The organism is Amycolatopsis iheyensis (assembly GCF_024703995.1).
Classification (GTDB): domain Bacteria; phylum Actinomycetota; class Actinomycetes; order Mycobacteriales; family Pseudonocardiaceae; genus Amycolatopsis; species Amycolatopsis iheyensis.
This window is the reverse complement of sequence record NZ_JAMXQV010000008.1, coordinates 1-222,027: the sequence shown is the minus strand read 5'-3', so window position 1 is coordinate 222,027 and position 222,027 is coordinate 1. Positions and strand designations below refer to the sequence as shown.

Here is a 222,027-nt window from a genome sequence, read left to right as displayed (position 1 = left end):
GCGCGGATCGAGGTCGCGTCCGTCCGGGGCCGCCGGATCCTGCCGGCGGAGGAGTTCTACGTCGGCGTGAAGCGCCACGCCCTCGAGCCGGATGAGCTGATCACCGCCGTCCACCTGCCGGCGCACGCCGGGCCGCAGCAGTTCGCCAAGGTCGGGACGCGCAACGCGATGGTCATCGCGGTCTGCTCGTTCGGGCTCGCCCTGCGCGACGGGCGGGTGGGCGCCGCGATCGGCTCCGCCGCGCCGACCCCGCGCCACGCCCGCGCAGCCGAAGAGTTCCTCGCCGCGGAGCTGCCGTGGGGCTCGCCGGAGCCGTTGGCGGACTCGTTGAAGCGCCGCTTCGGCGAGCTGGTGGCCGAAGCGACGTCGCCGATCGACGACGTCCGCGGCAGTGCCGCGTATCGGAAGCACGCCCTCGGGGTACTCGCGCGCCGTACGTTGACTTGGGCCTGGGAACAGCACCGGACGGGGGAGCGCACATGCGCCTGAACGTGAGGATCAACGGCGACGAGCGGCAGGCGGACGACGTCTGGGAAGGCGAAAGCCTGCTCTACGTCCTGCGCGAGCGGCTCGGCCTGCCGGGCTCGAAGAACGCTTGTGAGCAGGGCGAATGCGGCTCCTGCACGGTCTACCTCGACGACGTCCCGGTGTGCGCCTGCCTGGTCGCGGCCGGGCAGGCCGAGGGCCGCGTGGTCCGCACGGTCGAGGGCCTGGCCGACGGCGACACCCTCGACCCGGTCCAGCAGTCCTTTGTGGACCAGGGCGCGGTGCAGTGCGGCTTCTGCACGCCGGGCCTGGTCGTCGCCGCGCACGACCTGCTCAACCGCGTCCCGGACCCGTCCGACGAGGAGATCCGCGAAGCGCTGGCCGGCAACCTCTGCCGCTGCACCGGCTACGAGAAGATCCTCGACGCCGTGCGCGCCGTCGCCAAGGGAGGTGTCGCGTGAAGACGCTCATCGCGAACGCGGCGATCGCCACGGTCACCGGCGAGGAACACGCGAACGGCCACGTCGTCGTCGAGAACGACCGCATCGCCGAAGTCGGCGAAGGCGTCTACACCGGCGAGTTCGACGAGCGGGTCGACGCGTCGGGCTGCCTGGTCACGCCCGGCCTGATCAACACCCACCACCACCTCTACCAGTGGGCGACCCGCGGGCTGGCCGCCGACCACACGCTCTTCGAGTGGCTCAAGCAGCTCTACCCGGTCTGGGGCCGGCTCGACGACGGCGTCACGCACGCTGCGGCCACGGCCGGCCTGGCGCGGCTGGCACTGACCGGCTGCACGACCGTCGCCGACCACCACTACGTCTTCCCGCGCGACGGTGGCGACCAGGTCGCGGCGCTGGCCGCGGCCCGGCAGCGGATCGGCGTCCGGCTGCACGTCGTGCGCGGGTCGATGGACCGCGGTGAGTCCGACGGCGGCCTCCCGCCGGACAACCTCGTCGAGTCGACCGAGGACGCGCTGACCGGCACCGAAGCGGCGATCGACCGCTTCCACGACGACTCCGCGGGCGCGCACCTGCAGATCGCCGCGGGCCCGTGCTCGCCGTTCTCGGTCACCGAGCGGCTGATGTCCGGCGCGGCCGAGCTGGCCCGCCGCAAGGGCGTCCGGCTGCACACCCACCTCGCCGAGACCCTCGACGAGGAGAAGCAGTGCCTCGCCGAGGTCGGCTGCACGCCCGCCGAGTACGCCGACAAGCTGGGCTGGCTCGCCGACGACGTCTGGCTCGCGCACACCGTCCACCTCGCGCCCGAGGCGATCCGCCGGTTCGGCGCGACCGGCACCGGCGCGGCGCACTGTCCGACGTCCAACGGCCGGCTCGGCACCGGCATCGCCCCGGTCCGCGACCTGCTCGACGCCGGTGTGGCGGTCGGCCTCGGCGTCGACGGGGCCGCGTCGAGCGAGTCCGGCGGCCTCGCCGAGGAACTGCACCAGGCGTTGCTGCAGGCCCGCCAGCGCGGCGGCCCGCGCGGGCTGACCACGCGCGAAGCCCTGTGGATGGGCACGATGGGCGGCGCGCGCTGCCTGGGCCGCGCCGACGACCTCGGCTCGCTCGAACCCGGCAAGCTCGCCGACCTCGCCGTCTGGGACCTGACCGGGCTCAACTACGCGGGCATCACCGACCCGGTGGCGGCGCTGGTGCTCGGCACGCCGCCGCCGGTGCGGCGGCTGTTCGTCGGCGGCAAGGCCGTCGTCGAGGACGGTGTCCTGCGTGAAGCGGACGAGTCCGGGATCGCTCGCGAGCTGGCGTCGGCGAGCGCTCGGTTGAGGGAGGCCAGATGACCACCACCACCGTCGGCACGCAGACGGTCAACGGCGTCGGCACGTCGCCGCAGCGCCCCGACGGCAACGTGAAGGTCCGCGGCGAGTTCGCCTACTCCTCGGACCTGTGGCACGAGGACATGGTGTGGGGCGTAACCCTGCGCAGCCCGCACCCGTACGCGCGGATCACCGGCATCGACCTCACCGATGCCCTGACCGTGCCGGGTGTCTACGCGGTCCTCACGCACGAGGACGTGCCGGGCGTCAACCGCTACGGCCTGGAGCACTCCGACCAGCCGGTGCTGGCGTCGGACGTCGTGCGTTACCAGGGTGAACCGGTCGCGCTGGTCGCCGCCGACCACCCGGAGACCGCGCGCCGCGCCATGAAGCGGATCGCCGTCACCTACGAAGAGCTGGAGCCGGTGACGGACTCCGAAGCGGCCGTCGCGGGCGAAGGGCCTTCGCTGCACGAAGGCGGCAACGTCGTGCGGCACGTGAAGATCCGCCACGGCGCTCAGGACGTCTCGGCCGACGTCGTCGTGTCGGGCGTCTACGAGGTCGGCATGCAGGACCAGGCGTTCCTCGGCCCGGAGTCCGGGCTGGCCGTGCCGGACACCGAAGGCGGTGTCGACCTGTACGTCGCGACGCAGTGGCTGCACGTCGACCAGCAGCAGATCGTCGCCGCACTGGGCCTGCCGGTCGAGAAGGTGCGGCTGACGCTGGGCGGCGTGGGCGGTGCGTTCGGTGGCCGCGAGGACCTGTCGATGCAGGTGCACGCGTGCCTGCTGGCGCTGCACACCGGCAAGCCCGTGAAGATGGTCTACAACCGCGAAGAGTCCTTCTACGGCCACGTGCACCGCCACCCGGCGAAGATGTACTACGAGCACGGTGCCACGTCCGACGGCCGCCTGGTCTACGTGCGCACGCGGCTGTACCTCGACGGCGGCGCGTACGCGTCCTCGACCGGCGCGGTGGTCGCGAACGCCGCCACGCTCGGCGTCGGACCATACAAAGTGGACAGTGCGTCGGTCGACTGCTGGGGCGTGTACACGAACAACCCGCCGTGCGGCGCCATGCGCGGCTTCGGCGCGGTGCAGGCGGCGTTCGGCTACGAGTCGCAGATGGACAAGCTCGCGCTCGCCTGCGGCCTGGATCCCGTCGAGATCCGCGTCCGCAACGCGATGAGCGAAGGCGATCTCATGCCGACCGGCCAGGTCGTGGACTCCGCCGCGCCCGTCGCCGAGTTGCTGGGCTTGGTGCGCGACAAGCCGATGCCGCCGGAGCGGCCGTTCGACCTGCGGCACATGCCCGGTGGTGTCTCCAACACGACGCACGGCGAAGGGGTCGTGCGCGGGGTCGGGTACGCCGTCGGGATCAAGAACGTCTGCTTCTCCGAAGGCTTCGACGACTACTCGACGGCCCGGGTGCGCCTGCAGCTGGTCGGCGGCGAGCCGGCCGCGACGGTGCACACCGCGGCCTGCGAGGTCGGCCAGGGGCTGGTGACGATCATGCAGCAGATCGTCCGGACCGAGCTGGGCGTCGACCAGGTGACGATCCTGCCGATGGACACCTCGATCGGCAACGGCGGCTCGACGTCGGCGTCGCGGCAGACCTACGTCACCGGTGGCGCGGTCCAGGCCGCGTGCGTGGCGGTGCGGGCGCGGCTGCTTTCCCGCTTCGACCAGCGGGTACGCGTGGTCGGCGGCAAGCTCGTCGCCGCCGACGGCCAGGTGCTCGCCGACCTGGTGGACGTCCTCGGCGACGACGTCTACGACGAAACGATCGAGTGGCGGCACCGGCCGACCACTGGGTTGGATCCGGAGACCGGGCAGGGGACCGCGCACGTCCAGTACGCGTTCGCCGCGCACCGGGCGGTCGTCGACGTCGACACCGAGCTGGGCCTGGTCAAGGTCGTTTCGCTGGACTGCGCCCAGGACGTCGGCAAGGCCCTGAACCCGCAGGCCGTGCTGGGGCAGATCCAGGGCGGGTCGGCGCAGGGGCTCGGGCTCGCGGTGATGGAGGAGATCCAGACCTCCGGCGGGAAGATCCGGAACCCCTCCTTCACCGACTACCTCATCCCGACGGTCCTGGACATGCCGCCGATGAGCATCGACGTCCTGGAGCGCCCGGATCCGCACGCGCCGTACGGCCTGCGTGGGGTGGGGGAGCCGCCGACGATCTCGTCGACCCCGGCGATCGTGGCTGCGATCCGCGCCGCGACCGGGCTCGCGCTGAACCGCGTCCCGGTGCGGCCGGAGCACCTGACCGCTACTTGAGGGCCCAGTTCTGGTTGGCGTCGTCGTTGCAGCCCCAGAGTTCGAGCTGAGTGCCGTTGACGTTGCCGGCGGGCTTGTCGCCGCCGGTGACGTCGACGCACAGGCCGGTCTGGGTGCCGGTGATCGAGCCGTCCGGGTTGAGCTTGAACTTCTGGTTCGCGCCGCCGTGACAGGTCCAGGCGATGAGCTTGGTCCCGGCGGTGGTGCCGCCCTCGTCGGCGTCGAGGCAGAGGCCGTTCGACGCCTTCAGCTCACCGGCGCCGGTGAACGTCCAGGACTGGTTGGACCCGCCGTCGCAGTCCCAGATGTCGACCTTCGTGCCGGGTGTGGTGACGTTGCCGTTGATGTCGATGCAGCGGGAGGACGACGCGCCCTGCAGCGCTTTCGCCGGGTTGCTGCCGCTCGCGTTGGCCGTGACGCGGTAGATGACGGTGCCGTGCGAAGGGACGTTCGCGCTGATCGCGCCGGTGGTGGTGGTCTGCTCCTTCGACCACAGGTTGGTCAGCCGGTAGCTGGACGCGGCGGGCAGCCCGGCCGCGGCCGTGGTCGTCGAGACGGTCTTCGTGGTGCTGTTCTCGTTGAACAGCACGAAGGCGACGTCTCCGTTCTGGAGCGGCTTCTTCAGGACGTCGAGGCCACCGCTGGAGGAGATCCGCGTCGCCTGCTTGCCGAGCGGGTCCTGGTCGATCGCGATGACGTCGGCGTTGAGGTAGGTCGAGAAGGTGGCGATGCTGGCGCTGCGCAGGTCGGCGCCCGCGATCAGCGGCGCGGCCATCGCGGCCCAGAGCGTGAAGTGGGCGCGGTCCTCCTGGAAGTCCATGCCGTCGCCGACCTCGAGCATGTCGGGGTCGTTCCAGGCACCGGGTTTCGCGGCGGACGCGAGGCCGACGTTCTGGCGGTAGATCGAGTCGATGCTGCCCCAGTTGTTGGTGATGTCCCCGGTGGTGCGCCACAGGTTGCCGACGTCCGGCGCCCAGGTCGAGGGTGAAAAGTTGCCCCATTCGCAGATGCTGTAGGCGATCGGGCGGCCGGTCGCCTTGAGCGCGTCACGCATCGCGGAGTAGCGGCGGACGTAGTCCTGCTGGTTCTCACCGGCCGGGCTGCCGCAGTTGTCGTACTTGAGGTAGTCGACACCCCAGCTCGCGAAGCTGTTTGCGTCGGTCTGCTCGTGGCCGAGGCTGCCGGGGTAGTGCTGGCAAGTTTCGGAGCCGGCGCTCTCGTAGATGCCGAACTTCATGCCGCGCGCGTGGATGTAGTCGCCGAGGGCCTTGAGGCCGCTGGGGAACTTCGCGGAGTCGGCGACGAGGTTGCCGTTGCCGTCGCGGCTGCGGGTCATCCAGCAGTCGTCGAGGTTGACGTAGGTGTAGCCGCGGTCGCGCATCCCGGAGCTGACCATGAGGTCGGTGGTCTGCTTGACGAGCGTTTCGTTGATGTTGCACTCGAAGGTGTTCCAGGTGTTCCAGCCCATCGGCGGTGTTCTCGCGAGCCCGTTTTCGAGGGCGTGCGCGGGCGGGCTCGCCAGCCCGATCGCGGCGACGGCGGTGGCGAGGACAGCGAGGACTCGGCGCATGGGCAGCTCCAACCGACAGCGGTGGGGGAGGAGAAATTGCAGCTTCCGTGTCCACTGCTGCGCGGTCAAGCGCCATCTTGATGATTTGTGTTGGATTCCCGACTAAAGTTGTGTGCGTTCTTGCAGCAGTCGCCGGGCGACGTCGACGGTCGCGGCCCCCGCGACGGCCATGGCCTCGGTGTCCCGCAGCGAGCGGCAGAGCACGAAGGCGCCTTCGAGGTTGTTGACGGCGGTGATGGTGAGGGTCCGCGCGGCTGCTTCGCTGATCCCGAACTTGCCGAACTTCTCGGTGCCGGCGTCGATCCACGCGGTGAAGACGTCGGCGGTGGCTTTCCGCAGCGGCTCGTTGGTGGAGGCGACCTCGAGGGCGACGGTGGCGATCGGGCAGCCTTCGACGTAGTCGGTGGCTTCGAGGGTGGCGATCCCGGCGGCGAAGAAGGCTTCGATGCCGCTGATCAGGTCCGGGGCGGGCGCGATGAAGAGGTCGAAGAGCTGGATGTAGGCGAGCCCGGAGGCGCGGATGACCTCCTCGCCGAGCTGTTCCTTGCCGCCGGGGAAGAAGTGGTAGAGCGACCCGAAGGGGGCGCTCGCCTCGGTGACGATCTGCTTCAGCCCGGTGCCGGTGTAGCCGTTGCGCCGGAAGAGCTCCGCGCCGGCGGCCATGATGCGTTCCTTGGTCCCTGCCACACCCCCATGATAGAGCGATCTATCAAGGTCGCTTTCACGTGAAAGCTACGCCCGTAGCTTTCACGTGAAAGCTACGGTCAGTGGAGGTCCCAGGCCGGGCCCGGGTCCTCGGCGTCGTCGCGCAGGATCGTTCCCTCGATCAACCCGTACGGCCGGTCCGCGGCGTAGAACACCTCGTTGTCGTTCTTCAGCCCGAAGGGGCTCAGGTCCACCAGGAAGTGGTGCTTGTTCGGCAGCGACAGCCGGACCTCGGCGACCTCTTCGCGGGCTTCCAGTACCGACTCGCCCATCGCGTAGAGCGTCTGCTGCAGGGAAAGGCTGTGCTTCGTCGCGAACGTCTCCAGCATCAGGCGCCGGACCTCGCGGTGGCTCTCGGCCCAGTCGACGTCCTCGCCCTGGTAGCGCCAGCGCGCCGTCACGGCCGTCGCCAGGATGCGGTCGTCGGTCTCGGGGAGCGTCGTGTACTGGTCGCGCGGGTAGCCGTGGAACTCCGAACCGGTCGACTTGAGCAGCGTCAGGCCGTCGATGCCGGAGACGACCCACGCGCGGCCGTCCCGGATCGTTACCGCGGTCGTGCGGCGCTCGTCGCCGGAGCGGCTGAACGCGTGGTCGTGCGGCTCGCCGCCGACCGCGATGCGGTCCCAGCCGTGCTCGTCGATCTTGACCCGCGCGCCGGTGATGTTCCCCTGCGTGCCGGTGAAGTGCCGCGCCAGGCGCAGGCCGAAGTCCTCGATCTCGCCGACCGGCGCCTCCTTCGCGAAGGCGTACACGGTGTTCTTCTGCGTGTCGGTCGCGAGCACGCCGGCGTTGTCGCCGGTGAGGTGCGTCGCGGCGAGCTCGCCGCGCAGCGACGTCGACACGGTGAGGTCCTTGAGGTGGTGGACGGGGCCGTCGCGGCGCACCGTCACCAGGCGGACCTCCGCCTTGCCGTACTGGTTGGGGCCCAGGGTGATGGCCACGGTTCAGCTCCCTCGGTAGGTCGAATAGGCGAACGGGCTGAGCAGGAGCGGCACGTGGTGGTGCGCGGTGCCGTCGGAAATCCGGAAGGTGAGGGCCACCTCCGGGAAGAAGGCGTCCGGGCCCAGGTAGGCGCCGGTGTCGAAGACCAGCCGGTAGCCGCCGGGGGCCAGGGTTTCGGGGCCGAGGTCGCGGATGCGGCCGTCGTCGTCGGTGCGCCCTTCGGCGATCTTTTCGCCGGCTTGCGTCTCGAACCGCACGGCGATCCCCGGCGCGGGGCGCCCGGTCGCCGTGTCGAGGACGTGGGTGGTCACGAGGCTCACGCGGTCACCGCTTTCGCGAGTCGGAGTTCGGCGATCTTCAGCAGTTCACGCCCGGCGACGGCCAGTTCGGTCGCGGGGTCGTTGTCCAGCCTGCTTCGCAGGATCTTCAGCAGCTCGTCGCCGCTTCGGCCGCTGGCGCAGACGAGGTAGACGTGCCCGAACTTGGCCTCGTACTCGGCGTTCGCGGCGGCGAAGGCATCGGCATTGTCCACACCGGACTGTTCCGAGCGCGCCCAGCCGTCCGCCGGCTTTTCCCCGATCCGGGGGTGCGCGGCCATGGCCTGGTGGATCTCGTCGTCGCGCAACGGCAGGTCGGCGGCGGCCTTCAGCGCGTCCAGGTCGGCGTACGGCCGGCCGTCGAGGATCGCGTCCACCCAGCGGGGGACGGCGAGGCAGGCCGTCAGCAGCGGGCGGACGTCGTCGGCGGTGTTGAACTCGGTGAGCAGCACGGCCTGACCGTACGTCGACCCCGGAGTTCCGTCAACATTTTGTTGAAAGTGCTGGTCAGTCGGCTTCGCGGTTGAGGTAGTTGTAGACCGTGAACCGGGTGACCCCCAGCGCGTCGGCCACCGAGGAGACCGATTTCCGCAGGCCGAAGGCGCCGCGTTCACGCAGCAGCCGGACCGCGCGCTGCTTGCCGGGGCGGTCCAGTTCGCCCAGCTTGGCGCCCAGTTCGCGTTCGACGTCCGCGATCAGCCGGGCCAGCGCGTCGTTCAGCTCGACGGCGGGCGCGCCCCGGTCGTCGTCGGCCCGGCGCAGCTGCAGCGTCACGCGGGTGGCGCCGCCTTCCAGCGCGGCCTGCGCGATCGCCGGGAGCGCGTCGTACAGCGCCTTCGCCTCGCCCCTTGCGAGGGTGCCGAGCGGCCCGAAGTCGGTCTCCAGTCCCGCTTCCACGGCGGCGTCGCGCGCGGCGACGGCGTGCTCGGGTGGCGAACCCTCGCCGTGGAACGGTTCGCTGGTGAACTCCGCTTCAAGCCGCACGGGTCGACCGTAACGCGCCGCGTCCGTCGTTGACGAGTGGCGCGCGCCGTGGTTACTGTCGTTGTGCGAAACCGTCTTTCCGTTCTGTGGAATCGATGGTGCTCATCCTCCCGGCGAAGGGCTTTCGGATGGATCTTGTGGTGCGCGCAGCCCGGGCCGTGACGGCCGAGGGCGAGGTGCCGGCGACCCTCGGCGTCGACGGCGGACGGATCGTCGCGGTCGAACCCGGCGGCGCTTCGCTGTCCGGCGACCGCGTCGTCGAACTCGGCGACGACGTCGTGCTGCTGCCGGGACTCGTCGACACGCACGTCCACGTCAACGATCCCGGCCGCGCCGAGTGGGAGGGCTTCGAGACGGCGACCCGCGCGGCGGCCGCTGGCGGGGTGACCACGATCGTGGACATGCCGCTCAACAGCCTGCCGCCGACCGTCGACGTCGCGGCGCTGGAGGTCAAGCGCAAGGCGGCGACCGGCCGGGTGCACGTCGACGTCGGGTTCTGGGGCGGCGCCATCCCGGGCAACGTCACGGATCTTCGTGGCCTGCACGAAGCCGGCGTGTTCGGCTTCAAGTGCTTCCTGCTGCACTCGGGCGTCGACGAGTTCCCGCCGCTCGACCCGGCCGGGTTGGACGAAGCGTTGCGGGAGCTGAGTTCTTTCGACGCGCTGATGATCGTCCACGCGGAAGACGCGCACGAGATCGGTTCGGCGCCGGAGCCGCACGGCGGTCGCTATGTCGACTTCCTGCAGTCCCGGCCGCGCGCGGCGGAGAACCTCGCGATCACGCACGTGATCGAGGCGGCCCGCCGCCACGACGCGCGGGCGCACATCCTGCACCTGTCCTCGGCCGAAGCGCTGCCGCTGGTCGCGGCCGCGCGCCGCGACGGCGTGGCGCTGACCGCCGAGACCTGCCCGCACTACCTCAGCTTCGTCGCCGAGGAGATCCGCGACGGCGCGACGCAGTTCAAGTGCTGCCCGCCGATCCGGGAGGCGGCCAACCGCGAGCTGCTGTGGCAGGGGCTCGCCGACGGGGTGATCGACACCATCGTCAGCGACCACTCGCCGTGCACGCCGGAGCTGAAACGGTTCGACAGCGGCGACTTCGGGCTGGCCTGGGGCGGGATTTCGAGCCTGCAGCTGGGTTTGCCGGCGATCTGGACGCAGGCGCGGCAACGCGGGTTCGCGCTCACCGACGTCGTCCGCTGGATGGCGCAGCGCCCGGCCGCGCAGGCCGGGATGCGCCGCAAGGGGCACTTGGCGGCGGGGTACGACGCCGACTTCTGCGTGTTCGCGCCGGACGAGGCGTTCGTGGTGGACGTCGCGAAACTGAAGCACCGCAACCCGGTCAGCGCCTACGATCGCCGCCCGCTGGCCGGCGTCGTGCGTTCGACGTGGTTGCGGGGCACCGAAATCACCGGCGAAGCGCCGCACGGCGAGCTGCTGACCCGGGACGACTGCTGAACTGGAGGCTGCCTTGACTGACCGTCCTGAGTGGACAGAACTGCCCGACCTCGCGTCGCGCCGCTTCGGCGGGACCGTGATGTGGGCGACCGACGAGCTGTTCGCCGAGAAGGAGAACCTGGTCAACCCGTGGGTCCCGGCCCACCGCGCCGAGACGTTCGGGCCCAAGGGCCAGGTCTACGACGGCTGGGAGACCCGCCGCCACCGCGAGCCGGGTGACGACCAGGCGATCGTCCGGCTCGGCCTCGCCGGCACGGTCACCGGCGTCATCGTCGACACGGCGTTCTTCAAGGGCAACTACCCGCCGTTCGTCTCGGTGGAGGCGGCGTCGGTGCCGGGTTACCCGTCGGCGGCGGAGGTGGCGGAAGCGGACTGGGACGTCCTGGTCGACCGCGCCCCGGCGGCGGGGCACACGGAGAACTTCTACGCGGTCAACGGTTCGCGCCGGTACACGCACGTCCGGTTGACCCAGCACCCGGACGGCGGAGTGGCCCGCCTGCGGGTGCACGGCGCCCCGATCCCGGACCCGGACCTGCTCGACGTCGACGCGCTCGACCTGGCGGCCCTGGAGAACGGCGCGCTGGTGACGGGCTGCAGCAACAAGTTCTATTCGTCGCCGAACAACATGCTCTCGCCGGGGCTGGCGGCACACCAGGCGGAGGGCTGGGAGACGGCCCGCCGCCGCGACGACGGCAACGACTGGGTGACGGTGCGGCTGGCCGGCGCCGGGATCGTCCGGTTCGCCGAGCTGGACACGAGCAACCTCAAGGGCAACGCGCCGGGCTGGGCATCGGTGCGCGGCCGTGACACGTACGGCGAATGGGTCGACCTGCTGCCGAAGACGCGCCTGCAGCCGGACACCCGTCACCGCTTCGCGCTGAAGGACGCACCCGAGGTGACGGAGGTCCGCCTGGACATCCACCCGGACGGCGGACTGGCCAGGCTGCGCCTGTTCGGCCGGCTCACCGAGGCGGGCCGCACGAACCTCAAAGCCCGGTTCTCCCAAACGCGCTGAGGTGAGGGGTCAGCCGGCGTCGGGCCGGTTGAGGTAGGCGGAGGCCAGCGACAGGACGCAGGCGCACCCGATGATGGCACTGACCCACCACTGAAGCCCGGCGACAATGCTCCAGACGAACCCGGCCGCCGCCAGGACGGCGACGAGGATGTTCCGGAACTGCAGCGGGGTCGGCTTGGCCATGCTGCCAGCCTCTCACGGGCGGTGTTTCGGGTGCCGCGCGCTCCCACCTTCCGGCGGTTCGGGGGTGGCGCGGCCGGGGTTGCCGTGGTGGGCGCGACGGCTCGCGCCCACCGCCTTCCGGCGGCTCGCGGACCGGGTGCTCAGGCCGCCGAAGGCAGTTCGCGCGCGGCGCATTTCGGGCGCCGCGCGCTGCGGTGTTCGGCCGCCGCCTCCTTGCTGCTGAAGGCCGTCAGACCTCCGCGTGCTCGCCCGGCTCCAGCAGCACCAGCCGGTCGGTCAGGGCGGCGGCCTCGAACTCCTTGCGCAGGTCGTCCGGACCCTCGCTGAAGTGCTTCCACCCGCGGAAGTGCAGCGGGACGATCTTCGCCGACCCGAGCACCTTCGCCGCCTCGACCGCGTTCGCGCTGGTCAGCGTGATCGGCGCGCCGTCGAAGAACACCGTTCGGGCCGCTCCCGCGAACAGCACCGCGACGTCGATCTCGAACCGGGCGGCGATCTCGCGCACCAAGCCGACCGACGCGTTGTCGCCGCTGACGTACACCGTCGGCACGCCGTCGCCGCTGAGCACGAAGCCCGTGACGTCGCCGGTGAACTGCTCGGCGCCCTCCGGGCCGTGCAGTGCCGGGACCGCGGTCACCGTCAGCGGTCCGACCCGCGTTTCCGCCCAGGGCGCCAGCCCCCGCGCGGTTCCGCCCAGCCGCTCCGCCCCGCTGGGCGTGATCAGCGTCAGCGGCACCGTCTTCAGGTACTCGCGGCCCCGGTCGTCGAGGTTGTCGGGGTGCTGGTCGTGCGAAAGCAGCACCGCGTCCACCACGCCGACCGCCTCCTCGGTCAGGACCGAGTCCTCGGTCTTGACCAGCGTCCGCGCGCCGATCGGATGGTCGCCGGGCGCGTCGAACGTCGGATCCGTCAGCAGCCGCACGCCGCCCAGCTCCAGCAGCGCCGTCGGTCCGCCGGAAAAAGTGATGCCCAGTTTCTCGGTCATACCCCGGCCAACAGCGCCAACCGGTGCTCTCTTCCCTAGGGCGCCGACTGCCTCCTCGAGCTGATCACGCCGGTGTTGAACCCGGCCAGGTGCAGCCCGCCGGCGAACCGCGCGTGCTCGATCTTCACGCACCGGTTCATCACCACCTCCAGCCCCGCTTCCCGCGCCCGGTCCGCCACCGGCTCGTGCCACAGCCCGAGTTGCAGCCACAGCGTCCGGGCGCCGGCGTCGATCACCTCTTCGGCCACCTGAGGCAGGTCGTCGTGCTTCCGGAACACGCTGACGAGGTCCGGTTCACCCGGTACATCCTTGAGCGAGGCGTACACCGGCTTCCCGAACAGCGTGTCCAAGCGCGGGTTGACGAAGTTGACTTCGTAGCGCGTCGACGACAGCAGGTAGGTCGCGACGAAGTAGCTCGGCCGCGCCGGGTTGGCCGAGGCGCCCACCAGCGTCACGGACTTCGCCCGGTTCAGGATCGCGCGTCGTTCGACGGCTCCGACCGCGTACGTCATCCGGCCACCGCCTTCCCGAGCGCCTGGTCGAGGTCCCAGAGGATGTCCTCGACGTCTTCCAAGCCGATCGACAGCCGGATCAGGTCGGGGCCGACCCCCGCCGCGGCCAGCTGCTCCTCCGACAGCTGCGCGTGCGTGGTCGAGCCCGGGTGGATCACGAGCGTCCGCGCGTCGCCGACGTTCGCCAGGTGTGACAGCAGCTCCACCGATTCGACGAACTTCTCGCCCGCGGCCCGGCCGCCGTCGATGCCGAACGAGAACACCGCACCCGGTCCGGCGGGCAGGTACTTCGCCGCCAGGTCGTGGTGCGGGTGCGAAGGCAGGCCGGCGTACGACACCCACGCGACGCGCGGATCGGCGTCGAGGTACTCGGCGACCGCGCGCGCGTTCGCCACGTGCGCGTCCATCCGTTGCGGGAGCGTCTCGACCCCTTGCAGCAGCAGGAAAGCCGAGTGGGGCGAGAGGACCGCGCCGATGTCCCGCAGCTGTTCGGAGCGCAGCCGCGTGCAGAACGCGTACTCGCCGAAGTTCTCCCAGTACCGCAGGCCGCCGTAGCTTTCGACGATTTCGGTCATCCGCGGGAACTTCCCGTTGCCCCAGTCGAACTTCCCGGACTCGACGACGATCCCGCCGAGCGTCGTCCCGTGGCCGCCGAGGAACTTCGTCGCCGAATGCAGCACGATGTCGGCGCCGTGTTCGATGGGCCGGCACAGGTAAGGCGTCGCCAGCGTCGCGTCGACCACCAGCGGGATGTCGTGGGCGTGCGCCAGGTCCGCCAGCGCCGCGATGTCGGCGATGCCACCACCCGGGTTGCCGATGACCTCCGTGTAGATCAGGCGGGTCCGGTCGGTCACCGCCGCCGCGTAGTCGTCGATGCCGCCGCTGACGAACGTGGTCTCCACGCCGAACCGCCGCAGCGTGCCGGTGAGCTGGGTGACCGTGCCGCCGTAGAGCCCGCTCGCCGAGACGATGTGGTCGCCCGCCTCCGCGAGCGCGCTGAAGGTGAGGAACTCCGCGGCCTGCCCGCTCGCCGTGGCGACCCCGCCGATGGCGCCTTCGAGGCTGGCGATCCGCTCCTCGAACGCGGCCACGGTCGGGTTGCCGATCCGGCTGTAGATGTTGCCGTACTTCTGCAGGGCGAACAGGTTCGCCGCGTCGGCCGCGTCTTCGAAGACGAAGCTCGTGGTCTGGTAGATCGGCACGGCCCGCGCGCCGGTGGCCGGGTCGGGGGTGCCGCCCGCGTGCAGTGCGCGGGTGCGGAAGCCCCAGCTGCGTTCACTCATCGGTTCTCACCGTAACCGTCCTCCCCTCCGGGTGGCCACGCCTCCCGGAGGGTGGGCGAGGTCATTTCGTGCTGCCGAGCGTAGCACGCAATGGAATTCCGTGCGGTACACTCGAAGGTATGAAATGTGCCGCGTGTGGCAAGCCGCTGCCACCTCGCCGCGGAGCAGGGCGAAACCGCCAGTACTGCGACGCCACCTGCCGGAGTGCCGCCCGGCGACAACGGGACAGCGTCAAGATGGACTTGACATTCCCGAGTCGTCAATACATTGTTGACAGCGTGCCGAAACACGGACCGCTGACCGAAGTCGGCGAGGCGTTGCGGAAAGTGCGCGATGCCGAGGCGAAGCTGCGGGAAACCGTGGAAACGGCCAGGGAGGCCGGGCACACCTGGCAGGAGATCGGCGACCTGCTGGGTACCAGCCGGCAGGCCGCTTTCCAGCGGTTCGGCCGGCCGGTCGATCCGGCGACGGGGGAGTCCATGGCGGAGCTGAAGCTGCCCGACGCGGTCCAGCGCGCCGAGGAGCTCGTGGCGGAGCTCGTCGGCTGCAACTGGCCCGAGGTGCGCCGGACCTTCGACGACCGCATGAGCCAAGCGGTCGGCGAGGACGAGCTGCGGCTGGCCTGGAGCCAGGTGGCCGGATCGGTCGGCCGGTACGAGCGGATGGGAGCGGGGTACGCGCGGTCCACGGACGAGTACACCGTCGTCCACATGCCGCTGGCCTTCGAGGCCGGGGAGCGGACCGTCCTGGTGACCTACCGCGAAAACGGGCAGGTGGCCGGGCTCTGGATCAAGCCGTCCGAACAGTAGTAGGGCGATCCAAGGGGGAACCATGGGAACACGCACAGGGGGAACGATGAGAACGGCGATGGCGGGCGTGCTCGCGGTCCTGGCGCCACTGGTGGCGCCGGCCGCGGAGGCCGCCGAAGTGCCCACGGCGACACAACAGCTCGAGTGGGTGGTCGACGCGACCGGGCGGGTGCCGGTGTCCGATGCCGAGGTGCGCGAGCACGTCGCCGCGGTCCTGCTGACCGCGGTGGGCGGCACGCCGGGCGTCAACGCCGCGCTCACGAACCTCGGGCCGCTCCAGCTGAAGCGGGTCGTCACCGAGGCGCCGGACCACGTCGAGGCGGCGGTGCACGGCCCGGCCGACGACTACCTGCTGGACGTGCACGTGGACCAGGCCGGGCTGCTCGACGGGATCAAGGCGTCCCCCGACGACCCGGTGCCCACGTCGTGGCCGGAGCTCGACACGCAGCTCGCGGCCCTCGGCGCCCGCGTGTCGTTCGGCGCGTCGGAGATCCTGCCCGACGGGCGCTGCCGTGTCGTGCACGGCGTGCGCGAAGACGTGCAGCGGCCGCTGGGCTCGGCGTTCAAGCTCTACGTGCTGGGCGCGCTCGGCAAGGCGGTCGCCGAGCACAAGGCGTCCTGGACCGAGCAGCTGGCGATCCGCGACGACTGGAAGAGCCTGCCCTCCGGCGACCTGCAGAACCAGCCGGCCGGCACCCGGCTCCCGTTGTCCACCTACGCCGACAAGATGATCTCGATCAGCGACAACACGGCGACCGACCACCTGATCCACCGGCTCGGGCGCGACGCCGTGCAGCGGCAGCTCACCGCGTTCGGCAACCAGCGGCCGTCGGCGAGCATCCCGTTCCTGACGACCAAGGCGATGTTCCAGCTCAAGGCCACGCAGTACCCGGCCCGCGCGGACGCCTACCTGGCCCTGCCCCGCTGGGCGCGTCCCGCGGCGGTCGCCGGGCTCGAACGGCTCCCGCTCACCGGGCTCGCCGGCTGGCAGGCGCCGGAGAAGATCGACGACATCGAGTGGTTCGGTTCGCCGGACGACATCTGCCGGGCCTTTTCCGGGCTGGCGAAGGAGAACCAGCCGGAGATCGCGCACGCGCTGTCCATCAACGACGGCGGGCTGAAGCTGGACCCGGCGAAGTACCCGCAGGTCTGGTTCAAGGGCGGCAGTGAACCCGGTGTGCTGACCTTGAACTACCTGGCCCGCACCGCGGACGGCCGGTCGCTGGTCACCAGCGTCATGGTCTCCGACCCCGCGGCAGCGCTGAACGAGAACCACGTCGCGGCCCGAGGAATCGCCGTCGCGAAGGGCGCAGTGGCGCTTCTCGCGGCTACGCTTCGTCCGTGACAGTGCGCTGGAGCCTGACGATCGACTGCGCGGGTCCTCGCGCGCTGGCAAGGTTCTGGGCGGTGGCCCTCGGCTACATCGAGCGGCCGCCGCCCGCGGGCTTCGCCAGCTGGGAAACCTGGTTCACGCAGCACGGCGTGCCCGAGTCGGAATGGGACGACGGCGCCTACCTCAGCGATCCGGAGGGCGTGCTGCCGAACCTGAGCTTTCTCAAGGTGCCCGAGGACAAGGTCGTGAAGAACCGCCTCCACCTGGACGTCCAGGCCGGCGGCGGCCGCGAGGTCCCGTGGGAGACACGCTGGGAGCGGGTGGTCGAAGCGGTCGCCCGGCTCACCGCGGCGGGCGCGGCGGTGCTGCGCGAGTACGAGCTCGACGGCCGCCCGGACCACATCCTGATGGCCGATCCGGAGGGCAACGAGTTCTGCGTGCTCTGAGCCGTCACAAGCGAGGTCGTCACGAGCGAGGCCGTCACGAGCGAAAGCCGCAGCCTCGACTCCCCGGAAACCGCAGCTAGTTGATCAGCGCCTCGTGGCGGGTCGGGCTGCCACTGGACCACGGCACGACCCGGCCGAACCGGACCAGCTCGCCGTAGGTCGCCGGGTCGAGGTCCGCGAAGACCAGGTCCAGCACCGCCTTCGCGGCGCGCTCCGGCGACTGGGCGTGGCTGAAGTCGGTGAACCAGGGACGCGACGCCCGGGTGTCGACCAGGCCGGGGCAGACGGCGGCGACCAGCGTGCCGTCGGCGAGGTCCCGGTCCCGGCGCTCGGCCGCCACCGCGCGCACGGCGGCGACCTGCGCCACCTTGGACGGCACGTTGATCCACTCCGGCCAGCCCCGGTCGGCGGCGGTGCCGTCGTGGATCGCCGAGCGCCAGTCGGCGACAGCCTGCTCGACGTCGTCGAGCGGGACGCCATCGAACCGCGGGCGCAGTGCCTCGGGCAGGTGGCCGAGCGTCCCCAGCGAGCTGGCGACGACGACCAGCCGTCCGCCCGGCTTCAGGTGCGGGCCGAACGACCGGAGCACCGCGTGGGTGCCGCCGTTCGCGACGTCGAGGAAGACGTCGGCCTGCTCGACCTGCGAACGGCCGGGCTCGAGCGGGCCGATCGCGTTGGAGAGCACGATGTCCACCGGGCCGAGGTCGTCGGCGAACTGCCGGACGGCGGCGGCGTCGGAGACGTCGAGCACGCGGCCTTCGACGCGGCCGCGGGTGGCCGGGTCGGCGGCGACGCGCTCGGCGGCGGCCGCCACCCGCCCGGCGTCGCGGCCGGTGAGCAGGACGAGGTCTTCGGCGGCCAGGCGCGTGGCGAGGCCTTGGGCGAGGGCGAAGCCGAGGCCCTGGTTGGCCCCGGTCACCACAGCGGTGCGTGTCATGCCTTCACGCTAGGCCGACCCCGGCCATGCGCCCAGCGAGAATGCGGCACGCCTGGTATGCGTGAACGTCATGGACTTCGGTGACGTCTCCCTCGTGGCCCTGCGCGTGTTCCGCGAGGTGGCCGAGCGCGGCACGCTCACGGCGGCCGCGGCGGCACTGGGCTACACGCAGTCCGCGGTGTCGCGGCAGATCGCCTCGCTCGAGCGGGTGGCGCGGACGCGGGTGCTCGAGCGGCGGCCGGACGGGGTGCGGCTCACCGCGGCCGGGAACGTCGTGCTGAGGCGGGCGATCGCGGTGCTCGACGAGATCGACGCCGCCGGGCGCGAGCTCGCCGGGCTGCCCGCCGACGCCGGGACGGTGCGGCTGGGCTGGTACCCGAGCGCCGGCGCCGTGCTGGTGCCCCGCGCCGTCGCCGAGCTGCGGCGCACGCATCCCGCGATCACCGTCGTCACGCGGGAGGGCACGACGCCGGTCCTCGTCCGGGCGCTGCGGGCGGGCACGGTCGACCTGGCCGTGCTCGGCTCGGTCCCGCCGTTCCGGCCGCCGGACGCCGAGACGCCGGCGCTGCGGCTGCGGACGCTGGCCGAGCGCAGCCTCTGTCTCGCGGTGCCCGCCGGGCACCCGCTGGCCGGGGCCGACGCGGTCGACGTCGCCGAGCTGAGGGGCCAGCGGTGGATCGCCGGGCCGTCGGCGGGGGAGGACAACCTGATGGGTGTCTGGCCGGGGCTGGACGAGCGGCCCGAGATCGCCCACACCGCTCGCGACTGGCTCGCGAAGCTGAGCCTGGTCGCCGCCGGGTGCGGGTTGACGACGCTGCCGGCGTCGCTCGCCGACGCCGTGCCACCCGGTGTGCGGGTGGTGAGCGTCCGCGGCGGGCCGTCGGAACGCCGTCGCGTGGTCCTGGCGCGGCTGCCGGGGCCGCTCGCCGAGCCGGCGGCGTTGCTGGCGGAAGCTCTCCACCGGGTCGTGGCTGTCGCGCCGGGGTGACCGAGGGGTGCGGGTGGTGAGTGTGCGCGGCTGCCGGGCCCGCTCGCCGAGCCGGCGGCGTTGCTGGCCGAAGCCCTGCACCGCGCCGTGGCCGCCGCGCCGGGATGACCGAGATCACTCGCGGGTTGGCGGGTTCGAGTCACATCGCCGGCCGCCGCGGGGTCTACTGCACGAACCCAGGCACGGAGAGGAACGGGACACGGTGGACACGCGGACCGGGCAGTTCGAACAGGAGCGGCCGCGGCTGCGCGCGGTCGCGTACCGGATGCTCGGGTCCGCGAGCGAGGCGGACGACGCCCTCCAGGAGGCGTGGCTGCGGTTCGACCGCGCCGACACCGCCGACGTCGAGAACGTCGGAGCGTGGCTGACGACCGTTGTCGCGCGAGTGTGCCTTTCGCTGCTTCGCACGCGCCGCAACCAGCGTGAGGAGCCCCTCGAAGCGCAGCCCGAGCCGGGTGAGGATCGCCGGGACCCCGCGCAGGAGGCGGAGCTGGCCGACTCGGTCGGGCTGGCGCTGCTGGTGGTGCTCGACTCGCTGGGGCCGGCCGAGCGGGTCGCGTTCGTGCTGCACGACATGTTCGCCGTGCCGTTCGACGACATCGCGCCGATGATCGACAAGACCCCGGCCGCCACCCGGCAGCTCGCGAGCCGTGCCCGGCGCCGGGTCAAGGGCGGCGCCGCCGCGGACGCCGATCTGCCCCGGCGGCGGAAAGTCGTCGAAGCGTTCCTGGCCGCGTCGCGCGGCGGGGACTTCGAAGCGCTGCTCGCCCTGCTCGACCCGGACGTGGTGCTGCACGCCGACCGCTTCGTCGGGCCGAGCCCGGCGCCGATCGTGCTTCGCGGCGTCGAGAGCGTGCGGAAGGGTGCGGTGCTGGCCTCCGAACGGGCCCGCGCCAGCGAACTGGCCCTGGTCGACGGCACGCCCGGCCTGCTCATGGTGCGCGAAGGGCGGCTGGCGGTCGTCCTGGCGTTCCGCGTGGACGGCGACCGGATCGCGGGCATCGAGGTCATCGCCGACCCGGAGCGGCTGCGGGAGCTGGAGCTCGCCGTCCTCGACTGAGCAGCTCAGCCGAGCGCGGCGCGCAGACGTGCTTCGCGCTCGGCCGGTGTCTGACGCGGGCAGCTCACGCACTTCGGGTTGCCGACTTCGTAGATGAGGCAGCACGACGCCCGGCGCACGGCGGGCGTGCGGCCGACGCGCACGAAGCGCGGCTTCGGCAGATCCAGGCCGATCGCGGCGACCAGCGGCTCGGCGAGCGCCATGGCCCGTTCGGGGTCGGGGGTCCAGAGGAGCCGGTTGCCGAGGGAGTCCGTGGCGATGGCGCCGAGTGCCCGTTCCCGGGCCCCGGTGACGGCGGCGATGGTGGCGATGGCGGTGCCGAGCGCCGCACCGAACGCGGCGCCGAGCTCGGGCAGGCCGCCGGCGAGGGCGCGGGTGGACCGCGCGCCGAGGAACCGGCCGTCGGCGAGGAGGTCGAGTTCGATGGCGGCCAGCGAAGGGTCGGCGAGGGGCTCCGTCGCGGTGACCAGGTTTTCGAGCGCCGGCGCCACCAGGACCGACGACAGCGAGTACCACCAGATCGTCCCGAGCACTTCCGGCCGGGCGCAGCCGTAGAGCTTCGCCGCGCCGCCGATGCGGGACCGGACCCACTCCGCGTCCGCGAGGAGGGTCGCCGGGGCGGTCCAGTCGGGTTTCACGGCTCCAGCGTCGCAGACGCCCTCCGTCACAGCCTGCGGTAGGTGGAGATCGTGAACGACACCGTCACCTCTTGCGCCTCGCTGATCGCCGCCAGCCGTTCCCGGCGGCCGCCCTTGTCGAGGTGATGGCCCGCCGGGCCCATCGCGACCGCCTGGCGGACCTGGTCCGGCGGCAGCACCGTCGTCCGGCGGACCGCCGTGCGGCTCGTGCGGGCGAAGTACTCGCCGAGCGTGCCGTCCAGGCGCTCCTCCTTGCGGTCGGCCACCGCCAGGACCAGGTCGCCCAGCTCGCGCAGGTGGTCGGGTGCGGGCGACGCGACCGCCAGCAGGCCGCCGGGGCGGAGGACGCGGTGGAACTCCGGCCCGTTGCGCGGCGCGAAGACGTTCACCACGGTCGACGCCACCTCGTCGCCCAGCGGCCACCGCTCCCACAGGTTCCACACAGCCGCGCCGAGCCGCGGGTGGGCGCGGGCCGCGCGGCGCAGGGCCACCGCCGAGACGTCCAGGGCCAGGCCGGTCGCCGCCGGGGCCGCGTCCAGGATGTGCGCCAGGTAGTACCCCGTCCCGGCGCCCGCGTCGATCACCAGGCCCTCCGACTCCGCGCAGACGCGGGCCAGCTCCTCCGCCAGCGGGCGGTACGCGCCCGCCGCCAGGAAGTCTGCGCGCGCGGCCACCATCGGCGCCGTGTCCGCCGTCCCGGCCGGGATTCGCGCGTGCAACAGGTTCACGTACCCCTGGCGGGCTAGATCGAACGAGTGGCCCTCCTCGCAACGCAGCGTGCGATCGACACCCATCAGCAGCGCCCCGCACACCGAACAGCGCAACGCTTCCACGACCCGCGGTGGCAGTGGGTCATTCCCGTGGTCACTCGAGGTCATGGTGATATTCGACCACGACGTAACGCAACCGGACACTCCAGGACGCCTCCCGGGAAACCTGCCCGTAACAACCCGGTGCGGACAGTTCACGCGGGTGAAACGTCTCACGCCGCCCCGTGAAACACCGCGCGCCAAAACTGCCAACGCAGGAGACCCAGGGCACGGGAGGACGATGTGCTGAACGCAGGAGACACCGCATGGGTACTGGCCAGCGCCGCGCTGGTCATGCTCATGACACCGGGATTGGCGTTCTTCTACGGCGGCATGGTCCGCGCGAAGAGCGTCTTGAACATGCTGATGATGAACTTCATCGCGCTGGCCGTGGTGGGGGTGCTGTGGGCCCTGTACGGCTTCTCGATGTCCTTCGGAGACGACGCTTTCGGCGGCCTGGTCGGTAACTTCAGCTTCGCCGGCTTGGAGAACACCTTCGGGAAGCTCGCCGGCTTCGCGGTCGCCGCCACCGACTCCGCGCCCGCCGTGGCCTGGCCCGGCACCGACGCGCTGCCGGTGCTCGCGTTCGTCATGTTCCAGCTGATGTTCGCCATCATCACCCCCGCGCTGATCTCCGGCGCCATCGCCGACCGCGCCAAGTTCTGGGGCTGGACGCTGTTCGTCGTCATCTGGGTGACGGTCGTGTACTTCCCGGTCGCGCACTGGGTGTTCTCCTTCAACGGCTTCATGGGCGAGAACTCCGTCGGCGGCTGGATCGCCAACAACCTCAAGGCACTCGACTTCGCCGGTGGCACCGCGGTCCACATCAACGCCGGCGCCGCGGGCCTCGCCCTGGCGATCGTGCTCGGCAAGCGCAAGGGCTGGCCGAAGGACACCGGCCGCCCGCACAACGTGCCCTTCGTGCTGCTCGGCGCGTCCCTGCTGTGGTTCGGCTGGTACGGCTTCAACGCGGGTTCGGCGCTGGCCGCCAACGACCTCGCCGCCGTCGCGTTCACCAACACGACGGTCGCCACCGCCGCGGCGGTGCTGGGCTGGCTGGTGGTCGAGCAGCTCAAGTTCGGCAAGCCGACCACCCTCGGCGCGGCGTCCGGCGCGGTCGCCGGCCTCGTCGCCATCACCCCGGCGTGTGGTTTCGTGAGCCCGCTCGGCGCCATCGCGATCGGCCTCATCGCCGGCGCGGTCTGCGCGCTGGCCATCTCGCTCAAGTTCAAGTTCGGCTTCGACGACTCGCTCGACGTCGTGGGCGTCCACCTGGTCGGCGGCATCGTCGGCACGCTGCTGATCGGCTTCTTCGGCACCACCAGCGTCAACGCGCTCGGCGCCGACGGCCTGTTCTACGGCGGCGGGTTCACCCAGCTGGGTCGTCAGGCCGCGGCCGCCGGTGCGGTGCTCGCGTACTCCTTCGTCCTGTCCTTCATCATCGGGTTCGCGATCAAGAAGGCGGGCGGCTTCCGCGTCAGCACCGAGGACGAGGTCACCGGCATCGACGAGGCCCAGCACGCGGAGAGCGCGTACGACTTCACCGGGTCGGGTGGCGGTCTCGGCCAGCCGACGATCATCCCGGTCAAGTCCGCCACCGGCCCCGCGAAACTCGAGGAGAGCAAGGCATGAAGCTCATCACGGCGATTGTCAAGCCGTTCACGCTCGACGACGTCCGCTCCGCGCTGGAGCAGCTGGGCGTGCTGGGCATGACGGTCAGCGAAGTCCAGGGCTACGGCCGGCAGAAGGGCCACACCGAGGTCTACCGCGGTGCGGAGTACTCGGTGGACTTCGTGGCCAAGCTGAAGATCGAGGTCGTCACCGACGACACCAACGTGGAGAAGGTCCTCGAGGCCATCACCGCGGCCGCGCACACCGGCAAGATCGGCGACGGCAAGGTGTGGGTGACCCCGGTCGAGACGGTGATCCGGGTACGGACCGGCGAGCGCGGCACGGACGCGCTCTAGGGCGTCCGGGATGGCCGACGGGGGCGAACTGGTCAAGGCCACCGAGCGCTTGCTCGAGGGCAGGCACGGGAGGCTGGGGGCGTCCGCGTTGCGGGCGGCCCTGGTCGACCTCTACGAGTTCTGGCTGGGCAGGGGAGCCTCGGCGGCCGGCGTCGACACCGCGGAACCGGGTGTCGCGCTGGTCGCCGTGGGCGGGCTCGGCCGCCGGGAGCTGGTGCCCTTCTCCGATCTCGACCTGCTGCTGGTGCACAACGGCAACAGCGGCGTCGGCGAGATCGCGGACGCGCTCTGGTATCCCTTGTGGGACGCGAAAGTCGGGCTGGACCACTCGGTCCGCACACCCGGCGAAGCGCTGAAGGTCGCTTCGGAAGACCTTCGGGTTGCCATGGGACTGCTCGACGCCCGGCACCTCGCCGGGAACGCCGAGCTGAGCGGCCGGCTGGTTTCCGCGGCACGGGACCAGTGGCGCCGCACCGCGCGCAAGCAGATCCCGGACATGACGGCGTCGGTCCGGCAGCGCTGGGCTCGCAGCGGTGAGATCGCGCAGTCCGCCGAACCCGACCTCAAGCACGGCCGGGGCGGGCTGCGGGACTTCGCCGTCCTGGAGGCGCTGGCCGCCGCACAGCTGACCGCGCGGCCCGGCGAAGAACTCCTGGAGGCGAAGGAACTCCTGCTCGACGTCCGCACCGAACTGCGGCGGGAGATCCGGCGCGAACGGGACGTCCTGGCCGCGCCGGAGGCCGAGCTGGTCGCCGCCGAGCTCGGGTTCGGCGACCGGTTCACCCTGGCCCGCAAGCTTTCCGGCGCGGGCCGTGCGATCGCGTACGCGCTCGACGTCGCCCTCCGGTCCACTGTGGAGCCGCCGAAGCCGCGGTTCGGGCGGCGGCCGTCCCGCACGCCGCTCGCGGAAGGCGTTGTCCTGCACGGGAACGAGGTCGCGCTCGCTCGCGACGCCGTCCCCGCGAAGGACCCGGCGCTGCTGTTGCGGGTGGCCGCCGCGTCGGCGCGGACCGGGAAGCCGATCGCGCTAGGCACGCTCAAGACCCTGGCGGAGTCGGCGCCGGAGCTACGCGCGCCGTGGCCGGCCGACGCCGTCAACGCGCTGGTGGAGCTGCTCGGCGCGGGGGAGGGCCTGGTCGACGCGGTCGAGTCGCTCGATCGGACCGGGCTGTGGGCGCGGCTGTTCCCCGAGTGGGGCGCGGTCCGCGACCTGCCGCCGCGCTCGCCCGTGCACCAGTGGACGGTCGACCGGCACCTCGTGCGCACCTGCGTCGAGGCGGCGAAGCTGACCACCACGGTGTCGCGGCCGGACCTGCTGCTCATCGGCGCGCTGCTGCACGACATCGGCAAGGGCCGCGACGCAGACCACTCGGAGCTGGGCGCCAAGATCTCCGCCCAGGTCGCGGCCCGGCTCGGGCTGCGTCCGGCCGACGTCGCCACGGTGTCGGCGATGGTCCGCCACCACCTGCTGCTGCCGCACACCGCGACCCGCCGCGACATCAGTGAGCCGGCGACGGTGTCGCGGGTGGTGAAGACCCTGGACAGCGACATCGTCCTGGTCGAGCTGCTGCACGCGCTGACCCGGGCCGACTCGCTGGCGACCGGCCCCGGCGTCTGGACGGACTGGAAGGCGCGGCTGCTGGCCGAGCTGGTCACCGGCTGCGAGGAAGTGCTGCACGGCAAGGGGTTCACCGCACCCGAGCCGATGGACGACGACCAGCGTGAGCTCGTCGCGCAGGCCGTGGCCTCGGGCACGGGGCAGATCCGGATCAGCTCGCACGGCAAGGTCGTCACGGTGCTGCTGGCGGTTCCGGCGCGCGCGGAGCTCCTGGCCCCGGCCGCGGGCGTGCTCGCGCTGAACTCACTGGAAGTGCATTCGGCGGTGCTGCGCGGCCACGACGGCGGCCGGGCCGGTGTCTTCACGGCGTCCCCGAAGTTCGGCTCCCTGCCGGACGCGACGCTGCTGCGCGAGCAGTTCGCCCGCGCCGTGGCCGGGACGCTGCCGCTGACCCAGCGCCTGGCGGCGAAGGAACGCGACTACGGCTCACCGGCCGCGGCCCCGGTCGCCCCGAAGATCGTCTGGTTCGACGACGAGACGACCGGCCCCGACACGGTGGTCCTCGAACTGCGCGCCGCCGACCGGATCGGCCTGCTGTTCCGGGTGGCGGGCGCGTTGCGCCGCTGCGACGCGGAGGTCCGCTGGGCAAAGGCATCGACCTTGGGCGGCGCGGTGGTGGACTCGTTCGCGGTGACACCGCGAGGCGGCCGGATCGAGCCGGGCTGGCGCCGCGAAGTGGAACAGGCGGTGCTGGCCGCGGCTTCCTGACCCCGCCGGTTTCAAGCGCCCCAATGTGGCCTTCGGTGCGTCAGACGCACCGAAGGCCACATTGGGTGCGTCTGACGCAACCAAGGCCACATTGGGGCGCTTTGGCCGGCTACGCGGAGGCGCCGAGCCAGCGGTGCAGTGCCTCCTCCAGGCCCGGGCCGCCGGCCCACGCGACGTACCCGTCGGGCCGGACGAGCCGAGGTGCCGCCCCCTCTCGGCCCTCGACTCGCCCGGCCCAGCCCGGCGGCACGGCCGCGCCCACCAGCACGGCGCGGCCGTCGGCGCTCGCCGGGACGTCGGTGGCCCGGCCGGTGATCCCCGGGTAGGTCACCCCGAGGCCCGACAGCTCCGCCGCGACCGCGCGGCGCGCCTCGGGGACGGCCAGCAGCCCGGTGACGACCTCCCGCACGGCGGCCGCGTCCGGGTCGGGCACGCCGAGCACCGCCTGGGCGCGGGTGCTGACCAGCACGCGGGCGGCCACCGGGTGGCGCTCGTCGTGGTAGCTGTCGAGCAGGCCGGCCGGCGCCGTGCCGCGGACCGTCGCGGCCAGCTTCCAGCCGAGGTTCACCGCGTCCTGCAGGCCGAGGTTGAGCCCCTGCCCGCCGACCGGGAGGTGGATGTGCGCGGCGTCGCCGGCGAACAGCACCCGGCCGTGGCGGTAGTGCTCCAGCTGACGAGACGCGTCGCCGAAGCGCGACGCCCACAGCACCTCACCCACTTCGAGCCCCGGTCCGTGCGCGTTGGTCAGCGCCCGCTGCACCTCTTCGGTGGTGACCGGCTCGTCGCGGCCGAGTTTCTGCTGCTCCTCGCCGAAGACGATCGTGCGGTAGCGGCCGCCGGACAGCGGCAGCAGGTAGCCCGAAGCTCCGGCCGGCAGCGACCAGGCGTCGGCCAGGCCGGCGGGCTTGGCTGCCAGGGTGACGTCGGCGACGACGAGCGAGATCCGCGCCGCGCGGCCGGGGAACGCGGCGCCGAGCAGGCTCCGCACCGTGCTGTGCCCGCCGTCCGCGGCGACCAGCCAGCCGGCCCGGTGCTCCCGCCCACCCGCGGTGATCGTGACGCCCTCGTCGTCCGGCACCACCGCGGTGACGCCCGCGCCGCGCCGGACCGGGGTGCGCAGCCGCGCCTCGATCGCCGCCGCGACGTGCGCCTGCTCCACGCCGAGCTGGTACGGGAAGGACGTCGGCAGGTCGGTGTAGTCGATCGGGACGCCCGAGAAGTGCCCGGCGGGCAGCTTCGCCTGGACGTGCGGTTCGAGCGCGGCGAGCAGGCCCCGGTCGGCCAGCACCTCGACCGACCGCGGCTGCAAGCCGAGGGCCTTCGACTGCGTGGCGGGCGCCGCGTCGCGTTCGAGGACCAGCACGTCGACGCCGGCGCGCTCCAGCTCGAACGCGGTGAGCAGGCCGGTGGGGCCCGCTCCCGCGATCAGCACGTCAGGCATCGAGGTTCTCCTTGCGGAGGTACCAGACGTGCCAGCCGATCAGCAGGGCCAGCGCGCCGAACCACGCGACGTTGGTGACCAGCGCGATGAGGTCGATCGGCAGCGTGTAGACGAGCACGATGTGCAGCACCGCGCCGGCGAACAGCACGGCGCCCCAGGCGGCGGTGTTGATCCGCAGGCCGCGCCGGAAGCGGGCGTCGGTGTCCCAGCGCGACACCCACGCGTCCGCGCCCTCGGCGCCGCGTTTGACCTCGGCGATCGTGCGGCCCAGCGTCAGCTGCGCCGGCCGGCCGACGAACACCGAGACCAGCATCCACGCGCCGAACACCCCACCCAGCGCGGCGGTCCAGCCCTCGCGGATGACCAGCGTGCGCGGGTCGTCCGAGAGCAGGCCGAGCACCACCGAAAGCACCAGCACGCTCAGCGTGACCAGGGCGACGAGGTCGACCTTGCGGTTGCGCGCGATCGTCCACAGCACGTACGGCGCGGCCACCAGGACGCCGGCCATCAGCGCCCACCACTGGCCGACGCCGGCGGCGCGCAGGCCGTAGAACAAGGCCATCGGCACGACCACTTCGAACACCACGGTCAGCACGTTGGCGCGGACCAGCCGGCGCAGTCCGGCGTCGGGAGCGGGCTTTTCGTCGATCATCATTCGGGTTCCCCAGTGGTTTCGGGTGCGGTCGCCCGCACGTAGAGGTCGGCGAGCTCGCGCCCGATGCGCGTGAGCTCGGCGGGTCCGGTGCCGGCCGCGGCCGCCGTGGCGACGACGGCGTCGAGGCCGGCGGTGAAGGCGAGTGCCGTGGTCCGGGCGTCGAGCGGGCCGAACGCACCCGCCGCCTGCCCGGTCCGGAAGTGCTCTTCGAACAGCGCGAGCCGCCCGTAGACGCTTTCGCTGCGCGAGCCGGCGTTCTTGACCAGGTCGATGAGCGCCCGGACCTCGGTGGGGTGTTCACCGACGAGGTCGACGTTCGACTCGACATAGGCACGCAGCTGCGCGACATGACCGACGGCGGCGTCGATGCGCGGCTGCATGAACGCGCCGGTGATCTCTTCGATCTCGGTGACGCAGGCCGCGAGCAGGTCGTCCTTGCCCGCGAAGTGGTAGCTGATCATGCCGGTGCTCGACAGGCCCGCCTGCTTCGCGATCCGGCTGAACGACGCCTTCGCGTACCCGGCCTCGGCGATCACGACGATGGCGGCACGCACGATCTGGGCCCGCCGGCCGGACTCGGTGAAGGTTCTTGCTCGCATGAGCAAAATTTAGCTCAGTCGAGCAAATCTGACAAGTCACCAAGTCAGGAGGGGGAAACGGGGGAGATCAGGCGGGTGCGGTGCCGTCGACGACTTGGTTGCGGCCCGCGTCCTTCGCCCGGTACAGGGCCTTGTCGGCGGCCTGCAGCAGGCGGTCGACGGCCGTGCCGCCGTCCGGGTAGGTCGCCACGCCGATCGAGGCCGACAGGGCGTCGATCACGCGGACGCTGACGCCGTCTTCGTACTCGACCTTCAGCGTCTCGATCGCCGAGCGGATGCGCTCGGCCACCGCCAGCACGGCCGCCGGGCCGATGTCCGGCAGCAGCACCACGAACTCCTCGCCGCCGAAACGGCCGACCGAGTCGTAGTCGCGGACGGCGCTCTTGATCGCCGCCGCCACCGCGCGCAGCACCGTGTCGCCGGCCAGGTGGCCGTGCTCGTCGTTGATCAGCTTGAAGTAGTCGAGGTCGATCATCAGCACGCCGAAGGTGCTGCGCGTGCTGCGTTGCGCGCGGGCCAGCTCGCGCGAGGCCAGCAGGTGCCAGCCGGTCGTGTTGAACAGGCCGGTCTTCTCGTCGGTCGTCGCCGCGATCTCCAGCTGCTTGATCAGCACCGCCCGGTGCAGCACCAGCAGCGGCGGCACGATCGCGACGGCGAGCGCGGGCAGCGTCGCCAGCGTCAACGCCGTGAGCAGGCCCAGGCACAGCGTCGCGACCTCGAGGAGGTTGTCGCCGAGACCGCCGAAGAACGCCTTTATCGAGCGCTTCGTGATCGTCAGCGCCGGGAGGATCGTGATCGCCGAAACGAGGAAGTAGGTCACCGCGGCGAACGTGATGGCCGTGACGCCTCGCCAGCCCGCCGTCAGCGCCGTGTACATGTCCGGGACGCCGAGGCGGCTCAGCAGGAACTCGGCCGCGTAGCAGGTGACGACGACCAGCGACGCGTTCAGCGTCATCCGGAACGGCGGGACGCGCTTGATCCGCGCCAGGCTGCGCGTCGCCAGGTGCACGTACAGGACCGCGACCAGCGCCGCGACGAGCGCCGGCGGCAGGAGCAGCACGCCGGCGAACGTCCAGACCGACGTCAGGTTGATGTGCGGGGTGTCGGACACGAGCCGCCGGACGCGCTCGATCTTCCGGCCCAGCTCCGCCTGCAGGACACCGAGCCCCGCGAGGACGCCGAAGACGGCCAGGTCCCAGGGGCGGACGGGCACCGCGGCGGCGGTCCACACGGTGGCCACGAGCGCCACGGACTCGACGAGGAAACAGTAGAAGACCAGCGAAGATCGTTGCTGCCAAAGCGTCCAGCGGGCAGGGCGGAGCACTCCTCGGATCCGGCCCGCGCGGGGCTCGGCCGGATGGGCGCCGTCCATACTCAAGGCGGTGCAACTCCCGTGGGTGATCCGACGATCCGAGTCCACCCCATCACACCGGGCGGCCGCGATCGATGATTGCCACACGATCGGAGCAGTGAAGGGAGGCCGCCGCCATGCGCAACCGCGAGTCCTGAGGCCGAGCCCGCCTGACCGCCACGAGTGGGAGGAGAGCCTCGTGCGCAACCGCGAGTCGTGAGCAGCCCCGAATCCCGGAACGCCCGAGAGGAGCAGCGCCGTGCGCAACCGCGAGTCCTGAAGCCGAGCCCGCCTGACCGCCACGAGTGGGAGGAGAGCCCCGTGCGCAATCGCGAGTCCTGAGCCCACGCCCGCCCGATTGCTTCGCGCGAGAGGAGAAGCCCGTGCGCAACCGCGAGTCCTGAACCCGCTGCCCACCAGCCACTTCGCCCGTGAGGAGAGCCCCCGTGCGCAACCGCGAGTCCTGAAGCCGACCCCGCCTGACCGCCGCGGAGAGGAGAGCCCCGTGCGCAACCGCGAGTCCTGAACCCGCTGCCCACCAGCCGTTTCGCGCCCGAGAGGAGCACCGCCGTGCGCAACCGCGAGTCGTGATCGAACCGCACCCGAGTCCGTCCCAGCACGAGAGGGGATCGTCACCATGCGCAACCGTGAATCCTGAAGCCGGCCGCGGGTCCGGGTGGGGCCGCTCAGGCGGTCGCCCCGCCGTCGACCACCAGGTCGTGCCCCACGGTGAAGGCGGCTTCGGCCGAGGCCAGCCACAGCACCGCGGCGGCCACCTCGGCGGTGGCCCCCACCCGGCCCAGCGGGATCGCGCTCTTCAACCGCTCGGCGCGGTCGGCGTCCGTCTCGCCCGGACGCCGTGACATGTCGGTGTCCGTCGCGCCCGGGCTGACCGCGTTGATCCGGACGCCGTCGGCGATGTGGTCGCGCGCCGCCGTGCGGGTCAGCACGCTCACCGCCGCCTTCGACGCCGCGTAAGCCGCCATGTTCGGCAGCCGGCCGTGCGCGCCGATGTTCGACGCCATGTTCACGATGGCGCCGCCGCCGTGCGCGCGCATGTGCGCGACCTCGTGCTTGAGGCACAGCCAGGTGCCGGTGACGTTCGTGGCCAGCACCGCCTCGAAGCCGTCTTCGCCGAGGTCGGCGACCGGCGCCTGCGACCCGAGGATGCCCGCGTTGTTGAACGCGACGTCCAGCCGGCCGTGCCGCGCGACGACCGTCTCGACCATCCGCGCCACGTCCGCCGAGTCGGTGACGTCGACCCGCACCGCGCTGGCCGCGCCGCCGATCTCCTTCACCGCGGCCGCCAGCCGCTGCTCGTCGCGGCCCGCGACGACGACCGTCGCGCCCTCGGCGGCGAACGCCTTCGCCGTCGCCAGCCCGATGCCCGAGCCGCCGCCCGTCACGAGCGCGACCTTGCCTGCGAACCGTGCCCCCATGCTGTCCTTCTTTCTGGTCTGATCAGTCTCGAATGAGGATGCGGAGCGCCTGCGAGACGGCCGCGTTCAGCCGGCTCGCCGCGTCCGTGCCCTTGCCCAGGACCCGCAGTCCCTGGAGCACGGTGAGCAGGAACCGCGCGAGGGTCGCCGGGTCGCTGCCTTCGGGCAGCTCGCCCTGTGCTCGGGCGCGTTCCAGTGCCATCGTGAGCGCGACCTCGAGGGTGTCCCAGCTGCGTTCCACGATCCGGGCGACCGCCGGATCGCGGGGGAGCAGCTCGATCGCCGCGTTGACGACGAAACAGCCGACGGGACCGTCTTCGCCCAGGATATCCGCGACATAGCCGTCGAGCAGCCGCCGCACCGCGGCCACCCCGGAACCCGGCGCCGACAGCTCGGCCAGCACCCGCGCGTCGGTTCGCTCGGCGTACCGCTTCAACGCCGTCACGTAGAAGTCGTGCTTCGTGCCGAAGGTCGCGTACAGGCTCGCCTTGGCGACGCCGAGGTGGGTGACGAGGTCGCTGACCGACGTCGCTTCGTAGCCCTGGCGCCGGAAGAGCGCCAGGGCGGCGTCGCACGCTTGGTCGACGTCGAACTCCTTGACCCGGGACACGCTGAGAACCCTAGCTCTTTCGAGAACGGTCGGTCAAATAACGCGCCTGCGGTGTGTCGCGACCGGTCACGACCCGTGCGGTGGCACGATGACTGCTCGGACCAGCCGGAGGGGGTGAGTGATGCCGGACCTGACGCTGCCGCCGACGGTCGTCGCCACCCACCTGCGCTCCTGCGCCGACGAGCTCGCCGCGAGCCTGCGCTGCGGCGGCCCGGGTGCCACCACCGCCGAGCTCGCCGACGTCGTCGCCCAGCTGGTCGCCGGCCAGGAGGCCATCTCCCACGCGCTCGCCGGGCTCGCCGCCCGCGTCGACGGCTCGCCGTTCCTCGCCGCCGCCCCGCCGCTGGACGTCGAGGTGGTCACCGAGGTGCTCCGCGCGGCGGCCATCGCGGCCCGCTGCTCGGCCGAAGCACTCGACGAGGTCACGCCGTCATTCGAATGTGTGAGCGAATCCGTCGCGCCTGACACCCGTTTGTAGCTGTCGGCGCCGACGGCCCGCTGGCTAGCCTGGAGCTGCGGAGGTGTCGCATGCGGGCGGTCTGGACGGGCACGATCGGGTTCGGGAGTTACGCCATTCCGGTGAAGGCGTTCAGTGCGACCGAGGAGCGGGAGCTGCCCCTCCACCAGGTGCACGAAGCCGACGGCGGCCGCGTCCGCGTGAAGCGGGTCTGCGAGGTCGACGGCGAAGAGGTGCCGCCGGCGGAGATGGTCCGCGGCTACCCGGTGCCCGGCGGCGACGTCGTCCTGCTGTCCGACCATGAGCTCGCTTCGCTGCCGATGCCCGGCCGCACGATCGCGATCCGCGGCTTCGCGCCGCTCGCCGACGTCGACCCGATCTGGTTCGCGAAGAGCTACTACCTCGAGCCCGAGCCGGCGGGCACGAAGCCGTACGTGCTGTTCAGCGAGGCCCTGCAGCAGTCCGGCCGGCTCGCGCTGGTCACCGTCGCGCTCCGGCGCCGCGAGACGCTCGGCGCCCTGCGGGTGCGCGACCAGGTGATCGTCCTCGAGACGATGCTGTGGCCCCACGAGGTGCGCGCGCCCGACTTCCCGTTCCGGCACGCCGACGTCGACATCCGGCCCGGCGAGCTGCGGCGCGCGGTCAACCTCGTCGAGGAGCTGACCGGCGAGTTCGAGCCGGGCCGCTACCCCGACCGTTACCGCGAGGCGTTCGAAGCGTTGGTCCAGGCGAAGATCGACGGCGCCGAGGTCGTCCAGCCGACGGCGGCCGAGCAGGCCGAGGGCGTCACCCGGCTGCTGGCGGCGTTGCAGGAGAGCGCCTCCGAAGCCGACGACGCGCGCAACGCGGCTGTCGCAAAGGCCAAGGCTGCCGCGTCGAGGGCGGCGAAGGCGCGTACGACGGCGAAGCGGGCCGCGAGCCGCGCGAAGACGCCTTGAGTATTACTACCCATGGGTAATTGAGGGTTCTCCCACTGCTGACCGAGCGTCCCGGCGCGGCAGACTTCGTCACGCCAGCGGGTACCGGACCGCTGGTGGAGGGGGGAAGTCCGGACGGCCCCTGGGGAGGTGAGCCGTCCGGGCGGCCAGGGTTCCGGGACGGGCCGACGGAGGAGCGGTCCGCTCCCGGAACCCGTGTCGCACCGCGGGGAGGCGGTGCGAACTGGGGGTGTCTCGAAGGCCGCCGCGGGGGAGCGAGGGGTTCCCGCGGCGGCCTTCAGGCGTCCGCCACCCGCACCAGCAGTTCCGAGGCCAGCTTCAGCAGCTGCCGTTCGGTCGGCGAGAGCGTCCGCTCCAGCGCCGCCGCCAGCCACCGCTCCCGCTGGACGCTGTACTCGCGCAGCACCGCGAGCCCGGCCGGGGTGATGCTGACCAGCGACCGCCGGCCGTCTTCCGGGTCGGGCGCGCGGGTGACCAGCTCGCGTTCGGTCACCCAGGCGAGGATCCGGGTCAGCGACTGCGGCTGCAGCCGTTCCGCCTCGGCCAGCGCGGTCGGCGTGTGCGTGCCCGCCCGGTAGAGCCGGCTCAGCACCGCGAGCACCGCCGGGCCCGGGCCGTTCAGGTCGCGCTCGGCCCGCATCCGCCAGTTCAGCCGCCCGACGCCCTCGCGGACCAGCCGGGCCAGCTCGGCCAGCTCGGGGTCCGCGCTGACGGGCGACGCGACGTCGGGTTCGGGCTGCATGCTGCCCAGGTTATGCGGTGCCCCGGACGAGCCGGGCATAACGCCCGTCGCGCGCCAGCAGCTCGTCGTGCGTCCCGCGCTCGACGACCCGGCCTTCGTGCAGCACCACGATCTGGTCCGCGTGCTCCACAGTGGACAGCCGGTGCGCGATCGTCAGCGTCGTGCGGCCCGCGGCGAGCCGGTCGAGTTCCGCCTGCACCGAGCGCTCGGTGTGGGTGTCGAGCGCGCTGGTCGCCTCGTCGAGGATGAGCACCGGCGGGTTGCGCAGCAGGATCCGGGCGATCGCCATGCGCTGCTTCTCGCCGCCGGAGAAGCGGTAGCCGCGCTGGCCGACGACGGTGTCGTAGCCCTCGGGCAGCCCGGCCAGCGTGTCGTGGATGTGCGCGGCCTTCGCGGCGGCCTCGATCTCCTCGTCGGTCGCGTCCGGCTTCGCGAACCGCAGGTTCTCGCGGACGGTGTCGTGGAACAGGTAGGTCTCCTGCGACACCATCCCGACGCCGGCGGCCAGCGACGCCAGCGTCACGTCGCGGACGTCGGTGCCGTCGATCGTCACGGATCCCTCGCTCACCTCGTACAGCCGCGCCACCAGGTACGCGAGCGTCGTCTTGCCGGAGCCGGTCGAGCCGACGAGCGCCGTCGTGGTGCCGGCCGGGACGTCGAGGTCGATGTCGTGCAACGTCTGCGGCCCGTCGTCGTCGTAGCGGAAGGAGACCCCGCGCATCGAGACGTCCCCGCGAGTCACGGTCAAGGTGCCCGCGCCCGGCTTGTCGCTGATCTCCACCGGCAGGTCCAGCACCTCGAAGATGCGGCCGAACAGCGCCTTCGACGTCGCCACGTTCTGCCCGATCGTCTGCATCGCGCTGGCCGGCGCGACCAGCCGGTTGAGCATGCTGGTGAACGCCACCACGGTGCCGAGCGAGATCGGGGACGCGCCGCCGGCCAGCGCCAGCCCGGCGATCCAGTAGACCAGCGCCGGGATGACGGTCAGGCTCATCGCCCGCGACGCGATCTGCCAGCGTCCGGCCAGCGCGGCGGCGCGTTCCAGCGAAGCGATTTCCCGCGACTCTTCGCCGAAGCGCGCCCGCATCGCCTTTTCGTTGCCCATCGTCTTGGCGAGCAGCACGCCGGTGACCGACAACGACTCCTCGACCATCGTGGTCAGCCGGGCCATCCGGCGGGTCCGGCCGCGGGCCAGGTTCCGCCGCTTCCTGCCGAGCCGGAGCGTGAACAGCAGGAAGAGTGGGACGACGATCAGCGAGAGCGCCGCGAGCTGCCAGTCGAGGAAGATCAGCGCGACGGTGATGGCGGTCGTCGTCGTCAGGTTCTGCACCATCGACCCGGCGGTCGTGGTGATGACGTTGTCGACGCCGCCGATGTCGTTGAAGACCCGCGAGAGCACTTCGCCGCTCTTCGTCCGGGTGAAGAAGCCGAGCGACATCCGCTGCAGGTGGCCGTAGACCGAGACGCGCAGCTCGTTCATCACGCGCTGCCCGATCGTGTTGGACAGCCCGGTGGTGGCCACGCCCAGCGACGCGCTGCCGACCGCGCAGGCGATCATCCCGCCCGCCAGGAGGCTCAGCAGCAGCGTGTCGCGGTGGGGCAGGGCGTCGTCGAGGATCTCGCGCAGCAGGAACGGTGAGGTCACGCCGAGCCCGGCCTGCACGACGATCAGCGCGAACAGCGCGCCGAGGGGGCCGCGGTGCGCGCGGAACAGGCCGGCGATCCGCCGGAGGGGGACCGGCTCGTCGGTGTCGGTGGTGGGCTCGGCGAGCGACGGGCGAGCTCTGGTCGCGGAGGTCATACACGTATGTTTACCAAAGTACGGAGAACTATCCAGTCGTTTTCCGAAAGCTGCCGCCGAGGTAGTACATGCGCACGTACAAAGCACGCGTACCCGTGAGGCGGAGGACCGGGAGCGACTACCCTCGGGAGGGCCGGCCTCGTCCGGCGCGCCACTCTCGACCCAGCTGGAGCGTGCACACCCGTGTTCGACACCCTCTCCGATCGGCTCACCGCCGCCCTTCAGACGCTCACGCGCAAGGGCAGGCTGTCCGACGCCGACATCGACGCCACCGCGCGCGAGATCCGCATCGCGCTGCTGGAGGCCGACGTCGCCCTCGGCGTGGTCAAGACCTTCATCGCGAGGATCAAGGAGCGGGCGAAGGGCGCCGAGGTCTCCCAGGCGCTCAACCCCGCGCAGCAGGTCGTCAAGATCGTCAACGAGGAGCTCGTCGGGATCCTCGGCGGCGAGACGCGCCGGCTCAACCTGGCCAAGACGCCGCCGACCGTGATCATGCTCGCGGGCCTGCAGGGTGCCGGTAAGACGACGCTCGCGGGCAAGCTCGCGATGTGGCTGAAGAAGCAGGGCCACGCGCCGATGCTGGTCGCCTGCGACCTCCAGCGCCCGAACGCCGTCACGCAGCTGCAGGTCGTCGGCGAGCGCGCCGGCGTCGTCACCTTCGCGCCCGAGCCCGGCAACGGCGTCGGCGACCCGGTCGACGTCGCCCGCCGCGCCATCGCCGAGGCGAAGCACGCGCAGCACGACGTCGTCGTGGTCGACACCGCGGGCCGCCTGGGTGTCGACGAAGAGCTGATGAAGCAGGCCGCGGACATCCGTGACGCGGTGAACCCGGACGAGGTCCTTTTCGTCGTCGACGCGATGATCGGCCAGGACGCCGTCACGACCGCCGAGGCGTTCCGCGACGGCGTCGGCTTCTCCGGCGTCGTGCTCACCAAGCTCGACGGTGACGCCCGCGGTGGTGCCGCCCTCTCCGTCCGCGAGGTCACCGGCCAGCCGATCCTCTTCGCCTCCAACGGCGAGAAGCTCGAGGACTTCGACACCTTCCACCCGGACCGGATGGCGTCGCGGATCCTCGGCATGGGTGACGTGCTCACCCTGATCGAGCAGGCCGAGCAGGCGTTCGACCAGCAGGAGGCCGAGAAGGCCGCCGAGAAGCTGTCGAGTGGCCAGCTCACCCTCGAAGACTTCCTCGAGCAGATGCTCGCGGTCCGCAAGATGGGCCCGATCGGCAACCTGCTCGGCATGCTGCCGGGCGCGGGCCAGATGAAGGACCAGCTCGCCCAGGTCGACGACAAGCACCTGGACAAGCTGCAGGCCATCATCCGCGGCATGACGCCCGCCGAGCGTGACAACCCGAAGATGATCAACGGGTCGCGCCGGCTGCGCATCGCGAACGGCTCCGGCGTCACCGTCCGCGAGGTCAACGACCTGGTCAACCGGTTCTTCGAGGCCCGCAAGATGATGGCCCAGATGGCCGGCCGGTTCGGCTTCGGCGGCGGGGGCGGCAGCTCCAAGCGCAAGGGCAAGAAGGGCAAGAAGGGCGGGCGCGGCCCGACCCAGCCCAAGGTCCGCGGCGGGATGCCGGGTGGCATGCCGATGCTGCCCCCGGGCGGCATGGGCGGCGGCATGCCGGACCTCTCGCAGCTGGGCGGCATGAACGACGTCCCGGGCTTCGACCCGTCGAAGTTCAAGCTGCCGAAGAACCCGAAGGACAATTGAGCACCGCGCTCCACGCCGCCGGGGTGGTCCTGCCCGGCGGCGAGAGCCGCGAGCTGTGGATCACCGGCGGCCGGATCTCGTTCGAGCCGGTGCCGGACGCCGAGTCGCTGGGCCGGGACGTCTTCCTCGTGCCCGGCCTGGTCGACGCGCACTGCCACCCCGGCATCGGCGTCGGCGGGCCGGTCTCGCTCGAAGAGGCGACCGAGCAGGCGCTCACCGACCGGGCCGCGGGCACGCTGCTCATCCGCGACTGCGGCCTGCCGATCGACGTCCGTCCCCTGCAGACGCGGGCCGACCTGCCGACGATCATCCGCGCCGGACAGCACCTCGCGCTGGCCAAGCGCTACGTCCCCGGCCTCGGCATCGAGCTGGAAGACGCTTCGCGGCTGCCGGACGCCGTGGCCGAGCAGGCGCGGGACGGCGACGGCTGGGTCAAGCTCGTCGGCGACTGGATCGACCGCGGCGCCGGTGACCTCGCCCCGCTGTGGCCGGACGACGTCCTCGCCGAGGCCGTCAAGGTCGCGCACGAGCACGGCGCCCGCGTCACCGCGCACGTGTTCGGCGAAGCCGCGCTGCCCGGCCTGATCGCGTCCGGCATCGACTGCCTCGAGCACGGCACCGCCCTGAGCGCCGACCAGCTCGCGGAGCTCGCGCGCAACGACGTCGCGCTGGTGCCGACGCTGATCAACATCGAGAACTTCCCGGGCATCGCCGACAAGGCGGGCAAGTACCCGACGTACGCGGCGCACATGCGCGCGCTGCACGCCGGCGTCGGCGAGATGGTCGCCTCGGCCGTCGAAGCGGGCGTGCGCGTCTTCGCGGGCACCGACGCGGGCGGCATGGTCGCGCACGGCCGGATCGTCGACGAGATCGAGGCGCTGCACCGCGCGGGCATGACCCGCGAGCAGGCCCTCGCGAGCGCGTCGTGGGCCGCCCGCGACTGGCTCGGCCACCCCGGCATCGCCGACGGCGCCCCCGCCGACCTGCTCGTCTACGCGAGCGATCCGCGCGAGGACCTGGGCGTGCTGCGACACCCGGAGCACATCGTGCTCGGCGGCGTCGTGTACGCGTGACCCCGCCGTTTTCCTTGCGGGGTCGGCACTTTAGCGTTGGGCCCGTGACGGACGACGACGGCGCACGGCGCGTGCTGAAAGCGCACTGGTGTTTCGTGGCGTTCTTCGCGGGGATCGCCGGCTACTACCTGATCAACCTGATCATCGCCGCGGCGGTCAACCGCAACGTCGGCGAGTTCGACCCTCTCGAGCTGCACGACATCGGCCCGCTGCTGCTCCTGGCCTTCGTGCCCAACCTGCTGCTCGGCCTCGGCCCGGCGGCCGGCTCGTGGCTCTGGGGCCGCGGGCTGCGTGCGGACTTCGGGCTCAAGCCGACCTGGCGCGATGTCCGGATCGGCCTCGCCTGCGGCGCGCTCGCGCTGGTCGTCGGCTACGGGCTCAACCTCGTGCTGATCGCCGTCTACGGCGCCGACGACGTCTCCGACAGCCCGCTGTCCGACCTCGCGGACACCTTCGACGGCGACACCGTCTGGCTGGTGCTCGCCGCGGTGATCGTCATCGCCGGCGCCCCGATCACCGAAGAGCTGCTGGTCCGCGGCACGCTGTGGAACGCGCTGCAGTTCCACCGGGTCCCGCCGTGGGTGACCCTGCTGCTCACCTCGGTCGTGTTCGCCCAGCTGCACGGCGAGCCGACCCGCACGATCGCCCTGATCGGCCAGGGGATCGCGATCGGGCTGGCCCGGCACCTGTCGGGCCGGGTGAGCGCCGGGGTGATCGCCCACGCGGCGAACAACCTGCCGCCGGCGGTGCTGCTGTTCGTCGCCCACTGAGCGTTACGAAGATCGATGGACAGTAGCCGCGCGGATACTGTGCGATCACTTTCCGGCGGCTAGGCTCGGAAGCCGGAGCCCGAGCGATCGCGGAGGGGCGAGGCGTGACCACTTCCCAGGACCCGGCGTCCGACGCGACGCCGGTGCCGGAGCCCGAAACCCCCGCCGCGTCGGCCTTCCTGCCGCCGGTGCGCCGGCACCGCTGGGGGTTCGGGGCCTTCCTGCTCGTCGAAGTGGTGCTGCTGTCCTCGGCGGCGTTCGTGTCGGTGCTGGTCGGCGACACCGGGCCGGGCCCGCTGCCGATGCGGGTCGTCCTGCTCGGCACCATGCTGCCGACGATGATCGCGGCGGGTGTCGCGGTGCTGATCACTTACGTCCGGGGCAACGGGCCCTTCGAAGACCTGCGGATCGAGTGGCGCTGGGCCGACGTCAAGACCGGCTTCCGCTTCGGCTGCGTCGGGCTCGTGTTCACCACCATCGGCGCGTACCTGTGGACGCGGCTGGTCGGCGACCAGAACGCGACGTCGGCGATCAGCGCGCTGGTCGAGGACCGGAAGATGTCGGTGTCGGCGGCCATCGTGATGTTCGTCTACCTCTGGCTGCTCGGCCCGATCTGCGAGGAGATCATCTACCGCGGCCTGCTCTGGGGCGCCGCGGAACAACTGCAGTGGCGCAGCGAGCAGTGGGGGCGCGTCGCGGCTTTCCTGCTGTCGACGGCGGTGTTCGCGGCCAGTCACCTCGAGCCGCTGCGGACGACGTTGCTGCTGGTCATCGCGGTGCCGATCGGGCTGGCGCGGCTGGTCACCGGCCGGCTTCCGGGCAGCATCGTCGCGCACCAGGTGAACAACTTCCTCCCGGCGCTGACCATCCTGCTCGGGGCGCTCGGGGTGGCCTCTTTCTGAGCGCCCGAGCGCCGTCTGGCAGAATGGGTCACTGCCTGCTTCCGCCGGACCCTCTCACCGCGCGAAAGCTCCTGACCTTCGGGTGCCCGCGTCCGTGTCCCCACTCGGCTCGCGTGCGCCCAGCCCAGCACCAGAGAGACTCGAGGAGAACCCACACCCGTGGCCGTCAAGATCAAGCTGCAGCGCCTCGGCAAGATCCGTGCGCCGTACTACCGCATCATCGTCGCCGACGCGCGCACCCGCCGGGACGGCAAGGCCATCGAGACGATCGGCAAGTACCACCCGAAGGAAGAGCCGAGCCTGATCCAGGTCGTCTCCGAGCGCGCCCAGTACTGGCTGTCCGTCGGCGCGCAGCCGACCGAGCCGGTCCAGCGCCTGCTGGAGATCACCGGTGACTGGCAGAAGTTCAAGGGCCTGCCGGGCGCCGAGGGCACCCTGAAGGTGGCCGAGCCGAAGCCGTCCAAGCAGGACCTGTTCAACGCGGCCCTGGCCGCCGCCGGCGAGGAGCCCTCCACCGAGGCCACCACGCCGAAGAAGAAGTCGACCCCGAAGAAGGCCGACGCGGAGAAGGCCGAAGCCGAGGGTGAGAAGGCCGAGTGAGCTTTCTGGCTGACTCCCTCGAGCACCTGGTGCGCGGGATCGTCGACAACCCGGACGAGGTCCGGGTCGAGCTGCTGACCACGCGTCGTGGCCGCACGCTCGAGGTGCACGTGCACCCCGACGACCTCGGCAAGGTGATCGGCCGGGGTGGTCGCACGGCGACCGCCCTGCGCACCGTCATGGGTGGCATCGGTGGCCGCGGCGTCCGCGTGGACGTCGTCGACACCGACCGCTGAGCCTTTCGGAAAACGGTCAGGATGGACGTCGTAGTCGGCCGCATCGCCAAGGCGCACGGCATCCGCGGGGAACTCGCGGTGGACGTGCGCACGGACTCGCCGGAAGAGCGGTTCAAGGTCGGTGCGGCCGTGACGACGAAGCTGCGTGACGGCAGCAAAAGGGAACTCACCATCGCAGCCGCCCGCGAACACAGCGGGCGGCTGCTGGTGCGTTTCGAGGAGGTGCTGACCCGCGACGTCGCCGAGACGCTGCGGGGGGCGCTCCTGCTCGCCGACACCGACACGCTGCCCCCGACGGCGGACCCGGACGAGTTCTACGACCACGAGCTGGCCGGCCTGCGGGCCGAGCTGACCGACGGCACGGTCGTCGGCAAGGTCGTCGAGGTCGTCCACTCACCGGCGGGCGAGCTGCTGGAGCTGGCGGTCGACGACCGCTCGGTGCTGGTGCCGTTCGTCCGCGCGATCGTCCCCACGGTGGACGTCGCGGGCGGCCGGGTCGTGCTCGACCCGCCGGAAGGCCTGCTCGACGCATGAGGCGCTGGAAAGCCGCGCTCGCGGCACTGCTGCTCGTCCCGCTGTTCGCGCCGCCGGCCCAGGCCGCGGCCCCGACGTACGGCGACTTCTCGCTGATGTTCCAGCGCAGCGCGGGCCAGTACGCGCCGCCGGGCGAGAAGGCGTACCAGTGGGCTTGGTCGCCGCAGTCGGCCACCGAATCGCAGATCACCTGGGGTGACCCGGTCACCTGGCCACCGGCGTACGCGGAGCACTTCGTCCACGACGGCGACTGGGTGCTGCTCGACGGCTGGCACGACAACGGCACCTACTACACCGAGCGCGTGACCAGCGAGTCTCTGTGCAAGGGCGGCGCGTGCACGGCGATCCCGTCGCACGGCGGACAGCAGCACTACGTCCGCTGGACCGTGCCGTCGTCGGACTACCGGCTGGTCGCCGAAGGGGTCATCACGGAGCAGAGCAGCGGCAAGAACTTCCGCTTCAAGCACGTGCAGACCTGGCACGCGCCCGCGCCGTGCAGCACGGCCCGCTTCGGCGCCCGGACGTGCATCACGCAGAGCGAGTCGTGGTCGTCCGACCAGGGCCTGCCCGCCGGCTCGCCGCTGCGCGAGACGAAGCGCCGGGACATCCGGATCGCGCAGGGGCTCGGCATGGCCTTCACGATCGACCAGCAGGTCGAGGTCCCCTGGCACGCCGAAGCCACCGAATACTGGAACTGGTGACCGGGTGCGCATCGACGTCGTCACGATCTTCCCCGAGTACCTCGACCCGCTGCGTGCCGCGCTGCTGGGCCGGGCCATCGACCGCGGCCTGATCGAGGTGGGTGTGCACGACCTGCGCGACTGGACCCACGACGTCCACCGCGCGGTCGACGACGCCCCGTACGGCGGTGGCCCCGGCATGGTCATGAAGCCGCAGATCTGGGGTCCCGCGCTGGACGACGTCTGCGGAGACGCGACGCGGCTGGTCGTGCCGACGCCGGCCGGCAAGCCGTTCACCCAGGAGCTGGCGCACGAGTACGCGGCGGAGAAGCACCTGGTGTTCGCCTGCGGCCGGTACGAGGGCATCGACCAGCGGGTCGTCGACGACGCGGCCCGCCGGATGCCGGTCGACGAGGTGTCCATCGGCGACTACGTCCTGGTCGGCGGCGAGGCGGCGGTGCTGGTCATCGTCGAAGCCGTCGTCCGGCTGCTGCCCGGCGTGCTCGGCAACGCGCGTTCGGCCGCCGAGGACTCCTTCTCCGACGGGCTTCTCGAAGGGCCCAGCTACACGCGCCCGGAGGTGTGGCGCGACCTGGCGGTGCCGGACGTCCTGCGGTCCGGCAACCACGCGCTGATCGACCGCTGGCGGCGTGACCAGGCCCTCGAACGCACCGCCCGCCGCCGCCCCGATCTCTTGGCCCGGCTGCCGGAAGGTAGTCTCGACAAGCACGACCGCGGGGTCCTGGAGGGCTTGGACCCCGAGCAGGCCCAGGGCCGGTTCACCGGCCCGGATCCCGGTCTGTAATACTTGACAGGTTGGCGTGAGTGGACCTCCTCGTTCACGAGCCCGCCATCAGCCCCCGGGTCGCCCGCAGCGTGACCGTTGCGCGCCCGGGACGTGTACGCAAGCCATACGAAGACGAGGACGGACCACCGATGAACACCCTGGACGCGCTGGACAAGCAGTCGCTGCGTTCCGACATCCCGGACTTCCGCCCGGGCGACACGCTCAAGGTGAGTGTCCGCGTCATCGAGGGCAACCGCGAGCGCAACCAGGTCTTCCAGGGCGTCGTGATCCGCCGTCAGGGCGGCGGCATCCGGGAGACCTTCACCGTCCGCAAGGTCTCCTTCGGCGTCGGCGTGGAGCGCACCTTCCCGGTGCACTCGCCGAACATCGCCGGGGTCGAGGTCCACAAGCGCGGTGACGTGCGGCGCGCGAAGCTGTACTACCTGCGCGACCTGCGCGGCAAGAAGGCCAAGATCAAGGAGCGCCGCGAGAACCGCGAGACGGCCTCGGCTAACTGAGTCACAACCCGGTTACCGGTAGCCTGACGACGTGGCCGAACCCGTGTCCCAGAACGCACCTGAGGATGACCCCGATCGCTCCGAGGAGGACCAGCCGAGGCGGTCCCGCTCCGAGGAGCGCGGGGGGTCCCGAAGGCGGCGAGCCAAGCCCGCCAAGAAACGGTCGTTCTGGAAGGAACTGCCGATCCTGCTCGTGATCGCCCTGGTGCTCACGATCCTGATCCAGACATTCCTCGCGAAGGTCTTCATGATCCCCTCGGGGTCCATGGAGGCCACCCTGCACGGGTGCCCCGGCTGCACCGGTGACCGGATCCTCGTCGACCGGGTCACCTACGACTTCACCGAGCCCTCCCCGGGCGACGTGATCGTGTTCAAGGGCCCGCAGGCGTGGATCAACAACGAGATCGCGCCGCAGGAGTCGAGCAACATCATCGTCCAGGGCCTGCGTGGTCTCGGTTCGCTGGTCGGGTTCGCCCCGCCGGACGAGCGCGACTTCGTCAAGCGGGTGATCGCGGTCGGCGGCCAGACCGTCCAGTGCTGCGACCCGCAGGGCCGCGTGATCGTGGACGGCAAGGCGCTCGACGAGCCGTACATCCACTGGGAAGACCCGTCGGTCCAGGAGCAGCGGGCCTTCGACCCGGTCAAGGTCCCGGCCGGGACGGTCTGGGTGATGGGCGACAACCGCAACAACTCCGACGACTCCCGGTTCCAGGGCGGCGGCGGCGTCAACGGCGCGGTGCCCGTGGACAACATCATCGGCAAGGCGCGGATCATCGTCCTGCCGCCGGGCCGGTGGGGTGGCATCACCGACCACAACCCGCAGGAGTCGGCCCAGCCGGTGGCGCTCGGCGCGCCGGCCTGGCAGAGCGGGCTCCCGCTCGGCGCCGGCATCGCGATGGCCTGGCCGGCGCTGTTCTTCGGGCGCAAGTTCAAGTCCGGACTGCTGCGGGCGGCCGGGCGGAAACGCTAGCCACCCCGATCCGTGTCGGCAGACGGGTGATCCAGCCTTGACCCTTCCCGTTCCCCTCACCGCGGCCGAGCCCATCCGGCCGCCGCGGGCCGTGGTGCGCGGCGACCTCTTCTGGGGTCTGCAGGGCGCGCTCGACCGCCGTGGCCTGGGCCCGGTCGCCGGCGTCGACGAAGCCGGCGCCGGCGCCTGCGCGGGCCCGCTGGTGGTCGCCGCCTGCGTGCTGAAGCAGGGCGACGCGAAGCTCACCGAGCTGACGGACTCGAAGCTGATGACGGCCAAGGCGCGCGACCGCGTCTACGACCTGATCCTCAAGCGCGCCGTCGACTACTCGGTGGTCGTCATCCCCACGGCCGAGGTCGACCTCTACGGCATCCGGGTGATGAACCTGGAGGGCATGCGGCGCGCCGCGGCGGCCTTGCGGGTGTCCCCGGGGTACGTCCTCACCGACGGGTTCCGGGTGCCGGGCCTGACCGCCCCGAACGCGGCGGTGATCAAGGGCGACCGTTCGGTGGCGTGCATCGCGGCCGCGTCGGTGCTGGCGAAGGTGACGCGGGACCGCATCATGGCGGGCTACCACGACGACCTGCCGCACTACGGTTTCGACGTGCACAAGGGGTACAGCACGTCCGATCACCTGGCGGCGCTGCGGGAGCACGGCCCGAGCGACGTCCACCGCTGGTCGTACACGAACGTCGCGACGGTGGCCGTCAAGCACGGCCTGCGGCCCGCCCGGCCGGTCCTGCTGACGTATGCGGCACTGGAAAAGGCCATGGAGTCCGGGGGCGCCGCGGACCTGGCCGCGGTCCTCGACGAGGCATTAGAGCCACAACTCAGCCTGCCGCTGCGTGCCCCGGCCGCGGGTGTGGGTCACAATGAACGCTCCGCCGGCGGAGCAGCAGCACGATCCCGAGGAGGGGCGCGGATTTCATGAGTGCGGAGGATCTCGAGAAGTACGAGACCGAGATGGAGCTCTCGCTGTACCGCGAGTACCGCGACATCGTCGGCCAGTTTTCGTACGTGGTGGAGACCGAGCGGCGGTTCTACCTGGCGAACGCGGTCGACGTCCAGGTCCGCGACGGCGGCGGCGAGGTGTACTTCGAGGTCCGCATGTCCGACGCGTGGGTCTGGGACATGTACCGGCCGGCCCGCTTCGTCAAGCACGTCAGGGTCATCACGTTCAAGGACGTCAACGTCGAGGAGCTCGACAAGCCCGACCTGAGGCTCCCCGAGGACGGCCCGTTCTCGGGCTGACCACGGCTTTCTTCCCGCGCCGGCCCGTCGTTTGACGGGCCGGCGCGGTTTTTCGGCAGGCGTGCCCAGGCGGGGCTGCCGCGTCCGCGGTGGGTGAGTAGGCGTCGCAGCGCAGTTTCTTCAGGTGCTGTCGCCGGCCGTCCGGCGGTGCCAGGTTCAGGTCGTCTGCCACACCCCGAACGCGCCGGTCCGTCGTCCGACGGGCCGGCACGGGTCGTTTTCCCGGTCGACGCGCGTAGCACAGCGGGCCGACATTTCGCGCGTCCCCGCGCCCTCCGGTGGACCGGTTGTCCACATCACCCCGGTTGTCCACAGTCCGGCGATCCGGGGCTGGTTCCCCCGCCCCACGCCCTGGCATCGTCGAATGCACACGCACCGTGATCGCCGGGACCGTCCCGGTGACGAGTGCCGGCGAGGGGGCGAACACGATGACGGGCACCGACCAGCTCGCGAAACACCGCCAAGACCTGGGCGCCTGGGGTGAAGACCTGGCGGCCCGGCACCTGCGGGAGCGCGGCCTGGTGCTGCTGGGCCGCAACTGGCGCTGTCGCGAGGGCGAGCTGGACCTGATCCTCACCGACCGGGCCCGCGTGGTCTTCTGCGAGGTGAAAACCCGCACGGGCATCGAGTTCGGCCTGCCTTCGGAGACGGTCACGGAAGAGAAGGCGGGCCGGGTCCGCCGAGCGGGCCAACGCTGGTTGCGCGAGCACCGGATCGGCTGGTGCCCGGTCCGCTACGACGTCGTGACGGTCCTGGTCGAGCCGGGCGCGGCCGCCCGCGTCCAGCACATCGAGGCGGCGTTCTGATGCCCATCGCCAAGGCCTGGTCGGCCGCCCTCCTGGGGATCGACGGCCGAGTCATCGAAATCGAAGCCGACCTGGGCGGCGGGCTCAGCAGGGTCACGCTCGTCGGCCTCCCCGACGCTGGGCTGCGCGAGGCGAAGGATCGTGTCCGGTCCGCGATCCGCAACTCCGGGCAGCCCTGGCCCGACGGCAAGGTGACCTTGGGCTTGTCGCCCGCGAACCTCCCGAAGGTGGGCTCGGCGTACGACCTGGGCATAGCAGCGGCCGTCCTCGCGGCAGAGGGTGCCGTCCCGGCGACCCGGCTGCTCGGCACCGTGCTGCTGGGCGAACTCGCCCTGGACGGCCGGGTCCGCGCCGTTCGCGGCGTCCTCCCGGGTCTGCTCGCGGCGCGTGCGGCCGGTTACGAACGAGCCGTCGTGCCCGAAGACTCCCTCGCGGAGGCCTCGCTGGTCGATGGCATCGATGTCGTGGGCGCGGTTCACCTGCGTGATCTCGTGGCTTGGCTGAAGGACGAAGCCGAGCTGGCGAGGCCGGCGCCGCTCCGCCCGGCACCACCGCCGCCGATTCCGGACCTCGCCGACGTCGTGGGGCAGCCGGAGGCGCGCTGGGCGGTCGAGGTGGCCGCGGCGGGTGGTCACCACCTGCTGCTGACCGGACCGCCCGGAGTGGGCAAGACGATGCTGGCGAAACGGCTGCCCGGCCTGCTCCCGAGGTTGTCGTCCGAAGAGTCCCTGGAGGTCACGGCGGTTCATTCGGTCGACGGCTCGCTGTCGAAGACCTCGCCCTTGGTGGTGGTGCCACCGTTCGTCGCCCCGCACTATTCGATCTCCATCGCGGCGCTGATCGGCGGTGGCAGCGGGATCGCCTCGCCCGGCGCGATCAGCCGGGCCCACCGCGGCGTGTTGTTCCTGGACGAAGTCTGCGAGTTCGGCGCGCAGTGCCTCGAATCGCTGCGGACCGTCGTGGAAGAGGGCGAGGTGCGGATCGCCCGGGTCAAGGGGGCGATCACCTACCCGGCGCGGTTCCAGCTCGTGCTGGCCACCAATCCGTGCGCGTGCGCGCCGCCGAAGGACGCCGACTGCGTGTGCTCGCCGGCCGCCCGCCGTCGGTACCTCGGCCGGCTCTCCGGACCGCTGCTGGATCGTGTCGATCTTCGGGTGCGGCTGCAACCTCTCAGCGCGATCAGCGCACACGACACCGGCACGGCCGAGTCGTCCGAAACGGTCCGCGCCCGGGTGCTCGAGGCGCGTGAACGCGCCGCGACGCGGTGGCGCGAGCACGGCTGGCTGGCCAACTCGGAGGTGCCGGGGCCGGCGTTGCGGCGCCAGTTCCCCCTTCCCGTCGATGCCACGGTGCTGCTCGACCGTGCCATGGAGCGTGGCGCTCTGAGCGGGCGCGGAGCCGACAGGTGTCTTCGCATCGCCTGGACCCTGGCCGATCTCGACGGCGAGGAGCGTCCCGGCGTCGATCAGGTCGGTTCGGCGCTGGCCTTCCGCGAACGGGTGGCGGCGTGAAACCCGACGAACTGCGCCAAGCCCGCGCCTACCTGCTCCGCGTCACCGAACCACCCGCGGCGGCCGTCGCGGCCTTCGTGGCCCAGCTGGGCGCCATCGAGGCCGCCAAGCGGGTGCGACAGGGCGACTGCCCGCCCGAGGTGCGCAAAGCGACCGAGGCCCGGCGCGCCCGCGACTTCGTGGACCAGGACTTCGCCCGGGCCACCGCGGCCGGCGCGCGGCTCGTCATCCCGGAGGACGACGAGTGGCCGGCCTGGCCCCTGCTCACCCTGGACCTCGCCGCCCGGCGGGGCGTCACCGAGGCGGTCGCTCCGCTGGCCCTGTGGGTCGCCGGTGAGGTCGCTCTGGGCGTCGCCGCCGATCGGGCCGTGGCCGTTGTCGGTGCGCGGGCCTCGACCCCGTACGGCGAACACCACGCGGCCGAGTTCGCCTACGGGCTGGCCGCCCGGAAGGTGCCGGTCTTCTCCGGCGCCGCCTACGGCATCGACGGCGCCGCCCATCGCGGAGCGCTCGCCGCCGACGGGGTCACCGTCGCGGTGCTGGGCTGCGCCGTCGACGTCGGCTACCCCGCCGGCCACGTCGCGCTGCTGAACCGGATCGCCGAACGCGGTGGCGCGGTCGTCAGCGAGTACCCGCCCGGCACCCGGCCGGCCCGGCACCGCTTCCTCGTCCGGAACCGGCTCATCGCCGCCCTCACCGAGGGCACCCTGGTCGTCGAAGCGGGGCTGCGCAGCGGCGCCCGCAACACCGCCGGCACGGCCGGCGCTCTCGGCAAGGTCGTGATGGCGCTGCCCGGACCGGTCTCGTCCGCGATGTCCGCGGGGTGCCACGAGCTGATCCGCGACGCCCGGGCCACGCTGGTCTCGAACGTCGACGAGGTCCTCGAAACCGTGGGCCGCTTCGGCATCGCCGAGGACACCTCGGCCCGGCCGAAACGCCCGACCGACCGGCTGGGACCCGAGGCGTTGCGGACGTACGAGGCACTCGCTGTGCGTGCCGACCGCACCGACACCGAGATCGCGGCCGAATCCGGGCTGCCGCTGCGGAAGGTGCGGGCGCTGCTGCCGGCTTTGGAGATCGACGGATTCGCCGTCCGCGGCGACACCGGCTGGCGACGACGGAGGGAAAGCGCGTGAAAGCCACGAAATCCGGGCGAAATCGTCGAAGATGTTCGGCCGGTCCGGTGTGCCCGCGTGGCGATCCTTGACCGGCGGCGGATGTTCGCGCAGCGTGACATCATGCCGCCACCACGCTCCGGCCGTGCTCGCCGTCCGGACCTGCGCGCGCTCCGGGCCGCCCTGCCCGAGCCGGCGCAGGCCGTCGTCACCGGCTACGAACGGCACCTCGGGCTCGAGCGGGGCCTGTCCGCGCACACCGTCCGCGCGTACGTCGGCGATGCGGTGTCGTTGCTCGGCTTCGTCGTGGACAGCGGTGGTGCTGCTGGTTGTGGTGGGCAAGGCGCGCTCGCGGACCTCGACCTCGCCCGGCTGCGGGCGTGGCTCGCCGCGCAGCAGTCCGGTGGGGCGAGCCGCACCACGCTCGCGCGGCGCGCCGCCTCGGCCCGGACCTTCACCGCCTGGGCGCACCGCACCGGCGTCCTCGCCACCGACCCCGGCGGCCGGCTCGCGGCCCCGCGGGCGCACCGCACCCTGCCCGGGGTGCTGCGCGCCGGGCAGGCGGACGAGGTCATGCAGGCGTCGGCGGCCGGGGCGGCGGAGCGGGATCCGGTCGCGCTGCGTGATCGCGCGATCGTCGAGCTGCTCTACGCCACCGGCATCCGCGTGTCCGAGTTGTGCGGACTGGACGTCGGCGGGGCGGACTTCTCCCGTCGTGTCGTGCTGGTGCTCGGCAAGGGCGGGAAGGAACGCGTCGTCCCGTTCGGCGTCCCGGCGGCGGCGGCGCTGGCGGACTGGATCGACGAGGGGCGGCCGAAGATCGTCGCCGAAACCGCCGGTGACAGCGTCGAGCCCGCGCTTTTCCTTGGCGTCCGGGGCAAACGCGTCGACCCGCGCGCGGTCCGGCGGGTGGTGCACGACGCCGTGTCGGCGGTGCCCGGAGCGACCGACATGGGGCCCCACGGCCTGCGGCATTCGGCGGCGACACATCTGCTCGAAGGCGGTGCCGATCTCAGGAGCGTTCAGGAACTGCTTGGTCACGCTACGCTTGCCACGACGCAGCTCTACACTCATGTGACCGTCGACCGGTTGAAAGCGATCCATGACCGAGCGCATCCCAGGGCCTGAGGCGGCCCGGGAAGCCTCGCCGGGGTCGTCACCAGCGGGCCCGGCGGCGCACGCGCATCCGCACGAGCACGGAGACGACACTGAGCCGCATGCCGAGAACGACTGTGCAATGACCGCAGGACCGCACGTGACCGAAGCCGCCGGAGTGACCACTCACGGTGAGACAGCCGTGCCCGCGGAAACGCGGGCCGGCCACGAGGTCGACGCCGGGATCGCGGCGCTGTGGCGGCAGTTCGCCGACAGCCCGGACCAGGCGTCGCGCGATCGGCTCGTGCTGCACTACGCCCCGCTGGTCAAGTACGTCGCGGGCCGGGTCGGCACCGGCCTGCCCACCCACGTCGACGTGGGGGACCTCGTGCAGTCCGGCATCTTCGGGCTGGTCGACGCGATCGAGAAGTTCGACCCCGAGCGCGGGCTGCGCTTCGAGACGTACGCGATGCAGCGCATCCGCGGCGCGATCCTCGACGACCTCCGTTCGCAGGACTGGGTGCCGCGGGCGGTGCGCAGCAAGGCCAAGGAGGCGGAGCGGGCCATGGAGCGCCTCGGCGCCCGCCTGAACCGCACCCCGACCGACGCGGAGCTCGCCGCCGAGCTCGGCATCGGCCTCGACGACCTGCGCGACTTCTACGGCCAGCTGCAGCTGACCAGCGTCGTCGCGCTGGAAGACCTGGTCGCCGCGGGCAAGGACAGCGGCTCACTGGTCGACACACTGCCCGACGACGACGCCGTCGACCCGGTCGCGGTGCTCGTCGACCAGGACAACCGCCGTCAGCTCGCGCAGGCCATCGCGCAGCTCACCGAGCGGGACAAGATCGTGGTCAGCCTCTACTACTTCGAGAGCCTGACCCTGGCCGAGATCGGCAAGGTCCTCGGCGTCACCGAGTCGCGGGTCAGCCAGCTGCACACGCGGGCGGTCATGCGGCTGCGGGCCAAGCTCGTCGAGCAGACCGGCGGCTGATCAGGCCCCACCGCCCCACGGCTTGAGCCGGTACTCGCCGACCTCACCGGTCAGGGCGAGGGGATCGATGTACTCGTCGCCGCGCCGGACGCCCCAGTGCAGGCAGGCCGCGACCAGGCACCCGGGATGCCCGGCGAGCACGGAGCCGAGCACCTGCCCCCGATAAACCTGATCACCGACGGCGACCTCGGGAGCAACGGGTTCGTAGGTGGTGCGCAGCCCCCCATCGTGGTCGACGGAGATGACGGGCCGCCCGGCGACGAGCCCCGCGAAAACGACAACACCGGCATCGGCGGCGAGCACATCCTGCCCGGGCACGGCGGCCAGATCGACCCCACGATGCCCGGCGCCGTAGGGCGTCTCGGGAGCGTCGAAGTACTTCGCGATCACCGGAACGGGTGATAAAGGCCAGGCCAGCCGAGCCTGCCGCCCAGCAGGCGTCGACAGGGTGGGGGCAGCGCCGAGCGCACCCAACGGCTCGAACCCGATGTCCGACCAGCCACCGGCCAGGTCGACAGCCTGACGAACCCCGGTCGAGTCCGGCCGGTCGAAGCCCGCATCGGCAGGGGCCGGGCGACTGAAGCCCGGGTCGTTCCAGGTCCCGATGGCCGCGGTCAGGTCGGCTGGCCAGGGCTCGGTGCCTGCCGGCCCCGCGTCGGCCTGTGACTCGGCGGCCGCCGACCACCTCGCTGGCCAGGGCGCGGCTCCCACCTGCCCGTCTCCCGGCGCCACGTCCGCCCATGGCTCGGTGGTCGCGGACCGGGCTGCCAGCCAGGGCTCGGCGCCCGCAGGCTTGCCTCCCGGCTCCACGTCGGCCGGCGGATCGGTGGCCGCGGTCCGGTCGGCTGGCCAGGGCTCGGTGCCTCCCGGCTCCGCGTCGGCCCGCGACTCGGTGGCCGGGGACCGCCCCGCCAGCCACGGCTTGGCGCCCGCCTGCCCACCTCCCAACCCCACGCCGACCCACGGCTCAGCGGCCATCACCACACCATTCGTCCACCCCGCCGACCACCATCTCCCCACCACGAATCCGGGCGGTTCCAAACCACCCACCCAAGCGCCGCACAGCCCCATGACCAGGGCGAACAACACCGCGACCCCACCTCGCACCGCGCTCCGGCGGCGACTGATCAACTCCATCTCCCCAGCCTGCGACGCCGCGGGCCCGGATGGGGGCCCGCCGTCGAATCTGTGGACAACCCGGCCCGCCGAGGCGGCGCTGTGGACAACTCGGCCGCCGGTGGGGGAGGGGCTGGTGGCAGGGGGTAGAATCTTTTCCGCGGTCCGCGTGAGCGGGCTGACTTCGCGTGCACGTGCGCGTTCCCCCGGCTTCGCACCACCAACCGGGCGATTCGCACGGTGTCCGGCGGTCCCTGAAGTACTTGCTCCAGGGTCCGGACACCGGCACGGGCACCAGGGCGAGCGGCCACCCGGCCGCGAGCGACAAAACCGAGCAGCGCGGCGGGTCCCAAGCACCCCGGCGCGCACGACACAGAAGAGGTTGATTCCGGCAATGGCCGTCGTCACCATGAAGCAGCTGCTCGACAGCGGCGTGCACTTCGGGCACCAGACCCGTCGGTGGAACCCGAAGATGAAGCGCTACATCTTCACCGAGCGCAACGGCATCTACATCATCGACCTGCAGCAGACGCTGACCTACATCGACCGTGCCTTCGAGTTCATCAAGGAAACCGTCGCGCACGGTGGCACGATCATGTTCGTCGGCACCAAGAAGCAGGCTCAGGAAGCCATCGCCAACGAGGCCGCGCGCGTGGGCATGCCCTACGTCAACCAGCGCTGGCTCGGCGGCATGCTGACCAACTTCCAGACCGTGCACAAGCGCCTCCTCCGCCTGAAGGAGCTCGAGTCCCGCGAGCAGACCGGCGGCTTCGAGGGTCTCACCAAGCGCGAGATCCTGACGCTGACCCGCGAGAAGGACAAGCTCGAGAAGACCCTCGGCGGTATCCGCGACATGGCCAAGGTGCCGAGCGCGGTGTGGATCGTCGACACCAAGAAGGAGCACATCGCCGTCGGCGAGGCTCGGAAGCTGAACATCCCGGTCGTCGCGATCCTGGACACCAACTGCGACCCGGACGAGGTCGACTACCCGATCCCGGGCAACGACGACGCGATCCGCTCGGCCGCGCTGCTGACCAAGGTCGTCGCCGAGGCCGCGGCCGCCGGTCTGATGGCGCGCTCCAGCCGCAACGGTGCTTCGGCCGACGCCAAGCCGGAGCCGGGTGTCGCCACCGACGAGCCGCTGGCCGAGTGGGAGAAGGAGCTGCTCGCCGGCTCCGAGACCGCCTCCGCCGACGCGACCGAGGCCGCTGCCGCGACCGAGGCCGCCACCGAGCAGGCGACCGCCTCCTCCTGATGACCGACCGTCCGTGCGGCTGGCCCCGTGGGCCGGCCGCACGGGCGTAGCAACCCACAGACTTCCTGCAAAGGACGGATTTACCAGAATGGCGAACTACACCGCCGCTGACGTGAAGCGCCTGCGCGAGATGACCGGCGCCGGCATGATGGACTGCAAGAAGGCGCTGGAGGAGAACGACGGCGACTTCGAGAAGGCCGTCGAGTTCCTCCGGATCAAGGGCGCCAAGGACGTCGGCAAGCGCGCCGAGCGCGCCACCGCCGAGGGCCTGGTCACCGGCGATGGCGGCGTCCTCATCGAGCTCGACTCCGAGACCGACTTCGTCGCGAAGAACGCCGACTTCCAGGCGCTCGCCGCGAAGATCGTCGAGGTCGCGAAGTCCCTCAAGACCAACGACGTCGAGGCGCTCAAGGGTGCCGAGCTCGACGGCAAGACGGTCAACGAGGTCGTACAGGAGCTCTCGGCCCGCATCGGCGAGAAGCTCGAGCTGCGCCGCGTCGTGGCCTTCGAGGGCCAGACCGCGACCTACCTGCACCGCCGCGGCTCCGACCTGCCGCCGGCCGTCGGTGTGCTCGTCGAGTTCACCGGTGACGACAGCGAGGCCGCTCGCGGCGCCGCTATGCAGGTCGCCGCGCTGCGCGCGAAGTACCTGACCCGCGACGAGGTGCCCGCCGAGATCGTCGAGAACGAGCGCTCCATCGCGGAGAAGACCGCTCGTGAAGAGGGCAAGCCGGAGCAGGCCCTCACGAAGATCATCGAGGGCAAGGTCAACGCGTACTACAAGGACAACGTCCTGCTCGAGCAGCCGTCGGTCAAGGACAACAAGAAGACCGTCAAGGCGCTCCTGGACGAGGCCGGCGTGACGCTGACCAAGTTCGCGCGTTTCGAGGTCGGCCAGGCCTGATTCCAGGCCAGGGCGTAGGTTTCACACCCACAGTGCCCCGTCTCCGTCCATCGGGGACGGGGCACTGTCGGGTTTGGACAAACAGTTTAGGCAAGTTTCAAGCGGTCGAGGGGCCTAGGAGGCGACATAGATGGGTGACCGGGTCGAAGGTGGCTACCGGCGGGTGCTGCTGAAACTGGGCGGCGAAATGTTCGGCGGTGGTTCTATCGGCGTCGATCCGGATGTCGTCCACTCGGTCGCGCAGCAGATCGCCGACGTCGCCCGCACCGGCGTCCAGGTCGCGGTCGTGATCGGCGGCGGCAACTACTTCCGCGGCGCCGAGCTCTCGCAGCGCGGCATGGACCGCGACCGCGCCGACTACATGGCGATGCTGGGCACCGTGATGAACTGCCTGGCGCTGCAGGACTTCCTGGAGAAGGAGGGCCTGCCCACCCGCGTGCAGACCGCCATCACGATGGGCCAGGTCGCCGAGCCCTACATCCCGCGCCGCGCCGAGCGGCACCTGGAGAAGGGCCGCGTCGTGATCTTCGGCGCCGGGGTCGGCATGCCGTACTTCTCCACCGACACCGCGGCGGCGCAGCGGGCGCTCGAGCTGGGCTGCGAAGCCGTGCTGATGGCGAAGGCCGTCGACGGCGTCTACACCGCGGACCCGAAGGCCGACCCCACCGCCGAGATGTTCCGCGAGATCACCCACCGCGAGGTGCTGGAGCGGGACCTCAAGGTCGCGGACGCGACGGCGTTCAGCCTCTGCATGGACAACAACATGCCGATCATCGTGTTCAACCTGCTCACCGAGGGGAACATCGCCCGCGCGGTGAGTGGTGAAAGAATCGGCACGTTGGTCAGCACCCCCGCCGACGGGGTGCCGGCCTAGACCTGCTGGGATCAGCAAGCGCCACCCATCACAACAACGGGAGTAGCCGTGATCGACGAGACCCTCCTCGACGCCGAGGAGAAGATGGAAAAAGCGGTGTCCGTCGCCAAGGACGAGCTGACTTCGGTACGCACCGGGCGGGCTTCCTCGACGATGTTCGCGCGGATCGTCGTCGAGTACTACGGCTCGCCGACCCCGCTGAACCAGCTGGCCAGCGTGAACGTGCCGGAAGCCCGGATGGCGCTCATCAAGCCCTACGACCAGACGCAGCTCGGCGCCATCGAAAAGGCGATCCGGGAGTCGGACCTCGGCGTGAACCCGAGCAACGACGGCCAGGTCATCCGCATCGTCATCCCGCAGCTCACCGAGGAGCGGCGCAAGGAGATGGTGAAGGTCGCCAAGGGCAAGGGCGAGGACGCCCGGGTCTCGATCCGCAGCATCCGCCGCAAGGCCAAGGACGAGCTGGACCGCATCGCCAAGGACGGCGAGGCCGGTGAAGACGACGTGGCGCGCGCGGAGAAGGAACTGCAGAACCTGACCGACACCTACGTGCACAAGGTCGACGAGCTGGTCAAGCACAAGGAAGCCGAGCTGCTCGAGGTCTGATGGCACAGGTGAGCGAGGAACGCGAGGACCGGGTGGACGCCACCGGAGAAGAACCGGCGGCCGCTCCCGGAACGCCGGGGCCGGCCGACACCGGCGCCCCGGCCGCGCCGGAGTTCCCGGGGACAGCCGGGGCGGCGGCCACGCCGGCCACGCCGGAGACTCCGGGCAGGAGCGCGACCTCGGGTGCCGGCCGCAACCCGGCCGCCGGAACCGCTGCCGCGGGCGCGATCCCGGCCGCGGAGAAGACTCCGGACGTCGGCGGCGCTGCCGGAGCCGGCGCGATCCCGGCCGCGGGAGAGACCTCGGGGACCGGTGAAGCAGCCCGGCTGTCGGCCGCCGGTGCCGCCGAGGCGCCCGCCGTCGAACCCGCGCCCGAGGCGAAGAAGGCTTCCAAGGCCGGCCGGAACCTGCCCGCCGCCATCGGGGTCGGGTTGCTGCTCGGCGCGGCCATCATCGTTTCCCTGCTCACCGTGCGCTTCCTGTTCATCGGGATCATCGCGGTCGCGATCGCGGTCGGCACCTTCGAGTTCGCCGGGGTGCTGCGCCGGGTCGCCGACACCAAGGTCGCGATGATCCCGGTGCTCGTCGGCGGGCAGGCGATGATCTGGCTCGCCTGGCCGTTCGGCCGCGAAGGCGCGCTCACCGCCTTCGTCCTCACCGTGCTCGCCTGCCTGCTCTGGCGGCTGCCCCAAGGCGCGAAGGGCTACCTGCGCGACATCAGCGCGTCGACGTTCGCGGCCGCGTACCTGCCGCTCTTCGGCGCCTTCGCCGCGATGCTCGTGCCGCCGTCGGACGGCGTCGGGCGCGTGCTCACCTTCCTCATCGGCGTCGTCGCCTCCGACACCGGCGGCTACATCGCCGGCGTGCTCGGCGGCAAGCACCCGATGGCCCCCACCATCAGCCCGAAGAAGACCTGGGAAGGCTTCGGGGGATCGCTGGTCGGCGGGGTCGTCGCCGGGGCACTGACGCTCAGCCTCCTGCTCGACGGCCACGTCTGGCAGGGCGTGCTCTTCGGCGTCGCCATCGTCCTCACCGCCACCCTCGGCGACCTCGTCGAGTCGCTGATCAAGCGCGACCTCGGCGTCAAGGACATGGGCACGCTGCTGCCCGGGCACGGCGGGATCATGGACCGCCTCGACTCGCTGCTGCCTTCGGCCGTGGTGTCCTGGCTGCTGCTTTCGGCGTTCGTTCCGCTCGGCTGACCTGCGCTGGGAGGCGGAGCCTCCCAGACCTAGGCGATACGTCGTGGACCGCCGAAGCTTCGGCGGGTTTCACTCGGGGCATGCGCACCGAATCCCGCGCCCCGGCGAAGCTGGCCCTCGGCGCCGTCTGCCTGGGCTTCCTGATGATCACGCTCGACGCGACCATCGTGAACCTGGCCCTGCCCGCGATCGGCGCCGACTTCGGGGAGCCCTCGACGGCCGCGCTGCAGTGGGTCGTCGACGCCTACACCGTCACCCTCGCCGCGTTCCTGCTCACCTGGGGCGCCGCCGGCGACCGCTGGGGCTCGCGACGGGTCTTCGAGGTCGGCGTCGCCGTCTTCGTCCTCGCGAGCATCGCCTGCGCCCTCGCCGACGACGCGCTCTGGCTGATCGCCGCGCGGGCCGTGCAGGGCGCGGGCGCCGCCGCGCTGCTGCCGTCGTCGCTCGCCTTGATCGTCCACCAGTTCCCGGACGCCCGGCAGCGCGCCCACGCACTCGGCGTGTGGGGCGGCATGAGTGGCGCCGGCCTGGCCGCCGGGCCGGTGCTCGGCGGGCTCGCGGTCGGTCTCGCCGACTGGCGGCTGGTCTTCGCGGTCAACGTCCCGGTCGGGATCGTCGCGATCGTCCTGACGCGCCGGGCGGTCGCCGAACCGCCCCGGCACGAGACGACGCGCCTCGACTTCGCCGGGCAGCTCTTCGGCACGGCGTCACTGGCCGGGTTCGTGGCCGGGTTCATCGAGTCCGGGCACGCCGGGTGGTTCGCGCCGGCGACGCTCGTGCTGCTCGCCGGGGGAGTGGTGGCCGGCGTGGTGTTCGTGGCGGTCGAGAAGCGCGTCGCGGAACCCGTGCTGCCGCTCGGGGTCCTGAAGATCCGGAACTACGCGGTGGCGACCGGGATCGGCGGCCTGTTCAACTTCTGCCTCTACGGCACGCTCTTCTGCCTGGCGCTCTACCTGCAACGCGCCTGGTCGCTCGGCGCGCTCGCCGCCGGGCTGGCGCTGGTGCCGCTGACCGTCGTGGTCGCGCTCAACGCGTTCTTCAGCGGAAGGCTCACCGGGCGCTTCGGCCCGCGCGTGCCGATGGTCGCGGGCGCGCTGGCCGGGCTGGCCGGAGCGGCCGGCTTCGCGCTGCTGCCCGCGGACCGCGCGCTCGTGGTGTTCGTCGTGGTCTCGGTCGTGTTCGGCGGCTGCTCGCTGGCCATGCCGGCGATGACGTCGCTGGCGATGAACTCCTTGCCGGGCAAGGCCGGACTGGCCGCGGGCGTGCTCAACGCGTCGCGGCAGACCGGCGGCGCGATCGGGGTCGCGCTCGTCGGCGCGCTGCTCCCGGCCGCCGGGATGTGGCTGGTGGCGGCCGGGTACGCGCTGGTGGCGGGGCTGACGCTGCTCGTGCGTCAGTCGTCGTAGGGGTCGTCGACCTCCGCGCGGCCCCATTCCTCGGAGACCCGCGAGTGGTCGATCACCGCGAAGACGGCGCCTTCCGGGTCGGCGAGGATCGCCATCCGGCCGAACGGCGTGTCATAGGGCTGGATCACGACCGTGCCGCCGTTCATGATCGACTCGCCCGCGACCGCGTCGACACCGCGGGCCGGGTCGATGTCGAAGTAGACGAGCCAGTGCGGCGGGGTGTCCAGGCTGTACTCCGAGCCCATCACGTACCGGTACAGCACCGGCTCGTGCTCGATGAGCCATTCGACGTAGTCCAGCGACTCGCCGTCGCCGATCTGGTGGCTGCCGTAGGTGAACAGCTTGGTGTAGAAGTGATCCGCCGCGACGCCGTCGTGCGTGTTGAGGTCCGCGCCGCTGAAGGTGTTGGGGATCCCGGTGACGAACTCCCAGTCCGGCGGCACCTCCCAGAACACCACGGGCGCGCCGCACGCGTCGTAGGCGTGCAGAATCGTGCCGCGCTGCGGAATCGGCATCGGGCCGAGCGTCAGCTGCCCGCCGAGGTGTTCCACCCATTCGGCCGCGCTCGCGGTGTGCGGCACCGACAGGTGCGGCATCCAGCCCAGCGGCGCGCCCTGCGCGGCGCGGTAGAGCCCGCCGACCGGGAGGTTGGTCATCGTCGCGATCGCGTAGCGCCCGTCGGACGTCGCCGGATCTCGTTGAGTGGTGTACGTCCAGCCGAAGAGCGCACCGTAGAATCTCTCCGCGACGGCCTGCTCGCGGCAGGCCAGCTCGATCCAGCACGGAATTCCGGCCGGGACCGGGGACGGGGTACTGGACGGGCCGATTGCCATGAGTGCTCCTCCCGAGACCCTCCGAATTCTAGGCGTGATCCGTAAGTTTTCCGCCAAGAATCTGTCGCCGGAAAATCACTGCCGGCGGCGAAGGGACCCGGAAGGAGCAGCGGAGTGCGGTGGTCGTCGCGGCGCGCGGAGGTCGTGCCGAGTCCGAACATCTGGTACTACCAGGCCGATTACGAGCTGGAGAACCGGGCGCAGGACAGCGGTGACGAGATCTGGCGCGTGCTGCGCGAGGAAGCCGACTGGGCCGGCCGGGACGTGCTGGATGTCGGCTGCGGTGACGGGTTCCACTTGCCGCGCTTCGCCCGGGACGCGCGGTCGGTGCTCGGCGTGGAACCGCACGAGCCGTTGGTGAAGCACGCGTTGAAGCGTGTGCGGGGTCTGTCGAACGTGGACGTGAAGCTGGGCCGGGCCCAGCGGCTGCCGGTCCGCAGCGCGAGCGTCGACGTCGTCCACGCGCGCACGGCGTACTTCTTCGGGCCCGGGTGCGAGCCCGGGCTGGCCGAAGCCGAGCGGGTGCTGCGGCCGGGCGGGACGCTGCTGATCGTGGACCTCGACGTGACCAGCGAGCCCTACGGCGGCTGGATGCGCGCCGACCTACCGCACTACGACCCGGGCGCCGTCGAACGGTTCTTCGCCCGGGCCGGGTTCGGCTGCCGCCGGGTGGCCACCGAGTGGCGCTTCGAGACCGCGAGCGACCTCGAAGCGGTGCTGAAGATCGAGTTCAGCAAGCCGGTCGCCGAACAGGCGATTGCGGAGTCCTTGCAGCGTAACGGGAATCGCGCGAAGGACCTGACGCTGCCGGTGGGCTACCGCGTCCACGCGCGGGTCAAGCCCACCGGCCTCGTCCTGCCAGGTCACTCGGCCGCGGCTTCGCCGGAAGCCGAGGACTCGTCCTCGTCTTCGCCGAGGATGCCGTAGAGCGAGCGCCGGGCGTCGTTGAGCACCTCGGCCGCGCGGGCCTGCTGGCTCTCGGTGCCCGCGCGCATGATCTGCACGACGGCCGCGGCGAGGTTCTTGCCCGCCTTGGCCAGCCCGACCTCGGTCGGGTCGACGTCCTGCGCGATCTGCTCCCACGGCGGGGTGCTGTCCTGCTCTTCCGCGGCGGTGCGGCCGGCGTCGGTCAGCTCGAACAGCTTCTTGCCGTGCTCGTCCTTGCTGATGACCAGGCCTTCGTCGGCCAGCAGCTGCAGCGTCGGGTAGACCGAGCCGGGGCTCGGCCGCCAGAAACCGCCGGAGCGCTCGCCGATTTCGCGGATGATCTCGTAGCCGTGCCGGGGCTGCTCGGCGAGCAGCGCCAGGATCGCGGCGCGGACGTCACCGCGGCGGCTGCGCCGTCCGCCGTGACCCCGCCTGCCCGGTCCATGACCACGACCGCGTCCACCGCCAGGGCCGAAGCCCGGGGGGAACTCGCCGAAACCACCGAAGGGGCCGAAGGGTGTGCGCCCACGCTCGTGGGCGAAGGGGTGTCGTTGCCTACGCATGTCTGTGTTCCTTTCTCGAACTGTTGCGACACGTTCACGATATATCGGAAACGGTCGGATGACAACCTCAGACCGGTGATGCCGCTCACGGAACTTGAGCCTTCAAGTGTCAGCCCCTTAGATTAGGCAAGCCTAAACACCTGTTAGCAAAGGTAACGACCAGTGCGGACCCGATCGCTCCCGCTGACGGCCGGGCTGCTGGTCCTCGCCGCGGCCGTCGTCGCCGCCGTGCTGCTCAGCGTCGCCGTCGGCACCCGCGGCCTGAGCCCCGGCACCGTGCTGGACGCGCTCTTCCACTTCGACGCCGGCAACCCCGACCACCTCGTGGTCAGCGAGCTCCGGCTCCCGCGCACCCTGGCCGGCGTGCTCGCCGGCGTCGCGCTGGGCCTGTCCGGCGCGGTCGTCCAGGGCGCGACGCGCAATCCGCTCGCCGACCCGGGCCTGCTCGGCGTCAACGCCGGCGCGGCGCTCTTCGTCGTCCTCGGCATCAGCACGTTCGGCATCGTGAGCGTCGGCGGGTACGTCTGGTTCGGCTTCGCGGGCGCGGCGGTCGCCGGGGCCGTCGTCTACGGCGTCAGCTCCCTCGGCCGCGCGGGCGCGACACCGGTGAAGCTCGCCCTGGCCGGCGCCGCCGTGACCGCGGCCCTCGCCTCGGTGACCAGCGCGCTGCTGCTGACCGACCAGACGACCTTCGACCAGTACCGCTTCTGGCAGGTCGGCTCGCTGACCGGCCGGGACGCGGCGACGATCACCCAGGCCGTGCCGTTCGTCGTGATCGGTGTGCTGCTCGCGCTGATCGCCGCCCGGCAGCTCAACGCCCTCGCGCTCGGCGAGGACGTCGCCCGCTCGCTGGGGCAGAACGTCCTGCTCGCGCGGGGAGTGTGCGCGCTGGCCGTCGTGGTGCTGTGCGGGTCGGCGACGGCGATCGCCGGGCCGATCGCCTTCGTCGGGCTCACCGTGCCGCACGCGGCGCGGCTGATCACCGGACCCGACCACCGCTGGCTCCTGCCGTATTCGGCGTTGCTGGCGCCGCTGCTCCTGCTGGTTTCCGACGTCGTCGGCCGCGTGGTGGCCCGCCCGGCCGAGGTCCAGGTCGGCATCATCACCGCGCTCGTCGGCGCGCCCGTGTTCGTGCTCCTCGTGCGGCGCCGGAAGGTCGTGGCGGTGTGAGCGCCGTCGAGTCGATCGCCGCCGCGCGCCGCCGGGGAGCCGTGCGCGCCCGTTCGGTGTCACTGCTGCTGGTACTGGCCATCGTCGTGGTCTTCGCGCTTTCCTTGGCCGTCGGCGACTTCCCGGTGCCGCTCGGGGACCTGCCGGGGCTCGTGTTCGGCGGCGGCGTCGGCCGGGCCGCCTACGTCGTCACGGAACTGCGGCTGCCGCGCGCGGTCACCGGCGTCCTCGTCGGCCTCGCCTTCGGCACGTCCGGCGCGCTCTTCCAGCGCCTGCTGCGCAACCCGCTCGCCAGCCCGGACGTCATCGGCGTGACGCAGGGCGCGAGCGCGGCGGCCGTCGTCGCGATCGTCCTCTTCGGCGCCGGGGGAGCGGCGGTCTCGGCCGCGGCGCTGGCCGGCGCGGTGCTCACCGGCGCCACGATCTATCTGCTCGCCCGCCGCGGTGGGGTGCACGGCTACCGGCTGGTGCTCGTCGGCGTCGGGGTCGGCGCCGTGCTGACCAGCGTCGTCTCCTACCTGATGACCTGGGCCGACGTCACCCTCGCCCAGCAGGCCCTGGTCTGGCTCACCGGCAATCTCAACGGCCGCGGCTGGGACCACGCGGCGCCGCTCGCCGTCGCGCTCGTCGTGCTGCTCCCCGCGGCGTTGCTGATGGGACGGCAGCTCGCCGGCCTGCAGCTCGGCGACGACACCGCGGCCGGGCTGGGCCTGCGCGTCGAACGCAGCCGCCTGGCGCTGTTGCTGGTCGCCGTCGCGCTCGCGGCCTTCGCGACGGCGGCCGCCGGGCCCGTCGCGTTCGTCGCCTTCGTGGCCAACCCGATCGCGACCCGGCTCGTCGGCGGCGCCCGCGCGGGGCTCGTCCCCGCCGCGCTGACCGGCGCGCTCGTGGTGCTGCTGGGCGACTTCGCCGCGCAGCACCTGCTCGGCGCGCAGCTGCCGGTCGGCGTCGTGACCGGCGCCGTGGGCGCGCCCTACCTGCTGTGGCTGCTCGCGAGCGCGAACCGCGCCGGGCGGATGTGAGAGGAACGCCGTGACACTGCACACCGAACACCTCGAGCTCGGCTACGGGCCGCTGCGCGTGGTCAAGGACCTCTCCGTCCGGATCCCGCCCGGGCGGGTCACCATGATCGTCGGGACCAACGCGTGCGGGAAGTCGACGCTCCTGCGTGGCCTCGCGCGGCTGCTCACGCCGACCGCGGGCGCGGTCTACCTCGACGGCAAGGGCATCACGACGGTGCGCAGCAAGGACGTCGCCACCGTGCTCGGCCTGCTGCCGCAGTCGCCGACCGCGCCCGAGGGCATCACCGTCGCCGACCTCGTCGGCCGCGGCCGCTACCCGCACCAGGGGATGTTCCGCCGCTGGAGCGCCGAAGACGACGACGCCGTCGCGAAGGCGATGCTCGCGACCGACACCGTCGAGCTGGCCGGCCGGCCCGTCGACGAGCTGTCCGGCGGGCAGCGCCAGCGCGTCTGGATCGCCATGGCCCTGGCGCAGCGGACGCCGTTGCTGCTGCTCGACGAGCCCACGACGTTCCTCGACATCGCCCACCAGGTCGAGGTTCTCGACCTGCTGGCCGAGCTGAACGCCGAGGACGGCCGGACGATCGTCATCGTCCTGCACGACCTCAACCTCGCCGCCCGCTACGGCGATCACCTGATCGCGATGAAGGACGGGCGGATCGCCGCCGAGGGCGCGCCCGCCGACATCCTCACCGCCGAGCTGGTCGCCGACGTGTTCGGCATGCCCTGCCGGGTCATCGACGACCCGGTTTCCGGCACCCCCATGGTCGTCCCGATCGGCAGGCGGCGGGCCGTCCCCCGAGAAGAAGGAGCCCCCGATGCGTCCTAAGTGGACTCGATGGACCGCGGCACTCGCGGCCGTCACCCTGCTCGCCGCGTGCGGCCAGCCGGCGAAGCCCAGCAGCTCGGGCGTCGGCGACCAGGAGGTCGCCACCGGTGGCCGGCTGTTCTCGACCGCGGACAGCGCGACCGCGAAGCTCGGCGCCGACGTCGGCCCGGGTGTCTTCCCGCGCACCGTCACGCACGCGCTCGGCCAGACCAAGCTGGAGAAGAAGCCCACCCGGGTCGTCGTCCTCGACAGCGGTGAGCTCGACGACGTCCTCGCGCTCGGCGTGACGCCGGTCGGCATGGCCACGACCGCCGGGCAGAGCGGCGTGCCGTCCTACCTGGCCGACCGCGTCAAGGGCATCCCGGCCGTCGGGGACATCAACAACCTCAACCTCGAGCAGATCGCCGCGCTGACGCCGGACCTGATCGTCGGCAGCAAGCTGCGGGCCAACGACCTCTACCCGCAGCTGTCGAAGATCGCGCCGACGGTGTTCAGCATCCGGCCCGGGTTCCCGTGGAAGGAGAACCTGCTGCTGATCGGCGCTTCCCTCGGCGACGAGACCAAGGCCGAAGGGCTGCTCAACGACTACCAGAAGCGTGCGAACGAGGTGAAGGCCTCGGTCAAGGGCACGCCGAAGATCTCGCTGCTGCGCTTCCTGTCCGGCAACATCCGGCTCTACGGCAACCTTTCGTTCATCGGCGTCATCCTCAAGGACGTCGGCCTCGAGCGGCCCGCGAACCAGAACATCGACGAACTGGCCGCGCAGATCTCCAAGGAGCGCATCGACGAGGCCGACGCCGACTGGATCTTCTACTCCAGCTACGGCGCGGGCCCGAGCGCGGACGAGAAGGCCGTCACGAGCAGCGGCTTGTGGGCCGGGCTGGGCGCGGTGAAGGCGAAGCACGCGATCCCGGTCGCCGACGAGGTGTGGTTCCTCGGCCTCGGCCCGATCGGGGCGATGAAGGTCCTCGACGACCTGAAGAAGTACCTGGGCTGAGAAGATCGGCGCGTGCCGGAAACCATCGACGAGATCGACGCGCGGCTGCTGCAGGCGCTGGGGGAGGACCCCCGGTCCACGGCGGTCGCGCTGGCCGAGCGGCTCGGCCTGTCCCGCAACACGGTGCAGGCCCGGCTCGCGCGGCTCGAGCAGCGCGGCGTGCTCGGGTCGTTCGAACGCCGCATCGACCCGGCCCGGCTGGGCTACCCGCTGCGGGCGTTCGTCAACGCGCAGGTCGACCAGCGTCGCCTCGCCGAGATCGCCGACGCGCTCGCCACCGTCCCCGAGGTCACCGAGGTGTGCGGGCTGACCGGCGCGAGCGACCTCATGGTCCAGGTCGTGGCCGTCGACGCCGACGACCTCTACCGGATCGCCGGGCGCATCCTCGCCTCACCCGGGGTCGAGCGGACGAACATCTCACTCGTCATGCGCGAGCTCGTTCCCTACCGGCTGACGCCCCTGCTGGACCGCGTGCATTCTGCGCACCCGGAGGCCTGAGCCGTCCGGCTGAAGTGTGCATTCTGCGCACTCACGGCCACATCGGTTGTGCGAAGCGTCCACCAGTGCTGTCCTGGTGTGCGCTTCCTGCACGAAAGGTGTCGACGATGACTCAGGCCCCCGTGACCGCCCCGGCGCTCACCGCGATCGAGCAGCGGGTCCTGTGGCTCGCCACCGCGATCGTGCACCAGGCCAACCGCGTCCGGCCGAACCCGTCCGGGCTCAAGGTCGGCGGGCACCAGGCGTCGTGCGCGTCGCTGGTGTCGATCATGACGTCGCTGTGGTTCCGGCACCTGCGCCCCGAGGACCGCGTCTCGGTGAAGCCGCACGCGTCGCCCGTGCTCCACGCGATCAACTACCTGCTCGGCGAGCTGGACGAGGCGTACCTGCCGACGTTGCGCGAGTTCGGCGGGCTGCAGAGCTACCCGAGCCGCGCCAAGGACCCCGACCCCGTCGACTACTCGACCGGCTCGGTCGGCATCGGCGCGACCGCCCCGATCTGGGGCGCGCTGGCGCGCCGCTACCTGACCAACCGCGGGTCCGACGCGGGCACCGGCCGCCAGTACTCGCTGGTCGGCGACGCCGAGCTGGACGAAGGCGCGATCTGGGAGGCCATCCTCGACCCGGGCGTCGCGGAGCTGGGCGAGCTCGTCTGGATCGTCGACCTCAACCGCCAGTCGCTCGACCGCGTCGTGCCGAACATCGCGGCCGGCCGGCTGCAGGGCATGTTCGGCGCCGCGGGCTGGCAGGTGCTGACGCTGAAGTACGGGCGGCTGCTGGAGGAGCTGTTCACCCGGCCCGGCGGCGCCGAGCTGCGCGCGCGCATCGACGAGATGCCGAACCCCGAGTACCAGCGGCTGCTGCGCTGCGACGCCGCCCAGGTGCGTGACCGGCTGCCCGCGGGCAACGCGGCGCTGGCCGCGCTGGTGGCGTCGCTGGACGACGAGACGCTGCTCGCCGCCCTCCGCAACCTCGGCGGGCACGACCTCGGCTCGCTCGACGAGGTCTTCGCGGCCATTTCGGACGACCGGCCGACGGTGATCTTCTGCTACACGGTCAAGGGCCGCGGCCTGCCCACGCAGGGGCACCCGCAGAACCACTCGTCGCTGCTGACCGTCGAGCAGATGGAAGAGCTGGCTTCTTCGCTGGGCACGGACCTCGCTTCACCGTGGGAGGGCTTCGCGCCTGGGTCGCCTGAAGCGGCGTTGTGCGCTGAAGTCGCTTCGCGCCTTCGCCGTCCGGACGTGCCTTCGGCGCCTTCGCTGGAGCTGCCGGCCGACATCGGGCGGACGCCGTCCGGGACCGCGACGACGCAGGCGGCGCTGGGCCGCGTCCTGCTGGACCTGACGCGCGAAGCGCCCGAAGCGGCGAAGCGCGTCGTGACGGTCAGCCCCGACGTCAGCTCGACGACCAACCTCGGCGGCTGGGTCAACAAGGTCGGCGTCTGGTCGGCGACCGAGCGCCGCGACTGGTTCGACGACGACCCCGAGACGATCATGCACTGGCGGGAGAAGCCGACCGGCCAGCACGTCGAGCTGGGCATCGCCGAGACGAACCTGGTCGGCCTGCTGGGCGAGCTGGGTGCGACCTGGAGCCGCTGGGGCGAGCCGCTGCTGCCCATCGGCGTCATGTACGACCCGTTCGTCGAGCGCGCGCTGGAGCCGTGGTCGTTCGGCATCTACGCGGGCGGGCAGTCGATCCTGATCGGCACGCCCTCAGGCGTCACGCTCGCCCCGGAGGGCGGCGCGCACCAGTCGATCACCACGCCGTCGATCGGCATCGAGCAGCCGGGCTGCGTCAGCTACGAGCCGGCGTTCGCCATCGACACCGAGTGGACGCTGCTGGCGGCGCTGGGCCGGCTCGGCAAGCCGGGCGGGAGCTCGTCGTACTTCCGGCTCTCGACCCGGCCGGTGGACCAGACGCTGGCCGGCGTGCCTGCCGATCCGGCCGCGCGCGAACGGCGTCGCCGCCAGGTGGTCGCGGGTGCGTACCTGCTGCGGCGGGCGGCTGCGCCTTCGGTCACGCTCGCGGCGATGGGCGCGCTTGTCCCGGACACCCTGGCGGCGGCCGAGCGGCTGGCCCAGGTGGGTGTCGAGGCGGACGTCGTCTGCGTGACGAGCCCGGGTCTGCTGTTCGAGGCGCAGCAGGCACGGTCGGGCCGCGGCGGCGCCGAGTCGTGGATCCTCGACCAGGTGTTCCCGGCTTCGCGGGCTCGCCCGCTGGTGTCGGTCCTCGACGGCCACCCGCACACGCTGGCGTTCCTCGCCGGGATCAACCGGGTGCCGTCGGTGGCGCTGGGCGTCACCGGGTTCGGGCAGTCGGGGTCACTGGCGGAGGTGTACCGGTACCACGGCATCGACACCGACTCGATCATCCGCGCGGCGTTGGACGTGACGGCCTGACCGGTCGCTCAGGTGAAGGTCGCGCCGGCGAGCAAGGTGTCCATCTTGGCGTCCCAGCCCTGGAAGGACCCGTACTGGACGATGAGGATCTTGCTGGTCGGCAGCCACCACATGCGGACCTGGTTGTTCTGCGTCGCGTCTTCGCAGGTGACCTGCCAGCGGCCGTACTCGGCCTTCTTCGAACCGACGGGCGCGTAGCCGGACTCGAGCAGTTCGCTCCCGGTGGCCACGGCGGCCTGCCCGGGCGGCGACGCGGCGGTGATGCACGTCGGCACGTCCGTGCCCGTGTACCAGCCGAAGGGCCGCTTCGCGCTGGGCAGGTTGATCGGCGCGTTGGGGTCCGCCGTCGCCTCCCGCAGGTCGAGCAGGCGGGCTTCGCAGACGACGGTCCCTTCGGCGAGGCAGCCGTCGAGCAGGCCGTCCTGGCTGTGCTCGGTGTACTTCGCGCCGTCCGGCACGGTGACGCGCATGGTCCCGACGGTGACCTGCGACCCGCCGGCCGCGCCGGTGGCGGTCACGGTCGGCACGGGCTGCGCCTCACCCGCGGTCGAAGTCGTGCACGCCGCGGTGGCCAGCGCCACCACGACGGCCAGGACGCCGGAACTCCACCGCACGGGTGTCACCTCTTTCATCAGTCCTTCGACTCCCGCGCGGCCGTGCCGGTTTCCCCGCGAGTCGACGAACTTTAGCGAGGTGTCAGGGCGCGGTGTCGTCCCCGGTCGCGCGGGCGCGCAGCCGCCGCGCCCGGCCCTCCAGGGCTTGTCCCCAGCTCGAGCCGCGGACCTCGCGGCCCTTTTCGAGCAGGTGCGCGGTGGCCTGCTGGGCCGGCGCGGAGTTCCAGGCGTCCAGCGCCAGGGCGCGGCCCTGCTCGACGGCCCGCTGCTGGAGCTCACGCGCCTGCCGGAGCTGCTGCACCCACGTGACCGGCACGACGGCCGAGCCGGTCCGCCGGTCGTGCCAGCACGTCCGGCCGACCTCGGTGCGGCGCAGCGCGAGGCAGTCCGCGGCCGAGAACGCCAGCAGCAGCGCGCCGGGCAGCGCCCACAGGACGCTCAGGTCGAGGAGCGCGACCACCAGCAGCACCCAGGCGGCGCCCGGCAGCACGACCGCGATCGCGGTGCGCCGGACAGTCTGGCCCAGGGACAAGCGGGTGCCACCGGTCCCGGCCGGGATCACGGTCAGCGAAAACGCCATCTTGCCCGGGGTCCGGCCGAGCCACCGCACGAAGAGCACCTCGTACGCGGCGACGATCAGCAGCTGCGTGGTCAGGGTCGCGGCGACGACGAGCACGATGGTGCTCCAGTACCCGGAGAGGGCCGCGAGCCCGACGTCGTCGAGCCGGCCCCACTTGCCGAACACGACCTCGAGCGCGCCGTCGCGGGTGAGGGAGGCGGCTTCCTCGGTGGCGCCGGCCTGGATCAGGTGCGCGGCGGTGACCCACAGGGGTGAGCTGAGCAGCCAGGGGAGGAGCCAGTCGATCCAGCGCGCGCCCCAGCGGCGCAGGGTCGTCGGCCGCGGCTCGGTGGTGGTCATCGTCGTTCCTTTCGCGGTGCGCGTTGCCGACCCGGTAGTCGCCACCCGCGGCGGCCGCGATTCAGGCGCCGAGGTTTTGTCCGGTATCTGTCCAGTCCGCGGGGTGACCTGGCGTACACGCGGCCGGGGCGGCCCGGGCGGCGCTCGGGGGCGCGTGGGACACTGGTCCGGTTATGACTGCCCTCCCCCTCGTCTTTGACGCCCCCAAGCGCGGCCTCCCGCCGCGCCACCTCGCTGACCTCTCGGTGGCCGAGCGCGCGGCCGCCGTGGCCGAGCTGGGGGAGAAGCCGTTCCGCGCGAAGCAGCTGTCGAACCACTACTTCTCCCGACTGACGGTGGACCCGGCGGAGATGACGGACATCCCGGCGGCGTCGCGCTCCCGGCTGGTCGAGTCGTTGATGCCGACGCTGCTGACCGAGGTCCGCGCGCTGGAGGCGGACAAGGGCGCGACGCGCAAGACGCTGTGGCGCGCGCACGACGGCACGCTGCTGGAGAGCGTCCTGATGCGCTACCCGGACCGCGCGACGCTGTGCATTTCGAGCCAGGCGGGCTGCGGCATGGCGTGCCCGTTCTGCGCGACGGGCCAGGGCGGCCTGGACCGCAACCTGTCGACGGCGGAGATCGTGGACCAGGTCCGGTCGGCGGCGGCGGTCATGCGCGACGGCAAGATGCCGGGCGGCCCCGGTCGCCTGTCGAACATCGTGTTCATGGGCATGGGCGAGCCGCTGGCGAACTACAAGCGCGTGGTGGCGGCGGTCCGGCGCATCACCGACCCCGCGCCCGGCGGCCTGGGCATCGGCCAGCGGATGGTGACGGTGTCGACGGTGGGCTTGGCGCCGGCGATCCGGAAGCTGGCGGACGAGAAGATGCAGGTGCGCCTGGCGGTGTCGCTGCACACGCCGGACGACGAGCTGCGGGACACGCTGGTGCCGGTGAACGAGCGCTGGTCGGTGGACGAGGTCTTGTCCGCGGCGCGGTACTACGCCGACACTTCCGGGCGCCGGGTGTCCATTGAGTACGCGTTGATCCGGGACATCAACGACCAGCCGTGGCGGGCGGAGCTGCTGGCGAAGCGGTTGCGCCAGCACCTGGGTCAGCTGGTGCACGTGAACGTGATCCCGTTGAACCCGACGCCGGGTTCGAAGTGGGATGCGTCGCCGAAGCCGGTCGAGCGCGAGTTCGTGCGCCTGGTGAACGCCGGCGGGGTCGCGTGCACGGTGCGGGACACCCGCGGCCAGGACATCGCGGCGGCTTGCGGTCAGCTCGCCGCCGAAGGTTGATTTCGTTTTCAGTGATGGAGATTTTGTCGTGATGTATGCCCCCAGCCTGCTGGACCCGGCTGCGGAAACGTTGAGGCTGGCGGATTTCACCGGCGCGACGGACGTGGCCCGCGAGGCGCGGACGTTGCTGGGGGAGCGGTTCAGCTCGGTGACGTTCATGTACGTGCTGATGCGGGCGTTCGAGGTGGAGTACAACGCCGCTCGGGATGCTTCGCGGTGGCACGAGTTCCACGGTGGGCCGCGGGCGTTGTCGGATGCGGATCTGGAGACGCTGCTCGCTCCGTGGCTCGACCGCTGACCTCGTTCCGGTCACCTGAGCCGATTCCAGAGCGCGTGTTCGGCGAGTGCGGAGAGTATCTCCTTCTCGAGCGTTCGTGCTGCCGGGCCATCGGCGGCGACGGCCCAAGAGACGTGCAGGTCGGCTCGTTCGAAGGCGATCACGCCCCATTGCGTTGCGCGCCGGGCGTGGCCGCCGTCGACTTCGCGGACGCGGTCGTGCAGCCACTGCGAGTCGGCGAGTGCGCGGTCGAGAACGGCTTCGCCGAGGCCACTGGCGAGGGCCTTGCCCCGGGCATAGACGGTCAGACGTCCGCGAATGCCTTGGCCACGTCGTTCGCCGGCCATGCCGACGTAGACCAGGTCGCCAGTGGCGCCTTCACGCGCCAGGTAAACGCCGGGCACCTGAGGTGCCGATTCGCGGGCCGCGGCGAAAGGTACCCAGTGCGACCAGTCGGCGAGCTGGCGGACGACCTCGAGCGCAGGCGGTTTCACTTCGGCAGTATGGCGGTCGTGCACGGCTCCGGCGGGGCTAGCCCTTCCGAGCCACACCGGCGGCGTGCTGGGCCAAGCCGGTAGCCATGGTGCGCATGAAACCGCGCAAGTACCGCTCGAACAGCCACCGCCGCCCCCACCGCGCCGAATACGTGCCGTGCCAACGAATCCGCGTCCCACCATCCGACAACGCCGTCAGCTCGACCGCCGCCTCGTAACCAGTCATCTGCGGGTTCTCCACGCCCTCGTAAGCGAACCGGCGCTCCGGCTCCAACGCCGTGATCCGTTCCAGCGTCACGACCTTGCCCGTCCGGAAGGCACGTACCGCGCCCACTCCGTCCCGGCCGTCCGCGGACAAACCGGTCGACCTCGAAACCTCCAGCGCGTCGACGCGGGACCACGATGGCCAGCTGGGCGCGTCGAGCAGCAAAGCCCACACCGCCTCGGGTGGTGCGGTGGATTCGGCTGTGACGTCGTACGACTGCGGCATGTCCGCAGGCTAGGGCCGCCGGCCGAGGCTGGGCCAGGCGAAGGATTGCGGTGTGCCGGTCAGGAATTGCGGTACGTCGACGGGCGCGTTCCCGTGTGCCGGGCGAACGCTGCCGACAGGGCGCCTGGGCTGGCGAAGCCGCACCGTGGGGCGATTCTTTCCAGCGGCAGTGCGGTTTCGCGCAGCAGCCGCTTCGCCTCCGCCACTCGCAGTTCGGTCAGGAACCTGTGGGGAGTCCGGCCGGTTGCCTGGCGGAACACGCGGACGAAGTGGTACACCGACAGGTGGACCTCGCCGGCGATGTCCGCCAGCGTGATCGGCTCCGCCAGGCGCTCGCGCAGGTACGCCACGGCCTCGCGTACCCGCGCGTCTTCCCGGGCCGGGGGTCGGTCGGGTCGGTGGCGGCCGTGGTGGGTCAGCAGGTGCATCGTCAGGAATGCCGCCGCCGTCTCGGCGTAGAGGTCCTCGGGTGCGGCTGGGGTGGCCAGAGCCCTGACCGCTTCGGCCAGCAGCGGGTCGCCCGCTGCGACGGACGCTGCCATCGCCTCGAAGTCCGGGACGTCGCCGCCCAGCTGGGCCAGTGTCGAATCCACCGTGTCGCGGGGGATGTGCACCTGGACGCTGCGCATGTCCGCGTCCCCGCGGTAGCTGCGGACGGTCGGCCGGTGCGGGACGTCCAGCTGCACCCGGCCGGGCCGCCAGCGGTCGCGGACGGGGCGGCCGCCGTCGCGGGTCTCCAGGTCGGCTCGGCCGGACGTCGGGAGCACCAGGTGCAGGTCGGCCGTGCCGGGCAGCGCCATCTCCTCGGCCACCGGGACGTGCTCGAACCGCTGCACCAGCAGGGATCGCCAGCCCAGGTGCTCCCAGCTGCAGAAGGTGCGCCGCACGAAGCGTTCCGTCTCGAAGCCGGTGAAGGGCTGGAGGTCGAACCGGGCCGAGTCGAACACCATGCTCCCGAGGCTACCGGCGGTGGACGCGCAGCTGCTCCGCCAAGCGCTCGAGTTCCGCCGCCGCCGCGGGCGAGGTGTCGGACAGTCCACTGTGGATGGCCACCGAGCTGCGCAGGAAGCGTCGCAACACCCCCACCAGCAGACCTTCCGGCAACGTCCGCAGCGCCGCGAACCCGCGCGGGACCGGCCCGGCCGGCAGGGCGGCCAGGTGCTCCCGCACGCGGTGCAGCATGCGCCGGACCGCCGCCGGGTCGTCCGCGAGCGCCACCGGGCCGCCCGCCGCCAGTACCGCCTGCCCCAGCGGCATTTCGAACGCCGCGTGCGTCTTCAGCCAGGCGTCCATCCGCGGCTCGGCCTTGGCGTTCAGCCCCGCCGCGCGGAACGTCCGCACGACGCGGTCCAGCCGCGGGGTGGCCCGGCCGTCGGGCTCGCCGATCGGGATCGGGACCAGGCGGGTCAGCCGCGAGACCACGCGGTGGCGGACCACGCCGTCCTCGAGCGTGCCGCCCGTCGTCGGGAAGCCCAACAGCACCCGGCCGGGGCCGATCGCCGCCGCCAGTGGCTCCGGGCCCGCCGCCCAGTTGTGCAGGAACAGCACGTCGCCCTCAAGGCCGGCCAGGGGCTCCAGCAGCGCGTTCACCTGGTGCGCGCGGACGAACACGGTGATCAGGTCGTACCGCCGGGCCGGCCGCTCGACCACCGGCACTGGCACCCGCCGGACGGCCGGGCTGCCGGCTTCGGCGAGCAGCACGCCGTCCCGGCGCAGGGCGGCCAGGCGCGAACCGCGGGCGAGGAGCGAAACCTCGTGCCCCGCCTCGCGCATCCGCGCGGCGAACACGCTGCCGGTGACCCCGGCGCCGTACACGAGCAGGTCCATGAGCACCTCATTCATACGTTCGTTTGAATCGAACGTCTGTATAGTACGCCCATGGCGGCGCCCGACACCCGCACCCAGCTCCTGGACGCGGCGGAGCACCTCTTCGCCGAGCGTGGGTTCCACGGCACCTCGGTCCGCGCGATCACCGAGCTCGCCGGGGCGAACCTGGCCGCCGTCGGGTACCACTTCGGCTCGAAGGCGCAGCTCGTAACCGCCGTCGTCCGCCGCGTGCTCGACCCCATCACCGCCGCCCAGCGCGAGGGGCTCGAAAGGCTGCTCGCCCGGACCCCGGAGCCGTCAGTCGCCGAACTGGTCGAGACCTTTGCGGGGCCATTGTTCGACGGGATGCCCGCGGGCGACGAGGGCGGCGCCCGGACGTCCCGGCTGATCGTGACGATCTTCGGCGACCCGGCGGAAGAGATGCGGAGCTGGACCGGCGCGGGTGAAGAGACGATGCGCGACCGGTACCTGGCTGCCTTCGGGCACGCGCTGCCCGGCCTCCCCGCCGACGAGCTGTGGTTCCGGCTGCGGGGCATCCTCGCTGTGGTGGCGGTGGACCGCGTCAACGGCTACAACGAGCGCACCTCGAGCGGCGCGGCCCGGCGGTGGGCCTTCACGTTCCTGACCGCGGCGATGAGCGCGCCCCCGACCGGAAGCTGACCGCGCGAAGGGTCATGTCCGAATTCGGCTAGCCCGAGCTTCGGCGGCTCCGGCATGCTCGGCCGGTGAGTGACGACGCGATGCGCTGGAGCGGCCAGCGCGCGGACCGGGTCGACGAGGGGACGCTGCCGGGGCTGGCCCGGCTGACCGGGTTCGTGCGCAGCGTCCGGACACCGGAGTTCCAGGGCGTGACGTTCCACGAGGTGCTGGCCAAGAGCGCGTTGAACCACGTGCCGGCGGACGCGCGAATGCTGCCGGGGGAGTACACGATCAACCCGTACCGCGGCTGCACCCACGCTTGCCAGTACTGCTTCGCGCGCCCCACGCACACGCGGCTCGGCCTGAACGTCGCCGGTGACTTCGACAACGAGGTCGTCGTCAAGACGAACATCGTCGAGGTGCTGCGGAACGAGCTGGCGCGCAAGCGAAAGCTGCCGCCGCGCGTCGCGTTCGGCACGAACACCGACGTCTACCAGCGCGCGGAAGGCCGGTACGAGCTGATGCCGGGCATCATCGACGCGCTGGCCGGGCACCGGATCCCGTTCTCGATCCTGACGAAGGGGCCGTTGATCCGCCGGGACCTGCCGCTGCTGGCCCGGGCCGCTCGCTCGACGACGGTGCACCTGGGCGTGTCCCTGTCGATGCTGGACGAGGAGCTGCAGCAGTCGGTGGAGTTCGGCACGGCGACGACGACCGCCCGCCTGGCGACGGTCCGCGCGATCCGCGACGCGGGGCTCGAGTGCACGGTGTTCCTGTCGCCGATCCTGCCGCACCTGTCGGACTCGCCGGCACAGCTTCAGGAGCTGGTCGCGGCGGTCGCTTCGGCCGGGGCGACGGACGTGCTGTACCACCCGCTGTACTTGTCGTCCGGGGTGAAGGACGTGTTCTTCGCGTGGCTGCGGCGGGCGTACCCGGCGCTGGTTCCGGAGTACGCGAAGCTGTATTCGGCGGGTTCGGAGACGGCGTACCGGCACGTCATCGGCGACCGGATCCGGCCGCTGATCGCCGCGCACGGCTTCCCGGAGCCGGACCGGACGATCGAGGACAAGTTCGCTCTCAACGGTCGGCGAGGACAGCCGGTTGCGGAGGAGCCCGCCCAGGCGACGTTGTTCTAGCGGCCCGGCGCCCGACGCACCCGATCGAGCTTTTGACGGGCGCGCAGGGCCCGAAGGCGCTGGCTCTGACCGGCCGCTTGGCCGACGGCTGGGCGGCGCCGATCCCGTCGTACCTGCCGAACGAGCAGTGGGCCCCGGCGAACACGGCGATCGACGAGGCCGCCCGGGCGGCGGGCCGCGACCCGGCGTCGGTGCGGTGGCGCCTCGGGTGGGTTAGGACTGCCCCGGCGCCCAGAGCCCGTCCGCGTCGCCCGCCTCCAGGCGCCCCCGGTAGACGCCGATCTTGCGGTCGATCAGCTTCAGGTTCTCTTCCAGCTCCGCCAGGCGGGCCAGCACGTCGGCGCGGTGGGCCTCCAGCAGTGCCAGCCGCTCCTCCTCGTTGCCGCGGCCCGCGCTGACCAGCTCCGCGTAGCGGCGGATCAGCTTGATCGGCATGCCCGTCGCGCGCAGCTTCGTGCAGATCTTGATCCACTCGAGGTCCAGCTTCCGGTAGCGCCGCCGGCCACCGGACGTGCGGTCCACCTGCGTCACCACCAGGCCCGCTCGCTCGTAGTACCGCAGCGTGTGCGCGCTGACGCCGCTGCGGCGTGCCGCCTCGGCGATCGTCAGCCCGGCCTCGGGGATCGATTTGACTTCGAGCACGCTCTAAATCCTAGCGTCGATGACATGAAAGTTCCGACCTCGCGCCACCCGGCGCTCGTGCTGGCGATCTGCTGCGCCAGCATCGTCGTGGTGGTGATGGACATTTCCATCGTCACCGTCGCCCTCCCGTCGATCCGCCGTGACCTGGGCGCTTCGGTCACCGGCCTGCAGTGGACGATCGACGCCTACACCCTCGTGCTGGCCGGGTTCCTGGTGCTCGCCGGGTCCGCCGCCGACCGGTTCGGTCGCAAGCGCGTCTTCCTCACCGGCCTCACCCTGTTCGGGCTCGGCTCGCTGCTGTGCAGCCTGGCGCCCGGCATCGGCTGGCTGATCGCCGCCCGTGCCGTGCAGGCGGTCGGCGGCACGATGCTCAACCCGGTCGCCCTCGCCATCGTCGCCACGGTCTACCCCGCCCCCGCGGAGCGCGCCCGCGCCATCGGCGTGTTCGGCTCGATGTCCGGGCTGGCCCTGGCGCTCGGGCCGATCCTCGGCGGCGCGCTCGTCGACGGCCTCGGCTGGCGCGCGGTGTTCTGGGTCAACGTGCCGATCGTCGCCGCGGCGATCGTCGCCACCGCGGTGTTCGTGCCCGAGTCCCGCGCGCCGCGGGCGCGGCGGTTCGACCCGGTGGGGCAGGGGCTCGTGGTCGTCGTGCTCGGGAGCGTCGTGGCGGCGATCATCGAGGCGCGCTGGCTCGGCTGGACGTCACCGGTGATCCTCGGCCTGCTCGCGGTCGCCGCGCTCGCCGTGCTGGGCCTCCTCCGCTACGAGCCGCGCCGCGCCGACCCGCTGCTCGAACTGCGCCTGTTCCGCAGTGTCTCCTTCAGCGCGGCGATCGTGATCGCGTTGTTCGCGCTGTGCGGCTTCGGCGCGTTCCTGTTCGTCACGACGCAGTACCTGCAGGACGCCCGGGGCCTGACCGCGCTGTCGGCCGGGTTATGCCTGCTGCCCGTCGGCGTGCTCGTGCTGGTGCTTTCGCCGCGGACGGGCCGGCTGGTCGGCACCCGCGGCCCGCGGCTGCCGCTGGTGGTCGCCGGGATCGCGCTCGCCCTGGGCGGCCTCGCCTCGACGGCGCTGGGCCCGGTGACGCCGCTGCCGCTCGTGCTGGCGGTCTACCTGCTGTTCGGCGTCTTCCTCGGCACGGTCAACCCACCGATCACCAACACCGCCGTCTCCGGGATGCCGCGGTCGATGGCCGGGGTGGCCGGCTCGCTGGCTTCGGCGGGACGGCAGACCGGCACGACGCTGGGTGTCGCGATCGCCGGGACCGTCGCCGGTCCCGGCACCGCGAGCGCGGCCGGGGTGTGGTGGCTGGTGGCCGCGCTCGGCGTCGGCGTCCTGGTCCTCGCGCTGGTCAGCACCGGCCGGACGGCCGCGGCGACCGCGCGGCGGGCGGCCGCGTTGTTCGACGCGGTGGAAGGGGTCCCGGCCGCGCGTTGACCAGGCCATATGCTGCTCTCGAAAATCTTCGGGGAAAAATGTCGAACGCCGTGCGCGGCCGATCGACGCGGGGGTGAAGGCCGGTCAGCGAGCCCGGGAAGACCCGGGCCCCGGCCGAGGAGAACCAGGGAGCAGACCATGCGTTTCCTCATGATGCACCGGATCGACGAGAACGACCCGCAGGCGTGGAACCCCAGCCCGGAGTTCATTGAGAAGATGGGCGGGTTCGTCCAGGACGCGGCGGAAAAGGGCATCCTGATCACCGCCGAGGGCGTGCACAAGTCGGACAAGGGGGCGCTGGTCCGCAAGCCGCGCGGCGCGGCGATCCGCGTGACGGACGGGCCTTTCGCCGAGGCCAAGGAGGTCATCGGCGGGTTCGCGCTGATCAACGCCGCCGACCGGGCGGCCGCCGTCGAGTTCGCGAAGACCTACGCCGAGCTGTTCGACATGGAGATCGAGGTCGAGGTGCGCCAGGTCGTCGAGTTCGAGGACCTGCAGGGCTGAGGCCGATCCGGTGGCGGGCGGTACCGCTCGCCACCGGATCTCGCTACTCTTCGCCCCGGACGGGGAGGGGGAGTGGTCATGTTCCTGGTCACGGGCGCCACCGGAAACGTCGGCGCGGCACTGGTTTCGGCCCTCGCGGAGGCGGGCACACCGGTCCGGGCGCTGGTGCGCCGGGCGGACGTCGTCCTCCCGGACGGCGCCGAAGCCGCGGTGGGCGACCTCAACGACCCGGCCGGCCTGGACGCCGCGCTCGAGGGCGTCGAAGGCATCTTCCTGTTGTCCGGCTACGACGACATGCCCGCCATGCTGGCGCGAGCCCGGGCCGCGGGGGTCCGCCGGATCGTGCTGCTCTCCGGTGGTTCGGCCGAGCTGGAGGACCTCGGCAACGCCGTTTCCCGGTACATGACCCTGGCCGAACGCGCGGTGCGCGAGTCCGGGCTGGACTGGACGTTCCTGCGCCCGCGCGCCTTCATGTCGAACGCCTTGCGCTGGCTGCCCCAGCTGCGCGAGGGCGACACGATCCGCGCGCAGTTCCCGGACGTCGCGGCGGCGTGCGTCGCGCCGGAGGACATCGCGGCGGTGGCGGCCGTCGCCCTGGCCGGTGGGCACGAAGGCCGGACGTACGACCTGACCGGCCCGGTGGCGCTGCGGCCGGCCGAGGTCGTCGCGCAGCTGGCCGAGGTGCTGGGCCGCGACCTGAAGTGCGTGGAGCTGTCGAACGCCGAGACGCGCGCGGAGCTGGAGGCGAGCATGCCGCAGCCGTACGTCGACGCGTTCTGGAACTTCTACGTCGAAGGAACCCTCGACGAGGCGACGGTCCATTCCGACGTCGCCGAGGTGACGGGCCGGCCCGCGTGGACGTTGGCCGAGTGGGCGCGAGCGCACGCGGACGCCTTCCGGTGACGTGAGCGCGGAACGCCGGCTCGACCTCTCGGTCGTGCTCACCGCCGCGCTGGCCGTGCCCGTTGTGGCCAGCAGCCTGCTCGTGCTCGCCCTCGTCGGGAAACTCGTCTGGCCGCCGTACTTCTGGGTGTTCCCGGCCGGCTGGGTCGTCGCCGGCGCGATCACGTTCGTGCCCGCGTTCGAGAACTTCCTGCTGCCCCTGCTGTTCGGCCTGCGGGCGCCGACCGCGGGGGAGCGCACCCGGCTGACCCCGTCGTGGGAAGCCGTCTGCGCCGCCGCCGAGGTCGACAGCCGCCGGTACCGGTTGTGGGTCGAACGGTCGCGCGAGCTGAACGCCTTCGCCGCGGGTGGGCGGACCGTCGCCGTCACGCGGCTCGCCCTCGAGCTCCCGCCGCCCGGGCTCGAGGCGATCCTCGCCCACGAGCTCGGCCACCACCTGTCCGGGCACACCCGGATCTCGCTGTTCCTCTGGTGGCTGGAGCTGCCGGCCCGGATCCTGACGCGGCTGGTCCGGCTGCTCGCGCTGGCCGTGCCCTCCGTCGGCCGCGCGTTCGCCGCGTTCGGGCGGTCGGTGGCCGTGCTCGTCACCGTGCTGCTGGCGCTGGGCATCCTCACCGCGCTCGCCTTCCTCGACCCGTGGCTGCTGCTGGCGCCGTTGCTCGGCCCGGTGCTCGCCTGGTCGAAGCGGCTCGGCGAATACCGGGCCGACCTGATGGCGGCGCGGCTGGGCTACGGGCCGGAGCTGATCCGGCTGCTCCGCGAGTGGATCCGGGCCGGCGGTGGTGACGAGCGGCGGCTGTGGGCCCGGTTGCTGGCCGGGCACCCGGCGCACATCGACCGGATCAAGAAGCTGAAGGACCGCGGGTTCAGGGGATGAGGACGACCTTGCCGGCCGCGCGGCCGGCGTGGAGGTGGCCGATCGCGGCGACGGCGTCGGCGAGCGGGTACGTCCGGTCGAGTGCCGGCGTCAGCTTGCCGGCCTCGATCAGGTCGCGCAGGTCGTCGAGGTCCGCGCCGCGCTCGCGGGAGACGAGCCCGCTCAGCCGGTGGCGCACGAAGGGGTTCAGCAGCGCCGCCCGGAGCACCCGCTGGATGCCGCCGAGCCACTTGCCGCCGTTCTCGCCGCCGACGATCACGAGTGTGCCGCGCTCGGTCAGCGCGCGGCGCAGGGTGGTCAGCGAGCGCAGGCCCGCGGTGTCCACGACCAGGTCGTACCGCTTCACCGCGAAGTCTTCGCGCGTGTAGTCCACGACGTCGTCGGCGCCGAGGGTGCGGACCAGGTCCGTCTTGGCGGTGCTGCACACGCCGGTGACCTCGGCGCCGAACGCCTTGGCCAGCTGGACCGCGAAGGACCCGACGCCGCCCGCCGCGCCGATGACCAGGACACGCTGCCCGGGCCGGACGCGGCCGGCGTCCCGTACGGCCTGCAATGCCGTGCCACCGGAAACCAGGACCGCCGCCGCCTGCCCGAAGGAAAGCCGGTTGGGTTTCGCCGCGACGAGGTCCGCCTTCGCGACGGCGTACTCGGCGAAGGTGCCGTCGCCGACGCCGAACACCTCGTCACCCGGCCGGACGCGCGTGACGCCGTCGCCGGTTTCTTCGACCGTGCCGGCGAAGTCGAGGCCGCGCACCGGTTGTTTCGGCCGCCGCAGCCCGAAACCCAGCAGGCGCACCAGGTACGGCTTCCCGGTGGTCAGGTGCCACACGCCCGGGTCGACGCCGGCCGCGTGCACCCGCACGAGGACCTCGCCGGCACCGGGCGACGGTCTTGCGGTGTCGCGGAACTCGAGGACGTCCGGGCTGCCGTAGCGGTCTTGGACGATGGCTTTCACGATGACTCCTCCGGGTACTGGAACACTTCTTCGAGCGGAACTCCGAACACGTGCGCGAGCTGGAACGCCATCTCGAGCGACGGCGAATAGCGGCCCTGCTCGATCGCGATGACGGTCTGACGGGTGACGCCGATCCGGGTGGCGAGCTCGGCCTGGGTCATCTGGCCGTGCGCGAACCGGAGGGCGCGGAGCGAGTTGGTGACGCGGGTCGGTTTCACCACGGCTGGAAACCCCGGCGATAGGCGAAGATCCGGGCGACCGACCCGAGGATCGCGGACAGTGTGAAGGCCAGGTAGACGGCGTTGGCGATCCAGAAGTGCGGCGCCCGGATCACGGCCAGCAGCAGTGCCGCGACGGCACCGACGACGACGAACGAGTGGCCGACGTGGTCGCCGAACCGCCCGATCTCGCGGTCGCGCTGGTCCGACTCGCCGTCGCGGGAGATCACCGCGGCGAGGATGCTCGCGACGATCCCCGCCACGATGGACACACCGATCGTCCACAGCAGAGGCGCGACGTAGGGGACTTCGGCCAGCGGCCGCCCGCCGGTCCGGCCGAGGACCACCACCAGGTAGACCGCGTAGCTCGCGATCGCGCCGATCCCGAGGATCCAGGCGCGTTTCTCTTCGTGGGTCACCGCTTCAAGGTAAAACAAACCAGACACCGTGTCAAAGTTTCTTGACATGAGAAGATCTTTGGGGAGGGTGTCCAAGGCGGCGTCGGCCGTTCGTAGTCACCGCGTACGGCAACCGAGCCACTGGAGGATCCCGTGAAGTACCTGATGCTGATCAACGCTTCGCTCAACGCCGACGGCGAGCCGACCGGCTGCAGCACGCCCGAGGACTGGATGCTGTTCGACAAGGCCATGAAGGACGCCGGCGTGCACGTCGGCGGCAACTCGCTCGCCGACTTCACGACGGCGGCCTCGGTCCGCGTCGACGAGAGCGGCGAGCGGATCGTCACCGACGGGCCGTTCGCCGAGTCGCGGGAGGTGCTCGGCGGCTACTTCGTCATCGACGTGCCGGACTTCGACGTCGCGCTCGACTGGGCGGCCCGCTGCCCGGGTTCCCGCGACGGCGGGCACATCGTCGTCCGGCCGCTCGCGTCCTACGGGGACTGAGCGAAGTGGCGGACGGGGCGGTCGAAGCTGTGTTCCGGGAGGAGCGTGGGCTGCTGCTGGCCGCGCTCGTCCGCCGGTTCGGTGATCTCGACCTGGCCGAGGAGGCGACGTCGGAGGCGATCGAGGCCGCGCTGGTGCACTGGCCCGCCGAGGGCGTGCCGCCGAAGCCGGGCGCCTGGCTGATGACGACGGCCCGCCGCAAGGCCGTCGACCGGCTGCGCCGCGACCAGGCCTACGCGGCCCGGCTCGCGGTGCTGCAGGTCGAGGCCGACCGGGCGGCACCCGCTTCGTCGCCGGACGGCGAGTTGCCGGACGAGCGGCTCCAGCTGTTCTTCACCTGCGCCCACCCGGCGTTGCCCGCGGAGGACCGGACGGCGCTGACCCTGCGGTGCCTCGCCGGCCTGACGACGGCGGAGGTGGCCCGCGCGTTCCTGGTCCCGAGCGCGACGATGGGCAAGCGGATCGTCCGGGCGAAGAACCGGATCCGGGTGGCCCGGATCCCGTTCCGCGTCCCGGCCGCCGACGAGCTGCCGGGGCGCCTGCCGGGGGTGCTGCAGGTCGTCTACTCGATTTTCACCGAGGGCTACGCGGCGAGCTCCGGTCCGGACCTGCAGCGGCTCGACCTGGCGGAGGAGGCGATCCGGCTGGCCCGCATCCTCCGCCGCCTGCTGCCGGCGGAGCGGGAGGTGGCGGGCTTGCTGGCGTTGATGCTCCTGATCCACGCCCGCCGCGAAGCCCGCACGGGCCCGGACGGCGACCTGGTGCTGCTCGACGACCAGGACCGGACTCGCTGGGACGCCGCGATGATCGCGGAGGGGACCGCGTTGGCGGAGGTCGCGTTGACCGGCGGCCCACCGGGCCTGTACGGAGTACAGGCGGCGATCGCGGCCCTGCACGACGAAGCCGCGGACGTGGCGAGCACGGACTGGCCGCAGATCGTCGCGCTGTACGACGTGCTGCGCGGGCTGGCGCCGTCCCCGGTGGTGGAGCTGAACCGAGCGGTGGCGGTGGCGATGCGGGACGGCCCGGCGGCGGGCCTGGCGCTGCTCGACGCGCTGGCGGAAGAGCCGCGGTTGCGGGAGTACAGCCCGTACCCCACAGCCCGCGGCGACCTCTTCGCTCGTCTTGGCCGGCACGACGAGGCGGCCGTCGCTTATCGGGAGGCGCTTGCCTTGGCAGGCAGCGAGCCTGAACGCGAGCACCTGCGCCGCCGCCTCGGCGCGGAGACGTAGCCGCGCGACTGGTTTCGCGGCTAGAGCTCGCCGGTGTTCCTGGTTTCCGGGGGTTGTTCGAGGTTCTGCTGGCGTTTCCGCTGCTCCGACTTGAGGCGGTGGACTTCTTCGACGAACTCTTTGAGGGCGATTTCCTCGGTGTCGCAGTACTTGTACCGGCCGACACCGACCTCGAACGCTTCCCATTCGTGTTCGATCGCGTCGGCCGTCTGCTGGAGGTAGAAGCTCCGCTCCTTGTACTTGTAGTAGCCCATGAACCCGCTGGCGATACCGACGGCCAGAGTCACGCCGAGGACGACCCAGCGAAGCGGCCCGCCACCCGACGAAACCCCCGACGCCGCCGTGGCGCTGATCGAGCCGATGATGAGCACGCCTTGGAGCACGTTGTTGACGTTGCGGTACTTCTTGCTGTCGCTGCGGAGCTTCTCGATCTCGGCGTACGCGTCGTCCTTGTAGATGAGTTGTCGTGTCCGCTGGTCGAACACGCCTTCGGTGATCTGGAGCTTGCGGGCATCGCGTTTGGTGGCGATGAGCAGCTCGATCTCGCCTTCGGTCCGCCGTCGTTCGGTGACCTTGCTGTTCGGGCCGGTTCCTTCCTCGACGGAAGTCATCGGCCCACCCGGGTCGCGGGACAAGCGGTAGGCAGTTACGCAGCACGCGATGGCGATGAGCAGCCCCGGAGCGCCGATGGCGACCAGCGTGGAAGGAGAGATCCAGGGCAGCCAGAACAGCACGTACAGGAGCAGGAGCAGCACAGGGCCGAAACCGTAGGAAAGGACCGCAAGCCGTCGCCGGCGCCGAGCCACGACGGCCCAGTGCTCGTACTCCCGGATCTCGGCGTTGAGGGCCAAGAGAGCGGCGTTCGCGGCGAGGGCGGCTTTCCTTTGCTGGTCCGATCGGGCGGGTGCCGGCGCGGGTTCCCTTCGTTTCGGCGCACCGCGCTGGACCCGACCGCCGGTCTCGACCATTCTGCTTGATCCTTCCGAATCCGGAACCCGGGTCAGCCGACCTGGGGGGTCAGGACGATCACGGTGCTGGACAGCTGCTGCACGAGGGTCCGGGTGGCGCGCGTGAACCCGCTGCAGTAGTCGACGAGCCGTGCGGCTGTGTCCGGAGTGGTGCCGGCCAGATCGAGGACCACCACGCGTCCCGCCAGCAGGCTTTCCGACAGCTCCCGGGCGGCTTCGCGGTAGCTCGAAGGACCGATGTGCACTGCCTGCTGCAGGTGCACGGCGGCGCTCGGTGGCTGAGCGCCACTCGTGGACGCGAGCCATTCGGAGTCTTCGAGAGCGGCCGTCAGCGTTGTCGTGTCATCCCCGCCGACTCGGGAAACGCCGGGGCGCGGGATGGGTCGTTCCTTCGGCCGCCGTGTGTTTTCCCTGATGAACCGGCCGACGAGGATGAGCGCCGCAACAGCGATCAGTGGCCAGATCAGGACTCGGACGTAGTCCAACGCAATGTTCGCCGCCAGCACACCGGCATTCTAGGGGCGGGTGGCGATGCGATGTCCGGAATCGGGAAATCTCCCGGCCCGGATCGCCTACGCCGGCGCGCGCAACGCCGCCACCGCCGGCGCGAACATCGTCTCCTTGATCGCGCCCAGCGTGCCCCGGTCCTTCCCCGTCAGCGCACGAACCCGCTCCGAAGCCACCTGCACCACCGAGTCCTCGCCAGCGATCTCGTCCACCAGACCGAAAGCCACCGCGTCCGCCCCGCCGAACCGCCGTCCGGTCGTCATCGAAGCGATCGCCGAAGTCGGCGTCAGCTTGCCCTGGATCAACGCCGCCATTCCCGGCGTGAACGGGATGTTGATGTCCGCCTCCGGGAAGCAGAAGTAGCCGCGATCGCCGCGCATCACCCGGAAGTCGTGGGCCATCGCCAGCATCGCACCCGCGCCGAACGCGTGGCCGTTGATCGCCGCGACCGTCGGGACCGGCAGCGTCAGCACGCGCGCGAACAGCTCCTGGACCTCGGCGACGTACTTCGCGGCCTGGTCCCCGTTGGCCAGCAGCCACTCCAGGTCGAGGCCGTTCGAGTAGAACTTGCCGCCGCCGGTGGTCACCAGCACGTCGTCCACTTCGTCCAAAGTGGAATGCACGCGCTGCAGCCAGTCCGGCGAGAAGCGGTTTTCGTCGTCGCCCAAGTGCAGAACGGTCACGGTCGGTCCTTTTCTCGAGGGGGCACGGTCAGCACGGCCCGCACAGCGGCGGCCAGCCTCTCCCGCACCAGGGGGTCGGTGATGTCCCGCCGGAAGAACGCGGTCGGCAGGTCGACGACGCACGTGGTGATCACCTCGACGGCGAGCCCGTCACCGCGGTCCCACACGAGCCGCGCCAACCGCACCAGCAGGGCGACCAGCCGTTTGTCCAGTGCGTGCAACGCTTCCGCCAGCTCGTCGGGCAGGTCCGGCCCGAACAGCCGGTCGCCGCGCACCCTCAGCAGCATCCGCGCGCCGTCGGGACGCAGGGAGGCGAACTCCGCCGGGGTGTCCGCGGCCGCGACGACCGCGTCCACCGGCGAAGCGGCGGAATCCACCAAAGCGGTCTGGAGGTCGAGGAACTCGGTCGCCGCGCGCAGCCAGACCCGGGCCAGCAGCGCGTTCAGCGACCCGAACGCGTGGTAGATCGTCCCGTTCGGCACTTCCGCGGCCGTCGCCAGCTCGCGCACGGTGATCGCGCCCGACGTCGCGACCAGGCGTTCGGCGACGTCGAGCAGGGCGTCGAGGTCGTGGACACGGGGGCGGGGCACGTCACGACCATAACAGAACGCGTGCTCCAAAACCAAGGCGGTAAGCTGCCGCCCGTGGAGATCTGGGTCAACCCGGCGTGCTCGAAGTGCCGGTCCGCCGTGTCGCTGTTGGACGAAGCCGGCGCGCAGTACACCGTGCGCCGCTACCTCGAGGACCCGCCGACCGCGGCGGAGCTCGAGGCCGTGCTGAAGCGGCTCGGCCTCGAACCGTGGGACATCACGCGCACCGCGGAGCCGATCGCGAAGGAGCTCGGCCTCAAGTCGTGGGGCCGCACGGAAGCCGACCGGCCGAAGTGGATCGAGGCCCTGAGCGCGCACCCGAAGCTGATCCAGCGCCCGATCATCACGGCCGACGACGGCACCACCGTCGTCGCCCGCGACCCCGAAACGGTCCGCTCGGTCCTTTAAGGAATGCGGCCGTCCCGCGGCAGCAGCGGGACGTCGAGGGGCACCGTCTCCGGGTACTTGATCCCGGCGCCGGTGTTGAGGACCACGACGTCCTCGTCCCCGGAAAGCCACCCCGACTCGCGCAGGTGCCGCAGCGCGGCGAAGCACGCGCCACCTTCGGGACACACGAACGTGCCCTCGAACGTGGTCAGTTCCCGTTGCGCCGCCAGGAGTTCCTCGTCCGTGACGGCGACCGCGGTCCCGTCGGTCGCGTACACGGCGTCGAGCACGAGGAAGTCGCCCAGTGCCTTGGGCACGGTGATGCCGAAGGCGACCGTGCGCGCGTCGGGGAACGGCTCACTCTCGCGGGCCCCCTGCGAGAAGGCCGTGACGATCGGCGCGCACCCGGTCGCCTGCACCGCCACCAGCCGCGGCAACCGGCCGGAAACCCAGCCCAGCTCCCGCATTTCCAGCAGCGCCTTGTAGATCCCGATGATCCCGACCCCGCCGCCGGTGGGGTAGAGGATGACGTCGGGCAGCCGCCAGCCGAACTGCTCGGCGATCTCGTACCCCATCGTCTTCTTGCCCTCGATGCGGTACGGCTCCTTCAACGTCGAGACGTCCTGCACCCCGGGCCGCCGCGGAACCGCCGCGGCCACGAGCTTCCCCGCGTCGCCGATGAGACCGTCCACCCGGTACAGCTCGGCCCCGGCGGCAACGCATTCGCGCATGGTGATCGCGGGAGCGTCGTCCGGCATCGCGATGAGGCTCGACAGCCCCGCGCGCGCCGCGTACAGCGCCCACGCCGCGCCCGCGTTGCCGTTCGTCGGCATCGCGATCCCGCCGACGCCGAGCTCGGCCGCCCGCGAGACGCCGACCGCCGCGCCGCGTGCCTTGAACGTCCCGGTCGGCACCAGGCCCTCGTCCTTCATCCACAGCCGCGAAAGCCCCAGCTCGCGGCCGTAGCGCGGCAGCCGCAGCAGCGGCGTCATGCCCTCGCCCAGGCTCACGACGTGCTCGGGCGAGCGCACCGGCAGCACCTCGTGGTAGCGCCAGAGCGTCGGCTCGCGCCCGGCGATCTCCTTCGGTGTCACGGCTTCTCGGACGCCGTCGAGGTCGTACCGCGCCAGCAGTGGCGCGCCGGCCGGGGAAAGCCCCTGGACGACGTCGGCGTCGAGGCGTTCGCCGGTCCGCGAGCAGTCGAGGTGGCTGAGGAACGAGTACGGCACGGGCGCCTCCGGTCAGAAACGGCGGGTGAATGGCAGTGGCTTGCGCATCCGGACCAGCAGCAGGAGCGGCACCAGGACATACGGCAGGTTGAAGGCCAGGAACTTCGCCGGGTTGCCGGTGCGGAAGGCGGGGTCGCCGAAGAACTCGACGCCGAACACGACGATCCCGGTCAGCGTGACGATCATCGTCGCGTAGATCACGGCCGGCAGCTGGATCCAGTTCCGGCCGGTCAGGATCGCGAACACGAGCACCACGTAGAACGGCATGTAGACGAACGCCGAGAGCCCGGTGACGATCCGCATCCAGTCCGGCGGGTGCATGAACAGCGGGTCGGCGTCGTGGGCGTACCAGTAGTTCGAGTTCACGAAGAAGTTGTCCGACGGCCGGGAGAAGTCGACACCGACGGTCGGCAGCAGGTCGCTGATCAGCGACGTCACCGTGAAGGCCGAGAACAGCACCGCGAAGAAGACGTCGATCTTCCGGTCCCGCAGCGGCAGGTTCATGAGATCGATCCTAGGTCCTAAAGTGAGGGGATGGACGCGCTGCGGGTGTGCCTTTACGTCTTCGCCGGGGTGACGCTCGGCACCTGGATCATGTCGGTGCTGACCAGGGAGTACTCCTGGGTCGACCGGATCTGGTCGATCGTCCCGGTCGCCTACCTGGCGATCTTCGCCGGCACGGCCGGGTTCGCCGACGCGCGGCTCGACGTGGTGTTCGCCCTGGTCACCCTGTGGGGGATCCGGCTGACGTTCAACTTCGCCCGGAAGGGTGGTTACGCCCGCGGCGGCGAGGACTACCGGTGGGCGGTGCTGCGTGAGCGGATGGCGCCCTGGCAGTTCCAGGTGTTCAACTTCTTCTTCATCTCGCTGTACCAGAACGCGATCCTGCTGCTGATCACGTTGCCCGCGTACACGGCCCTGGAGAACCAGGGCTCGTTCGGCGTGGCGGACGTCGTCGCCGCGGTGGTCTTCGCCGCGTTCCTGGTCGGCGAGACGACCGCCGACCAGCAGCAGTGGGTGTTCCACCGCGAGAAGCACGCGGGCCGCGCGTCGACGCGGTTCCTCGAGGAGGGGCTGTTCCGCTACTCGCGGCACCCGAACTTCTTCTTCGAGCAGGCGCAGTGGTGGGTGGTCGCGGTGTTCGGGATCATCGCCGGCGGTCTGCAGTGGACGGTCGTCGGCGCGATCCTGCTGACGCTGTTGTTCGTCGGCTCGACCAAGTTCACCGAGAGCATCACGAAGTCGCGGTACCCGGAGTACGCGGACTACCAGCGCCGGACGTCGGCGGTGGTGCCCTGGCTGCCGAAGCGCGAACCGGCCCGCGGATGACGGTCGTCGGCGCCCTGCAGATCGGGGCGGGAGTCCCGCTCGAGCGGATCCTGGAGTTCGAGGACGAGCTTCGCGGCGCCGCCCTGGTGGTGCTGCCGGAGGCCGTGCTCGGCGGCTACCCGGGCCGGGTGCCGTTCCCCGAGTACTTCCGCGCGGCTGTGACGGTGCCGGGGCCCGAAACGAAGGCGCTGGCCGGGCTCGCGGCCCGCACCGGCACGAGCCTGGTCGTCGGCGTGATCGAGCGCGACGGCTCGACGCTCTACAGCACGGCGGTGTTCTTCGACCCCTCGCTCGGGCTCGTCGCGAAGCACCGGAAGCTGGTGCCGACCGAGCGGGAGCGGCTCTTCTGGGGCCGCGGCGACGGCTCGACCCTCCCGGCGGTCCCGACGGCGGCGGGCCTGGCGGGCGCGGCGATCTGCTGGGAGAACCACATGCCGCTGCTGCGCGCGGCGATGTACGCGAAGGGCGTCGAGCTCTGGTGCGCGCCGACGGCGGACGACCGCGACGTCTGGCAGGCGTCGATGCGCCACATCGCCGACGAGGGCCGGTGTTTCGTGATTTCGGCCTGCCCGTACGAGTCCGGAGGCGACGACCCGTTCCGCGGCGGCAGCGTGATCGTCGGCCCGCTGGGCGACGTGCTGGCCGGCCCGCTGCTCGACGGCGAAGGTCTGCTCACGGCGGACATCGACCTCGAGGAGATCGTGGCGGCCCGCAAGAGCCTCGACGTGTCGGGGCACTACGCGCGCCCGGACGTCTTCGCGCTGTCGGTCGACGAACGGCCCAGGGACGGCGTCACCTTCCTGCGCTGAGCGCGCTGTCACAGGACTGTGACACGGCGATCGCACTCCGTGGACATCGGCCGTCCAGGGTGAGCCGCATGCGAAGTCGATCTCTGCTCTTCGGCGCCGTGCTCGCGCTGGCCGCGCCGCTCCTCGTCGCCGCGCCGGCCCAGGCGATCCTCGGCGGCGTCGAGTCCCCGCGGGCCTACTCGTTCATGGGTTCGTTCCAGCCGTCGTTCCCGCGCCCGCCGCGCCCGGACGGGCACGGGTGCGGTGTGGAAGTCCTGGCGCCGCAGTGGGTGCTGACCGCGAGCCACTGCGCGGGCAAGAACCCGACCAACGCGCGGGTGGGCGTTCCGCGCGGGTGGCAGGTGCGGGTCGGGTCGCTCGACACGACGTCCGGCGGGGAGGTCGCGGAGGTCGACCACTACTACCGGCTGGCGACGAGCGCCGACGAAGGCGGGTTCTGGGGCAAGGACCTCGCGCTGCTGCACCTGCGGACCCCGGTGCGGGCGCGGCCGGTGCGGATCGCTTCGGCGACGCCGGCGGACAACTCGCCGGTGCGGATCCTGGGCTGGGGGATGAGCTGCGAGAACAGCGGCGACCCGGCGTGCTTCCCGACTCGGCTGCGTGAGGCCGACACCGTCGTGCAGCCGGTTTCGGTCTGCCCGGTGGCGTCGCCTGGAGAGCTGTGCGTCGGCAGCCGCGACGGCGCGGTCGCCGCGGCCAACATGGACTCCGGCGGCCCGGCCCTGGTCCGCGACGGCGCCGGCTGGGCGCTGGCCGGCGTGGTCAGCGGCCCGGCCGGGGACAAGTTGCCGACGCTGTACACCGACGTCACCCGCCACGCGGACTGGATCGAGGGCATCATCGGCGGCGCCCACGTGCCGCCCGACGACGTCATCCCGGACGTCGAAGGCGCGGTGGAGCTGCCCGGCTGCGTCGGCTCGGTGGTCCGCACCCCCGCGTCCCGCCCGCGGGATCCCGCGCTGCTGCTGACGAACGGGCACTGCGTCGAGGGTGAACGCCCGGCGCCGGGTGCCGCGCTGGTCGACCGGCCCGCCGGCTTCGACGCGCCGATCGCCGACCACCAGGGCTATCCGGCGGCGACGCCGCGCGCGAACCGCCTGCTGTACGCGACGATGACCGGCACCGACATCGCGTTGTACCGCTTGGACAAGACGTACGCGCAGCTGCGTTCGGCCAAGGTCTTCCGGCTGACGACGACACCGGTGCGGGCGGGGGACGCGCTGACCATGGCGTACCCGAGCACCCGGCTGCACTGCACCGCCGAGGCCGTGGTCCCGCACCTGCGCGAGGGCGGCTACCAGCAGGACGACGCGATCCGCTACGCGACGGGCCCGGACTGCGCGCCCTGGCACGGGACGTCGGGGTCGGCGCTGCTGGCCCCGGACGGCGAGACGGTCGTGGGCATCCACAACACGCACAACGACGCGGGCGAGCAGTGCACGGCCGACAACCCGTGCGAGGTGGGCGCCGACGGGTCGGTTACGTCGGTTGCCGGGCGCGGCTACGGGCAGCAGGTCGCGGGGATCGCCGCCTGCGTGGGCCGCGGGTCGACGCTGGAGCTGTCCCGCCAGGGCTGCGGCTTGACGGCGTCACCCCGGCCGAGGTGACGCCGTCCGGGCTCACACCGCGAGCCGGCCGCCGTCCACCGGGAGGATCACGCCGTGGACGAAGCTCGAGTCCGCCGTCACCAGGAAGGCGATCGCGGCCGCGATCTCGGCCGGGCTCGCGACGCGACCGGCCGGTCCCGCCGCGGCGAGCTCGTCCAGGCCGTCGCCGAAGACCTCGGTGCCTTCGGTGCGGGTCGGACCGGGGCTGACGGCGTTGACGTGCACGCCGGCCGGGCCGTACTCCGCCGCCCACGCCTTGGTCATCAGCTCGACGGCGGCCTTCGACGAGCCGTAGAGCGCCATGCCCGCCATGCCGCGCGTCGCGACCATCGTGGACACGTTGACGATCGCGCCCCGCCCGCGCGCGGCCATCTCCGGCGCCAGCTCGGCGGTGAGGAAGAACGGCACCTTGACGTTCGTGGCGTAGACGCGGTCGAAATCGGCCTCCTCGGTGTCCGAAGTGGACCCGGTGGGGAAGATCCCGGCGTTGTTCACCAGCACGTCGATCGGCCCGCCTGCTTCCCGGGCCCGCGCGGCCAGTGCGCGGGCCGAGGCCGCGTCGGTCAGCTCGGCGGCGACGAAGTCGGCTTTCCCGCCGGACGCCCGAATTCGCGCGACGACCTCGGCCCCGCGTTCGGCGTCCCGCCCGGACAGGACGACGTGCGCCCCGAGCCCGGCCAGCGCGACCGCCGTCGCGCGCCCGATCCCGCTGGTTCCGCCGGTCACCAGCGCCGTGGTCCCGGACAGTCCTTCAGTCATCACTCAGCTCCTTCGAAACCCGGGTGTCTCCCCGGTCGAAGGGTTCAAGCGCGCCCATCGGAGCGAACTTCCGAGGAAGCCGTCGGTGCTGCTTATACCCGCGATCAGTCCGCTCGATGGCCTTCCAAAGCGGCGACGAACTTCGCCAGGTCACGCCGGTGCGAAGTCGCCGGCCACACGGCCCACGTGCGGCGGGTGATCGGGTTGCCCGCCAGCGGTCGCCAGCGGACCGTGTCGGGCATCGGGTACGGCCACTCCGGTGGCGCGAACGCGTACGCGCCGCCCGCGCTGACCGCCGGGATCTTCAGCTCGACGATCAGCCGCTGCTCCTCCGGGACCTCCGGGCCGATGTCGAGGCCGTGGCTGCGCAGGGTCGCCGCCAGCTCGTCGTACCACGCCGGGCTGCCCGCGCGGGGGAACGCGAACCACTCCAGCCCGGCCAGGTCCTCCAGCCGGACCGGGGAGCCCAGCTTCTCCGCCAGGTCCGCGGCCAGCAGGACGCCCACCTCCTCGGCCACCACGAGCGCCGCGTCGAGGTCGGGGCCGGGTGGGCGTTCGCGCACCAGGCCGACGTCCAGCTCGCCCGCCCGCAGCGCCGCCACCTGCGCCACCGACGACAGGTGCCGGGCCTGCACCCGCGTGTCCGGGAAGTCTTCCGCCAGCCGCGCGAGGGCCGTCGGCAGCAGCCGCGGCGGCAGCTCCAGCGGGACGCCGACCCGGAGCACGCCGGTCGTGGTGTGCCGCGCCAGCGCGGCGACGGCCTGGTCGTGACGCGCCAGCACCGCGCGGGCCTCGCCCAGCAACGTCGTCCCGGCGTCGGTCACCTCGACGCCGGTGTTCGTGCGCACCAGCAGCGGCACGCCGAGCCGCCGTTCGAGCGCCGTGATCGTCTGGGACAGCGCCGGCTGGCTGACGTGCAGCTGCCGCGCCGCCTTCGACAGCGCGCCCGCCTCGACGACCGCGACGAACGCCCGCAGCTCGCGGATCTCCATCAGCGGGCCCAGCGGATCGGCAGGGACTTCAGGCCGTTCTGGAAGTTCGACCGCAGCCGCACCGGCTCGCCGGCGAGCTCCACTTCGCCGAGCAGGTCGAGCACGGCGTCGAACATCGCCCGCAGCTGGACGCGGGCGAGGTGCGAGCCGAGGCAGAAGTGCGGGCCGTGGCCGAAGGTCAGGTGGTCGTTCGGGGTCCGGCCGATGTCGAAGACGTCCGGCTCGGCGAACACCGACGGATCGCGGTTGGCCGAGGAGAACCAGACCACCACCTTGTCCCCGGCGCGGATGTCCACATCGGACAGTGAGACGTCGGTGGTCGCCGTCCGCCGGAAGTTCATCACCGGCGTCCAAAAACGGAGCATCTCTTCGACGGCCGACGGGAGCAGCGACCGGTCGGCCAGCAACCGCCGGTACTGCCCGGGGTGCGACAGCAGCGCGAGCAGCCCGCCGGGCAGGCCGTTGCGCAGGGTTTCGTTGCCCGCCACGGAAAACAGCCAGAAGAGGTTCTCGAACTCGGCGAGCGAGACGCGCCCGCCGTCGTCGCCGACGTGCTGCATCAGGTTGCTCATGACGTCTTCGCCGGGGTGTTCGCGTTTGTACTCGCCGAGCGCGTTGGCGTACGCGTACAGGTCGGGCATGCCGGCGCGGGTGCGGGGATCCGGCATCGCCCCGTCCGGCCCCGGCGACGGCCGGACGGCGAGCGCGGCCCGCGCGAGGTCGCTCACCTCGGCTTCGGAGACCGTCGCGCTGACCGCGTACTCGGCGTCCTGGTAGCCGATGACCCGGTTGCTCCAGTCGTACATCAGCCGCCGGTCCTGTTCCGGCACGCCGAACACCGCGGCGAGGGCGAGCAGCGGCAGGTCGGCGGCGACCTTCGCGAAGTCGCACTCACCGCGTTCGGCGACGGCCGCGACGAGGGCCCGCGCCTGCGCCTCGATCCGCTCGGTGAGCTTCGCGACGGCGCGCGGGGTGAACGCCTTGGTGAGCAGCCCGCGCAGCCGGCCGTGCTCCGGCGGGTCCATGTTGAGCATCATCCGCCGCACGTACGCGAGGTCGGCGTCGGTGGCCGGGTCGCGGATCTGCGTCCCGCCGAGCTGTGAGGAGAAGACCGCGGGATCCCGCAGGACGCGCCGCACGTCGGCGTGCCGCAGCACGGCCCAGAAGTCGTCGACGCGCACCACCGGCGCCGCGGCCCGCAGCCGCGCCAGCTCCTCGTACGGGACACCTCGCACGTAGGTGTCCGGATCGGTGATCGTCACGTCCTGGACCCTAGCCGCGGCCACCGACAATTTGGGAGGCTGCCGGGATGGACACGCTCAACATGCGCACCGGCGGCCAGGGCGAACCGGCCGTGCTGCTCCTGCACGGCCTGGGCGCGACCGGCGCCGTGTGGGCCCACTTCGCCCCTCCGCTCGCCCGGCGCGTCCTGGTGCCCGACCTGCCCGGCCACGGCCCGTCCTCGCCGTTGCCGCACTACAGCTTCGAGACCATGACCGCCGCCGTCGCGCGGGCTCTGCCCGACGACCGCCCGCTGCTCGTCGCCGGGCATTCGCTCGGCGGGGTGCTCGCCCTGGAACTGGCCTCCGGGAAGTACGACGTCGAGGTCGAGGGCGTGCTGGCCCTCGGGGTCAAGGTCGAGTGGAGCCAGGACGACCTGGGCCGCGCGGCGACGTTCGCGGCGCGGCCGGCCCGGGTGTTCGAGACGCGCGTGGACGCGGAGCAGGCCTACCTGAAGGTCTCGGGGCTGCTCGGGATCGCGCCCGCGGACCCGGCCGGGCTTCGCGAGACCGAGGGAGGTTGGCGCCTCGCGATGGACCCGGCCGCGTTCGGCGTCGGCGCGCCGGACATGCCGGCGCTGCTCGCCGCGGCGCGGTGCCCGGTCGTGCTGGCGGCGGGCGAGAACGACCCCATGAGCCGTCCCGACCAGCTACGCGCGCTGGACCCGGACGCGGTCACCCTCGCCGGTCTGGGGCACAACGCCCACGTCGAGGACCCAGCCGCCGTTCGCGCCCTCCTGGAACGCTTCGGCGTCTGAAGGCTCGGGTGCAGCCGTCGTACCCCACGCGACGGCTGCTCCGAACCCCTCGCCACCACCGGACGCGGGAAAGCCTAGGAACTCGTGGTGGACGAACGGCTGTACTCGGCCTCTCCGCCGTCGTCACCGTCGGTACCTGCGGAAACGGTTATCTTCGCCGTTCGGTGGTACTCCTGGACCGGCACGATCGTGATGCTGGAGAGGTACGTTCCGCTCGGGGCGCGCGGGAGAGGACACCTGTGGAGGAAGGCCTGTCGTTCGCCGGTTGGCTGCGGGACCGGCGCGTGCTCGCCGGGCTCACGCAGGCCCAGCTGGCCGAACGAGCCGGGCTGAGCCTGCGCGCGGTCCGCAACGCCGAGCTCGGCAGCGTCCGGAAGCCCCGGCCGGAGACCGAACGGCGGTTGCGGGAAGCGCTTGCCGAAGCGCCGCCCGACCCGGTGCGCATCGGCGTGCTCGGGCCGCTCACCGTGCGCCGCGGCGACTCCGCGGTCGAGATCGGCGCCGAGAAGCAGCGGCTGCTGCTGGCGACGCTGGCCCTGCGGCCGAACCGGACCGTGCGGCGCGAGGACCTCGTCGACGTCATCTGGGACGAGCCGCCGCCGTCGTGCCTGGACCTCCTGCACACCTACGTCGCCCGGCTGCGGCGGGCGTTGCGCCCCGCCGACCTGATCGCCACCGACAAGGGTGGCTACCGGCTGTCGGCCGACGAAGACTCCCTCGACCTCCTGCGCTTCGAAGCCCTCTCTCAGCGGGGCGCTCACCGCGAGGCCCTCGAACTCTGGCGCGGCCCCGCGCTCCCCGACATCGAACGGCTCGCCCACCACCCGACCCGCCTCGCGCTCGCGATGCGACGCGCCCAGGCCGTGCTGGCCTACGCCGAGGTCGCGGCCCCCGACGACGCCGCCGTGCAGCTGGGCGCGCTGACCGCCGAGGAGCCGCTGAACGAGTCCGCGCACGCCCGGCTGATGCTCGCGCTCGCCGCGTCCGGGCGGCAGGCCGCCGCGCTGGCCGCGTTCGAGGACGTGCGCCGCCGGCTGGACGCCGAGCTCGGCATCGAACCGGGGCCCGAGCTGCGCTCGGCCCAGCGGCAGGTGCTGCGGCAGGACTTCGCCGTCCCGGAGCCGCCGGCCCGGGTGCCGGCGCAGCTGCCCGCCGACGTCGCCGGCTTCCGCGGCCGCACGGCCCAGCTCGCCGAGCTGGACGCGCTGCTCGAGCGCCCGGACGCCGGCGCGCGGATCGCCGTCCTGTCCGGCACCGGCGGGGTCGGCAAGACCGCGCTGGCCGTGCACTGGGCCCAGCGGTCACTGGCCGAGTTCCCGGACGGCCAGCTCTATCTCGACCTGCACGGCTACGGCACGGTCCGGCCGGTCGAGCCGGGTGACGCGCTGTCGGGGTTCCTGCGTGCCCTCGGCGTCGACGGCGCGGACATCCCCGCCGAGCCGGACGAGCGGGCCGCGAAGTTCCGCACGGTGCTCACCGGCCGCCGGATGGTGCTGCTGCTCGACAACGCCGGCTCGGCCGGGCAGGTCCGCCCGCTGCTGCCCGGCTCGTCCTCGTGCCTGGTGCTGGTCACCAGCCGGGACGCGCTGCCGGGGCTGGTCGCCCGCAACGGCGCCCGCCGCGTGCTCGTCGACCTGCTCACCGACGGCGAAGCGCGCGACCTGCTGCGCACGCTGCTCGGCCGCCGCGTCGACGACGAGCCGGACGCCGTCGCGGCGCTGATCGGCTACTCGGCCCGGCTGCCGCTGGCGCTGCGGCTGGTGGCGGAGCTGGCGCTGAGCCGGCCGGGGGAGCGGCTCGCGGCGCTGGCGGCCGAGCTGGCCGACGAACGGCGCCGGCTGGACCTGCTCGACGGCGGCGGCGACCCGCTGACCGCGGTCCGCGCGGTGTTCTCCTGGTCCTACCGGCACCTCGCGGCCGGCGCCGCACGTGTGTTCCGGCTCTGCGGCCTGCACCCGGGCCGCGACCTGACGCCCGCCGCGATCGCCGCGCTCGCCGGCGTCGCGCTGCCGGAGGCGGAACGGCTGACCGGCACGCTGGTCCGCGCCCACCTCGCGCAGCAGACCGGCGAGGACCGCGTCCAGCTGCACGACCTGCTGCGCGTCTACGCCGCCGAGCTCGCCGCGGCCGACCCGGCGGAGAGCCACGCGGCACGGGAGCGGCTGTTCGACTTCTACGTCCGGTCGGCGGCGCAGGCCATGGACGAGGTCCTGCCGCAGGAACGGCACCTGCGCCCGCACGTGCCGGACCCCGACGTCAAGGTGATCGACGCACCGGCCTGGCTGGAGGCCGAACGCCGCAACCTCCTGGCCGTCTCCGCGCACGCGACGCGGCACGGGTGGCCCGATCACCTGCGGCTGCTGTCCGGGATCCTCTGGCACTACCTCGACGTCGGCGGCTACCACGAAGAAGCGCTGGTGCTGCACACGCACGCGTCGGCGCTGGCCCACGACGCCGGCGACCGGGTCGGCGAGGCCGAGCCGCTCACGCTGATCGGGCTGGGGCACTGGCGCGTCGGACGGTCCCGGGAAGCGTTGCGGTACCTGGAAGAAGCTCTCGCCCTCGTGCGCGAGACCGGCGACCGGCGCACCGAGATCCACGTGCTCAACACCCTCGGGCTGGTCTGCCGCGCGCTCGGCCGGTTCGCCGAGGCGATCGAGTACTCGACCGAAGCCCTGTCACTGGCCCGCAAGACGGGTGACCGCACCAGCGAAGGCCTGGTGCTGGTGGTGCTCGGCTGCTCCTGCCGCGGCATCGGCCGGTACACCGACGCGCTCGGCCACCTCGAAGCCGCGCTCGCCCTGGCCCGCGAAACCGCGGACCGGACGAGCGAGGGCTACGCCCTGGTCAACCTGGGCGACTCGCTTTCGGCGCTGGGCCGGCACGACGAGGCGGCCCGTTCGCTGGCCGAAGGGCTCGAGCACTTCCGCGCCATGGGCGTGCGGGTGAGCGAGGGGTACGCGCTGGGCATCCTCGGCGACGTCGAGCACGCGCGCGGCCACGACACCGAAGCCGCGGCACACCTCGAACGAGCGCTGGAAATCGCGCAGGAGACCGGAAGCCCGCCGAACCGCGCGGTCGCGCTGAAGCACCTCGGCGACGTCCGGCTGGCGCAGGGCCGGCCCGCGGAAGCGGCCCAGCACCTCGAAGAGGCGCTGGGCCTGGCCCGCGAATGCGGTGACCGCGGCGTGCAGTCCCGGGTGCTCAACAGCCTCGGCACGCTGGCGTCGGCGCGCGGCGCGTCGTCGGACGCGCTGCGCTACCACCGCGAAGCCTTGGCCGTGGCCAAGGAAACGGGCTGCCGGCCCGAGCAGGGCCGCGCGCACTGCGGGCTCGGCGAAGTCCACTGTGGACTCGGTGACCCGGAAGCGGCGCGCGAGCACTGGGAACGCGCGTTGGCTTGTTACGCCGGGGAGTGCGTGCCCGGCATGATCCGGGTGACGGACCACTTGGCGGCCTTGGACCGCGTCGCCGGGTAGTGGCGCTCGTCGGCGACGAGGTCGCCTTCGAGGCGCTGGACGTCCCGGTCGAAGACGTCGGTGCTGCCGGCCAGCCGGTTGCGCGGGTACGGACGGCGGCGGTACGCGTGGTCGAGCGCCCAGGCGAGCAGGACGACGGCGACGAGGACGGCGATGATCATGGTGCTCCTCCCGGAGTGGCTGAACCCGACGCTTTGAAGAACGTGTAGTGGAAGGTGCCGTATTCCCTGGTCGTGCGGTGGAGGTCGGTGATGCCGCGCACCCAGTTCCCTTGCGTGATCAGGTTTCGGGCGACCGCGGTTTCGCCGACGCCTTCGACCATCGCGGTGAAGGTGTCGCGGGTGAACCCGGTGACGAGCCCGGGGCGTGACGCGTCGGCGTAGACGGTTCTCGGTTCCACCACGACGTCGTCGAACCCGGCTTCGGCGAGCAGGGGGTACAGGCGCCGTCCGATGAGCCCGTCGCCGCCGGCGTCGGCCTGCAGGCGGACGAGGCAGTCGATCGCGGCCTGCGCGTGCTCGCTGCGGGGGTGGAAGAAGGCCGAGCCGTGGTCGCCCTCGAGCACCGTGATGGTGCCGCCGGGCCGCAGCAGGGTTTTCAGGTGGGCCAACGCTTTCTCCGGCTCCGGCAGGTGTTCCAGCACGAAGCAGACGAACAGGTGGTCCCACTCGCCGTCGAGGTCGAACAGGTCGGCCCGGCGGAACTCGACGTCCGGAACCCGTTGTCTCGCTTGGGCGAGGGAGTCCGCTGAGACGTCGACGGCGGTCAGGTGCGCGCCCGGGCTGCGGGCGACGAGGTGGACGGTCTGGGCGCCGACACCGCAGCCGACCTCCAGCACCCGGCTCCCGGCGGGGTAGGCCGTCCCGGCGTGCAGCAGCTCGGCCAGGGTGTCGGCCTGGTCGCCGAGGCGGCGGGCTTCGGGGGCGGTGTATCCGTGCACGTAAGTGGTGTCCATGCGTCCAGCGTGCTGCGACAATGGCTCGATGGACAGAGCCAGAACCGCACCGCCGGAGGGGTCCATAGGGTCGGACTTCCTCCAGCTCGACGTCCGCGAGGCGCCGCCGGGCGGGCTGGCGGACTGGCTCGCCGGGCAGCTGCGCGCGGCGGTCGCCGACGGCCGGCTCCCGGTCGGCGGCCGGCTGCCCGCGTCCCGGGTGCTGGCCGCCGAGCTGCGGGTCTCGCGCGGGGTGGTCACCGAGGCCTACCAGCGGCTGATCGACGACGGTCACGCGGCGGGCCGCGGCCGGGCCGGCACCGTCGTGGTGGCCGCGCCGGTGCTCGCGCCCGACCCCGTGCGGGTCCCGCCGCCGTCCAGGGTGATCACGCCGCTGCCGGGGGTGGCGGTCTTCGACGCGATCCGCGCGACGCCGGCCCGGCTCGACCTCACACCGGGGGTGCCGGACCTGACGGCGTTCCCGCGCGCGGCGTGGCTGCGGGCCGAGCGGGCGGTGCTGGACGAGCTCGAGCCGTCGCACTTCGGCTACGGCGACCCGCGCGGGGCGCCGGCGATGCGGCTGGCGGTGTCGCGCTGGCTGGCGCGCAGCCGCGGCATCCGGGTGGACCCGGGCGAGGTCATCGTGGTGGCCGGGGTCGCCCAGGCGCTGACGCTGGTGGGGGACGTGCTGCGGCAGCACGGCGTGACCGAGATCGCGGTGGAGGACCCGAGTTCGCTGGGCGCGCGCCAGCACCTGCACCACTGCGGCCTGGCGACCCCGCCGGTCCCGGTGGACGACGACGGCGTGCGCGTGGCGGACCTGCGCTCGCCGGCGGTGCTGCTGACCCCGGCCCACCAGTTCCCGATGGGGGTGGTGCTGGCGGGCGAGCGCCGCCGGGCCCTGATGCGCTGGGCGGCCGAGGGCGGCATCGTCGTCGAGGACGACTACGACGCGGAGCACCGCTACGACCGCGCGCCGGTGCCGGCGGTCCGGTCGATGCTGCCGGAAGTCTGTTACACGGGAAGCGTTTCGAAGCTGCTGGCCCCGGCGCTGCGGGTGGGCTGGCTGCTGGCGCCGCCGCGGTTCCACGACGACCTCGTGGCGGCGAAGCGGTTCGCGGACCTGGGCAACCCGGTGCTGGCCCAGCTGGTGCTGGCCCGGCTGATGGAGACGGGTGAACTGGAGCGGCAGCTGCGGGTGGTGCGGGCGCGCCACCGCCGTCGTCGCGACGCGATGATCCGCGCTCTTGCCTCGGAGGTGCCGGACGCGGTGGTCCACGGCGCCGCGGCGGGGCTGCACCTGACGATCACGTTCGGGTCCGAGGTCGACGACGTCGCGCTGGCGGCGGCCGCGCTCGCGGCGGGGGTGAAGGTCCAGCCGCTGTCGTGGCACCGGCAGCTCCCGGGACCGCCGGGGCTGGTGCTCGGGTACGCCGCGCGGACGTCGACGGAGATCGCGGAGGGGGTCGCGGTCCTGGGCCGGCTGGTTCGCTGACCTCGCCCTTAGCGCCCCAATGTGGCGTTGGGTGCGCTGGACGCACCGAACGCCACATTGGGTGCGCTGGACGCACCGAACGCCACATTGGGTGCGTTGGACGCACCGAACGCCACATTGGGTGCGTTGGACGCACCCAACGCCACATTGGGGCGCTTGCGGGCCGCCGTTCCCGGCCGCCTGACCGGGTCTCAAGTAAAGAGTCCACAAAGGACTGTCAACCGAGTGTGATCATGCTCTCCCAAGCGATTCCGGAACTTGGTTGCCATACGCAAGCAACTTGCTTAGCCTAGCTAAGGGACTTTGCGAGCAGAAGGGTTGCACAGTGGCGGAACGCCGGACGTATTCGATCGCGGAACTGGGGCCGCGGTACAAGTGGATCGCGCTGTCCAACACGACGCTGGGCATGCTGATCGCCACGATCAACTCCTCGATCGTGCTGATCGCGCTCCCGGACATCTTCAAGGGCATCGGCATCAACCCCCTGGAGCCCGCCAACACCAGCTACCTGCTGTGGATGATCATGGGCTTCCTGGTGGTCACCGCGGTGCTGGTGGTGAGCTTCGGGCGGCTCGGTGACATGTACGGCCGCGCGCGGATGTACAACCTCGGCTTCGCTGTCTTCACCGTCTCCTCCATCATGCTGGCCATCACCTGGTTCGACGGCGACGCCGCCGCGTTGTGGCTGATCGGCTGGCGGATCGTGCAGGGCATCGGCGGCGCCTTCCTGATGGCGAACTCCTCGGCGATCCTCACCGACGCCTTCCCGGCCAACCAGCGCGGCCTCGCGCTCGGCATGAACGGTGTCGCGGCCATCGCCGGCTCGTTCCTCGGCCTGGTCGTCGGCGGCGTGCTCGCGCCGATCGACTGGAACCTGATCTTCCTGGTCTCGGTGCCCTTCGGCGTGATCGGCACGATCTGGGCGTACCTCAAGCTGCACGACACCGGCATCCGCAAGCACGCGCGGATGGACTGGTGGGGCAACATCACCTTCGCCGTCGGCCTGATCGCGGTCCTGGTCGGCATCACCTACGGCATCCAGCCCCACGGCACCTCGCAGACCGGCTGGACCAGCCCGATGGTGCTCTCCTGCCTGATCGGCGGCATCGCGGTGCTCATCGCCTTCGTCGTCATCGAGACCAAGGTCGACAACCCGCTGTTCCGGCTCTCGCTGTTCAAGATCCGGTCGTTCACCTGGGGCAACGTCGCGAACCTGACCGCGTCGCTCGGCCGCGGTGGCCTGCAGTTCATCCTGATCATCTGGCTGCAGGGCATCTGGCTGCCGCAGCACGGCTACACCTTCGAGCAGACCCCGCTGTGGGCCGGCATCTACATGCTGCCGATGACGGTCGGGTTCCTCGTGGCCGCGCCGACGTCGGGCATCCTCGCCGACCGGATCGGCAGCCGCATGCTCGCCTCGGGCGGCCTGTTCATCACCGCCGTGACGTTCCTGCTGCTGATCCTGCTGCCGGTGAACTTCAACTACTGGGCGTTCGCGGCGATCCTGCTGATCAACGGCATCGGCATGGGCATGTTCTCCTCGCCGAACCGCGCCGAGGTGATGAACAGCCTGCCGGCGGACGCGCGCGGCTCCGGCGCGGGCATGATGACGACCTTCCAGAACGCGGCGATGGTCCTGTCGATCGGCTTCTTCTTCAGCCTGATCATCTCGGGCCTGTCGAGCACCCTCCCCTCGACGATGCACGACGGCCTGGTGGCCCACGGCGTCCCGGAGGCGGCCGCGTCCCAGGTGGCCAACCTGCCGGCGGTGGCGGTGCTGTTCGCGGCGTTCCTCGGCTACAACCCGATCCAGCAGCTCCTGGGCGGCCAGCTGACGTCGCTGCCGACCGACCAGGCCCAGTTCCTGACCGGGCGCAGCTTCTTCCCGAACCTGATCTCGGGCCCGTTCCAGTCGGGCCTGGCGGTGGCGTTCGGCTTCGCGATCGCGGTCTGCCTGATCGGCGCGGTGGCGTCGCTGCTGACGAAGGACGCGCGCCCGAAGGACCGCGAGTCGGTGGGTGAGGAGCTGGCCGCGGTGGCCGGCGAGTCCGGTGGCGGGCCGAGCGAATTGGTGTCGCCCGCGAGCGAACGCTGAGGGTAGCTTCGGAAGCCGGGTGCCGCGCCGTGCGGCACCCGGCTTTTCACGTCTTGGGGGAGCGGCGATGACGCGTGAGTACCGGGTGGTCTGCGCACGCGAGCCGGACCTGCCGGCGCTGGCCGGGCTGCTGACGCCGGAGCTGCGGGACCGGTGGCGCTCCGGTGCCGCGGCCGTCGCGGCGCGGGTGACGGCGGGCCGCTGGCGGTGGCGGCTCGAGGTCGTCGCCGAGCGGCCCGAAGACGAGCCCCTCGCGCTCGCGATGGCCGTCGCGACGACCATCGCGCACGACGGCTTCCTGGCCGGTGAGCCGTCCCCGGCCGAGCGGGAGCGTCTGCTGCGCTTCACCGAGCACCTCCGCGGCCCGATGTCCCCTCGTGAGCACCTGACGAAACTGCTGGCGGGAGAGGTGGGCTCCCGGGCCCTGGCGGCACTCGCGGCGGGTGCCGCGTGCGACATCTCGGACACCGCGCACGCGGTGGAGGAGTGGCGGTCGATCTTCGGCCGCCGGGAACGCACCAGCCGCCGGGCCGGGCAGGGATCGATCGGCTTCGAGGCCGCGCTGCGCGCGCTGGGCGCGTACGAGGGTGTGGCGCTGGTGTCGGCCACCGTCGACGGCCGGCCGGACGGCGGCTTCTGGTTCCAGCTGTTCCTCACCCCGGACCTGACGCGGGTCGTGGCCGGCTTCGGCGTCGCCCGGCCGCGCTCGAGCGAGGGCCGGCACCCGCAGGCTCCGGAGTGGACGCGGCTGGACGAGATCGTGCTGGGTTCCCACCCGCGGACCCCGGCCGAGCAGGTGGCCATGATTCGCGAGCAGGACCTCCCGGACGTGCCGGCGGGGATCGCCGCCGGGCTGGAGCGCCACCTCGCGACCCGGCACTGGGGCAGCTTCGGCCGGTACGTCAACCTGGTGCCGGACTTCCCGTCGCCGGCCGCCGCCGGTCACCTGGTGGCGGCGCTCGACCTGGCCCGGTCGGACCCGTACCTGCACGCCGTCGACGTGGTGACCGCCCTGGCGGAGCTGGCGCCGCCGGAAGCGGTCCCCGTGCTGGCCCGCACGGCCCGGCGGCACTGGCTGCGCGACTACGCGTCCGACCTGGCCCTGCACGCGATGGACGCGTTGCTGCACATCGACACACCCGAGTCGCGCGCGGTCATGGCCTCGCTGGTCGACGACGAGCGCGAGCCGGTCCGCGAGCTGGCGCGCGAGGTCGCCGAAGACCCCGGGCGGTTCTGGTGAGCGTCAGACCTTCGCCAGCGCGGGCTCGGTGGTTTCGGCCGCCGGAGCGGCCTTCTTCTTCGCGCGGCGACGTTCGATGATCCGCCGTCCGACGTCGATCATCGGCAGCTCGACCCAGCGGTAGAGCAGGTCGGCGGCCATCAGCCCGACGACCGTCACCGCGATCGCCGTCATCGTCCGCTGCGGCGCGAACTGCGGGATCGCGCCGCCGAGCACCGACGCGATGACCAGCTGCACCAGGTAGAGCGAGTACGAGCGCTCGCCGATGAACCGCATCGGCTTCAGCGACAGCACCCAGGCGAGCGGCCCGCCGGCGACCAGCGACGGCACCAGGAGAGCGGCCAGCAGGACGTAGCCGGTGCCGGTGATCGAGCCGCCCTCGTCGTGCAGGAACGCGGTGATCTCGCCGAACTCGGTCTGGACGGCGATGAGCGCGGCGGCGACGACCAGGCCGACGACGGGGTGGGTGAACACCCGCAGCGCCGCGAAGCCCTTGCGGTGGTGCAGCACGATCGCCAGGGTGCAGCCGATGAGGATCGGCGAGTACGCGCCGGCGTAGGGCATGAACGGGATCAGCGCGAGCATGAGCGCGACGAGACCGAGGGAGAGGCTCAGCCGCTTGACGAAGGCGAGCGCGCCGAAGCCGAAGGCCAGCAGCGGCCACACGAGGTAGAACTTCTGCTCGACACCGAGCGTCCAGGCCTGGCCGAACAGCGGCATCTGGTGGTACTCGCCGAGGAAGACGACGTTCCACGGCAGGGTCGCGACGATGCCGCTGTGCCGCAGCCCCAGCCCCTTGAAGTAGGCGTAGACGACGATGACGCCGATGACGACGTAGTAGACGGGCAGGATCCGGAACACCCGCCGGATGTAGAACTCGGCCAGCGAGACGCGGCCGTTGCGGGCCTCTTCGCGCAGGGCGAGGGTGGTGATGAGGAAGCCGGAGAGCACGAAGAACAGGTGCACCCCGATCCACCCGTTGGCCCGCGCCCAGGTGGGCCCACCGAAGTGGAAGAAGACGACGAGCACGGCGGCGATGGCCCGGACGCCGTCGAGGGCGCCGAATCTTCGGGTGGCCAGGTACTGGTCGTGCGTCATCATCGAGATCCCCCTCGGCGTGTGAACCGGGTCAGGGTAATCGGGTGATCCCGCCATTCCCTCGTCGGGGTGATGTTTCGGACTTCGGGGCGGTACGGTTCATAACCGTGAACGGGGGAGCGGCGAGCCTGGCCGCGTGGATCGACGAAATGAACGCGCTGGCCGGGGAGTTCGTCCGCGGGTTCGAAGCCCGCTTCGGCTACCCGGTGGGCGTGAACGAGGTCAAGCCCGCGGCCGGCGGGTCCCGGCCGGCCTGCCTGCCGCCGGAGCTGTTCGACCTCTACGCGGCGATCGAAGAGGTCTCACTCCCCGATGTGGGCAACGGCTACTTCGTGCACCCCCTGAAGGAGGGCGCGGAAGACCACCGGCCGACCCGCCTCACGCGCTCGGTGACCGACGAGGTGGTGGTCTTCGGCTCGGACGGCGGCGGCGCGTTGTTCGCGCTGAGCCGGACCGGGCGGGGCGTCCACCGGGTGGCCGGCGGGAGCTGGATCGGTCCGGGCCGGCCGTACGAGGACGGCGACGTCACGGTCGTCGCCCCCGATGTCCGGCGGTTCCTGGATTTCCTGCTGGCCGAGCTGCGCGCCGCCGTGGCGGGCTGATGGGAGCGGGGTCGCGGGACCCGGGTGTCCTGGTGAACAGCGTCCGGGTGGGGCCTACCAGGCCACCGAAGCCCGCTGGATCTTCACCGGGTGCGCCGGCGCCCCGTCCAGCGGCCCATCCGGATCGGTCGGGATGATCCCGTCCGCCACCATGTGATCGAGCGCCGACATCCCGCGCACCACGGTCCCCAGCACCGAATAGTTCGCCGGGATGTTCGCGAACGAGTGCACGATGAAGAACTCGGACCCGTTCGTCCCCGGTCCCTGGTTGCCCATCGCCACCGTGCCGCGCGGGTAAGTCGCCGTGCCGGTGACCTCGTCCGGGAATTTGTACCCCGGCCCGCCCTTCTCGACCTCGTAGATGTCGCCGCACTGGAGAACACCCAGCCGGGAAGAGTTCGACAGCCGCCAGCACTGGGAGCGGTCGTAGAAGCGCTGCAGGATCAGCGAAACCATGTTGTGCACCGCGCACGGCGCCGCCCCGGCGCGGTTCAGGCGCACCGTCACCGGGCCGTAGTTGAACCGGAACGTCACGTCGACGGTGCCCGCGGTCAGCGCGAACGGCAGCGGCCGCACCACCGGCCGGGCCGCGGGGTTCGCCGGGGTCGGCGTGAACTCGCACCGGACCACCGGAACCGACGCGGACGCCGTGGCCGGCGCCACCAGCAGGGCGCCGAGAACACCGACGAGAGCCAGACCCCAGCGCAGCTTCATGCCGGGGAGGTTAGCGAGAAACCGACTACTTGCGCCAGGCCGTGCGCTGCTTGCGGATGTCGAGCACGAGCAGCAGGACGAGGAACAGCGCGAGCCCGATGAGCCACACGTTCTCGGTGTTGTTCTCGTGGTTGCCCTTGATCATCACCAGCAGGATGACCGCGCTGACCCAGCCGGCGATCCGGGTGGCCTTCGGGAACGACCCGTGCCAGCCCCAGGCCGCGGACGGCTCGTCGCGGGGGTCGACCTCGGGCCGCCTCTTCTCGACCGCCTTGCCTGCCACGATGAACTCCTCAAGACCCGTGAACCTCGAACGCGCCGATGATCCCACACCTCCGGGTGCGCCGCGGAGACGCCCCGCGCGACAATGAGCCACGATGACTACCTCGCGAAGCGTTCTCGTGCTCGGTTCGACCGGGTCCATCGGCGTGCAGGCCCTCGACGTCGCGTCGCGCAACCCGGACCTGTTCCGGGTGGCCGGGATCGCCGCGGGCGGCGCCGACCCGGCGAAACTCGCCGCGCAGGCGCTCGCGCACGGCGTCGAAGCCGTCGCCGTGACCAAGGCCACGGCGGCCGAAGACGTGCAGCTGGCGCTGTACGCCGAAGCGCAGAAGCGCGGCTACGCCCAGGGTGACTTCAAGCTCCCGCGGCTGTTCGCCGGCTCCGACGCGGTCACCGAGCTGATCGACGCCGTCCCCGTCGACACCGTCCTCAACGCCCTGCCCGGCTCCCGCGGCCTCGAGCCGACGCTCCGGGCGCTCGCCACCGGCGCCACCCTCGCGCTGGCCAACAAGGAGTCGCTCATCGCCGGCGGTCCGCTCGTGCTCGCCGCGGCCAAGCCGGGGCAGCTGGTGCCCGTCGACTCCGAGCACTCCGCGATCGCCCAGGCGCTGCGGGCCGGCCGCGAGAACGAAGTCGCCCGGCTCGTGCTCACCGCGTCCGGCGGGCCGTTCCGCGGCCGCAAGCGCGCCGAGCTGGCCGACGTCACCGTCGAGCAGGCCATGGCGCACCCGACGTGGTCGATGGGCCCGCTGATCACGATCAACTCCTCGACCCTGGTCAACAAGGGCCTGGAGCTGATCGAGGCGGCGCTGCTGTTCGGCATCGCGCCGGAGAAGATCGACGTAACCGTGCACCCGCAGTCGATCGTGCACTCGATGGTGACCTTCACCGACGGCTCGACCATCGCCCAGGCCAGCCCGCCCGACATGCGGCTGCCGATCGCGCTCGCGCTGCACTGGCCCGACCGGGTGCCCGGCGCCGCGGCCGCGTGCCGCTGGGACCAGGCCGCGACCTGGACGTTCGAGCCGCTCGACAACGAGGCCTTCCCCTCGGTGGAGCTGGCGCGCCACTGCGGCACGGTCGGCGGCTGCCTGCCGGCCGTCTACAACGCCGCGAACGAGGAGCTCGTCGCGGCCTTCCTGGCGCAGAACGCCCGCTTCACGTCGATAGTGGACACTGTTTCCGAGGTGGTGGGAGCCGCCGACGAGTGGCGTCGCGAACCGCGCGACGTCGAGGACGTTCTTGCCGCCGAGCGCTGGGCTCGCGCGCGGGCCGGTTCGATCATCGAGGGGAAGTAGCGGGTGCTCGCCTACATCATCGGGGTGGTGCTCTTCGCGCTGGGGATCTGCGTCTCCGTCGCGCTGCACGAAGCCGGCCACATGGTCACCGCGAAGGCCTTCGGCATGAAGGTCCGCCGGTACTTCGTGGGCTTCGGGCCCACGGTGTTCTCCTGGCGCCGCGGGGAGACCGAGTACGGCCTGAAGTGGATCCCGCTGGGCGGGTTCTGCGACATCGCGGGCATGACCGCGCTCGACGAGGTGACGCCGGACGAGGCGCCGCGCGCGATGTGGCGGTTCAAGACCTGGAAGCGCACGGTCGTCATGTGCGCCGGGTCGGTCACGCACTTCATCCTCGGCTTCGTCGTGCTCTACCTGATGGCCGTCACCATGGGGCTGCCGAACCTGACCCCGACGGCGACCGAGCCGGTGCTTTCGGCCACCTCGTGCGCCCGCTCGACCACGACCGAGAAAGAGGCGAGCGACACCAGCTGCCCGGCGGGCGCGCTGACCCCGGCGAAGTCGGCCGGCCTGCAGCCCGGCGACAAGGTGCTCGCCGTCGGCGGCAAGCCGGTCGCGACCTGGGAGCAGATGCTCGCCGCCGTGCAGGGCACCACCGGCAGGACCGAGTTCGACGTGCAGCGCGGCACCCAGCGGCTGGCCCTGATCGTCGACGTGCCCCAGGTCAAGCGCTGGACCAGCGACGGGGTCAAGACGGTCGGCATGATCGGCGCCTCGGCGCAGCAGCCGGCCGCGACCACGCAGTACGGCCCGGTCGCCGCGGTCGGTGCCACGTTCAGCTTCACCGGCACGATGTTCGCCGAGACCGCGCAGCGGCTCGTCGAGTTCCCCGAGCGCATCCCCGCCGTCGTCACCGCGATCTTCGGCGGCGAGCGCGACCCGAACACCCCGGTCAGCGTCGTCGGCGCGAGCCGGATCGGTGGCGAGGCCGTGGAGCGCGGCATCTGGGTGCTGTTCTTCTTCCTGCTCGCCAGCCTGAACTTCTTCATCGGCGTGTTCAACCTGCTGCCGCTGCTGCCGCTCGACGGCGGGCACATCGCGGTGGTCTGGTACGAGCGCGTCCGCGACTGGATCCGCGCCCGGCGGGGCAAGGCGGCCGGCGGGCCGGTCGACTACACGAGGTTGTCCGGGATCACGATGGTCCTGGTGCTCATCGGCGGCGCGGTGACGCTACTCACGGTGACCGCGGACATCGTCAACCCGATTCGTCTGCAGTAGCGCCTCGCCACGGAGGGGTTCCGGCCCCTCCGTGGTGGGTCATACCCGGCGTAACGCTGCTCACCGTGACGGTTGACTTGGCGGAGGTGGCCCGGTCGGGGTAGGTACGCTGGAGGCCGTGACCGTCGCACTCGGTATGCCAGCCCTGCCCCCGCCCGTCCTCTCCGACCGCCGCAAGACCCGCCAGCTCCAGGTGGGCCCGGTCGGCGTCGGCAGCGACTTCCCGATCTCCGTCCAGTCGATGACGACGACGCTCACCTCCGACGTCAACGCGACCCTGCAGCAGATCGCCGAGCTGACCGCCGCGGGCTGCGACATCGTCCGCGTCGCGTGCCCGTCGGCCGACGACGCCGAGGCGCTGCCCGCGATCGCGAAGAAGTCGCAGATCCCGGTGATCGCGGACATCCACTTCCAGCCGAAGTACGTCTTCGCCGCGATCGAGGCCGGCTGCGCCGCGGTGCGCGTGAACCCGGGCAACATCCGCAAGTTCGACGACCAGGTCAAGGAAATCGCGCAGGCCGCGAAGGACCACGGCACGCCGATCCGGATCGGCGTCAACGCGGGTTCGCTCGACAAGCGGATCATGGACAAGTACGGCAAGGCGACGCCGGAAGCGCTGGCGGAGTCGGCGCTGTGGGAGGCGTCGCTGTTCGCCGAGCACGACTTCCACGACATCAAGATCTCGGTGAAGCACAACGACCCGGTGGTCATGGTGCGCGCGTACGAGCTGCTCGCCGAGCAGTGCGACTACCCGCTGCACCTCGGCGTCACCGAGGCCGGCCCGGCGTTCCAGGGCACGATCAAGTCGGCGGTCGCGTTCGGCGCGCTGCTGCGCCAGGGCATCGGCGACACGATCCGCGTCTCGCTGTCCGCGCCGCCGGTCGAAGAGGTCAAGGTCGGCATCCAGATCCTGCAGTCGCTGAACCTCAAGCAGCGCAAGCTGGAGATCGTGTCGTGCCCGTCGTGCGGGCGCGCGCAGGTCGACGTCTACACCCTCGCCGAGCAGGTCACCGCCGGGCTCGAGGGCATGGAGATCCCGCTGCGCGTGGCCGTCATGGGCTGCGTCGTGAACGGCCCGGGCGAGGCCCGCGAGGCCGACCTCGGCGTGGCGTCGGGCAATGGCAAGGGCCAGATCTTCGTCAAGGGCGAGGTCATCAAGACCGTGCCGGAGCACGCGATCGTCGAGACGCTCATCGAAGAAGCCATGCGCATCGCCGAAGAGGCGGGCGAAGGCCTCGGCGAGGGCGCTCCGGTGGTCACCGCTGGCTGAGCTGCTGCCGGACGACGTCCTCGAGGCGTCGTCCGTGGTGGCCAACCGCGCGATGAACCGCGAGCGCCGGTTGGCCGGGCGGGACGGCTACTCGCGCGTCCTCGGCTTCGACGTCCTGAGCCTGCCGCCGGGCGCGCGCTGGCTCGACCTCTGCTGCGGCAGCGGGCGGGCCTTGCTCGACGCGGCGGCGGCCCGGCCGGACCTGGACATCACCGGCGTCGACCTGGTCGGGTACTTCGCCGCGGCCGGGCCGGTGCGGTTCGAGACGGCGTCGATCACGACGTGGCGGCCGGAGGACCGGTTCGACCTCGTCACCTGCGTGCACGGACTGCACTACGTCGGCGACAAGCTGGGCGCGCTGGTGCGGGCGGCGTCCTGGCTGAGCGAAGGCGGCGTGTTCGTGGCGAACTTCGACGCCGCCGGCGTCCGGGTGTCCGGCGGCCCGCGCCGAGTCCTGAAAGCGCTGCGCGAAGCCGGCTTCACCTACGACTCGCGGACGCGCCGGATCCGCCGCGAAGGCCCGTTCACCGGCACCCTGCCGTTCCGCTACCTCGGCGCGGACGACCGGGCCGGCCCCAACTACACGGGCCAGCCGGCGGTCGCCTCGCACTACGAGCTAACCCTGTAGGTGGTGCTGGGCGGCGTCGCGGATCTGCAGGCGGACGTTCTCCAGCGCGGCCGCGACCTCGTCGATCTGCTGCGAAGCCAGCTGGATGGCGCCCTGGATCGCGGTCGCGGTCGACGTCTCCCCGAGCAGGCCGAGCACCTGCGCCTGCAGGTCTTCGAGGTCGCTCTTGGTGGCGAGCGCGATGCCGGTCGGCACCTGGTCGGCGAGCAGCTCCAGCTGCTGCGCCTGCTCCTGGATCGTCATCGGTGGTTCCTTCCGCGGTGGGGACGCACCTCCGTGTTATCAGACCCGGAACCGTCGGTGGTGCCGGTTACGCTGGCGTTCGTGAGCGTGACCTGGGCGATCCACCAGCCGCACCCGGTGGTGCGGCCGCTGGTCGCGCGCTATGTCGGGTATGCGCAGGAGGGCGTCACGCTGGCCGTCCACCGCGGCCTGCCGTCCCGGCACGTGACGCTGGTCATCAGCCTGGCCGGGCCGGTGCGCATGGCCGGGCGGAGCCTGCAGGCACTCGTCGGTGGGCTGCACACAAGCGCGGTCCTGATCCGGCAGGACCGCGTCCAGGAGGGCCTGCAGCTGGAGCTCGACCCGCTGGGCGTCCGGACGCTGTTCGGCGTCACGGCGGCGGAGCTCAGCGGCGAGGTGGCCGACCTCGCCGACTTCGGCCTGGGATCGCTGCCGGAGCGGCTGAGCGAGCTCACCTGGGCCGAGCGGTTCGCCCTGCTCGACGAGGTGCTGGCGGCCCGGGCCGTGGCGCCGCTGGCGCCGCCGCCCGAGCTGGGGGAGGCGTGGCGCCGGATGCGGGGCGCGGACGGGCGGGTGCGCGTCGCGGACCTGGCCGGCGAGGTCGGCTGGAGCCGGCGGCACCTGGGGGAGCGGTTCCGCGCGGAGCTGGGCCTGGCCCCGAAGCAGGCGGCGCGCGTGCTGCGGTTCGAGCGGGCCGGGCGGTTGCTGCGGCTCGGCCACACCGACCTGGCCTCGCTGGCCGTCGAATGCGGCTACTACGACCAGGCGCACCTGACGAACGAGTGGCGTGCCCTGGCCGGCTGCACTCCGCGGACGTGGATCGCCGAGGAGCTCCCGTTCCTCCAAGACCAGGAGGCGGTGGCCGGGCAAGACTCGTCGGCATGACTCCTGAACCGAACGTCTGGCCCGCCCTGCGCTACGACAACGCCCCGGCGGCCGTCCGCTTCCTGGTCGACGTCCTGGGCTTCACCGAGACGCTGGTGGTGCCCGAAGGCGACCTGATCGCGCACGCGGAGCTGCGCTGGCCCGAGGGCGGCGCGGTGATGCTGGGCAGCGTCCGCGGCCCGGACGGGATCCACGACGCGATGAAGCCCGGCACCGGCGCGGTGTACGTGGTGTCGGACCACGTCGACGAGATCCACGCGCGGGTGAAGGCCGCGGGCGCGGAGGTCACCGCGGAGCTGACGGACACCGACTACGGCTCCCACACGTTCAGCCTCCGCGACCCGGAGGGCAACGCCTGGACGATCGGCAGCTACCGCGGCGCCTGAGGCCTACCGCACCGGCCGCTCGAAGGTGACCAGCAGTCCGTCGACCCCGCCGGGCCCGACGCGGCCCTTCACCTCCGCCGAGGTGATGGCCTTCAGCTGCCAGCCGTCGGCCGCGTGGTCGTTGAGGAGCTTCTCGAGCTTGTCGCCCGACATCTTGCCGCCGAGAAGCTTCTCCCGGACCTCGACGACCTTGTACGTGTACCGCTGCATACGCCCGATTCTGCCCGCGAACCGCCGGCCGGGGTGTTCATCTCACCGTGTCCAGGGCCTCGCGTTCCGTTTACGGGCCGAATCTGGCACCCTGGAGCCCGTGTTGCGGCTTGCAGGTGCACGGCTGCTCGATGATCGGGACTATCCGGCGGTTCGTGCCGCGCTCGCCGCCGACCCGGTGGGCAGCTGCATGGTCAGCGCCCGGGTCGAGGCTGCCGGTCTCGATCCGTGGCGGCTCGGAGGCGAGCTTTGGGCCGCCGACAGCCGTCCGGTTCGTGCCGGGCGGCTCCAAGGGCTGTGCTTTTCCGGGCCCAACCTCATCCCCCTGAGGGGCAACGCCCCCGCGTTGCGCTCCTTCGCCGACCGGGCACTGAGGCGGCAACGCACCTGTTCTTCGCTCGTCGGCCCGGCCGAGCAGGTCCTCGGGCTCTGGGACGAGCTCGCCGACGAGTGGGGCCCGGCCCGCGAGATCCGCGACGACCAGCCGCTGATGGCCCTCGACGCGATGCCGCTCGTCGCCGCCGATCCGCTCGTGCGGCCGGTCCGGCCGGACGAGCTCGAGCGGTACCTGCCCGCCGCCGTCGCGATGTTCATCGAAGAGGTCGGCGTCGACCCCCGCAGCGGCGACGGCGGCGCGAGCTACCGCGCCCGGGTCACCGAGCTGATCGGCGCCGGGCGCGCGTTCGCCCGCTTCGAGAACGGCGAAGTCGTCTTCAAGGCCGAGATCGGCGCGATGTCGGCGACCGTCGGGCAGATCCAGGGCGTGTGGGTGCACCCCGACCGCCGTGGCGACGGCCTCGGCACCGCCGGCACCGCCGCGGTGGTGAACCGGCTGGTGCGCGGGCTCGGCCGCACCGCCAGCCTCTACGTCAACGCCTTCAACACCCCCGCCCTCGCGGCCTACCGGAAGATCGGCTTCCAGCAGGTCGGCCAGTACGCGACGGTGCTGTTCTAACACTCTTCCGTGGCGGCGTTTCGGGCCTGGGACACCCCTGCTGACCAGGCATCATCCCGCCATGAGTGCACGTCGACGCCGCGGTGCGCTCGCGGTGCTGCTGCTCGCCGCCGCGACCACGGCCGGCTGCTCGGGCAACGGGCCCGAGGACGCCTTGTCCGCCTTCCTGGACGCCGTCGCGTCGGGGGACGTCGCCGCCGCGGCCGCGAACACCGACTCACCGGACGCGGCCAGGACCGTGCTCTCCCAGGTTCGCGGCGTGCTCGAGCCGGAGTCGCTCGACGTCGACGACGAAACGGTCAAGGAGCCCGCTGGCGACACCGTCTCCGCGTCCTACCAGCTCACCTGGCACCTCTCCCAGGGCCGCACCTGGAGCTACCGCGCCGACGCGCAGCTGCGCGCGGCCGAGAACGGCTGGCAGGTGCACTGGCAGCCGACGGTCGTGCACCCGCAGCTGGCCGTGGGCCAGACCCTCGGCGTGCTGCCGCAGCTGCCGGAGACCGCGCCGGTCCTCGACCGCGACGGCGTGCCGCTGATGCGCCCGCAGACCGTCATCGGCGTGGTGGTCGACCCGCAGAAGACCGGGAACGCGAGTGCCGTCGCCGGCTCGCTCGCGAAGGCACTGCACCGGTTCGAGCCGTCGGTCACCGGCCGCTCGGTGCTCGACGGCATGACGAAGACCAAGCCCGGCGACGCCTACCCGGTGATCACCCTGCGGGCCGGTGACTACCAGCGGGTCAAGCCGGTGATCTACGACCTGCCCGGCGTCCGGTTCGCCAGCCAGGAGCGGCTGCTGCCGGTGTCGCGCGGGTCGGGCCAGCAGGTCCTGCCGGGCATCCGCGCGCTGGTCGAGCAGGAGCTGGCCGGCGCCGCGGGCTGGCGGATCGTCACCCGGGACGTCACCGGCGGCGAGGTCTCCGAGCTGAAGGCCGAGCCGCCGCGCCCCGGCCCGGCGGTCACCAGCACGCTCAGCTCGAAGGTCCAGTCCGCCGCCGAGAAGGCCCTGGCCACCGAGCCCTACCCGGCCGCGCTGGTCGCCATCCAGCCCTCCAGCGGCGACATCCTCGCCGTCGCGCAGAACGACGCCGCGGACAACGAAGGCTCACTGGCGTTGTCCGGCCGCTACCCGCCGGGCTCGACGTTCAAGATCGTCACGGCGGCGGCCGCGCTCTCGGCGGGCGACGTCGAAGCCGGCAGCCCGGTCGACTGTCCCGGCACCACGACGGTCGAGAACCGCGTCATCCCCAACGAAGGCCGGTTCGACCTCGGCCGTGTCCCGCTGAAGACGGCGTTCGCGCGCTCCTGCAACACGACCTTCGCCCGTCTGGCCGCCGGGCTTCCGTCGTCGGCGCTCACCGACGCGGCCCGCTCCTTCGGGATCGGCGCGGACTTCGTGGTCCCCGGGCTGACCACGGTCACCGGCGCGGTCCCGGCCAGCGACTCGGCCGTCCAGCGCGCGGAGAACGGGTTCGGCCAGGGCACGGTCGTGACCAGCCCGTTCGGCATGGCGCTCGCCGCGGCGACCGTCCAGGCAGGGAAGGTGCCGACGCCCTCGATCGTCAAGGGCATGCCGGCGGCGACGAAGAACGTCGGCGACCCGCCTTCGGACGAGGTCCTCGACGCCCTGCGCGGGATGATGCGCGAGGTCGTCACCAACGGGACCGCGACCGGCCTGCGCGACCTTCCCGACGTCGCGGGCAAGACCGGCACCGCCCAGTTCGGCGACGGCTCGCAGTCGCACGGCTGGTTCGTCGGCTACCGCGGCGACCTGGCGTTCGCGGTGCTCCTGACCGAGGCCGGGTCGTCGAAACCGGCGGTGCAGGCCGCGCACCGGTTCCTGGCGGGGATCGGCTGAGCGGACCGTCGTAAGGTGGGGGCATGTCCGTTCGTGCCCCGCTGGTTCCCGGCGTCCAGACGCCGCGCCGTGACGTCCCCAGTTCCATCGCCCGTCCCGAGTACGTGGACAAGCCGGCGCCGAAGCGGGACACCGGCAACGGCGTGCGCACGCCCGAGGTGATCGAGGCGATGCGGATCGCGAGCCGGATCGCGGCGCAGGCCCTCGAAGAGGGCGGCAAGGCGGTCAAGCCGGGTGCCACCACCGACGACATCGACCAGGTGGTGCACGAGTTCCTGCTCGACCACCACGCCTACCCCTCGACGCTGGGCTACCGCCGGTTCCCGAAGTCGTGCTGCACCTCGCTCAACGAGGTGATCTGCCACGGCATCCCGGACTCGACGGTGATCGAGGACGGCGACATCTGCAACATCGACGTCACCGCCTACATCGGCGGCGTCCACGGCGACACGAACGGGACGTACCTGGCCGGCGACGTCTCCGAGGAGGCGCGCCTGCTGGTGGAGCGCACCCGCGAGGCGACGATGCGGGCGATCAAGGCGGTCCGGCCGGGCCGGCAGCTCAACGTCATCGGCCGGGTCATCGAGTCCTACGCGAAGCGCTTCGGCTACGGCGTCGTCCGCGACTTCACCGGCCACGGCGTCGGCCCGGCGTTCCACACGCCGCCGACGGTCCTGCACTACGAAGAGCCCTCCGTCGACACGATCATCGAGGAGGGCATGACCTTCACGATCGAGCCGATGATCACGCTCGGCACCATCGACTACGACATCTGGGCCGACGACTGGACCGTCACCACGAAGGACAAGAAGTGGACGGCCCAGTTCGAGCACACCCTCGTGGTGACGGCCGACGGCAGCGAGATCCTCACGCTGCCGTGAGTCAGTGGCTGGTGGCCTTCTTGTAGCAGCGCACCGAAAGCGGCACGAAGACCACCAGCAGCACCGCGATCCACAGCACCGAAGCCAGCACCGCGTGCTGCATCGGCCAGACGTCGTGCACCGGCATCGACGCGCTGGTGTTGCCGAACAGCTCCCGCGCCGCCTGCGTGATCGCCGAGACCGGGTTCCAGTCCGCGATCACCCGCAGCGGCGTGGGCAGCCGGCCGCTGTCGACGAACGTGTTGGCCAGGAAGGTGAGCGGGAAGATCGCCACGCTCGACACGTTGTTGAACACCTCGGGCTTGCGCACGGCCAGGCCGAGCGTCCCCATCACCCACGACAGCGCGTAGGCGAAGGCGAGCAGCAGCACCACACCGCCGAGCGCCTCCAGCGGACCGGTGTGGATGCGCCAGCCGACCAGCAGGCCGACCAGGCCCATGATGAGCAGGCTCGTCACGTTGAGGATCAGGTCCGCGGTCGTGCGCCCGATCAGCACCGCGGCGGGGGACATCGGCAGCGATCTGAACCGGTCGATGATGCCCTTCTGGAGGTCGTCGGTCAGCCCGTAGCCGGTGACGATGCTGCCCATCGCCACCGCCAGGGTGAAGATCCCCGGGAGCATGAACTCGCGGTACGACATGCCCGGGATGTCGATCACGCTGCCGAAGACGTAGCCGAAGAGCAGCACGAACATCACCGGCATGAACACGATGGACCCGAGCAGGTCCATCGAGCGCAGGATCTTGATCGAGTTGCGCTTGGCGACGGTCACGCCGTCGGTGACGGCCAGCTGCACCGCGTTCATCACACGGCCTCCTTCACGTCGTGTCCGGTCAGGGTCAGGAAAACGTCGTCGAGGGTGGGGCGTCGGACGCCGACGTCGCGGACGTCGACGCCGTCGAGGGCGAGCAGCGCCAGGGCTTCGGTAAGCGCTTTCGCGCCGTGGGACACGGGCACGGTGAGCCGGAAGCCCTCGGCCTGCGGCTCGCCGCTGGCCAGCCGGGCCAGCGCCCGCTGCGCGACGACGACGTCGTCGTGCGTGCCGACGGTGAGCTCGATCCGCTCCCCGCCGACGAGGTCCTTGAGCTCGTCGGCCGTGCCGCGGGCGATCACGCGCCCGTGGTCGACGACGGCGATGCTGTCGGCGAGCCGGTCGGCCTCTTCGAGGTACTGGGTGGTGAGCAGCAGCGTGGTGCCGCCCGCGACCAGCTCGGTGATGACGTCCCACAGCTCGGTGCGGGCCCGCGGGTCGAGCCCGGTGGTGGGCTCGTCGAGGAACAGCACCGGCGGGTTCGCGACCAGCGCGCCGGCCAGGTCGAGCCGGCGTCGCATGCCGCCGGAGTAGGTCTTCACCGGGCGGTCGGCGGCGTCGTCGAGGCTGAAGCGGGTCAGCAGCTCCCGGCCGCGGGCCTTGGCGCGCTTGGTGCCCAGGTGGTAGAGCCGCCCGACCATCTCGAGGTTTTCCGCCCCGGTCAGTTCGAGGTCGACGGCGGCGTACTGCCCCGACGCGCCGATGTGCGAACGCAGCTCGGGCGCGTCGTCGACGACGTCGAACCCGGCGACCGTCGCCCGGCCGGCGTCCGGCTTCTGCAGGGTCGTGAGGATCTGGACGGTGGTGGTCTTGCCGGCGCCGTTCGGCCCGAGCACGCCGAGCACGGTGCCCTCGGGCACCGTCAGCGACAGGTCGTCGAGCGCGGTGACGCTCCCGTACCTCTTGACCAGCCCTTCGGCCACGATGGCGTCTGACATGGAGTTCCCCTTGTCTCGTAACGGTTTCAGGCCCGGCGGATGACGATGTCGCCGGTGTAGGTGTGGGCCTTGACCTCGACGGTCTCGGCGTTGGCGCTCGGGCCGTCGGCGGCGCTGAGCGTGTTGCGCACCGAGCCGGTCAGCGAGTTCAGCTCCAGCCACGCGGCCGTGCCCTCGCGGATGCCGACCTCGATCTCGCCGACGGCGGTTTCGACGACGACCCGGTCGCGCACGACCTCGCCGAGCCGGATGTCGCCGGACGCGGTCTTGGCGTGCACGCCGGCGTGGGCGAGGTCGACGAGGATGTCGCCGTTGGCGACGCTCACCCGCAGGTCGCCGGTCACTTCGCCGACGCGGGTCTCGCCGTTGGAGTTCTTCAGCACCGCGGTGCCGTCGATCTCGCGGATCCGCAGCTCGCCGGAGCCGGTGCCGATCTCCGCGTGCCCGGTCGCGCGGTCGACGGTGACGTCACCGGTCGCTGTACTCGCCTCGAGCCGGGCGGCTTCGTCGAGGTGGATGTCGCCGACGGACGTCTTGAAGCGGCTGTCGCCGACGCGGCCGCCGACCCGGAAGTCGCCCATCGCGGCGGTGCCGGTGATCCGCGACCCGGCCGGCAGCTCGACGGTGACGTGCAGGGCGCCGCCCTTGCCCCAGAGCTTGGTGACGTACTTCGGGCCCTTGACCAGCAGCTCGCCGCCGGCGAACTCGACGCGGGTCTTCGCGACGGCCTTGACGTCCTCGCTGTCGCCCGGGTCGGCCGGGGTGACCTCGACGGTCGTTTCCGGGCGGTCGCCGGCGACGATCCGGACGTCGGCGACGCTGACGTCGATCGTGGCCGAAATCGGCTCGGGGGTGGGGAAAACAGGCATGGCTGCGCCCTCCTGGGGTGCTGTGGTGGAGCCTCCGCAGGTCGGAGAAGTGAACGGAAAAGCTGTTACTGAACCCAGCCGGTGTACTTCTCGCCGAACACCGAACGGCGCTGGGTGGGCCGGGCGCGGTCGGGGCCCAGCGCGGCGTTCGCGGCCCGGACGAGCCAGGCGTTGATCGAGAGCAGGTCCCGGTTCGCGGCCTCCTCGACCCGTTGCTTGAGCTGCTCGGGCAGGCGCAGGTTGATCCGCGCGACGGCGCCGTCCTCGGCCTCGGGCGGCGGTGGCGGCGGTGTCTCGGCGGGGGCCGGCTCGGGCGTGGTCGGCAGGGCGACGGCGAACTCGGCTTCGCGCCGCCGAAGCCGGACTTCGACGGAGCCGGGTGCGAGGTCGCGGGTGATTTCGTCGGCCGCGGCCGAGAGCGCGTCGAGCAAGGTGAGCCGGATCGCCGATTCGAGCGGCGCGGTGAGCCGTTCGGCCAGGGCGACGGCTTCCTCACCGGCCGCCTCGGCGGCGACTGCGAGCTCCCGGCGGAGCTCGTCCACGAAGGGCGTCAGGTCCATGGCACTACTGTGGCACCACAGTGGTGCCACGACAACCCTGAATTGGCACCCTTAGGGGTCGACGGTGGCACCGCCGAGCGCGAATTCGCAGCTCAGGCGCGGTGCCAGTCAGTGCTCGATGCGGGCCAACAGCTCGTCCAGGAAGCCGCACGCTTCGGCGGCCGCGCGCTCCGCGTCGCGCTCGGCGATGGCGTCGGCCAGGCCTTCGTGGCCGATCTCCGGCACGTGCTCCGCGCCGGGCGTGATGCTCGACGTCGCCGCGACGCTCGCCGTGATGACCTCCGTCAGGCCCCGGTACAGCTCGGTCAGCAGCTGGTTGTGCCCCGCGCGGACGACCGTGCAGTGGAACTCGGCGTCCGTGCGCGCGAAGTCTTCCCAGCGTCCTTCGCGCAGTTCGGTCGTGCGGCGGGCCAGCAGGGCGCGCAGCTCGGCGACCTCCTCGTCGGTCCGCTCGGCGGCCGCGAGCCGGGCGCCTTCGACTTCGAGGGTGCGCCGGACCTGCAGCACCTCGCGCAGCTCCGAGCCGCAGAGGCGGCGGATCGCGCCGGACACCTCGCTCGTGGCGCGCACGTACGTGCCGTCGCCTTGGCGGACCTCCAGCAGGCCCGTGTGCGCGAGCGCGCGCACGGCTTCGCGGATGGTGTTGCGGCCGACGCCGAGCTGTTCGCCGAGCTCGGCTTCGGTGGGGATGCGCTCGCCGATGGGCCATTCGCCGGCCCGGACCGCGGTCCGCAGCTGCTCGATGACCTGGTCGACGAGGCCGGCCCGGCGGGTGGTGGCCAGAGGCACAGCAGTTATCCCTTCATCCAATCATCCTACGTATGCGATAGTACTGGTCATGCGCGTCGAACACCGAGAATCCGCCCTGGAACCCGAGCTGGACGGCGCCGTGGAGATCCGGACGCCGGGCGTGGTCGCCGCCGGGGCGCTGCTCGCGATCGCCGTGGTGCTCACCGCCTTCAACTTGCGTCCGGCCATCACCGGCGTCGGCCCGATGCTCGAAGAAATGCGGGCCGACCTGGGCGTCTCCGTGGTCTGGGCGGGCGTGCTCACGACGTTGCCGACGCTCTGCTTCGCCGGCGCGGGCCTGGCCGCGCCGCTGCTCGCCCGCCGGGCCGGGATCGGCGCCGCCATCTCGATCGCGCTGGCCACGCTCGGCGCCGGGCTCGTGCTGCGGGTGCTCGACGGCCCGGCCGTGGTCCTCGGCGGCACGCTCGTCGCCACCGCCGGGATCGCCCTGGTCAACGTGCTGATCCCCGTCGTCATCAAGGACTCCTTCCCGGCCCGCATCGGTCTCATGACCGGCGTCTACACCGCGGCGCTGCAGGGTGGCGGCGCCCTCGGGTCGGCGGTGACCCCTCAGCTCGGCGACGCTTTCGGCGGCTGGCGCCCGGCGCTGGGTTCCTGGGTGGTGCTGGCTGTCGTCGCGTTGCTGGCGTGGATTCTCGCAGCCCGCGGGACCGGCCGGACACCGCGGCACGTCGACGCCGCCGACAGCGGCCGCTCCCTGCTGCGCAGCCGCCTCGCCTGGGTCGTCACCGGCTTCTTCGGCCTGCAGGCCTTCTACGCCTACGCCGCGATGGGCTGGTTCCCGCAGGTCCTGATGGACGCCGGCGTGCCGCGCGACGAGGCCGGGCTGCTGATGGGACTGGTCTCGCTGATCGCCGTGCCGATCAGCCTGTTCGTCGCCCCGATGGCCGCGCGCCGGCGCGGGCAGGGCACCTGGATCGTCACGCTCAGCGTGCTCGGCTTCGCCGGGACGGCGGGGCTGATGCTGGCCCCGTCCTGGTCGCCGCTGCTGTGGAGCCTGCTGGCCGGCCTCGGGATGAGCGTGTTCTCCCTGGCCCTGACCGTGATCGCGCTGCGGGCGCGCACCGGCGCCGACACCGCTCGGCTGTCCGGGATGGCACAGGGCTTCGGCTACCTCTTCGCCGCGCTCGGGCCGTTCCTCTTCGGCCTGCTCCACGACGTCGCGGGCGGCTGGCCGGTGCCGCTGGCCATGCTCCTGGTCCTGCTGGTGGTCCAGATGGTGTTCGGCGCGCTCGCCGGCCGCCGCCGGTTCGTCTGATTCTTAACAGTTAACGCGGTTCGCCCGAGCCGGCGGGACTTATGCTCACCGGGTGGCCGTGCCGCTGCCGGACCTCGGGACGTTGCTGCGCGAGGGCCCGTTCGACGCGGCCCTGCGCGCGGCCATCCGTGCCCGCGGCCTGAGCCTCGACCGGCTGCGCGAGCACCTGCGGGTCCGCGGCGTGACGGTGACGACGGCGACGCTGAGCTACTGGCAGTCCGGCCGCAGCCGCCCCGAGCGGCGGGATTCGGTGCGCGGGCTGCGACAGCTCGAAGACGTCCTCGAAGTGCCGGCGGGCGCCCTCGTCGCGCTGCTCGGGCCGCCGCGGGCACGCCGGTCCGCGCCCGCGGAGATCGGGCGGTTCTGGCCGGACGGCCGGCGCATCGACGCCGCGGTGTCCGATGTGGACATCCGGTGGGACGAGCGGCTGACCCGGCTGAGCCAGCACGACGTCGTCCTCGTCGGTCCCGGCCGGGAGGAGCTGGAGATCCGGTCGCGGCAGGTGCTGCGCGCCGAGGCCGACGGCCCGGACCGGTGGGTGGTGATCCTGCACATCGACGAGCACGACCGGCCGCTGCCGGAGCTGCGCGACCTGCGTGGCTGCCACCCGGGCCGCAGCGTGCACCGGCCGGAAGACGGCCTCCTCGTCGTCGAACTGCTTTTCGGGCGGCCGCTCCTGCGCGGGGAAACGGTGCTCACCGAGCACACGCTCGTGAATCGCGCGCCACACCCGGTCGCGACGAACTACGAACGCAAGTTCCGCTTGCCGGTCCGCGAATACGTGCTCGAAATCCGGTTCTCGCCCGAGGCGGTTCCGGCGGTGTGCCACCGGTTCGCGGAGCCCGGCGAACCCGCCGACGTCGTCCCGGAAGCCGGTGCGGTGCACGGGGTCGCGCTCAACTTCGGGCCCGGCCGGTACGGCTTCGAATGGGAATGGCCCGCCAGTTAACTGTTAAGGACTTCCGGATCTTCAATGCGGTGACCACACCGTTCTACGGTCTGCGCACTCCACTCGCCGATCCGAGGAGAAACCGATGCGCAGAATCGTTTCCGTCGCGAGCGCGGCCGCACTGGCCGCGCTCGGCTTGGGCCTGACGCCCGCCGAAGCGGCGCCGGGCCACCCGGACGCCGAAGTCGCCGGCGTCGCCGCCGCCTTCGGGCTCACCGCGGACCAGGCCCGCGCGCAGCTCGCCGCCCAGGACGACGCCCACCGGCTGGCCGCGGCACTGCCCGCTTCGGTGCGCGCGCGGTCGGCCGGGCAGTGGTTCGACGCGGCCGCCGGGAAGCTGACCGTCGCCGTGACGTCGGCCGAAGCCGCCGAGCAGGCCCGGGCCGCGGGCGCGGCGGCGAAAGTGGTCGCGCGGAGCCAGGCCGACCTCGACCGCACCGACGCGGCCGTCCGCACCCTGGTCGGCGCCGGCGTGCCGGGTGTCTACGGCTGGGGCGTCGACGTCCGCGCCAACGAGGTCGGCGTCGACGTCGACCGGACGAAGACGACCGCGGCGACCGAAAGCTTCCTTTCCCGCGTGCGGGAAATCGGCGTCCGGATCACCGAGACGTCCTCCTCGCCGCGGCAGCAGTCGGGCACGATCCAGACCGGCAACCCGTGGTGGCCGGGCAGCGAGAGCAACTGCTCGGTCGGCTTCCCGGTCACGGATCCGGCCGGCGCCAAGCACTTCCTCACCGCGGGCCACTGCACGAACGACCGCGACCAAGCCGCGTACGGCGCTTCGGGCCAGCAGAACAAGATCGGCACGTCGAACGTCGGCGGCACGCACAGCGTCAACGGCCGCGAAGGCGACATGGGTGTCGTGGCGGTGACCGAGGCGGGCTGGAACCTGTCCGCGTCGGTGAACACGTGGGGCCAGCCGGCGGTCACGCTGTCGGGCGCGGCCGAGGCGATGGTCGGCGACCGCGTCTGCCATTCGGGCAACACCTCGCACTGGCAGTGCGGCGAGGTCAAGTACACGCACAAGTCCGTGGACTACGGCGGCGGCCTGGTCATCGACGACCTCACCTGGACGACGGCGTGCTCCCTCGGCGGAGACTCCGGCGGCGGCTGGCTGCTCGGCGACAAGGCCACCGGCCTGCACGACGGCGGCCCGTCCCAGTGCGTCGACAACCCCTCCGACGGCGACCTGTCCCTGTTCCAGCCGGTCGCCGAGGCGCTGAGCAAGTGGGGGCTCACGCTGGTCACCGGCGGCGGCACCGGCGACACGACGGCGCCGAGCACGCCGGGCAACCCGCGTGCCACCGGCGCGACGTCGAGCAGCGTCTCGCTCGCGTGGGACGCGTCGACGGACGATGTCGGCGTCACCGGCTACGACGTCTACAACGGTTCCGCCCTCGCCACGAGCGTCGCCGGGACTTCCGCGACCGTCACCGGACTGGCTCCGGACACGGCCTACACGTTCACCGTGAAGGCCCACGACGCGGCCGGCAACGCCTCCGTGGCGAGCGAGGCGGTGGCCGCGCGGACCCAGGCCGGTGGCGGCGGCCGGACGTTGACCAACGACACCGACTACGCGATCCGCGACTACCAGCAGGTCTTCAGCCCGATCACGTCGACGCTCACCGGCAGCGCGGCCGCCACGATCGGCGTCTCGCTGACCATCCGCCACACCTGCGCCGAAGACCTCGGCATCACGCTGCTCGACCCGCGAGGCCGGGCGTACGCGCTGAAGTACAGCGGCGGCAGCACCTGCACGCCGTGGAGTGGCGCCCACACGTTCACCGTGCCCGGTGTCGCCGCCCCGGCTTCGGGCAAGTGGCAGCTGCGCGTCACCGACTACGGGCCCGGTGACACCGGCACCCTCGACACCTGGTCGGTCACGCTGTAAGGACTCCCGCGGGCCGGGCGGTCACCCCGCTCGGCCCGCGGTGACTCAGTCCAGCGGCAGGTTGAGCAGGGCGTTCTCGATCAGCTCCGGCATCGCCGGGTGGATCCAGTACTGCCCGCGGGCGATGCTTCGCGCGTCCTGGCCGAAGCTCATCGCCTGGATCAGCGGCTGGATCACCGACGACGCCTGCGGCCCGATGATGTGCGCGCCCAGCAGCTTGCCGGTCGCCGGGTCCGCGAGCAGCTTCGCGAAGCCCGTCGTGTCCTCCATCGCCCAGCCGTAGGCGATGCCGGCGTAGTCCTGCTTCGACGTCACGTACGAGACGCCCTTTTCGCGGGCCTTCTGCTCGGTGAGCCCGACGGAGGCGACCTGCGGGTGGGTGAACACCGCGTGCGGCACGAACCGGTGGTCGGCGGTGATCCGCTCGTCCGGGTGCGTCAGGTTGTGCTGGACCACCCGGGCTTCGTGGTTCGCGACGTGCTTCAGCTCGTGCGGCGAGGACAGGTCGCCGAGCGCGTAGATGCCTTCGACCACCGTCTCCTGGTAGTCGTCGACCACGACGTGCCCACTGTCCATTGTGGTCACTCCGGTCGCGGCGACGTCGAGGGTGTCGGAGTTCGGCTTGCGACCGGTGGCGATCAGCAGCAGGTCGGCCTCGACGGTCTCGGCGCCGTGGGGCCCTTCGAGGTCCAGCGCGACGCCGTCGCTCGTCTTGCGGGCCCGGACGGTCTTGCGCTCGAGGCGGACGTCGAAGCGTTCCGAAGCCAGCTCGGTGAACCGCGCGCTGACGTCCTCGTCCTCGGAGCGCAGCAGCCGCCCCGACCGGTTCACCAGCGTGACCTGCACGCCGAAGGACGCGAAGACGTGCGCGAACTCGGCCGCGATGTAGCCGCCGCCGAGGATGACGATGCGTTCGGGCAGCTCGTCGAGCCGCATCACCGTGTCCGAGGTGTGGTAGCCGACCTCGGTCAGGCCCGGGATGTCCGGGATGACCGGCCGCCCGCCGGCGGCGAGCACGAACTTCTCGGCGGTCAGCACCTCGTCGGGGCGGCCGTCGGCGAAGCTGACCCGCAGCTCCTTGTGCCCGGTGAAGCGGGCGGTGCCCTCGTAGACGTCGACGTCCTTGTTGTCCTCGTGGCTGCGGCGGTACTCCGCGCCACCGGCGGCGATCGGGTCGATCCGGCCGAAGATCCGGTCGCGGATGTCGCGCCAGCGCACGCCCTTCAGCTCTTCGTCGACGCCGTACTTGGCGCTGTGCGAAGGCGTGTACGCGACGTCGGCGGCGTACACGAACATCTTGGTCGGGATGCAGCCGACGTTCAGGCAGGTGCCACCGAAGGTGCCCTTCTCCACGATCGCCGTCTTCTTGCCGGCGAACTCCGGGCCGAGGATCGAGTTCCCCGATCCCGTCCCGACGATCACCAGGTCGTAGTGGGGCACTGCATCCTCCGCGGGCTAGGTCCGGTCGACTCACCCTAGCCAACCGTCGCCGCGAGGCCGGTGTTCCCCATTGTGCTTAACGTCGTATTACGTGGTCAGTGGCCGTTGGCGGTGAAGTGCATCCGGTCCTTCGGGCTGGTCCAGGCGCCGCCCCAGCTCCACCCGATCGCGGCGAACGCGCGGATCGTCGGGTCGCCGGCCAGGACCATGCCCGGCTTCGCGCGCGAACGGTCGAGGTAGGCCGAGGCCAGTTCGGGCAGCACCAGGTCGCCCTGGGTGTAGGGGTTGCAGAACGGGTTGACGTCGACGGCGAGCCCGTAGGCGTGCGCCGACCAGCTCGTCTGCCCGCGGGCCGGGCGGCAGACGAACGCGCTGGTGGTGTTGCCGTCGCCGGTCGGCGGCGCGGTCAGCTCGGCGGGGCTGGTCACGCGCATCTCTTCGAGCGGGAAGTGCGCCGCGAAGAGCTGCCCGAAGACCCTGGTGATCCCGGCGGCGCCGGTGGCGTTGACCAGCATCTCGCCGGTGTGCGCGCGGCCGTCGAAGCCCCAGAACGCCATGGTGAGGTAGCGCAGGTCGGTGGCCTTGACCGGGCAGGCGGGCTGCCAGGTGCTGCGCGCGAGGACGTCGGCGGGCACCGCGCTGATCGTCGAGGCGTACTTGCCGCCGGCCGGTGGCGGCAGGAGGTCTTTTGTCGGAAGTGCCCGGTTCACCAGTTCGGGTGGCGTCGGCTCGATCTCGCCGAACCCGTCCGGGCGGCGGGGGAGCGGCCGGGCACCCACCTGCCAGGTGACAACCGGGGCCTTCGACGTCACGGGCGGCGGGGTCGTGGTCCGGGTGACGGTCATGGCGGGCGGGGGCGTGACGGGCGCGGGTTGCGGCGTCGACGGCCCTTCCGACGTGCACGCGGCCAGGAGCAGGGCCATGGCCGCCCCGGCGGTGATCGTCGCTCTCCGTCGCATTCCTCCAGCTTCGCAGAGGCGGTGCGTGAGCGCGGAGTCCACCCGTTCCAGTGACACCGTTTTGGGCCCCCTCGGATTAGGGTATTGAGCGCGCATCGTTCACGCACCGGAGTCGTCCGGGTGCCGAGTGCTGTTGCCCTGTGCTGCTGTGAAGAGGGGAAGAACCCATGGCCGTGAAGTCCCGTCGTACCCTGCTGCTCGCGAGCGGCGCGCTCCTCGCCGTCGCCGCGGTGGTCGTCCCGGTCGTGGCCGGCGCGGCGTCGGCGGACCCGGCTTCGGCGAACCAGCCCCGCATTGTCGGCGGCGACAAGGCTTCGCTGTCGGATCACCCGTACGCGGTGTACCTGACCGATGGCGGCGGCAACCAGTTCTGCGGCGCGGTGATCGTGAGCTCCACCGCGGTCGCGACGGCCGCGCACTGCGCGAAGGCGGTCGCGAAGCAGGAGATGCACGTGGTGGCCGGCCGCGAGGACAAGCGCACCGACGAGGGTGACGTGCTGAGCGTGTCCAAGATCTGGATCAGCAAGGGCTACAGCGACCCGACGCAGGGCGACGACGTGGCGGTGCTGACCGTCCGCGGTCAGCTGGACTACCGGCCCGCGAAGCTGCCGGACAGCGGGGACGCCGCGGCATACAGCGCGGGCACGCAGGCGACGGTGCTGGGCTGGGGCCGCGTCGCCGACGGCGGCGCCCGGTCCGACTACCTGCGCAGCGCGCAGGTCCCGGTGGTCTCGGACAGTGACTGCCGTTCCGACTACTCGATGTACGACCAGAAGACGATGGTGTGCGCGGGCTACGAGAAGGGCGGCGTCGACGCCTGCCAGGGCGATTCCGGCGGCCCGCTGGTGGTGGGCGACACGCTGATCGGCATCGTCTCCTTCGGCGACGGCTGCGGCAAAGCGGGCAAGCCGGGCGTCTACACGCGAGTGTCGGCGTACGTCGACGACATCCAGGCCCAGGCCAAGTCGCGCATTTTCTGACGCGTGGTAAGCAGGGACCATGCCGACCCTGCACGACGCGACCGGGCCCGAACTGACCGCCGCCCAGCTGCACGACATCCTCCGCCTGCGCGTGGACGTGTTCGTGGTGGAGCAGAAGGCCGCGTACCCGGAGCTCGACGGCCGTGACCTGCACCCGGACACCCGGCACCTGTGGTTCGCCAACACCACGGGCGTGACGTCGTACCTGCGCGTGCTGGCCGACCCGGGCGGCATCCGCCGCATCGGCCGAGTGGTGACGGCGGCGGCCTCCCGCGGCTGCGGCCTGGCGGCCCGCCTGATGGACGCGGCCCTCACGGTCCCAGGCGAGTACGTCCTGGACGCCCAAACGTACGTCCAGGGCTTCTACGCGCGCTACGGCTTCATAGCGGAAGGCGCAGAGTACGCCGACGACGACGGAATCCCCCACATCCGCATGCGCCGCCTCCCGACCTAACCCGAGTCGACCCCCCAATCACGCATGATGCCCCTCCAATCACACGTGATGCCTCCCCAATCACACGAGAAGCCCGCCTGATCACGCGAGTTCCGCCGCAATCACGCGAGTTCCGGCCCCAATCACGCGAGTTCGGCCTCGAATCACGCGAGTTCCGGGTTCGAGCACGCGAGCCGACTGTCCAGGCACACGAGCCGACCGTCCAGATACGCGAGCCGACCGTCCGGTACGCGAGCCGACCGTGCGGGTACGCGAGCCGACCGTCCGGGTACGGCTCAGGAGGTCGCGCCTCGCGGTGCCGTCGCCGTGATCACCTTCACCGCACGGTCCACATCGGACTCCGTGAGGTCGGCCCGCACCGTCAGCCGCAGCCGCGAGATCCCGTCCGGCACCGACGGCGGCCGGAAGCACCCGACGCGGATGCCCTGCTCCGCACACGCCGCCGCCCAGGCCACCGCGGTCTCCGCCGACGGCGCCTGCACCGAAATCACCGCCGCGTCCGGCACGCTCGCCGTCAACCCGGCCGCCTTCAACGACATCGCCAGGTTGCCCGCGTTCTCGAGCACCTTCCCGGCCAGCCCCGGCTCCTCCTTCAACGCGTGCAGCGCAGCCAACGCGGCCGCCGCGCTAGCGGGCGCCAAAGCGGTGTCGAAGATGAAGCTGCGCGCCGTGTCCACGAGGTGCTTGATCACCCGCCGCGGCCCGACGACCGCCCCGCCCTGAGCCCCGAGCGACTTCGACAGCGTCAACGTCGTGACGACGTCGGGCGCGCCCGACAGCCCGGCCGCGTGCACCGCGCCCCGGCCACCGTCACCCAGGACGCCGAAGCCGTGCGCGTCGTCGACCACCATCGCCGCGCCGTGTGCGCGGCAGATCCCCGCCAGCTCCTCGAGCGGCGCGAGGTCACCGTCGACCGAGAACACCGAGTCCGTCACCACGAGCGCGCGCGGCTTGCGACGCGTCGAAAGCGCGTGCTTGATCGCCGACGGCGTCGAGTGCGTGACCGCGGCGACGTCGGCCCGCGAGAGCCGGCAGCCCTCGATCAGCGACGCGTGGATGTACTTGTCGGTGACGATCGCCGACTCGGCCCCGGACAACGCCGTCACCGCGCCCAGGTTCGCCGTGAAGCCGGACGAGAACACCAATGCCGCCTGCGCGCCGCAGAACCGGGCGAGCTCGAGCTCCAGCTCGGTGTGCAGCTCGGTCGACCCGGTGACGAGCCGGGAGCCCGTCGACCCGGCGCCCCAGCGCAACGCGGCGGCCGCGGCGGCTCCGGCGACACGCTTGTCGCGGGCCAGCCCGAGGTAGTCGTTCCCGGCCAGGTCCAGCTCGTCCGCCTGCGCGGGACGCGGCCGCAGCTGCCGCACGAGCCCGGCGTTCGCGCGCTTCTCCGCCTCGGTGTCGAGCCAGTCGAAAACCTCGTCGGGCGGGAGCGTCGGCGGCGTAGTCACGTCCCGCAGTCTCGCATCCGGGCTTCGCGCGGCCGCGACCCAGGGCCCGGAAACGCCGGAAGCCCCGGACCGCGGAGGTCCGGGGCTTCCGAAGGGGAAACTCAGCTGTCGTAGCCGCGACGCGGGCCACGGCTCGGGCGGCCGTAGCCACCGCCGTTGCCCGAGCGGGGCTGACGGCCGCGGCCGCCGAAACCGCCGGGACGGCCTTCGCGGTGGCCGGCACCCTCGCGCGAGCCCTGGTGGTACCCGCCGCGGTCGCCACCGCGGTCACCACGGTCGCCGCCGTAGCTGCCCCGGTCGCCGCCGCGGTCACGGTCGCCGCGGTAACCGCCGCGACCCGAGCCGCCGAAGCCGCGGTCGCCGCGGAAGCCACCGCCGCCGCGACGCGGGTTCTCGCGCCGACGCTCGACGACCGGCTCGCCGCTGGGCTCCTGGGCGCCGGTGATGCGGTTCAGCGCGTCGTCGCCCGGACGGACCGTCGTGGACTCGGCGCGGACGCCGGCCCGATCGGTCATCCGCTTGACCATGCGCCGCTGGTCGTGCGTGACCAGCGTGACGACCACGCCGGACGCCCCGGCGCGCGCCGTGCGGCCCGCGCGGTGCAGGTAGTCCTTGTGGTCGGCCGCCGGGTCGACGTGCAGCACCAGCGAGATGTCGTCGACGTGGATGCCGCGCGCGGCGACGTCGGTGGCGACCAGCACCGGCGAGTGGCCGTCCTTGAAGTCGGCGAGGACGCGGTTGCGCTGCCCCTGCGTCTTGCCGCCGTGCAGGGCCTGCGCGTTGACGCCCTGCTCGCGCAGCCGCTCGGTGAGGCGGTCGACGTGGTGCTTGGTCCGCACGAACATGATCGTGCGGCCCTCGCGGGCGCCGATCTGCGTGATGATGTCCTGCTTGTCCTGGTGCGACACCTGCAGCAGGTGGTGGTCCATCGTGTCGACGCTCGCGGTCGACGGCGCGACCGAGTGCGTGACCGGGTCGGTCAGGTACTGGCGGACCAGGCGGTTGACGTCACCGTCGAGCGTCGCCGAGAACAGCAGGCGCTGCCCACCCGGCGGGGTGAGGTCGAGGATCTCGCGGACCTGCGGCATGAAGCCCATGTCCGCCATCTGGTCGGCCTCGTCGAGCGCGATGAAGTTGCAGTCGCCCAGGTGCGCGGTGCCCTGCCGGACGTGGTCCGACAGCCGGCCCGGGGTGGCGATCAGCAGGTCGACGCCGCGGGAAAGGGCGTCCGCCTGGCGGGCGAAGGCCATGCCGCCGACGGCCGTGCGGCACCACAGGCCGAGCGACTTGGCCAGCGGGGTCAGCGAGTCGGCCACCTGCATGGCCAGCTCGCGGGTCGGGACCAGGATCAGCGCGCGGGGGCGCTTCGGGCGGGCCTTGCCGCCGTCGAGCCGGGCCAGCATGGCCAGGCCGAAGGCAAGGGTCTTGCCGGAGCCGGTCTGGGCGCGGCCCAGCACGTCACGGCCGGCCAGCGCGTCCGGGATGGTCGCGGACTGGATCGGGAACGGGGTGTTGATGCCCGCGTCGGCCAGCGCGCGGAGCAGCGGCTCCGGCAGGCCCAGCTGGGCGAACGTCTTGGTGGCCACGGTCTCGACGGCGTCGTCGCGCAGCATGTCCCCGCCGCCCGCGCGCTGGCGCGGCTTGCGGTCGGGACGGTCCGCGCGCGCGGACGTCGAGGAAGGGCCGGAGTTGAACGTGACGGTCACAAATGCCTCTCGGACGTGGTTCGTCACAAGGAGGCCCGGGCTCCCCGCGCGCAGGCAGGGCAAGATGGTGTGCGGTGGGCGTTCACAGGGACGGACCCGGCACACTGTGTCTTGCGCTTTTCCGACACTGCGCGCCGCTTGGGATTACGGATCACCGCGAGCTTTCGGTAGCTCTGGAGGCGACGGACACCAACTACATCCACGCCGCCGGTTGCGGTCTGAATCGATAGTACCTGAGGGTGGCCTGGTCCTCCGCATGGAGGTAACCGGTTGTGGGCGGCGTCGCAGACGTGTTCCGTGCCACATCCGCGACGCCGCCGCGGAATCAGCCGAGCCCGGCGGCGGAAACGAGATCCGCCAGGAGCTCGTCGGTCTTCGTGACGTGCTCGCCGAGGCCCCGGCTGTGGAACCAGCCGGCGAGGTTGCGCACGTCCCGCGCGAGGAACTCCAGGCCGCCGGGGTTGGCCACGACGTCGACCACCTGGGGCAGGTCGATCACCACCAGCTTGCCCCGGTGCAGCAGGACGTTGTACGCCGAGAGGTCGCCGTGCGCGAGCCCTTCGGAGGCGAGCAGTTCCAGCGCCGAGGTGGCCTGCGACCAGAGGTCCTCGAGCTCGTCCGGCTCCGGGCGCACCTGAGCCAGGCGGGGCGCGGCCGTGCCGTCGTCGTCGCCGAGGAACTCCAGGAGCAGTTCGGTGCCGTTGCGCTGCACCGGGTACGGCACCGGCGCGCCGATCGTCCACAAGCGACTCAACGCGGCGAACTCCGCGACGGCCCACTGTTCGGCGATCAGGTTGCGGCCGAAGGCGCTCCGCTGCGCCATCGCGCGGTTCTCGCGGGAGCGGCGCATCCGCCGTCCTTCGAGGTAGCCCGCGTCGCGGTGGAACAGCTTGTGTTCGTCGCTGCGGTAGCGCTTCGCCGCGTGCAGCGTGCCCGGGGTGTCGGGCAGGCCGCGCCGCAGCAGGTGGACGTCGGCCTCCTTGCCGGTCTTGAGGACGCCGAGGTCGGTGTCGGCCGCGGCGAGCTCGGTGACGACCCAGTCCGGCCGGGGTAACGGACCGTGTTCGGCGTCGTCCCAGGTGGACCAGCGGTCGGTGCCCTCGGGCAGGAGCCGGGCTTCGGTGTAGGCGTCTTCGCGGAGCTTGGCGAGCCGGACGCGTTCGCCTTCGGTGAGGCGTCCGCTGCGCGTGGGCTCGGCGAGCCGGCCCCGGCGGGCGGCTTGCGCACGGCGACGGGCGGGGCGTTCATCGGGAACGTCGAAATCTTCGTGATCGTGCTGGCGCACTGGTGGGTTTCTCCTCGATCAGGGATGCCCCACCAGGCGTGTGCTCAGCCTCGGGGGGCGGGTGGGTGAGGGCGCGAAAGGGCCCGGACATCCATCACGACAGGCACCTCCGCTCTCCACACCCCGGCTCCCTGCCGGTTGCGGACAAGCTTGCCGGACCGGTCACGCTCCGCGCAACCGAATAGCGCGAAAGGACCGTTCGCGACGTTTCCTTGAATTCCGCCGACGGGCATGACCACGATGAAAGGGCAGGCTCTGACGAGGAGGGGCGGATGGATTCCTACGACGTGGTGGTCGTCGGCGGCGGGCACAACGGCCTGGTGGCGGCCGCGTACCTGGCGCGGGCGGGCCGGTCGGTGCTCGTGCTCGAACGACGCGGGGAGACCGGTGGCGCCGCCGTGTCCTTCCGCGCGTTCGAGGGCGTCGACGTCCGGCTGTCCCGCTACTCCTACCTCGTCAGCCTGCTGCCCCGGAAGATCGTGGCCGACCTCGGGCTCGACGTCGAGCTGCGGCGACGCCGGATGTCGTCGTACACCCCGGCGGGTGGCTCGGGTCTCCTTGTCGACACGGGTGACGACGATCGGACAGCGTCGTCGTTCCGCGCGGTCACGGGGTCCACAGCGGACTTCGCGGCCTGGCAGCGGTTCTACGAGCTGACGGGGCACGTGGCCGAGCGCGTCGCCGGCACGCTCACCGAACCACTGCTGTCCGAAGTGGACTTCCGGGAGCGGGTCGGCGGCGAGGCGTGGTCACTGCTGTTCGAGCGCCCGATCGGCGAAACACTCACGTCGTGGTTCACCGACGACACCGTGCGCGGAGTCGTCCTCACCGACGCGCTGATCGGCACGTTCGCGGCGGCCGGTGGTGAGGACCTGCGGCAGAACCGGTGCCTGCTCTACCACGTCATCGGCAACGGCACCGGCGACTGGGACGTCCCGGTCGGCGGCATGGGCGCGGTCACCGGCTCGCTGGCGGCGGTGGCGGCCGCGGCGGGCGCGCGCCTGGTGACCGGCGCGGAGGTCCTCGCGATCGACCCGGACGGCGAGGTGCGGTATCGCCGCGGCGACACCGAACTCGCCGTCCGGGCCGGGCACGTGCTGGCGAACGTCGCGCCGGCGACGTTGGCGAGCCTGCTCGGCGAGGAGCCACCGGAGCGGCCGGAAGGCGCCCAGCTGAAGGTGAACATGGTGCTGTCGCGGCTCCCGAGGCTGCGCGATCCGGCCGTCGACCCGGCGGAGGCGTTCGGCGGCACCTTCCACGTCAACGAGACGTTCTCCCAGCTGGAGACGGCCTATCGCGAGGCGGCGGCGGGGCGGATCCCCTCGCTGCCGCCCTGCGAGATCTACTGCCACTCGCTGACGGACCCGTCGATCCTGGGCCCGGCCGAGCGTGCGGCCGGGGTGCAGACCTTGACGTTGTTCGGCTTGCACATGCCCGCGCGGCTCTTCGAGGGGCGCAACGAAGAGGTGCGCGAAGCGGCGTTGCGCGCGACGCTGGCTTCGCTGGACAGCGTGCTGGCCGAACCGATCGAGGACTGCTTGCTGAAGGGCCCGGACGGCAAGCCGTGCGTGGAGGCGAAGACCCCGCTCGACCTCGAGGCAGAGCTGGGTCTGCCGGCCGGGCACATCTTCCACCGCGACTTGTCCTGGCCGTTCGCCTCGGACCCGGGCCAGGCAGGTAGGTGGGGCGTGGAGACCACGCACGAGCGCGTGCTGCTGTGCGGCGCGGGAGCCGTGAGGGGAGGTGGTGTCAGCGGCATCCCCGGCCACAACGCGGCGATGGCGGTGCTGGGCGGCTGAGTGGGTTGGTCGCGGTGTCTGGCGCGCGGACGTCCGGGCGCCAGGGCGATCCGCTGCCCGGCCCACCCCGGGCGGCGGTGGGCGGCTGAGCGGGTTGGTCGCGGTGTCTGGCGCGCGGACGTCCGTGCACCTGGGTCGATCCGCTGCCCGGCCCACCCCCGGGTAGTGGTGCTCGGTGCCCGAGCCGGGTGGTCACGAGTCTTCGGCGCACGAGGCACCGGCTCGATCGACTCGCGCTCGCCCACCCGGGTGGCGGTGCTGAGCGGTTGGTCGCGGTGTCTGGCGCGCGGACGTCCGTGCGCCAGGGTCGATCCGCTGCCCGGCCCACCCCGGGCGGCGGTGCTCAGCGGCTGAGCCAAGCGGTCACGGGCGTTCGGCGCACAGGCACCCGACCCCCGGCTCGATCCACTCGCGCCCGGCCCACCCCGGGTGGCGGTCGACGAGCACCGCCCGCACCTGCGCGGCGATCTCCGCCACCCCGAGACCCGAGTCCCGGCGGTGCCAGGTCTCGTCCCGCAGCTCGCGCAGGTAGTCACGGACGTCGGTGAGCACCTCGGCGCCACCGACCTCTCCGTGCCCGGGCACCACCACCCGGGGCGCGTCGGCGCTCAGCCGGTCGAGCACCGCGAGCCAGCCCACCGCCGTGACGTCGGTGTCGTGCGGCGGGAACCACGGGAGGATCGCGAACTGCCCGGTCTCGGCCAGGTCGCCGGTGAAGAGCACACCGGCGTCCGGGACCTCGACGACCTGGTCGCCCGGGGTGTGGCCGCGGCCGGTCGGACGGAGCCGGACCGTCCGGCCGCCGAGGTCGAGCTCGCGCACGCCGTCGTAGACGACGTCGGGCGCGGGCACCCGGGCGTCCTCGAGGCGGCGGGCGATCACCTCGCCCAGGCCCCGGAACATCGCCAGGTAACCGGCGCCCTTGGTGGCGAGGTCCGCCGCCTGGGCCCGGTTGACCAGGTACGTGGCCTCGCCGGCGAACACCTGCGCGCCGAACGCGTGCTCGGGGTGGAAGTGCGTCGTGGTCAGGTAGAGGCGCCGGCCCTGCGCGACATCGGTCGCGAAGGCCAGCACCTCGGCCGCGTTCGCGGTGCCGATGCCGGTGTCGACGACCAGGACGGCGTCCGAGCCGCCGATGACACCGATGTTGGGCACGAGGTCGACGCCGTCGTTCGGGATCACCCGGAGGTCGGCGGCGATCTCGCGCGCGCCGGAGACGGTGACGACGGGGTCGGGCAGCGTGGCGCCGGCCGACTGGATGGCGGGATCGGTCATGCCCCGATTCCACCGCCGGAGCGCGGCGGCCGTCCAAGACCGGTTCGGTGGCGCCGATACCGAACGCCTATCGTCGCCGGTCAGCCACCCCGTCAGTCGCGCCGTCAGTCGTCGTGCAGCTCGAGCAGGGCGAAGCCCACGCCGTTGCACGACGGGCACTCCACCCCGTCCAGGACGCTTCCGCTGCCGTGGCAGTCGGTGCAGAGACCGTCGTGCCAGGTCGACCCGTCGAGGGCGCGGTGGGGGCGGGGGTAATGGGTGTCGGTGAGACAGCACTCGGCGCCTGTCTCGGCGTGCCGACGGAGACAGAGGTCGGCGCCCGGTCGCTTCATGGTCACCACCGGATTATGGCGGGTCGGCGCCGCCCGCTCCTATTGTCGGTGGTCATGGAGCTACGGACGCTGCGGTACTTCGTGGCCATCGCCGAAGAACTCCACTTCGGCCGGGCCGCCGCGCGCTTGCACATGAGCCAGCCGCCGCTGAGCCGGGCGATCAAGCAGCTGGAGGCCGACGTCGGCGCGGTCCTGCTGGTGCGCTCCGCCGGCGGGGTCGCGCTCACCCCGGCGGGCGTCGCGCTCCTCGACGAGGCCCGGTCGCTGCTCGACCAGGCCGAGCAGGCCCGCGTGCGCGTCGCGACGGCGGCCGGGTCGGCGACGCTCACCGTCGGCATCCTCGCCGACAGCGCCGACCCCGACGCGACCCGGCTCGCCGACGCCTACCGGCGACAGCACCCGGGCGTCGAGGTCCGCGTCCGCGACACGGACCTGACCGACCCGACGTGCGGGCTGCGCGCCGGGCTGGTCGACGTCGCCCTGACGCGCGGGCCGTTCGACGAGACCGGCCTGACCGTGCACGAGCTGCGCGCCGACCCGGTGGGCGCGGTGCTGCGCGCCGACGACCCGCTGGCCCGCCGCGACCACCTCGCGCTCGCCGAGCTGGCCGGCCGGCGCTGGTTCCGGTTCCCCGACGGCACGGATCCGTTGTGGCAGGCGTACTGGCACGGCGGCGAGCCGCGCGAGGGGCCGGTGGTGCGGGTCGTCCAGGAGTGTCTGCAGGCCGTGCTCTGGAACGGGACTGTCGGGCTGATGCCGCTCGGGCACCGGCCGCCCGGTGGCCTGACGGTGGTGCCGCTGACCGGCTTCGCGCCGAACCCGGTCGTCGTCGCCTGGAAGGACGAGACGCCGCTGGTCCGCTCCTTCGCCCGGCTGGCCGCGGCCGCGTATCAGCGCACTCAGACCACCGGCGGGCGCCGGACGTCGTAGAGGTCCCAGTCCAGCTGCCAGAACGCGTCGATGCCGTGCTCGCGGATGTACCGGCGCTCGGTGTCGTGCACCGGGTAGCAGCCGGCGATGCTGACCGGCGGGCCGCCGATGTCGATCAGCGTGTACTGGTGCGCGTCGAGGCCGGCGGGCGCCGAGACCGCGAACGCCGTCATCTTGGACTCAGGCGCGATCGGCTCGCCGAAGTCGATCGTGTCGCCGTAGACGAACGGGCACGTGCCGCGCAGCTGCTCGGCGAGGTAGCCGATGGCCAGCGCCCACACCGGATCGTCGGACCGGACGCTGATCCACAGCTCCGGTTTCACGCCGTGCCAGTCGGCGTGGTCGGCGAGCGAGAGGCCGTACGTCGCGCCGGTCAGGTAGCGCGGCTCCGGCTCGTCGGCGAAGACGAACGCGATGACGTCGTCGAGCGCGGCGTGGGTGGACGGGATCGGCTGCAGCCTGGGCTCGGAGTTCCCGGTCAGGGTGTCGAGATGGGCGACATACCGCTCGGCACGGCTCGGCATGGCGGGCAGCATACGACCGACCGGCGGCAGGCGCGGGACAACCCGTTGGCCCCGGCGCGGCAAGTTCGGGCAGGGTGGAGCCATGCGAGTGCTCGTGATCGGAAGCGGAATCGGCGGCGCGGCGACGGCCTGGCACCTGGCGGGCCGGGGCGCGGAAGTGGTCGTGGCCGACGCGGCGCGCCCGGGGACGGCGACCGAGGCGGGCGCCGGGATCGTGAGCCCGTGGACGTCGCGCTGGGAAGACGCGCTGTACCCGCTCGCGGCGGCGGCCGGCCGGTACTACCGGGAGTTCACCGCCGAGCTGCCCGATTCGTCGTTCGAGGTCGTCGGCGGGATGGTCGTGTCGGCCGACGAGACGGAGCTGGCCGAGGCGCAGGAGCGGCTGACCCGCCGGGCGGCGGACGCCCCGGAGGCCGGTGAGGTCCGGCGGCTCGACCCGGCGCAGGCGCGGGAGCTGTTTCCGGCGCTGGCGCCCGAGCTGGGCGCGGTGCACCTGTCCGGCGCGGGCCGCGTCGACGGGCACCTGCTGCGCCGGGCGCTGCTGTCGGCCGCCGAGGCGCGGGGCGCGAAGTTCGTCGAAGGCGAGGTCGCGTTCCGGGCGGACGGGACGGTGGCGAGCTCGTCGGGGTCCCTGGAGGCCGACAGCGTCGTGGTCGCGGCCGGGGCGTGGAGCCGCGAACTGCTGGCGCCGCTGGGGATCGACCTGCCGGTGACGCCGCACCGCGGTCAGATCAGCCACTTCGACCTGCCGGAAACGGACACGGCCGCCTGGCCGGTGGTGCTGCCGCGAAGCAGCCACTACCTGCTGGCGTTCGGCGGCGGCCGGGTGGTGGCGGGCGCGACGCGGGAGGCGGAGGCGGGCTTCGACTACCGCGTCACGGCGGCCGGGCAGCGCGAGGTGCTGGACAACGCGCTGACGGTGGCCCCGGGCCTGGCGGACGCGACCTTGGCCGAGACGAGGGTCGGCTTCCGCCCGGGCACGCCGGACGGCTTGCCGATCCTGGGGCTGATCCGGCCGGGTTTGGCGGTGTCGACGGGCTTCGGCGCCGGCGGGCTGACGAACGCGCCGTTCGCGGGAAAGCTGGTGGCGTCGGTGGCGCTGGGGGAGGACCCGGGCTTCGACCTGAGCCCGTTCGCCCCGGACCGGTTCTGAACGGGTACCGCCTCCGCCCGGCGACGGAGGAGGACGTGCCGGCTGTACTGGAGATTCTCGACGGCGCGAGCACCTGGCTCGGCGGCAAGGCAACGGACCAGTGGCAAACGGGGCGGTGGCGCGCGGAGGAACTGCGCCCGGACCTGGCACCGGGTGGTCTCCGGGTGGCGGAGACCTGGCCGGGGCCGGTGGCCGTCGGCACGGTGACCCTGCGGGACACCCACGCCGCCGAGCTGTGGCGGCCCGCCGACGAGCCCGGCTCCGCGCTCTACCTGCACCGCCTCGCCGTCGACCGGGCTTTCGCCGGGCGGGGCGTCGGGGCGTGGCTGCTCGACCTGGCCGTCGAGGAAGCGAGGCGGGCCGGGAAACGCCGGCTGAGGCTCGATGCCTGGAGCACCAACGCCCGGCTGCACGACTACTACCGCGGCCAGGGCTTCCGGCTGGTGCGGATCGTCGGCAGCAGCCCGTCCGGCGCCCTCTTCGAACGGACCGTCAGCCCTCCGTGACCAGCTCCAGCGCGTGGTCGCCGGTGCGCTCGACCACCATGCCCGCCTTCGTGATCACCTTCACCAGCTGGTCCACAGTGGACGGTTCGGCGCGGGTCTCCGCCAGCGCCCGGGCCAGACGGCCCTTGTACGCCTTGTTGAAGTGGCTGACCGTGACTCGCTCGCCACGGGCGTTCTCCGTCACCACGCGGACCGTCACCGCGTCCGGGCGCAGCTTCGCGAACGCCGAGTACGTGCCCGATCGCAGGTCCACCACCAGGCCCTCGACCTGCCGCAGCACCGGCTCGAGCACCGGCTTCCAGTGCGCGCGGATCGTCCCGAGCGCGGGCAGTGAGTTGCCGCCCGAGAGCCGGTAGGCCGGGATCGGGTCGGTCGCGGACACCACGCCGAACAGCGACGACGTCACCGCCAGCCGCCGGTGCGCCTTCTCCAGACCCGCCTTCGTGAAGCTCTTCACGTCCAGCGCGTCGTACAGCACGCCGGTGTAGCGGCGCAGCGCCGGCATCGTCGGCGACGTCCACAGCTCCGCGTTGCGGGCGACCTCCCCGGCTTGCCGCTCGGTGATGCCCAGGGCCACGATGCTCGCCGGGACGTCGCCGGCCAGCTCGGTCAGCGCGTCGGCCAGCTTGGCGCGCGCCGGGTTCAGCTCGGGGAACGACAGCGCGGCGAGGTCGAGCGGACCGCCGCGGCCGCCGTCGGCCTTGGTCTCGGAAGGGGGGAGGAGCACCAGCACGCGTCGAGCGTAAATCGGGGTGCGCGGACGTCGCCGCCCGGCCTAGCCTCCCGGCATGGACCTCACCTGGCGCCCGTTGACCCTCGACGACGTCCCCGCGCTCACCCGGCTGTACGCGGCCGCCGAGCAGGTCGACCGGACGGGTGAACACCTCAGCGAGGAAGACCTGCGCGAGGAGCTGGAAGGCCCCAACGTCGACCTGGCCCGCGCCACCGTCGGCGCCTGGGCCGGCGAAGAGCTCGTCGCCTACGGCCTGGTCCGCCGCCGCGACGCCGCGAACCCCGTCCACATGCTCCGCATCCAGTCGGCCGTGCACCCGGAGCACCGCACCGACGCCGTCGGCGCTCACCTGGTCGGGTGGTTCGCGCGGACGGGCCGTGAGGTCAACGAGCGCACCTTCCCGGACGCGCCGATCGAGCTCCACCACGGCCACCACCAGAACGAAAGCTGGATCACCGGCGTCCTCGCCGGCGCGGGGTACGAGCACGCCCGCACGATGGTCAACATGCGCGTCGGCCTGGCCGACCTGCCGCCGCAGCCGCCCCTGCCGGACGGTCTCACCGCGGTCCCGTTCGACTTCAAGCACGACCTCGCGGTGCTCGACGCCCGCAACGACACCTTCGGCGACCACTGGGGCAGCACGGTCTACGAGCCCGGCGCCTGGCGCCACCTGGTCACCGGCTCGAAGGACTTCCGCCCGGACCTGTCGTACCTGGTCCTCGACGGCGAGAAGGTCCTCGCGTTCGTGCTGAGCCACTTCTACGCGTCCGAGACCGCGGTGACGGGCATCCGAGAGCACCACGCCAGCTGGGTGGGCACGAGGTCGGTGCTGCGCGGCCGCGGCGTCGCGGCCGGGCTGCTGGGGCACACGCTGCTGGCGGCGAAGGCGGCGGGCTTCGACCGGTCGGCGCTGAACGTCGACGTCGACAACGCGCACCGGGCGCTGGGTGTTTACGAGCGGTGCGGATATCGTGTCGACGACGAATGGCACGTGTACGTCCTGTCCTGATTCTGGGACGCCCCACCGCCGATCGGGGAATGGACGGCATTCGTACGATCGCCCTATGAAGCCGACTTCCGCTTCCCCGGGTGCCAGAGCATTGGCCGCGTCGCTGCGCGAATTGCGGCTGACGCAAGGTAAAGGTTTGCGTCAACTGGCCCGCATGGTGCGGATTCTGCCGCAGCTGCTGTCGGCATGGGAGAAGGGGCAGCGGGTCGCGTCGCCGGAAGACGTGGCCCGGCTGCTGGGCGCCCTCCAGGTCGACGACGCAACCTATGAGCGCATGATGCGCCTGGCCAGACGCGCCAAGGACGACAACTGGCTCGATTCCAACCCGTCGGATTTGCCGCCCGCGCTGAGCGGGATCGTGGAGTACGAGCGCACCGCCACCCGCATCACGATGTGGTCGTTGGCGACCCTGCCGGGAATCCTGCAGACAGCAGACTACGCGCGCGATGTGCTGAGCAATGCCGAGATCGCGATGGAACAGGCGGACGCCATGCTGGTGGCGCGGCTGAACCGGCAGCGGATTCTGGTGAAGCCGGAACCGGTCCGGCTGAGCGCATTCATCGGCGAAATGGCGATTCGCGAGCAGATCGGCAGTGCCGACATCATGTCCGACCAAGTGGATCACTTGCTCGAAGTGGCGGCGCTGGCGAATGTTTCGCTGCGGATCGTCCCCGGGAACATCGGGTACCACCCGGGGCTGATCGGGCCGTTCGTGCTCTACGAGTTCGCCGGCCTGCCACCCATCGTGCACCTGGAGAGTTCGCACGCCACAGCGTTCCTGCACGATGCGAGAGTTGTCGGCGATTACCGGCGCCAGGCTAAGATCTTGGCTGGCAAGGCACTGAGTGAGGACGACACCCGGAGCAAGCTTCGGGAGGTCGCGCGATAGCCCGGGAGGCCTCGGCATGGGTGACATGGTCTGGCGCAAGTCGAGCTACAGCGGTGGCGAGTCCAACTGTGTCGAAGTCGGGTGGCGCAAGGCTAGCTACAGCGGTGGCCAGTCCGAGTGTGTCGAGGTCAAGCTCGACCGTTCCGTCGGTGTCCGGGACACGAAGGCTCGCGACCAGGGGCAACTGACCGTCACCCCGGCCGCCTGGAGCGCCGTCCTCACCGCTCTACGAGGTTGAGCAGCTCCTCACCCGCCACGTACCGCCGCACCTGCTCGGCCGCCAGCTTCTTCGCGCGCGGATAGAACGAGGCCGACCCCCCGGCGATGTGCGGCGTGATGACCACACCCGGAACCGTCCACAGTGGATGGTCGGCGGGCAGTGGCTCCGGATCGACGACGTCCAGCCCCGCGCGCAGCCGCCCGGCCCGGGTCTCGGCCAGGAGCGCGTCGGTGTCGATCGCCGTGCCGCGGCCGACGTTCACCACCAGGGCGTCGTCCGGGAGGGCCGCCAAGGCCTTCGCGTCGAACAAGCCGCGCGTCGCGGGGGTGTCCGGCAGCACGAGCACCACGATGTCGGCCTCCGGCAGGAGCCGGGGCAGGTCGTCGACGCCGTGCACGTCCGACTCCGGCCGCGCGCGGCTAGCCACCCTCGTCACCACCGCCTCGGCCGCGACGAGCTGGCGCTCGATCGCCTGCCCGATCGAGCCGTAGCCGACCAGCAGCACCCGGCTGTCGGCCAGGGAGCGCGTGTGCTCACGCGTCCACTCGCCGCGCGTCTGCTGCGCGAACCACCGCGGCAGGTCCCGCTGCGCCGCGTGGACCAGCGCGAGCGCGTGCTCCGCGACGCTCAGGTCATGCAGTCCCCTTCCGTTCGCCAGCCGCACGCCCTCGGGCAGCAGCGGCACGATCGCCTCGACCCCGGCCGACAGCGATTGCACCACGCGCAACGCCGGCAGCTCCTTGATCAGCTTCGGCGGCTCGGGCCCGCGGTCGTAGGGCAGCACGTAGAGCTCGACTTCACCCAGACCGTCCGGCGGCGCCGCGACACCGTCGTAGTACTCGGCCTCGACCCTTTCCGGCACATCGATGTCGGTCCAGGGCAGCAGTACGCGAGCGCTCATGCCGCCTTTCTACCGCCGGACTACCCCGAGACGCAGAACTCGTTGCCCTCCGGATCCGTCAGGACCGTCCAGGCCAGGCCCGGCACCGAATGCTCCGCCACCTCCTTCGCGCCCAGCTCCACCAGCCGTTTCACCTCCGCCGCCCGATCATCGCCGCCGAAGTCGACGTGCACCCGGTTCTTGCCCGCCCGGGCCTCGGGCACCCGTTGCAGCCCGAGGGGCAGCCCGCCCTCGGGTGGAGCCAGCACCAGGAACTCTCCGCCGTAGTCCTGGGCCACCTGGGTGCCCAGCGCCGCCGTCCAGAACCGCGCCAGGTCGCGGGGATCGGCGCAGTCGATCGTGATCATGCCCATGTGGATCGCCATGCCCCGAAGCTAGCGGCCACCACCGACAAAAACGGGCGGCCGAGTAACCCGTTGGAGTCACGGTGGGGGTATTGACTACCCTGAGCGGGACTTTCACACCCGCCCGGCGCAGGGAGCCCCGCAGTGATCACCAGGACTTCGTCGTTGTTTCTTCGCACGTTGCGCGAGGATCCGGCGGACGCCGAGGTACCGAGCCACCGGCTCCTGGTACGTGCCGGCTACGTCCGCCGGGTCGCCCCGGGCGGGTACTCGTGGCTGCCGCTGGGCCTGCGGGTCCTGCGTCGCATCGAGAACGTCGTGCGCGACGAGATGAACGCCATCGGCGCGCAGGAGATCCAGTTCCCCGCGCTGCTGCCGAAGGAGCCCTACGAGGCCACCGGCCGCTGGACCGAGTACGGCGACGCCCTCTTCCGCCTCAAGGACCGCAAGGGCGCCGACTACCTCCTCGGCCCGACGCACGAGGAGCTCTTCGCGCTGACCGTGAAGGGCGAGTACAGCTCGTACCGCGACTACCCGGTCACGCTGTACCAGATCCAGACGAAGTACCGCGACGAAGCGCGCCCCCGCGCCGGCATCCTGCGCGGCCGCGAGTTCGTCATGAAGGACTCCTACTCCTTCGACCTCGACGACGAGGGTCTGGAGCGCTCCTACCAGGCGCACCGCGCCGCGTACACGAAGCTGTTCGACCGGCTCGGCCTCGAGTACGTCGTCGTGAAGGCGACGTCGGGCGCCATGGGCGGCTCGGCGTCGGAGGAGTTCCTCGCGGTCGCCGAGACGGGCGAGGACACCTACGTCCGCAGCACCGACTCGGGCTACGCGGCGAACGTCGAGGCGGTCGTGACGCCCGCGCCGCCCGCGCAGCCGATCGAGGGTCGTCCCGAGGCGCAGGTGCACCACACGCCGAACACGCCGACCATCGGGACGCTGGTCGACTACCTCAACAACGCGGACCTGGGCCGCACGTTCACGGCCGCGGACACGCTGAAGAACGTCATGCTCAAGACGCGTCAGCCGGGCGCGAAGGAGTGGGAGCTGGTCTGCGTCGCGGTCCCGGGTGACCGCGAAGTGGACATGAAGCGCCTCGAAGCGTCGCTGGAGCCCGCCGAGGTCGCGCTGCTCGAAGAGGCCGACTTCGCGAAGAACCCGTTCCTGGTCAAGGGTTACATCGGCCCGAAGGCCCTGCAGGACAACGGCGTGCGCTACCTGGCCGACCCGCGGATCGTCGCCGGCACGGCGTGGGTCACCGGGGCCGACAAGGTCGACCACCACGTCGTCGACTTGCTGGCCGGCCGCGACTTCACCCCGGACGGCACGATCGAGGCCGCCGAGGTCCGCGAGGGCGACGCGTCGCCGGACGGCCAGGGCACCCTGGTCGCCGCGCGCGGCATCGAGATCGGCCACATCTTCCAGCTCGGCCGCAAGTACGCGGACGCGTTCGAGCTCGACGCGCTCGGCCCGGACTCGAAGCCGATCCGGATCACGATGGGCTCGTACGGCGTCGGCGTCTCGCGGCTGGTGGGCGTGCTCGCCGAGCAGAACCACGACGACCTCGGCCTGATCTGGCCGCGCGAGGTCTCGCCGTTCGACGTGCACATCGTCATCGCGGGCAAGGACGAGGCGGTCGCGGCGGGCGCCGAGAAGATCGCCGCGGAGCTGGACACGGCGGGCATCGAGGTCATCCTCGACGACCGCAAGGCGACCCCGGGCGTCAAGTTCGCCGACGCGGAGCTGGTCGGCGTGCCGACCATCCTGGTGGTCGGCCGCGGCCTGGCGAACGGCGTGGTCGAGGTCAAGGACCGCCGCACGGGCGAGCGCGAGGAGATCGCGGTCGACGCCGTCGTCGAGCACCTGGTCAAGCTCGTCCGCTCCTGATGGGCCTGTTCTCCCGGCGTCCGGACGACACGACACCGGGGTACGAGGACAACGCGGCGCTCCGCGGGTTCGGCGGTTACGAACCCGCGGGCGCGCCCGTCTCGGAGCCGCCGCGCGCGCAGCCGAAGCGGATCCGCCCGGCCGCGAAGCCGCTGAAGTGGCGACGGGCACCGTGGGTCGGCTTGGTGCTGATCGCGCTGATCGGCGGCGTGCTGAACGCACTGGGCGTCGGCAAGACACACCGGCCGACGTCGACGCCGGCGCCGCGGACGCCGGTGGTCGAGACGCCGTCACCGCGGGTCTCGGTGCCCGCGCTGGTGGCGGGTTGGCAGCCGGTGGCGGCCCGGGATGGTTCGTATGCGTACGACGTCCCACCGAACTGGAAGCCGGCGCCGACGACGCTGCACGGCTGGGACAAGCCGTCGATCCGGCTGATCACGAGCGCGTTCCTGGGCGAGAACTTCTGCGGCAAGGACGACCTGGGCGGCGCGGGCGTCACGACCGCACGGGAGCCGGACCCGGACGCGGCGGCACGCAAGGTCGTGACGGACCTGGCGACGGGGGCGTACGGCGGAACCGTCCAGGCGGGGCCGGGCGCGGACGCGCAGATCACGAAGGCGGACGGCACGAAGTCGCCGGCCCGGGTGGTGGTCGCCGAGGTGGTCCCGACGGACACGGGCGAGTGCACACCGAAGCGGGCTTTGGTGGCGGCGCTGGCGTTCGGCACCGGTGGTACTTCGGGCGTGGTGGTGGCCTATTCGGCTGCCGACCGGGCCGGGGGTGCGAGCCGGGAGGAATTGCTGAAGGTCGTGGAGAGCTATCGGTTCGTGGCGGCGGGGGATCGGACCACCGTCACGCCGCCGCCGACCACGCGTCGCTAGCCGCTGTCGCGGGCGTGGGCAGCCGCCAGCTCACGCTGAACCAGTGGGCTCGCGTGGTCGGCGAAGAGTTCGAGGAGCGCGCTCGCTCCGGCCATGTCGATCATCGAGGCGGCCCGGATGCTCGCCGCGGCCTCGGCATCGGTGAACTCACGCGTCCGGGCCAGCTCGACGAGAAGGTCCACGACCACCACACCGGCGAGGTCATACGCTTCGTCGATCGTCGCGGGCGGCAACAGCTTCGTAGCCTCGTCATGTAGATGTTCGTAGAGCGGGCGCGGTAGCGCGGGCACCACGGAGAGACACGCCGCCGCGACCAGCCGAAGGGCTCGCTGGTAACTGGGTTCCGCCGTCGCGCGGTCCAGCAGCTGCGTGAGCAGGCGAGCGGCGACGTCTTGCTCGGCCAGTCCGGCGGCCAGGACGACGACGTCGTGGTAGGTCGGGTCGTGAGCGTGGCGGACGAGGTGGTGCAGGTGGTCGTGCCGGATGATTTCGTCGGCGGCGAAATAGTCCTGGAACGACGGCAAGGAGAACGCCAGGTTGTCCTCCGACCGCCTCAGGGTGCCGGTCTGCTCGATCAGGTCGTGGATCAGCTGGGGCACTTCGGCCCGATAACCGGCACCTTTGATCTGGAAGGCGAAGTCTGTCGCGATCTTCATCGCGGTCGACCATGGTATGGCGTCCCGCCCGTTGAGCACCATCCACAACGCTATTCGGCCCAGTAAGGGCCGCGAAACCGATCGTGGCAGCTGCCAGAAATGGTGGCGGATGGCCCGTTGGTAGTCACGTCGTTCGACGAGAAGATCCAGCCCGTCCTCATACAGTTGGAGTAGGGTCGCGGGCAGGATGCCGCATTGATAGTGAAGTGCGCAAAGGACGCCACACAAAAGCGGAGACGTCGCTAGGCTGCTCAGGCCACGCTCCCTGTCGATCCACGCTTTGAGGTCTTCGGCCCCTCGCCCTTCGCGCCAGATCGTTCGGTACCAGTGATCGACGAAGTTGTGCACCTGGCGGCGGCTCATCGGCTCGATCCGCGTGGTGGCGAACCCGAGGCCGCGCAACTCCTTCCGCCACCCTTCCCGCACGGCAGCGGGGCGCGCGGTGACGACGTAGCCGGCCTTGGGGTAGAAGTCGACGAGGCTCCGGACCCAGTCGAGCACTTGCCCCCGGTGCATGTCGCGCACCTCGTCGATGCCGTCGACCAAGACCAGCGTCCGGCCGCTCTCCAGCAGCCGGGAGACCCACTTCTCGGGCTTCGCGGAATCGAGCAGCGGTGCGACGGACGCGACGAAATCTTCGGGCTTGGGCAGGACCAGTTGCTCGTCCTGCACGAAAGACCGAAGCTTGAGCAGGAAGGGCACCGGCCTCGCCGACCCGGCCACCGCTTCGGGCAACTCACCGCGCAGCGCCCGGATCGCCAAGGCCCGCAGCATCGTCGACTTGCCGGTCCCGGCCGAGCCTTCCAGCAGCAGCCGGCGGCTGCCGGCCAGGACTTCGTCGATGCCCAGGCCACCGCGTTCCGACACTGGATCAGTGAGCGTCAGGTCCACGTAGGCAGAGCTCAGCGCGAACGTCTCGGCCCACTGCGGGGTCGGGCCGAACAGTGCGACGCGGTCGAGGCTTTCGACGATTCCCCGCCGGTACCGATCCTCGAACTCCTTCGCGCGCTGGGTCGACTCGGCCGAATCCGCGAACACGACGTCGCCGTACAGGGTGCCGACCTGAACGACGTTGTCGGCCGTGCCGGAGAATTCGTTGCGCGACCGGCTCCCGGGCGTCTGGTCCGGTTGGGGCATATTTCCTCCGGGGCGCGGCGTACCTGCGCAATGTAGTCGCCGACGACCGGACTCCTGTTACCGCTTCCGCGCCAGTTTCGCCAGCTCCCGCAGCCGTACGTCCGGCAGGTAGGCCCGGCTCAGCGCCAGCCCGATCCGCGGCAAGTCCGCCTCGTCGCGGAAGGCCAGGTACAGCGGGACGTGCCTCGGCTGGAACTTCGCCTTGAACGCGTGCAGGGACCGGAAGCCGTAGTACGGCTCCATCACCTTTCCCAACGACTCCAGTGCCCGGTCGACCGTGCGGGTCGGGCCGGCCGCGCCGCTACGGGCCAGCGGTGCTCCCGACAGCGAGACGAACCTGGCCCCTTCCTCGCGGAACGCCACGCACGCCGACGCGATCAGGAACTCCATCACCGGGCGGAAGCCGTGGGGGCTGCGGCGCATGACGTCCAGGGTCCAGCCGCCGATCTTGCCCGCTCCCGTGTACACCGGGAGCCACGATGTCACGCCGTGGACCGTGCCCTCCGCGTCGACCGCCAGGCCGACGCGGGTGGCCGGGTCCATCGCCTCGTCGAGGCCGCCCAGGGTGAAGCCCATCTCCGGCATTCCCTTGCCGGACATCCACTCCTCCGACAGTGCCCGCACCTGGGCGAGGATGGGTTCCGGCTGGTCGGCCAAGCGGACCAGCCGGAAGTCGATGCCCTGCTTCGCGGCCTTGTTCAGCGCCGACCGGACGTCCTGCCAGGCCTTGCCGCGGAACTCCAGGCCCTCCAGGTCGAGCACGTTGTCCTCGGCGACCTGGACGTGCTGCCAGCCCTGCTCGCGCGTTGCCGCGACCGTTGCCTCCGTTGCCGAGAACACGCACGGCACCAGGCCCGAGTTCTCGCACATCGCGGTGAACTCGGTGACCGTGGCCGCCGCCGTGCCGTCCGGGGCGATCGGGTCGCCCAGCGCCACCGCGACCCCCGCGTGCTTGCGGTAGGCGAGGTAGGACCGGCCGTCCGCGCGGACGAAGTACGTGTTGCGCGGCCACATCGTCATCCACGAGAGCGTGCTGCCGCCGTGCCGGTCGAGCAGCGTGCGGGCCAGCGCCGGGCCCGGACCCTGGGCGTGCCGGCGCAACCGGCGCCGCGACGGCGTGCGGAAGGCGTGCTGCGCGATGACCAGGACGACCAGCTCGACCGTCCACAAGAGATTGTCCACGAAGAACAGCGGGAGACCGGTGGTGTCGTAGTCGCCGCCGAACAAGTCGGCCAGGCCGACCAGCGTGACGACGGCGACCCCTTGCAGCGTCACGAAAGCCGACAACCCGACGGCCCAGCGCCACGCGACGCGGCCGCCCTTGCGCAGCCCGTTGAGCATCGGCACCACCAGCAGGACGAGCACCGCGAGCTCCGGCCCCGACAGCGAAACCCCTTCCGTGGAGCCGAACGGGCCATCGCCGGGGACCAGCAGCATCACGATCTCGGCGATGGTGAGCAGCAGCAGGCCGGCGACGGCCAGCAGCCGCCACTCCCGCGGGTTCGGCCCCGCCGACGGCGCCCGCTTCGACCCGACGAGCCGGTTGCCGAGCGGGATCGCCAGCAGCAGCGCGCAGAAGTGCACGAGGTCGGCGAGCGTGCCGACGTAGACGATCGCGACCCCGGCGTACACGCACAGCCCGGCCCGCAGCCGCAGCGCCCACGGCGGCCGCAGCGTCGCGCTGGCGACCGCGACGGCGGCGAGCGCGCCGCCGGAGAACCCGACGTCGAGGCTGCCCGAGATCCGCTCCGCCCACAGCCAGCCGGAGTTGCGGCACAACGCGAGGAACTGCGTGGCGACCAGCACCGAGACGACCTGACCGCCGATGGTCACGGCCATCGCGCGCCGCGTCCCCAGCTGCCATTCGGCGAAGCCGGCGAAGAGCGCGAAGCTGCCGACCATCGGGAGGTAGTACCAGGGGATGACGGCGAAGAACGGCCCGGTGAGCATCGTCCACCACCGGCCGGACTCCAGCGACGGCAGTCCATACGCGACGAACGGGAAGGCCGCGCGGTCTTCGGCCGCGTTCCAGAGCGCTCCGGTGACCACGGCCAGCAGGAGCATCGCGAGCACGACGGTGCTGGTGAACGGCAGGCGCTGTCTCAGCACAGTGATGGTGCCGCGGACGCGTCCCTCTCCGGCGAGCTCGGCCGCCGACGCTGCTTTCGTCATGCGGAAGAGTCTTCCGAGTCGCGCCGTCGCGGACATCGGGCGAAGGAACGACTTTTCCCTTAGGGGAGTCCTCCCTTCGACTGAGGGTCTTCCCCCTCCCGAGGACGAGTCCGGGGGAGGGTCAGCCGAGGACGGCGGCCCGCACGGCGTCGGTGTCGGCCAGGTCGGGCAGCACCGTGTGCGCGCCCGCGGCCTGCAGTTCTTCGGCGGTGTAGTGGCCGGTGGCCACCGCGACGGCGACCGCGCCGTGATCCAACGCGGCCTCGACGTCGTTCGGGGTGTCGCCGATGACGACGACCGCGTCGAACTCGGTGCCGTGCTTGGCCGCGGCACGCGCGACCGCGTGCGGCACCAGGTCCGGCCGGTGCGCCGAGAGCGTGCCGTAGCCGCCGATCTCGAGGTCGAGGTGCTCGTGCAGGCCGAACGCGACGAGCTTGTGCCGCGAGATCTCCGGCAGGTTCCCGGTGACGAGCGACTGGACGACGCCGTCGTGCCCGGCGAAGTCGGTCAGCGCTTCGGCCGCGCCCGGCAGCGCCCGCGCCGAGGCCGGCAGCTGGGCGACCGAGCGTTCGGACTCCGCGATCAGCGCCAGCCAGAGCGCCTGGATCAGCTCTTCGGTCGGCTCGAGGCCGTGCGCGGTGAGCAGGTCGGTGCTGATCGCGCGTTCGGTGCGGCCGCCGAAGTCGGGGTAGGTGACCAGCTCGGTCCCGGTCGTCGCGGCCAGCGCCGTGGCGTACCAAGCGGAGCCGAGGCCGGTGAAGTCCACCAGCGTGTGGTCGATGTCCCAGAGCACCAGTCGCGTCTTCGTCACGAGGTCGAGGTTACCGGCGGCACTATTCAACAAGCGTTGACTTCTTGGCGGCTCGGTCGTACCTTGGGCATCAATTCAACAAGCGACGAATAACTGGAGGCTCTCATGACCCGACCCGCGGGGGCGCTCGCCCTGGTCGCCGCCGTGGCCGGCGCGCTGGTGGCGGTGGTGCTCGGCTTCCTCACCTTCGGCGCGCAGGCCACCGCCGCACCCGACGGTGTCCCGGTCGCGGTCGCCGCCCCGCCGGAGATCGCGCAGCGCATCGCCGCACACGGCGGAACCCAGCTCGCGTGGACGATCGCGAGCCCGGCCGACGCGCGGCAGCTGCTGGAGGACAAGAAGGTCTACGGCGTGCTCGAACTCGGGCCTGGCGGTGCGACCGTGGTGACGTCGGGGGCGGTCAACCCGGCCGGCACCCAGGTCGCGCAGCAGGCGCTGACCGGCGCCGCGAGCGCGCTGGCCGGCGCGCCGAAGCAGGAGGTGCTGCACCCGGCGAGCGTCGCCGGCCGGACCGCGCCGCTGGCCGCGTCCGCGCTGGCCTGGATCGGCGCGCTCGTCGCGGGGCTCGGGCTGACCCAGCTGGCCAAGCGCACCGGCCGCACGGTCGGTGTCGGCGCGCGGTTCCTGCAGGTCGTCGGGGTGGGCGTGCTCGTCACCGCGGCCGTGGCCGGGTTCTTCGCGCTGTGGGACGCCGCGCTGCCGCTGACTGCCGGCGTTCTCGGTTTCGTCTTCCTCGCGGCGACGGCGTTCGCGGCCCTGCAGGCGGGGCTGCTGCGGCTGCTCGGCCTGCGCGCGATGGCCGTCCTCGGCCCGCTCTACCTGGTCGCGCCCGCGGTCGCCGGGCAGGCACCGGAGCTGCTGAACCCGGCCTACCGCACGCTGCTGTGGTCGTGGACGCCGTTCCGGTTCTCGGCCGAAGGCCTGCGCAGCCTGCTCCAGGGCGTGCCCGGCGCACCCGACGTCACGACCGGGCTCTGGGTCCTCGGTGGCCTGCTGACCGCGGGCCTGCTGCTGGTGCTGTGGCCGGGCCGGTCAGCCCGCGAGCAGGCTGAACCGCACCTTCCGGACCGGGTTGTCGAGGTTGGTGTCCACTAGGCAGATCGACTGCCAGGTGCCCAGCGCGAGCACGCCGCCGAGCACCGGGACCGTCGCGTACGGCGGCACCAGCGCGGGAAGCACGTGGTCACGGCCGTGACCGGGGCTCCCGTGCCGGTGCCGCCAGCGGCCGTCGCGGGGGAGGAGCTCGTCGAGCGCCTTCAGGAGGTCTTCGTCGCTGCCGGCGCCGGTCTCGAGGATCGCCAGGCCCGCGGTCGCGTGCGGGACCCAGACGTGCAGCAGGCCGTCGGCCGCGTCGGCGTCGCGCAGGAAGGCCTCGGCCTCGTGGGTGAGGTCGTGGACGACGGCTTCCGAGCCGGTGCGGACCTCGATCTCGGTGGAGTACATGCGCCCCAGCCTAGGCAGCGACGGCCACCTTCGCGGGCTCCACGGTGAAGGCGAAGACGGTCAGCCCCGCCAGCAGCACCGTGCCGGCGATGTACGGCACGGTGGGCGAAACCTCGTACAGCCCGGTCCCGAGCAGCGGCCCGCCCATGAACGCCAGCGCGCTGCTCGATCCCATCAGACCGGCCACCGCGCCCTGTTCGTCGCGGGTGGCCGCCAGCGTCGGCGCGGACATGAACCCCGGCGTCGCGAAGCCCATCCCGGCGCCGAGCACGGCGACGCCGGCCGCGAGCAGCAATCCGGTGTGCGCGAACACGACCACGACCATGCCGGCGGTCATCACGACCGCGCCCACCCGCACGAGCCGCAGCGGCGGCCAGCCCAGCCGCGGGACCGCGACCACCTGGGCGAGGATGATCAGCCCCGCGCCGGCGAGCATGATCAGGCTGGTGACGCGGCCGGTGTCCCGCGTGGCGAGCCCGAGCCGGTCCTGCACCAGGAAGCCGACGGTCATCAGGACGATCGCGAGCGCGAGGTAAAGGCCGAAGCCGAGGGTCAGGAACGGCCACATCCGCCGGTCGAACGGGCTGACCTGCTTCGTCACCAACACTTTCCGCTTCACCGGCTTCGGCAGCGCGACCGCCACGACGACGGCGATCACCGCCAGGATGACCGGCGCGGCGTAGATCGGGACCAGTGGCCCGGCCAGGCCCAGCACGCCCCCGAGCGCCGGTCCGACGGCCAGCGCGAGGCCTTGCGCCGCACCGAACACGGCCATCCCGCGCACGCGCTCCGCCGGGCCGTCGGTGACGTCGGCGATGTAGGACTGCGCGGTCACCGGCGTCGCGGCCCAGGCCAGGCCGAACACGACGCCGCGGGTCAGCAGGACGGCCGTGAACAGCACCGGCACGGCGAGAGCGCCGGACAGCCCGGCCTGCGCGACGACGGCGAACCCGAGCAGGCCGAGCGTGGCGCCGCCCAGCGAGAGCAGCAGCACCGGCCGATGCCCCCAGCGCGCGCTCCGGCGGCCCCAGAACGGGCTGGTCAGCACGACACCGGCGCCGCCGACCGCCCAGACCGCGCCCAGCGCCAGCTCGCTGAAGCCGAACTCGCGCGCCAGCGGCGGCAGGATCGGGTTGAGCAGCTGCTGGGCCGCCATCAGGCCGAACACGGCAAGGCAGGCGACGAAGACCGGCCGTCTCACGCCACGGCCTTCTCGTGTTCGGTGCCCGCCCGAGGGGTGATCGACAGCAGGTCACCGGGCTCTTCGACGGCCAGCCGATGCCACCGTCCGGGCGGCACGATGAACGACTGTCCCGCGGTCAGCGTGGCCACCAGTCCTTCCTCTCTTACGTAGACGCGTAACGCGCTCGAAAGCACGACGAGGACTTCGTGCCCCTGGGTGTGGCGTTCCCAGACGTCGGAGTGCACGGCGTGGTCGTCTTCGGCGTGGAACGCGCCGATCGTCCACAGGCTTTCGCCGGCTCCGGCGAGGGCTTCGCGGCGGTTGACGGACTCGGCCACGCCACCGGTGCGCAACTGGATGAAGGTCTTGAACAGGTCGTAGTTTTCGAACATGTTCCGAAAGTAGCACCAGCTGGTGCGCGGTGTCGAACGGCTTCCGGGCATGATGGGGGGCATGCCACGCATCGGACGGCCGCCCGCGACCTCGCGGCCGCAGATCCTCGAAGCGGCGCGGGCGATCCTCGACCGGGACGGCTGGGAGAAGCTGACGGTCCGTCGGCTGGCCGCCGAGCTGGGTGTCGGCGCGACGACGCTGTACCACCACGTCCGCGACAAGGACGACTTGCTCGTCCAGCTGCTGGAGCACTACGCGGACCAGCTGCCTCGGCCGGAACTGCCCTCGGATCCCCGGGAGCGGATCGTCGCCGCGGCCACCCTCATGCACGACGCCCTGGCCGCGTGGCCCGCGATCGTGGAAGTCCTGACGGCCGACGACTTCGTCGGCGAGTCCGCGCTGTGGATGGTCGACGGGATCGTCGGCGGCGCGCTCGGCTGCGGGTGTTCGCCGGAGCGGGCGGTGGCGGTCTACCGGGGCATTTGGTACTACACGCTGGGTGAACTCCTGATCCGCGCCCGCGCCGGGCGGCGGGCCGCGCAGGACCGGCCCCGCTACCGCGACCGCGTGTTCGCCGAACTCGACGCGACGCGGTTCCCCAGCCTCGCGATCGTCGGGGAGCGCTGGCCGGAGCTGACCGCCCGCGACACCTACCAGGCCGGGTTGCGGGCCTTCGTCGACGGGCTGCTGGCTCAGGAGTCCAAGTAGCGCAACACCGCCAGCACCCGGCGGTTGTCCCCTTCGGACGGTGGCAGGCCGAGCTTGCCGAAGATCGACGTCACGTACTTCTCGACGGACCCGGCGGAGAGGAACAGCTTCGCCGCGATCGCCGAGTTCGACCGGCCTTCCGCCATCAGGCCCAGCACTTCGCGCTCCCGCGGGGTCAGCCCGCTGAGTGCGTCGGTCTGGCGCGTGGCGGAGAACAGCTGGCTGACGACCTCGGGGTCGAGCACCGTCTCGCCGTCGGCGACCCGGCGCAGCGCGTCGAGGAAGTCCGACACCTCGGCGACGCGGTCCTTCAGCAGGTAGCCGACCCCGCCCGCGCGGTCGGCCAGCAGCTGGGCCGCGTACTTCGTCTCGACGTACTGGGAGAACAGCAGGATCGCGCAGGCCGGCAGCTCGGCGCGCAGCGCGATCGCCGCCCGCAGGCCCTCGTCGGTGTGCGTCGGCGGCATCCGGATGTCCACAATGGACACGTCGGGGGCGTGCTCGGCGACGGCGGCCCGCAGCGTTTCGCCGTCCTTCACCGCGGCGACGACCTCGTGGCCGCGGAAGGTGAGCAGCTCGACGAGACCCTGGCGGAGGATGGTCGAGTCCTCCGCGATGACGATCCGCATGCGGGCGAGCTTATCGGGGCAGCGGCACCCGCGCGGTGACTTCGGTCGGACCACCCACCGGGCTGCTGACCGCGAGCTCGCCGTCGACCGTCCGCAGCCGTTCGGCGATCCCGGCCAGCCCGCCGCCGGGCACGAGCTGGGCGCCACCCCGGCCGTCGTCGCGCACGCGCAGCCACAGGACGTCCCGCTCCTCGGTGACGTCGACGTGCGTCGTCCCGCCGTGCTTCGCGGCGTTGGTGAGCAGCTCGGCGGCGCTGAAGTAGACGATCGTCTCCAGCGACGGCGGTGGCCGCCGCAGCATGTCGACGGTGACCCGCGCGTCGATCCCGGACGTCGCGACCAGGGTGGCGAGGGCGACGTCGAGACCCGCGTCGAGGGCGGGCGGGTGGATGCCGCGGGCGAGGTCGCGCAGCTCGATCAGCGCCTGCTTGGCGTTGGCGTGGGCGGCGGCGACCAGCTGTTTCACCTCGGGGAGGTCGACGTCCTCGAGCTCGTCCTTGGCCAGCCCGAGCTTCATGGCGAGGGCGACGAGCTGGGCCTGCGCGCCGTCGTGCAGGTCGCGCTCGATGCGCCGCAACCGCAGGGCGGCGTCCTCGACGGCGGTGGCACGGCTCGCCTCGAGGTCGCGGACGCGTTCGGACAGCACGCGCGTGCCGAGCAGGCCGACGACGAGCAGCCGGTCGAGCGCAACGAAGGCGTGCGTCACCCAGGGGAGCACCACGAGCACCAGCAACCCGGACGCGGACCAGCCGAGCGCGCCGGGCCAGCCGTCGGCGCGGATGTCGAAGACCGGCATCTGCTCTTCGCCGAGCGGGAACCAGACGAAGGCGTAGCTGGTCGCGGCCAGGCCGTAGAGGGTCGCGGTGGTCATCGCGAAGACGCCGACGAGGGTGAGCGGCAGGCGCAGGAGCAGGTAGCCGGCGGTGCGCCAGCCGGCCGGATCGCCGACGCGTGCTTTCACCCAGGCCCACAACCCGGGCTTGAGCTCGGGCCGGCGCGGCGCCGGCACGCTGACGCCGAGCAGGGCTTTGGCCAGCCGCCGGTGGAGCGCGCCGAGGCCGCGGGCGTAGAGCAGGGCGCCGGCGAGCACGAGGAAGCCGAGCAGGACCGGCGTCAGCCAGATCCCGACGAAGACGACGACGAGGAAGGTGAGCAGGGAGAAGAGCGTCAGCGGGGCGGAGAGCCAGAGCCAGAGGTACTCGGCCCAGAAGTCCCGCGAGGCCAGCGGCCCGAGCGCGCGGCGCAGCGGGTTCTGACGGGGCAGGTCGTAGCTGGTCACCGTGTCAGTCTGGGCCGGGTGGGGGGGGCTGCCCATCCGGTTTTCCCCCTACCGTCACCCGGGGAAGCGCCCCAATGTGGCCTTCGGTGCGTCAGACGCACCGAAGGCCACATTGGGGCGCTCGGGTCAGGGGGCGTCCGGGTCGTCGTCCCGGGCTTTCTGGGCCGCCTCGCGCATCTCGATCACGTCCGTCAGCCAGTCGCCCGTCTCGCGGGCGATGTCGCGGATCGCGCCGGTGATGATCGACGCTATGTTGCCGACGTGCGTCGCGGCTGATTCGGTGATCACTTGCAAGGTGTCCTTGTCTCGTTCGAACTGGCCCACCATGTCACCCTCACGCTGCTCGGAGCTGCCGGTCGGGTTCCACGGTAGCCGGGGACGGCGACGAAGGGAGAGCCAGCTTCACGATCTTCTTCGCCACCGACCAGAGCTGCTTGCGCAGCGGGCCCGTGTGGTACGGCAGCCCGTACTTCTCGCAGATCGCGCGCACCTCGCCGGCGATCTCCGGGTAGCGGCGCGCCGGGATGTCCGGGAACAGGTGGTGCTCGATCTGGTGCGACAGGTTGCCGCTCATGATGTGGAACAGCGGGCTGCCCGTGATGTTCGCCGAGCCCAGGATCTGGCGCAGGTACCACTGCCCGCGCGACTCGTTCTCGGTCTCTTCCTCGGTGAAGCTCTCGACGTCCGCCGGGAAGTGGCCGCAGAAGATGATCGCGAACGCCCACAGGTTGCGGGTCAGGTTCGCTGTCGCGTTGCCGAGGAGCGTCAGCGGCGCCAGCGGGCCGGTCAGCAGGGGGAACAGCACGTAGTCCTTGCCCACCTGCCGCGCCGCCTTCGGCAGGATGCGCCGCAGCACCGGCACGTTGTCGGCCCAGGTCCGCGAACCCTTGACGACGTTCTCGACCTCGAGGTCGTGCAGCATGACGCCCCACTGGAAGAACAGCGCCAGCAGCGTCGCGTACACCGGGTTGCCCAGGTAGTACGGGTGCCACCTCTGCGCGGTGTCCATCCGCAGGATCCCGTACCCGACGTCGCGGTCCTTGTCGACGATGTTCGTGTACGTGTGGTGGATGTAGTTGTGCGAGTGCCGCCAGTTCTCCGACGGCGCCACGGTGTCCCACTCGAACCGCTGCGAGCTCAGCGCCGGGTCACGCGTCCAGTCGTACTGGCCGTGCATGACGTTGTGGCCGATCTCCATGTTGTCGAGGATCTTGGCCACCGACAGCGCGCCGACACCGGCGAGCCAGGCGGGCGGGAAGAACCCGGCGAACAGCAACGCCCGCCCGGCGACCTCCAGGCCGCGTTGCGTCTTGATGATGTTGTGGATGTAGTCGACGTCTTCCTGGCCCAGCGAGTCGACGGTCCGCTGTCGCAGCGCGTCGAGCTCGCGGCCGAACTCCTCGACCTGTTCCGGGGTCAGGCGGTCCTGCAGACCGGTCATGGCAGTCTCCCTAAGCGTCGATCTCGACGTCCCCGACCGGGACGGAGATGCAGAGCTGGATTTCTTCGTCTTCTTCGCCGGAGATCTCGCCGGTGCGCGCGTTGCGGACGCGCCCGGCGGTCTTGAGCTGGGTGCAGGAGAAGCAGATGCCCATCCGGCAGCCGTGTTCCGGCGCCAATCCGGCGTCCTCGGCCTGCTCCAGCAACGGCTTCCCCGAGTTCGCGCACTCCCGGCCGCTCCGCCGGAACCGCACCTGGCCCTCCGCGGCGGCCGTGTCGAAGGTCAACGCCGGCGGCGTGAACTCCTCGGTGTGCACCCGTTCACCCAGCTCCTCGCGGACCGCGGCCATCAGCGGCTGCGGGCCGCAGACGAACGCCTCCGCGTCGCGGTGCCAGGGTGCGACCCGGGCCAGGTGCTCCGGCGAGAAGAACCCGCGCAGGTCGCCGCCCTTGGTGTGGGTGTAGGCGTGCACCACCCGCAGCCCGGGGTGCCGGGCGGCGAGCTCGGCCAGCTCGGTGCGGTAGAGCGCGTCGGCCGGCCCGTTCGAGTACTGCAGGAACACGATCTCGCCGGCGTGGCCTTCGTCGACCAGCGTGCGTGCCATGGCGAGCACCGGCGTGATCCCGCTGCCGCCGGCGATCAGCAGCACGCGGTCCGGCCGGGCGGCCGGCAGCGTGAACGCGCCGTCCGGAGTGGACAGACCGACCACCGAGCCCGCGGCGAGCGTGCGGTTGAGGTGCCCGGAGACCAGGCCCTGCTCCTTGACCGTGAACTCCAGCTCGCCTTCGTGCTGCGAACCGCACGGCGAGTAGCAGCGGGTGCGCCGGACGCCGTCGATCTCCACCTGCAGGCGGACGTACTGGCCCGCGGTGAAGCCGGGCCACGCGCGGCTGGGCCGGACGGTGAAGGTGACGCTGTCCGGCGTCTGCTTGCGCACCGCCGTGACCAGCCCGCGGATCTCGCGGCGGACCAGCATCGGGTCGACGAGCTCCAGGTAGCGGTCCATCCCGTGCGGCGTCAGCAGCGCTTCGGCCAGCGAAGCGAGACCGCGCACCCGCCGGGGGATGAGCGCCGTCATCGGAGACCTCCTCGATTACAGTGAACGACTGTACACTGAACAGTGCACTGCAGGAGTGGACGGCCTGTCAACGAAGAGCGCGGAGGATGTGACGTGAGCAACGCGGTGGACATCCGTACGCTGGACCTTGTGTCCGAGGAGCCAGTGAGCCGTCAGGAGCGCAAGCAGCGCACGCGTCAAGCACTGCTGGATACCGCCTTGGAGCTCCTCGCCGACCGGCCGTTCGCGACGCTGTCCCTGCGCGAGGTCGCGAAGGGCGCCGGCCTGGTGCCGACGGCCTTCTACCGGCACTTCGCCTCGATGGAGGAGCTCGGCGTCGCACTCGTCGAAGAAGCGACCCGGACCCTGCGCGGCATGATGCGCTCCGCGCGCACCGACCCGGACACCTACCAGGGGATGATCAGCGCCTCGGTGGCCACGGTGCACCAGTTCGTGCGCGCCAACGAGGACCATTTCCGGTTCCTGACGCGGGAGCGCTACGGCGGCGGCCCGCTGGCCCGGTCCATCGCCGTCGAACTCCGCATGTTCTCCGGCGACCTCGCGATCGACCTCGCCCGGTTCGCCCCGCTGCGCGCGTGGAGCACCGAAGACCTGCACATGCTGGCCGACCTGATCGTTTCGGTGATGATCACGACGACCGTCGAACTGCTGGAAGCGCGACCGGGTGAAGACGCGAAAATCACCGGAACGGCGGAAAAACGGCTGCGCCTGATCCTGCTCGGCATCCCGCACTGGAAAACCCGCTGAACGGTTCCCGCGCGACGTTCGTACTTCCCGGCACGACCGGCGCAACTTGCGACTGACGTCACCGGGACTGTCGGTCCGCCGTGGTACAACCCACGGGATCGTGCCTCGCCGATGAGGAGGTCGTGTGACGGACAGCGAACAGCGTCAGCAGCTCACCGTGGGTGTGGTGGCCGAAGCACGCCCCGGGGAGCGGCGGGTGGCCATGGTGCCCAAGCTGGTCGGGAGACTCGCGCAGCGCGGGCTGCGCGTCCTGGTCGAACCGGGCGCCGGGGCCGGTGCGCACCTGAGTGACGACGCGTACACCCAAGCCGGCGCCGAACTCGGCGACGCCTGGAGCGCGCCGGTCGTCGTGAAGGTGAACCCGCCGACGCCGGAAGAGGTCGCGAAGCTGAGCCGGGGCGCCGTGCTCATCGGCTTCCTCGACCCGCGCGGCAATCCGGATGGACTCGCGAAGCTCGAAGAAGCGGGCTTGCGCGCCTTCGCGATGGAGGCGGTCCCGCGGATCTCCCGGGCGCAGGCGATGGACGCGCTGTCGTCGCAGGCCAGCATCGGCGGTTACCGCGCCGTCCTGCTCGCGGCGCAGCAGCTCCCGCGCTTCTTCCCGATGCTCACCACCGCGGCCGGCACCGTGCCGCCGGCCAAGGTGCTCGTGCTCGGCGCCGGCGTCGCCGGCCTGCAGGCGCTGGCCACGGCGAAGCGGCTCGGCGCGCAGACCACCGGCTACGACGTGCGGCCCGAGGTCGCCGAGCAGGTCAAGTCGCTCGGCGCGCAGTTCCTGGACCTCGGCATCGAGGCGGTCGGCGAAGGCGGCTACGCCCGCGAGCTGACCGCGGAAGAGCGCGAGGAACAGCAGCGCCGGCTCACCGAGGCCATCGCGAAGTTCGACGTCGTGATCACCACCGCGCTGGTGCCGGGCCGCAAAGCGCCGACCCTGGTCACCGCGGACGCCGTCAAGGGCATGCCCGCCGGGTCGGTCGTGGTCGACCTGGCCGGCGAGACCGGCGGCAACTGCGAGCTGACCAAGCCGGGCGAGGACGTCGTGGAGTACGACGTCACCATCTCGTCCCCGCTCAACCTGCCTGCCGAAATGCCTTCGCACGCCAGCGAGCTGTACGCGCGCAACGTCGTCGAGCTGCTGGAGCTGCTCGTGACGAAGGAAGGCGCGCTGGAGCTGAACTTCGAAGACGAGATCGTCGCCGGCGCCTGCGTGGCCGGGCGCGAAGGGAGCGCGTCGTGAGTCCGTTGGTGCAGAACCTCGCGGTGCTCGTGCTCGCCGGGTTCGTCGGCTTCGCCGTGATCTCGAAGGTGCCCAACACCCTGCACACCCCGCTGATGTCGGGCACCAACGCCATCCACGGCATCGTGCTGCTGGGCGGGCTGGTCGTGCTCGGCCTCGGCGTCGACGGCGTCTTCAACAAGATCCTGCTGGTGATCGCGATCGCCTTCGGCACGATCAACGTCGTCGGCGGATTCCTGGTCACCGACCGGATGCTGTCGATGTTCAAGGGCAAGAAACCCGCTCCGACCGAGGAGGACGACAAGTGACCGACTTCGTCGCGATCCTCTACATCGTCGCGTTCGCCCTCTTCATCTACGGCCTGATGGGCCTGACCGGGCCGCGCACCGCGGTCCGCGGCAACTGGATCGCCGCGGTCGGCATGGGCATCGCCGTGATCGCCACCCTGCTCACGCCGGGCATGGGCAACTGGCTGCTCATCGTCCTCGGTGTCGCGATCGGCGCGGTGGTCGGCGTGCCGTCGGCGCGCAAGGTCAAGATGACCGCGATGCCGCAGATGGTGGCCCTGTTCAACGGCGTCGGCGGCGGCGCGGTCGCGCTCATCGCGTGGGTCGAGTTCAACTCCACCGACGGCTACGCGCACGAGCCGGCGTACATCGCGATCGCGTCGCTGTTCGCCGCGATCATCGGGTCGATCTCCTTCTGGGGCTCGAACGTCGCGTTCGGCAAGCTCCAGGAGCTGATCAGCGGCCGCCCGGTCACCATGGGCAACCTGCAGCAGCCGGTCAACGCGCTGCTCCTGCTGATCGCGCTCGGGTGCGCGGTGGGGATCATCGCGGGCGGTGACTCGTGGCTGCTGATCGTCGGGCTGCTCGTCGCGGCGGGCGTCCTCGGCCTCACCGTCGTGCTGCCGATCGGCGGCGCGGACATGCCGGTGGTGATCTCACTGCTCAACGCGTTCACCGGGCTCTCGGCGGCGGCGATGGGCCTGGCGCTGGACAACACGGCGCTGATCGTCGCGGGCATGATCGTCGGCGCGTCGGGCTCGATCCTGACCAACCTGATGGCCAAGGCGATGAACCGGTCCATCCCGGCGATCGTCGCGGGCGGCTTCGGCGGCGGTACGGCGGTTTCGGCTGGTGGCGGCACCAAGGAGGAGCGCCCGGTCCGCTCGACCAGCGCGGCCGACACCGCGATCCAGATGGCGTACGCCAGCAAGGTCGTCGTGGTGCCCGGCTACGGCATGGCCGTGGCGCAGGCGCAGCACACCGTCCGCGAGATGGCGAAGCTGCTGGAGTCGAAGGGCATCACGGTCGCGTACGCGATCCACCCGGTCGCCGGCCGGATGCCCGGGCACATGAACGTGCTGCTCGCCGAGGCCGACGTGCCCTACGAGCAGCTCAAGGAGATGGACGAGATCAACTCCGAGTTCGCCCAGACCGACGTCGCGCTGGTGATCGGCGCGAACGACGTCACCAACCCGGCCGCGCAGACCGACCCGAGCTCGCCGATCTACGGGATGCCGATCCTCAAGGTCAACGAGAGCCGGTCCGTGATCGTGTTGAAACGTGGGATGAGCTCCGGCTTCGCCGGCATCGACAACGACCTGTTCTACGATCCGAAGACCAGCATGCTCTTCGGGGACGCCAAGTCGTCGGTGGGCGAGATCGTGGAGGAACTCAAAGCGCTATGACGACCGGGTCGGACGTCCGTGCCGCGTTCACGGATTCGGCCGAGAACCTGGCGTTCGACGAAGCGCTCTTGCGGGTCGCGCCCGAGTCGCCGGTGCTGTGGCTCTGGCGCAACCCGGTTTGCGTCGTGGTGGGGCGCGGCCAGCGGCTCGCGCGTGAGGTGCGGGTCGACGAGTGCGAGCGCGATGGCGTTCCGGTGCTGCGGCGGGCCAGCGGCGGGGGCACCGTTTTCCACGACCCGGGCAACCTGAACGTGACGCTGGTCCTGCCGGGGCCCACCGACCGGCCGCTGGAGACGCTCGGCAAGGTGATGAGCGCCGCGGTCGACCAGCTCGGGCTCGTGCCGCGGATCGGCGACCGCGGCCTGTTCGTCGAGGACGCGAAGCTCTGCGGGTTCGCGGTGTTCCGCACCAAGGGCGGGCTGCTGGCCCACTCGACGCTGCTGGTCGAGACGTCGGCCGCGCTGGTCGGCCGCTACCTGACGAGCGCCCCGGCGGACCCGCGGCCGCTCGACTCCCACCGCAGTCCCGTGGCGTCGCTGGCCGAGCACGGGCTGCGCCCCGGGTTCCCTTCGGTCGAGGCGGCGGTGCGGGCGGCGGCGTCGCAGTTCCTCGGCACGCTGGTGCCCCGCCCGCCGTCCGCGGCCGAGCTGACGCGGCAGCGGGCGCTGCTGCACACGCGGTACCGCTACCCGTCCTGGCACGCGGACGGCTCCCAGCGCGCGGCGTGAGCCGTGTCTCGTGTGGACTTACTCGGCCGCCGAGAACGTGATGCCCGGGACCTTCCGCGCAGTCGCGCGCGTGGTCTTCCTCGGCGCCGCCTTGCGAGTGGTCTTGGCCGGTTCGGCCTTCGCCTTCGTGACCTTCGCGGTGGTCTTCGCGGGCTCTGGCTTTGCGGCCTTCGCGGTCTTGGCGGTCGTCGCGCGACGGCCTGCGACCGGCTTCGCCGCCTTCGTCGTCTTCGGGGCCGCCTTCGCGCGGGGTCGCTTCGCACCCGGGACGATCCGCGGCCGGCGCTTGCGGCCGCCGGTGCGGCGACCTGCGTCGGCGTAGCGCTGCAGCAGCTCACGCAGGGCGTCGGCGTTGGCGAAGGAGAGGTCGATGTCGTAGTCGACGCCGTCGAGCCCGAAGCCGACGGTTTCCGCGGCGGGCTCGCCGGTGAGATCATCCAGGACCCGCACAGCCGTGTTCTTGGCCACGACAAACCTCCCGTGCTCGAACGTGGTATTCGCGCGCACCGGGGCCGACGGCACCCGGGCCGCCGACTTCTTGCAGCTTTCCTGACCGAGGATAGCCGTTGGCTTGCGCGAACCCGCGTGGTGGTGTGCGCTGAACCCATGCCTGGAGAGACTTTTGACGTAGTGGTGATCGGCGCGGGTCCAGTGGGGGAGGTGGCCGCCGAACGAGCGGCCCGCGGAGGCCTGAAGGTCGCCCTCGTCGAGCACGAGCGCTTCGGCGGCGAGTGCTCCTACTGGGCGTGCATCCCGAGCAAGGCGTTGCTGCGACCGGGAAACCTGCTCGCCGCGGCGAAGCGGATCCCCGGCGTGCCGGTCGGCGACCGGCTCGACCCGGCGGCGGTGTTCGCGCGCCGTGACTGGTTCACCGGCAAGGGCGACGACTCGGGACAGGTCGAGTGGGCCCGCGGCGCCGGCATCGAGCCGATCCGCGGGCACGGCGAGATCACCGGTGAGCGCGAGGTCACCCTCGACGGCGACCGCGTGCTGACCGCGCGGCACGCGGTGATCGTGTGCACCGGCAGCGTGCCGAGCAAGCCGTCGATCCCAGGGCTGGACACGATCCGGCCGTGGGGCTCGCGGGAGGCGACGTCGGCGGAGACCGTGCCGGGCCGGCTCGGTGTCCTCGGCGGCGGCGTGGTCGGCGTCGAGATGGCGCAGGCGTTCGCGTCGCTGGGCTCGGAGGTGCACCTGGTGATCACCGGGGAGCGGCCGCTGCCGCGCAACGCCGCGTTCGCCGGGGACCTCGTGCTGCACGGGCTGCGCGAGGCCGGCGTCTACGTGCACACCGAGTCGGGGGTCGAGCGGGTCGCCGCGGGTTCGGGCGGGACCGAGCTGACGCTGAAGGACGGCGAGGTGGTCGTCGTCGACGAGTTCCTGGTGGCGACCGGGCGCCGGCCCGCGACCGCCGGGCTCGGCCTGGCGGCGTTCGGCGTCGAGGACGGCCGCCCGCTGGAAGTCGACGACACCGGCCGGGCGTCCGCAGTGGACGGTGGCTGGCTGTACGCGGCGGGTGACGTCACCGGCCGGGCGCCGCTGACCCACCAGGGCAAGTACGGCGCCCGCGCGGCGGGCGACACGGTGGCGGCGCTGGCCGCGGGCACTTTCACGGCGGCGGCGCCCTGGAGCAAGTACACCGCGACGGCCGACCACCACGCGGTCCCGCAGGTGGTGTTCACCGACCCCGAGGTGGCGGCGGTCGGCTTGGCGGACGCGCGGCCGGGGTCGGCCGACCGGGTCGTCGACATCGACATCGCGGTGGCGGGCTCGTCGCTGCACGCGGACGGCTACACCGGCAAGGCCCGGATGGTCGTCGACACCGAGCGGAACGTGCTGCTGGGGGTGACGTTCGTCGGCCAGGACGTCTCGGAGCTGCTGCACTCGGCGACGATCGCGATCGTCGCCGAGGTGCCGCTGGACCGGCTGTGGCACGCGGTGCCGTCGTTCCCGACGATCAGCGAGGTCTGGCTGCGGCTGCTGGAGGCGTACGGCCTCTGAGTCACTGGGCGGGCAGGTCCAGGGCCGCCTTCGCGGCGCGGGCCAGGCCGGGATCGTCCGGAGTGGACGGTCCCGGCGCCCAGACCGCCTGCACGAGCCGCACGGCGGTGCCTTCGACGGCGGAGGCGTAGGCGGCGTTCTCGAACTGCGGCTGCTGGGTGGCGCCCCACTTGCCGGTCTCGGTGGCGAGGTCGAGGATCCCGCCACCACCGGGCGTGTCGGCGACGGCCTTGAACGCGGCGGCCTGCGCGGCGTCCGGGAACTGCACGATCCCGACGGTGACGGCCCCGGGCCGCCCGTCGATGGTGGCGGCGTAGCTCGCGCGGCGGACGCCGGAGCAGCTGGTCTGCTGCAGGCTGGCTTGGACGTCCCCGAAGGCGTGGGAGGCACAGCGCTGATCGCCCCCGGCGGCACGGAGGGCGAACTGCAGGCTCTGGACGGGAGCACTGGAGCTGGTGGGCGGCGGCTGCGTGGCGGGGGTGGGCGGCCCGGTCGGAGCGGCGGCGGAGTCATCACCGGAGGTGGCCACGGCAACGGCGGCGACCACGATGGCGACGAGCAGACCGATGGCGGCCAAGGGGATCCAGCGGACGGTGCGCGAGGCGGCGGCCGGTTCCGGGCGCGGGGCGGGGAAGGGACGTGGGGGAGTGGCCGGTTGGGGTTGGCCGGCGGGGGTTTTGGGGTTGGTGGTTGGCGGGGGTGCGGTGGCGTCGGCCGGGCCGGCGGCTGGCGCGGTGGCGCTTGCCGGGTCGCTGGCGCGCGTGGCCGCGGTGGCTTGCGCGGGTGTGGTGGTTTGCGGGAGTGCGGTGGGGCTGGCCGGGCCGGTGGTTGGCGCGGTGGCGCTGGCCGGGCCGGTGGCTTGCGCGGGCGCGGTGGTTTGCGGGGATGCGGTGACGCTCGCCGGGCCGGCGGTTCGCGCGGTGGCGCCGGCCGGGCCGCTGGCTTGCGCGGGCTCGGTGGTTTGCGGGAGTGCGGTGGCGCTGGCCGAGCCGGCAGTTCGCGCGGGCTCGGCTGATTCGGGCGTGAGCCGCCGAGGTTCGGCCGGGGCGGGGAGGCTTTCGGTTCGCTCGGTGTCGGCTTGCTCGGGCTCACTCGGCTGGGTGGAACCCGGGCCGGGGAACACGGGGAGGCCGGCAGCGCCCTGACCGGGGAACGGAAGTACTTCGGTGCGCTCGGATTCCACGTCCGGGATCGGCGAGCCGCCGGACGGTTCGCCACCGGGTTCACCGGGTGCCTCGTCGACCTGGGGCTCCGGCTCGATCGCTTCGGCCGCGGGCTCCGGCTCGAGTTCCTGAAGCGGCTCCGGCTCGGATTCCTCGGCCTCGGGCGTTACTTCCGGTTCGGGCGCGGGTTCCGGTTCGACCGGCGCCGGGGTCTTCGTTCGCCAGTCGGCGCCGTTCGCGGTCGACGCCGCAGCCGCTTGAGCCGGCACCGCGGCCCCACTGTCCCAAAGCGACTCCGGCGGCGCGTCGTCGGTGAACCGGCTGAACCCCTCGCCCAGCAGGACTTCGTCCGAAAACTCCGGCGCCTCCGGTGCCAGCCCCCGGATCAACGCCCGCACCTGGTCCACCGACCGCGGGCGATGGGCCGTCGCCAAGGACACCGTTGCCGCCAGCATCGTCGTCGGCGTCGGGTGCAGGACCCGGACCGGGCCCGCCAGGTCGCCCGCCGGCTGGTCGACCGTCTCCACGTACGGTCCCACCGCGACGATCGTCCCCACCGGGCCCGTGCCCGGGACCAGCGTCGCGATCCGCCGCTCGCACGCCTGGGAAACGTCCAGCGCCTCGGTCGCCGGGTTGACCGCGTCGTCGTCGGCCACCAGTGGCCAGCCGTCCGCCTTCCACGGTGCCCCCAGCGGCGCTTCCAGCCGCAACGCCGGGTCCGGGAGGTCCACGCCGATCACGATGATCACGCCGTGGGGGAGCAGGACCACCGCCTCGATCGGGCGTTCGGTCACCGAGCCGACACCGATCAGCGCGATCCCGCCGATGACGGTGCTGCCCCGGCCGAGGGAGGCCAGCGCCGCCCGGATGTCGTCCGCCACCCGGGACTGCTGCCGCTCCAGGCGCACCAGTCGCACCGAAACCCCTCCCTGCTCGTCGTTCCGGGTCATCACGCTAGCGCGCCCGGAGCAAGGAACCGTGCGACACGGGGACGACGCGGCCCGGTGCCCTCCGAAAGTGGTGCCCCGGGTGACTTGTGGTGTTCATGTGGCCAAACAGCACGGTTGGGGTGCAGAATGTGCTACAACGCATCGGAGGCGGCATTCGGGAGCCGCGCTGAGGCCGCGCTGCAGCTCGAGTAGGGCGTAGGGGAAGACGTCCCTCGTCGAGCAACAAGCGGAGGTAGCAGTGAGCACCCGTGGCAGCACCCGAGGTGTGGTGTACGTCCACTCGTCGCCGTCTGCGGTGTGTCCGCACGTCGAGTGGGCTCTTTCGGGCACCCTGGGTGCCCGCGTTGACCTGAAGTGGACGGCGCAGCCGGCCAGTCCGGGTCAGCTTCGCGCCGAGTGCGGCTGGCGCGCGCCCGCGGGCACCGGCGCCAAACTGGCGTCCGCCCTCAAGGCGTGGCCGATGATTCGGTTCGAGGTCACCGAAGAGCCCAGCGCGGGCGTCGACGGCGAGCGGTTCTGCTTCGCGCCCGGCCTCGGCCTGTGGCACGGCCGGACCAGCGCCAACGGCGACATCGTGGTGGGCGAAGACCAGCTGCGCGCGCTCGTCGCGATGACCCGCGGGGGTGAGTCCCTCGCGCACAAGCTCGACGAGCTCCTCGCCGCGAGCTGGGACGAAGCCCTCGAGCCCTACCGCCACGCCGGCGACGGCGCGCCGGTGACCTGGCTGCACCAGGTCGGCTGACCGGCGGGGCCGCACCCGGCGCGGCGGGGCCGGTACGCTCTCCGGCGTGACCACCCCCGCCCCCGGCTCCCGGCAGCGCTGGCTGGTGCCCGTCGTGGTCGTGGTGCTGTCCGTGACCGTCGGCGGCGGCTTCCTCGCGCGCGAGCTCTACCGCCAGCCCGACCAGCCCGCCGACGACACGTCCGTGTCGACGTCGGCGCCGTCCGAGACCAGCGGGAGCCGGCCCACGGGCGTGGGCGTGGTCGGGATGACCGACGACGCGAAAGCCCACCCGCAGGCCGACGGCGTCCGCGACCTGATCCAGCGCTACTTCGGCGCCATCAACAGCAAGAAGTACACGCAGTGGGCGGATGTGGTCAGCGCGGAGCGGCTCGCGCAGCAGTCGTCCGGTGACTGGCAGAAGGGCGTCCGGACCACTGAGGACAGTGACGCCCTGATCTACCGGATCGAGCGTGGCGCCGGCGGCTCACTGCGGGTCCTGGTGGGCTTCACCAGCCGGCAGGACCCGGCCGACGCGCCGACGGCGTTCGCGGAGGCGTGCATCAAGTGGCGTCTCGTCCTGCCGGTGATCACCGAGCGGTCCGCGCTGAAGATCGACGCCACCGACCGCGGTCCGCTCCCCGAACACGAAAAGTGCTGACACAGAAAGGGGCCCGGCCGAAGCCGGGCCCCTTTCTTCATTGCTTGTGGTACTAGGCCGCCGGCGTGAACAGCAGGGCGGTGTTGTGCCCGCCGAAGCCGAACGAGTTGCTGATCGCCGCGGTCAGCTCGACCTTGCGCGGCTCACCCGAGACGACGTCCAGCTGCACCCGCGGGTCCAGGTCGGTCAGGTTCAGCGTGGCCGGGACGATGCCGTGGTACAGCGACAGGATCGTGATGATCCCCTCGACCGCGCCGGCGCCGCCGACGAGGTGACCCAGCGCGCCCTTCGGCGCCGTCACGACCGGGTGTTCCCCGACCGCGTTGCGGATCGCCGCCGCCTCGCCGATGTCACCGACCACAGTGGACGTCGCGTGGGCGTTCACGTGCCCGACGTCCGCCGCGGTCACCCCGGCCATCTTCATCGCCGCGCGCATCGCGGCGATCTGGCCGATGCCCTCGGGGTGGTTGCCCGTGATGTGGTAGGCGTCCGAGGTGATGCCGTGCCCGGCGATCGTCGCGTAGACCCGCGCGCCGCGGGCCTTCGCCAGGTCCGCGCGCTCCAGGATGACGACGCCGGAGCCCTCGCCGAGGACGAAGCCGTCACGGCTCGCGTCGAACGGCCGCGAGGCGGCGTCCGGTTCGTCGTTGCGGGTCGACACCGTGCGGGCCTGGGCGAACCCGGCCAGCGTGATCGGGTGGATGCACGCTTCGGCGCCCCCCGCGACCACGACGTCGGCCCGCCCGGAGCGGATCATCTCGACCCCGCTGGCGATGCCCTCGGCGCCCGAGGCACAGGCCGAGGCCGGGGAGTGCACCCCGGCCCGCGCCTTGAGGTCGATGCCGACGTGCGCGGCCGGGCCGTTCGGCATCAGCATGGGCACGGTCAGCGGCGACACCTTGCGGAGACCCTGCTGGTGCAACAGGTCGTTCTGGGTGAGCAGGGTGACCGGCCCGCCGACGCCGGTGCCGATCGACACGCCGAGGCGGTCGGGGTCGACGTCGGTGTGCTCGTCGGTGGGTTCGGTGTACCCGGCGTCGGCCCAGGCCTGCCGGGCGGCGATCAGCGCGACCTGCTCGCAGCGGTCGAGCCGGCGCGCCTGCACCCGCGGGAGGACCTCCGACGGATCGACGGCCAGCTGGCCGCCGATCTTGACCGGCAGCTGCAGCTCCTCGACCCAGTCGGCTTCGATCGCCCGGATCCCGCTCCGCCCGGCCAGCAGACCGTCCCAGGTGGACGTGACGTCCCCGCCGAGCGGTGTGGTGGCGCCGAGACCGGTGATCACGACGTCGATGGTGCTCATGGGAGTCTCCTCAAGGAGGGGAAGAGGACTTACTTCGAGTTGGCCGACACGTAGTTCACGGCGTCGCCCACGGTCTTGAGGTTGGCGAGCTCGTCGTCCGGGATCTTGACGCCGAACTTGTCCTCGGCCTGCACGGCGATCTCGACCATCGACAGCGAGTCGATGTCCAGGTCGTCCACGAACGACTTCTCGGCGGTGACGTCGTCCTGAGCCACACCGGCCACCTCTTCGACGATCTCGGCGAGGCCGGCGAGGATCTCAGTGTTGTCAGCCATGGGGTTGTTCCCTTCTCGGTCTTTCTGGGGTCTGGTGTCCCGTGGGCGAGTGCCCGCGGGGAGCGTAACGGTGATCAGGGGCAGACGAACGCCTGCCCGGCGTAGGACAGGCCCGCGCCGAACCCGACCGCCAGCACCACATCGCCGGACTTCGCCGTCCCGGCCTTGCGCATGTGGTCCAGCGCGAGGGGGATGGACGCCGACGAGGTGTTGCCGGAGTACTTGATGTCGTCCGCGACGACCATTTCCTCACGGGCGCCGTTGGCCCGCAGCTTCTTCGCGATCGCCTCGACGATGCGGAGGTTGGCCTGGTGCGGCACCAGCACGTCCACATCGGACGGCTTGAGCCCGGCCACCTCCAGCGCGCGCATGGCGATCGGCGCGATCTGGGTCGTCGCCCACCGGAAGACCGACTGGCCCTCCTGGTAGATGAACTTCTCCTCGGTCATCCCGATCAGGTCGACCAGGTCGCCGGCGCTGCCCCAGGAGACCGGGCCGATCTGCGGCTCGTCGGACGCGCCGACGACCGCGGCGCCCGCGCCGTCGGCGAAGATGATCGCGTTCGCCCGGTCGGTCGGGTTCACCGAGTCGGTGAGCTTTTCCGCGCCGATCACGAGGACCTTCTTGGCCGAGCCCGCGCGGACCAGGTCCGAGGCGACGCCGAGGCCGTAGCAGAACCCGGCGCAGGCGGCGTTGAGGTCGAACGCGCCAGGGTTCGGGATGCCGATCCGGGCGGCCACCTGCGCGGCGGCGTTCGGGATCAACGTCGGCATGGTGCAGTTCGGCAGGATCACCGTGTCCACTTCGGACGGGTCGACCCCCGCGTCTTCGAGGGCGGCCTTGCCGGCGGCGACGGCGAAGTCGGTGAGCAGCTCGTCCTTCTCGGCGAACCGGCGCTCGACGATGCCGACGCGCGACTGGATCCACTCGTCGTTGGTGTCCATGACCTTCGAGAGGTCGTCGTTGGTGACGACCTTCTCGGGCTGGAAGCTGCCGAGGCCCAGCACGCGGCTGCCGCGGGAGCCCGGGTTGAGGCTCAGGGCGGGTCGGTCGGTCACGAGGCGTCCTCCTGGCGCAGCGCGGCCAGCTCGGCCGGCGTCTTCAGCGCGGTGGTAGTGGTGACGACGCCCTTGAGCTGCCGCTTGACCAGTCCGGTCAGCGTGCCCGCGGGCGCGAGTTCGACGGTGCGGGTGACGCCGAGCGAGACCAGGCCGTCCATCGTCAGGTCCCAGCGGACCGACCGCGTGACCTGCGAGACGAGGCGCTCCAGGTACTCGGCCCCGCTGGTGACGACCGCGCCGTCCGCGTTGGACAGCAGCGGGCGGACCGGGTCGGCGGGGGTCAGCTCGGCGGCGTGGGCGCGCAACGCCTCTTCGGCGGGCGCCATGTACTGCGTGTGGAACGCGCCGGCGACCTTGAGGGCGCGGATCTTCGTGCCTTCGAGGGGCTCGGCGACGATCTTCGCGATGGCGTCGGCGGCGCCGGAGGCGACGATCTGCCCCGCTCCGTTGCGGTTCGCCGCGGTCAGGCCCTGTGCTTCGAGCCACGCGACGACCTGTTCGGGATCCCCGAGCATGACCGCGGCCATCGACGTCGGTTCGAGCGCGCACGCCTTCGCCATCTCGGCGCCGCGGACGGCGGCGAGCGCGACGGCGTCGGCGGGCTCGAGCACCCCGGCGATCGCGGCGGCGGCGAGCTCGCCGACGGAGTGCCCGGCGACGGGCGCGTCCGCGGGCACCGGCGCGGTGGCCTGGAGGTGTTCGAAGGTGAGCAGCGACAGCGCGACGATCAGCGGCTGCGCGATCGCGGTGTCCTGGATCTCGTCGGCGTCCGCCTCGGTGCCGAGGCGGAGCAGGTCGAGCCCCGCGCGCTCGGACCACTGCGCGACGCGCTCGCGCGCGCCGTCGAGGTCGAGCCAGGGCGTGAACATACCGGGGGCCTGGGCCCCCTGACCGGGAGCGAGGACTGCTGCTGTCACCCTTCAAGACAACACGTTCAGGGTGCCTCGGCGGGATGCCGACGTTCACAGTGTCTACGCGACGTCTTTGTCGGAACCCTCCAAAGACGCGCCGGAGAAGCTCGCGCGTAACCCGGATGCCTTGTCGGGTTCAATCACCTTTCGCTGTTAAGTCCATCACGTGACGCCCGTCTCGGGAAGGGTAAGTTCCCGGCGTTCGGGTTGCCGCGAAGCCGAGAGGGCGCGAAGTCATGACGGAGTGGTACGGGGTGCGGTGCGTCTTCCGGTGGACCGAAGCCGTGGAACCGTCGTACGAGGAACGGGTCACGGTGTGGCACGCGGTCGACCTCGACTCGGCGCTGGCGCTGGCCGAGACGGAAGCGCGGGAGTACGCGAAGGAAATGGGCGCGGCTTACGTGGGGCTCGCCCAGGCCTATGCCACCGGGAACGGACAGCTGGTGTCCGGCAGCGAGGTGTTTTCGCTGCTGCGTGACAGCGCGCTGCCGCCGGAAGAGTACGTGGACCGGTTCTTCGACACCGGCGACGAACACCAGGGCACGGCCTGACCCGGTCGCGCTGTTGACCAGCCGCCAGCGCCCCAATGTGGCCTTCGGTGCGTCAGACGCACCCAATGTGGCCTTCGGTGCGTCTGACGCAACCAAGGCCACATTGGGGCGCTTGGGGCCGGGCGTCACCAGAGGCCGCGGGCCCTCGCGAGCCGGCCCACCGTCAGCGCGATCCGCAGCACCAGCGCGTCCCGCGGGTCCGTCGGCTGGCAGCCCGTCAGGTCCGCCGCCTTCCGCAGGCGGTACCGGACCGTGTTGGGGTGGACGAACAGCGTTTTCGCGCACGTCTCCAGCACGCCGCCGGTCTCGAGGTACGCCTCCACCGTGCGCTGCAGCGTCGGGCCGGCCTCCTCCAGGGGGCGGGCGATCGTGTCCACCAGGAGGCGCTCAGCCTCCGCGTCGCCCGACAGCGCGCGCTCCGGCAGCAGGTCCGCCGACCGGACCGGGCGGGGGGCGCCCGGCCAGCCGACCACCGCCCGCAGGCCCGACAACGCCTCCGTCGCGCTGTGGTGGGCCTCCGCCAGCGTCGGCACCGTCGGGCCCGCCACCACCGGGCCGTCCGCGAACGCCACCGACATCCGGGCGAGGATTTCGCGTTCCTTCACCCCGCCGTCGGTCGGGCCGCCGACCACGACCACCAGCCGGGAGCCCTGCACCGACAGCAGCACCGGGCGGCCGACGCGGGCCGCGCGGCTGCGGACCTCGAACACCACCGCGGGCGGGTCGTCCGAAGGCGGGTTGCCGACCAGGACCGTCGCCGCCGCCGTCGGGTCCCAGCCCAGGGCCGTCGCCCGTGACAGCACCGACTCCTCGGCGTCGCCACGCACGATGCCGTCGACGACCAGCGCCTCCAGCCGGGCGTCCCACGCGCCGCGCGCCTCCGCCGCGGCCGCGTACGAGTTGGCCGCCGCGAACGCGATTTCGCGGCCGTAGCGCAGGATCCCCTCGATCAGCGCCGCGCGTTCCGCCTCGTTCGCGGCGAACTCCGGCAGCTGCTCCTCGAACACCTCGATGGCCAGGCGCACCATGCCGACCGCCTGGCGCAGGCTGACCCACCGCGACAGCTCGGCCGGCGCGTCGCGGAACGCCTCGGTCGTCAGCTTCAGCGCTTCCTTCGAGTCCCGCAGCCAGTCGACGAAGCCCGCGGCGCCCGCCTGGGTGATCAGCAGCACGCTCGCGCGCTGGTCGGCGGGCAGCCGGGCGAACCAGGTCAGCCGCCGCTCCATCACCGCGATGCTCGCGCTGGCCAGGCTGCCGGACGCGTGCTCGAGCCGCCGGAGCGTCTTCGCGGACAGTCCGTGATGCTTCGGCACCCGGCGCGGGGCGGTGGTTCCATCCATGGCGGAGGCGATCCTACGTGGCCCGCAACTTTCGTAGCCCCCGAAGACAACGCCGGACGGTATGCGGCGCGTGGACGTACTGCCTAGGATCAGGACCCGGGGAAGACAGGAATGGGGGAACCGGAATGACCGGTTTAGAGATCGACGCGATCTCCAAACGCTACGGCGACGTGGTCGCTTTGCGCGAAATGTCGTTCGACGTCCGGCCGGGCGAATTGTTCGGCTTCGTCGGCAGCAACGGCGCCGGCAAGACGACGACCATGCGGATCGCGCTCGGCGTGCTTTCCGCCGACGCCGGCGAGGTGCGCTACGACGGCAGTCCCGTCACGCACGAGACGCGGCGCCACATCGGGTACATGCCCGAAGAACGCGGGCTCTACCCGAAGATGAAGGTCGCCGAGCAGCTGACCTACCTCGCGCGGCTGCATGGGATGTCCGCGGGCGACGCGCGCTCCTCGGCGGAGAAGTGGACCGAACGTCTCGGCGTCGCCGCTCGCCGCGACGACGAGGTGCAGAAGCTGAGCCTCGGCAACCAGCAGCGCGTCCAGCTGGCCGCGGCGCTGGTGCACGAGCCGCGGATCCTGGTGCTCGACGAGCCGTTCTCGGGCCTCGACCCGGTCGCGGTCGACGTGATGAGCGCGGTGCTCAAGGAAAAGGCCGCCGAGGGCGTGCCGGTCGTGTTCTCCAGCCACCAGCTCGACCTCGTCGAGCGGCTCTGCGACCGGGTCGGGATCGTCCGGAGTGGACAGATGGTGGAGATCGGCACGGTCGGCGAGCTGCGGGCCGGTGGCGCCGTGCGGCTGCGCGTCGATGTCCCCGACGCCGGCGACGGCTGGGCCGACGCCGTCCCGGGGGTTCGGGTGCTCGGCCGCAAGGGCACGGTCACCGAGCTGGAGCTGACCGACGGCGCCGACGACCAGGACGTCCTCAAGGCCGCGCTGGCCACCGGGCGGGTGCGTGAGTTCGCGCGTGAGCAGCCGACGCTGGCCGATCTGTTCCGTTCCGTCGTGACGACCGAGGAGGTCCCGGCATGAGTACTCCGCTCCCGGACGTCCGGATGAGCCCGGCCGCGGCGGTGGGGCTGGTCGCCTCCCGCGAGATCAGCACCCGGGTGAAGTCGCGGGCCTTCCGCGTCGCCACCGCGATCATGCTGCTGCTGATCGTGGTCGGCATCGTGCTGATCAAGCTGATCTCGGGTGGCGGCGGCGCCGACTCGACGGTCGGCTACACCTCCGCGACCGCCCCGTTCGCCGCGCCGCTGAAGGCCGGCGGCCAGGCCGTCGACGAGAAGATCGACGTCACCCAGGTCGCCGACGAGGCGGCCGGGCGCGCGAAGCTCGAGGACGGCTCGATCGACGCGCTGCTCACCGGCGATGGCAAGAGCGTGCATGTCCAGGTGAAGAAGGACCTCGACAGCAAGCTCGCGAACGTGCTGCAGCTGCTCGCCCGGCAGGCCGCGATCGACCAGCAGATCACCGGCCTGGGCGGCAACCCGGCGCAGTTCCAGGCGGCCGTCGCGTCGGCGAAGTTCGTCGAGGACCCGCCGCTGGAGCAGCCGTACGACTACAACGGCACGCAGCTGGTGCTGGGCATCGTGGCGGGCATCCTGATCTACCTCTCGCTGATGATCAACGGCCAGACCGTCGCCCAGGGCGTCGTCGAGGAGAAGACGTCGCGGGTGGTCGAGCTGCTGCTGTCGACGATCAAGCCGTGGCAGCTGATGGCCGGGAAGGTGCTCGGCATCGGCGTGGTGGGGCTGATCCAGATGGTCGTGATCGGCGTCGGCGGCCTGATCGCCGTGACGGCGACCGGGGCGCTGCCGGATCTTTCGCTGTCTTCGGCGATCGGCGCCGTCGTGTGGCTGATCGTGTGGTACCTGCTCGGGTTCTTCATGTACTCGATCGTGTTCGCCGCGCTGGGTGCGTTGGTTTCGCGCCAGGAAGACGTCGGCGGCGCGACGATGCCCGCGTTGATGTTCGTGATCGCCGGGTACGTGATCGGCATTTCGGTGCTGCCGTCGAATCCGGGCAGCACGTTCGTCGAGGTGCTTTCCGTGATTCCGGTGTTCTCGCCGACGCTGATGCCGATCCGGCTCGCGATGGGCGGGGTGCCGGTGTGGGAAGCCGTGTTGTCGGTGGGGCTGGTGGTGCTGATGATTCCGGGGTTGATCTGGCTGGCCGCCCGGATCTACCGGAACGCGGTGATGCGCAGTGGCGCGAAGGTGAAACTGCGCGACGCCCTGCGCGCCGCCTGACGTTCTTCCGCTGTTCACCGGCCCTCGGGAGCTCCGGCTCCCGGGGGCCGGTTTTCGTTCGTCCGCCCGAAATGCTCGAGGCCGCCCGGCGCTCGCGGTTTACGCTGCGCCGGACGGCCTCGTCTCCCCGGTCCCCACCGGTAGAACCAGTATGGCCACGGCTGATCTTCGCGCGCCAGTCGTCTCACTCGATCGTGGGGCGCACGAGTTGCCGCCGCTGGGTACCTGATCAACGATCCGGTGCAACACAGCGGTACCACCCCGAATCCGCGGGTGGGGATTCGGGCGCAAAACCCTTTGGAGGGAGTCGGTATGGGCCAGCAACTGAAGGACGGGCTCGGGCAGGCGTGGAACCTGGTGGCCACGTTCGTTCCGAAACTCGTCGGATTCCTGATCATCCTGCTGATCGGCTGGCTGATCGCGAAGGCCGTCTCGAAAGCGCTGGGGCTGGTCCTCGGGAAAGTCGGGTTCGGCAAAGTCGTCGAGAAGACCGGCCTGAGCGGAATGGTCGGCCAGCAGAAGATCGACGCGACCGGGATCCTGGTGAAACTGGTCTACTACTTCGTGCTGCTGATCGCGTTGCAGCTCGCGTTCGGCGTGTTCGGGCCGACGAACCCGGTGAGCCAGCTGCTCAACGACATCATCGCGTTCCTGCCGCGGATCGTGGTGGCGCTGGTGCTGGTGGTGGTCGCGGCGGCGATCGCGAAGGTGGTGCGTGACGTGGTCTCGTCGGCGATGTCGGGCCGCCCGGCGGCGCGTCCGCTGGCGCTGGTCGCCTACTGGCTGATCATGGCGTTCGGCATCATCGCGGCGCTCGGCCAGGTGAACATCGCGACGACGATCACGGGCCCGGTGCTGATCGCGGTGCTGGCGACGATCGCGGGCACGATCATCGTCGGCTTCGGCGGCGGCCTGATCAAGCCGGCGCAGGACCGCTGGCGCGGCTGGATCGCGAACATGGAGCACCAGATGGAGACGCCGAAGCAGCGCACGGGCGAGATGGGCACGAGCGCCCCGCCACGGGCGCCGGTGGGTGCCGCGGGTCCGGTGGGTCCGGACAACACCCCGACCCCGCCGGCGGGCACCCCGCGGCCGCAGGGCTGAGGGCGCGGCCCGAGTGGGCTGATGACAGGGTGAGCGGGGCGGGCGCGGCAGACGAGGAAGCTGCCGCACCCGCCCCGCTTCGCGCCGGCTCGCCTCGGGCGGCTGACGCCGCACACCAGCCCAGCTCCGCGCCTGCTCCGCTTTGCGCCTGGCCCTGCTTGCCTGCTCGGCTCCGCACGTCAGCCCAGCCCCACCCGCCCAGCTTCGCGCGCCCGCCCGGCTCCGCGCCCGGCCCAGCCGCGCCCGCCCGACTTCGCGCCTCGCCCCAAGCGCCCCAATGTGGCGTTCGGTGCGTCCAGCGCACCGAAGGCCACATTGGGTGCGTCCAGCGCACCGAAGGCCACATTGGGTGCGTCCAGCGCACCCAACGCCACATCGGGGCGCATCCCGCCATCCCAACCCTCGGGATGTTCCGCGGCTCACAGTCCCTAGGGAATTCACCCTCCGCGGAGCATGTTGGGAGCGGTAGGACGAAAGGGGCGTCACGTGGATTTCCTGCTGCACCACGGGATCACCGTGCTCGGTCAGTGGATCTCGATCGCGGAGCTCGCCGGGCAGGTGTTCGCGCTCGCCGTCGTTTTCCTCGCGCAGCGTCGCACGCTGTGGACCTGGCCCGTGCAAGTCGGGGCGACCGTGCTCCTCTTCGCGGTCTATGCCTCCGCGCACCTCGGTGGGCTCGCCTCCCGGCAGGTCGCCATCCTCGCCATCTCCGTCTACGGCTGGTGGGCCTGGACGCGCCGCCAGGATCCCGTCTTCGGCGTCGTCGTGCGGCAGGGGCGGCTCGTCGAACGGCTCGCCATGCTCGGCGCCTTCCTCGCCGGCACCACCGTCATGGCCCTGGTCCTCGACGCGCTGAACGCCTCCTGGGCGCCCTGGCCGGACGCCGCCATCTTCGTCGGCACCCTCGTCGCCTTCGGGGCGCAAGGGGCCGGGCTCGTCGAGTTCTGGCTGGTCTGGCTGGTCGTCGACGCGATCGGCGTGCCGCTGCAGATCTCGTCCGGGCTGTACTTCTCCGCCGCCATCTACATCGTCTTCGCCGGGCTCGTCGTGCACGGCTGGTGGAGCTGGAACCGCTCCGCCAAGCGGGTCGGGCAAAGGGTCATGGCAGCATCCAGCTGAGCACCGGCGTGCTCTGCCCGAGCACGATCAGGCACATCACCAGCAGCAGCCCCAGGCTCCACGGCAGCACCTTCCGCAGCAGCTTGCCCTCTTCCCCGGGCAGGTTCGCCGCGACGCAGGCGATCGTCAGGTTCTGCGGGGAGACCATCTTGCCGAGGACACCGCCGGAGCTGTTCGCGGCGGCCAGCAGGTCCGCGGGCAGGCCGGTCTTGTTCGCCGCCGTCACCTGCAACGCGCCGAAGAGCGCGTTCGCCGACGTGTCGGAGCCCGAGACCGCGACGCCGAACCAGCCCAGCACCGGCGACAGGAACGCCAGCCCGGCGCCGGCCGCCGCGATGAACGTGCCGATCGTGGTCGTCTGGCCGGACAGGTTCATCACGTAGGCCAGCGCGAGCACCCCGGTCACGGTCAGGATCGCGAACCGCAGCTCCTTGACCGTCGCCAGCCACTCCTGCACCGTGCCGCTCGCCGACACCGCCAGGATCGCGGCCGTGATGATCCCGGCCAGCAGCACCAGCGTGCCGCCGGTGTTGAGGAACGGCAGCGAGAACGTGTTGCCGGACACCGGTTTGCCGTTCGGCCCGGCGACGTCCAGGCCCGGCCAGTGGAACTTCCACGTCGCCTTGTCCAGCAGCTTCTTGATCGGCGGCAGCACGGCGAGGGAGAAGATCACGATGATCAGCAGGTACGGCAGGTAGGCCTTCACGACGTCGTTGCGCGAGTCCTCCTTCGGGGTTTCCTCGGTCGCCGTCCCGCCCATGCCGATCCGGACCGATTCCGGCACCGCGCGGCGGGTCTGGGGCAGCGCGACCAAAGCGGCCGCGCCGGCCAGCGCGGCGCCGATGTCGGCCAGCTGCGGCGAGACGAAGTTCGACGCCAGGAACTGCACGAGCCCGAACGCGACGCCGCAGACCAGGGCCGGCAGCCAGGTGTCGCGCAGGCCGCGCTTGCCGTCGACGATGATCACCAGCAGCAGCGGCACCACCAACGCGAGCAACGGCGTCTGGCGGCCGACGATCGAGGACACCTCCTGCAGCGGCAGGCCGGTGACCTGGGCGAGGGTGACGACCGGCGTGCCCATCGCGCCGAAGGCGACCGGCGCGGTGTTCGCCACCAGCGCGACGATCGCGGCCTTCACCGGGTGGAACCCGACGGCCACCAGCATCACGGCGCTGATCGCGACCGGTGCGCCGAACCCGGCCAGCGCCTCCATCAGCGCGCCGAAGCAGAAGGCGATGATGAGCGCCTGGATGCGCGGGTCGTCGGAGATCCGGCCGAACGAGCGGCGCAGGACGTCGAAGTGCCCGGTCCGCACGGTGAGCCGGTAGACCCACAGCGCGTTGACGACGATCCACATGATCGGCCACAGCCCGAACGCGGCACCCTGCAGCGCCCCGGAGACGGCCTGGACGATCGGCATGCCGTAGGCGGCGATGCCGACGACCAGCGCGACGAGCAGCCCGATCAGGGCGGCGTGGTGCGCCCTCATCCGGACGGCGCCGAGGAGCACGAGAACGGTGGCGAGCGGCAGCACGGCGACGAGCGCCGACAGGCTCAGCGAACCGAGGGGGGTCAGATTCTGCACGAACATGGGCACGGGCGACCTCCGTTTTCCACGATGCGAAAACGGCCTTTCGGCGAGTGCCCGAGATCTTCGTCACAAACCAGTCGGTCCGTCAAGAAGTTGAGACCACTTGGCTCAACGGGTCAGGCGTTGACCGGCAGCACGGCGAGGGCCGTTTCGGCGATCGCGTGCAGCTCGGCCGGGCTCGAGCCGCCCTTGCCCAGCGCTTCGATGCCGCGGTTGACCGCCAGCAGCAGGTTCGCCAGGGCGGCCGGGTCGTGGCCGCCGGCGACGTCGCCCGCGCGCTGGGCCGCCGCGATGCAGCCGGTCAGCTGGTCGTGCAGGTCGCGGAACGCCCGCTGGGAGCGGGCGGCGATCGCTTCGTCGTGCTGCGCGCACTCGGCCGTCGTCTTCGCGATGAGACACCCGCGCCGGTCCGTGTCGGCGGCGGTGTCCTCGGCGATCGCGATAACGTGGTCGCGAAGCCGCTGGTAGGCGCTCTCGTCGGGGCCTTCCAACGCGCGACGCGTTGCCTCGGTGGCTTCGGTGCAGTAGTCGTCGAAGACGCGCACGTACAGCGCGTGCTTGTCGCCGAAGGCGCCGTACAGGCTGCCCTTGCCCAGGCCGGTGGCCGCCGCGATGTCGTCGATCTTCGTGCCCGCGTAGCCGGTCGACCAGAACTGGTCCCGGGCCGTGCGCAGCACCGCACGCTCGTCGAAGCTCCGGGGTCTCGCCATGGGACCAGGCTATCCGTTCTTGACTATCTCGTCCATAACTGCGTACGTTCTGGACGAGATAGTCAAGAACTCGGAGGGCGAGATGAACCTGGAGCACAAGACGGCCTTGGTGACCGGCGGCGGAACCGGCATCGGGCTGGGGATCGCGAAGCGGTTCGCCGCGGAAGGCGCGCACGTCGTGATCACCGGACGGCGCAAGGAGGTCCTCGACGACGCCGTCGCCGAGATCGGCGGGAGCGTGCAGGCGATCCGCGCCGATTCGGCGAACCCGGCCGACCTCGACGAGGTCTACCGTGTGATCGCCGAGCGCGGCCGCGGCCTGGACGTCGTGGTGGCCAACTCCGGCGGCGGCGTTTCGGCGCCGCTCGGCGAGATCACCGAGGAGCAGTTCGACACGACCTTCGGCACGAACGTCAAGGGCGTGCTGTTCACCGTGCAGAAGGCGTTGCCGCTGCTGAACGAGAAGGCGTCGATCATCCTCACCGGCTCGACGACGTCGACGCGGGTGGCGCCGGGCATGAGCGTCTACGCGGCGACGAAGGCCGCGGTGCGCAACTTCGCCCGCACGTGGTCACTGGACCTGCAGGGCAAGGGCATCCGCGTGAACGTGCTGAGCCCGGGCCCGACGCTCACGCCGGGCCTGCTCGGCCTGGCCGAGCCGGACGCGCAGCAGCAGCTCGTGGACGGGATGGCGGCCCAGGTCCCGCTGGGCCGCCTCGGCGACCCGTCGGAGATCGCCGCCGCCGCGCTGTTCCTGGCCACCGACGAGGCGAGCTTCGTCAACGGCGTCGAGTTCTTCGTCGACGGCGGCCAGGCGCAGGTCTAACGCAGAGTCGTGTGTGAGGGCGTGAGGTCCTTGAGGGTCCGGACGCCGAGCAGCTGCATCGTCCGGACCAGCTCGGTGCGCAGGATGTCGACGCAGCGCTGCACGCCGCGTTCGCCGCCGGCCATCAGGCCGTAGAGGAACGCGCGGCCGACCAGCACGGCGTCGGCGCCGCGGGCGATGGCCGCCACGATGTCGCCGCCCGAGAGGATGCCCGTGTCGATCCAGACCTCGGCGCCGCCCTGGAGCTCGTCCAGCACCGCCGGGAGCAGCTCCAGCGGCGTCGGGGCACGGTCGAGCTGGCGTCCGCCGTGGTTCGAGATCAGCACCGCGTCGGCGCCGTGCTTGACGACGTCACGGGCGTCGTCGACGTTCTGGACGCCCTTCACCACGAGCTTCCCGGGCCAGGTGCGGCGCACCCAGTCGAGGTCGTCGAAGTTGAGCGTCGGGTCGAAGAGCTTGTTGAGCAGCTCGGCGACCGTGCCGCCGAAGTGGTTGAGCGAGGCGAAGTTCAGCGGCTCGGTGGTGAGCAGGTTGAACCACCACGCCGGGTGCGTCGCGCCGTCGAGGAACGTCTTGAGCGTCAGCGCCGGCGGGATGGTCAGGCCGTTGCGGACGTCCCGCAGGCGGGCGCCGCCGACCGGGGTGTCCACGGTCAGCATGAGCGTGTCGTAGCCGTGCTCCCACGCCCGATTCATCAGATCTTCACCCGCGCCGTGGTCGCGCCAGACGTAGAGCTGGAACCACTTGCGGGCGCCGGGCGCGGCCGCCGCCAGGTCCTCGATCGACGTCGTCGCCATCGTCGAGAGGCCCACCGGGATGCCGTTGCGCTCGGCGACGCGCGCGACGGCGCTCTCGCCCTCGTGCTGCATCATCCGCGTGAACCCGGTGGGGGCGAAGGCGAACGGCAGCGCCGAGGTCTTGCCGAGGATCTCGCGGGTGGTGTCCACATCGGACACCCCGCGCAGGACGTTCGGGTGGAACTCGATCCGCCGGTAGGCCTGCCGGGCGCGGCGCAGGCTGTCTTCGAGCTCGGCGGCGCCGTCGGTGTAGTCGAACGCGGCCCGGGGAGTCCGCTTGCGGGCGATCGTCCGCAGGTCGGCGATGGTGTGCGCGTTCGCCAGCCGCCGGTCGGTCGGGTTCAGCACGATCGGCTTCGGCCGCAGGATCTGCTTCAGCTCGTCCGGCTTGGGCAGTCGGCGCTTCGTCACCTTCATCAACTCCCAGAGACCAACACGGTGAGCGGGACCCGGCAGACATCGGATGTCTGCCGGGTCCCTTTGTAGCATCAGATCACGCGCTACCGGAATCCGACGTCTGCGGCCCGGCGGCCGCGATGTCGTCGAGCCGGTACTTCGTGGCCGCCTCGAGCACCTTCGCCTGCTCGACCTCGCCGCGCTTGGCGAGGATCGACAGCGCCCCGACGGTGATCGACTCGGCGTCGACCAGGAACTTCCGCCGCGCCGCCGGCCGGGTGTCGGAGAAGCCGAACCCGTCGGTGCCCAGCGTCAGCATGTCGGTCGGGACGTACGGGCGGATCAGGTCCGGCACCGCGCGCATCCAGTCCGACACCGCCACGACCGGCCCGTTCGCGCCCTGCAGCTTCTCGGTCACGAACGGCACCCGCGGCTCGCTGCCCGGGTAGAGCAGGTTGTCGTGGTCGATCTCGACGGCCTCGCGCCGCAGCTCGGTCCACGACGTCGCCGACCACACCGCGGCCCGCACGCCCCACTCCTCGGCCAGCAGCTTCTGCGCCTTGAGCGCGTCCGGCATCGTGACGCCCGAGACCAGGATCTGCACCTCCGGACCGTCGCCCGAGGGCGCGTCCGCGTACTTGTACAGACCCTTCAGCAGGCCGTCGACGTCGAGGTTCTCCGGCTCGGCGGGCTGCTGGTACGGCTCGTTGTAGATCGTCATGTAGTAGAAGACGTTCTCGCCGTTGCCGTCCGGGCCCGTGTCGCCGTACATCCGGCGCAGGCCGTCCTTGACGATGTGCGCGATCTCGAACGACCACGCCGGGTCATAGGCCACCGCGGCCGGGTTGGTCGCCGCCAGCAGCAGCGAATGCCCGTCGGCGTGCTGCAGGCCCTCACCGGTCAGCGTGGTGCGCCCGGCGGTGGCGCCGAGGACGAACCCGCGGGCCATCTGGTCGGCGGCCGCGTACAGGCCGTCGCCGGTGCGCTGGAACCCGAACATCGAGTAGAAGATGTAGATCGGGATCATCGGCTCGCCGTGCGTCGCGTACGACGTGCCGACGGCCGTGAACGACGCGGTCGAGCCCGCCTCGTTGATGCCCTCGTGCAGCAGCTGGCCCTTCTCGGACTCCTTGTAGGCCAGCATCAGGCTCGCGTCGACCGACGTGTACGTCTGGCCGTGCGGGTTGTAGATCTTGGCCGTCGGGAACATCGAGTCGAGGCCGAAGGTGCGGGCCTCGTCCGGGATGATCGGGACGACGCGCTTGCCGATCTCGGAGTCCTTCGCGAGCTCCCGGACCAGCCGGACGAACGCCATCGTCGTGGCGACCTCCTGCTTGCCCGAGCCCTTCCGGATGCCCTCGTAGACCTTGTCGCCGGGCAGCACCAGGGCCTTGGACGCCTTCGGGCGCCGCTCCGGCAGGAAGCCGCCCAGCGCCTTGCGGCGGCCGACCATGTACTCGATCTCGGGGGAGTTCGCGCCCGGGTGGTAGTACGGCGGCAGCTTCGGGTCGCGCTCGAGCTCCTCGTCGCTGATCGGGATCCGCTGCGAGTCGCGGAACAGCTTGAGGTCGTCGAGGGTGAGCTTCTTCATCTGGTGCGTGGCGTTGCGGCCCTCGAACGCCGGGCCCAGGCCGTAGCCCTTGATCGTGTGGGCCAGGATCACCGTCGGCTGGCCGTGGTGCTCCAGCGCCGACTTGTACGCCGCGTACACCTTGCGGTAGTCGTGGCCGCCGCGCTTGAGGTTCCAGATGTCGGCGTCGGAGAGGTCCTTGACCAGGTCCTTCGTCCGCGGGTCGCGGCCGAAGAAGTGCTCGCGGACGAAGGCGCCGTCGTTGGCCTTGTACGTCTGGTAGTCGCCGTCCGGCGTCACGTTCATCAGGTTGACCAGGGCGCCGTCGCGGTCGGCGTGCAGCAGCGAGTCCCACTCGCGGCCCCAGATGACCTTGATGACGTTCCAGCCGGCGCCGCGGAAGTACGACTCCAGCTCCTGGATGATCTTGCCGTTGCCGCGCACCGGGCCGTCGAGCCGCTGCAGGTTGCAGTTGATCACGAAGGTCAGGTTGTCGAGGCCCTCACCGGCCGCGACGTGCACCAGGCCGCGGGACTCGGCCTCGTCCATCTCGCCGTCGCCGAGGAACGCCCAGACGTGCTGGTCGTCGGTGTCCTTGATGCCGCGGTCGCGCAGGTAGCGGTTGAACCGCGCCTGGTAGATGGCGTTCATCGGGCCGAGGCCCATCGACACCGTCGGGTTCTCCCAGAACTCCGGCATCAGCCGCGGGTGCGGGTACGACGGCAGGCCGCCGCCCTCGCCGGCGTGGCTGTACTCCTGGCGGAAGCCGTCGAGCTGCGACTCGCTCAGCCGGCCCTCGAGGAACGCGCGGGCGTAGACGCCGGGGGAGGCGTGGCCCTGGATGTAGATCTGGTCGCCGCCGCCGGAGTGGTCCTTGCCGCGGAAGAAGTGGTTGAAGCCCACTTCGTAGAGCGCGGCCGAGGACGCGTAGGTCGAGATGTGACCGCCGACGCCGACACCCGGGCGCTGTGCCCGGTGCACCATGATCGCCGCGTTCCACCGGATGTAGGCGCGGTAGCGACGCTCGATCTCCTCGTCGCCGGGGAACCACGGTTCGTTCTCGGTGGGGATCGTGTTGACGTAGTCCGTCGAGGTCAGGGCGGGCACGCCGACGTTGCGTTCACGGGCGCGCTCCAGGATGCGCAGCATCAGGTAGCGCGCCCGCTGCTGACCTCCCCTGGCCAGCGCCTCGTCGAAGGAGTCCAGCCACTCGGCGGTCTCCTCCGGGTCGATGTCGGGCAGGTGCGCCGCCAATCCGTCACGGATGACGCGTACGCGTGCCGGGGTCTCCTTGCCGGAGGCGCCGTCGTTCTGCGGGGCCAAGGGGTCTCCTTGCGAAAAGTTGTAGCCGGTGGTGCTCGTACCTGGGGGTGTACGACTCTCCATCGTCGTCTTCCGTCCCGGCTTCCGCACCGCTACTTGGCGGTAACATCGGCCGACCCGGTCGAGCCACTCCCGGCGCGCGGTGTATCGCGCGCGCGTTTTCTTCTCCCCCACCCTAGGGGACGCCCCCCGATGGGGTGGCAGACCGGTCGCCCGAGGCACCCGAAACGCCGTCGCGGCGGGGGTGTCGCGGGCCGTATCCTGCGACACGAGTTGTCAAAGATCCGGTGTGGACGGTTGCGCGCGGAGCCCTACCAGTGTTCGCTATCGGCAACCGGGTCGCCGAGTGTGGCGCAGCCGTACCCTCGCCAAGGGGGTCGGACGCCACGCTCCGTCGTAGTTGGAGGAGTGAAAGCAGTGGTCGCCGCGGGAGACGCTGATCAGAGCAGCGTCGCCGAGAGGCTCGGCATCAAGCCCGAGATGGTGGTCCAGGAGATCGGCTGGGACGAGGACGTCGACGACGACGTCCGCGCGGCGATCGAGGAGCAGATCGGCGGGGAAATCCTCGACGAGGACGCCGACGAGGTCATCGACGTGGTGCTGCTGTGGTGGCGCCAGGACGACGGCGACCTGGGCGACGCGCTCATCGACGCCAGGGGCCCCCTGGAAGAGACCGGCGTGATCTGGGTGCTCACCCCGAAGACGGGACAGCCCGGGCACGTCGAGCCGAGCGAGATCGCCGAAGCCGTGCCAGTCGTCGGGCTGGCCCAGACCGCCAACATGAGCGTCGGCCCGAACTGGATCGGCACCCGGCTGGTGTCCCCCAAGTCGAAGTCCAAGCAGCGCTGAACCGGCCCCGCCCGGCAGACACGATAGGGTTGTCGTCGCAGGCACGTGTCCGTACGGGAGAGGAAACGCGGTATGACCGTCGAGGTCGGTTCTGAGGCCCCTGACTTCACGCTCAACGACTACAACAAGCAGCCGGTGCAGCTGTCCTCCTTCCGGGGTGACAAGCCGGTGCTGGTGGTCTTCTACCCGTTCGCGTTCAGCGGCATCTGCACCGGCGAGCTCTGCCAGCTCCGCGACGAGTTCGCCGACTACGACAACAAGGGCGTCCAGGTCCTGGGCGTCTCGGTCGACACGCCGTTCTCGCTCAAGGCGTGGGCCGAGAAGGAGGGCTACCAGTTCCCGCTGCTGTCGGACTTCTGGCCGCACGGCGAGGTGGCTCGCGCGTACGGCGTGTTCAACGAGCAGGCGGGCCTGGCCGTGCGCGGCACCTTCCTGATCGACACCGCCGGCGTGGTCCGGTTCGCCGAGGTCAACGCCCCGGGCGAGGCCCGCGACCAGCAGGCCTGGAAGAAGGCCGTGGCCGAACTGGCCTGAGTTTCCCCGGCGGCGGCCCCTCGCGGGGCCGCCGCCGTCGGGCGCATAGCTCAGCGGAAGAGCACTCGGCTTACACCCGAGCGGTCGCAGGTTCGAACCCTGCTGCGCCCACCGATCGAAGACGCGGCACCGGAGGCGGCTCGTGGAGGCACCCCCGCTCACGGCGGCCGAGATCGAAGCCGCCGAGCGGCAGTTCGGTGTCGTGTTCCCCGGTGACTACCGGGACTTCCTGCGCACCGTCAGTGCCGGTGGCGATGTCAAGACGCCCCGGCTGGTCCGCGGCCCGGATGGCTGGAGCTGGGCCGGCGACGACCGGACCGACCTCGCGCGGCTGGCCGAGCCGTTCCGCGACCGCGACGCGATCCGCCTCGCGTGGGCGGACCTGGACGCGCGAGAGCCGTCCCGGGACGAGGCGCCTACGGCGTGGCAGGCCTGGGATGGCGAGTGCGAAGCCGTGCACGCCCTGGAAACCGTCGGCGCCCTGTTCCTGGCCACGGACGGCATCAGCCGGACGTGGCTGGCCGTCAGCGGCCCGTACGCCGGAACCCTGTGGTTCGACATGCGGGCCACCGCGGACCGGATCGTCCCGATCACCTCGGCGGACGGCCGGGCCATGACGTTCGCCGAGTGGTACCGGGGCGACGACCGCGCGCTGCACGACCGGCTCTACCGCTGCTGACCGTCACACCCCGACCGGCTCGCGGACCGGCGCCGGGCGCATCGAGCGGACCAGCAGGGCCAGGCCCGCGAACAGCACCGCCGCAATGACCCCCGTCACGTTCAACGCGCTCGTGAACGCTTCCCGGGCCTGCGAAGCCAGCTCCGGGCGCGTCACGTCCACCGCCAGCGTCGTGCCGGCCGGGAACACCGCGTGGTAGACCGCCGTCGCCGTCAGGCCGATCAGGGCCAGGCCCAGTGAGCCGCCCAGGTAGTTGCCCGTGTCCGCCATCGAGGCCGCCGAGCCCGCGCGCTCCGGCGGGACCGCGCCCACCACCAGGCCGATGCCCAGCGCGAACAGCGGGCCCGTGCCCAGCGTCAGCACCGTGATCCCCGACATCACCAGCGGCAGACCGTCGGTGACGGCCAGCAGGACCCCACCCAGAGACGAGACCACCAGGCCGCCCGCGATGGCCGTTGCCGGGGGCATCCAGCGGGTCAGCGAAGGCGCCGTCATCGTGCCCGCCGCGACACCCAGGCCCATCGGCGCGAACAGCAGCGCCGACACCAGCGGCGAGTAGCCCAGGACGCTCTGCAGGTACTGCGTCACCAGCAGCCCGACGCCCGCCATCGCGACCCCGGCGAACACCAGCGCGACCAGCACCGCCGTGAACGGCCGGTTCCGGAACAGCCGCAGATCCAGCAGCGACGACGTCCGCAGCTGCCGCCGTGCGAACACGACGCCCAGCGCCGTCCCCGCGACCAGCGCCGCGAGCGGCACCGCGAGCTCGCCGGCCGCCAGCTGCTTCAGGCCGAACACGATCAGCAGCACGGCCGCCAGCGAGAGGCCGACGCCGGCGAAGTCGAGCCGGCCGGACGCGGGCGCGCGGAACTCCGGCAGCAGGAACGGGCCGGCGACCAGCAGCACGCCCATCGCCGGCACGGCGACCAGGAACACCGAGCCCCACGCGAAGTGTTGCAGCAGGAACCCGGCGAGCACCGGACCGGCCGAGCCGCCCGCGAACTGGCACGTCGCCCAGATCGAGATCGCCTTCCCGCGCTGCTTCTCGTCGCGGAACACGTTCGTGATCAGGGCGAGCGTCGACGGCATCAGCGTCGCCCCGGCGACCCCGAGCGCCCCGCGGACGACGATGAGCATCACCGGGCTGGTGGCGAAGGCGGCGAAGACGGACAGGACCGCGAAGGCGCCGCCACCGGCGAGCAGCAGCCGGCGCCGGCCGATCCGGTCGCCGAGGGTGCCCATGGTGATCACGAACCCGGCGACGACGAAGCCGTAGCTGTCGGTGATCCACAGCTGCTCGGTGGCGGTGGCCCCGAGATCGGCGCTGAGCTGCGGCAACGCGAGGAACAGCGAGGTCATGTCCATCGCGACGAGCAGGGTGGGCAGCACGAGCACGATCAGCCCCAGCCACTCCCGCCGTCCGGCCGGCTTGTCCATTTCGACTCCTTCTCGGTGGTGCGTACACCGAGGGGTCGGAGCGGCGGGGGCGGACCGGACACGGGCCGGGAAAGTTTCTTGAGGCGATCTTGAGGAACGGCGGAGGGACGCCGGAGGTCCGGGCCGCAACCTGGTTCCAGCGCGCCACACCGGGTGGTGCCTCCCAGGACAAGGACCCCCATGGCCGACCACGCCCGCCGCCGCTCCGCCCGCCGTCCCGTCGCCCTCGCCGTCATCGGCGGGTCCGTGCTCGTCGCGATGGGCGCCGGCGTCTGGGCGACGCTCTCGGCGACCGCCGCGAACGTGACGCCCGAGACGATCAGCAGCGGCACCCTCAAGCTCACCCTGGCCGCCAACGGCGCCGGGTTCGACCAGTCGATCGCCAACCTCGCCCCCGGTGACACCGTCAACCGCTACGTCGACCTGACCAGCGGTGGCAGCCTCGACGCCCAGGCGCTGACCATGCAGGTCGCCGCCACCGGCTCGAGCGCGCTCGTCACCGACGGCGCTTCGACCAAGGCCCTGCGGGTCACTGTCAAGCAGTGCCCGGGCACCTGGAACACCGCGACCGGCGCGTGCGGCGGCACGGCGTCGACGCTGCTCCCGGCGACCGCGCTGAGCGGCCTGGGCAGCGCGCAGTCGCTGATCGCCGGCGCGGTCACCGCGGGGTCCGTCGCGCACCTGCAGGTCTCGGTGCAGCTGCCGGACCAGACCGAGACCACGGTCAACGGCACCCTGCCCACCGCGACGATCCAGGGCCTGACCGCGAACCTGACCTACACCTTCGCCGAGACGCAGCGCTCGGCCACGACCACCGGCTCCTGAGGTGGGGCGCCGGTCCTGGGCCGCCGGGCTGACGGCGGCCGCCGCACTGGCCGCCGTCCCCGCCACGGCGGACGCGGCCGGCCTCGCCACCGCTTCGGCGGCGGCTCGCGCGACCACCGTGACGTGGTCGGCCGTGCTGGCCGACAGCACGGGCGCGGTCCAGACCGGCAAGGCGCTCACGGTCTCGTGGGGGCTGCTCGACACCGCGCCGCGCTACGCGTCGGTGCGCAACAACGGCACCGTCGCGCTGACGGGCGAGACCTACCAGGTGAGCGCCACCCTGGCGACGGTCCGGCTGGACGCCTGCGTCGGCGGCGCCTGGTCCGGTGGCACCTGCCCGGGCAGCGTCGTCACGCTCACCGACTCGACGGCCGGCTCGGCCGCCGTCACCCGCGCGCTCGCGGTCGGTGAGCAGCTGAGCCTGCGGCTCACCCCGAACGGCCTGCTCGGCCTGGCCACCGCGTCCGTCTCCGTCTCCGTTTCCCGCGCGCAGATCCGCGCCGCCACCACCTCGAACGCTTAGGAGCCACCGTGACCACCACCGCCGCCACCCGGGCGCCGCGCCGTCTTCCGGGAGTGTTGCTCGGCGCGGTCGCGGTGCTCGCCGTCGCGGGCGCGGTCGCCGTGTTCGTGCTCCGGATCGGCTTCGCGCCGGTGCTGTCGCCGAGCATGGAACCGGGCTTCGCGCCCGGCGACCTGCTCATCACCCGTCAGGTGGACACCCGATCGGTGGACGTCGGCGACGTCGTCGTGCTGCCCCGGCCGGACGCGCCGGGGGAGCGGTACGCCCACCGCGTCGTCGAAATCGATCGGTCGGCGGCGGAGCCGCTGGTGCGGACGAAGGGCGACAACAACGCGGCCGCCGACCCGCAGCGCCTGCGGATCACGTCGGCCGCGGTGCCCGTGGTCGTCGGGCACGTGCCGTGGATCGGGCGAGTGGCGCTGCTCGGCCAGTACGGCGGGGTGCGCGTCGCGGTGATCGTGTTCGCCGGGGTGTGCCTGCTCGTCGCGGCGAAGCGGGCGCTGTGGTGAAGCTGCTGTCCCGCCGCCGGGCCGTCACAATCGCGATCATGGCGAAGGTTCTGGTGGTGGAGGACACCGACAGCATCCGGGAGGTCGTCGAGCTCGCGCTGGACGACGCCTGCTTCGACGTGCGCACCGCGGCCGACGGCGACGGCGCGCTGGCCGAGCTGCGGGCGTGGGACCCGGACGTGGTCGTGCTCGACCTGAACATCCCCGGCCCGGACGGCCTCGAGGTGTGCCGCCGGCTGCGCGGGTTTTCCCAGGCGTACGTCGTCATGCTGACCGCGAAGTCCGACGAGGTCGACAAGCTGGTCGGGCTGGCCAGCGGCGCCGACGACTACCTGACGAAGCCGTTCTCGCCGCGCGAGCTGGTGGCGCGGATCCAGGCGATGCTGCGGCGGCCGCGCGCGCTCGGTGTTCCGGATTCCGGACGGGTGATCGGGCCGGTCCGCGTCGACGTCGAGGCCCGGGACGTCACGGTTTCGGGGGAGCACGTCGAGCTGACCCGGATCGAGTTCGAGCTGCTGTCCGCGCTGACGGAGAACGTCCGCGCGGTCAGCGGCCGCGACGCGCTGCGCCGCCGGGCGTGGGGCGAGAGCTGGCTGGCCGACGACCACGCGGTGGACGTGCACGTGTCCAACCTGCGCCGCAAGCTGGCGGCGGCGGGCGCGCCGGGCTTCATCGCGACGGTGCGCGGGGTCGGGTACCGGGTGGATCGAGGCGTCCGGTGACGCGCACGGTCCTGGTGGTCGACGACGACCCGGACGTGCGGGAGATCCTGAGCCTGGCGCTTTCGGCCTGCCCGGGCTGGCTGGTGGAGACGGTGGCCGGCGGGGCGGCGGCGGTGCGCCGCTGCGACGCCGGGGGAGTGGACGCGGTGGTGCTGGACTTGGAGATGCCGGGGTTCGACGGGCGCCGGACGTTACGAGAGCTGCGGGCGGCGCACGCGGGGTTGCCGGTGGTGTTCTTGACCGCGGCGGTGGACACGTCCGGGTTGGCGGAGCTGGGGGCGTTGGGGGTGCTGGCCAAGCCGTTCGACCCGCTGGGGATCGGGGCGCGGCTGGCCGGATTGCTGCGCTGGGACGGCTGAGCCTGGTGGGGGACCCCCGGTTTCAACGTTACCGGTGGGCACCGACAGTTCCGGCGGCGCGAGCTTGAGTTGTCCCCAGGCCCGCCGCGCCCGGCCGAGTTGTCCCCAGGCCGCCCGGGGGCCCCCGGTTTCAACGCTACCCACGGCCACCGACAGTTTCGGCGGGGCGAGCCCGAGTTGTCCCCAGGCCCGCCACAAACGGCTGAGTTGTCCCCAGGCCGGCTACCACCAGGCGCGTTCGGTGTCCGGGCCCGCCGTCGGCAGCCGGACCGTGAACGCGCTCCCGCCGCCCTTCGCGGCGGCCGCCCGGACCGTTCCGCCGTGTGCCTGCACGATTCCGCGGGTGATCGCCAAGCCGAGGCCGGCGCCGCCCGTCGGCACGCCCGTCTGGGCGAACGGCTCGAAGATCCGCTCCAGGTCCGCCGCCGGCACGCCTGGGCCCCGGTCGAGGACCGACACCTCGGCCCACGCGTGGTCGTCGCGGGCGGCGATCGTGATCGCCGTGCCCTCCGGGGCCACCGCTGCCGCGTTGGCGAGCAGGTTCGTGAACACCTGGACCAGCCGGTCGGCGTCGCCGCGGACCGGGCTCGCCGCGCCCGTTCGCGAGATGGCCACGCCCATCCGCTCCGCCGCGCCCTCGACGCTGTCCACCGCGCTCTCCAGCACCTCGGCCATGTCCACATCGGACACTTTGAGGCGCAGCCCACCACCCTGGAGGCGGGTCAGGTCGAGGACGTCGTTGGACAGCCGGATCAGCCGGTCGGTGTTCTTCGCCGCGATCGCCACCAGCCGCCCGGCGCGCTCGCCGAGCTCGCCGAACCGGCCCGAGCCCACCAGCTCCAGCGAACCGTGGATCGACGTCAGTGGCGTCCGCAGCTCGTGGCTGACCAAAGAAACGAGCTCCTCGCGCACTTCGCGGGCGCGGTTCGCCTCCTGCCGCGCCTGGACGACCGCGACCTCCAGCTCCACCCAGTGCGCGAGGTCCCGTAGCCGGTCGCGCTCGGCCGCGGTGAGGTGCCGCGGCTCGCGGCCGATCACGCACAGCGTCCCGAGGCTGTGCCCGGACGGCGCGCTGATCGGCTGCCCGGCGTAGAACCGGATGTGCGGCGGCCCGGTCACCATCGGGTTGTCCGAGAACCGCGGATCCAGCCGGGCGTCCGGGATCTCCATCAGGTCGTCGCGTTCGATGGCGCGGGCGCAGAACGACGCGCTGCGCGGGCTTTCCCGCTCGTCCAGCCCGACGCACGACTTGAACCACTGCCGGTCGAGCTCCACGAGCGAGACGAGTGCGATCGGCACGCCGAAGGTGTGCTGCGCGAGCCGGGTGATCCGGTCGAACCGCTCCTCGCTGGGGGTGTCGAGCAGGTCGAGCGCGCGCAGGGCGGCGACCCGCGCCAGCTCCGCGTCCCCGTCCACGACCCCAGTATCGGAGCGGGGCCGGGCGGCTGCTGGGCGCGTGACTCGATCAGGTGACGGCGCGCCCGCCGCGGGAACAGCGGGCGCGCCGTGGGTTCACCCGCAGTGCCAGCGCACCACGTCCCGCCGGTACTCCGGTGACTGTGTCGTCACCGTGCCGACGACGTCTCCGTTGCCGGCGACGTCGCGCACCCAGCCTTCCTGGCCCGTGCCGCCCGGTACAAGGGTCTGCGCCGGGCCACCGCCGGCCGGCAGGAACAGCGTCGACCCGTCGTCGGCGGAGCCCGCGATGTCCCCAGCCGGGTTCATCGCCCAGACGTGCCGGACCCCCGGCAGCGCCCGGTCGACGGAACCGTCGAGGTGCCAGAGGAAAGCGCCGGCGTCACCGGCGTACCCCGCGACCCGGCCGCCCGCGATCGCCGTGGGCACCACATCGCCGGCCGGCACCGGCGAAGCGAGCTGGACGGCCGGACCGCCCCGCGGCCACAAGTAGCCCTCGAAGCCACCGCTCGGCGCCCCGCCGAGGATCCCCGCCGCGACCGTGCCGTCCTCGTCGAGACCGCCGGGGCTCTGGAAGAAGTCCCGTGGTGCGGGGAGGACCTCCACGGTTCCGGGTGCGTCCGCCGGCCGCAGCACCGTGCGGTACAACCCGTTGTTCGCGGTTTCGCCGACCGCGCCCATGATGTCGCCGCGGGTGTTGATCGCCATCGCGGTGGTGTTCGCGAACCCCGGCGGCTCGGGCAGCCGCTCGAACCGGCCGCCGGTGTACCGGATCGCGTGGTGCAGGTCCGGCACGCCGAAGACGTGCGGGTCGGCGTACGACCCGACCGCGACGCCGGCCGCGTTCACGTCCGAGAGCTCGGTGTTCTGCCCGAAGGCGGTGCCGAGCACCGTCGCGCGATTCGCCCGCCACACCACGCCCACGAGCGGATCACCGGCTTTCGCCGGCCGCAGCGTCCCGGCGACCGCGCCGGCGCCGTCCCCGCCGCCCAGGTCTTCCAGCGAGTAGCCGCCGGGCACCGGCAGAACGGCGGACGTCCACTGACACCCTGCCGTCGACACCGCCGAAGCGGGCGCCGCGACGAGCACCGTTCCCATCAGCGTCGCCGCCGCGGCCGCGATGTACTTCCCCCGTGCACGCAAAATGTCCTCCCAGGACATCGATCCAGCCCCCGACCGAACACCCGGAATTCTACGGACGACCACCGACAAAAAGGCGGCTTCCGTTGCCGCGCAAAGCAAAACTCGGCTAGCGTCGGCGGCGTGAAGATCATCGTGCTTGGCGCGACCGGCCTCGTCGGGCGAGCCGTGACCGAAGCCCTCGAACCACGCCACGACGTCCTGCGCGTCTCGCGGACGACAGCGGCCAAAGCCGACCTCGATGACCCGGCTTCGCTCGACGCGCTGTTCGCCGAGGCCGCCGACGCCGTCGTGTGCTGCGCCGCCAATGTCCCCCTGAAGCCCCTGGCCGAACTGACCGACACCCAGGTGCTCGACGACCTGCGCGGCAAGCTGCTCGGCCAGGTCGCCCTGGCGCGGCGGGCGGCGGGCCGGCTGACCGACGGTGGCTCGATCACCCTCACCGGAGGCACCTTCGACGAGCCGATCCCCGGCAGCGGCCTCGGCGCGCTCGTCAACTCCGGCCTCGAAGGGTTCGTCCGGTCGGCCGCCGCCGAGTTGCCGCGTGGGCTGCGGATCAACGTCGTCAGCCCCGGGTGGATCAGCGAAACCCTCGCGGCGATGGGCCGGGACGGCGGGACGCCGGTGGCGGTCGTCGCCGAGGCCTACCGGGCCCTCGTCGAAGGCGATGCGACCGGGACCACCGTCAGACCGCGGTAGCGTGCCACTCGTGCTCGGCGAACGCTTCGTCCAGTGGCGCGGCCGTCAGGCGGTTCGCGAACGTCGACAGCGTGTACGTGCCGATGCCCAGCACCACCTCCAGCGCGTTCCGGGGCGTGTACCCGGCATCGGTGAACGCCGCCAGCTCCGGCGGTGGGACGTCGCCGGTCGTGTCCAGCACGGTCAGCACGAAGCGCCGCAACGCCTCCAGGCGCGGTGCAGGCAGCGCCGACTGCGCCCGCAGCGCCGCCACCAGCTCCGGCGCCGCGGACATGCGCTGCAGGGCAGCCGTGTGCATCGCCACGCACAGGTGACACCCGTTGCGGGCCGCCACCGTCATGACCAGCACTTCGCGGTCCAGCGCCGGCAACGTCGTGGCCTCGAAGATCGCGTTGAGCTTCAGGAAACCGTTCAGCAGCTCCGGCGACGTCGCCAGGCGCGCGACGGCGGCCGGGACGCGGCCGAACTTCTTCGCGGTGGCCGCCATCGCCGGGCGGGCGGCCGGGGGTGCAGACTCCGGGGTGTGATCGGGGAACAAGACGTCTCCAGACGTAGGATCGACAATGTGGTTGTCGATACCGTAAACCTGGTTGTCGAAATGGGCAAGGCCTCATGACGGACGCGCCCGGCTACGAGCTGCCCTTCCTGCTCTTCGGAGGGTTCCGCACGCTCATCGACCGCCTCCACGCCGAGCTCGCGCGCCGCGGCCACCCGGACGTCCGGCCTTCGTACGGCTTCGCGATGCAGGCGATCGGCGTCCAGGGCGCGACCGCGTCGGAGATCGGGCGCCGCCTCGGCGTGTCCAAGCAGGCCGCCGGCAAGACGGTCGAGCGGCTCGAGGCGCTCGGGTACGCCGAACGCGCCGACGACCCCGACGACGCGCGCCGCAAGGTCGTCCGGCTCACCGCGCACGGCATCGACGCGCTCACGAAGTCCGCGGAGATCTTCGACGACCTCCGGCAGGACTGGGCCCGCACGGTCGGCGCCGAGCGGATCGGCGCGCTCGAAGCCGACCTGCGCAAGGTCGTCGGCCCGGCGGCCTACCGGCTCGACGCCGCGGGCTGGTTCAGCAGCTAGTACCCGCAGCCCGGGTCGGGCGCGTCCTCCGACAGCGGGCTGCCCGCCGGGAGCACGTACAGGACCTCGAGCACCAGCGGTGTCGACCCGAGGTTGCGGCCGATGTGCACCTGGTCGGGCTTTTCGGTGAACGCGCGCCCGGTGGTGAAGACGCCGTCGAGGCTGCAGTCGGCGAGGTTGTGCGTCAGCGTCCCGGCCTTGACGTAGGCGTAGAGCGTGCCGTCGTGGAAGTGCCAGCCGGTGTAGCCGCCCGGCTGGACGGTGATCTCCCGCAGCGTGTAGTCGGTGTGGCCGATCGTCTTCTGGGCCAGGATCGTGCCGGTGACGCCGCTGCCGGGTGTCGCGGAAGCGGTCGAGGGCAGCAGGACCGCGGCCAGCAGGCTCGCGGCGAAGATCGTGCAGGTCTTGCGCATCGGGCGGTTCTCCTCACGATGAGCGCAGGGTGCGCCGCATCATCTTGCCCGATTCGGTGCGGGGCAGGCGATCGGTGAAGTCGAACCGCTTCGGGGTCTTGAAGCCGGCCAGCTCCGCCCGGCAGTGCTCGTCGAGCCGCGCGGCCAGGTCCCCGGAGACGCCCGGCACCGGCTCGACGACGGCGACGACCCGCTGACCCCACTCGTCGTCCGGCTCGCCGATCACCGCCACGTCGGCGACGTCCGGATGTGAGAGCAGCCGTGCCTCGATCTCGGCCGGGTAGATGTTGACCCCGCCCGACAGGATCAGGTCGGTCCGGCGGTCGAGCAGGAACACGCGGCCTTCGGCGTCGCGGTACCCGAAGTCGCCGACGGTGATGAACTCGCCGGACCGCGCGGCCGCGGTCTTCTCCGGGTCGCCGAGGTAGTCGATCGCCGTGTGCGCCGAACTGAAGTAGATCGTGCCCGGCTCGCCGGGCGCGACCTCGGCGCCGTCGTCGTCGACGACCTTCAGGCGCACCCCGGTCAGCGGCCGGCCGACGGTGCCCGGCGCGGCCAGCCAGTCCGCCGCGGTGACGCCGCAGATCAGGCCTTCCGACGCGCCGTAGTACTCGTGCACCACCGGGCCGAGCCAGCCGATCATCCGCGCCTTGACCTCGCGCGGGCAGGGCGCCGCGCCGTGGATGACGCTGGTCAGGCTCGACGTGTCGTACCGCGCGCGGACGTCCTCGGGCAGCCGCAGCATCCGGTGGAACATCGTCGGCACGAGGTGGGTGTCCGTGACGCGGTGCTCTTCGATGAGCCGCAGGGTTTCTTCGGCGTCGAAGCGGTCCATCAGCACCGCGCTGTGCCCGAGGTGCATCGCGTTGGCGGCGAACGAACCGGGCGCCGCGTGGTAAAGCGGGCAGGCCACCAGGTGCACGCCCGGCCCGGGCTCGACGCCGAACAGCGCCAGCAGGTCGCGGTGGATCGGGTGCAGCGACGGCGGGTTCCCGCTCAACGCGCGCCGCACGCCCTTGGGGCGCCCGGTGGTGCCCGACGTGTAGAGCATCGTCTGGCCCGCGGTCCGCGGCTGCGGGGCGGTCGACGGCTCGTCCTCGCCCCACGACGCGTAGTCGCCCCAGCCCTCGGCCGGGCCGACGGCGAACTTCGGCACGTCGAGGTCGCAGGTTCGCGCGATGTCCGCGTCGGCGACGACCACCCGCGCGCCGCTGTTCTCGACCACGTAAGCGATTTCGGCGGGGGAGGACCGGTAGTTGACCGGGGTGAAGTACATCCCGGCCTGCAGCGTGGCGAACAGCAGCTCGAAGTAGGGAAGTCCGTTGTGGACGATCGCGACGACGCCGTCGCCCGCGCCGAGACCCAGGCGGCGCAGCGCGTGCGTCAGCCGGTTCGCGCGCGCGGCCAGCTCGCCGAAGGTCGCGGCCGTGCCGTCCGGCGCGAGCACCGCGAGCCGGTCCGGGTGCTCTGCTGCGACGTCGAAGAAGGTGCTCACGCGAAGCACGCTACCGGGTACGGTGCGACGCATGGACGCGGACGTTTTCGGGCAGGTGCTCGGTGCGGTGCGGGAGTTCGTGCGCAAGGAGGTCGTGCCGCGCGAGGCGGAGATCGACGAGCGCGACGAGATCCCGGCGGAGATCCGGGAGAAGGCCGCCGAGCTGGGCCTGTTCGGCTGGGCGCTGCCGGAGGAGTACGGCGGCCTCGGCCTCGGCATGGCCGAAGACGTCCGGCTCGCCATCGAGCTCGGCCACACGACGCCCGCGTTCCGGTCGCTGTTCGGCACCAACAACGGCATCGCCGGCCAGGCGATCGTCGGCTACGGGACGCCGGACCAGCGCACCCGCTGGCTGCCCCGGCTCGCCGCGGGCCAGGCGATCGCGTCGTTCGCGCTCACCGAGGCCGAAGCCGGCTCCGACCCGGGCGGGCTGACCAGCCGAGCGGTCCGCGACGGCGACCGCTACCGGCTCTCCGGCACCAAGCGGTTCATCACGAACGCGCCGCTGGCCGAAGTCTTCGTCGTGTTCGCGCGCACGGACCTCGAAAGCACCGGTAGCCGGGGCATCTCCGCGTTCCTGGTGTGCGCGGGCGCGGACGGCGTCACGGTCGGGCCGCACGACGCCAAGATGGGCCAGGCCGGCGCGTGGACGTCGGAGGTGGTGTTCGACGACGTCGAGGTCTCCGCCGACGCCCTGATCGGCGAGGAGGGCAAGGGCTTCGGCATCGCGATGGCTTCGCTCGCCCGCGGCCGCCTGCACATCGCGGCGCTGTGCGTCGGCATGGCGGAACGCGCGCTGGCCGAAGCCGTCGAGTACGCGCGGACGGCTCGTCAGGGCGGCCGGGTGATCGGCGAGTACCAGCTCGTCCAGGCGCTGCTGGCCGAGTCGCACGCCGAGCTCGCCGCCGGGCGCGCGATGGTGCACGAGGCCGCCGCGCAGTACGACTCGGGCGAGGACCGCAAGCTGGGGCCGTCTTCGGCGAAGCTGTTCTGCACCGAGATGCTCGGCCGGGTCGCCGACCGCGCGGTCCAGGTGCACGGCGGCATGGGCTACGTCCGCGGCGTCACGGTCGAGCGGATCTACCGCGACGCGCGGCTGTTCCGGATCTACGAGGGCACCAGCGAGATCCAGAAGCTCGTGATCGCGCGGCAGCTGCTCAAGGACTGACCTTGCGCTGGAGTCCACTCCAGGACCTAGCGTCGGGACATGACCACTGCACAGCACAAGATCGGCTCCGGGTTCGGGGCCGGGAGCACCGCGGCCGAGGTCGTGGCGGGGCTCGACCTGACCGGCAAGACCGCGATCGTCACCGGCGGCTACTCCGGCCTGGGCCTGGAGACCACCCGCGCGCTGACGGCGGCGGGTGCGCACGTCGTCGTCCCGGCCCGCCGGCGCGCGACGGCCGAAGAAGCGTTGCGGGGCTTCGAAAGCGTCGAGGTGGACGAGCTCGACCTCGCCGACCTCGACAGCGTCGCCGCGTTCGCTTCGCGGTTCCTCGCCTCGGGGCGCGGCATCGACACCTTCATCGGCAGCGCCGGGATCATGGCATCGCCGGAGACACGGGTCGGGCCGGGCTGGGAAGCGCAGTTCGCGACCAACCACCTCGGGCACTTCGCCCTGGTGAACCGGCTCTGGCCGGCGTTCGACGCGGGCGCGCGTGTCGTCTCGGTGTCCTCGCGCGGTCACCACTTCGGCCCGGTGCGCTTCGACGACCTCGAGTTCCGGGCCGGCTACGACAAGTGGCTCGCCTACGGCCAGGCGAAGACCGCGAACGTCCTCTTCGCCGTGCACCTCGACCGGCTGGCGCGCGACCGCGGCGTTCGCGCGTTCGCCCTGCACCCGGGCCGGATCATGACGGACCTCGTGCGCTACCTCGACCGCGAGGAGCTGCGGGCCGCGGGCATGCTGGACGCGTCCGGTCAGGTGACGGGCGAGGTCAAGACCCCGGAACAGGGCGCGGCGACCCAGGTCTGGGCGGCGACCTCCCCGCAGCTCGACGGGCTCGGCGGCGGCTACCTCGAGGACTGCGACATCGCCGAGCCCGCGCCGGCCGATGGCGGCCGCGTCGGAGTCAAGGACTACGCGATCGACCCCGCACTGGCCGAGCGCCTCTGGACGGTGTCGGCGGAACTCACCGGTGTCAACGCCTTCGCTTAGGCCCGCAGGGATTCCAGGTGCCGCCGCAGGACGTCTTCGGCGAGCCGCGGCGGCAGGCGGGCCGGCTGGGTCACGCCGCCGAGCATGAGCCCGTCGAGCAGGGCGGCCAGCCGTTCCGCCTCCAGTGCGAGGTCGAGTCCGGGGCGCAGGGAGCCGAGCGCGGCCGCCTCGGTGAGGCACCGGAGCGCGACCGTGCGCGGGCCTTCGTGCCCCCGGTCCGCCTCGGCGGCCAGCTCCGGCCGGGTGCGCGCGGCCACCGTGAACGCGAGCCACACTTCCGCCTCGGCTGACCGGGTTTCGTCGTGGGGGAGCAGCTCCGCGAGCAGCCGGACGGTCGCTTCGAGCCGGTCCGGCGTCCCCTCGAAGATCTCCTCGGCGCGCCGGGCGATCCGGGCGGTGACGCGGTCGGCCAGCGTCCGCAGGGCGAAGACGATCATCTCGTCGTGTGCCGCGAAGTAGTGCCGCACCGATCCGATCACCAGCCCGGCTTCGGCGGCGACCGCGCGCAGGGACGCCTGGGCGACACCGTCGCGGCGGATCACCCGGAACACGGCGTCGGCGATTTCGAGGCGGCGGGTGTCGGCGTCGACCAGCTTCGGCACGTTGCCTTTATAGCACAGTCGTGCTATCAATCTTTTTAGCATGTCTGTGCTACAAAGGGGGAGATCGTGCGGGAATGGCTGATCGCCGCGGTGGTGCTGGCCGCGGTCGTGGTCCTGGTGATCCGGCGTCTGCGGGGCGAGCCGCTGGTGGCGCGGGAACTGTTCGGCGCGCCGGTGATCCTCGTCGCCATCGGCGCGTACAGCCTGACGAAGCTCGAGTTGACCGTCGCCGACGCGCTGTGGGTCGCGCTGGGTTCGGCGATCGGGCTCGGCTTCGGGGCGGCGCGCGCGGTGACCACGCGGCTGTTCGAACGGGACGGCGTGCTGTGGCTGCGCTACACGCTGTGGACGTTCGCGGTGTGGGTGGTCGCGGCGGGCGTCAACTTCGGGTTCGGTGCCCTCGCGGTCGGCGCCGGCATGCCCGAACAGGCCCGGCCGATGACGCTGTCCATCGGCGTGAGCCTCCTCGGCGAAGCACTCGCCGTGGCGTCGCGGGCGAAGGTGACCGGTCTCCCGTACGCGCGGCCGCGACGTTAGAGCTTCTCGATCCGCCGCACCAGCAGGTCGATCTCGTCTTCGGTGTTGTAGTAGTGCACCGACGCCCGGACCATGTCCGGCAGGCCGCGCGCGGTGAAGTCGAACTGGGCCGACGTCCGCGACGAGATCGACGTGTTGATGTTCGCCTCGGCCAGCCTCGCCTTGATCTCCGGGGCCGGCGTGCCGTCGACGCTGAAGGTGACCAGACCGCACTTGCGCGCGCCGGCGTCGTGCACGCGCGCGCCGGCTTCGGTGAGCCGGGCGCGCAGCGTCGCCGCCAGGGACGCCACCCGTTCCTCGATGGCCGCCAGGCCCCAGTCGAGCGCGTAGTCGATCGCCGCGCCGAGGCCGAACACCGCCGCGAAGTCGCGCTCCCACACCTCGAAGCGCTTGGCGGTCGGGTCGACGACGTACTCCTCCGGCGCCGACCAGGTCGCCGAGTGCAGGTCCAGCATCGCCGGCTCCAGCCGCTCCCGCAGCCGCGGGTGCACGTACAGGAAGCCGGTGCCGCGCGGGCCGCGCAGGTACTTGCGGCCGGTCGCCGACAGCGCGTCGCACCTGAGGCGGGTGACGTCGAGGTCGACCTGGCCCGCCGACTGGCAGGCGTCGAGCAGGAACGGGATGCCGGCCGCCTCGGCGACCGCGCCGATCTCCTCGGCCGGGTTGACCAGGCCGCCCTGGGTGGGCACGTGGCTGACGGCGATCAGCTTGACGTCGCCGTCGACGCGCCGCCGCAGCTCCTCGACGTCCAGCTGCCCCGACTCGTCGTCGCCGACCACCTCGACGACCGCGCCCGTGCGCCGGGCCACCTGCAGGAACGCGATGGCGTTGCTGGCGTACTCGGCACGCGAGGTGAGGATCCGGTCGCCGCGCCCGAGTGGCAACGCGTAGAAGACGGCCTGCCAGGAGCGGGTCGCGTTGTCGGTGATCGCGATGTCGTCGGGCTCGCCGCCGACCAGCCGGGCGGCCGACGCGTACACCGCGTCGAGGCGGCCCTGCGCTTCGGCGGCCGCCTCGTACCCGCCGATCAGCGCTTCGTGGCGCAGGTACGCGACGACCGTGTCGGTCACGATGGCCGGCGGGAGCGCGGAACCGGCGTTGTTGAAGTGGACCACTTCGGCGCAGCCGGGCGTTTCACGGCGGGCGCGGGCGACGTCGAAGACCATGTGAACTGAATACAGTAGCCCCGTTCTGTATGCAATACTGCGGAAGTGGCCCGTACCCCGCTGCGCAGCGACCTCATCGGCGAAATCACCACGCGCGTGCTCGACGGACGGCTCGCCGCCGGCGCGCGCGTCAACGAGGTGCACCTGGCCCGGGAGCTGGGCGTCAGCCGGACGCCGTTGCGGGAGGCGCTGATCGGGCTCGCCGACCGCGGCCTGCTCGTGTCGGCGCCGGGGCGCGGGTTCCTCGTGCCGCCGTTCGACCCGGACGAGGCACGCCGGCTCTACCCGCTGGTGGCCGAGCTCGAAGCGCTCGCGTTGCGCTGGACGTCACCGCTGGAGCTGGCCGGGCTGCCGGACGCGCTCGACGCCGTCGCCGACGAGATGGCCGCGGCGCTGGACCGCGGCGACGAGCTGTCCGAAGTGGACGAACGGTGGCACGCGCTGCTGCTGTCGCGGTGCCCGAACCCGCACCTGCTGCGGCTGATCGGGCAGACCAAGCCGCTGCTGAAGCGGTACGAATCCTGCTACTTCGGCGGCGCCGGCCGCGCCGGGGAGAGCATCGGCGAGCACCGCCGGATCGCCGCGGCGCTGCGTGCGGGCGACCTGCCGACCGCGTCCGCGGTGCTCGTGCGCAACTGGGTGAAAGCGCTGGCGTACCTGGGGAAGGACGAAAGATGATCATCGCGCACCTGAGCGACCTGCACCTGGACGAAGGCCCGCGCGCCGAGGACCGCGTCGCGGCGGTGATGGCCTGGCTGGGCGGGCTGGCCCGGCCGATCGACGCGGTGGTCGTCACCGGCGACATCGCCGACCACGGCGCGGCGGCGGAGTACGCGCGGGCCGCGGAGCTGCTGAAGCACCCGGCGCCGGTGCTGGTCTGCCCGGGCAACCACGACGACCGGGCGGAGTTCCGGACCGGGCTGCTGAACCAGCCGCCCTCGGCCGAGCCGATCGACTTCGCGCGCGAGGTCGGCGGCGTGCTGTTCGCGATGTGCGACTCGACGATCCCCGGCAGCGGCGCGGGTTTCCTGGCTGATTCGACCCTGGCGTGGCTGGACGAAACCCTGGCCGGCGGCGACGGCCCGGCGTTCGTGGCGTTCCACCACCCGCCGGTCGAAGTGGGCGTCCCGCTGGTGGACGGCATCCGGCAGACCGGGGAGGAGCGGCTGGCCGCGGTGCTGCGCCGCCACCCGCGTGTGGTGGCGCTGCTGGCCGGTCACGTGCACACCGGCGCGTCGACGACGTTCGCGGGCGTGCCGCTGCGGATCGCGCCGGGCGTGGTTTCGCAGTCGCTGCTGCCGGTGGAGCCGGGCGCGGACCGCGGCTGGGCCGAAGGCGGCCCGCTGGACTACGAGCGGCCGCCGTCGCTGCTGCTGCACGTCCTGCACGACGACGGCCGGGTGACCAGCCACCACCGCGTGGTCGGCTGAGGCTCAGCCGGAGATCTTCGCGTCGTAGACTGTGGTGCCGCAGAAGGCGCCGCCGTAGCCGGTGACTTCGATGCGGCCGGAGACGTCGCCGCCGTCGATCGTCACCCGCAGCCGGCCCGACTTCGGGAAGAACGGGCACGCCGCGATGCTCGACGACGACGTGAAGAGGTTCCCGCCGGTGGCGGCCATGTTCTCCACTGGCTCGACGGTGATCGTGTCGCCGTCGGTGTCGACGCTCGCCAGGTCGAGGTCCGCGGCCCCGGAACCCGGCAGGCAGCCGGTGTTGGAGCCGAACCGGATCGCGCCGGGCTGCGGCCGGCCGGCGGGGCTGCCGGAGACCAGGCACACGTCGACCGGGTTGACGTCGTTCGTGGTGCCGCTCGAGGAGATCGTGTCGACCACCCGCAGCGTGGCCGGCCGGCTGAACGAGTGACCGGAGACCGAGCCGGAGAGGGTGACGTCGTAGGAGCCGGTGGTGCTCCGGCGCGCTGCTTCGGTTTCCTCGGTTTCGGAGGTCGTCGTTTCTTCCTCCGTGGTGGTGGTTTCCGAAGAGGTGGTCTCGGTGGTCGTGGGGGTGTCCGTCGTCGGTGTGGTCGTGGTCGTCGGCGTGTCCGACGTCGGAACCGGCGCCGGGCTCGCGACCTGCTCGACCCCGCCGCAGCCGGCGGTGAGCAGCAGGCCGGTGGTCACCGCGGCGATGATCTTTCGGTTGCTGATCAAGGGAAATCCTGACCTGGGCGGCGTGTCATGGCGTAGGTCGGTGGTGGCCGCGGAGACGTTACGACCGGTTTGTAACGGCTTCGCCCGCGGGCACGACTCCTGGTCGGGCGCCCGGCCGGGTGTCCGTCCACAGTGGAGGATCGAGTGCCGGGCGTCGTTCGCCGCGCGGGGTTCCGCGTGCTCGGGGTGGTCGCCCTCATCGCGCTGCTCGGGTTCGGGCTCCACCTGAGCCGGCCGGCCGAGCCGGTGCTCGTTCCCGCGGGTCCGTCCCTGGTGGACGTCCCGGCGCGGGGGAGTGACCGGCAGTGGGAGCTGAGCGGCGCCCGGGTGGGCGACGACGGCACCGGGTTCTTCACCGGCGAGATCACCGTGACGAACCGGGCGGACCGCGCCCGGACGGGGCTGTTCCGGCTGACGCTCTCCGTCGGCGGGACGAAGGTGGCGGACCTGTTCGGCCAGGTGCGGTCCGCGGTCGCCCCGGAGGAGACGGTCGTGGTCGAGCTGGGCCTCGGCGGCGGGTTCGTGCCCGGCCCGTACGCGGTGGAGTTCCACGAGGCGTTCGCGTAGGAAGGCGGAGCGGGTGAGCGACGAGGTCATCGGCTGGGCGGTGCGCTTGGCGGAAGGGGTGGCCCCCGACGAGGTGGAGCTGGTCCCGGCGCTGACGGCGGCGTACGTGACGGGTGGAGCGTCCCGGCGGGAGCTGTTCGCCCGCGCGAACTCCGTCCCGGGCGGGTTCGACGTGACCGCGCCGATCGTGGTGTTCCCGCACGTCCTGGCGGCGGTGACGCTGGCCGCCCCGGCGATCTGGTCGGCGCTGGGCGGGAACTTGAGCTCGGTCTCGTCGCTGCTGAAGAACCTGGGGGACCTGTGGGACCGCCGGCGTGCGAAGCCGGCGCCCGAGGAGCTGCGGCTGCCGGAGCTGAGCCGGTTGATCGACGCGATCAGCGCGGAGCTGACGGCGGCCGGGCTGCCCCCGATCGAGAGCGAGGTGCTGACGTTCCGCATCGTCCGCGCGTTGATCAGCGACGGCGCGGGGACGCGGGCGTTCCTGGCGGCGGCGCCCCCGGAGGAGCCGTGACGATCGCCTCGCCGGCCCCGCCTTGGTTGCTCTTCTGGTTCGTCACCGCGGTCGGCTGGACCGCGCCCCGCCAGTTCCCGTTCTGGCGGGACACCGTCCTCGACGTCCTCGGCGCCACGCCGAACCCCGCCACGACCGTCCCCGGCAGCGACCTCCTCCGCGTCGCCGGGCTGGTCGACCTCGTGCCCGCCTTCGTGCTGCTCGCCGCCGTCGTGACCGTGGCCGGGGCCGGCGTCCGCGGGCGGCTCGTCGAACGCCGGTACCGGCTGGACGGTTTCCCGACCCCGACCCTCGCTGCCATCACGGGGTACGCGAAAGCCCAGCTCCCCACCGTCGAGGTCCGGGCCAACCTCCGGCGCACCGACCTGCTCGCCTTCGCCTACCTCCGCCGCCCACGCCGTCCCCGGCTCGCCGTCTTCGCGCCGCTGGTCGTGCTCTGGCGGCGGGACCGCGCGGCCGCCGAAGCCGTCGTGCGGCACGAACTCGCGCACTGCCGGCAGGGCGACACCCTCCTCTCCGGTGCGACCAGCCCGCTGGCGTTCGTCGTCCGGCACTGGCCGGGCCTGTTCGTCTGGACGGCCGTGGTCCCGGTCGGGGCGGTGTGGTTCGCCGCTGTTCTCGACGGCGCCGGGTACGCCGGTGGCGAAGTCGGCAGCGGGCTCGGCCTGATGCTGCTCACCGCACTCGGCTCGCTGCTGGCGGCGGTGACGCTGCCGGTCGCCGGGTCGTGGAGCGCCGAGTTCGCCGCCGACCACGTCGCCGGCGCCGCGGCGGCCACCCGCCTCGGTGTGCCGAAGACCCGCCGCGTGACGGCGCGGCTGACCCACCCGCCGATGGCCCTGCGCCGTCGCCTGCTCGACGCGGGCCCGCGTGCCACCGCGCTGGCCGCGATCGCGTGCTACCCGGTGGGCTGGCTGGTCCAGCTCGGCTGGCTGCTCCTGGCCGCCAACGCGGCTTGGCTGCAGCTGGGGGAGTCGGGTACCCAGCGCGCACTCGGACTGTGGGTGGCGGCCGGTTGGCCGGTGTGGACGGCGGCTGCCGTTTTCGGTGCGGCTTGGCCGGTGTTGCGCCGGCCGTGGGCGCGTTTGGTCGGTGGTTGAGCGCACCGGCCGACCGGCCCCCTCCGCCGGCTCAGCCGGTGAACACCGGCAACGTCACCTTCGACGGCCGCCCCGAGTCGTGGAAGATCTCGAAGCGATTCGCCTTCCCAGCCACCGCCGAGGTCACCGGCTCGTCCGTTCCGTGGTTGCGGGCGAACCGCGGGAACGCCCCGCCCGCCACCTGGACACGCAGCCGGTGGCCGCGGCGGAAGCGGTACGCCGTCGGGTCCAGGACGACCTCCGCCGTCACCACCCCGTCCGCGTCCGCCGCCGGGAAACCCGGGCGCAGCCGGAGGATCCCGTCCGTCACGTTCCGCGAAACCCCGCCGCCGTCGACGTCGCAGAGCCGCACGAACACGTCCGCGTGCCCGAGCTCGGTCCGCACGTGCACCGTCGCCGACACCTCGCCGATCACGTCCACGTCCGCGGGCAGCGGCTCGCCGGTGAACACCAGCACGTCCGGCCGCGCCTCGACCTCCTGGTTGTCGCGCTGCTTCGTCTCGCCCATCAGCAGCGGGCCGCCCACCGACGGCGTCGGGTCGGCCGGGTCGTAGGTGAACGCCGTCGGGCGCGCGTCGTCGGCGACTTCCTCGCCCAGCCCGCCGATCGGGCGCAGGTGGGACGCCGTCGCGGTCGAGGGCGGCGGCCACGACTCGAAGTCCAGCCAGGTGTCCGCGCCCTGGAGGAAGAGCCGGACCGGCGAGCGCTGCAGCTGCGTCCGGTCGCCGAGCAGGTGCGCGCGCAGGAACCCGAGCTGGTCGCGCAGCATCGGGCCCATGCTCGCCGGCTCGCCGTGCGCCCACGGCCCGATCGTGAGCCGCGGCGCCTTGCCCGCCTCGGCGAGGATCCGGAAGTCCCGCAGCTGCGAGCCGATGAACAGGTCGTACCAGCCGGTGACCATCGACACCGGCACGTCGAGCTTCGCGACCTCGGCGCTGTGGTCGGCCATGGCCCAGTAGTCGTCGTCGGGCACGAAGTGCGCGGTGACGTCCTGGAGGAACCGCACCGGCTTCCCGATCGCGGCGACGTCGGCGCCGGCCAGCGGCAGGAACGACATCGCCCGGCGCGTCCTGCGCTTCTGCAGCGGGTTCGGCAGCGCGGCGAACCGCTCTTCCTGCCGGCCGATCATCGCCGACCACGACACCATGTTGTCCGCCGCGAGCACGCCGCCCGGGTAGAACGTCGAGACGAACTCCGACGCCGTGACGCCCAGGCACATCGCGGCCAGGGGCGGGTCGAGGTAGGGCCCCAGCGCCCACTGCGTGTGGCCGAGGTAGCTGGCGCCCGCCGTCGCGAGGTTCCCGTCGCACCACGGCTGGGCGCGCAGCCACTCGGCGGTCGCGACGCCGTCCTCACGCTCGAGGTGGAAGGGCCGGAACTCGCCGCCGGAGCCGAACGAGCCGCGGGTGCTCTGGATGACCGTCTGCAGCCCGTGCCGGGAGAACGTCTCGCCGAAGAGCCGCCCGAGCAGGCCCGCGCGCCCGTACGGCGTGCGGATCAGCACCACCGGCGCCGACGTCGTGCCCGCCGGGGCCCACCGGTCGGCGAGCAGCGTGACGCCGTCGGGCATCGGCACGGCGAGGTCGCGCGTGACGACCGGTTTGGGGCCCTCGGCGCGGGGGAGTCCGAGCAGCTTGTCGACAAGTCGGTCCAGCACGGGCGCCCGCCTTCCGAAGTGGAGTCGATCCTTCCGGATCCGACGGTACCTCAGTTCGCCCGCGCGAGCCTTTCCGGACGCAGCAGCTTCGCCAGCTCCTCGGCCGGGATGAGCCCCTTCTCGACGACGAGCTCGGCCACGCCCCGCCCGGTCGCGAGCGCCTCCTTCGCGATCTCGGTCGCGGCCGCGTAGCCGATGCTCGGGTTCAGCGCCGTGACCAGGCCGATCGAGTTCTCGACGTACGCGCGCAGGACGTCGACGTTGGCGGTGATGCCCGAAACGCACTTCGTGGCCAGCGTCCGGCAGGCCGCGCCCAGGTGCGTGATGCTCTCCGACAGCGCGTGCAGGATGATCGGCTCGAACGCGTTGAGCTGCAGCTGCCCGGCCTCGGCGGCCATGGTCACGGTGACGTCGTTGCCGATCACCTCGAACGCGACCTGGTTCACCACTTCGGGGATCACCGGGTTGATCTTGCCGGGCATGATCGACGACCCGGCCTGCACCGGCGGCAGGTTGATCTCGTTGAGCCCGGCCCGCGGCCCCGAAGACAGCAGCCGCAGGTCGTTGCAGCTCTTCGACAGCTTCACCGCGATCCGCTTGAGCACACCGGAAAGGTGCACGAACGCACCGCAGTCCTGCGTCGCCTCGACGAGGTCCGCGGCGGTGACGACCGGCAGCCCGGTGATCTCGCGCAGGTGCCGGCACGCGGCCTCGGCGTACCCCGGGGCGGCGTTGAGTCCGGTGCCGATCGCGGTCGCGCCGAGGTTGATCTCGTGCAGCAGCGCGACGGCCTCGCCGAGGCGCAGCCGGTCCTCGCCGAGCATCACCGCGTAGGTGCCGAACTCCTGGCCGAGCGTCATCGGCACCGCGTCCTGCAGCTGCGTGCGGCCCATCTTGAGCACGTCGTGGAACTCGACGGCCTTGGCCGCGAACGCCTTCTCCAGCACGACCATCGCCGCCGACAGCTCGCGCACGGCGAGGATCGTCGCGACGTTCACCGCGGTCGGGTACGCGTCGTTGGTCGACTGGCTCAGGTTGACGTGCTCGTTGGGGTGCACGACGTGGTAGTCGCCCTTGGCGTGCCCGAGCAGCTCCAGCGCGCGGTTCGCGATGACCTCGTTGGCGTTCATGTTGGTCGACGTCCCGGCGCCGCCCTGGATGACGTCGACGACGAACTCGCCGTGCAGCGCGCCTTCGCGGATTTCCCGGCAGGCCTCGCCGATCGCGTCGGCGATCTCCGGCTCGAGCAACCCCAGTTCGGCGTTGGCGCGCGCCGCGGCCTCCTTCACCGCGGCGAGCGCCTCGATCAGGTGCGGATAGGCGGCGATCGTCGTGCCGGTGATGGGGAAGTTCTCGCGGGCGCGGGCGGTGTGCACACCCCAGTACGCGTCGGCGGGGACGTCCTTGTCACCCAGCAGGTCGTGTTCGCGGCGGGTGGTCATCGCAGGCTCCCCACGGGAAGGTTTCCGGTGAATCGCAGGTTGTCCGGGCCGGGCGGGACGTCGACGCCGCACAGCTTCAGCGTCGCGGCCAGCACGGGGTAGCGGGCGCGGTCGCCGCCGTCGGCGATCTTGAACGCGAGCGCCGTGCCGTCCGGCAGCGCGGCGACCTGGACGGCCTCGAAGCCGTCCTTCGCGATCAGCCCGGGCACCGCGCGCATCACGGCGGTGACGTCGCGGCGGCTGCCGCCCACCAGCTCCGGGTGCGCCCGGATGCCCTCGGCGACCAGGTGGTCCGGTGTGCCCGGCGCGGCCGTGGCGATCTTCGAAACGGCCGTCGCGAGCCCGCGCAACGTCGTCGCGAACAGCGGCGCGCCACAGCCGTCGACGGCGACGCGCTCGATGGGACGCCCGGTCAGGTCCTCGACGGTGGCGGCGATCGCGCGCTGCAGCGGGTGCGCCGGGTCGAGGTAGCCCTCGGTGCGCCAGCCGTTCAGCTCGCACGTCGCGAGCATCGCCGCGTGCTTGCCGGAGCAGTTGTGCCCCAGCCGGCTCGGCGCGCGGCCGGTGGCGACCCAGTGGTCGCGTTCGACCGGGTCGAACGGGAAGTCCGCGGGGTTGCCGAGCGCGTCGGGGGAGCGGCCGTCGAGCACGTCGAGAGCCGCGTCGAGGTGCATCGGCTCGCCGGAGTGGCTCGCGGCGGCGATGGCGAACCCGGCGGGGGACAGGCGCAGCCCGAGCCGCGCCATCGCCGTGGCCTGCAGGGGTTTCGCGGTCGAGCGCGGGTACATCGCGGCGTCCGGGTCGCCCGCGGTGAACAGCGTCGTGCCGTCCGGGGCGAGCACGATCGCCGAGCCGTGGTGGACGCCCTCGACCATGCCGTCGCGGATGAGCTCGATTAGGGGTTCGTGGCTCACATGCCCTCCTCGTCGAACGCACGCATGTCGATCCGCTTGCGCGCGGCGAACCAGCCGGCGACGAGCGCGACGGCGATCGCGGGCAGCGCCAGCAGGGTGATCCGGCCGGTCTCGTCGAAGCCCATCAGCACGACGACCGCGGCGAGGAACACGAGCGTCGCGATTTCGGTGTAGGGCGAGAACGGCAGCCGGAACGCGGGCCGCTCGAGGCCGTCGCGCTTCGCCTTGCGGACGAACAACAGGTGGCAGACCACGATGATCGCCCAAGTGGCGAGGATGCCGATGGCGGCGAAGTTCAGCACGATGTCGAAGGCGTCCTTCGGCACGACGTAGTTCAGCCCGACACCCAGCACGCAGACCGACGCCGTCAGCAGGATGCCGCCGTAGGGCACCTGGTTGCGGTTCATCACGCCGGTGAACTTCGGCGCCGAGCCCGCCTTCGCCATCGAGCGCAGGATCCGGCCGGTCGAGTAGAGCCCGGAGTTGAGGCTGGACAGCGCCGCGGTGAGCACGACCAGGTTCATCACGCTGTCCGCCGCGGGCACGCCGAGGTGCGAAAGGACGGTGACGAACGGGCTCTGGTCCTTGGTGTAGGAGCTCCACGGCAGCAGCATCGCCAGCAGGACCACGGAGCCGACGTAGAAGACGAGGATCCGCCACATGATGGAGTTGATCGCCTTCGGCATGATCTTCTCCGGGTTCTCCGTCTCGCCGGCGGCGACGCCGACCAGCTCGACCGAGGCGTAGGCGAACACGACGCCCTGCACGATCAGGACCATCGGCAGCAGGCCGGTCGGGAAGATCCCGCCGTGCTCGGTGATCAGCTGCGGGCCGGGCGCGGCGCCGTCGATCGGCGTCTGCGTCACCAGCAGGAAGATCCCGATCAGCATGAACAGCACGAGCGCGGCGACCTTGACGATGGCGAACCAGAACTCCATCTCGCCGAACAGCTTCACCGAGACGAGGTTCAGCGTCAGGACGACGGCGAGCGCGATCAGCGCGAGCACCCACTGCGGGACCGGCGAGAAGAACGACCAGAAGTGCGCGTAGAGCGCGATCGCCGTGATGTCGGCGATGCCGGTGGTCGACCAGTTGAGGAAGTGCATCCAGCCCGCGACGTACGCGCCCTTCTCGCCCATGAACTCGCGGGCGTAGGAGACGAAGGCGCCGCTGGACGGCCGGTAAAGAATGAGTTCGCCGAGCGCGCGGACGACGAAGAAGGCGAAGAGCCCGCAGACGGCGTAGACGATCGCGAGCGCCGGCCCGGCCTGGGCGAGCCGGCCCCCGGCGCCGAGGAAGAGGCCAGTGCCGATCGCGCCGCCGATCGCGATCATGTTGACGTGACGCGGTTTCAGCGCCTTGTTGTAGCCGGCGTCGCCCGCGTCGGCGGGGGCCGTGAGGGTCTGTTCGGTCACTGGTCCCCGTTCACGATGCTGGTGAGAGTGGCTTCGACGTGCGTGAGGTGCGCGGTCATGGCTGCGACGGCTTCCGGTTCGGAGCCGCTCTCGATCGCCGTGACGATCGCGCGGTGCTCGGCGTTCGACTGCCGCCGCCGGTCGCCGAGCTGGTTGAGGAAGGCGGACTGCCGCGCGAGGGCGTCCCGGATCTCCTCGATCACCTTCCCGAACACCGGGTTGCCCGAGGCCTGGGCGATGCTGATGTGGAAGAGCGAGTCGAGCGCGACCCACGCGGTGTTGTCGGTCTCGGCGTCCATCCGCTCGACGAGGTGGGCGAGCAGGTCGAGGTCGTCCTGGCTGCGGCGCAGGGCCGCGTAGCCGGCGACGGGGATCTCGACGTGCCGGCGCACTTCGATCAGGTCGCGGGCGGAGTACGGCCCGAAGGTCGGGTTGTCGGCGGGGCCGGTGGCGGTCACGAAGGTGCCCTTGCCGGTCTTCGACTCGGTCATGCCGAGCGCCTGCAGCCCGCGCAGGGCTTCGCGGATGACCGACCGGCTGACCTCGAACTCCCGGCTCAGGGACGCCTCGGAAGGCAGCTTGGCGCCGACCGGGTAGTCACCGCGTTCGATGAGCTTGCGCAGGTGGGCCAGCACGGCCTCCATGGCGCTCACCCGGCGGGGACCACCTTGTCCGGCTGTCTGGCTGTCAGACAGGTTCATGCGGGGAATGCTCGGTTCCCCCGGGTCGCCTGTCAACGCGGCGACCGGGGGTGTGGCTCACCTCACCGCCACGGCCGTGATGCCTCCCCGGTCACGCGTGATGCCCCTCCAGTCACGCATGATGCCTCCCTGATCACGCGTGATGCCACTCGCTCACCTCGCCCGCCGGCAACCGACCCGGCCCGCCCGCGCCCCGGGCGTCGCGCGAGAAGAGCTCCGCCGGAGTGCCTCACCCACCCGTCCGGCGTCCCCGCGTGACCACCCGACCGCGCCTCGTACCCGCCCGTCGCACCGTGATCAGCACCGCCCGAAGCGGTGGCGCGTCGCAGCAGCCGAACACGCCCCGGGAGGAGCAGAATCGACCCGGCGAGCACGTGTCGGGAGCGAGAGCGCCACGGGTTAGGGTGGGGGACCCGGGCGCGCCGGTCCCATTCACCAAGGGGAGGTTTTCGCTGGTGTCGAACGATTCCTTCGTCCACCTGCACGTCCACACCGAGTACTCGATGCTCGACGGTGCGGCGAAGATCGCCCCTCTCTTCGCGGAGGCGGCGCGCCTCGGCATGCCCGCGGTCGGCATGACCGACCACGGCAACATGTACGGCGGCGACGAGTTCTACCAGCAGTCCAAGAAGGCGGGCCTCAAGCCGATCATCGGCATCGAGGCCTACATCGCGCCGGAGAGCCGCTTCCACAAGAAGCCCGTCTTCTGGGGGCAGGCCAACCAGCGCGGCTCGGACGAGCTGGGTGAGGGCGGTGACGTCTCGGGTGCCGGCGCCTACACCCACATGACGATGCTCGCGCAGAACGCCACCGGGCTGCGGAACCTGTTCAAGCTGTCCTCGCTGGCCAGCATGCAGGGCTACTACCGCAAGCCGCGCATGGACCGCGAGCTGATCTCCGAGAACCACGCCGGCATCATCGCCACCACCGGCTGCCCGTCCGGCGAGGTCCAGACCCGGCTGCGGCTGGGCCAGAAGGAAGCGGCGATCCAGGCCGCGTCCGACTACAAGGACATCTTCGGCGCCGACAACTTCTTCCTCGAGCTGATGGACCACGGCCTGCCGATCGAGCGGTCGGTCCGCGAGGGCCTGCTCGAGATCGGCCGGCTGCTCGACCTCAAGCCGATGGCGACGAACGACTCGCACTACGTCACCAAGGACCAGGCCGACACGCACTCGGCGCTGCTGTGCGTCCAGGCCGGCAAGACGCTGAACGACCCGACCCGGTTCAAGTTCGACGGCGACGGCTACTACCTCAAGTCCGCCGCCGAGATGCGCGAGTACTGGGACAAGGAGGTCCCGGGCGCGGCCGACACGACGCTGCTGATCGCCGAGCGCGTCGAGTCGTACGAAGAGGTGTACGCGCACAAGGACCGGCTGCCGTTCTTCGAGGTCCCGGAGGGCTACGACCAGGGCGGCTGGCTGCGCGAAGAGGTCGCGAAGGGGCTGGCCTGGCGGTTCCCGGGCGGCCCGCCCGAGGGCTACGACGCGCGGATCGAGAAGGAGCTCGACGTCATCATCGGGAAGGGCTTCCCGGCCTACTTCCTGATCGTCGCCGACCTCATCTCCTACGCCCGCCGCGTCGGCATCCGCGTCGGCCCCGGCCGTGGTTCGGCCGCCGGCTCGCTGGTCGCGTACGTGCTCGGTATCACGAACCTGGACCCGATCCCGCAGAAGCTGCTGTTCGAGCGGTTCCTGAACCCCGAACGCGTCTCGATGCCCGATATCGACATCGACTTCGACGACCGCCGGCGCGGCGAGATGATCCGGTACGCGACCGACAAGTACGGCGCGGACAAGGTCGCCCAGGTCATCACCTTCGGCACCATTAAGACCAAGGCGGCGATCAAGGACTCCGCGCGGGTCCACTTCGGCCAGCCCGGCTACGCGATCGCGGACAAGATCTCCAAGGCGCTGCCCCCGCCGATCATGGCGAAGGACATCCCGCTCTCGGGCATCGTCGACAACAAGCACGAGCGCTACGGCGAGGCCGCCGAGGTCCGCGCCCTGGTCGAGACCGACGACGAGTGCAAGACGATCTTCGAGACCGCCCGCGGCCTCGAAGGACTGATCCGCAACGCGGGTGTGCACGCCTGCGCGGTCATCATGTCGTGCGACCCGCTGACCGACGCCATCCCGCTCTGGCAGCGTGACGACGGCTCGATCATCACCGGCTGGGACTACCCGTCGTGCGAGGCCATCGGCCTGCTGAAGATGGACTTCCTGGGCCTGCGGAACCTGACGGTCATCGGCGACGCGATCGACAACATCAAGGCCAACCGCGGGATCGACATCGACCTCGACACCCTCGGTGTCGAGGACCCGGAGACCTACAAGCTGCTCGCCCGCGGCGACACGCTCGGCGTGTTCCAGCTGGACGGCGGGCCCATGCGTGACCTGCTGCGCCGCATGGAGCCCACGGTGTTCGACGACATCGTCGCGGTCGGCGCGCTCTACCGCCCCGGCCCGATGGGCATGAACGCGCACAACGACTACGCCGACCGGAAGAACAACCGGCAGAAGGTCAAGCCGATCCACCCGGAGCTCGACGAGCCGCTGCGGGAGATCCTGGCCGACACCTACGGCCTGATCGTCTACCAAGAGCAGATCATGCACATCGGCCAGAAGGTGGCCGGCTACACCATGGGTCGCGCGGACGTGCTCCGCCGGGCCATGGGTAAGAAGAAGAAGGAAGTCCTCGACCTCGAGTACGAGGGCTTCGAAGCCGGCATGAAGGCCAGCGACCTGGTCCCCGGCGGGTTCTCCGCCGAGGCCGTCAAGGCGCTCTGGGACACGATCCTCCCGTTCGCCGGCTATGCGTTCAACAAGAGCCACGCGGCCGCGTACGGCCTGGTCTCCTACTGGACGGCGTACCTCAAGGCGAACTTCACCGCCGAATACATGGCGGCGCTGCTGACGTCGGTCGGTGACAACAAGGACAAGTCGGCGGTCTACCTGTCGGAGTGCCGCCGCCTGGGCATCAAGGTGCTGCCGCCGGACGTCAACGAGTCGGCCCTGCGGTTCGCGGCCGTCGGGGAAGACATCCGCTTCGGCATGGGCGCGGTCCGCAACGTCGGCGCGAACGTCGTCGAGTCGATCATCAAGACCCGCGGCGAGAAGGGCAAGTACGCCTCCTTCACCGACTTCCTCGACAAGTCCGAGCTCGTGGCCTGCAACAAGCGGGTGATCGAGTCGCTGATCAAGGCGGGCGGGTTCGACTCGCTCGGCCACACGCGGCTGTCGATGATCCAGGTCCACGAAGACGCGGTGGAAGCCGTGGTCCCGCTCAAGCGCCAGGAGGCGATGGGCCAGTTCGACCTGTTCGGCTTCGGCGGCGACGAGGGGGAGGCGGCGCCGTCGTCGTCCCCGCTCGCGCACCTGAAGTTCGGCGAGGAGGAGTACCCGCGCAAGCAGCTGCTCGCCTACGAGCGGGAGATGCTGGGCCTGTACGTTTCGGCGCACCCGCTCGACGGCGCGGAGCGCATCCTGCGCAAGCACGCCCCGAAGCCGATCGCCGGGATCCTCGCCGATCCGCCGCGCGAAGGCGAGATCGTCATCTCAGGGCTGATCACGTCGCTGGAGCGGCGGGTCAACAAGAAGGGCGAGCCCTGGGCGATCTGCACGGTCGAGGACATGGACGCCTCCCTCGAGGTGCTGTTCTTCCCGAAGTCGTACGCGCTGTTCGCGGGTGAGCTGATCGAAGACAACGCGGTGCTGGTCAAGGGCCGGGTCAACTGGCGCGAAGACAAGATGTCGGTCTTCGGCGGCGGCCTGGCCACGCTGGACCTGTCCGAGGTGGGCACGGGCAACGGCGACGACGAGCCACCGCTGGTCCTGCTCGCGGCGGCCGAGAAGATCGACCAGTCGGTGGTGAGCGAGCTGCGGTCCACGCTGCTGGCCCACAAGGGCGAGACCCCGGTCCACCTGAAGCTGGTGGGCAAGAACCAGACGGTCTTCGCGCTGTACGACTACCCGGTCAAGGTCAGCTCCATGCTGATCGGCGAGCTCAAGGGGATCCGCGGAATCACCGCCAGTACGTGACGAAAAGTCGGGATCCGCAGGCACAACGCGCGCGGATCCCGTCTTTCGTGTTTGCTGAGTGGGGTACCCCCCGCCCGTGAACTTGCGTGAGGCCGACCTTCCGATGACCTACGAACCCGATCCCCGGCGTTGGAAAGCCCTCGCCGTCTCGCTCACCGCGGGGTTCATGGGCCTGCTCGACGTCAGCATCGTCAACGTCGCCCTGCCGTCGATGCAGTCCGGGCTGCAGGCGAGCAGCGGCGGCATCCGCTGGGTCGTCTCCGGCTACGCGCTCGCGTTCGGCCTGGTCCTGGTCACCGGCGGCCGCCTCGGCGACGCGTTCGGCCGCCGGAACATGTTCCTCGGCGCCCTCGCCGGCTTCGTCGTCACCAGCGCGCTGGCCGGCGCGGCCCCGAACGAGACGACGCTCGTGCTCGCGCGGCTCGCCCAGGGTCTGGCCGCGGGCATGCTGACCCCGCAGAACACCGGCCTGATCCAGGACCTCTTCCGCGGCGCCGAGCGCGGCCGCGCGTTCGGCATGTTCGGGGCCGTCGTCGGCATCTCGACGGCGGTCGGCCCGATCCTCGGCGGGTTCATCCTCGCGGTCTTCGGCGCGCAGGACGGCTGGCGCTGGGTCTTCTACGTCAACGTCCCGATCGGCGTCCTCGCGTTCGCGCTGGCCCTGCGGTTGCTGCCGCGCAGTGAGAAGAAGCCGCTCAGGATCCGGTCGGAGATCGACTTCGTCGGCATCGTCCTGCTCGCCGTCGCCGTCCTCGGCGTGCTGCTCCCGGTGATCCAGTCCGACGACGGCGGCCCAGGGCGGCTGTGGTGGCTCTTCGTCATCGCGCTCGCCTTCGGGGGCGCGTTCGTGCGCTGGGAGCAGCGGGTGGTCCGCCACGGCCGGTCACCACTGCTGGACACCCGCCTGTTCACCGGCACCCCGGGCTACGCCGCGGGTGCCGCGGTCGGCGCGCTCTACTTCTGCGGGTTCGCCGGGATCTGGCTGGTCTTCGCGATGTTCTTCCAGCAGGGCCTCGGCTATTCGCCACTGCAGTCGGGCCTGTCGGTGACGCCGTTCGCGCTCGGCTCGGCGGTGTCCGCCGCGATCGCCGGGCGGCTGGTGCCGAAGTTCGGCCGGCGCCTGACCGTCGCCGGGCTGGCCATGGTCGCCCTCGGGCTGCTCGGCGTCGCGGCACTGGCCGAGCTCGCGACCCCGGCGTGGGCAGGCTGGGCGTTCGCGCTGCCGCTGCTGTTCGCCGGGGTCGGCGGCGGGATGGTGATCTCGCCGAACACGACGTTGACGCTCGAGTGCGTGCCGGTGCGGATGGCCGGGGTCGCGGGCGGCGCGTTGCAGACCGGGCAGCGGATCGGCACCGCGATCGGGACCGCGGTGCTGGCGTCGGTGTTCGGCACGGTCGTCGGCGCGGCGAACGACTACCCGCTCGCCCTGACGATCGCGCTGTGCTGCGCGGCCGTCTTGACCTGCGGGGCGCTGGCGCTGGCCGTCGCCGAGCTCCGGGCGCGACGCCATCGGGCATCCGAGGAGGAACGCGAAGCGCGGGAGACCGAAACATCCGCCGCCGACGTGCAGCGAGGCTGAGAGACTACTGACGGCAGATTCGCGATGCTCCATCCGAGTGACGAGCACGGAAAGACACTGGTGCTACGCAGAGCAACCAGGTAGATCTTATGGAGCCTTCACTGCGCGGCTTCGGCTACCGACAGTGGCAATCGGTCGGCCACCCGGGGATGGGGTGACCGGCCTGAGCGATCGAGGCGTCCGGAGTTCGAGGGAATGGACACACTCGGTCACCTTCCGTCCAGTGAGTGTCGGCGTCCGCGGGGGACCGTCCGGCATTCGCGGAAGGGATGCCCATCGGCAGCCACCGGCGCGTGACGGCGGCGGGCGGGCCCGGGTGAGGGGGAACCGGGCCCGTCCGTCCTTTTCGCCCGTGTCGTGCTCGCTTCCACCGCGCTGATCATGTTGGGATGAACGCGTTTCGTCCGACACCGACGCGGGGAGTCCGATGACCGAGCAGCCGTCGTGGCCGGAGCGCCGGATCCGCACGTGGTACCGGCCGATGCGGTCGCGCGACAGTGGTGAGCACCACCGCGTCGCGACGCCGTTGGAGCTGCTGTTCGACCTCTGTTTCGTGGTCGCCGTCGGCCAGGCCGCGTCGTCGATGCACCACGCGCTGGCCGAGGGCCACGCCGCCCACGGCGTCCTGTCGTTCGCGATGGTGTTCTTCGCGGTCTGGTGGGGCTGGTTGAACTTCAGCTGGTTCGCCTCGGCGTTCGACACCGACGACGTGCCGTACCGGCTGGCCACGCTCGTGCAGATCGCCGGTGGGCTGACCGTCGCGGCCGCGGTGCCGAGCGCGTTCGAAGGCGACTTCCGGCTGATGGTCATCGGGTACGTCCTGATGCGGCTCGCCATGGTGTTCCAGTGGCTGCGGGCCGCGCGGTCGGATCCCGGCTGCCGGCCCGCCGCGCTGCGCTACGCCACCGGGATCGCGGTGGTCCAGGTGCTGTGGGTGTCCTACCTGTGGCTGCCGGAGGGGGTGCGGCTGGCCGCGTTCGCGCTGTTCGCGGTGCTGGAGATGGCCGTCCCGGTCTGGGCGGAGCGCCGGCGGGGGACGGCCTGGCACCCGCACCACATCGCCGAGCGGTACGGGCTGTTCACGCTGATCGTGCTGGGCGAGGTGATCCTCAGCGCGACGAACGCGATCAAGGAGGGCACGGCGGAGCCCGGGCACACCGGCGCGCTGGTGTCGCTGGCCGCGGCCGGGCTGGTGCTGGTGTTCGGCATGTGGTGGCTGTACTTCGACCGGCCGGGGCACGCGCGGCTCGTCCGCCGCCCGACGATGTTCACGTCGATGAGCTGGGGCTACGGCCACTACTTCATCTTCGCGTCCGTGGCGGCGGTCGGGGCGGGGCTCGAGGTCGCGGTCGCCTACGACACGGGGACCCTGCACCTGGACGGGGTGGCGGCCGCGTTCCCGACCACGATCCCGGTCGCGGTCTTCCTGCTGAGCGTGTGGCTGCTGCACATCGGCCCGACCAACGAGTGCCGCCCGATCGCGATCGGCTTCCCGGTGGCGGCGGTGCTGGTGTTCGCGGCGTCGTTCACGCCGGCGCCGATCCACGTCGCCGCGGCGCTCGTGGCAGCGCTCGTCGTCGTCACGGTCGTCGCGACCCACGGCCGGCCGCAGCCGTAGCTCGCTCCGGATCGACGCAGGTCAGGGGCCTGGCGCGAATAAAGGGACCCCCCTGTGCAAGGGGGTTTCGAGGGCATGTAAAGTTCTCCAAGTCGCCAGGGAAACCGGGCGGCCGCCGGGGCCACGAACCAAGCTCCCACGAAGGTGGTAGAGTGGGTGGTCCTGAACCGAGGTGGTAGCCTCGGAACAAAGCTTGAAACAAATGCCGAGAGTCTCAGCCGCCGATAAAGCGGGTGGATTCAGAGTGTGTTGCTTGAGAACTCAACAGTGTGCTAGTGAACTAAGCCAGTAGAGCTTATGTATTGAACCTCGTATGAGGTTCCTTTGAGAGCATTAAATTGCCTCGATTAAACTGTTCATTGTTGGAGAGTTTGATCCTGGCTCAGGACGAACGCTGGCGGCGTGCTTAACACATGCAAGTCGAACGCTGAACCGGTTTCGGCCGGGGATGAGTGGCGAACGGGTGAGT

Annotated in this window: 229 protein-coding genes, 1 tRNA gene and 1 rRNA gene (1 of these 231 only partly in view); 129 read left to right on the top strand and 102 right to left on the bottom strand. The window is 71.8% G+C overall.

Going from position 1 to position 222,027, the window contains the following annotated elements; all coding sequences use genetic code 11:
• The 4 genes in view from M8542_RS17735 to pucD are tightly spaced (each overlapping or abutting the next) and all read left to right on the top strand, a layout consistent with a single transcriptional unit that may run on beyond the window.
• Positions 1-489, top strand: the 3' portion of a protein-coding gene (locus M8542_RS17735; protein WP_257921276.1) for an FAD binding domain-containing protein. Its footprint begins 375 nt before the window's first position; only the last 489 of its 864 coding nucleotides appear in the window; its start codon lies beyond the left edge, outside the window; the stop codon is at positions 487-489.
• Positions 480-947, top strand: coding sequence for a (2Fe-2S)-binding protein (locus tag M8542_RS17730; RefSeq protein ID WP_257921275.1), 468 nt, complete (start codon positions 480-482; stop codon positions 945-947). The genes M8542_RS17735 and M8542_RS17730 overlap by 10 nt, the downstream gene beginning before the upstream one ends.
• Positions 944-2,284, top strand: a complete 1,341-nt coding sequence (locus tag M8542_RS17725) for an 8-oxoguanine deaminase (RefSeq protein WP_257921274.1) — start codon at positions 944-946, stop codon at positions 2,282-2,284. The genes M8542_RS17730 and M8542_RS17725 overlap by 4 nt, the downstream gene beginning before the upstream one ends.
• Positions 2,281-4,539 carry a xanthine dehydrogenase subunit D gene (pucD, locus tag M8542_RS17720; protein WP_257921273.1) on the top strand — a complete coding sequence of 753 codons (2,259 nt, stop codon included), beginning with the start codon at positions 2,281-2,283 and terminating at the stop codon, positions 4,537-4,539. The genes M8542_RS17725 and pucD overlap by 4 nt, the downstream gene beginning before the upstream one ends.
• Here the strand turns inward: pucD and M8542_RS17715 are convergent.
• From M8542_RS17715 to M8542_RS17690, 6 genes are all read right to left on the bottom strand, one after another.
• The gene (locus M8542_RS17715) at positions 4,532-6,109 is read right to left on the bottom strand and encodes a glycoside hydrolase family 27 protein (protein ID WP_257921272.1); all 1,578 of its coding nucleotides are present in this window, start codon (positions 6,107-6,109) and stop codon (positions 4,532-4,534) included. The two genes, pucD and M8542_RS17715, sit on opposite strands and share 8 nt — an antisense overlap.
• 102 nt (positions 6,110-6,211) lie before the next feature.
• Entirely contained in the window at positions 6,212-6,796 is a 585-nt protein-coding gene (locus M8542_RS17710; RefSeq protein WP_443641648.1) for a TetR/AcrR family transcriptional regulator, read from the bottom strand.
• A gap of 77 nt (positions 6,797-6,873) precedes the next feature.
• On the bottom strand, positions 6,874-7,755 hold the full coding sequence (pucL, locus tag M8542_RS17705; RefSeq protein ID WP_257921271.1) for a factor-independent urate hydroxylase: 882 nt from the start codon (positions 7,753-7,755) through the stop codon (positions 6,874-6,876).
• A 3-nt stretch (positions 7,756-7,758) separates the two neighbouring features.
• Positions 7,759-8,076, bottom strand: a complete 318-nt coding sequence (gene uraH, locus M8542_RS17700; protein WP_257921270.1) for a hydroxyisourate hydrolase — start codon at positions 8,074-8,076, stop codon at positions 7,759-7,761.
• On the bottom strand, positions 8,073-8,525 hold the full coding sequence (uraD, locus tag M8542_RS17695; protein ID WP_257921269.1) for a 2-oxo-4-hydroxy-4-carboxy-5-ureidoimidazoline decarboxylase: 453 nt from the start codon (positions 8,523-8,525) through the stop codon (positions 8,073-8,075). Before uraD ends, uraH begins: the two co-directional genes overlap by 4 nt.
• A 55-nt stretch (positions 8,526-8,580) precedes the next feature.
• On the bottom strand, positions 8,581-9,057 hold the full coding sequence (locus M8542_RS17690; protein WP_257921268.1) for a helix-turn-helix domain-containing protein: 477 nt from the start codon (positions 9,055-9,057) through the stop codon (positions 8,581-8,583).
• Positions 9,058-9,185: 128 nt separating this feature from the next.
• On the opposite strand from M8542_RS17690, the gene allB reads away from it, so the two are divergent.
• Together allB and alc are read left to right on the top strand one after the other, a co-directional pair.
• Entirely contained in the window at positions 9,186-10,514 is a 1,329-nt protein-coding gene (allB, locus tag M8542_RS17685; protein WP_257921267.1) for an allantoinase AllB, read from the top strand.
• A 1-nt stretch (position 10,515) separates the two neighbouring features.
• Positions 10,516-11,529 (top strand): allantoicase, encoded by a 1,014-nt coding sequence (alc, locus tag M8542_RS17680; protein ID WP_257921477.1) that lies wholly within the window; start codon positions 10,516-10,518, stop codon positions 11,527-11,529.
• Between the two features lie 9 nt (positions 11,530-11,538).
• On the opposite strand, the gene M8542_RS17675 is transcribed toward alc, so the two are convergent.
• The 4 genes from M8542_RS17675 to M8542_RS17660 all read right to left on the bottom strand — a co-directional run bounded on the left by M8542_RS17675 (position 11,539) and on the right by M8542_RS17660 (position 14,492).
• Positions 11,539-11,712 carry a hypothetical protein gene (locus M8542_RS17675; protein ID WP_257921266.1) on the bottom strand — a complete coding sequence of 58 codons (174 nt, stop codon included), beginning with the start codon at positions 11,710-11,712 and terminating at the stop codon, positions 11,539-11,541.
• A gap of 229 nt (positions 11,713-11,941) precedes the next feature.
• Complete coding sequence (locus tag M8542_RS17670; protein WP_257921265.1) at positions 11,942-12,697, bottom strand: MBL fold metallo-hydrolase; 756 nt, start codon at positions 12,695-12,697, stop codon at positions 11,942-11,944.
• Between the two features lie 35 nt (positions 12,698-12,732).
• Complete coding sequence (locus M8542_RS17665) at positions 12,733-13,209, bottom strand: CoA-binding protein (protein WP_257921264.1); 477 nt, start codon at positions 13,207-13,209, stop codon at positions 12,733-12,735.
• The gene (locus M8542_RS17660; RefSeq protein WP_257921263.1) at positions 13,206-14,492 is read right to left on the bottom strand and encodes an O-acetylhomoserine aminocarboxypropyltransferase/cysteine synthase family protein; all 1,287 of its coding nucleotides are present in this window, start codon (positions 14,490-14,492) and stop codon (positions 13,206-13,208) included. Before M8542_RS17660 ends, M8542_RS17665 begins: the two co-directional genes overlap by 4 nt.
• Before the next feature lie 278 nt (positions 14,493-14,770).
• Between M8542_RS17660 and M8542_RS50365 the strand changes: the two genes are divergently transcribed.
• Genes M8542_RS50365 through M8542_RS17645 form a run of 3 tightly spaced genes read left to right on the top strand, consistent with a single transcriptional unit; the run spans position 14,771 to position 17,080 of the window.
• Positions 14,771-15,301: a DUF3887 domain-containing protein gene (locus M8542_RS50365; protein WP_257921262.1), complete on the top strand. Its 531-nt coding sequence runs from the start codon at positions 14,771-14,773 to the stop codon at positions 15,299-15,301.
• Between the two features lie 46 nt (positions 15,302-15,347).
• Complete coding sequence (locus M8542_RS17650; protein WP_257921261.1) at positions 15,348-16,646, top strand: serine hydrolase; 1,299 nt, start codon at positions 15,348-15,350, stop codon at positions 16,644-16,646.
• A complete protein-coding gene (locus tag M8542_RS17645; RefSeq protein ID WP_257921260.1) occupies positions 16,643-17,080 on the top strand; it encodes a VOC family protein in 438 nt (145 codons plus the stop codon). The genes M8542_RS17650 and M8542_RS17645 overlap by 4 nt, the downstream gene beginning before the upstream one ends.
• Positions 17,081-17,156: 76 nt before the next feature.
• Here M8542_RS17645 and M8542_RS17640 read toward each other — a convergent pair whose 3' ends face one another.
• Positions 17,157-18,017 carry an SDR family NAD(P)-dependent oxidoreductase gene (locus M8542_RS17640; protein WP_257921259.1) on the bottom strand — a complete coding sequence of 287 codons (861 nt, stop codon included), beginning with the start codon at positions 18,015-18,017 and terminating at the stop codon, positions 17,157-17,159.
• Between the two features lie 70 nt (positions 18,018-18,087).
• Between M8542_RS17640 and M8542_RS17635 the strand changes: the two genes are divergently transcribed.
• Entirely contained in the window at positions 18,088-19,005 is a 918-nt protein-coding gene (locus M8542_RS17635; RefSeq protein ID WP_257921476.1) for a LysR family transcriptional regulator, read from the top strand.
• Between the two features lie 202 nt (positions 19,006-19,207).
• Entirely contained in the window at positions 19,208-20,065 is an 858-nt protein-coding gene (locus tag M8542_RS17630; RefSeq protein ID WP_257921258.1) for a sigma-70 family RNA polymerase sigma factor, read from the top strand.
• A 5-nt stretch (positions 20,066-20,070) separates the two neighbouring features.
• Here M8542_RS17630 and M8542_RS17625 read toward each other — a convergent pair whose 3' ends face one another.
• Together M8542_RS17625 and M8542_RS17620 are read right to left on the bottom strand one after the other, a co-directional pair.
• On the bottom strand, positions 20,071-20,703 hold the full coding sequence (locus M8542_RS17625) for a (2Fe-2S)-binding protein (RefSeq protein WP_257921257.1): 633 nt from the start codon (positions 20,701-20,703) through the stop codon (positions 20,071-20,073).
• Positions 20,704-20,729: 26 nt separating this feature from the next.
• Positions 20,730-21,581, bottom strand: a complete 852-nt coding sequence (locus tag M8542_RS17620; protein WP_276586615.1) for a putative RNA methyltransferase — start codon at positions 21,579-21,581, stop codon at positions 20,730-20,732.
• 174 nt (positions 21,582-21,755) lie between these two features.
• Between M8542_RS17620 and M8542_RS17615 the strand changes: the two genes are divergently transcribed.
• Genes M8542_RS17615 through M8542_RS17605 form a run of 3 tightly spaced genes read left to right on the top strand, consistent with a single transcriptional unit; the run spans position 21,756 to position 25,805 of the window.
• The gene (locus M8542_RS17615; RefSeq protein WP_257921256.1) at positions 21,756-23,144 is read left to right on the top strand and encodes an ammonium transporter; all 1,389 of its coding nucleotides are present in this window, start codon (positions 21,756-21,758) and stop codon (positions 23,142-23,144) included.
• The gene (locus tag M8542_RS17610) at positions 23,141-23,479 is read left to right on the top strand and encodes a P-II family nitrogen regulator (RefSeq protein ID WP_257921255.1); all 339 of its coding nucleotides are present in this window, start codon (positions 23,141-23,143) and stop codon (positions 23,477-23,479) included. The genes M8542_RS17615 and M8542_RS17610 overlap by 4 nt, the downstream gene beginning before the upstream one ends.
• A 10-nt stretch (positions 23,480-23,489) precedes the next feature.
• Positions 23,490-25,805, top strand: coding sequence for a [protein-PII] uridylyltransferase (locus M8542_RS17605; RefSeq protein ID WP_257921254.1), 2,316 nt, complete (start codon positions 23,490-23,492; stop codon positions 25,803-25,805).
• 109 nt (positions 25,806-25,914) lie between these two features.
• Here M8542_RS17605 and M8542_RS17600 read toward each other — a convergent pair whose 3' ends face one another.
• The 6 genes from M8542_RS17600 to M8542_RS17575 all read right to left on the bottom strand — a co-directional run bounded on the left by M8542_RS17600 (position 25,915) and on the right by M8542_RS17575 (position 31,900).
• Positions 25,915-27,246, bottom strand: coding sequence for an FAD-dependent oxidoreductase (locus tag M8542_RS17600; RefSeq protein ID WP_257921253.1), 1,332 nt, complete (start codon positions 27,244-27,246; stop codon positions 25,915-25,917).
• Positions 27,239-27,901 carry a VC0807 family protein gene (locus M8542_RS17595; protein ID WP_257921252.1) on the bottom strand — a complete coding sequence of 221 codons (663 nt, stop codon included), beginning with the start codon at positions 27,899-27,901 and terminating at the stop codon, positions 27,239-27,241. Before M8542_RS17595 ends, M8542_RS17600 begins: the two co-directional genes overlap by 8 nt.
• Positions 27,898-28,500, bottom strand: coding sequence for a TetR/AcrR family transcriptional regulator (locus M8542_RS17590; RefSeq protein ID WP_257921251.1), 603 nt, complete (start codon positions 28,498-28,500; stop codon positions 27,898-27,900). Before M8542_RS17590 ends, M8542_RS17595 begins: the two co-directional genes overlap by 4 nt.
• Positions 28,501-28,567: 67 nt before the next feature.
• The gene (locus M8542_RS17585; protein ID WP_257921250.1) at positions 28,568-29,872 is read right to left on the bottom strand and encodes a GGDEF domain-containing protein; all 1,305 of its coding nucleotides are present in this window, start codon (positions 29,870-29,872) and stop codon (positions 28,568-28,570) included.
• Between the two features lie 665 nt (positions 29,873-30,537).
• Positions 30,538-31,290 (bottom strand): glucose 1-dehydrogenase, encoded by a 753-nt coding sequence (locus M8542_RS17580; RefSeq protein WP_257921249.1) that lies wholly within the window; start codon positions 31,288-31,290, stop codon positions 30,538-30,540.
• Positions 31,291-31,312: 22 nt separating this feature from the next.
• Positions 31,313-31,900: a TetR/AcrR family transcriptional regulator gene (locus M8542_RS17575; RefSeq protein WP_257921248.1), complete on the bottom strand. Its 588-nt coding sequence runs from the start codon at positions 31,898-31,900 to the stop codon at positions 31,313-31,315.
• A 121-nt stretch (positions 31,901-32,021) separates the two neighbouring features.
• Between M8542_RS17575 and M8542_RS17570 the strand changes: the two genes are divergently transcribed.
• Positions 32,022-32,378 (top strand): hypothetical protein, encoded by a 357-nt coding sequence (locus M8542_RS17570; protein ID WP_257921247.1) that lies wholly within the window; start codon positions 32,022-32,024, stop codon positions 32,376-32,378.
• A 50-nt stretch (positions 32,379-32,428) separates the two neighbouring features.
• Positions 32,429-33,295 carry a non-homologous end joining protein Ku gene (ku, locus tag M8542_RS17565; RefSeq protein WP_257921246.1) on the top strand — a complete coding sequence of 289 codons (867 nt, stop codon included), beginning with the start codon at positions 32,429-32,431 and terminating at the stop codon, positions 33,293-33,295.
• A gap of 277 nt (positions 33,296-33,572) precedes the next feature.
• Here ku and M8542_RS17560 read toward each other — a convergent pair whose 3' ends face one another.
• Together M8542_RS17560 and M8542_RS17555 are read right to left on the bottom strand one after the other, a co-directional pair.
• Positions 33,573-34,037 carry a MarR family winged helix-turn-helix transcriptional regulator gene (locus tag M8542_RS17560; RefSeq protein ID WP_257921245.1) on the bottom strand — a complete coding sequence of 155 codons (465 nt, stop codon included), beginning with the start codon at positions 34,035-34,037 and terminating at the stop codon, positions 33,573-33,575.
• 10 nt (positions 34,038-34,047) lie between these two features.
• The gene (locus tag M8542_RS17555) at positions 34,048-35,838 is read right to left on the bottom strand and encodes an ABC transporter ATP-binding protein (protein WP_257921244.1); all 1,791 of its coding nucleotides are present in this window, start codon (positions 35,836-35,838) and stop codon (positions 34,048-34,050) included.
• Positions 35,839-36,021: 183 nt separating this feature from the next.
• On the opposite strand from M8542_RS17555, the gene ffh reads away from it, so the two are divergent.
• The 18 genes from ffh to M8542_RS17465 all read left to right on the top strand — a co-directional run bounded on the left by ffh (position 36,022) and on the right by M8542_RS17465 (position 51,396).
• The gene (ffh, locus tag M8542_RS17550) at positions 36,022-37,557 is read left to right on the top strand and encodes a signal recognition particle protein (protein WP_257921243.1); all 1,536 of its coding nucleotides are present in this window, start codon (positions 36,022-36,024) and stop codon (positions 37,555-37,557) included.
• On the top strand, positions 37,554-38,630 hold the full coding sequence (locus tag M8542_RS17545; RefSeq protein ID WP_257921242.1) for an amidohydrolase family protein: 1,077 nt from the start codon (positions 37,554-37,556) through the stop codon (positions 38,628-38,630). Before ffh ends, M8542_RS17545 begins: the two co-directional genes overlap by 4 nt.
• A 44-nt stretch (positions 38,631-38,674) precedes the next feature.
• Complete coding sequence (locus tag M8542_RS17540; RefSeq protein ID WP_257921241.1) at positions 38,675-39,400, top strand: CPBP family intramembrane glutamic endopeptidase; 726 nt, start codon at positions 38,675-38,677, stop codon at positions 39,398-39,400.
• A 104-nt stretch (positions 39,401-39,504) separates the two neighbouring features.
• Positions 39,505-40,302: a CPBP family intramembrane glutamic endopeptidase gene (locus M8542_RS17535; RefSeq protein ID WP_257921240.1), complete on the top strand. Its 798-nt coding sequence runs from the start codon at positions 39,505-39,507 to the stop codon at positions 40,300-40,302.
• Between the two features lie 159 nt (positions 40,303-40,461).
• On the top strand, positions 40,462-40,902 hold the full coding sequence (gene rpsP, locus M8542_RS17530) for a 30S ribosomal protein S16 (protein ID WP_257921239.1): 441 nt from the start codon (positions 40,462-40,464) through the stop codon (positions 40,900-40,902).
• Positions 40,899-41,138, top strand: coding sequence for an RNA-binding protein (locus tag M8542_RS17525; protein ID WP_003103110.1), 240 nt, complete (start codon positions 40,899-40,901; stop codon positions 41,136-41,138). The genes rpsP and M8542_RS17525 overlap by 4 nt, the downstream gene beginning before the upstream one ends.
• 21 nt (positions 41,139-41,159) lie before the next feature.
• Positions 41,160-41,672, top strand: coding sequence for a ribosome maturation factor RimM (gene rimM / locus M8542_RS17520; protein WP_257921238.1), 513 nt, complete (start codon positions 41,160-41,162; stop codon positions 41,670-41,672).
• Positions 41,669-42,373: a hypothetical protein gene (locus M8542_RS17515; protein ID WP_257921237.1), complete on the top strand. Its 705-nt coding sequence runs from the start codon at positions 41,669-41,671 to the stop codon at positions 42,371-42,373. The genes rimM and M8542_RS17515 overlap by 4 nt, the downstream gene beginning before the upstream one ends.
• Before the next feature lie 4 nt (positions 42,374-42,377).
• Positions 42,378-43,157 (top strand): tRNA (guanosine(37)-N1)-methyltransferase TrmD, encoded by a 780-nt coding sequence (gene trmD / locus M8542_RS17510; protein WP_257921236.1) that lies wholly within the window; start codon positions 42,378-42,380, stop codon positions 43,155-43,157.
• A gap of 131 nt (positions 43,158-43,288) precedes the next feature.
• The gene (rplS, locus tag M8542_RS17505; protein ID WP_257921235.1) at positions 43,289-43,657 is read left to right on the top strand and encodes a 50S ribosomal protein L19; all 369 of its coding nucleotides are present in this window, start codon (positions 43,289-43,291) and stop codon (positions 43,655-43,657) included.
• A 31-nt stretch (positions 43,658-43,688) separates the two neighbouring features.
• A complete protein-coding gene (gene lepB, locus M8542_RS17500) occupies positions 43,689-44,627 on the top strand; it encodes a signal peptidase I (protein WP_257921234.1) in 939 nt (312 codons plus the stop codon).
• A 91-nt stretch (positions 44,628-44,718) separates the two neighbouring features.
• Positions 44,719-45,558 carry a ribonuclease HII gene (locus M8542_RS17495; protein WP_257921474.1) on the top strand — a complete coding sequence of 280 codons (840 nt, stop codon included), beginning with the start codon at positions 44,719-44,721 and terminating at the stop codon, positions 45,556-45,558.
• Positions 45,555-45,878 (top strand): DUF2469 domain-containing protein, encoded by a 324-nt coding sequence (locus tag M8542_RS17490; protein WP_003096226.1) that lies wholly within the window; start codon positions 45,555-45,557, stop codon positions 45,876-45,878. The genes M8542_RS17495 and M8542_RS17490 overlap by 4 nt, the downstream gene beginning before the upstream one ends.
• A gap of 428 nt (positions 45,879-46,306) precedes the next feature.
• Positions 46,307-46,684: a YraN family protein gene (locus M8542_RS17485; protein WP_257921233.1), complete on the top strand. Its 378-nt coding sequence runs from the start codon at positions 46,307-46,309 to the stop codon at positions 46,682-46,684.
• Positions 46,684-48,195: a YifB family Mg chelatase-like AAA ATPase gene (locus M8542_RS17480; protein ID WP_257921232.1), complete on the top strand. Its 1,512-nt coding sequence runs from the start codon at positions 46,684-46,686 to the stop codon at positions 48,193-48,195. The genes M8542_RS17485 and M8542_RS17480 overlap by 1 nt, the downstream gene beginning before the upstream one ends.
• The gene (dprA, locus tag M8542_RS17475; RefSeq protein ID WP_257921231.1) at positions 48,192-49,331 is read left to right on the top strand and encodes a DNA-processing protein DprA; all 1,140 of its coding nucleotides are present in this window, start codon (positions 48,192-48,194) and stop codon (positions 49,329-49,331) included. The genes M8542_RS17480 and dprA overlap by 4 nt, the downstream gene beginning before the upstream one ends.
• A gap of 102 nt (positions 49,332-49,433) precedes the next feature.
• A complete protein-coding gene (locus M8542_RS17470; RefSeq protein WP_257921473.1) occupies positions 49,434-50,438 on the top strand; it encodes a tyrosine recombinase XerC in 1,005 nt (334 codons plus the stop codon).
• A 109-nt stretch (positions 50,439-50,547) separates the two neighbouring features.
• On the top strand, positions 50,548-51,396 hold the full coding sequence (locus tag M8542_RS17465) for a FliA/WhiG family RNA polymerase sigma factor (RefSeq protein WP_257921230.1): 849 nt from the start codon (positions 50,548-50,550) through the stop codon (positions 51,394-51,396).
• On the opposite strand, the gene M8542_RS17460 is transcribed toward M8542_RS17465, so the two are convergent.
• The gene (locus tag M8542_RS17460; RefSeq protein WP_257921472.1) at positions 51,397-51,870 is read right to left on the bottom strand and encodes a M23 family metallopeptidase; all 474 of its coding nucleotides are present in this window, start codon (positions 51,868-51,870) and stop codon (positions 51,397-51,399) included. It lies immediately after the preceding gene.
• 1,036 nt (positions 51,871-52,906) lie between these two features.
• Here M8542_RS17460 and rpsB point away from each other — a divergent pair.
• From rpsB to M8542_RS17430, 6 genes are all read left to right on the top strand, one after another.
• A complete protein-coding gene (rpsB, locus tag M8542_RS17455; protein WP_257921229.1) occupies positions 52,907-53,767 on the top strand; it encodes a 30S ribosomal protein S2 in 861 nt (286 codons plus the stop codon).
• An 88-nt stretch (positions 53,768-53,855) separates the two neighbouring features.
• Positions 53,856-54,671, top strand: coding sequence for a translation elongation factor Ts (gene tsf, locus M8542_RS17450; protein ID WP_257921228.1), 816 nt, complete (start codon positions 53,856-53,858; stop codon positions 54,669-54,671).
• 130 nt (positions 54,672-54,801) lie between these two features.
• Positions 54,802-55,545 (top strand): UMP kinase, encoded by a 744-nt coding sequence (pyrH, locus tag M8542_RS17445; RefSeq protein ID WP_003065595.1) that lies wholly within the window; start codon positions 54,802-54,804, stop codon positions 55,543-55,545.
• Positions 55,546-55,593: 48 nt separating this feature from the next.
• Positions 55,594-56,151 carry a ribosome recycling factor gene (frr, locus tag M8542_RS17440; RefSeq protein WP_086855890.1) on the top strand — a complete coding sequence of 186 codons (558 nt, stop codon included), beginning with the start codon at positions 55,594-55,596 and terminating at the stop codon, positions 56,149-56,151.
• Positions 56,152-56,477: 326 nt separating this feature from the next.
• Entirely contained in the window at positions 56,478-57,353 is an 876-nt protein-coding gene (locus tag M8542_RS17435) for a phosphatidate cytidylyltransferase (RefSeq protein ID WP_257921471.1), read from the top strand.
• A gap of 80 nt (positions 57,354-57,433) precedes the next feature.
• The gene (locus M8542_RS17430) at positions 57,434-58,759 is read left to right on the top strand and encodes an MFS transporter (protein ID WP_257921227.1); all 1,326 of its coding nucleotides are present in this window, start codon (positions 57,434-57,436) and stop codon (positions 58,757-58,759) included.
• Here M8542_RS17430 and M8542_RS17425 read toward each other — a convergent pair.
• Positions 58,747-59,592 (bottom strand): VOC family protein, encoded by an 846-nt coding sequence (locus M8542_RS17425; RefSeq protein ID WP_257921226.1) that lies wholly within the window; start codon positions 59,590-59,592, stop codon positions 58,747-58,749. The two genes, M8542_RS17430 and M8542_RS17425, sit on opposite strands and share 13 nt — an antisense overlap.
• Before the next feature lie 114 nt (positions 59,593-59,706).
• Between M8542_RS17425 and M8542_RS17420 the strand changes: the two genes are divergently transcribed.
• The gene (locus M8542_RS17420; RefSeq protein WP_257921225.1) at positions 59,707-60,519 is read left to right on the top strand and encodes a class I SAM-dependent methyltransferase; all 813 of its coding nucleotides are present in this window, start codon (positions 59,707-59,709) and stop codon (positions 60,517-60,519) included.
• Here M8542_RS17420 and M8542_RS17415 read toward each other — a convergent pair.
• The gene (locus M8542_RS17415; RefSeq protein WP_257921224.1) at positions 60,456-61,082 is read right to left on the bottom strand and encodes a PadR family transcriptional regulator; all 627 of its coding nucleotides are present in this window, start codon (positions 61,080-61,082) and stop codon (positions 60,456-60,458) included. The genes M8542_RS17420 and M8542_RS17415 overlap by 64 nt on opposite strands.
• Before the next feature lie 162 nt (positions 61,083-61,244).
• Between M8542_RS17415 and M8542_RS17410 the strand changes: the two genes are divergently transcribed.
• The 6 genes from M8542_RS17410 to M8542_RS17385 all read left to right on the top strand — a co-directional run bounded on the left by M8542_RS17410 (position 61,245) and on the right by M8542_RS17385 (position 68,000).
• The gene (locus tag M8542_RS17410; RefSeq protein WP_257921223.1) at positions 61,245-62,252 is read left to right on the top strand and encodes a FecCD family ABC transporter permease; all 1,008 of its coding nucleotides are present in this window, start codon (positions 61,245-61,247) and stop codon (positions 62,250-62,252) included.
• Positions 62,249-63,274 (top strand): FecCD family ABC transporter permease, encoded by a 1,026-nt coding sequence (locus M8542_RS17405; protein ID WP_257921222.1) that lies wholly within the window; start codon positions 62,249-62,251, stop codon positions 63,272-63,274. Before M8542_RS17410 ends, M8542_RS17405 begins: the two co-directional genes overlap by 4 nt.
• 10 nt (positions 63,275-63,284) lie before the next feature.
• A complete protein-coding gene (locus M8542_RS17400; protein ID WP_257921221.1) occupies positions 63,285-64,103 on the top strand; it encodes an ABC transporter ATP-binding protein in 819 nt (272 codons plus the stop codon).
• Positions 64,093-65,100 carry an ABC transporter substrate-binding protein gene (locus M8542_RS17395; RefSeq protein ID WP_257921220.1) on the top strand — a complete coding sequence of 336 codons (1,008 nt, stop codon included), beginning with the start codon at positions 64,093-64,095 and terminating at the stop codon, positions 65,098-65,100. The genes M8542_RS17400 and M8542_RS17395 overlap by 11 nt, the downstream gene beginning before the upstream one ends.
• A gap of 12 nt (positions 65,101-65,112) precedes the next feature.
• Positions 65,113-65,598 (top strand): Lrp/AsnC family transcriptional regulator, encoded by a 486-nt coding sequence (locus tag M8542_RS17390; protein ID WP_257921219.1) that lies wholly within the window; start codon positions 65,113-65,115, stop codon positions 65,596-65,598.
• 107 nt (positions 65,599-65,705) lie between these two features.
• Positions 65,706-68,000, top strand: coding sequence for a thiamine pyrophosphate-binding protein (locus M8542_RS17385; RefSeq protein WP_257921218.1), 2,295 nt, complete (start codon positions 65,706-65,708; stop codon positions 67,998-68,000).
• A gap of 8 nt (positions 68,001-68,008) precedes the next feature.
• On the opposite strand, the gene M8542_RS17380 is transcribed toward M8542_RS17385, so the two are convergent.
• Positions 68,009-68,614, bottom strand: a complete 606-nt coding sequence (locus M8542_RS17380; RefSeq protein WP_257921217.1) for a hypothetical protein — start codon at positions 68,612-68,614, stop codon at positions 68,009-68,011.
• Positions 68,615-68,696: 82 nt separating this feature from the next.
• A complete protein-coding gene (locus M8542_RS17375) occupies positions 68,697-69,533 on the bottom strand; it encodes an RDD family protein (RefSeq protein WP_257921216.1) in 837 nt (278 codons plus the stop codon).
• A 173-nt stretch (positions 69,534-69,706) separates the two neighbouring features.
• On the opposite strand from M8542_RS17375, the gene rlmN reads away from it, so the two are divergent.
• Positions 69,707-70,813: a dual-specificity RNA methyltransferase RlmN gene (gene rlmN / locus M8542_RS17370; RefSeq protein ID WP_257921215.1), complete on the top strand. Its 1,107-nt coding sequence runs from the start codon at positions 69,707-69,709 to the stop codon at positions 70,811-70,813.
• Between the two features lie 31 nt (positions 70,814-70,844).
• The gene (locus M8542_RS17365; protein WP_257921470.1) at positions 70,845-71,111 is read left to right on the top strand and encodes a hypothetical protein; all 267 of its coding nucleotides are present in this window, start codon (positions 70,845-70,847) and stop codon (positions 71,109-71,111) included.
• Between the two features lie 11 nt (positions 71,112-71,122).
• Here M8542_RS17365 and M8542_RS17360 read toward each other — a convergent pair whose 3' ends face one another.
• From M8542_RS17360 to M8542_RS17345, 4 genes are read right to left on the bottom strand one after another with little or no spacing between them, the layout of a single operon-like run.
• Entirely contained in the window at positions 71,123-71,584 is a 462-nt protein-coding gene (locus M8542_RS17360) for a hypothetical protein (RefSeq protein WP_257921214.1), read from the bottom strand.
• 37 nt (positions 71,585-71,621) lie between these two features.
• Complete coding sequence (locus tag M8542_RS17355; protein ID WP_257921213.1) at positions 71,622-72,074, bottom strand: SRPBCC family protein; 453 nt, start codon at positions 72,072-72,074, stop codon at positions 71,622-71,624.
• 59 nt (positions 72,075-72,133) lie between these two features.
• Complete coding sequence (locus M8542_RS17350) at positions 72,134-73,024, bottom strand: AraC family transcriptional regulator (RefSeq protein WP_257921212.1); 891 nt, start codon at positions 73,022-73,024, stop codon at positions 72,134-72,136.
• Between the two features lie 10 nt (positions 73,025-73,034).
• Positions 73,035-73,916, bottom strand: a complete 882-nt coding sequence (locus tag M8542_RS17345; RefSeq protein WP_257921211.1) for a ketopantoate reductase family protein — start codon at positions 73,914-73,916, stop codon at positions 73,035-73,037.
• 36 nt (positions 73,917-73,952) lie between these two features.
• Here M8542_RS17345 and M8542_RS17340 point away from each other — a divergent pair, with 36 nt between their 5' ends.
• Both M8542_RS17340 and M8542_RS17335 read left to right on the top strand, forming a co-directional pair.
• Positions 73,953-74,561: a TetR/AcrR family transcriptional regulator gene (locus tag M8542_RS17340; protein ID WP_257921210.1), complete on the top strand. Its 609-nt coding sequence runs from the start codon at positions 73,953-73,955 to the stop codon at positions 74,559-74,561.
• 65 nt (positions 74,562-74,626) lie between these two features.
• Entirely contained in the window at positions 74,627-75,676 is a 1,050-nt protein-coding gene (locus M8542_RS17335) for a radical SAM protein (RefSeq protein WP_257921209.1), read from the top strand.
• A gap of 213 nt (positions 75,677-75,889) precedes the next feature.
• Here the strand turns inward: M8542_RS17335 and M8542_RS17330 are convergent, their stop codons facing one another.
• Positions 75,890-76,318, bottom strand: a complete 429-nt coding sequence (locus M8542_RS17330; RefSeq protein WP_257921208.1) for a MerR family transcriptional regulator — start codon at positions 76,316-76,318, stop codon at positions 75,890-75,892.
• Positions 76,319-76,342: 24 nt separating this feature from the next.
• Between M8542_RS17330 and M8542_RS17325 the strand changes: the two genes are divergently transcribed.
• The 4 genes from M8542_RS17325 to M8542_RS17310 all read left to right on the top strand — a co-directional run bounded on the left by M8542_RS17325 (position 76,343) and on the right by M8542_RS17310 (position 80,039).
• A complete protein-coding gene (locus tag M8542_RS17325) occupies positions 76,343-77,755 on the top strand; it encodes an MFS transporter (protein ID WP_257921207.1) in 1,413 nt (470 codons plus the stop codon).
• 138 nt (positions 77,756-77,893) lie between these two features.
• Positions 77,894-78,259, top strand: a complete 366-nt coding sequence (locus M8542_RS17320; protein WP_257921206.1) for a YciI family protein — start codon at positions 77,894-77,896, stop codon at positions 78,257-78,259.
• A gap of 78 nt (positions 78,260-78,337) precedes the next feature.
• The gene (locus M8542_RS17315) at positions 78,338-79,162 is read left to right on the top strand and encodes an NAD(P)H-binding protein (RefSeq protein ID WP_257921205.1); all 825 of its coding nucleotides are present in this window, start codon (positions 78,338-78,340) and stop codon (positions 79,160-79,162) included.
• A gap of 1 nt (position 79,163) precedes the next feature.
• Positions 79,164-80,039, top strand: coding sequence for a M48 family metalloprotease (locus M8542_RS17310; RefSeq protein WP_257921204.1), 876 nt, complete (start codon positions 79,164-79,166; stop codon positions 80,037-80,039).
• Here M8542_RS17310 and M8542_RS17305 read toward each other — a convergent pair.
• The 3 genes from M8542_RS17305 to M8542_RS17295 are packed head-to-tail and all read right to left on the bottom strand — an operon-like array spanning position 80,029 to position 81,631.
• Positions 80,029-80,994: an NAD(P)-dependent alcohol dehydrogenase gene (locus M8542_RS17305; protein ID WP_257921203.1), complete on the bottom strand. Its 966-nt coding sequence runs from the start codon at positions 80,992-80,994 to the stop codon at positions 80,029-80,031. The two genes, M8542_RS17310 and M8542_RS17305, sit on opposite strands and share 11 nt — an antisense overlap.
• On the bottom strand, positions 80,991-81,215 hold the full coding sequence (locus M8542_RS17300) for a helix-turn-helix transcriptional regulator (RefSeq protein ID WP_257921202.1): 225 nt from the start codon (positions 81,213-81,215) through the stop codon (positions 80,991-80,993). Before M8542_RS17300 ends, M8542_RS17305 begins: the two co-directional genes overlap by 4 nt.
• Positions 81,209-81,631, bottom strand: a complete 423-nt coding sequence (locus M8542_RS17295) for a hypothetical protein (RefSeq protein ID WP_257921201.1) — start codon at positions 81,629-81,631, stop codon at positions 81,209-81,211. The genes M8542_RS17300 and M8542_RS17295 overlap by 7 nt, the downstream gene beginning before the upstream one ends.
• A gap of 132 nt (positions 81,632-81,763) precedes the next feature.
• On the opposite strand from M8542_RS17295, the gene M8542_RS17290 reads away from it, so the two are divergent.
• Both M8542_RS17290 and M8542_RS17285 read left to right on the top strand, forming a co-directional pair.
• Complete coding sequence (locus M8542_RS17290; RefSeq protein WP_257921200.1) at positions 81,764-82,114, top strand: YciI family protein; 351 nt, start codon at positions 81,764-81,766, stop codon at positions 82,112-82,114.
• Between the two features lie 5 nt (positions 82,115-82,119).
• Entirely contained in the window at positions 82,120-83,346 is a 1,227-nt protein-coding gene (locus tag M8542_RS17285) for an RNA polymerase sigma factor (protein ID WP_257921199.1), read from the top strand.
• Positions 83,347-83,366: 20 nt separating this feature from the next.
• Here the strand turns inward: M8542_RS17285 and M8542_RS17280 are convergent, their stop codons facing one another.
• The 4 genes from M8542_RS17280 to M8542_RS17265 all read right to left on the bottom strand — a co-directional run bounded on the left by M8542_RS17280 (position 83,367) and on the right by M8542_RS17265 (position 86,094).
• Entirely contained in the window at positions 83,367-84,101 is a 735-nt protein-coding gene (locus tag M8542_RS17280; protein ID WP_257921198.1) for a DUF4231 domain-containing protein, read from the bottom strand.
• A gap of 245 nt (positions 84,102-84,346) precedes the next feature.
• Entirely contained in the window at positions 84,347-84,820 is a 474-nt protein-coding gene (locus M8542_RS17275) for a cell division protein SepF (protein WP_257921197.1), read from the bottom strand.
• A 66-nt stretch (positions 84,821-84,886) separates the two neighbouring features.
• Positions 84,887-85,504 (bottom strand): enoyl-CoA hydratase/isomerase family protein, encoded by a 618-nt coding sequence (locus tag M8542_RS17270; protein WP_257921196.1) that lies wholly within the window; start codon positions 85,502-85,504, stop codon positions 84,887-84,889.
• Positions 85,501-86,094, bottom strand: a complete 594-nt coding sequence (locus tag M8542_RS17265) for a TetR/AcrR family transcriptional regulator (RefSeq protein ID WP_257921195.1) — start codon at positions 86,092-86,094, stop codon at positions 85,501-85,503. The genes M8542_RS17270 and M8542_RS17265 overlap by 4 nt, the downstream gene beginning before the upstream one ends.
• A gap of 54 nt (positions 86,095-86,148) precedes the next feature.
• Here M8542_RS17265 and M8542_RS17260 point away from each other — a divergent pair, with 54 nt between their 5' ends.
• Positions 86,149-86,502, top strand: a complete 354-nt coding sequence (locus M8542_RS17260) for an arsenate reductase family protein (protein ID WP_257921194.1) — start codon at positions 86,149-86,151, stop codon at positions 86,500-86,502.
• Here the strand turns inward: M8542_RS17260 and M8542_RS17255 are convergent.
• Together M8542_RS17255 and M8542_RS17250 are read right to left on the bottom strand one after the other, a co-directional pair.
• Positions 86,499-87,710 (bottom strand): threonine synthase, encoded by a 1,212-nt coding sequence (locus tag M8542_RS17255; RefSeq protein WP_257921193.1) that lies wholly within the window; start codon positions 87,708-87,710, stop codon positions 86,499-86,501. The two genes, M8542_RS17260 and M8542_RS17255, sit on opposite strands and share 4 nt — an antisense overlap.
• Positions 87,711-87,722: 12 nt before the next feature.
• On the bottom strand, positions 87,723-88,214 hold the full coding sequence (locus M8542_RS17250; RefSeq protein WP_257921192.1) for an EXPERA domain-containing protein: 492 nt from the start codon (positions 88,212-88,214) through the stop codon (positions 87,723-87,725).
• 30 nt (positions 88,215-88,244) lie between these two features.
• Between M8542_RS17250 and M8542_RS17245 the strand changes: the two genes are divergently transcribed.
• The 3 genes from M8542_RS17245 (at position 88,245) to M8542_RS17235 (ending at position 91,455) form a co-directional block, all read left to right on the top strand.
• The gene (locus tag M8542_RS17245; RefSeq protein ID WP_257921191.1) at positions 88,245-89,039 is read left to right on the top strand and encodes a DUF1295 domain-containing protein; all 795 of its coding nucleotides are present in this window, start codon (positions 88,245-88,247) and stop codon (positions 89,037-89,039) included.
• Positions 89,036-89,848 carry a carbon-nitrogen hydrolase family protein gene (locus tag M8542_RS17240; protein ID WP_257921190.1) on the top strand — a complete coding sequence of 271 codons (813 nt, stop codon included), beginning with the start codon at positions 89,036-89,038 and terminating at the stop codon, positions 89,846-89,848. The genes M8542_RS17245 and M8542_RS17240 overlap by 4 nt, the downstream gene beginning before the upstream one ends.
• Positions 89,849-89,916: 68 nt before the next feature.
• Positions 89,917-91,455: a trypsin-like serine protease gene (locus tag M8542_RS17235; RefSeq protein ID WP_257921189.1), complete on the top strand. Its 1,539-nt coding sequence runs from the start codon at positions 89,917-89,919 to the stop codon at positions 91,453-91,455.
• A 12-nt stretch (positions 91,456-91,467) separates the two neighbouring features.
• Here the strand turns inward: M8542_RS17235 and M8542_RS17230 are convergent, their stop codons facing one another.
• The 3 genes from M8542_RS17230 to M8542_RS17220 form a co-directional block, all read right to left on the bottom strand.
• The gene (locus tag M8542_RS17230) at positions 91,468-92,214 is read right to left on the bottom strand and encodes an SDR family NAD(P)-dependent oxidoreductase (protein ID WP_257921188.1); all 747 of its coding nucleotides are present in this window, start codon (positions 92,212-92,214) and stop codon (positions 91,468-91,470) included.
• 104 nt (positions 92,215-92,318) lie between these two features.
• Positions 92,319-93,206: a LysR family transcriptional regulator gene (locus tag M8542_RS17225; RefSeq protein WP_257921187.1), complete on the bottom strand. Its 888-nt coding sequence runs from the start codon at positions 93,204-93,206 to the stop codon at positions 92,319-92,321.
• Positions 93,206-94,468, bottom strand: a complete 1,263-nt coding sequence (locus M8542_RS17220) for a cytochrome P450 (RefSeq protein ID WP_257921186.1) — start codon at positions 94,466-94,468, stop codon at positions 93,206-93,208. Before M8542_RS17220 ends, M8542_RS17225 begins: the two co-directional genes overlap by 1 nt.
• A gap of 47 nt (positions 94,469-94,515) precedes the next feature.
• Here M8542_RS17220 and M8542_RS17215 point away from each other — a divergent pair, with 47 nt between their 5' ends.
• The gene (locus M8542_RS17215; protein WP_257921185.1) at positions 94,516-95,244 is read left to right on the top strand and encodes an alpha/beta fold hydrolase; all 729 of its coding nucleotides are present in this window, start codon (positions 94,516-94,518) and stop codon (positions 95,242-95,244) included.
• Positions 95,245-95,483: 239 nt separating this feature from the next.
• Positions 95,484-98,723, top strand: coding sequence for a tetratricopeptide repeat protein (locus M8542_RS17210; protein WP_257921184.1), 3,240 nt, complete (start codon positions 95,484-95,486; stop codon positions 98,721-98,723).
• On the opposite strand, the gene M8542_RS17205 is transcribed toward M8542_RS17210, so the two are convergent.
• Positions 98,648-98,884 carry a hypothetical protein gene (locus M8542_RS17205; protein ID WP_257921183.1) on the bottom strand — a complete coding sequence of 79 codons (237 nt, stop codon included), beginning with the start codon at positions 98,882-98,884 and terminating at the stop codon, positions 98,648-98,650. The two genes, M8542_RS17210 and M8542_RS17205, sit on opposite strands and share 76 nt — an antisense overlap.
• Complete coding sequence (locus M8542_RS17200; RefSeq protein WP_257921182.1) at positions 98,881-99,678, bottom strand: L-histidine N(alpha)-methyltransferase; 798 nt, start codon at positions 99,676-99,678, stop codon at positions 98,881-98,883. Before M8542_RS17200 ends, M8542_RS17205 begins: the two co-directional genes overlap by 4 nt.
• 28 nt (positions 99,679-99,706) lie before the next feature.
• Here M8542_RS17200 and pdxR point away from each other — a divergent pair, with 28 nt between their 5' ends.
• The 3 genes from pdxR (at position 99,707) to M8542_RS17185 (ending at position 104,487) form a co-directional block, all read left to right on the top strand.
• Complete coding sequence (pdxR, locus tag M8542_RS17195; RefSeq protein ID WP_257921181.1) at positions 99,707-101,152, top strand: MocR-like pyridoxine biosynthesis transcription factor PdxR; 1,446 nt, start codon at positions 99,707-99,709, stop codon at positions 101,150-101,152.
• Positions 101,153-101,477: 325 nt separating this feature from the next.
• A complete protein-coding gene (locus M8542_RS17190) occupies positions 101,478-103,247 on the top strand; it encodes an MFS transporter (RefSeq protein ID WP_257921180.1) in 1,770 nt (589 codons plus the stop codon).
• A gap of 67 nt (positions 103,248-103,314) precedes the next feature.
• Complete coding sequence (locus tag M8542_RS17185; RefSeq protein ID WP_257921179.1) at positions 103,315-104,487, top strand: HEAT repeat domain-containing protein; 1,173 nt, start codon at positions 103,315-103,317, stop codon at positions 104,485-104,487.
• Between the two features lie 3 nt (positions 104,488-104,490).
• Here M8542_RS17185 and M8542_RS17180 read toward each other — a convergent pair whose 3' ends face one another.
• On the bottom strand, positions 104,491-105,588 hold the full coding sequence (locus tag M8542_RS17180) for an acyltransferase family protein (protein ID WP_257921178.1): 1,098 nt from the start codon (positions 105,586-105,588) through the stop codon (positions 104,491-104,493).
• A gap of 104 nt (positions 105,589-105,692) precedes the next feature.
• Between M8542_RS17180 and M8542_RS17175 the strand changes: the two genes are divergently transcribed.
• A complete protein-coding gene (locus tag M8542_RS17175) occupies positions 105,693-106,187 on the top strand; it encodes a hypothetical protein (RefSeq protein ID WP_257921177.1) in 495 nt (164 codons plus the stop codon).
• Positions 106,188-106,241: 54 nt separating this feature from the next.
• Here the strand turns inward: M8542_RS17175 and M8542_RS17170 are convergent, their stop codons facing one another.
• On the bottom strand, positions 106,242-106,901 hold the full coding sequence (locus M8542_RS17170) for a peptidylprolyl isomerase (RefSeq protein ID WP_257921176.1): 660 nt from the start codon (positions 106,899-106,901) through the stop codon (positions 106,242-106,244).
• Positions 106,902-106,926: 25 nt separating this feature from the next.
• On the bottom strand, positions 106,927-107,184 hold the full coding sequence (locus M8542_RS17165) for a DUF2631 domain-containing protein (RefSeq protein WP_257921175.1): 258 nt from the start codon (positions 107,182-107,184) through the stop codon (positions 106,927-106,929).
• Between the two features lie 94 nt (positions 107,185-107,278).
• Between M8542_RS17165 and dxr the strand changes: the two genes are divergently transcribed.
• The 4 genes from dxr to M8542_RS17145 all read left to right on the top strand — a co-directional run bounded on the left by dxr (position 107,279) and on the right by M8542_RS17145 (position 111,597).
• Positions 107,279-108,481 carry a 1-deoxy-D-xylulose-5-phosphate reductoisomerase gene (gene dxr / locus M8542_RS17160; RefSeq protein ID WP_257921174.1) on the top strand — a complete coding sequence of 401 codons (1,203 nt, stop codon included), beginning with the start codon at positions 107,279-107,281 and terminating at the stop codon, positions 108,479-108,481.
• A 3-nt stretch (positions 108,482-108,484) separates the two neighbouring features.
• Positions 108,485-109,699 carry a M50 family metallopeptidase gene (locus M8542_RS17155; RefSeq protein ID WP_257921173.1) on the top strand — a complete coding sequence of 405 codons (1,215 nt, stop codon included), beginning with the start codon at positions 108,485-108,487 and terminating at the stop codon, positions 109,697-109,699.
• A 118-nt stretch (positions 109,700-109,817) separates the two neighbouring features.
• Entirely contained in the window at positions 109,818-110,969 is a 1,152-nt protein-coding gene (gene ispG / locus M8542_RS17150; RefSeq protein ID WP_257921172.1) for a flavodoxin-dependent (E)-4-hydroxy-3-methylbut-2-enyl-diphosphate synthase, read from the top strand.
• Positions 110,970-111,003: 34 nt separating this feature from the next.
• A complete protein-coding gene (locus M8542_RS17145) occupies positions 111,004-111,597 on the top strand; it encodes a class I SAM-dependent methyltransferase (protein ID WP_257921171.1) in 594 nt (197 codons plus the stop codon).
• Here M8542_RS17145 and M8542_RS17140 read toward each other — a convergent pair.
• Complete coding sequence (locus M8542_RS17140; RefSeq protein WP_003057586.1) at positions 111,586-111,840, bottom strand: hypothetical protein; 255 nt, start codon at positions 111,838-111,840, stop codon at positions 111,586-111,588. The two genes, M8542_RS17145 and M8542_RS17140, sit on opposite strands and share 12 nt — an antisense overlap.
• An 81-nt stretch (positions 111,841-111,921) precedes the next feature.
• On the opposite strand from M8542_RS17140, the gene M8542_RS17135 reads away from it, so the two are divergent.
• Together M8542_RS17135 and M8542_RS17130 are read left to right on the top strand one after the other, a co-directional pair.
• Complete coding sequence (locus M8542_RS17135) at positions 111,922-112,725, top strand: helix-turn-helix domain-containing protein (RefSeq protein ID WP_257921170.1); 804 nt, start codon at positions 111,922-111,924, stop codon at positions 112,723-112,725.
• Complete coding sequence (locus tag M8542_RS17130) at positions 112,722-113,111, top strand: VOC family protein (RefSeq protein ID WP_257921169.1); 390 nt, start codon at positions 112,722-112,724, stop codon at positions 113,109-113,111. The genes M8542_RS17135 and M8542_RS17130 overlap by 4 nt, the downstream gene beginning before the upstream one ends.
• A 3-nt stretch (positions 113,112-113,114) precedes the next feature.
• On the opposite strand, the gene M8542_RS17125 is transcribed toward M8542_RS17130, so the two are convergent.
• The gene (locus M8542_RS17125) at positions 113,115-113,321 is read right to left on the bottom strand and encodes a DUF4177 domain-containing protein (RefSeq protein WP_257921168.1); all 207 of its coding nucleotides are present in this window, start codon (positions 113,319-113,321) and stop codon (positions 113,115-113,117) included.
• A gap of 100 nt (positions 113,322-113,421) precedes the next feature.
• Here M8542_RS17125 and M8542_RS17120 point away from each other — a divergent pair, with 100 nt between their 5' ends.
• The 3 genes from M8542_RS17120 to map all read left to right on the top strand — a co-directional run bounded on the left by M8542_RS17120 (position 113,422) and on the right by map (position 117,012).
• Positions 113,422-114,276 carry a GNAT family N-acetyltransferase gene (locus tag M8542_RS17120; RefSeq protein ID WP_257921167.1) on the top strand — a complete coding sequence of 285 codons (855 nt, stop codon included), beginning with the start codon at positions 113,422-113,424 and terminating at the stop codon, positions 114,274-114,276.
• A gap of 61 nt (positions 114,277-114,337) precedes the next feature.
• On the top strand, positions 114,338-116,131 hold the full coding sequence (locus M8542_RS17115) for a penicillin-binding transpeptidase domain-containing protein (protein WP_257921166.1): 1,794 nt from the start codon (positions 114,338-114,340) through the stop codon (positions 116,129-116,131).
• 23 nt (positions 116,132-116,154) lie between these two features.
• Complete coding sequence (gene map / locus M8542_RS17110) at positions 116,155-117,012, top strand: type I methionyl aminopeptidase (RefSeq protein ID WP_257921165.1); 858 nt, start codon at positions 116,155-116,157, stop codon at positions 117,010-117,012.
• 1 nt (position 117,013) lies between these two features.
• Here map and M8542_RS17105 read toward each other — a convergent pair whose 3' ends face one another.
• The 5 genes from M8542_RS17105 to M8542_RS17085 all read right to left on the bottom strand — a co-directional run bounded on the left by M8542_RS17105 (position 117,014) and on the right by M8542_RS17085 (position 120,979).
• A complete protein-coding gene (locus M8542_RS17105; RefSeq protein ID WP_257921164.1) occupies positions 117,014-117,817 on the bottom strand; it encodes an ABC transporter permease in 804 nt (267 codons plus the stop codon).
• The gene (locus M8542_RS17100; protein WP_257921163.1) at positions 117,817-118,761 is read right to left on the bottom strand and encodes an ATP-binding cassette domain-containing protein; all 945 of its coding nucleotides are present in this window, start codon (positions 118,759-118,761) and stop codon (positions 117,817-117,819) included. Before M8542_RS17100 ends, M8542_RS17105 begins: the two co-directional genes overlap by 1 nt.
• A 26-nt stretch (positions 118,762-118,787) precedes the next feature.
• Positions 118,788-119,630: a DUF4097 family beta strand repeat-containing protein gene (locus M8542_RS17095; RefSeq protein ID WP_257921162.1), complete on the bottom strand. Its 843-nt coding sequence runs from the start codon at positions 119,628-119,630 to the stop codon at positions 118,788-118,790.
• A gap of 65 nt (positions 119,631-119,695) precedes the next feature.
• Positions 119,696-120,190: a hypothetical protein gene (locus M8542_RS17090; protein ID WP_257921161.1), complete on the bottom strand. Its 495-nt coding sequence runs from the start codon at positions 120,188-120,190 to the stop codon at positions 119,696-119,698.
• Between the two features lie 108 nt (positions 120,191-120,298).
• On the bottom strand, positions 120,299-120,979 hold the full coding sequence (locus tag M8542_RS17085) for a FadR/GntR family transcriptional regulator (RefSeq protein ID WP_257921160.1): 681 nt from the start codon (positions 120,977-120,979) through the stop codon (positions 120,299-120,301).
• Positions 120,980-121,028: 49 nt separating this feature from the next.
• Between M8542_RS17085 and M8542_RS17080 the strand changes: the two genes are divergently transcribed.
• The 3 genes from M8542_RS17080 to M8542_RS17070 all read left to right on the top strand — a co-directional run bounded on the left by M8542_RS17080 (position 121,029) and on the right by M8542_RS17070 (position 125,098).
• Positions 121,029-122,258: a CynX/NimT family MFS transporter gene (locus tag M8542_RS17080; protein WP_257921159.1), complete on the top strand. Its 1,230-nt coding sequence runs from the start codon at positions 121,029-121,031 to the stop codon at positions 122,256-122,258.
• Positions 122,259-122,310: 52 nt separating this feature from the next.
• Positions 122,311-123,207: an XRE family transcriptional regulator gene (locus tag M8542_RS17075; protein WP_257921158.1), complete on the top strand. Its 897-nt coding sequence runs from the start codon at positions 122,311-122,313 to the stop codon at positions 123,205-123,207.
• Positions 123,208-123,292: 85 nt separating this feature from the next.
• Positions 123,293-125,098, top strand: a complete 1,806-nt coding sequence (locus tag M8542_RS17070) for a fibronectin type III domain-containing protein (RefSeq protein ID WP_257921157.1) — start codon at positions 123,293-123,295, stop codon at positions 125,096-125,098.
• Positions 125,099-125,143: 45 nt separating this feature from the next.
• Here the strand turns inward: M8542_RS17070 and M8542_RS17065 are convergent, their stop codons facing one another.
• Positions 125,144-126,538 carry a mycothione reductase gene (locus M8542_RS17065; RefSeq protein ID WP_257921156.1) on the bottom strand — a complete coding sequence of 465 codons (1,395 nt, stop codon included), beginning with the start codon at positions 126,536-126,538 and terminating at the stop codon, positions 125,144-125,146.
• Positions 126,539-126,633: 95 nt separating this feature from the next.
• Positions 126,634-127,497 (bottom strand): M15 family metallopeptidase, encoded by an 864-nt coding sequence (locus tag M8542_RS17060; protein ID WP_257921155.1) that lies wholly within the window; start codon positions 127,495-127,497, stop codon positions 126,634-126,636.
• A 167-nt stretch (positions 127,498-127,664) separates the two neighbouring features.
• Here M8542_RS17060 and M8542_RS17055 point away from each other — a divergent pair, with 167 nt between their 5' ends.
• Together M8542_RS17055 and M8542_RS17050 are read left to right on the top strand one after the other, a co-directional pair.
• The gene (locus M8542_RS17055; RefSeq protein ID WP_257921154.1) at positions 127,665-128,477 is read left to right on the top strand and encodes a S1 family peptidase; all 813 of its coding nucleotides are present in this window, start codon (positions 127,665-127,667) and stop codon (positions 128,475-128,477) included.
• A gap of 19 nt (positions 128,478-128,496) precedes the next feature.
• The gene (locus M8542_RS17050; protein ID WP_257921153.1) at positions 128,497-128,931 is read left to right on the top strand and encodes a GNAT family N-acetyltransferase; all 435 of its coding nucleotides are present in this window, start codon (positions 128,497-128,499) and stop codon (positions 128,929-128,931) included.
• A gap of 275 nt (positions 128,932-129,206) precedes the next feature.
• Here M8542_RS17050 and M8542_RS17045 read toward each other — a convergent pair whose 3' ends face one another.
• The 3 genes from M8542_RS17045 to M8542_RS17035 form a co-directional block, all read right to left on the bottom strand.
• Positions 129,207-130,382 carry an 8-amino-7-oxononanoate synthase gene (locus tag M8542_RS17045; protein WP_257921152.1) on the bottom strand — a complete coding sequence of 392 codons (1,176 nt, stop codon included), beginning with the start codon at positions 130,380-130,382 and terminating at the stop codon, positions 129,207-129,209.
• A gap of 101 nt (positions 130,383-130,483) precedes the next feature.
• The gene (locus M8542_RS17040) at positions 130,484-132,088 is read right to left on the bottom strand and encodes a DEAD/DEAH box helicase (protein ID WP_257921151.1); all 1,605 of its coding nucleotides are present in this window, start codon (positions 132,086-132,088) and stop codon (positions 130,484-130,486) included.
• Between the two features lie 325 nt (positions 132,089-132,413).
• A complete protein-coding gene (locus tag M8542_RS17035) occupies positions 132,414-133,373 on the bottom strand; it encodes a serine protein kinase RIO (RefSeq protein ID WP_257921150.1) in 960 nt (319 codons plus the stop codon).
• A gap of 272 nt (positions 133,374-133,645) precedes the next feature.
• On the opposite strand from M8542_RS17035, the gene M8542_RS17030 reads away from it, so the two are divergent.
• Positions 133,646-135,172, top strand: a complete 1,527-nt coding sequence (locus M8542_RS17030) for a phytoene desaturase family protein (protein ID WP_257921149.1) — start codon at positions 133,646-133,648, stop codon at positions 135,170-135,172.
• 363 nt (positions 135,173-135,535) lie between these two features.
• On the opposite strand, the gene M8542_RS17025 is transcribed toward M8542_RS17030, so the two are convergent.
• Entirely contained in the window at positions 135,536-136,447 is a 912-nt protein-coding gene (locus M8542_RS17025) for an MBL fold metallo-hydrolase (RefSeq protein WP_257921148.1), read from the bottom strand.
• 104 nt (positions 136,448-136,551) lie between these two features.
• Complete coding sequence (locus tag M8542_RS17020; RefSeq protein WP_257921147.1) at positions 136,552-136,785, bottom strand: hypothetical protein; 234 nt, start codon at positions 136,783-136,785, stop codon at positions 136,552-136,554.
• A 48-nt stretch (positions 136,786-136,833) separates the two neighbouring features.
• On the opposite strand from M8542_RS17020, the gene M8542_RS17015 reads away from it, so the two are divergent.
• Positions 136,834-137,709 carry a LysR family transcriptional regulator gene (locus M8542_RS17015; RefSeq protein WP_257921146.1) on the top strand — a complete coding sequence of 292 codons (876 nt, stop codon included), beginning with the start codon at positions 136,834-136,836 and terminating at the stop codon, positions 137,707-137,709.
• Here M8542_RS17015 and M8542_RS17010 read toward each other — a convergent pair.
• Positions 137,679-138,233 carry a suppressor of fused domain protein gene (locus M8542_RS17010; RefSeq protein WP_257921145.1) on the bottom strand — a complete coding sequence of 185 codons (555 nt, stop codon included), beginning with the start codon at positions 138,231-138,233 and terminating at the stop codon, positions 137,679-137,681. The two genes, M8542_RS17015 and M8542_RS17010, sit on opposite strands and share 31 nt — an antisense overlap.
• Positions 138,234-138,315: 82 nt before the next feature.
• Between M8542_RS17010 and M8542_RS17005 the strand changes: the two genes are divergently transcribed.
• Together M8542_RS17005 and M8542_RS17000 are read left to right on the top strand one after the other, a co-directional pair.
• Entirely contained in the window at positions 138,316-139,386 is a 1,071-nt protein-coding gene (locus M8542_RS17005; protein ID WP_257921144.1) for an NAD(P)/FAD-dependent oxidoreductase, read from the top strand.
• Positions 139,387-139,421: 35 nt separating this feature from the next.
• Positions 139,422-139,892 carry a GNAT family N-acetyltransferase gene (locus M8542_RS17000; protein ID WP_257921143.1) on the top strand — a complete coding sequence of 157 codons (471 nt, stop codon included), beginning with the start codon at positions 139,422-139,424 and terminating at the stop codon, positions 139,890-139,892.
• Here the strand turns inward: M8542_RS17000 and yaaA are convergent.
• The gene (gene yaaA, locus M8542_RS16995; RefSeq protein ID WP_257921142.1) at positions 139,879-140,625 is read right to left on the bottom strand and encodes a peroxide stress protein YaaA; all 747 of its coding nucleotides are present in this window, start codon (positions 140,623-140,625) and stop codon (positions 139,879-139,881) included. The two genes, M8542_RS17000 and yaaA, sit on opposite strands and share 14 nt — an antisense overlap.
• Before the next feature lie 55 nt (positions 140,626-140,680).
• Between yaaA and M8542_RS16990 the strand changes: the two genes are divergently transcribed.
• The 3 genes from M8542_RS16990 to M8542_RS16980 are packed head-to-tail and all read left to right on the top strand — an operon-like array spanning position 140,681 to position 142,761.
• Complete coding sequence (locus M8542_RS16990) at positions 140,681-141,634, top strand: GNAT family N-acetyltransferase (RefSeq protein ID WP_257921141.1); 954 nt, start codon at positions 140,681-140,683, stop codon at positions 141,632-141,634.
• 55 nt (positions 141,635-141,689) lie between these two features.
• Positions 141,690-142,523, top strand: a complete 834-nt coding sequence (locus tag M8542_RS16985; protein WP_257921140.1) for a helix-turn-helix domain-containing protein — start codon at positions 141,690-141,692, stop codon at positions 142,521-142,523.
• Positions 142,524-142,539: 16 nt separating this feature from the next.
• On the top strand, positions 142,540-142,761 hold the full coding sequence (locus tag M8542_RS16980) for a DUF397 domain-containing protein (protein WP_257921139.1): 222 nt from the start codon (positions 142,540-142,542) through the stop codon (positions 142,759-142,761).
• On the opposite strand, the gene M8542_RS16975 is transcribed toward M8542_RS16980, so the two are convergent.
• Both M8542_RS16975 and M8542_RS16970 read right to left on the bottom strand, forming a co-directional pair.
• Positions 142,742-143,644, bottom strand: a complete 903-nt coding sequence (locus tag M8542_RS16975) for a 2-hydroxyacid dehydrogenase (protein ID WP_257921138.1) — start codon at positions 143,642-143,644, stop codon at positions 142,742-142,744. The two genes, M8542_RS16980 and M8542_RS16975, sit on opposite strands and share 20 nt — an antisense overlap.
• A 20-nt stretch (positions 143,645-143,664) precedes the next feature.
• Positions 143,665-144,009, bottom strand: a complete 345-nt coding sequence (locus tag M8542_RS16970) for a VOC family protein (protein WP_257921137.1) — start codon at positions 144,007-144,009, stop codon at positions 143,665-143,667.
• 123 nt (positions 144,010-144,132) lie between these two features.
• Here M8542_RS16970 and M8542_RS16965 point away from each other — a divergent pair, with 123 nt between their 5' ends.
• Both M8542_RS16965 and M8542_RS16960 read left to right on the top strand, forming a co-directional pair.
• Positions 144,133-145,881 (top strand): proline--tRNA ligase, encoded by a 1,749-nt coding sequence (locus tag M8542_RS16965; protein WP_257921136.1) that lies wholly within the window; start codon positions 144,133-144,135, stop codon positions 145,879-145,881.
• Positions 145,881-146,762, top strand: coding sequence for a DUF8017 domain-containing protein (locus M8542_RS16960; RefSeq protein ID WP_257921135.1), 882 nt, complete (start codon positions 145,881-145,883; stop codon positions 146,760-146,762). The genes M8542_RS16965 and M8542_RS16960 overlap by 1 nt, the downstream gene beginning before the upstream one ends.
• Here M8542_RS16960 and M8542_RS16955 read toward each other — a convergent pair.
• The 3 genes from M8542_RS16955 to M8542_RS16945 form a co-directional block, all read right to left on the bottom strand.
• A complete protein-coding gene (locus tag M8542_RS16955; RefSeq protein WP_257921134.1) occupies positions 146,759-148,555 on the bottom strand; it encodes an NACHT domain-containing protein in 1,797 nt (598 codons plus the stop codon). The genes M8542_RS16960 and M8542_RS16955 overlap by 4 nt on opposite strands.
• A gap of 57 nt (positions 148,556-148,612) precedes the next feature.
• A complete protein-coding gene (locus M8542_RS16950; protein ID WP_257921133.1) occupies positions 148,613-150,727 on the bottom strand; it encodes a bifunctional lysylphosphatidylglycerol flippase/synthetase MprF in 2,115 nt (704 codons plus the stop codon).
• A 121-nt stretch (positions 150,728-150,848) separates the two neighbouring features.
• Positions 150,849-151,538: an HAD family hydrolase gene (locus tag M8542_RS16945; protein WP_257921132.1), complete on the bottom strand. Its 690-nt coding sequence runs from the start codon at positions 151,536-151,538 to the stop codon at positions 150,849-150,851.
• A gap of 105 nt (positions 151,539-151,643) precedes the next feature.
• Here M8542_RS16945 and M8542_RS16940 point away from each other — a divergent pair, with 105 nt between their 5' ends.
• The gene (locus tag M8542_RS16940; protein WP_257921131.1) at positions 151,644-152,633 is read left to right on the top strand and encodes a YhgE/Pip domain-containing protein; all 990 of its coding nucleotides are present in this window, start codon (positions 151,644-151,646) and stop codon (positions 152,631-152,633) included.
• Here the strand turns inward: M8542_RS16940 and M8542_RS16935 are convergent.
• The 3 genes from M8542_RS16935 to M8542_RS16925 are packed head-to-tail and all read right to left on the bottom strand — an operon-like array spanning position 152,571 to position 154,556.
• Positions 152,571-152,981 (bottom strand): secondary thiamine-phosphate synthase enzyme YjbQ, encoded by a 411-nt coding sequence (locus tag M8542_RS16935; protein WP_257921130.1) that lies wholly within the window; start codon positions 152,979-152,981, stop codon positions 152,571-152,573. The two genes, M8542_RS16940 and M8542_RS16935, sit on opposite strands and share 63 nt — an antisense overlap.
• Before the next feature lie 10 nt (positions 152,982-152,991).
• Entirely contained in the window at positions 152,992-154,182 is a 1,191-nt protein-coding gene (locus tag M8542_RS16930) for an MFS transporter (protein ID WP_257921129.1), read from the bottom strand.
• A complete protein-coding gene (locus M8542_RS16925; protein ID WP_257921128.1) occupies positions 154,179-154,556 on the bottom strand; it encodes a cupin domain-containing protein in 378 nt (125 codons plus the stop codon). Before M8542_RS16925 ends, M8542_RS16930 begins: the two co-directional genes overlap by 4 nt.
• A 61-nt stretch (positions 154,557-154,617) precedes the next feature.
• On the opposite strand from M8542_RS16925, the gene M8542_RS16920 reads away from it, so the two are divergent.
• Complete coding sequence (locus M8542_RS16920) at positions 154,618-155,265, top strand: TetR/AcrR family transcriptional regulator (protein WP_257921127.1); 648 nt, start codon at positions 154,618-154,620, stop codon at positions 155,263-155,265.
• Here M8542_RS16920 and M8542_RS16915 read toward each other — a convergent pair.
• The 5 genes from M8542_RS16915 to M8542_RS16895 all read right to left on the bottom strand — a co-directional run bounded on the left by M8542_RS16915 (position 155,250) and on the right by M8542_RS16895 (position 159,692).
• Positions 155,250-155,894, bottom strand: coding sequence for a response regulator (locus M8542_RS16915; RefSeq protein ID WP_257921126.1), 645 nt, complete (start codon positions 155,892-155,894; stop codon positions 155,250-155,252). The two genes, M8542_RS16920 and M8542_RS16915, sit on opposite strands and share 16 nt — an antisense overlap.
• A gap of 10 nt (positions 155,895-155,904) precedes the next feature.
• On the bottom strand, positions 155,905-157,209 hold the full coding sequence (locus tag M8542_RS16910) for a sensor histidine kinase (protein WP_257921125.1): 1,305 nt from the start codon (positions 157,207-157,209) through the stop codon (positions 155,905-155,907).
• A 90-nt stretch (positions 157,210-157,299) separates the two neighbouring features.
• Positions 157,300-157,500 (bottom strand): hypothetical protein, encoded by a 201-nt coding sequence (locus tag M8542_RS16905; RefSeq protein ID WP_257921124.1) that lies wholly within the window; start codon positions 157,498-157,500, stop codon positions 157,300-157,302.
• 7 nt (positions 157,501-157,507) lie between these two features.
• The gene (locus M8542_RS16900) at positions 157,508-158,614 is read right to left on the bottom strand and encodes a fatty acid desaturase family protein (RefSeq protein WP_257921123.1); all 1,107 of its coding nucleotides are present in this window, start codon (positions 158,612-158,614) and stop codon (positions 157,508-157,510) included.
• Positions 158,615-158,624: 10 nt separating this feature from the next.
• Entirely contained in the window at positions 158,625-159,692 is a 1,068-nt protein-coding gene (locus M8542_RS16895) for a ferredoxin reductase (protein WP_257921122.1), read from the bottom strand.
• 93 nt (positions 159,693-159,785) lie between these two features.
• Between M8542_RS16895 and M8542_RS16890 the strand changes: the two genes are divergently transcribed.
• The 5 genes from M8542_RS16890 (at position 159,786) to M8542_RS16870 (ending at position 164,097) form a co-directional block, all read left to right on the top strand.
• Entirely contained in the window at positions 159,786-160,439 is a 654-nt protein-coding gene (locus M8542_RS16890; protein WP_257921121.1) for a TetR family transcriptional regulator, read from the top strand.
• Positions 160,440-160,563: 124 nt separating this feature from the next.
• Complete coding sequence (locus tag M8542_RS16885) at positions 160,564-161,676, top strand: Re/Si-specific NAD(P)(+) transhydrogenase subunit alpha (RefSeq protein ID WP_257921120.1); 1,113 nt, start codon at positions 160,564-160,566, stop codon at positions 161,674-161,676.
• 5 nt (positions 161,677-161,681) lie between these two features.
• The gene (locus tag M8542_RS16880; RefSeq protein ID WP_257921469.1) at positions 161,682-161,984 is read left to right on the top strand and encodes an NAD(P) transhydrogenase subunit alpha part 2; all 303 of its coding nucleotides are present in this window, start codon (positions 161,682-161,684) and stop codon (positions 161,982-161,984) included.
• Positions 161,981-163,369, top strand: a complete 1,389-nt coding sequence (locus M8542_RS16875) for an NAD(P)(+) transhydrogenase (Re/Si-specific) subunit beta (protein ID WP_257921119.1) — start codon at positions 161,981-161,983, stop codon at positions 163,367-163,369. Before M8542_RS16880 ends, M8542_RS16875 begins: the two co-directional genes overlap by 4 nt.
• Positions 163,366-164,097, top strand: a complete 732-nt coding sequence (locus M8542_RS16870) for a lipoate--protein ligase family protein (RefSeq protein ID WP_257921118.1) — start codon at positions 163,366-163,368, stop codon at positions 164,095-164,097. Before M8542_RS16875 ends, M8542_RS16870 begins: the two co-directional genes overlap by 4 nt.
• Before the next feature lie 18 nt (positions 164,098-164,115).
• Here M8542_RS16870 and M8542_RS16865 read toward each other — a convergent pair whose 3' ends face one another.
• Positions 164,116-164,565: an Lsr2 dimerization domain-containing protein gene (locus tag M8542_RS16865; RefSeq protein WP_257921117.1), complete on the bottom strand. Its 450-nt coding sequence runs from the start codon at positions 164,563-164,565 to the stop codon at positions 164,116-164,118.
• Positions 164,566-164,703: 138 nt separating this feature from the next.
• On the opposite strand from M8542_RS16865, the gene M8542_RS16860 reads away from it, so the two are divergent.
• Positions 164,704-166,098 carry a dihydrolipoyl dehydrogenase family protein gene (locus tag M8542_RS16860; protein ID WP_257921116.1) on the top strand — a complete coding sequence of 465 codons (1,395 nt, stop codon included), beginning with the start codon at positions 164,704-164,706 and terminating at the stop codon, positions 166,096-166,098.
• A 1-nt stretch (position 166,099) separates the two neighbouring features.
• Here the strand turns inward: M8542_RS16860 and M8542_RS16855 are convergent, their stop codons facing one another.
• Positions 166,100-168,178 carry a hypothetical protein gene (locus M8542_RS16855; protein ID WP_257921115.1) on the bottom strand — a complete coding sequence of 693 codons (2,079 nt, stop codon included), beginning with the start codon at positions 168,176-168,178 and terminating at the stop codon, positions 166,100-166,102.
• A gap of 271 nt (positions 168,179-168,449) precedes the next feature.
• Here M8542_RS16855 and M8542_RS16850 point away from each other — a divergent pair, with 271 nt between their 5' ends.
• Positions 168,450-168,953, top strand: coding sequence for a DUF3145 domain-containing protein (locus M8542_RS16850; protein ID WP_086678313.1), 504 nt, complete (start codon positions 168,450-168,452; stop codon positions 168,951-168,953).
• Between the two features lie 46 nt (positions 168,954-168,999).
• Positions 169,000-169,593 carry a hypothetical protein gene (locus M8542_RS16845; RefSeq protein WP_257921114.1) on the top strand — a complete coding sequence of 198 codons (594 nt, stop codon included), beginning with the start codon at positions 169,000-169,002 and terminating at the stop codon, positions 169,591-169,593.
• Positions 169,594-169,645: 52 nt separating this feature from the next.
• Here M8542_RS16845 and M8542_RS16840 read toward each other — a convergent pair whose 3' ends face one another.
• The 4 genes from M8542_RS16840 to M8542_RS16825 all read right to left on the bottom strand — a co-directional run bounded on the left by M8542_RS16840 (position 169,646) and on the right by M8542_RS16825 (position 173,149).
• Positions 169,646-170,896 carry a beta-ketoacyl-[acyl-carrier-protein] synthase family protein gene (locus tag M8542_RS16840; protein WP_257921113.1) on the bottom strand — a complete coding sequence of 417 codons (1,251 nt, stop codon included), beginning with the start codon at positions 170,894-170,896 and terminating at the stop codon, positions 169,646-169,648.
• 29 nt (positions 170,897-170,925) lie between these two features.
• Positions 170,926-171,171, bottom strand: coding sequence for an acyl carrier protein (locus tag M8542_RS16835; RefSeq protein ID WP_037820481.1), 246 nt, complete (start codon positions 171,169-171,171; stop codon positions 170,926-170,928).
• A gap of 74 nt (positions 171,172-171,245) precedes the next feature.
• A complete protein-coding gene (locus M8542_RS16830; RefSeq protein WP_257921112.1) occupies positions 171,246-172,229 on the bottom strand; it encodes a beta-ketoacyl-ACP synthase III in 984 nt (327 codons plus the stop codon).
• On the bottom strand, positions 172,226-173,149 hold the full coding sequence (locus M8542_RS16825) for an ACP S-malonyltransferase (protein ID WP_257921111.1): 924 nt from the start codon (positions 173,147-173,149) through the stop codon (positions 172,226-172,228). The genes M8542_RS16830 and M8542_RS16825 overlap by 4 nt, the downstream gene beginning before the upstream one ends.
• A 230-nt stretch (positions 173,150-173,379) precedes the next feature.
• Between M8542_RS16825 and M8542_RS16820 the strand changes: the two genes are divergently transcribed.
• Positions 173,380-173,694: a hypothetical protein gene (locus M8542_RS16820; RefSeq protein WP_257921110.1), complete on the top strand. Its 315-nt coding sequence runs from the start codon at positions 173,380-173,382 to the stop codon at positions 173,692-173,694.
• Positions 173,695-173,819: 125 nt separating this feature from the next.
• On the opposite strand, the gene M8542_RS16815 is transcribed toward M8542_RS16820, so the two are convergent.
• Entirely contained in the window at positions 173,820-175,034 is a 1,215-nt protein-coding gene (locus M8542_RS16815; RefSeq protein ID WP_257921109.1) for a PucR family transcriptional regulator, read from the bottom strand.
• A gap of 125 nt (positions 175,035-175,159) precedes the next feature.
• On the opposite strand from M8542_RS16815, the gene M8542_RS16810 reads away from it, so the two are divergent.
• From M8542_RS16810 to M8542_RS16795, 4 genes are all read left to right on the top strand, one after another.
• Entirely contained in the window at positions 175,160-176,068 is a 909-nt protein-coding gene (locus M8542_RS16810) for an ABC transporter ATP-binding protein (RefSeq protein WP_257921108.1), read from the top strand.
• A complete protein-coding gene (locus tag M8542_RS16805; RefSeq protein WP_257921107.1) occupies positions 176,065-177,288 on the top strand; it encodes an ABC transporter permease in 1,224 nt (407 codons plus the stop codon). Before M8542_RS16810 ends, M8542_RS16805 begins: the two co-directional genes overlap by 4 nt.
• Positions 177,289-177,600: 312 nt before the next feature.
• A complete protein-coding gene (locus M8542_RS16800) occupies positions 177,601-178,392 on the top strand; it encodes a mechanosensitive ion channel family protein (protein ID WP_257921106.1) in 792 nt (263 codons plus the stop codon).
• A gap of 486 nt (positions 178,393-178,878) precedes the next feature.
• On the top strand, positions 178,879-179,511 hold the full coding sequence (locus tag M8542_RS16795; RefSeq protein WP_257921105.1) for a nicotinamide mononucleotide transporter family protein: 633 nt from the start codon (positions 178,879-178,881) through the stop codon (positions 179,509-179,511).
• On the opposite strand, the gene M8542_RS16790 is transcribed toward M8542_RS16795, so the two are convergent.
• Together M8542_RS16790 and M8542_RS16785 are read right to left on the bottom strand one after the other, a co-directional pair.
• Positions 179,492-181,102: an L-lactate permease gene (locus M8542_RS16790; protein ID WP_257921104.1), complete on the bottom strand. Its 1,611-nt coding sequence runs from the start codon at positions 181,100-181,102 to the stop codon at positions 179,492-179,494. The two genes, M8542_RS16795 and M8542_RS16790, sit on opposite strands and share 20 nt — an antisense overlap.
• Positions 181,103-181,218: 116 nt before the next feature.
• Positions 181,219-181,812: a TetR/AcrR family transcriptional regulator gene (locus M8542_RS16785; RefSeq protein WP_257921103.1), complete on the bottom strand. Its 594-nt coding sequence runs from the start codon at positions 181,810-181,812 to the stop codon at positions 181,219-181,221.
• 82 nt (positions 181,813-181,894) lie between these two features.
• Between M8542_RS16785 and M8542_RS16780 the strand changes: the two genes are divergently transcribed.
• On the top strand, positions 181,895-182,638 hold the full coding sequence (locus M8542_RS16780) for an SDR family oxidoreductase (RefSeq protein ID WP_257921102.1): 744 nt from the start codon (positions 181,895-181,897) through the stop codon (positions 182,636-182,638).
• On the opposite strand, the gene M8542_RS16775 is transcribed toward M8542_RS16780, so the two are convergent.
• Together M8542_RS16775 and aceE are read right to left on the bottom strand one after the other, a co-directional pair.
• On the bottom strand, positions 182,635-183,846 hold the full coding sequence (locus M8542_RS16775) for an alpha-hydroxy acid oxidase (protein WP_308210264.1): 1,212 nt from the start codon (positions 183,844-183,846) through the stop codon (positions 182,635-182,637). The genes M8542_RS16780 and M8542_RS16775 overlap by 4 nt on opposite strands.
• A gap of 82 nt (positions 183,847-183,928) precedes the next feature.
• Positions 183,929-186,724, bottom strand: a complete 2,796-nt coding sequence (gene aceE, locus M8542_RS16770) for a pyruvate dehydrogenase (acetyl-transferring), homodimeric type (protein ID WP_257921100.1) — start codon at positions 186,722-186,724, stop codon at positions 183,929-183,931.
• A gap of 417 nt (positions 186,725-187,141) precedes the next feature.
• Here aceE and M8542_RS16765 point away from each other — a divergent pair, with 417 nt between their 5' ends.
• From M8542_RS16765 to M8542_RS16750, 4 genes are all read left to right on the top strand, one after another.
• Positions 187,142-187,573 carry a DUF3052 domain-containing protein gene (locus M8542_RS16765; RefSeq protein WP_257921099.1) on the top strand — a complete coding sequence of 144 codons (432 nt, stop codon included), beginning with the start codon at positions 187,142-187,144 and terminating at the stop codon, positions 187,571-187,573.
• A 72-nt stretch (positions 187,574-187,645) separates the two neighbouring features.
• Entirely contained in the window at positions 187,646-188,107 is a 462-nt protein-coding gene (locus M8542_RS16760) for a peroxiredoxin (RefSeq protein ID WP_257921098.1), read from the top strand.
• Positions 188,108-188,146: 39 nt separating this feature from the next.
• Positions 188,147-188,218, top strand: a tRNA-Val gene (locus tag M8542_RS16755).
• A gap of 31 nt (positions 188,219-188,249) precedes the next feature.
• Positions 188,250-188,786 (top strand): SMI1/KNR4 family protein, encoded by a 537-nt coding sequence (locus M8542_RS16750; protein ID WP_257921097.1) that lies wholly within the window; start codon positions 188,250-188,252, stop codon positions 188,784-188,786.
• 3 nt (positions 188,787-188,789) lie between these two features.
• Here the strand turns inward: M8542_RS16750 and M8542_RS16745 are convergent, their stop codons facing one another.
• Positions 188,790-190,223: an MFS transporter gene (locus M8542_RS16745; RefSeq protein WP_257921096.1), complete on the bottom strand. Its 1,434-nt coding sequence runs from the start codon at positions 190,221-190,223 to the stop codon at positions 188,790-188,792.
• 180 nt (positions 190,224-190,403) lie between these two features.
• On the opposite strand from M8542_RS16745, the gene M8542_RS16740 reads away from it, so the two are divergent.
• Genes M8542_RS16740 through M8542_RS16720 form a run of 5 tightly spaced genes read left to right on the top strand, consistent with a single transcriptional unit; the run spans position 190,404 to position 193,161 of the window.
• Positions 190,404-191,048 (top strand): TasA family protein, encoded by a 645-nt coding sequence (locus tag M8542_RS16740; protein WP_257921095.1) that lies wholly within the window; start codon positions 190,404-190,406, stop codon positions 191,046-191,048.
• Position 191,049: 1 nt separating this feature from the next.
• Positions 191,050-191,571, top strand: a complete 522-nt coding sequence (locus M8542_RS16735) for a hypothetical protein (protein WP_257921094.1) — start codon at positions 191,050-191,052, stop codon at positions 191,569-191,571.
• An 8-nt stretch (positions 191,572-191,579) separates the two neighbouring features.
• Positions 191,580-192,080 carry a signal peptidase I gene (locus M8542_RS16730; protein ID WP_257921093.1) on the top strand — a complete coding sequence of 167 codons (501 nt, stop codon included), beginning with the start codon at positions 191,580-191,582 and terminating at the stop codon, positions 192,078-192,080.
• Between the two features lie 38 nt (positions 192,081-192,118).
• Positions 192,119-192,802, top strand: coding sequence for a response regulator transcription factor (locus tag M8542_RS16725; RefSeq protein ID WP_257921092.1), 684 nt, complete (start codon positions 192,119-192,121; stop codon positions 192,800-192,802).
• On the top strand, positions 192,799-193,161 hold the full coding sequence (locus M8542_RS16720; protein ID WP_257921091.1) for a response regulator: 363 nt from the start codon (positions 192,799-192,801) through the stop codon (positions 193,159-193,161). Before M8542_RS16725 ends, M8542_RS16720 begins: the two co-directional genes overlap by 4 nt.
• A gap of 222 nt (positions 193,162-193,383) precedes the next feature.
• On the opposite strand, the gene M8542_RS16715 is transcribed toward M8542_RS16720, so the two are convergent.
• On the bottom strand, positions 193,384-194,577 hold the full coding sequence (locus tag M8542_RS16715) for a GAF domain-containing sensor histidine kinase (RefSeq protein WP_257921090.1): 1,194 nt from the start codon (positions 194,575-194,577) through the stop codon (positions 193,384-193,386).
• 96 nt (positions 194,578-194,673) lie between these two features.
• Positions 194,674-195,720, bottom strand: a complete 1,047-nt coding sequence (locus M8542_RS16710) for a hypothetical protein (RefSeq protein WP_257921089.1) — start codon at positions 195,718-195,720, stop codon at positions 194,674-194,676.
• 120 nt (positions 195,721-195,840) lie between these two features.
• Here M8542_RS16710 and M8542_RS16705 point away from each other — a divergent pair, with 120 nt between their 5' ends.
• On the top strand, positions 195,841-196,416 hold the full coding sequence (locus M8542_RS16705; RefSeq protein ID WP_257921088.1) for a short chain dehydrogenase: 576 nt from the start codon (positions 195,841-195,843) through the stop codon (positions 196,414-196,416).
• Here M8542_RS16705 and M8542_RS16700 read toward each other — a convergent pair.
• Positions 196,403-196,903, bottom strand: coding sequence for a carboxymuconolactone decarboxylase family protein (locus tag M8542_RS16700; protein ID WP_257921468.1), 501 nt, complete (start codon positions 196,901-196,903; stop codon positions 196,403-196,405). The two genes, M8542_RS16705 and M8542_RS16700, sit on opposite strands and share 14 nt — an antisense overlap.
• A 125-nt stretch (positions 196,904-197,028) precedes the next feature.
• Here M8542_RS16700 and M8542_RS16695 point away from each other — a divergent pair, with 125 nt between their 5' ends.
• A complete protein-coding gene (locus M8542_RS16695) occupies positions 197,029-197,493 on the top strand; it encodes a MarR family winged helix-turn-helix transcriptional regulator (RefSeq protein WP_257921087.1) in 465 nt (154 codons plus the stop codon).
• On the opposite strand, the gene M8542_RS16690 is transcribed toward M8542_RS16695, so the two are convergent.
• Positions 197,490-197,906 (bottom strand): cupin domain-containing protein, encoded by a 417-nt coding sequence (locus M8542_RS16690; RefSeq protein ID WP_257921086.1) that lies wholly within the window; start codon positions 197,904-197,906, stop codon positions 197,490-197,492. The two genes, M8542_RS16695 and M8542_RS16690, sit on opposite strands and share 4 nt — an antisense overlap.
• Before the next feature lie 13 nt (positions 197,907-197,919).
• The gene (locus tag M8542_RS16685) at positions 197,920-199,401 is read right to left on the bottom strand and encodes an AMP-binding protein (protein ID WP_257921085.1); all 1,482 of its coding nucleotides are present in this window, start codon (positions 199,399-199,401) and stop codon (positions 197,920-197,922) included.
• Positions 199,402-199,432: 31 nt separating this feature from the next.
• Between M8542_RS16685 and M8542_RS16680 the strand changes: the two genes are divergently transcribed.
• Positions 199,433-200,569 carry an acyl-CoA dehydrogenase family protein gene (locus M8542_RS16680; protein ID WP_257921084.1) on the top strand — a complete coding sequence of 379 codons (1,137 nt, stop codon included), beginning with the start codon at positions 199,433-199,435 and terminating at the stop codon, positions 200,567-200,569.
• A 39-nt stretch (positions 200,570-200,608) separates the two neighbouring features.
• Entirely contained in the window at positions 200,609-201,559 is a 951-nt protein-coding gene (locus M8542_RS16675) for an SDR family NAD(P)-dependent oxidoreductase (protein ID WP_257921083.1), read from the top strand.
• On the opposite strand, the gene M8542_RS16670 is transcribed toward M8542_RS16675, so the two are convergent.
• The gene (locus tag M8542_RS16670) at positions 201,556-202,161 is read right to left on the bottom strand and encodes a TetR/AcrR family transcriptional regulator (protein ID WP_257921082.1); all 606 of its coding nucleotides are present in this window, start codon (positions 202,159-202,161) and stop codon (positions 201,556-201,558) included. The two genes, M8542_RS16675 and M8542_RS16670, sit on opposite strands and share 4 nt — an antisense overlap.
• A 66-nt stretch (positions 202,162-202,227) precedes the next feature.
• On the opposite strand from M8542_RS16670, the gene M8542_RS16665 reads away from it, so the two are divergent.
• On the top strand, positions 202,228-202,698 hold the full coding sequence (locus tag M8542_RS16665; RefSeq protein ID WP_257921081.1) for a DUF1453 domain-containing protein: 471 nt from the start codon (positions 202,228-202,230) through the stop codon (positions 202,696-202,698).
• Here the strand turns inward: M8542_RS16665 and M8542_RS16660 are convergent.
• Positions 202,695-203,864, bottom strand: coding sequence for an aminotransferase class V-fold PLP-dependent enzyme (locus M8542_RS16660; protein ID WP_257921080.1), 1,170 nt, complete (start codon positions 203,862-203,864; stop codon positions 202,695-202,697). The two genes, M8542_RS16665 and M8542_RS16660, sit on opposite strands and share 4 nt — an antisense overlap.
• A 45-nt stretch (positions 203,865-203,909) precedes the next feature.
• On the opposite strand from M8542_RS16660, the gene M8542_RS16655 reads away from it, so the two are divergent.
• Complete coding sequence (locus M8542_RS16655; RefSeq protein WP_257921079.1) at positions 203,910-204,542, top strand: GntR family transcriptional regulator; 633 nt, start codon at positions 203,910-203,912, stop codon at positions 204,540-204,542.
• Complete coding sequence (locus M8542_RS16650; RefSeq protein WP_257921078.1) at positions 204,539-205,294, top strand: metallophosphoesterase; 756 nt, start codon at positions 204,539-204,541, stop codon at positions 205,292-205,294. Before M8542_RS16655 ends, M8542_RS16650 begins: the two co-directional genes overlap by 4 nt.
• A gap of 3 nt (positions 205,295-205,297) precedes the next feature.
• Here the strand turns inward: M8542_RS16650 and M8542_RS16645 are convergent, their stop codons facing one another.
• Positions 205,298-206,014, bottom strand: coding sequence for a hypothetical protein (locus M8542_RS16645; RefSeq protein ID WP_257921077.1), 717 nt, complete (start codon positions 206,012-206,014; stop codon positions 205,298-205,300).
• Between the two features lie 144 nt (positions 206,015-206,158).
• Between M8542_RS16645 and M8542_RS16640 the strand changes: the two genes are divergently transcribed.
• The 3 genes from M8542_RS16640 to M8542_RS16630 are packed head-to-tail and all read left to right on the top strand — an operon-like array spanning position 206,159 to position 208,192.
• Complete coding sequence (locus M8542_RS16640; protein WP_257921076.1) at positions 206,159-206,581, top strand: hypothetical protein; 423 nt, start codon at positions 206,159-206,161, stop codon at positions 206,579-206,581.
• A gap of 13 nt (positions 206,582-206,594) precedes the next feature.
• A complete protein-coding gene (locus M8542_RS16635) occupies positions 206,595-207,092 on the top strand; it encodes a hypothetical protein (protein WP_257921075.1) in 498 nt (165 codons plus the stop codon).
• Positions 207,089-208,192: a M48 family metalloprotease gene (locus tag M8542_RS16630; RefSeq protein ID WP_257921074.1), complete on the top strand. Its 1,104-nt coding sequence runs from the start codon at positions 207,089-207,091 to the stop codon at positions 208,190-208,192. The genes M8542_RS16635 and M8542_RS16630 overlap by 4 nt, the downstream gene beginning before the upstream one ends.
• A gap of 31 nt (positions 208,193-208,223) precedes the next feature.
• On the opposite strand, the gene M8542_RS16625 is transcribed toward M8542_RS16630, so the two are convergent.
• The 5 genes from M8542_RS16625 to M8542_RS16605 are packed head-to-tail and all read right to left on the bottom strand — an operon-like array spanning position 208,224 to position 214,264.
• Positions 208,224-209,849, bottom strand: a complete 1,626-nt coding sequence (locus M8542_RS16625) for a CocE/NonD family hydrolase (RefSeq protein ID WP_257921073.1) — start codon at positions 209,847-209,849, stop codon at positions 208,224-208,226.
• Between the two features lie 50 nt (positions 209,850-209,899).
• Positions 209,900-211,291, bottom strand: a complete 1,392-nt coding sequence (gene aspA, locus M8542_RS16620; RefSeq protein WP_257921072.1) for an aspartate ammonia-lyase — start codon at positions 211,289-211,291, stop codon at positions 209,900-209,902.
• The gene (locus M8542_RS16615; RefSeq protein ID WP_257921071.1) at positions 211,288-212,205 is read right to left on the bottom strand and encodes an asparaginase; all 918 of its coding nucleotides are present in this window, start codon (positions 212,203-212,205) and stop codon (positions 211,288-211,290) included. The genes aspA and M8542_RS16615 overlap by 4 nt, the downstream gene beginning before the upstream one ends.
• Entirely contained in the window at positions 212,202-213,620 is a 1,419-nt protein-coding gene (locus M8542_RS16610; protein ID WP_257921070.1) for an amino acid permease, read from the bottom strand. Before M8542_RS16610 ends, M8542_RS16615 begins: the two co-directional genes overlap by 4 nt.
• Positions 213,617-214,264 carry a FadR/GntR family transcriptional regulator gene (locus M8542_RS16605; protein ID WP_257921467.1) on the bottom strand — a complete coding sequence of 216 codons (648 nt, stop codon included), beginning with the start codon at positions 214,262-214,264 and terminating at the stop codon, positions 213,617-213,619. The genes M8542_RS16610 and M8542_RS16605 overlap by 4 nt, the downstream gene beginning before the upstream one ends.
• Before the next feature lie 512 nt (positions 214,265-214,776).
• Here M8542_RS16605 and dnaE point away from each other — a divergent pair.
• From dnaE to M8542_RS16585, 4 genes are all read left to right on the top strand, one after another.
• The gene (gene dnaE / locus M8542_RS16600) at positions 214,777-218,361 is read left to right on the top strand and encodes a DNA polymerase III subunit alpha (RefSeq protein ID WP_257921069.1); all 3,585 of its coding nucleotides are present in this window, start codon (positions 214,777-214,779) and stop codon (positions 218,359-218,361) included.
• 103 nt (positions 218,362-218,464) lie between these two features.
• The gene (locus tag M8542_RS16595) at positions 218,465-219,940 is read left to right on the top strand and encodes an MFS transporter (protein WP_257921466.1); all 1,476 of its coding nucleotides are present in this window, start codon (positions 218,465-218,467) and stop codon (positions 219,938-219,940) included.
• A gap of 427 nt (positions 219,941-220,367) precedes the next feature.
• Positions 220,368-221,558, top strand: coding sequence for a low temperature requirement protein A (locus tag M8542_RS16590; RefSeq protein ID WP_257921068.1), 1,191 nt, complete (start codon positions 220,368-220,370; stop codon positions 221,556-221,558).
• A 359-nt stretch (positions 221,559-221,917) separates the two neighbouring features.
• Positions 221,918-222,027: ribosomal RNA gene (locus M8542_RS16585) — 16S ribosomal RNA — on the top strand; the annotation flags it as partial.

Bases quoted from the DNA above. Each gene is read 5' to 3' on its own strand.
- M8542_RS17030 (WP_257921149.1), top strand. From the start codon at position 133,646: ATGGATTCCTACGACGTGGTGGTCGTCGGCGGCGGGCACAACGGCCTG.
- M8542_RS17585 (WP_257921250.1), bottom strand. From the start codon at position 29,872: ATGGACGGCGCCCATCCGGCCGAGCCCCGCGCGGGCCGGATCCGAGGA.
- M8542_RS17140 (WP_003057586.1), bottom strand. From the start codon at position 111,840: ATGACGATCCAGGAGCAGGCGCAGCAGCTGGAGCTGCTCGCCGACCAG.
- pdxR (WP_257921181.1), top strand. From the start codon at position 99,707: ATGGACAGAGCCAGAACCGCACCGCCGGAGGGGTCCATAGGGTCGGAC.
- rpsB (WP_257921229.1), top strand. From the start codon at position 52,907: ATGGCCGTCGTCACCATGAAGCAGCTGCTCGACAGCGGCGTGCACTTC.
- M8542_RS17325 (WP_257921207.1), top strand. From the start codon at position 76,343: ATGAAAGTTCCGACCTCGCGCCACCCGGCGCTCGTGCTGGCGATCTGC.
- M8542_RS17730 (WP_257921275.1), top strand. From the start codon at position 480: ATGCGCCTGAACGTGAGGATCAACGGCGACGAGCGGCAGGCGGACGAC.
- M8542_RS17620 (WP_276586615.1), bottom strand. From the start codon at position 21,581: ATGACCTCGAGTGACCACGGGAATGACCCACTGCCACCGCGGGTCGTG.
- M8542_RS16660 (WP_257921080.1), bottom strand. From the start codon at position 203,864: ATGGTCTTCGACGTCGCCCGCGCCCGCCGTGAAACGCCCGGCTGCGCC.
- M8542_RS16700 (WP_257921468.1), bottom strand. From the start codon at position 196,903: ATGGCGGCCACCGCGAAGAAGTTCGGCCGCGTCCCGGCCGCCGTCGCG.
- M8542_RS16680 (WP_257921084.1), top strand. From the start codon at position 199,433: ATGGACGCGGACGTTTTCGGGCAGGTGCTCGGTGCGGTGCGGGAGTTC.
- M8542_RS17470 (WP_257921473.1), top strand. From the start codon at position 49,434: ATGCCGCCACCACGCTCCGGCCGTGCTCGCCGTCCGGACCTGCGCGCG.
- M8542_RS17555 (WP_257921244.1), bottom strand. From the start codon at position 35,838: ATGACCTCCGCGACCAGAGCTCGCCCGTCGCTCGCCGAGCCCACCACC.
- M8542_RS16970 (WP_257921137.1), bottom strand. From the start codon at position 144,009: ATGGCGATCCACATGGGCATGATCACGATCGACTGCGCCGATCCCCGC.
- M8542_RS17240 (WP_257921190.1), top strand. From the start codon at position 89,036: ATGACGGTCGTCGGCGCCCTGCAGATCGGGGCGGGAGTCCCGCTCGAG.
- M8542_RS17090 (WP_257921161.1), bottom strand. From the start codon at position 120,190: ATGGACCTGACGCCCTTCGTGGACGAGCTCCGCCGGGAGCTCGCAGTC.
- M8542_RS16935 (WP_257921130.1), bottom strand. From the start codon at position 152,981: ATGTACTCCACCGAGATCGAGGTCCGCACCGGCTCGGAAGCCGTCGTC.
- pucD (WP_257921273.1), top strand. From the start codon at position 2,281: ATGACCACCACCACCGTCGGCACGCAGACGGTCAACGGCGTCGGCACG.
- M8542_RS17025 (WP_257921148.1), bottom strand. From the start codon at position 136,447: ATGACCGATCCCGCCATCCAGTCGGCCGGCGCCACGCTGCCCGACCCC.
- M8542_RS16800 (WP_257921106.1), top strand. From the start codon at position 177,601: ATGGGCCAGCAACTGAAGGACGGGCTCGGGCAGGCGTGGAACCTGGTG.
- M8542_RS17185 (WP_257921179.1), top strand. From the start codon at position 103,315: ATGACGCGTGAGTACCGGGTGGTCTGCGCACGCGAGCCGGACCTGCCG.
- M8542_RS16760 (WP_257921098.1), top strand. From the start codon at position 187,646: ATGACCGTCGAGGTCGGTTCTGAGGCCCCTGACTTCACGCTCAACGAC.
- M8542_RS17320 (WP_257921206.1), top strand. From the start codon at position 77,894: ATGCGTTTCCTCATGATGCACCGGATCGACGAGAACGACCCGCAGGCG.
- M8542_RS17115 (WP_257921166.1), top strand. From the start codon at position 114,338: ATGAGTGCACGTCGACGCCGCGGTGCGCTCGCGGTGCTGCTGCTCGCC.
- M8542_RS17060 (WP_257921155.1), bottom strand. From the start codon at position 127,497: ATGCGACGGAGAGCGACGATCACCGCCGGGGCGGCCATGGCCCTGCTC.
- M8542_RS17670 (WP_257921265.1), bottom strand. From the start codon at position 12,697: ATGACCGAGAAACTGGGCATCACTTTTTCCGGCGGACCGACGGCGCTG.
- M8542_RS16815 (WP_257921109.1), bottom strand. From the start codon at position 175,034: ATGGATGGAACCACCGCCCCGCGCCGGGTGCCGAAGCATCACGGACTG.
- M8542_RS17100 (WP_257921163.1), bottom strand. From the start codon at position 118,761: ATGTCAGACGCCATCGTGGCCGAAGGGCTGGTCAAGAGGTACGGGAGC.
- M8542_RS17180 (WP_257921178.1), bottom strand. From the start codon at position 105,588: ATGATGACGCACGACCAGTACCTGGCCACCCGAAGATTCGGCGCCCTC.
- M8542_RS17350 (WP_257921212.1), bottom strand. From the start codon at position 73,024: ATGGTGTTCGACTCGGCCCGGTTCGACCTCCAGCCCTTCACCGGCTTC.
- M8542_RS17395 (WP_257921220.1), top strand. From the start codon at position 64,093: ATGCGTCCTAAGTGGACTCGATGGACCGCGGCACTCGCGGCCGTCACC.
- M8542_RS16675 (WP_257921083.1), top strand. From the start codon at position 200,609: ATGACCACTGCACAGCACAAGATCGGCTCCGGGTTCGGGGCCGGGAGC.
- M8542_RS16725 (WP_257921092.1), top strand. From the start codon at position 192,119: ATGGCGAAGGTTCTGGTGGTGGAGGACACCGACAGCATCCGGGAGGTC.
- M8542_RS16925 (WP_257921128.1), bottom strand. From the start codon at position 154,556: ATGTTCGAAAACTACGACCTGTTCAAGACCTTCATCCAGTTGCGCACC.
- M8542_RS16870 (WP_257921118.1), top strand. From the start codon at position 163,366: ATGACGACCGGGTCGGACGTCCGTGCCGCGTTCACGGATTCGGCCGAG.
- M8542_RS17515 (WP_257921237.1), top strand. From the start codon at position 41,669: ATGAGGCGCTGGAAAGCCGCGCTCGCGGCACTGCTGCTCGTCCCGCTG.
- M8542_RS17050 (WP_257921153.1), top strand. From the start codon at position 128,497: ATGCCGACCCTGCACGACGCGACCGGGCCCGAACTGACCGCCGCCCAG.
- pyrH (WP_003065595.1), top strand. From the start codon at position 54,802: ATGGGTGACCGGGTCGAAGGTGGCTACCGGCGGGTGCTGCTGAAACTG.
- M8542_RS16955 (WP_257921134.1), bottom strand. From the start codon at position 148,555: ATGCCCCAACCGGACCAGACGCCCGGGAGCCGGTCGCGCAACGAATTC.
- M8542_RS16900 (WP_257921123.1), bottom strand. From the start codon at position 158,614: ATGACCGGTCTGCAGGACCGCCTGACCCCGGAACAGGTCGAGGAGTTC.
- M8542_RS17385 (WP_257921218.1), top strand. From the start codon at position 65,706: ATGACTCAGGCCCCCGTGACCGCCCCGGCGCTCACCGCGATCGAGCAG.
- M8542_RS17315 (WP_257921205.1), top strand. From the start codon at position 78,338: ATGTTCCTGGTCACGGGCGCCACCGGAAACGTCGGCGCGGCACTGGTT.
- M8542_RS17250 (WP_257921192.1), bottom strand. From the start codon at position 88,214: ATGAACCTGCCGCTGCGGGACCGGAAGATCGACGTCTTCTTCGCGGTG.
- M8542_RS17125 (WP_257921168.1), bottom strand. From the start codon at position 113,321: ATGCAGCGGTACACGTACAAGGTCGTCGAGGTCCGGGAGAAGCTTCTC.
- M8542_RS16790 (WP_257921104.1), bottom strand. From the start codon at position 181,102: ATGTTCGTGCAGAATCTGACCCCCCTCGGTTCGCTGAGCCTGTCGGCG.
- M8542_RS16835 (WP_037820481.1), bottom strand. From the start codon at position 171,171: ATGGCTGACAACACTGAGATCCTCGCCGGCCTCGCCGAGATCGTCGAA.
- M8542_RS16690 (WP_257921086.1), bottom strand. From the start codon at position 197,906: ATGCGCAAGACCTGCACGATCTTCGCCGCGAGCCTGCTGGCCGCGGTC.
- M8542_RS17715 (WP_257921272.1), bottom strand. From the start codon at position 6,109: ATGCGCCGAGTCCTCGCTGTCCTCGCCACCGCCGTCGCCGCGATCGGG.
- M8542_RS17415 (WP_257921224.1), bottom strand. From the start codon at position 61,082: ATGCGTAGGCAACGACACCCCTTCGCCCACGAGCGTGGGCGCACACCC.
- M8542_RS17205 (WP_257921183.1), bottom strand. From the start codon at position 98,884: ATGATCATCGCCGTCCTCGTCGCCGTCGTCCTGCTCGCCTGGGCGCTC.
- M8542_RS16915 (WP_257921126.1), bottom strand. From the start codon at position 155,894: ATGCGGATCGTCATCGCGGAGGACTCGACCATCCTCCGCCAGGGTCTC.
- M8542_RS16910 (WP_257921125.1), bottom strand. From the start codon at position 157,209: ATGGGCAGCCCCCCCCACCCGGCCCAGACTGACACGGTGACCAGCTAC.
- M8542_RS17665 (WP_257921264.1), bottom strand. From the start codon at position 13,209: ATGACGTACGCGGTCGGAGCCGTCGAACGACGCGCGATCCTGAACCGG.
- dxr (WP_257921174.1), top strand. From the start codon at position 107,279: ATGACTACCTCGCGAAGCGTTCTCGTGCTCGGTTCGACCGGGTCCATC.
- M8542_RS16695 (WP_257921087.1), top strand. From the start codon at position 197,029: ATGACGGACGCGCCCGGCTACGAGCTGCCCTTCCTGCTCTTCGGAGGG.
- M8542_RS16650 (WP_257921078.1), top strand. From the start codon at position 204,539: ATGATCATCGCGCACCTGAGCGACCTGCACCTGGACGAAGGCCCGCGC.
- M8542_RS16860 (WP_257921116.1), top strand. From the start codon at position 164,704: ATGCCTGGAGAGACTTTTGACGTAGTGGTGATCGGCGCGGGTCCAGTG.
- M8542_RS17650 (WP_257921261.1), top strand. From the start codon at position 15,348: ATGAGAACGGCGATGGCGGGCGTGCTCGCGGTCCTGGCGCCACTGGTG.
- M8542_RS17340 (WP_257921210.1), top strand. From the start codon at position 73,953: ATGGCGGCGCCCGACACCCGCACCCAGCTCCTGGACGCGGCGGAGCAC.
- M8542_RS17480 (WP_257921232.1), top strand. From the start codon at position 46,684: ATGCCCATCGCCAAGGCCTGGTCGGCCGCCCTCCTGGGGATCGACGGC.
- M8542_RS17230 (WP_257921188.1), bottom strand. From the start codon at position 92,214: ATGACTGAAGGACTGTCCGGGACCACGGCGCTGGTGACCGGCGGAACC.
- M8542_RS16940 (WP_257921131.1), top strand. From the start codon at position 151,644: ATGACCCGACCCGCGGGGGCGCTCGCCCTGGTCGCCGCCGTGGCCGGC.
- M8542_RS16920 (WP_257921127.1), top strand. From the start codon at position 154,618: ATGCCACGCATCGGACGGCCGCCCGCGACCTCGCGGCCGCAGATCCTC.
- tsf (WP_257921228.1), top strand. From the start codon at position 53,856: ATGGCGAACTACACCGCCGCTGACGTGAAGCGCCTGCGCGAGATGACC.
- M8542_RS16805 (WP_257921107.1), top strand. From the start codon at position 176,065: ATGAGTACTCCGCTCCCGGACGTCCGGATGAGCCCGGCCGCGGCGGTG.
- M8542_RS17225 (WP_257921187.1), bottom strand. From the start codon at position 93,206: ATGGAGATCCGCGAGCTGCGGGCGTTCGTCGCGGTCGTCGAGGCGGGC.
- M8542_RS17610 (WP_257921255.1), top strand. From the start codon at position 23,141: ATGAAGCTCATCACGGCGATTGTCAAGCCGTTCACGCTCGACGACGTC.
- M8542_RS16820 (WP_257921110.1), top strand. From the start codon at position 173,380: ATGACGGAGTGGTACGGGGTGCGGTGCGTCTTCCGGTGGACCGAAGCC.
- M8542_RS17215 (WP_257921185.1), top strand. From the start codon at position 94,516: ATGGACACGCTCAACATGCGCACCGGCGGCCAGGGCGAACCGGCCGTG.
- M8542_RS17375 (WP_257921216.1), bottom strand. From the start codon at position 69,533: ATGACCACCACCGAGCCGCGGCCGACGACCCTGCGCCGCTGGGGCGCG.
- M8542_RS16985 (WP_257921140.1), top strand. From the start codon at position 141,690: ATGAAGCCGACTTCCGCTTCCCCGGGTGCCAGAGCATTGGCCGCGTCG.
- M8542_RS17600 (WP_257921253.1), bottom strand. From the start codon at position 27,246: ATGCCTGACGTGCTGATCGCGGGAGCGGGCCCCACCGGCCTGCTCACC.
- M8542_RS17105 (WP_257921164.1), bottom strand. From the start codon at position 117,817: ATGAACGCGGTGCAGCTGGCCGTCACCGACGGCGTGACCGTCGCCAAG.
- M8542_RS16810 (WP_257921108.1), top strand. From the start codon at position 175,160: ATGACCGGTTTAGAGATCGACGCGATCTCCAAACGCTACGGCGACGTG.
- M8542_RS16950 (WP_257921133.1), bottom strand. From the start codon at position 150,727: ATGACGAAAGCAGCGTCGGCGGCCGAGCTCGCCGGAGAGGGACGCGTC.
- M8542_RS16595 (WP_257921466.1), top strand. From the start codon at position 218,465: ATGACCTACGAACCCGATCCCCGGCGTTGGAAAGCCCTCGCCGTCTCG.
- M8542_RS17345 (WP_257921211.1), bottom strand. From the start codon at position 73,916: ATGAATGAGGTGCTCATGGACCTGCTCGTGTACGGCGCCGGGGTCACC.
- M8542_RS17015 (WP_257921146.1), top strand. From the start codon at position 136,834: ATGGAGCTACGGACGCTGCGGTACTTCGTGGCCATCGCCGAAGAACTC.
- M8542_RS17070 (WP_257921157.1), top strand. From the start codon at position 123,293: ATGCGCAGAATCGTTTCCGTCGCGAGCGCGGCCGCACTGGCCGCGCTC.
- M8542_RS17485 (WP_257921233.1), top strand. From the start codon at position 46,307: ATGACGGGCACCGACCAGCTCGCGAAACACCGCCAAGACCTGGGCGCC.
- rimM (WP_257921238.1), top strand. From the start codon at position 41,160: ATGGACGTCGTAGTCGGCCGCATCGCCAAGGCGCACGGCATCCGCGGG.
- M8542_RS17010 (WP_257921145.1), bottom strand. From the start codon at position 138,233: ATGCCGAGCCGTGCCGAGCGGTATGTCGCCCATCTCGACACCCTGACC.
- M8542_RS17080 (WP_257921159.1), top strand. From the start codon at position 121,029: ATGCGCGTCGAACACCGAGAATCCGCCCTGGAACCCGAGCTGGACGGC.
- M8542_RS17430 (WP_257921227.1), top strand. From the start codon at position 57,434: ATGCGCACCGAATCCCGCGCCCCGGCGAAGCTGGCCCTCGGCGCCGTC.
- M8542_RS16905 (WP_257921124.1), bottom strand. From the start codon at position 157,500: ATGGTGGGCCAGTTCGAACGAGACAAGGACACCTTGCAAGTGATCACC.
- M8542_RS16740 (WP_257921095.1), top strand. From the start codon at position 190,404: ATGGCCGACCACGCCCGCCGCCGCTCCGCCCGCCGTCCCGTCGCCCTC.
- ku (WP_257921246.1), top strand. From the start codon at position 32,429: ATGCGGGCGGTCTGGACGGGCACGATCGGGTTCGGGAGTTACGCCATT.
- M8542_RS17590 (WP_257921251.1), bottom strand. From the start codon at position 28,500: ATGCGAGCAAGAACCTTCACCGAGTCCGGCCGGCGGGCCCAGATCGTG.
- M8542_RS16980 (WP_257921139.1), top strand. From the start codon at position 142,540: ATGGGTGACATGGTCTGGCGCAAGTCGAGCTACAGCGGTGGCGAGTCC.
- M8542_RS16840 (WP_257921113.1), bottom strand. From the start codon at position 170,896: ATGAGCACCATCGACGTCGTGATCACCGGTCTCGGCGCCACCACACCG.
- M8542_RS17055 (WP_257921154.1), top strand. From the start codon at position 127,665: ATGGCCGTGAAGTCCCGTCGTACCCTGCTGCTCGCGAGCGGCGCGCTC.
- M8542_RS17570 (WP_257921247.1), top strand. From the start codon at position 32,022: ATGCCGGACCTGACGCTGCCGCCGACGGTCGTCGCCACCCACCTGCGC.
- M8542_RS17235 (WP_257921189.1), top strand. From the start codon at position 89,917: ATGCGAAGTCGATCTCTGCTCTTCGGCGCCGTGCTCGCGCTGGCCGCG.
- M8542_RS17560 (WP_257921245.1), bottom strand. From the start codon at position 34,037: ATGCAGCCCGAACCCGACGTCGCGTCGCCCGTCAGCGCGGACCCCGAG.
- M8542_RS17675 (WP_257921266.1), bottom strand. From the start codon at position 11,712: ATGGCCAAGCCGACCCCGCTGCAGTTCCGGAACATCCTCGTCGCCGTC.
- M8542_RS16745 (WP_257921096.1), bottom strand. From the start codon at position 190,223: ATGGACAAGCCGGCCGGACGGCGGGAGTGGCTGGGGCTGATCGTGCTC.
- M8542_RS16990 (WP_257921141.1), top strand. From the start codon at position 140,681: ATGGACCTCACCTGGCGCCCGTTGACCCTCGACGACGTCCCCGCGCTC.
- M8542_RS17490 (WP_003096226.1), top strand. From the start codon at position 45,555: ATGAGTGCGGAGGATCTCGAGAAGTACGAGACCGAGATGGAGCTCTCG.
- rplS (WP_257921235.1), top strand. From the start codon at position 43,289: ATGAACACCCTGGACGCGCTGGACAAGCAGTCGCTGCGTTCCGACATC.
- M8542_RS17595 (WP_257921252.1), bottom strand. From the start codon at position 27,901: ATGATGATCGACGAAAAGCCCGCTCCCGACGCCGGACTGCGCCGGCTG.
- M8542_RS16590 (WP_257921068.1), top strand. From the start codon at position 220,368: ATGACCGAGCAGCCGTCGTGGCCGGAGCGCCGGATCCGCACGTGGTAC.
- M8542_RS17605 (WP_257921254.1), top strand. From the start codon at position 23,490: ATGGCCGACGGGGGCGAACTGGTCAAGGCCACCGAGCGCTTGCTCGAG.
- M8542_RS16895 (WP_257921122.1), bottom strand. From the start codon at position 159,692: ATGACGGCGCTCATCCCCCGGCGGGTGCGCGGTCTCGCTTCGCTGGCC.
- M8542_RS17640 (WP_257921259.1), bottom strand. From the start codon at position 18,017: ATGACACGCACCGCTGTGGTGACCGGGGCCAACCAGGGCCTCGGCTTC.
- map (WP_257921165.1), top strand. From the start codon at position 116,155: ATGTCCGTTCGTGCCCCGCTGGTTCCCGGCGTCCAGACGCCGCGCCGT.
- M8542_RS16975 (WP_257921138.1), bottom strand. From the start codon at position 143,644: ATGAGCGCTCGCGTACTGCTGCCCTGGACCGACATCGATGTGCCGGAA.
- M8542_RS17660 (WP_257921263.1), bottom strand. From the start codon at position 14,492: ATGAGTGAACGCAGCTGGGGCTTCCGCACCCGCGCACTGCACGCGGGC.
- M8542_RS17170 (WP_257921176.1), bottom strand. From the start codon at position 106,901: ATGAAGCTGCGCTGGGGTCTGGCTCTCGTCGGTGTTCTCGGCGCCCTG.
- M8542_RS17465 (WP_257921230.1), top strand. From the start codon at position 50,548: ATGACCGCAGGACCGCACGTGACCGAAGCCGCCGGAGTGACCACTCAC.
- allB (WP_257921267.1), top strand. From the start codon at position 9,186: ATGGATCTTGTGGTGCGCGCAGCCCGGGCCGTGACGGCCGAGGGCGAG.
- M8542_RS17095 (WP_257921162.1), bottom strand. From the start codon at position 119,630: ATGCCTGTTTTCCCCACCCCCGAGCCGATTTCGGCCACGATCGACGTC.
- M8542_RS16960 (WP_257921135.1), top strand. From the start codon at position 145,881: ATGGGCCTGTTCTCCCGGCGTCCGGACGACACGACACCGGGGTACGAG.
- M8542_RS17365 (WP_257921470.1), top strand. From the start codon at position 70,845: ATGTATGCCCCCAGCCTGCTGGACCCGGCTGCGGAAACGTTGAGGCTG.
- M8542_RS17580 (WP_257921249.1), bottom strand. From the start codon at position 31,290: ATGGGGGCACGGTTCGCAGGCAAGGTCGCGCTCGTGACGGGCGGCGGC.
- M8542_RS16605 (WP_257921467.1), bottom strand. From the start codon at position 214,264: ATGGAGGCCGTGCTGGCCCACCTGCGCAAGCTCATCGAACGCGGTGAC.
- M8542_RS17245 (WP_257921191.1), top strand. From the start codon at position 88,245: ATGGACGCGCTGCGGGTGTGCCTTTACGTCTTCGCCGGGGTGACGCTC.
- M8542_RS17005 (WP_257921144.1), top strand. From the start codon at position 138,316: ATGCGAGTGCTCGTGATCGGAAGCGGAATCGGCGGCGCGGCGACGGCC.
- M8542_RS17200 (WP_257921182.1), bottom strand. From the start codon at position 99,678: ATGGACACCACTTACGTGCACGGATACACCGCCCCCGAAGCCCGCCGC.
- M8542_RS17635 (WP_257921476.1), top strand. From the start codon at position 18,088: ATGGACTTCGGTGACGTCTCCCTCGTGGCCCTGCGCGTGTTCCGCGAG.
- M8542_RS17130 (WP_257921169.1), top strand. From the start codon at position 112,722: ATGACTCCTGAACCGAACGTCTGGCCCGCCCTGCGCTACGACAACGCC.
- M8542_RS16780 (WP_257921102.1), top strand. From the start codon at position 181,895: ATGAACCTGGAGCACAAGACGGCCTTGGTGACCGGCGGCGGAACCGGC.
- M8542_RS17355 (WP_257921213.1), bottom strand. From the start codon at position 72,074: ATGCCGCAGTCGTACGACGTCACAGCCGAATCCACCGCACCACCCGAG.
- M8542_RS16785 (WP_257921103.1), bottom strand. From the start codon at position 181,812: ATGGCGAGACCCCGGAGCTTCGACGAGCGTGCGGTGCTGCGCACGGCC.
- rlmN (WP_257921215.1), top strand. From the start codon at position 69,707: ATGACTGCCCTCCCCCTCGTCTTTGACGCCCCCAAGCGCGGCCTCCCG.
- M8542_RS17425 (WP_257921226.1), bottom strand. From the start codon at position 59,592: ATGGCAATCGGCCCGTCCAGTACCCCGTCCCCGGTCCCGGCCGGAATT.
- aspA (WP_257921072.1), bottom strand. From the start codon at position 211,291: ATGACCACCCGCCGCGAACACGACCTGCTGGGTGACAAGGACGTCCCC.